This window comes from Macrococcus sp. GL_134, assembly GCF_057834705.1.
In genome coordinates this window covers 1-230,686 of sequence record NZ_CM174409.1, presented here as the reverse complement: position 1 = coordinate 230,686, position 230,686 = coordinate 1, and the positions used below count along the sequence as shown (strand labels likewise).

The window sequence follows — 230,686 nt, the reverse complement described above, 5'->3', positions numbered from 1 at the left end:
CTATTCAAATCTCTCACCACTCCTTAAAGAAATTCTTGGGTCAATCAGACGGTAACAGATATCAACGAGCAGCAACGTCAATAATAATATAAAACTGTAGAAAATCGTCGTTCCCATGATGACTGGATAGTCCCGGTTGAAAATACTCTCCACAAAATATTTGCCGATACCTGGAATGGAGAAGACCTTTTCGATGACAAACGTGCCGGTCACGACTGAAGCAAATAACGGACCGAGAAATGTAATAACAGGCAGTAATGTATTACGCAGTACATGCTGCGTGAGTATGTAAGTCATCGGTAAACCTTTTGCTTTCGCCGTGCGAATATAGTTGGAGTTCAGCACTTCAATCATATTACTCCGAACATAACGGGTGATAATCGCAAGCGGACCTACAGCAAGCGCGATACTCGGTAAGATTGAGTGCCACCATGTATCAAAGTTGGCAATAGGAAGAATCTGCCATTCTACGCCGAAATACTTAATCAGAAGTGGTGCGAGAATAAAACTTGGAACCGAGATACCAATAATCGCAATGAATAATGCCAGAAAATCCAGAAAGCGGTGCTTATAAATCGCTGCGATAGTCCCTAGAATGATGCCACCAATCAGTGCAATGACAATAGACTGAATACCGAGAAGCGCGGACGCGCCAATCCCTTCAATAATAATAGTATTAACATCCCTACTTTCCGACTGAATAGACGGCCCGAGATCAAACATGGAGATATTCTTGAGATAAATAAAATACTGATTCAGAACCGGCTGATCCAGATGAAACTTCGCTTTCATATGATTCAGCTGTTCTTCTGATAATGCTTTGGAATCATTTGAGAACGGATCGCCCGGAATGGAATGCATGATGATAAATGTTACTGTGATAATCAGCCACATTGTGATAATGATACTGGCGATCTTACGAACAATGACCAACAATAAACCCTCCTTCTGCATTTAACTCCACAAAAAAATCCCATGGACAAGAACAAGTCCACAGGAATATATACCGAGTCTTGTCTCATCTTTACAACTTTCGTTGCAGGAATTGGCACAGTGTTCAAAAAGAATCTGCTGCCGAGGTTTCGTAGGGCCTATCCCTCCACCTCTCTGGATAAGAGTTAAATTATTTATTTAATTTTTATAACTTTATGTTACAACAAAAAAACATGAAGTCAACATCAATTTTTAAAGTTTTGAATAGACGAAATAATCAGAAAAATATGTTTGGTAAAAATCTAAATAAAATTTTCTATTTCCATTAAGCTATTTTACAGTGATGAATAGCACAGCTCGTTACTTATTTACTTAAAGATCCGGCTAAATAAAACCATATCAAAATAAATATATTTTCTTTACATAAAATTCAAATAATAAGACATCATTTATATTATAATGGAGGTATCTTACAATAAAGGGAAAAATATAATGAGACTAAATAAACTTCTTATCGCATCTTTAGCTATAGGAACTTTGCAACTTCCGACTATTACTACGACTGCTTTTGCAGATGAAGGGGCTAAAACTGTGACGGGTGAGATTTTACCTGCTTCTGCCGATACGGATGGCGATGGCTGGGCGAATGTCGACTTTGATCCATCTGGACTTCCGGCTGCAGACCTAGAGAAGGTGAACCAGCTGACCATTCAAAAAGACTCAGGTCAATTATCTCAAGTAGAATATAACGAGCAAGTGGCTGCTATCTTTAAGCAGGCAGCTGAAAATCAGCAAAGTGCTCAGACGACCGTCACCCAGCTGCCTGATACCGGTGAAGCGAATCATTCAACTAGTATCGTTGTTACAGGCATCCTTTTACTGGCATTTGGCCTTAAACTGATAACAAGACGTGCATAATATTGAAGACCTTCTCAGCTCAAAGCCTGAGAAGGTCTTTGTTTAAGCGGCTGACAAATCTGTCATGAATCCTGTTACAGTGCAGCCAGCTGGCTCAGCCGGTAATCTAACATCTTAAAATCAATGATTCGGGCCTGCCGGTGGGATTCCCGGCCATCAGCAAATAAAATAACAACCGGCACCATAAATAAAGACAACTGCCCCGCCGCTTCCGGCATGTCGACGAGTGCGATGATATTGCAGCTCAATCGGTAACAGCTCATCTCAAAAATCTACCAGTTCTTAAGCTCATTTTCAAGACGTTCAGCATACGGAAAGTGTGTGAATAGACTTGAGATAATAACCTCATCATCGACCAAGATATAGGTCTCCGAACTATCAAGCGCTAGTAACTCAAATACAGCTTGCGGTTCAATATGACATAACCCATTCCTAAAATAAGGTTGTTCCGTTGTAAGATCATAAGAGTTTGAAGTTCCTCTTATTTCTTCCCAGGACAGTTCATTCGGGAAACCTGATAATACGCCCCATATCCATTGAACATGTGAATACTGCTGCAGCAGTGAAAACAACTCTTCACTATCCAGAAAGTAATCATGTGGTTCATTCAATGGAAAAGTCTCGTTATCAGCATTATTATGTTCCACACAGCTCACTTTCCATTTCAGAGCTTTTACGTGGGGTTCAATGTGTTTCAGAATTTCATAAGGAAAAGTCACATAGCCTTTTTCATTTAAAATAAATCCTTGCATGCTAGATACCTACCTTTCTAAATAAGTATTTTAAAAATCTTATAATCCTTATATTTCCCTGGATTATATTTCTAAATTCTCAACTTTAAATTAAATTATTATTGGTTTTCTTATTCGGCGAAAACGACCAGTACGTGACAACACGCGCGATATATTCAAGTGGTCCTTGTTTAAAATACTTGAAGTAAAGATTACTTAGAGCCACTTGTAAGATAAAAAATAAAGTAGCAATGAGCAGTGATAATAAGAAATTGTCATCACCAAAACGCTGCATGCCATAGCCATAGTAGATAAAAGAATGAAACACAGACTGGGCAATATAATTAGTGAGTGATAGTCTGCCGATCGCTTCAAACAGCTTGAGTGCCTGCCATCTCTGATAGAGCACATAAAATAATGATATATATGAGAAACTCAGTAGATACACACTGATGATACCTAATGTTCCTAGAATATCATTATCCGGCCAGATCACCATGCATGCTTTAAACAGAATAAAAATCGGTGTCAGATAGATGAATTTTTTCTTTACGGACGTCAGACCGGTTTCAAAAAAGCGATTCTTCGCCAATATCATACCGATTAAAAAGAGCGGTATATTAAAAAGAATGGCAATTGGTGCTAACAGTAAGAACTCTTCATCGGTAAAAGCCATGAATGGATCTTCTTCCATAAAGAAATCGTTTCGTTCTTGTAGCGTTCCAGTTGAAAATACACTTTTCTCTGCTGCGAGATATTCACTTTGTTCTGCAGTTAATCCTCCAGTTGCAAAGCTTTGTTCAGCCGCAACCATAAAATCTGGATTAACCAATAAAATGCCGACAATTAAAGGTATGACTAGAGCAGCTACAATCATCAGTGACCGAACTTTAAACTTCAGCATCCATACCACTATAAACGTAATAGTGCCGTATAGATAAAGAATGTCCCCACTGAAAAGATAAGCAGAATGAAGCAATCCCATAATGAAAAGAATTAATCCTCGTCTAATGATTGCCCGCTTCACAGGACGCCCCTTCTTCTCCAGGCTCTCACTCATCTTCATTAAACCGAAACCAAATAATACAGCGAATATCGGCATAAAACTGCCTTCTATGAAGATCTTAACCCAATAAATCAAAAGCTTATTTACTGCATCAATCCCATAGAATTCTGGATAATTTGCACCATAATGGCCGAACTGGAACAAGAGCAAATTAGCAAATAATATTCCCATCAAACTAAAACCTCTTAAACTATCAACAACTGTCAGTCTTTTCATAAACCCTCTTTTCTTTGATACCTCATTAAAAATTTTCGTACAAATTTAAGAAACTCAGATTTCCTTATATTCAATGTACACAAGTGAAGAGAAATATAGAATAGAGAAGTTAGTAATTTAAGGAAACTTTAAGGTAAAGGCTGTATTGCTTAATAAGAAATCTAGTAATATATAGTTACTAGTAAGACTGAATATCTTAGTTTTTATAATCGTATTTGTATGTAATATCGACTTAAATGAAGATTTAATATCTGAATTTCATAAGGGCATTCAAAAGGACACACCATGACAAAACCATACAAAAAAGCACCTCTCGAATGGTTTCGAGAAGTGCTGTAAACGTATATTCAATAGAACACAAACTGTCTACGCCAGTTTGCGTACTAGACTTGTAAGCAAACAAGTTTGCAACAATTCCAGCATTAACGTTTTGAGAACTGTGGTGAACAACGAGCGCCTTTAAGACCTGGTTTTCTATGCATTTCATTGAAGATGAGAGATTGTCTAGCTTATTTTGACAAATGAAATATAAAAATATATTTTTTATCGTCCGGTTATCGTCCGGTTATTCAAATCCAGTTATATCAAGGTATTTCCATCTATCGTCCGGTTATCGTCCGGTCTTATCTAATCATTTTTAAGATAATATTTTGTACCTGGCTCTCTTCCTTTTGAAGTGATGATATCAGCTTTTTTCAATTCAGCAATCAACTCAGCTGTATAACTTTTTTGCAGTCCCATAACTTCTTGAATTTCCAATCTGCTAGCTAGTTTCCCATCAGACAAATATTCAACTATTTCTGTCAACTTTGCATTAGAAGGTATTTGATTAAGTTTATAATTTTTATTATATAGAATTACAGTAAATAGATTGTGTGTTGCAATGAGTTCGGGTTGTTTTGTAAAACCTTTATATAACGAATAAATCCTCCTAATACCTGATCCATAATTTTCAATGTAATCCATTTTATCTAGCGCGTTGAATCGTCTACACTTGATTAGACAACTCCTATGAGGGAGGTTATTGTTAAATCAAAAAATAGACGCTTTTTTATGGCAAGACCCAGTAGAGTGTTCGATCCTGAGTTTAAACTGAAGATAGTACGATTATTAGAAAATGGTAAGCTTAGGCTGAAATTGTACGTTAATAAAATCTGGCGCTTTGAGCTTTAAATCACTTCCAATCTACATCAATTGATATAGATTATCCGTTAATTTTGGGGATTTTTAAAACGTTATTATTGAGGATTTTAACACCGTTATTAACATCGTGAAGACTTTCTATATATATTAAAAGGTCATCTAGTATTTTCTCTTTCGGATATACTTTCATTTTATTGTCGTAATCTTTAAATGTCACAAAACTTCCCCGAAATGTCGTAATGTTTTTATAATATATAAGCACATTATAACTAGCCATGACTATATCCATTCGAGAACTCTTATAGTGTAATTGCTTAGCTCTCTCTATCCAATTGTTTCTATTGTCTATTTTTCTTTGCTTTACTTGTTCTTCCAATTTTTTTCTGTCTTCTTCTTTTTTCCTTTTTTCATTATAGTAATCATTTAAAGTATTAAAATAGTTTTCTTCTAATATTTTTTGCATTTCTCTCAATAAATTAAATGCTTTTTGAGGAGTTAAAAATGATTTGATATAACATTTTTTCATCCATTCTGGATTAGGTTTAACTTCATCAAGATACCATTCTTCAATAATAGGCTTCAAATAAACTCCATATCCAGGATAACCATATTTAAAAGATGTTTCTTTTGTAATCAATACATGTAAAATAGTGTGTTCTATCAAATCACAATATACTAATCTATCTTTTCTTTGAGTCTCAAAAGGGATATTAAACTTCTTTACATAATCTTTATCCGATATTTTCAACCATTTGATTTCATCTATATGATGACAATAAAGACCTTCGCTTGTTCTAGTAAATTTCCCTTTTGAAATGCTTTTTATCTCTCCCTTCATAAATCTATAATATGAAGCTTCCCTAAAATAGTCATCTTGTACAGGCCCATATTTCTGAAGTAATAAATCAAGTGCCTCTGCATAGTTTTTCGATAATAAATCCATGTACTCTATAGAATTATCCATTCACAATTACTCCTAAGTTATATTTTATTTACAAAAGGAATAAACATTTTTGGATCCAGAAAAAATACTAAAATGGTCAAAAAATCATTTTCAGAGAAATGAAAAAACATAGGTTATGAAATAAGAGATAGCCATCGATTTTGGATATTCTTACTTCGCGATGTTTATAGTATTGAACATCCATCTGAATATATTAAATTCGAAGAATGTGTAAAGTTAGATAAAACAAGTTTTGTTGATGGCATGGATCCGTTCAGTTACTTGTCTATAGTTCCTCTATCTTTTCCCAGCTCTCTTGCCAGCTTACTCTTATTGATTTTCATTTTTCCACTCTCTATTATATCCTTCAATTTGGATAAGTCTGAAAGACTTGTAATCTTAAATTTCGTATCTAAATTAACTGTGTAATTCATCATTTCACCTCTATGAAATTATGAAAAATCCAGTCAATTTTGTACATACTTATTTAAGCGAGAGTGCACATATTTAAACTAGCATTTATAGATATAGTAATTATATTTCTTAGTTTCACCCCGTTTATTCGCTTCCTACTCACTTGTAATCCAGATACCTTCTACTTCCTATATTTATTGAATATCTGCTGATTCACTTCGTCTTCCAACCATTCTCTTACTCGTTCTCCATATTGATACTTCACGTTGTTTTCATGAATACCTTCTGCGTTATGAGTATGATATACATGATTCACCATCGTATCTTCATACAAATCATAATATGGTAATTGTTTGTGTCGAGAATCTTCTAGTGTCTTTATATGATCATGAATTATATGTCTATATTCAACTGACCATGAGCCATTTTCTTCAACTTTCAGAATAGCATAATTAGAATGTTTGCCCATTGTCGTTGAAACTGCACCTGGATTGATAACTCTTCTATCATCTCCCATGTCAACATTTCTCAGCACTTGCTCATGAATATGGCCATAAATCGCTACCTTGGCATCTGTATGTTCAAACATCCTCGCAAAGTTCTCACCAGTGCTTTGTACAACTAAATCACCGCCACCCAACTTGTTCGGCAAGTTATGTGAAAGATGAAACTTCACGCCATAGATTTCTTTTTCAGTCGTCATCGGCATATCAAACATGAACTGAATCTGTTCTTCAGATAAATCTGTCATCACATACTTCACCAATTTGAAAATAAAGATCTCTTCCGGATCGTCATAGTTAATGGTATCGTATTCTTCAATCACACTTGTAAAACAACCATCCCAGTTCCCCTTAACAAAAGTTGTTGTATTATTTTGAAGCAATAATTCCAATAAGTCACTTCTACCTGGCCCCGGCATGAAAAGATCACCTAAAAACCAAAACTCATCTACTTCTTGATTTTTAGCATCTTCAATCACTTCTTCTGCAGCAGTGGTATTACCATGGATATCGGAGATCAATCCAATTTTCTTCATAATCATCCCCCTCATAATTCATTAATTATTCTTATTAATTCATCTTTTGACTTTATTTTCATAACATTGGACCTCAACATCATGAGTTATATTAATTATATAGAATTTTCAGTTATATTACCTTAAAAAATTAAACTAGTGAACTTTACACTAGCTATTATTCTTGTAATATTTAATTACTCTTTGTTCTAATTCAGATACTAATTCCTTCTTAGCTTTATTGTATTCTCTTGTTTCATCATATTTATTAGTCAGAATCTCTTTAAATTCACTATATAATTGTACTTCTTCAGGATGATTAAATTGATAAATATGAATGTGATTTGTTCTGGTATAAATGCCAGTTTAAATATGTACACTCCCGCTTAAATAAGGATAGGCAAAATTGTCTGGACTTTTCATAATTTTAAAGAGAGATTATGATTTACATAGTTATGAATCGTTTCACTTGATTGGACAATACCTATGGGGGAGTCATTATTAAATCAAAAAATAGACGCTTTTTTATGGTAAGACCCAGTAGACCGTTCACTCCTGAGTTTAAACTGCAGATGGTACGGTTATTGGAAAATGGTAAGCTTAGTCTGAACTTGTACGTTAATAAAATCTGGCGCTTTGAGCTTTAAATCACTTCCAATCTACATCAATTGAAATAGATTATTAATCAATTTGGAGGAATTTAAAACCGTTATTATTGAGTATTTTAACACTGTTGCTAATAATATATTCGGAGTCACTTTTTAAAGCTTATATCTCTAATCATTAAGGCAAAAGTTACATGAAAATTTTTAAAAGCATATTGATTTCTAAATCGGAGGAAAAAATGATAATTAAAGTAGAAAGATTAGAGGAATTACCTATAGATTTATTGCTTTTAGCTGATCCTTCAGAGGAAATAGTTAAAGAGTATATTGCTAGATCGAACAATTATATTTTAATAAAAGATGAAAAAACTATTGGAGTAATTGTTCTATTACCTACACGACCTGGCACTTTAGAAATAGTTAATATTGCGATTGATCCTAAGCATCAAGGGAAAGGTTATGCTAAAAAATTACTTAAATTCGCTATAAATGAGGCTAAGAATAAAGGATTTAAACATATTGAAATAGGTACTGCTAACTCGAGTATTAATCAGTTAGCATTATATCAGAAGATAGGATTCAGAATTAATTACATTGATAAAGACTATTTCTTAAAAAACTATCATGATGAAATTTTTGAAAATGATATTCAAGCTATTGATATGATTAGACTTTATATGGATCTATAGAACACCCTTATTGTCCTAATAACCATGTGAGATTACTTAAGGAATGTCATCAATAAACATATAAAAAGCACCTCTTGGAATTGTTCCAAGAAGTGCTTGTCATCTTTTGATAGATTAACGTTTTGAGAACTGTGGTGAACGACGAGCGCCTTTAAGACTTGGTTTTTTACGTTCAAAAAACTTTAGGATTTCATACTGGTGTATAGACCGTCGTACACCTTGATATTAAAGGATTTCTGATTTTTTCGATTGCATAGAAATGCATAAAATATCACTCAGGGGTAACTAAAGGGTAACTAAATAAACTGCTGGCCGGTGGTAATAATTGATATCCAATCACGATGAAAATTTTTACTATAATACTAACTTCATTTGAAGTATCATTTCATCTAATGTAATACACGGTATATTCATTGCTTCACATACATCTGGAATTTTAGGCTCTTTACTGGTAGGGTTTCCGCTATTTATTATACCGCTTAAATTACTTTTTTCTTCAGTCACCACTATTAAATTATGAGCAGCTGCATAAGCTATAATCCAAGGATCTGCTTTATTTCCGTTAGCCCATAGATCAACAGAAATATTCGAATAATGAATGGAAGTATTTAAAAATTGCATAACATTGCCATATTCTGTTAAAGATTTTTGATCTCGTGAAGGCTTAACACAATTTTTTGAAGGTAATTGCGAAATCCAGTTCTTCAATTCGTCTGGTTGAGCTGTGAGTTCACTAAGAATTTCAGTAGTTATATATATATTTTTAGATAAATTTATTCCAAGCCATTTCCAATATGAAGGGAAAATGGAATGCTTATAATATTTATTAGCTGGAGAAATAAAACTATTCGCATCCATTAAATATTTATTCATTAAATCCCCTCCATTAAATTTTTGAAAGTCTCACCCTTTGTTCCGGCTAATGTATATGCTTCTGTGTAATTAACAAAACCTGTATCAACTGAATTTTTCACAGCACTTAAAAAGCGTCGATCCATACTACTTTTTTTCAGAGTGTAATATGGTATAATGCTTTTTGTTTTTTCTTTTTTTCTTATCATATCCTGTATTTTCTTATTTCTTAATTTTATATATTTTAAATTCTCTTTAAGTTCCTGTTCATTTATTAGATTAACTTCTTTTAATCTTATTGTTGTAAAATGAGGACTTACATTAAAAATTTGAGCCAATTCAAATAAATCTTGGTTAAACTTGTATTGTTCAACTAACTTATTAGTAGGCAATAGAAATTCAGAAGTTACTTTATTACAAAACTTCTCTAACTTCAAGTTGTTAAATTCACTATTGTTTATATCTAAATTGTCATTAAAGTTGTAGATCTCTTCTTTTCCTAACCAAATGTGCACTAGTTCATGAACTACGGAGAATAATCTTGCTGTTGCTGAATCAGAACTATTGATGAAAATTAAAGGAGCGTAATCATCTATTAATACAAATGCTCTAAATTCCTCCAATTCTAATTTTCTATTAGTTTGATTTCCAACAAAACTACTCTGCATAACTAAAATCCCTGCTTCGGATATAGTATTTCTTAAAAACCTATAGCAATCATAAGCATTCCTAAACTTCGTGTTCCATCCCGGTTCAAGACTTAGCGTTGTAAAAATACTCTCTGCCACTTCTTTATAAGTATTATTAGTACTAAATTTTCCTATAAAACTTAAAGGTTCAGCACCATTCTCTATAAGATAATCGCTCATCCATGCTTGCTTAACTTCCATGTCTTTAATAACATCTATTAAATTACGAGACATTTTAGTCATTTCATGATTTTCAATAGTTCTAAAATCCGCAAGTCGAACGTTTTCTTCTGGAATAGTATTCATGAAGAAATATCCAAAAGGTATTTTTGTTTTTTTACTTAATTTTTCAATTTGCGCAACTGTAATTTCAGTATCTTCACTCAACCATGTTTTTAAATTTTTAAACTTTTCATTTAGTTCATTAGGAGGTACATCTGTTTGATTAACCACCCATTTAAGGACGTCTTTATTAACTTTAAATGTTGCAGTCATCAAATCACCTCGTTTTAATAATTTATTTAATTATACATTATTAATGACAAATTGTAATTTACAAACTGTGAATTATTTTTGGAGAAATAAAAATTTGTAAAGCTAACTCATTAAAAATATCCATTTTATTCCAAGAACACTCAACAATAACATCTCTAAAAAGAAAAATATATAATTTATCTATTAAAAACACAAAAAGACACTCTCCAACATAAGTTGGTAAAGTGCAAGTAAAATTGATATATAATATTTTTAGAAATATGTTAAGTGACCGATGCATTAGACCAGCGTACAGCGATTTTTACGTTCAAAAAAATTTAGGCTTTCGTACTATGTAAAGACTGTCATACATCATGATATTAAAGGATATAAAATTTATTCTATTGCATAGAATTGTACCAAATATCACTCAGAAATACCTAAATAAACTGCTGGGTTTCGCTAAGTAAAGTGTATGATAACAGACTATTTATTTGTTTATATTCAAATGTTCTATTTTCTCATTAATCAAATCTAATTTAAATAAGTCTGGATTTCTTATCTTTAATGATTCTATGAATCCAAAATTTTTATCATATTTATTTATCAATAAAGTTAAAAGATTGCCATGTGAAACAATTAAATGATTTTTGTCATTATCCAAACTTTTTACAAAGGTAAAAATTCTTTTTAATGCTTCGTTACTTGATTCAGCATTTTCTAGTTTATAGTCAAAATCTAAAAATGTTTTTTCAATATGACTCTTCCAATCTGGAATCGCATCTAAACTAAGTATTCTTTCTTGAAGAACTTCAGTAGTATTTATATGAATATTGTTTTTCTCGGCAAATGGACTTACTGTATCTATTGCTCTTGTCATTGGACTACAATGAATTTCATGTATATTTAATTTCGACAGGATAGGAATAAGTTTTATTGAAGATTCCTTTCCTTCACTTGTTAATTCCGCATTATATTCTTGACCCGTTGCTTTACAATGTCTTAATAAATAAATCATTTTGCTCCTCCGATGAATCTTTATTATAGCTTTCAACACCTTCTATACATTTTAACAAAGCGATATTGAGATCCGTTTGTCTCCATAGTAAATTCTTTTTCTTTAATAAAACCACATTTCTCGTAGCACTTGATTGCTCTCTTGTTGAATAAAGCAACAGATAAAGTAATTGTTTCGACATCATAATTTTCAAGGATATATTGGATCGTCTTTTGAATAAATATTTTTCCGTTACCATGGCCTGTTAATTCAGGCTTCATACCTAGACCATAATCTAAAACTTTTGGTATATAATCATTTACTACAAAGAATCCGATTAATTGGCCCTCTGACAATACTTCAAAATATTGTTCATCTCGAAGTTCTTGTGAAATTAATTCTTGATAATCTTCTTCATCTTCAGTTGCATCATAAAATTTATAAATCCCTTCATACTTCCATTCATTCGCAATTTCTTCAGCATGAAATTGTGATAACTTTTGAATTTTTATATTCTTCATATTTTCACCTTTATTTAAAACGAGAAATTCTATAATCAAGTTAGCCACCTACGGTGTGCTTTAAAAAATAAAAAATGAGCCATGTGCATCCATGTTAATATTGTAGTTACCACAACAAACAATAAGGAATGAATGCAAATGACTCATCTAAATGGTACCACTAATCATGTTAAAGGAAAACACTTAACTGAATTTGAAAGACATCAAATTCAGATTTTGAAGAGTGAAAATTATTCAAATCGTGCTATTGCTAAAATTTTGAATAGAGCACCTCAAACAATTAACAATGAGATCAATAGAGGAACTGTTAAACAAATTAAGCGCATAGTTTCCAATGGTAAAGAATATTTTTATGATTATGAATGTTATTTCCCTAATGTTGCTCAACTTAAATATGAAACAAATCGTATGAATTCTTGCAGGACTCCAAAACATCAGTTATCTCATGCTTTTATTGATTGGGCTGATAAGATGAGGTTGAATAAAAAAAGGTCTCCCGATGTCGTAGTTGCCTATGCTAAAAAGAATAATATTTTTTGTGATTCTATTATTCCTTGTGTTTCAACACTATATAACTGGATTGAAAGAGGAATTATGAAGACCTCTAATATCGACCTTATAGAGAAGATATCACGAAAACCAAATACAAATAGAAGACCTAGTCGAAAAAATAAAAAAGTATTAGGAAAATCTATCGAAGACAGAAGTCATGAAATCAATTCTAGAGATGTCTTTGGTCATTGGGAAATAGATACTGTTATTGGTTCTAAACTTAAAAATGAAAAAGCGTTACTTACACTTGTTGAAAGACAGACACGATTTGAAATCATCGTTCCTATTAAAAGTAAAACTAATGATGCTGTCACATTAGCATTAAGTCAATTAAAAGATCAATTAGGTAATTCATTTTCACGAATATTCAAGTCTATTACTTCTGATAACGGATCAGAGTTCTGTGACCTTACAGAGACATTACCTGATACTTGAAATATACTTTACGCACCCTTATTCATCATGGGAACGAGGTACTAAAGAAAACCACCATAAATTCATTAGAAGGATAATCCCTAAAGGAATCAGTATGGAATCAGTATCTGATGAGATAATTTATCGTATCCAAAACTGGATGAACAATTATCCCAGAAAAATTCTAGATTACTAAACACCTAAATACCTGTTTCTGAAGTCACTAAAATCCGAAGGATTATTAAGTGAACCATTAAGCTACTATCTCTATTAATTTGGATGTTGTGGCTAACTTGCAATTGAAATTTTCGCTTTATTTAAAACAAAATAATTTTATTATTTCTGCTAAAACTTTTGGTTGATCTATATGTATATTATGAGTACTTGATTCTATGAAATGAACTTCTGATTTACTACTCAGATTCTTTTGTTCAATTATTAGCTCTCGCCATTTTCTTTCGAATAGATACGCTTCCTTTACAGGTATATTTTCTTCTATTAATTTCTGAGAAGCATATTCTAAATCTCTTCCGATTATAAGTAAAGGTATATTTACTTTTTTGTAATTATCGTTAAGCATTTTAGCGTCTTGATCCCAATTTTTAGTTTCAGTATACATTGTCTTATAAAAATTCGAATATATTCTTGGGTTGTTGTATACATTATGAACATTTAATCTTTTTATTATTTTTTCAGAAGGTAAATTCATTAAGTTACTACAATAATTTAACCATTTATCATCAGATTGAAAGGCATTTAATATCGGTGTATCAAAGGTATCTAATTGTCTAAAATTAACCGAACTTGAATCTATTAATATTGCCCTTGCAATATTAATTTCATTTGAGCACATTATAGCTTGAATACATAGTCCCCATATGAATGTCCCATTAAAATTACATTTTTCAATCTATTATTTTGAATGAAGGCTTCTATTATTACTGCAGTATTTTGAATTGAAACCTTTTCCATATCAACATTGCCTTTTCCTATTCCAGGTCTATAAATAATGTATACTTCAAAGTACTCCTTTAAATAACCAATTACTTCCAACCAACTTTCTATTATGTCATTCATACCTAATAACAGAATTAATGGCTGTCCTTGTCCTATTTTTTCATATTCTACACTCTGATTTCCATAATGAAAAACAGTCATATTATCACACCTAACTAATTTGAAATTCAGGAATTTGAAGAATTTATACTTTAATATTTAATAATTTACTCCATTATTCTTAATAATTTTTATTACATTATCAGCAACATTTTTCGATTCTTCAATAGTTACAGGCATCCACAATCCCGTCAGTGGTCCGTATACTACTGGATTGATATCTACTTCGTACCCGCTGTATTGATACTCTGGTGCATATGGTAAATAGCCATAATAGCCATTAGTATACCCACCAAAAAGTATCAAATCATTTCCTAGTAAATTCTTGATTTCTAGTGACATTTCATAAAATGGTTCAAACGGGATACCCATAAATATTCCATTGTTTAATTTAAAACCACTAATTTCAAATTCTAAAGACAAGGTTTCATTCATTCTACTAATCATAGCATCTTTCCACTTTTCAGTATTCAGTTCCCAAACCTCACTTGCATACTTAGCTCTTTCATTTAATTTATCTATATCTGAAATTTTCGTTAAATTTATATCATACTTTTTATTATATATTTCAAATGATTTTATATTCTCATATATAAATTCTTGGTTTCTAAATGCCTTTTCAATTTTATCAGCAATAATATTCAAGTCGTTTACACTACCACGCCATTTCGGATTCAAGTTTCCTGTTCCTAATTGTACAACTGCTATATTGGATGATTCATTTGAAAGTTTTTCTCTTACCACACTATTGTAATCGTTTGAAAGTACAAAGCTGTCACTTTTTAAAATATTCGGATGAGATGACATAAAAATCAGTAACCCTAAATTTTCTTTGTTCGCTTTATTTCTTATATTTAAATATGCAATTCTATTATCTACCCTAACATCTTTCCTTATTCCCATTGTTGCTATTCCATTTACGATTTCTCTTCTGTTATCTGAAACTTCTATTTCATCTAGATTCCATGAAATTTCGATAGGTTGAGCAGTTTCAATACATTTTATAGAAACTTCCACTAGCTTATTTACAAGTTCATTATTATATTTAATGGTAATGTCTTTACCATCAGCAGTCGCTGGACCAGAGTGAGTATGACTAAAATTTAGTATAATTTTATCAATATCTATGTTAGTAGTTTCAGAGATTCTATTTCTTATTTCATCACTAAATTCTTTTAATAACCCTACATTATCTATACTGATAAATAACATCTCTTTTCGATTATCATTTATATAATAAGCAATAGCATAAATATCATGTAATATTTCAGAAATCGGTTTATCTCTATGGTATCCTATAAATTCAATTCCTAATGGTGGATTGATATTTATTTTTTGAACTAATCCAACAGCCATATTACACACCCCTTTTCCCTTTCTTTTATATAGATTTTCAATTATATTTTTAATTAAAATAGTTAATAAAAGAACAATACATTAAATAATCCAATCAACTAATAATATCTAACTTCGGCCACTTTGAAGTCCAATTCTTCTCTTCGATTCTTTTTAAATATATGCCTATTTTTTCTTTATTATCAAAGAACGGTGTTGGCCTGACGATGCCATTAAATAATTCCTCAAAATCATAATCATAATGAATAACAATATTATTATTCACTAACTTTATACATATAGCTGTTGGACATTCTGGATATTGATTTACAGCATCTACAGATGAATCATAAGGATCAGTCCCATTTCTTAAATGCATTCTTGCTTGATTTTTAACTGACCAAGGTATCTCTGAGTTTAAATTATTCAACTCTTTTTCATACATCTTCTCAGTACTTTCTCGAATGTCTGATACATCATAGTAAATAACATCTACATCATTATACTTAGTCTTAATATTATAGTCATGGAGAACATCCCATATTTTGTTTCTTATAAAACCAGCACTAATCCACCAATCTGGTAGATTAAGTAATGAAACTGTCTTTAAGATTTCCATCATGTCTTTGTCAGACTCAATAATATTTATTAATTCTTCTTTAGTCTTAATTATCATGTTCTCAACATCCTAAAATTGATTTTATATCTATTATAAAGAATTTTCAGTTAATTTTTATTATTAGTGTACCATAATATGTAGAAAGTTCTATATTTATATGAGGCATTTGCAAACGATAATTACAGAAAAGATACTAGTTTGGTAAAAAGCATAAAAAAGCACTTCACAAATATATTCGAGAAGAGCTTAACATGAAAATAAAATTTTTCATCAATATATTTATTATTTGATTGATCTTTTTAATTCGAAGTTTTATGCACAATTCACCATATTTAAATCTTTATACACATATTATTTAATACGTTTTTTGTTATCATATGTCGTAATAAAGATCACTATAAATAATCCAATAACTAAGGTGTTAATTATATAAAGACTTCTTATTGATAATAATTCGCTAAACATAGTTGCAAAGCCTATCCCTATTGGTATTGCAGTTCTAATTATTGCTAAACGAAGTGTAAATATCCTTCCGGAATATTTTTGGTCAATACTCTTTTGAACCATAGTTGTGTTATAAGAATTAAATATTGCCAAAGCGATACCACTAATAAACTCAATTACATATGCTAACAAAATATAGCGATTAAAACCTAAAAACATAAATGTTGTGCTAGCTATCAACAATGAATATATCATCACATTTATATCTTTAAATTTACTAAAAACTTTCACTATTGATGCTCCAATTACATACCCAAAAGGAAAACTTGCCATAAAAATTCCATAGTCTTTCATGTTGCCATTTAACACTTCTAATATATACGGCAAATTAATAACTGTTATGACACCCACACCAAATTGGACAGCAAATATTAAGTTACCTAACTTAACAATCTCTTTTCTTGCAAAATAATAAGAAAAGCCCTCTTTTATTTGATTTATCCATTTTTCTTTCTTAATCATTTCATTTTTTATTTCTTTTATAAAACATAAGCTAATTCCACTTATTATAAATAAACACATTGAGATAATAATTGATATATTCGAAGAAGAAATACTAATAATCATTCCGGAAATGATTGGACCACAGGCAATCATCAATTTAGATGTGGCATCAAGTATACTGTTGTATTGAACTAAGTCTTTCTGTTTAGATATATTAGGTAGTATAGCTTGACTTACTGGTGTAAATATTGGAGTTAGACAACCTAATAATAATTGAAAAATATATATTAGATATAGTTCATTGAAATAATAAAATAGCACAATAAATATAGCCAGTAATGCCCCTTTTACTAACTGTATTAATATAAGTATTAGTTGTTTTGAGTATCTATCCAAATAAGGACCTATTACTAATTGAACGATGATAGAAGGAATAAAATAGAATAACCACATCATCCCAATACTCCTGATTGACCCAGTACTCTTAAACACTATCAATGAAAGTGCAAAGGTAAGTAATGACCCTGCCAACTCAGAAACAGATAGACCTATCCATAGGTTTAAAAAGTTTATGTGTTTTCTAATCATACTTAGTACCTAAAAAAGAATGCACAGATTTAAATAACTTATCTATTTCTTCATCATTCACAAAATAATTATTATCCCTTTGCGTAATTAAATTTGTGCATTTCATTTGATGTATATGATGGTGTATTGTTGATTTACTATTAGGCAAGACTTGGTTTAATCTATTTAAAGTATTTTCACCGTTTTTAATATATTTAATAATCTGTAACTTAATAGTATCTGAAATAGATTTCAAACCCTCAACCATTTTTTCACTTGGAATATTCAATCGACTTTCTAAAGGCATTATATAAAGATATATTATATCTTTGTCTTCAGCAAATAATATATAAGGTTGATATGCAGTTTGACTAATAAGTACAATTTCTTTATTTGTCTTTTCATACTTCTCAATTAACTCAAGCAATTCTTGATCTATTAATTGCTTTCTATCTATTATCTTTTTCTTGTATTCATTATTATTTCTAGTATCATGTAATTTCAATGAAAACTTAAAATGATTGATAAGTATTTTTTTAAGTTCATTAACTGTTTTGCTATAAATTAAATCAATTATTGTTTTGTAATAATCATGTCCTTTAAATATTTCAGTTATTTTATTTTGAATTTTTATATCATTGAATGATTCTAATATCTCTTTTTCAGAAACACGTGGATTATAAGGAAATAAGTATAATAAGAATCGTTCATCAGAAAGTTTTGCTATATAATTTTCAAATGATATAAATATATCCCCATCTAAATAATAGTGATTACTTAAGGATTGCAACATTTTCCAAGTATTCATTTCAGATATTTCATTGAATATTTCAGTCTCTTTTTTTGATAGATTATTTATTATACTTTTATATACTTCTTGTAAATCAAACTTATCTATCAAATCTTTATAAGTAATAGCTCCGAGAAATAGAATTCCTTGTTGTAATGGACGCTCTTCATATACAAACTTCTCTTGAACTTCGTAATTTTCATCAATAATCAACATCATATCACCCTTCATTCGAAATATTTAGGATAAATTTCTAATAAGTTGAAATGATTATAAAGAAAGTAATGAAATAATTCAAGTAATCTCTTACATCTACATGATATTTTTTACAATGTGAATAAAATGATGCATGTGATTTATTGAGTGCAAATGAAACTAGCAAATATTATTATGAGAAAATATGTTTACTAATGTATGAATCTAAAAGAAAAACCAGTTCATGTCATATGGTGTCATACAGTTTCATATAATTGAATTTTAATCAGGCTTCACACAAAATAGTTCCCCTAGGGGTAACTAAAAGGTAATTGAATACATCAATAAAACCACAAAAAAAGCACTCTTTGGAATAATCCAAAGAGTGCTGTAAACGTATTTTCAGTTGAACACAAACTGGCTACGCCAGTTTGCGTACTGGACTTGTAAGCAACAAGTTTGCAACAATTCCAGTATTAACGTTTTGAGAACTGTGGTGAACGACGAGCGCCTTTAAGACCTGGCTTCTTACGTTCTTTCATACGTGGGTCACGTGTTAACATGCCCGCGCGTTTTAACGCACCACGGTATTCTGGGTCTGCTTCAAGCAACGCACGCGCGATGCCGTGACGGATAGCTTGTGCTTGTCCTGTGAAACCGCCACCTTGAACGTTTACTAAAACGTCATAGTTGCCTTTAGTTTCAGTCAGATCGAATGGTTGGTTTAAGTCTAAGATTAATGATTCAAATGGTAAGTAGTCACGTACGTCACGTTTGTTGATCGTGATGTTACCTTCGCCCGGTACTAAACGTACACGTGCTACTGAATGTTTACGACGGCCTGTGCCTTGGTATTCAACTTGTGCCAATGTAATGTCCTCCTCTTAATTAACCACGTAACTCGTAGTTTACAGGTTGTTGTGCTTGATTTTTGTGTTCTGGTCCAGCATAAACGTGCAATTTTTTGCCCATTTTATCGCCTAAAGAACCTTTTGGTAACATCCCTTTAATAGATGTTTCTAATAAACGTACTGGGTTTTTCTCACGTAATTCACCAGCAGTGATTGATTTCAAACCACCTGGGTGTAATGAGTGACGGTAGTAGACTTTGTCTGCTGGTTTGTTACCTGAAAGGTAGATTTTTTCAGCATTGATGATGATCACGTGATCGCCACAGTCAACGTGTGGTGTGAATGTTGGTTTGTTTTTACCGCGTAAGATAGATGCTACTTCTGAAGAAAGACGACCTAAAGTTTGTCCTTCTGCATCAACAACGTACCATTTGCGTTCGATGTTTGATTCGTTAGCCATGAATGTTTGACGCATTTCGATTTCCTCCTAAAATAAAAAAAATTCCCTCTGATTTCCTGTCTATATATCTGTAACACAATAAGTTTCCGGGGCTTATTGTCGTGGTTGATATTAAACAATACCGTTGTCTATCTTATAACACTCTGGGGTGAGTTGTCAATGATTATTGTGTAATTCTTTCTTTGTTTTTCTTGCTGATAATCTCTGTGTCGTCCGGCAGATCAGCCCGCAGTTCTTCTTCGCTCAAATAGATTTTTTCAAGGTATAATCCTTCAGCGGGTGCGGTCTTCCCTGTTTTCTCCCGGTTGCGTGCCTGGATGACGTCCGGGATATCCTGCCCTTCTTTCCTACCCTGCCCGATGTCCATCAAGTGCTGCACCATAATTCTGACCATGTTGTAGAGGAAGCCTGACCCGATGACGTGGAAGTCATAGCCGTCTGCTGTCTTTTCTACATTGAATGAGTAGATCGTGCGCTCTTTGTTCTCAATCTCTGTCTTCGCCGAGCAGAATGATGTGAAGTCATGCGTCCCGAGGAAGTGCTGTGCCGCTTCCTGCATCCGTTCGAGATTCAGTTCGTCTGGTATATACGTCTCCCGGCCGTTCTTCATGACGTCTCTGTGTGCCCCTTGATACACTTTGTAGCGGTATGCCTTACCGATACAGTCGTAACGTGAGTGATAGCTCTCTGGTATCTCTCTGACAGCTGTGACGTAGATGTCATCCGGCAGTGCTGAGTTGAACGCATGCTGCCATTTAGCGGGCGTCAGCTTCAGCGGTGTGTCAAAGTGGACGTACTGGCATAATGCATGGACACCTTTATCGGTCCGGGACGATGGATGGATCCGGACGAATGTTTTGTGCATCCGCTTCAATATGCGCTCCAGTTCATACTGGACGGTGCGGCCTTCATTCTGGATCTGAAACCCTTGAAAGCCTGCACCATTATATGTGATTTGTAGTAGTATACGCATCATGTCACCTCTATGTTCTAAAATACAGTATTGCTAATATCATCGGAATCACTGTCACAAGCGACCATGTATCACGCTGCTGCCAGTCGAGCTTCCGATATTTCGTCCGGCCGATGTCTCCTCTATAGCCGCGCACTTCCATCGCGACAGCGAGGTCTTCTGCCCGCTTGAAGGCTGAGACGAAGAGCGGGATTAACAGAGGTACGATGGCTTTCAAGCGGCTGATGAATGGGCCTGATGTCATATCAGAGCCGCGGGACATCTGAGCCCGCATGACTTTTGTCAGTTCATCCATCAATGTCGGTATGAACCGAAGCGCGATAGACATCATCAGTGCAAACTCATGGACAGGCACTTTAATCCTCTTAAGCGGGTTAAGCAATGTTTCCAGCGCATCCGTCAATGAGATAGGACTTGTCGTTAATGTCATGATAGTCGTCAGAAATATAATGAGGATAAAACGCATGGTGATGAACAATCCCTGGATGATGCCGTTACTGTCAATATCAATGATGCCGTAGCTGAAGAGGTTGCTGCCGCCTTTCGTCAGGAAGACATGCATTACAAATGTAAAAATCAGCAGCAGCAGAATCGGCTTCAGTCCGTTGATCAGAAACGACAGCTTCAACTTCGACAAGTAGAGTATCACCAGTGTCATGACTAACAGTATGCCGTATGTCACTATATTGTTCGCCGCGAATATCGTGATCATCATAATGAAGACAAAGATGATCTTCATCCGCGGATCAAGTCGGTGGACATAAGAATCCATCGGTACATAACGTCCGAGTATCATCTGATCAAGCATGTGAGCCCCTCCAGTCCCGGTACATGCGGGTGAAATCATCAATGGTCAATGCCAGATGCGGGAACTGAATGTCATGCTTCCGTTCGACAGCGCGCTGCAGCTGGACGATTTTCGGCGGCATCAAGTCATAAGGTGACAAGTCACTACTGAATACTTCTGCCGGCGTCCCTTCCATGACGATCGTACCACGGTGCAGTACTTTGATTTCGTCCGCACGCGCCGCCTGATCCATCTGATGGGTGACGAGTATGATGGTGATACCCGTCTGCTGCTGGATGTCATCAAATAACTGCATGATATCTCTCTGCCCTGCTGAATCAAGTCCTGCTGTCGGTTCGTCCAATACAAGGATATCGGGATCCATAGCGAGCACTCCCGCAATAGCAACACGGCGCATCTGCCCTCCTGACAGTTCAAAAGGGGATTCGTCCATCAAGCTGGGATCCAGTTTCAGCAGTTCAATCAGTTCATACGCTCTCTTAGTTGCTGCTGCTTCAGCCATGCCGAAGTTCTTCGGACCGAATATAATATCTTTCAGCACTGTCTCTTCAAACAGCTGCTGCTCAGCAAATTGAAAGACCACACCGATTTTACGTCTGAGCGGTGCGAGATGCTTGTTCTTCGTCTGACTGTTCACTGTCAGCCCGTCGAATCGGACATGCCCTTCAGTCGGCTTCAACAGGCCGTTCAAGTGCTGGATTAATGTCGACTTGCCGGAACCGGTATGACCGATAATGGCATAGTACTTTCCTTCTTCAAAGGATGTATTGATCTGATGGAGCGCGCGCATTTCAAAGGGTGTCCCTTTTGAGTAAGCGTAGCCAGTCTGTTCAAATGTAATCATAAGCGTGCCAGCAGCTCCTCATCCAGTACAAATTCAGTAGTTCCGGTCAGTGCATGATACACCTTCATCGAGAACGGCAGATCAAGACCGACAGCCATCAACCGGTCCCCTTGTTCAAAGATAGCCTCAGGTGTTCCCTCCATGATCAGTCTGCCCTGCTCCAGCACAAAGATACGATCTGCATGAACAGTCTCTTCAAGATCATGAGTGATGGCAATGACCGTCAAGTGAAGCCGCTGCTGCAGTTCACGGATGACCTGCAATATATCACGGCGGCCTTCTGGATCAAGCATTGCTGTCGCTTCGTCGAGAATAATAACATCTGGTCTCAGTGCAATCACTCCTGCAATAGCCACACGCTGCTTCTGTCCACCTGATAAATGATGAGGTTCGTGTGATTTCATATGAGCGATTGATACTGCACTCAGTACATCATCAACTCGGCGGTGCATCTCGTCGTAATCAACACCGTGATTCTCCAGACCGAATGCGACATCATCTTCGACCGTGGCTCCGACAAACTGATTATCAGGATTCTGGAACACCATTCCGACGCGTTCATGAACTTCATACCAATTGTTCTCAACAACATCGACATCATCAATGTGGATGCTACCCGTCTGAACAGGAATAATTGCCCCTAACAACTTCACCAGCGTCGACTTACCAGAACCATTATGACCGACAATCGACACCCATTCACCACGTTCGACAGTAAACGATACATCTGTCAGCGCATTCGCTTCCCGTTCCTCATACCGATGTGACAATTCCGTCACTTCAATCAACGCCATACACTCAACCCCTCACCAGCTAATCCTTTATCATTACTGTTCATTCAATAGTTATAGTATAACAAAATCCACTTCATTGCTAACCGATTATTTCATTCTAGTAAACATTCGCTCAACTATCTGCCTGAATGATTACTACAATAAAAAAAGCCGTATATAAACAAAAAACCCGGACATCCGGATTTAATGAAAAAAGCGCGCACTCTGCCACGAGTTCACGCATTTCTGTGTTCAATTGTGGCAGAATACTCTGAGCTAGACAATATCTGTGTGTGGCAAACATTATCGTTGCACTCATTTGCTTATAAATGTGTGTAAGTAAGATAAGCGATCCCCATAACCGGAATTATACTAATTCAATGATGACCATTTCTGAACCGTCTCCGCGACGTGGTCCAACTTTCATGATACGAGTGTAACCACCTTGACGCTCGTTATAGCGTGGTGCCACCTCATTGAATAATTTTTGTACTGCAAATTGAGTTGTGTCATCTTCGTTAGTAATTTCAACACGACGTAATACTGTTGCCGCCTGACGACGTGCATGCAAGTCACCGCGTTTACCTAAAGTGATTAATTTTTCAACGATTTTACGTAATTCTTTTGCGCGTGCTTCAGTCGTTTCAATACGCTCGTTAACGATTAATGATGTCGCTAAATCGCGTAACATTGCTTTACGTTGATCTGAAGTACGGCCTAATTTTCTGTAGCCCATGAATCGTACCTCCTTTTATCAGTCTTCTTTTCTTAATCCAAGACCTAAATCTTCTAATTTAAATTTAACTTCTTCTAAAGACTTGCGACCTAAGTTACGAACTTTCATCATGTCCGCCTCAGATTTGTCTGCGAGCTCCTGTACAGAGTTAATGCCTGCACGTTTCAAGCAGTTATAAGAACGTACTGAAAGATCTAATTCTTCAATCGACATTTCAAGTACTTTTTCTTTATGATCTTCTTCTTTTTCAATCATGATTTCAGCGTTCTGTGCTTCGTCTGTTAAATCAACAAAGATATTCAAGTGTTCAGTCATAATTTTCGCACCAAGCGATACAGCTTCCTGCGGTGTTAATGAACCGTCTGTCCAGACATCCATTGTCAATTTATCAAAGTTTGTACTTTGTCCTACACGTGTATTTTCAACAGTGTAGTTCACACGCTCAACCGGTGTATAAATCGAATCCACTGGAATCACACCAATTGGTAAATCACTTGTGTTATTATCTTCTGCTAGAGTGTAGCCGCGTCCTGCATTGGCAATCAAACGCATTTTAAGATGTCCGCCTTTAGATACTGTTGCAATCTTCAAATCAGAGTTCAAGATTTCAACATCACTGTCATGCGTGATATCTTTTGCTGTAACGACACCTTCATCTTTGACATCAATTTCAAGCGTTTTATCTTCATCAGAGTAGATTTTAAGCGCCAGTTTTTTGATGTTCATGATGATTGTTGTTACATCTTCAACGACATTCTCAACTGTTGAGAATTCGTGAAGCACACCTTCGATTTCAATGTTTTTGACAGCCGCACCTGGTAAAGAAGATAGTAGGATACGACGTAAGGAGTTACCTAAAGTTGTTCCATAACCACGTTCCAGCGGTTCAACTACGAATTTACCGAATTTAGAATCTTCACTAACTTCAACTGTCTCAATTCTAGGCTTTTCGATTTCGATCATTAATATATCCTCCTTCAACAACGTCGAATAATTTTTTAGTTCGTCTACTATTGTAACTGTCTCCGAGTACTAAAAGAAATTATACGCGACGACGTTTTGGTGGACGACAACCGTTGTGTGGTACTGGTGTAACGTCTTTAATTGCAGTGATTTCAAGACCAGCTGATTGTAATGCACGGATAGCTGCTTCACGACCTGCACCAGGTCCTTTTACAGTAACTTCAACTGATTTTAAACCATGTTCCATAGCTGCTTTAGAAGCTGTTTCTGATGCCATTTGAGCTGCGAATGGAGTTGATTTACGTGAACCTCTGAAACCTAATGCACCAGCAGATGACCATGATAATGCATTACCAAATTCATCAGTAATAGTGACGATTGTGTTGTTGAATGTTGAACGGATGTGAGCTACACCATTTTCAATATTCTTTTTGACTCTACGTTTACGTGATACTTGTTTACGTGCCATGAAATTTTCACTCCTTTACTTATTATTTCTTCTTGTTAGCTACAGTCTTAACTGGGCCTTTACGTGTACGAGCATTGTTCTTTGTGTTTTGACCGCGAACGGGTAACCCACGACGATGACGAATACCTCTGTAAGAAGCGATCTCCATCAAACGTTTGATGTTTAAGTTTGTTTCACGACGAAGGTCACCTTCTACTTTGTAACCGTCAACCGTTTCACGAATTTTGTTTAATTCATCTTCTGTTAAATCGCGCACACGAGTGTCTTCAGAAACGCCTGCTTCTGCAAGAACTTTTTGTGCGGAAGTTTTACCGATACCATAAATGTAAGTCAACGCAATTACAACGCGTTTCTCACGAGGGATATCTACACCTGCGATACGTGCCATTTATAGTGCACCTCCATTTTTATCCTTGTTTTTGTTTGTGTTTTGGGTTCTCACAAATTACCATTACTTTACCGTTTCTGCGGATAACTTTACATTTTTCACAGATCGGTTTAACTGATGGTCTTACTTTCATGTTTATTACCTCCTATTTATGATGGAGTTCTTCTTATTTATAACGATACGTGATGCGTCCACGCGTTAAGTCATATGGACTCATTTCAACTGTTACTTTGTCGCCAGGCAGAATACGAATATAATTCATGCGGATTTTACCGCTAACATGCGCTAAGATCTCATGACCATTTTCTAATTCTACTTTAAACATTGCGTTTGGTAAAGTATCGAGTACTGTACCTTCTAATTCAATAACGTCTTGTTTAGCCATTATCAATTGCCCCCTTATGATAGTATTTAAGAAAAGTTGATTGCTTTCATCCTTAACCAGATAATTATACCTGAATTTAGATGATTTTCCTAAAGACTCGTTCTAACTTCAGGTGAGATAACGTCACTTAGTGCTGAATCACCTTACATATCATTATAATAATAGGATACTCCGTGATGCTTACCACCTAAGTGATTCACCCGGAGGCGAATGAGAGGTACATGAATTATAGGTTAGTCAATATACTTTCAACGTCTGCTGTTACGTCCTTGATGTCTCTAGAGCCATCAATATTTTTAAGCACACCTTCATTACGGTAGAAATCCAGTAATGGCTGCGTCTGCTTAATGTTGACGCTTAGACGGTTAGCAACAGTTTCAGGATTGTCATCCTCACGTTGATATAATTTCCCACCATCAAGGTCACAAATACCTTCAACTTTAGGTGGATTGAATACTAAATGATACGCTGTACCGCATACTTCACAGACACGTCGACCAGTCAGACGGTTCATCAGTTCTTCTTCTTGAACTTCAATGTTCACAACAGCTTCGATCTTGCGACCTGAGTCTGCCATAATACCGTTCAACGCCTCAGCCTGTTCGACAGTACGCGGGAAACCATCCAGTAAGAATCCTTTTTTTGCGTCTTCTTCTGCTAATCTCTCTTTAACAATACCTATGGTCACTTCATCTGGAACGAGTTCGCCTTTATCCATAAATGACTTTGCTTCTCGACCGAGTGCAGTGTCATTTTTGATAGCAGCGCGGAACATGTCCCCCGTTGAGATGTGCGGGATAGGGTATTTCTTAATAATTTCACTCGCTTGAGTTCCTTTACCTGCTCCAGGTAAACCCATTAAAATGATATTCATCAATGCCCTCCTCCTAGCGTCTTCTGAATCCTCTATATTCACGTTGTCCAAGCTGTGCTTTCAATGCGGAGATTGTTTCCAGTGCGACCCCGATCACAATCAGTAAACTTGTACCACCAATTTGTAATGATTGAGGTAAGTTCATCAAGCTTGTTGCGATAATCGGCAGAATCGAAATTCCTGCAAGAAACAATGAACCGACAAATGTCAGACGGTATAAGACTTTTGTGATATAGTTCTGTGTTTGCTTACCAGGACGAATACCTGGTACGTAACTTCCTTGTTTTCTTAAATTCTCAGCCATCTGTTCAGGATTGACCTGCACAAATGCATAGAAATAAGCAAAGGCAATAATCAGAGCAACATAGAAAATCATGCCGACCGGATGTGTTGGATCCGCATAATTTGCGAAGCTCTGTGCCCATTCAGCATCTGGAAAGAACAATGTAAATGTTCTTGGCAGCATGAAGAATGCCATGGCGAAGATTACTGGAATAACTCCGGCAGCATTCACTTTCAATGGAAGGAATGTTGCTTGAGGTGCCAGACGGTTACCCGTTTGACGTTTTGCATATTGAATAGGTATTTTACGAACTGCCTGCAGCACGAATACTGCACCGGCAGTAATCAATACCATACCGATTAATAGACCTAATGCTTTAAGGACAGCCATTGTCGTATCGTCTGAACCTACGAAACTCTGCTGATAGAACTGCTGCAGCGCATTTGGAATAGAAGATAGAATCCCCGCGAAGATAATGATAGAAATACCATTACCGACACCAAACTGCGTAATCTGCTCGCCTAACCACATTAAGAATGCAGTACCAGCTGTCAGAACTAATGAAATCAACAGGAAGTTCCAAATAGATGTATTGGATATCAACTGACCACCCAGCATATTGTTAAAGCTGTAACTCATACCAAGCCCTTGAATGAAGGCCAGGATAATTGTGAAATAACGTGTGAACTGATTTAATTTCTTACGTCCAACTTCACCTTGTTTTGACCACTCGGTGAATTTTGGGACTACATCCATCTGGAGTAGCTGTACGACGATAGACGCGGTGATGTAAGGCATAATCCCCATCGCAAGGATGGAGAAGTTTTGCAGCGCCCCACCGCCAAACGTGTTGAATAAATCAGCCACGCCCGTTTGACCTTGCGATTCAAACGCCTCCGGGTTGACCCCGGGTACTGGAATGTAAGTTCCGATTTTGAAAATTAGCAGCATTGCGAGTGTAAACAATATTTTGCTACGAATTTCTTTAACTTTCAAGAAACTGATCAGTGTATCAAACATTAGATCACCTCGTGAGTTCCGCCCTTACCTTCGATTGCTTCAATCGCTGAAGCTGAGAATTTATGAGCTTTTACTGTAAGCTTTTTAGATAGTTCTCCGTTACCAAGAATTTTGATTCCTGATTTTTCGTTACTGACAACACCAGTTTCTAATAATAAAGCAGGTGTTACTTCAGTACCTTCTTCGAAACGCTCTAATTGGCTTAAGTTAACGATAGCATATTCTTTGCGGTTGATGTTAGTGAATCCACGTTTTGGCAGACGACGGAATAATGGTAATTGACCACCTTCGAAGCCTAAACGTACGCCACCACCTGAACGAGCTTTTTGACCTTTGTGTCCACGGCCACTTGTTTTACCGTTACCTGAAGCCATACCACGGCCTACACGGTTACGTTCTTTACGAGCACCTTCTACAGGTTTCATCTCATGTAATTTCATTACGGCACCTCCTTATTGATTTATACTTCTTTAACTGTCACTAAGTGACTTACTTTATTGATTTGCCCACGAATCGCAGGGTTGTCGTTAACTTCAACTGTTTGATGCATTTTTTTAAGACCTAAAGCAGCAACAGTTTTACGTTGTGTTTCAGGACGACCGATGATACTACGAGTGAGGGTGATTTGTAATTTAGCCATTTGTATGCCCTCCTTAATTTAATAGTTCTTCGACTGTTTTGCCACGTAATTTAGCAACGTCTTCTGCGACTTTAAGTTCTTTAAGACCTTCAACTGTTGCACGAACCATGTTGATTGGTGTGTTTGAGCCTAATGATTTAGATAAGATATCAGTGATACCTGCTAATTCTAGTACGGCACGCACTGGACCACCAGCGATAACCCCAGTACCAGGTGCAGCTGGTTTGATTAACACACTACCAGCTCCGAAACGACCAGTTACAAGGTGAGGTGTAGTACCATTCACACGAGGAACAGTGATCAAGTTTTTCTTCGCATCTTCGATTGCTTTTTTGATTGCTTCTGGTACTTCTTGAGCTTTACCAGTACCGAAACCTACGCGACCGTTTTTATCTCCTACAACAACGAGTGCAGTGAAACGCATACGACGTCCACCCTTAACTACTTTAGAGACACGGTTGATTGTAACAACGCGTTCTTCAAATTCTTTTACTTCTCTTTCACGACGCATTAAGAGTCCCTCCTTTTATTAAAATTGAAGTCCATTTTCACGAGCTGCTTCAGCTAGAGCTTTAACACGACCATGGAATAAGTATCCTCCGCGGTCAAAGACAACTGCAGTAACACCTTTGTCTACTGCTGCTTTTGCTACTGCTGCGCCAACTTGTGCTGCTGCTTCTACATTTGAACCAGTTTCAAGACCTAAAGTTTGTGTAGATGCTTGGGCAATTGTCACGCCTTGTGCATCGTCAATTACTTGTGCATAAATATGTTTGTTAGAACGATAAACGTTTAAACGTGGACGCTCAGTAGTACCAGCTAATTTGCTGCGTACACGGGCATGTCTTTTTAAACGGACTTTGTTCTTATCGATTTTAGCGATCATGTAAATACTCCTTTCTCAAGTTAATTACTTACCTGTTTTACCTTCTTTACGACGAACGTATTCGCCTTCGTAACGAACACCTTTACCTTTGTAAGGTTCTGGCGGACGAGTAGCACGGATGTTTGATGCAACCGCACCAACGCGCTCTTTTGAAATACCTTCAACTTTAACGCTTGTGTTTTTCTCAACAGACAATGTAATACCGTCTTCAGCAACGATTTCAACTGGATGAGAGTAACCTACGTTAAGGATTAAGTTTTTACCTTGCATTTGCGCACGGTAACCTACACCGATCAGTTCAAGTTTCTTTTCGAAACCTTTAGAAACACCTTCAACCATGTTTGCAATTAATGCACGAGTTGTACCATGGATTGTTTTGTGTGCTTTAGAATCAGATGGACGAACCACTTCTAAAGTGTTGTCTTCTAATTTGTATGATAATTCTTCGTTAAATGTGTTTGTTAATTCACCTTTAGGACCCTTAACTGTAACAGTGCTGCCGTCGATCTTAACTTCAACACCAGCTGGGATGTCAATCAATTTCTTACCAACACGACTCATGAGTCGGCACCTCCTTCTTTATTAATTCTTACCAGATGTAAGCTAATACTTCTCCACCGATGTTACGTTGACGCGCTTCTTTATCAGTTAATACACCTTCAGAAGTAGAAACTAATGCGATACCAAGACCATTTAAGACTCTTGGAAGTTCATCAGCTTTTGCGTAAACACGTAAACCAGGTTTAGAGATACGTTTTAAACCAGTGATAACACGTTCGTTGTTCGCACCGTATTTCAAGAACATACGGATAACACCTTGCTTATCGTCTTCGATATATTCTACGCTTTTAACGAATCCTTCACGTTTAAGGATTTCAGCGATTTCTTTTTTGATGTTTGATGCAGGTACTTCTAATTTCTCGTGGCGAACCATGTTTGCGTTACGCACGCGAGTAAGCATATCTGCGATTGGATCTGACATTGTCATTTAAATATCCTCCTTTCAACTCTTTGATTTTACCAGCTTGCTTTTTTAACGCCAGGAATCTGACCTTTATAAGCTAATTCACGGAAACAAATACGGCAAAGTTTAAATTTACGGATGACTGAGTGTGGACGTCCGCAACGTTCACAACGAGTATAACCTTGAACTTTGAACTTTGGATCACGTTGTTGTTTAACGATCATTGATTTTTTAGCCATTTAACATTGTCCTCCTCTTTTTTAGAGATTACTTTTGAAATGGCATACCGAATTGTGTTAACAATTCACGAGCTTCCTCGTCAGTGTTAGCAGTTGTAACGATAACGATATCCATTCCTCGTACTTTACTTACTTTATCATAATCGATTTCAGGGAAAATCAATTGTTCTTTAACACCTAATGTGTAGTTACCACGACCGTCAAATGCTTTGTTTGAAATACCACGGAAGTCACGTACACGAGGTAATGAAACATTTACTAATTTATCAAAGAATTCATACATTCTTTCGCCGCGTAAAGTAACTTTTGCACCAATTGGCATACCTTCACGTAGACGGAATGTCGCGATTGATTTTTTAGCTTTAGTAACAATTGGTTTTTGACCAGTGATTGCTTGAAGTTCTTCAACAGCTGCATCAAGAACTTTAGAGTTCTGAACTGCATCACCGATACCCATGTTTACAACGATTTTTTCGATTCTTGGTACTTCCATCACTGATGAGTAGTTGAACTTAGTCATCAACGCAGGAGTAATTTCTGTATTATATTTTTCTTTCAAACGAGTCAAAGTGAGAACCTCCTTCCAAATAATTATTAAATGATTTCTCCAGACTTTTTAGCCACACGTACTTTTTTACCGTCTTCTACTTTGTAGCCGACGCGTGTTGGTTTGTTTGTTTTAGGATCTAGTAACATAACATTTGATACGTGAATCGCAGCTTCTCTTTCAAGGATGCCGCCTTCAGGATTCATTTGTGATGGTTTTTGGTGTTTTTTGATGATATTGACACCTTCAACAACCACGCGATCTTTTTTAGGAAGTGCTTCAATTACAGTTCCTGTTTTACCTTTATCTTTACCTGTGATAACGATAACTTTGTCGCCTTTTTTTACATGCATGTCGTAGACACCTCCTCAATTTTTATGATTATTATAATACTTCAGGTGCTAATGAAACGATTTTCATGAAGTTGCCATCGCGAAGTTCACGAGCAACTGGTCCGAAGATACGAGTTCCACGAGGACCTTTATCGTCACGGATGATAACACATGCGTTTTCATCGAATTTGATGTAAGAACCGTCGTTACGGCGAACACCTGATTTCGTACGAACGATGACAGCTTTTACAACGTCACCTTTTTTAACAACGCCACCTGGTGTAGCATTTTTAACTGTACATACAATAACGTCACCAATGTTAGCTGTTTTACGGCCAGATCCGCCTAATACTTTAATAGTTAATACTTCACGAGCACCAGAGTTATCTGCTACTTTTAAGCGTGATTCCTGTTGGATCATACTGAGTTACCTCCTTTATCTTGATAATTAAATGATTACTGATTCTTCTACTACTTCAACTAAACGGAAGCGTTTTGTAGCTGATAAAGGACGTGTTTCCATAATTCTTACGATATCGCCCAATTTAGCTGTGTTGTTTTCGTCATGTGCTTTGTACTTTTTAGAATACTTTACACGTTTGCCGTATAATGAATGTGTTTTGTAAGTTTCAACTAAAACTGTAATTGTTTTATCCATTTTGTCAGATACAACTTTACCAGTGTAAACTTTACGGTCGTTTCTTTCGCTCACTAGAGTGTCCTCCTCTTTTCAATTATTTTTGTTCAGTTTTTTGTTGCTCAATTTCTCTTGCACGTACAACAGTTTTCATTCGTGCGATAGACTTCTTAACTTCACGAATACGTGCTGTATTTTCAAGTTGACCTGTAGCTAACTGAAAGCGTAGGTTGAAAAGTTCCTCTTTAAGCGCTGTTACTTTTGATTCAATTTCAGAAGTGGTTAAATCTCTAATTTCCTTAGCTTTCATTTGTGTCACCACCCAATTCTTCACGTTTTACAAACTTCGTTTTCACTGGAAGTTTATGAGATGCTAAACGTAATGCTTCACGAGCTGTTTCTTCAGGAACTCCCGCAATTTCAAACATAATACGTCCAGGTTTTACTACTGCTACCCAGCCTTCTACTGCACCTTTACCAGAACCCATACGTACTTCTAAAGGTTTTTTAGTGTATGGCGTATGTGGGAAGATTTTGATCCATACTTTCCCGCCACGTTTCATGTAACGTGTCATCGCAATACGAGCTGACTCGATTTGACGAGAAGTAATCCAAGCTGTAGTTGTTGCTTGTAAACCATATTCACCAAATGTTACTTCGTTTCCGCCTTTTGAACGACCAGTTGTTTTAGGTCTGTGTTGACGACGGTATTTTACACGTTTAGGTAATAACATTATTATTTTCCTCCTTCACTAGACTTCTTAGTAGGAAGAACTTCTCCACGATAGATCCATACTTTCACACCTAATTTACCATAAGTTGTGTCTGCTTCAGCATGTGCATAGTCGATGTCAGCACGTAATGTATGAAGTGGAACAGTTCCTTCTGAATATTGCTCAGCACGCGCGATATCCGCACCGCCTAAACGACCTGAAACTTGAGTTTTGATACCTTTCGCACCCAATTTCATAGCACGTTGAATCGCTTGTTTTTGTGCACGACGGAATGAAGCACGGTTTTCTAATTGACGTGCGATGTTTTCCGCTACTAGTGTTGCGTCCATATCTACTTTTTTGATTTCAATAACGTTGATGTGTACACGTTTACCAGTTAATGCGTTTAAGTTGTTACGTAATTTTTCGATTTCAGAACCGCCTTTACCGATTACCATACCAGGTTTACCTGTGTGGACAGCGATATTAACACGGTTAGCTGCACGTTCGATTTCTACACGAGAAACAGAAGCGTCTTTTAAGTTTTCTGCGATATATTTACGGATTTTTAAATCTTCATGTAATAAAGTAGCGAAATCTTTTTCTGCATACCATTTCGCATCCCAGTCACGGATGATACCGACACGAAGACCGATAGGATTAATTTTTTGACCCACTGTATTCCCTCCTTAATGAAATGTTAGTTAGTTGCTTCTTCAGTTTGGACTGCTTGAGTTGTTTGAGCTTCTTTGTCAGCTACTACGATAGTGATGTGACTTGTACGTTTGTTGATCGCGCTCGCACGGCCTTGTGCGCGTGGACGGAAACGTTTTAATGTCGGACCTTCGTTAGCATAAGCTTCTTTAACAACTAAAGTGTCAACGTTCATGTCATAGTTATGCTCAGCGTTAGCTAAAGCTGACATTAATAATTTTTCTACTACAGGTGAAGATGCTTTGTTCGTTAATTTTAAGATGGCAATTGCTTCGCCAACTTCTTTACCTCGGATAAGATCAAGTACTAATCTCACTTTACGAGGTGCGATACGGATTGTTCTTGCAACCGCTTTTGCTTCCATTGTTTCTCCTCCTTAAATATGAAATTAGCGTCTTGTTTTCTTGTCGTCTGCACCGTGACCTTTGTAAGTACGTGTAGGTGCGAATTCGCCTAATTTGTGGCCGACCATATCTTCTGTTACGTATACAGGTACGTGTTTACGTCCATCATATACTGCGATAGTGTGTCCGATAAAGTTAGGGAATACTGTAGAGCGACGTGACCAAGTTTTAATTACTGATTTTTTACCACTTTCTTCCATTGCCTCAACTTTTTTCATTAAGTGATCATCAACGAAAGGTCCTTTTTTAAGACTACGAGCCATTATGGCGCCTCCCTCTTTCATGCAGGTTGCTGCGGCTTATGCCGCAGTCTGCACGTTAGTATAATTATTTCTTACGTCCACGAACGATAAGTTTGTTAGAACGGTTTTTCTTTTTACGAGTTTTCTTACCAAGCGTTGGTTTACCCCATGGAGACATTGGTGATTTACGACCGATTGAAGTACGTCCTTCACCACCACCGTGTGGGTGATCGTTAGGGTTCATTACAGAACCACGAACAGTTGGGCGTTTGCCTAACCATCTTGAACGACCGGCTTTACCGATGTTGATTAATTCGTGTTGTTCATTACCTACTTGACCGATAGTTGCACGGCAAGTAGCAAGGATCATACGAACTTCGCCTGATTTCAAACGAACTAATACGTATTTACCTTCTTTACCAAGTACTTGAGCAGATGTACCAGCTGAACGTACTAGCTGACCACCTTTACCTGGTTTTAATTCGATGTTGTGGATTACTGTACCAACTGGGATATTTTGAAGTGGTAATGCGTTACCTACTTTAATATCTGCTTCTGGTCCGTTGTTGATTTCTTGTCCTACTACTAATCCTTTAGGAGCAATGATGTAGCGCTTCTCACCATCTAAGTAGTGGATCAATGCGATGTTTGCTGAACGGTTTGGATCGTATTCTACAGTAGCGACTTTACCTGGAACACCGTCTTTGTTACGTTTGAAATCAATTACACGGTATTGACGTTTGTGACCGCCACCTCTGTGACGAACTGTCAGTTTACCTTGGTTGTTACGACCCGCTTTTCTCGGAAGGGGCTCAAGTAATGACTTTTCAGGTGACGTTGACGTAATTTCAGCGAAATCTGAACTTGTCATATTACGACGACCGTTTGTAATTGGCTTATAATGTTTAATTGCCATTGTCGTTTTTCCTCCTTAATGGAAAATGTATTTTAGTTGAAGAAATCGATTGATGATCCTTCTTTTAATGTTACGATTGCTTTTCTTCTTTTGTTTGTGTAACCGTTATGACGGCCGACACGTTTCTTTTTCGCTTTGTAGTTCATGATGTTCACTTTGTCTACTTTCACGTCGAAGATTTCTTCAACCGCGATTTTAACTTGAGTTTTGTTAGCACGAGTATCTACATCAAATGTGTATTTATCCTCTGCCATAGCCTCAGATGAACGTTCAGTGATTACGGGGCGCTTAATGACGTCACGAGCTTCCATTAACCAAGCACCTCCTCTACTTTTTGAACTGCTGCTTGAGTCATCACAACTTGGTTAGCATGAACGATATCTAGAACGTTTAAACCAGTAGCTGTTACAACTGTTACACCAGGGATGTTACGAGCTGATAAGAACACGTTAATGTCTTCAGCATCAATAACGAAAAGTACTTTTTTAGGTAATTCAAGTGTTGTTGTCATTGATTTGAATTCTTTTGTTTTTGGTGCATTGAATGTTAATGCATCAAGTACTGTGAATTCATTGTCTCTTACTTTAGCTGATAATGCTGAACGAAGAGCTAAACGACGCATCTTCTTAGGCATTTTGTAAGAGTAGCTTCTTGGTGTCGGTCCGAATACGATACCACCACCACGCCATTGTGGCGCACGGATTGTACCTTGACGCGCACGGCCTGTTCCTTTTTGTTTCCAAGGTTTACGTCCACCGCCGCGTACAGCAGAACGGTTTTTAACTGCGTGAGTTCCTTGACGTAATGAAGCACGTTGAAGATTGATTGCTTCGAATAATACATGTTGATTAGGTTCGATACCGAATACGTTGTCGTTCAATTCGATTGAACCCGCTTTAGATCCATCTACTTTTAATACATCATAATTAGCCATTATGTTTGTTTCCTCCTTTCGCAATTACTGAATTATTTATTGCCTTTTTTAATTGAAGTTTGAATTTTTACTAAACCTTTTTTAGGTCCAGGAACGTTACCTTTAACAAGGATGACGTTGTTTTCTGCATCAACTTTAACGATTTCTAAGTTTTGCATTGTAACAGTATTACCGCCCATACGGCCTGGTAATGCTTTACCTTTAAATACTTTAGAAGCGTCAGATGCCATACCCATTGAACCTGGGCGTCTGTGGTAACGAGAACCGTGACTCATTGGTCCACGTGACTGTCCGTGGCGTTTGATTGCCCCTTGGAACCCTTTACCTTTTGAAGTTCCTGTCACGTCAACGATGTCACCAGCTTGGAATGTATCCACAGTGACTTCTTGACCTACTTCGTATCCAGAAGCATCTACGTTTCTGAATTCACGAATGAAGCGCTTAGGCGCTGTGCCTGCTTTTTTAGCATGGCCTTCAGCTGGCTTAGTTGCATATTTGTTAGACTTACGGTCTTTTTTATATGCTTGTTTGTCTTCAAAACCGATTTGAACTGATGAGTAACCATCAACTTCTTCAGTTTTCTTTTGTAATACAACGTTTTGTGCTGCTTCTACTACAGTTACTGGAATTAACTCACCGTTTTCAGCGAATACTTGAGTCATTCCCACTTTTCTTCCTAAGATTCCTTTGGTCATCGAAAGTCGCACCTCCTACTTTAATTTATAATTTGATTTCGATGTCTACGCCTGATGGTAAGTTTAAGCCCATAAGAGCATCAACTGTTTTCGGTGTAGGGTTAACAATGTCGATTAAACGTTTGTGTGTGCGCTGCTCAAATTGCTCACGAGAGTCTTTGTATTTGTGCACGGCACGGATGATTGTATAAACTGTTCTTTCAGTTGGTAACGGAATCGGACCAGATACTTCAGCACCTGAACGTTTAGCCGTTTCTACAATCTTCTCAGCTGATTGATCGATCACACGGTGATCATAAGCTTTCAAACGAATACGAATTTTTTGTTTTGCCATTATTTTACCTCCTCTAATAACGTCTATTTTGGTTTGATAGACTTCTCCACGAAAATTGTCTCACACATCGCCATGGCAAAGCGGCCGGGTGTGTCAGTAACCTTCCGCTTCATCGCTTTTAAAAGTCCAACATTAGATATGATACATGAGTTTTAATAATAAATCAATACTTATCGCAGCAATTTATACTTTTTTCTTCATAATCACATTTCTTTATTCTAAAGGGTTATCGGCTACGTTGCAAGTCTTACCATTTAGAAATATAAAATTAAAATGGTATAATATAGGGGTAGCAATAAAATTTTGCCTATTAGTCTATATATAATAGAAGAAAGTTAATTGAGGAGGTACATGAATGAAAGGTTCAATCCGTATTATACTGCTAGTGTTAGGAGTCATTACGCTATTAAATGAAGCATTTTTGGGAATTCCTATACTTGGTGGTACTTATATTGTTTCTCTTGGCTGGACACCTCTTGGCACGAACATCTTGTTGTACATCATCATAGCTGTGATTTTAGGCGCTGATCGTTACAACCAGGCCAAAGAATTAATGTATATTCCTATTCTCGGGGCGATATTGAATATCATCGCATTCATTCCGTTTGTCGGTATGGTCGCACACTGGATTATGACATTATTCATGATTTATTTCGTTGTTCGTCTACTGAACTACCCGGAATATTCAAGAGATCCGCAAGACACCTACAGAAGATATTAAATCAAGTTTCGAACTACAAAAAGTTCCATCACTCAGTCGGAGTGATGGAACTTTTTTTAATGTTTGACGAAGATAAAGTACATAACAAACACGACGAACATGAAGTACATGATTGGATGTATTTCTTTGTGACGTTTCGCCATGATCATCGTGATTGGATAGAAGATAAATCCACAGGCAATCCCTGTTGCGATGGAATATGATAACGGCATCATAATCATCGTCAAGAATGCAGGCACTGCGATTTCAAAACGCGTCCAGTCAATTTTGCCTAGATTAGAGACCATCAGTACACCAACGATGACTAATGCAGGAGCCGTGACTGCTGATGTAACGACACTCATCAACGGTGAGAAGAACAATGCCAGGAAGAAGCATAGTGCTGTAATGACACTGGCAAATCCTGTTCTCGCCCCTACTGCTACACCGGCAGAAGATTCAATATAAGATGTTGTCGTTGAAGTACCAAAAATCGCTCCTGTAATCGTTGCTAGAGAGTCAGCGAACAAGGCACGTCCTGCTCTTGGAAGCTTGTTGTCTTTTACTAAATTCGCCTGTGTGGCTACTGCGACTAACGTTCCTGCTGTATCGAAGAAATCGATGAACAAGAAAGTCAAGACCACTATCAGAAACTTGATATTCAATATTTTTGACGGGTCCATTAATCCTTCAAATGCTGCACCAAATGTTGGTGCTACGCTTGGTACGCTGCTGACGATTGCTTGCGGCTGGGCAATCAATCCTGTCAAAATTCCGATGACTGCAGTCATGATCATGCCGATAAAGATACTTCCCGGTACTTTTTTGGCCATTAGAATGACAGTCAATACAATACCTGCTATGGCAAGAATCACTTTCGGGTCATGGAAGTTCCCTAACGTCACAAGTGTCGCATCATGGTTCTGAATAATACCTGAACCTTGCAGCCCGACGAAAGTAATGAACAGCCCTATACCTGACGACACCGCCATCTTCAGCTCAAACGGGATAGCATTGATAATGGTCTCCCTGAGCCCTGTCATCGTCAGTATTGCAAAGATGACGCCCGAGAACAGGACACCTGTCAAACCGATCTGCCACGGAATACCGAGCGTCAGTACGACAGTGAAGGCGAAAAATGCGTTCAATCCCATACCAGGTGCCAAAGCGATAGGATAGTTGGCAATCAGCCCCATGAACAGACAGCCGACGATAGCGGCAAGAGCTGTTGCTACAAATACAGCGCCTGTATCCATACGCATGGAATCAGGAAGATCTTTTACTGCTGATAACGATAAAGTCGCTGGATTGACAGCTAGAATATAAGCCATTGATAGAAATGTTGTCAGTCCACCTAATATCTCACGTCTATAGTTTGTACCTAATTCATCAAACTTAAAATAGTTCTTCATATGTTCTCCTTTTTACGTTCATTTAATAAGCACTTGTCTATCTTATTACTTTGAATCGTAAAAATCAATGTAAAAATCGAACATTTTTAAATATTAATAACTTTTTGTTCGTATAATGGCTTAGTGGGAAGTTCAAGTTATAATTTCAATCCTTTTAACGCATCAGCGAACGGATTATTCACAGGTTCATCCTGCTTCATATATTTCTTCATTTCACCTTTCGATACTTTGCCAGTTTTATTTGACTTGAAGCGTTTATCCATTGCTTCCTGCGTTTCTCTGAACCCGCAGCTGCAGCTGTACATAGCTTTCTTACCTGTCCCGTGAAGTGTCAGTTTCTTCTTACAGTTTGGACAGCGGGCATTGGTTTGACGCTGAACGTTCTTCTTCGTCTTGCAGGTCGGATCCTGACAGACCAGCATCTTACCGTTACGCGTCTTAACTTCCAGCATGAACTTGCCGCATGTCGGACATTCTGTTGATGTTAAATTATCATGTTTGAATTTATCTTCGCTTGCTTTAATGTCTGCAATCAATGTTTTAGTGAAGGTACGCATTTCCTCGATGAATTGTCGTTTGTTGTACTTTCCTTTTTCAATCTGTGTTAATTTATATTCCCAGTCTGCTGTTAAATCCGGTGATTTCAATGCATCGGGGGCGAGTTCGAGCAGCTGCTTCCCTTTATTCGTCACTCGCAGCCTGCCATCCCGATTTTCAATGGCATTTAGATGATAGAGTTTTTCAATGATATCTGCCCGCGTTGCCACTGTCCCGATGCCACCTGTTTCTTTCAATGTGGCTTTCTGTGCTTTATCCAACTTGAAAATAGCAGATGGATTCTCCATTGCTTTAAGCAGCGTTCCTTCATTGAAATAAGGCGGCGGCGTTGTTTCCCCTGTTGTTTTAGTGAATTTCAGCTGGTCGATCACTTCACCCTGCATGAATGATAATGCCGCTGTTTCTGTCAATGGTTCATACAGCGCCTTAAAACCGAGATCAACAGCCTGTTCGTGCTTAGCTGTGAACTGTGTCTTGCCGACTTGTATCGTCACTGTCTGAACAGTATAGCGGTACGGTTTCATCAGTACGCTTAAGAACCGTTCAGCAATCAATTCATAAATATGGCGCTCTCGCAGTGATAATTCAGCAGCATTCGCTCTCACTTCTGTAGGGACAATCGCATGATGATCAGAAACTTTAGCGTCATTGATGAAATGTCTGCTTCCTTTGACCGGTGACTTCAGCAGCTGGACCACTGTCTGACGGTAAGCAGTCCCGCCTAATGCTGCTACACGGTCTTTCAATGTAGGTACCATGTCTTCTGACAAATAGTTCGCATCAGTTCTTGGATAAGTCACGAGCTTATGACTCTCATATAAGTTCTGCATTGTACTCAATGTTTCCTTGGCAGAATATTGATAACGCTTATAAGCATCCTGCTGTAATGATGTTAAATCATAGAGCAGTTCTGGATACTTCTTCTTCTCCACTGTTTCGACAGACACTACGTGCCCCTGCTCTGAATTCAACTCATTCAACAGCTGATCGACTTTAGCTTCATCAAACACCTGTCCACCTGACTGCCATGTGAACTTTGTACCTTTAACAGTGGTAGTAATGCCATAATAGTTACGCGGCTTGAACGCATTGATTTCGTCTTGACGCAATTTTAGCATTTGCAGCGTCGGTGTCTGAACACGTCCAGTCGATAACTGTGCATCGTATTTAGTCGTCAATGCACGCGTTGCATTGATACCGACAATCCAGTCCGCTTCACTTCTTGCCATTGCCGCATCATACAACCCTTGATACGCCTTACCATCTTTCAGTCGCTGGAACCCATCTTTAATAGCTCTATCAGTGACTGAGCTGATCCATAACCGTTTGACCGGCTTATTCCCCTTACACTTCTCGATAATTAAGCGCGCGACTAATTCACCTTCACGGCCGGCATCGGTTGCAATAATAATTTCATTGACATCATTTCGTTCAATTTGAGCCTTCACTGTATTGAACTGCTTACGCGTCTTGCCGATGACTACTGTCTTCATATGGTCCGGTAATATCGGCAGCACATTTAAGTCCCATGTTTTATATTTGACATCGTATTGTTCAGGGTCAGCATTGGTCACAAGATGACCCAGTGCCCAAGTAACAATATAGCGGTTATTTTCCATATAGCCGTTTTTATTTTGACTACATCCGAGCACTCGGGCAATATCCCTTGCAACAGATGGTTTTTCTGCTAATACGACAGATTTCATATCATCATTCCTATTCTCTTTTGGTCATTGCATCATTATAGCATGCCCATATAAAGATTTCATTTGAGTTACTTTTATTAATTCGATATGCTAGTGGCAAACAGAGGAGGACGACTGATGAATTCAATGTATTTCCCTGAGCGTGTTCACTGGTTAGTGTGCTCAGATTTTGACGAGACCTTCTTCGCCCACGACTTGTCCAACGCGGAAGATGCGAAGGCACTGGATGACTATACTGCACACCATGCTCAAGAGAGCGGCATTATGTTCGGCATTGTATCTGCAAGCACTATCGATATGATCAAATCCTGCATGGAAATCGGCCATTTCAGCCATTACCCTCACTTCATCTCATCTAATTCCGGCACTGAGCTCTGGTATTATAGAGACGGCGAAGAAATTTACGATACAGAGTATGAAGAACAGCTACTGACACAAGGGTTCTCCAAATCAAACATTCTGGAGATTGAAGACCGGCTGCTTAACGAAGGCATTTCCCTTATTGTGCAGACACCTTTCGTCGACGCTCCGTTCTCTCGCAACTACTACTACCATGAGCAGACGCCTGACATCGATGAAGCCAATTTCAGGCGTATCCGTCAGCTGGCTCATGCCCACCGACTTGTGGTCAATATCAGTAAATGCAATCCACTGATCGGTGATCCAGAACACCATTATGACGTCGACTTCTTCCCAGCAAGTGCGGGCAAAGATGCCATCGTCCATTACTTAACTAAAAAGTTCAACCTTCCAAAAGAACAAACAGCTGCTTTTGGTGACAGCGGGAATGATATCAGCATGCTGAATAGCGTGAAACATGGGTATTTAGTAAGTAATGCTACGCCCGAAGCAAAAAAATTATTTCCATCGATTGCAGAATATCCATACAGCAAGGGCATTTTGACAACACTAAAGACAATAACAACTTAAGGAGTGAACAGCACATGAACAGTGCTACAGATGATTATGACAAGGTCAGTCAATTCCTCTATGAGATGAATCAGCAGCCGGAACATCATGTCGGCTACTTAGCGTACAACCAAGAACGCATCAAAAAACAACTGGAACAACTAAGTCCGGAAAATGTCGCTGTATTATCAGAAAATGATGAAATTATCGCAGTGGTCGGCATCAGTCCTAAAGAAGACGATACTGCTTATGTGTTCGGACCGATTACAAAACAGACAGACAGTGCCACACAAGTGAAAATGAAAGAAGTATGTCAACGACTGATACAGCAGAATCTCGACGTCAAAACATACGAATTCTATATCGGCGCCCAGCACGTCTTCGGTCAGGCAGTGATGAAATCATTAAAAACTCAATATTTGGGAACGCGTTATACCATGTCTGCAGCACGTCTTAATGACTCTGATATCGATACACGCCTTGTCATGCCGTACAGTCCCATCTACAAGAAAGGATTAATGGCTTTAATGAAGAACTTATATGTCAATCCGAAAGAACGGACAAAGGCACTGCTCAGCCAACTGGATGGATCCTATGAGCTCTTCATTCTGTTGAGTGAAGGTATCGTCAAAGGATATATCGTGCTCGCAGTTAATGAACACGCAACGTGTTATGTAGACTATGTGGTCACGCATAAAAATTATCGTCAGCAAGGAATTGGGCATCGTCTTGTCGCTTATGCCGCCCGTCATGCGTTCAATGAACATCAGGCGACTGAAATACAATTGAGCGTAGAAGACAAGAGAAAACGTACGATTGAATTTTATGAGAAGTTAGGATTCAAAAAAGTGAATGAACTGCATCATTACAAATTTACGTTGGACTGACGAAGAAGTAACGCCAAAATCGTTGTTAAGGTTTTGGCGTTTTTGTTATCTATTGACCTGACTATGATCATGATGATGTTTTATCAGATTATTGATGGGAATAGGATAGTATCAATGGATAAAGGAATGAGGCAATGGATATATTAATCGCATTACTTCCTGCCCTATTATGGGGCAGCGTTGTACTGATCAATGTCAAAGTAGGCGGAACGTCTTATGAACAAATTATGGGCACAGTACTTGGTGCTTTCATTGTCGGGACTGCTGTTTACTTCATCGTTCAGCCTGAACTGAGCGTTAAAATACTGATCGTCGGCATGATTTCCGGCGCATTCTGGGCGCTCGGTCAAGGAAATCAGCTGAAAAGCATCAAAAAAATCGGTGTTGCTAAAACAATGCCCATCTCTACTGGGATGCAGCTTGTCGGAACAACCCTCATCTCAGTGATATTCTTCAATGAATGGAAATCAACGACTGCTGTGATTCTCGGCATCGTTGCACTACTGCTGTTAGTCACTGGTGTTGTTCTAACATCGCTGAAAGGTGACAAAGATGACGAAGAAAACGGAAGTATCAAATCAGCGCTTAACATACTGATTATTTCTTCCATCGGCTATATTACATATGTCGTCATCGGCAGATTCTTCGGTGTCGAGGGATGGGATGCATTATTCCCGCAAGCCATTGGAATGGTAATCGGCGGATTCCTGCTCAGCTTCAAACACAAACCTAAAAAGAAAGCAGTCTTCAAAAACTTGATTCCAGGTGTGTTATGGGCCCTGGGTAACATGGCCATGTTCTATTCTCAGCCAAAAGTCGGTGTTGCAACAAGCTTCTCGTTCTCGCAGATGCTTGTGGTCGTGTCAACTCTAGGTGGTATCTTCATTCTGCATGAGCAGAAGACAAAAAAACAATATATCGGCATTGCTGTCGGGATCATACTCATTATCGCTGCAGCATTTTTACTAGGTTATGCTAAAAAATAACAAGGAGTGGTATCAATGTATCAAGATCTTAAAGAAAAAGTAGTTGTCATTACAGGGGCTTCAAATGGTATCGGAAAAGCAATGGCTGAAGAATTCGGCAAAGAAGGATGCAAAGTTGTCATCAACTATTATTCAAGTCCTGAAGGCGCAGAACAAGTTGCCGCCATCGTTAAAGAAAATGGCGGAGAAGCAATTACTGTTCAAGGTGATGTATCTGTCGAAGCAGATGTGGTTAAAATATGCCAGACAGCGCTCGATGAATTCGGCGGTATCGATATCATGATCAACAATGCGGGTATTGAACATCCGACGCCGTCTCTTGAAATGTCAGCTGAAGAATTCAACAAAGTCATGGAGACTAACTTAACCGGTGCATTTGTCGGCAGTCGCGAGGCATGTAAACATTTTGTTGAAACCGGCAAAAAAGGTGTAATCATCAATATCTCAAGTGTTCATGATGTCATTCCTTGGCCGAACTATGTCAACTATGCGGCAAGTAAAGGCGGCATGAAACTGATGATGGAAACCATGTGTATGGAGTTTGCTCCTAAAGGAATCCGCATCAACAACATCTCACCGGGGGCTATTATGACGGAACATACAAAAGATAAATTCACAGATCCTGACACCCGTGCTGAAACTGAAAAAATGATTCCAATGGGTATCATCGGTGATCCGAAGCAAGTCGCAACAGTGGCAACTTTCCTCGCTAGTGAAAATGCCAGCTATGTGACTGGTGAAACATTATATGTCGATGGCGGTATGACAAAATATCCAGCATTCATGGGTGGTAAAGGTTAATAAAATAAAGGACAAGTGCTAAGCGCTTGTCCTTTTTTGATTAGTAATAGTCATACAAACTTACAACATAACCATCTGAAAAACAAACAGGATGATGATGGAGATGACAATCGACAAATTTGATACCATACCGATAAGCGGTAGTGTCTTATACTTAAACTGAATAGCATAAGGAATGATGGACACACCAATCGGTAATAACAGCCCAATCAATATCGTTGTTCTGAACATTTCATTGAACGGCAGGAAGACATAACATAGCAATCCAATCACTGTTCCGAAACCATAATGAAACAGCAGATATTTAATAGTAATCGGCAAATACGCCTGATCCACCTTGAAGTTCAAATAAATACCTAATAACAGCATGGACAGCGGCATGTTTGCCTGTGAAACGATACCAAAAAAATCAAGTGCGAATGTCGGCAGTTTGACATGGAGGAGACTTAATATGAGCATGATCATGTAAGTCATCAACGGCACACTTTTTAAGAGACTTAACGCCAAATATCTGATATCAAAAATCTCAGCTCCGTCACTGAAGTAATTTCCGACGATGTAAGTGATACCAAACATGACGATAGAGCCGCCAATATCGAACATCCCAAAATACAGCAGTCCTTCTGCTCCAAACATCTGTTCAACAAGTGGATAAGCAAACAGTCCAATATTCAAAGCAGATGCCATCATACCGACAGATCCTTTGACGTGACGATGATGGTTGATGAATAACAGGATGACAAGCCCTTTGGCGGTCACTGCATATAAAATCATGATGACAGGCAGGAGCATCAATGAAGGCTCAATCTCCACCTTACTGAGTGTCACAATAACAAGTGACGGCAGCGTAATGTTGAAGACAATCCGGCCGATAACACCGCCGTCCTGTTCAGTAAAATAACCGAGTCTCTTCATCAGATAACCCAGCAGAATCATTGCGATAATTGTTAAGAAACTTTGTGTCATACGCGCGCTTCCTTCCCTTACTATGCTAAAATAAATAAAAAACCTCGAGGTGCTTTATGCAGGACTTCATCAAAATTCCGAAACGACTGGCAGTCGTTTCACTTATCATATTGACCCTTCTCATCATGTCTGTCATCACACTTTATTTCGGCGCATCAGGCAGCATTGTACAAAATTTCCTGGCTGACCATGTGGACCAGGAAACGTTACCTGAAGCAACAACCGCTCTAAAAGAGGCATTACTTCCGTTGATCGTCATCGTATTATTTCCATGGATGCTTAATTTATTAGGTATTCTTTACTTGAAACGCAGCATTACGGTCAGTGCCATCATGTTCATTGTGGCAGGTCTCTTGATGTTATTCACGTTTGTCATCCCTGTTCTGCTCATTACAGCAGGCACGATGCTTATTATCCGTCATCGTCATTACATCAATTACGAAAAATATAAAACACACTACGAGTAGTGTGTTTTAAGCCAGCACTTCTTCAGGAACCCAGCCGACGATACTCCCTTTTTTAATCAGCACATAGCCGGAGCATGTATCATCAATCACTTTGACATGTTCACCGGCTTCCACATCAAGAAATAAATCCGTGTAATCCTCTTTCAAGCGATAACCACCTGTTCCATCCTCTTGTATGTATTCAGACTTGACCATGAATTCAGTATTTGAGTGCGTATGTACCGCCTTAGTGAAGTAAGGTTCAATATCCTCAATCATTATATCAAATTCCGGAAATGTAAAGGTATGCGGAGATTGAACAGTGACTTCGAATGACTGAATCACTTCCTGGACAGGGTGATCGTCTACATGTTCTGAACAGAGAGAGCCATCTGGTTTAATAATCAGCGCATTCAGCTGACCTGATGGTTTTACTTGGTTGCCGCCGTCTATAGCAATTATTTTTCGCGCGTCGTTGATCTTAATGTCATGACTGTATATTCCATGTTCAACATAATTACAGGCAGGATAATGTCCGACCACTACGTATTTATCAAGCTGATGAGACTGCGTATAGAAGTTCGGCATATTAAGTGCCTGTTCACGAGCTGTCTCCAAATAATCAACACCGTCGATTCCGGCATGGACAAACAAATAATCCTCTGTTTCTATTGCAGTCGGCAGCGTATTGAACATCGCCTGATAGTCACTGTATTTCTCAAGGATATCATCACCGAGCTGCTGCTGACTGTCATAGTCATCGAGTGACCTGTCTACTTCATCCAAATAATCATGGACCCATGTTCGTCTGCGGTCCATATAATCATAGAGCCAATCTTCATATAATTCATCTAGTATGCGGTCGCAGTTCCCTTCAATCATATAGACATTCGGTCGTTCCAGCAGCTCAAAAACATAGCGCATTGTACCTATTGAATCACGCCCTTTATCGATAATATCTCCGCCGATGATCAATAGATCGTCATCAGAAAATCCGACTTGCTGAAGCAGCCGCTGAAATAATTCTTTCTCTCCGTGGATGTCAGAAATCACAATGGTTCGCTTACCCCTGATAGCAAGAGATAAGTAATGGTCCTTGAGTTTCATCGTTTAATCACATCCTTTAATGTCCCGTTGACTACAGTAAGCAGCGACGTCACAGCGATTTTCATTTGAATGCCTATTTGGCCGGCACTGACAATGATAGCGGCGAGTCCTTCAGCTGATGTATCAATGACCGTCGCATACTGCTTCTTCATTCCGACTGGAGAACAGCCGCCTCTAATGTAGCCGGTCTTACTGAGCAGTTCTTTGACAGGCAGCAGCTCAAGTTTCTTAACGCCGACTGCGGCAGCTGCTTTCTTTAAGTCCAGTTCTGCTGCAACAGGTATGACAAACACAAACAGCTCCTGACCACTATGCGTCACTAATGTCTTATAGACCGTTTCTACCGGCTCACCTATTTTGGCGGCAACGGTAATACCGTCGATTCCCCCGCCTGCATCATAGGTGAATATTTCGTAGCTCATGCGCTGCTGATCCAGCTTGCGCAATGCATTGGTTTTAATTTTCTTCGTCATTAATCGTTCCCCGCTTTCAAGTTAGTTACATTATAGCTTATAATAGACTTACATTTTAAAAAATAAAGGAGTGTACATATGGCTGATTTAAACTATCAACTGACAGAATTAAAACAAGAATATGTCAGACTACAAGGTGACATTGAAAAAGTTCAGTCCACAGGCAACCATGCAGACAAACTAGAAGCACGTCTGCATGAACTAGAAGACGCGATCCGCGATGTACGTGAACAACTCAATGAGCAGCAATAATATTAAACAAGTATTCAGCTTATTGATGGTCATCCAGTTCTTCATCTATTTCGGATTCAGTATCGTCATTCCTGTTATTCCAGCTTTGATTGACGATATGGATTTAAGTGCCTTTCATATGGGACTGCTGCTCGCAAGCTATTCCATTGCGTCGTTCATCGCAGCGCCTTTCTGGGGACAGTTCTCAGATAACAACGGACGAAAAAAAGTACTGCTGATCGGTCTGATTGGATTTACTATCAGCTTTCTGACTTTCGGATTATTTATCGATCACTTACCGATGTTGTACTTTTCAAGAATCATCGGTGGATTGTTTTCCGGTGCCTGTTTCTCAACTACTACCAGTATTGTCGCAGATTTGACGACAGCTGAAGAACGTAACCGCTATATGGGGCTGCTCGGTATGATGATTGGTCTCGGCTTTATATTCGGGCCGGCTGTCGGTGGGCTGCTTGCAGGATATTCCTATCAACTGCCTTACTTTATGACAGCTGCCATATTAATGCTTATTTTCATCGCCGTGATGATGAAGCTGCCGGAGACTCACCTTGATAGAACAGGTACGGATGAGGGCGGTATTAACTGGACTATTTTCAGACAACCCGTCGGACTGTTATTGCTCTGTACATTTATTGTCATGATGACAATGAGCGGTATGGAAAGCTCTTTTCAGCTGTTAGAAATTGACAGAATTGCTATTACACCGACTCAGATGGGGCTGCTCTTTATGATCGGCGGATTTGTCAGCGCGATTCTTCAAGGTGGTTACTTAAGACAAGTGAAGCACGGTGCAGAACGTAAAGTGATGATGGCAGGACTGGTCATTACAGCGACTGCGTTCATTATGCTGCCATTCACGATGAATTTAGTATATGCCGGATTATGTCTTGTTATGCTGATGGCAGGGAATGCTATGGTCAGAACATTACTGACTTCAAGTATTACTAAAACAACGACTGCACGTCATATGGGTAAAATGACCGGTATCACTTATTCACTGGACAGCTTAGGTCGGATTATCGGTCCACTTGTCTTCACAGGACTACTGACATTCAGTTTAAGCCTGCCATTTTATATCGGTGCAGCCACAAGCCTGCTTGCCCTTATTCTGATTTACATTTATTTTTCGAAAGGAAAAGTAGCATGATTTTATTATTAACGCTCTACCTACTCATCTATTTACTCGTTTCTTACGTGAGCATTTATCAATACAACATTCGCATGACGCGTATTCTTAGAATGATCCTCGGCATCAGCCTGCTGTTATTTGCATTCAGCATATTGTTGAGGGTCACACCAACATCGTGGTGGGCGATTCTGTTAGTGCTTGCACTCGTGATGAACATAGAAATCACTTCATTCAAATATAAGCTCCATGATGACAAAGGACTGCTTATTCTTAACTTATTCACATTGATGCTCTCCGTATTAATCATCGTTGTATCATTATTTATTTACGGCCTATAGAAAAATGCCCTGAAAGCTTATCGCTTTCAGGGCATTTTATTATTGTTCAATGACGCTTTCTTTTTTTCTGTTACGGTTTTTGAAGTTCATCAATATTTCATAGACAACCGGAACAACAATCAATGTGAGCAGCGTAGATGATACAAGTCCACCGATGACTGTTACACCTAGTGATTTAGAAATAAGCACTGAACCATCACCGCCAATTAATAACGGCGATAGTGCACCAATTGTCGCAAGAGCTGTCATTAAGATTGGTCTGACACGTGTTGCACCTGCTTCAAGCAATGCTTCTCGTGTAGAGAGGCCGCTGTTTTCCATATTGATGACTCGGTCAATCAAGACAATGGCATTCGTGACAACGATACCAATCAGCATAAGTACTCCGATCATCGATGGAACAGATAACGTTTCACCAGCGATAAGCAGTCCCACGATGACACCGATAATAGTAAACGGTAATGAGAAAAGAATGGCCAGTGGTGCCAGTCCACCTTTGAATGTCAGTACAAGAATCAAGTAGACGATACCGATAGCAGCAAGCATTGCGACACCGAGTTGAGAGAAGCTTTCTCCGATATCTTCGTTTGTTCCACCGACTTTAATGTCAACATTGTTTGGTGTATCAATTTTGTCGATAGCTTTTTGAACATCTGCTGTTGTTTTACCAACATCATCTGATTTAATTTTACCGTCGACACTTGCTGATATATCTCCATCATCACGCGTGATAGTATCTGATGACTGGCTTTCTTCAATATCCACTACCTGGCTGAGTTTGACATCACGGCCAAGCGGTGACGTGATTTCTATATCTTCCAACTTCTTCTTAGTCCAGTTTGTTTCCTGGTCTTTCGTCAAAATAACTTCTGTTGATTTACCTTGCTCTCCTACTTTTGTAACGACTGTTTCAGGAGAACGCTGGTTCAATGCCATCGCTACTTGTCCTGCTGTCAGTCCAAGTTCAGACAATCTGTCATGATCCACTTTCAATGTGTATTCATCGTAGCTGTCTGTTAACGATGAATCGACGTTAGATAATGTTTTTTGTTCTTTCATTACTTTTTCGACTTCTTCTACCGTTGAACGGATGGCATCCGCTGAAGGTCCCACAACTGAAACAGCTACAGTATTAGATGCGCCGCCTGTTGCAAAGTCCTGATTTTTCCATGAACCTGGATGTTTGTATGCGGCTATTTTATCGAGCACTTTTTCAGCTTCATCTTCCCAGTTCGGTGTATCTTTGTTGTATTCAACCATCATTGCCATGTCGTTTGAAGCGACTGGACTGAATGGGTTTTTACCACCGACTGAGAATTGAACGTTTTCTACATTTTTCTTACTTGATAAATATTTCTGTACTTCTTCTGCATGGTCAACCACTTCATCTTCAGTTTCACCTGGCTGTGGTTTGTAAGTTAATGCCAGCAGTTTATCTTCACCTGTCGAGATGAATGATGTTCCGACAAGCGGTGTTAACATCAAACTGCCGACCAGCAGTAAAATACTCAGCAATCCAACGATCCATTTATGTTTTAATGACCATTCCAGCACACGACGATAGAAGTGCGCAACAGCACCCGGCTTTTCGTCATGATGTCCTTTAATGCCATTTTTGAAGAAAATATGAGCAAGCATCGGTACGATGGTAATCGCAATTAATAATGATGCCAGCAAAGCAAATACAACGGTCAGAGCAAATGGTTTAAACAACTCGCCTACTGAACCTGATACAAGTCCAAGCGGCAGGAATACTGCAATAGTGACGAGTGTCGATGACATGATAGGGATGAACATCTCACGTGTCGCATCAGCAATCAGTGCCGAGCCTCTAAGGCGTTCATTTTTCAGTGACATCCGTCTGAAGACATTTTCAATGACAACGATAGAGTCATCAATAACTCGACCTATCGCAACAGTCATTGCACCTAATGTCATAATATTCAATGTAACGTCAAGCTGTCTTAAGATCAAGAGAGCAATCAGAATTGACATTGGAATAGAGACCACTGCAATTAATGTTGAACGGATATTACGTAAGAAAATCATAATCATGATGACTGCAAATAACGCACCAATCAGCGCTTTTTCAATCATCGTTTTCACTGAATCTTCAATCGGTTTAGCCTGATCAAGTATTAACAGACTATCAATATCTTTATTTTTTTTGCTGAATTGGCTGACAGCATCTTTTACATCATTCGCTAATTTTACAGTATTAGCATTATCTGATTTTACGACTTGTACACTTAGAGAATCGTTACCGTTAGTTTTAGAAATAGATTCACGACTTTCTACATTTTTGACAGTCGCAATATCGCCTAATTCAACAGTCGGCAGCTTAGCATTTTTTGCCTGCTCAGCTGCTGCTGCCTGCGCTTTCGGATCTAGAGCGGTTTGTCCACCAGCTCCTGCCGCTGACTGTCCGGCCTGCTGACCACCAGTCGCACCGGTACCACCTGTTGCAGGGATTTTTAATGATTTCAATGCTTCGACTGATGTGAACTGTCCGTTGACAACAATGGATTTCAAATCTTTGTCAAAAGTATAGAGGCCAAGTGGTGCTTCAGTGGTAGCACCTTTGATGTATTGGAGAACAGTGTCTTCAGACAAGCCTTCTTTCTTGAGCTTATCTTCATCAAACTGCAGCTCAATCTGCTCGACTTCCTGTCCAGAGAAAGTGACACTGCTGACGCCATCCACTCCTTCGATTTGAGGAACAAGGTCTTTCTCAATGACTTGTGTCAGTTCTTTGATGTCTTTGTCAGAGGATGAAAAAGAATAGCTGATGACAGGAAATGTGTACATAGAGATTTGATCAATCGTTGGATCCTGTACTTCTTCAGGCATATCAATGCTTGCAATTGCTTCTTCTACTTCTCGTTCAGCTTTGTCCATATCAGTTCCAAAATCATACTGAAGCGTAATCGCTGATGCGTTCTGCATTGACTGACTCGAAACATTATCGACTCCACTCATGCTTGAAACTTTTTTCTCAATAGGATCTGTGACGTTATCCAGCACCGCTTCAGGTGTAGCACCTGGATATGGCGTTGTTATCGTAATTACCGGTGATGAGATGCTTGGTAGCAGCTCCATCTTCATCGTTAAGGCTGAGTAAAGTCCGCCGACTGCAAGGATGAGAGTCATCAACCAGATAGCGAGCTTATTATGTATCGAAAAATTAATAATTTTTTGTATCACTGTTTTCCTCCAATTTTTAATCTCCAATAACAATATAGACTAATAAGAAAATCATTGCTAATGATTGCTTCTGTATTTTTCAAAAATAATATGTGTACCTGTCGTTTCTTTTTGTTGCTGTGATAATTGATCATAGAGCTTATATGCCAGTTTCAGACCAGGCAGTTCTATGTTCATTTTGATGGCTTCATCAAGCGCAATCTTCATATCTTTTAAGAAATGATGTGTATAGAAGCCAGGTTTGTAGTCCCCTTCAAGCATTCTTGGCCCAAGATGAGATAATGACCAGCTGCCTGCAGCTCCTTTGGAGATGGTCTCTAGTACACGTTCTATATCGAGCCCAGCCTGCTCAGCGTAATACAAACTTTCAGCTACACCGATCATCCCCGATGCAATAGCAATCTGATTGGCCATTTTCGTATGCTGACCACTGCCGGCAGGACCAAAATATTGAATGCTACCGCTGAACATGGCGATGATGTCTTTTGTCTTCAGGAATGCCTGTTCATCTCCGCCGACCATCACAGAGAGCGTCCCATTTCTGGCACCAATATCGCCGCCGCTGACGGGCGCATCAATAACCGCCAGTCCTTTTTCTGCTGCTGCATCTGCTATTCTCCGTGCAAGTTCAGGGCTCGATGTGGTACAGTCGATCATAATCTGCCCGGCTCTACCTAGTTCAATCAACCCATGTTCACTTAAATACATCTCCTCAACATCATGCGGATAACCGAGCATGGTGAAGATGATATCGCACTGCGCTGACACCTCTTTTGGACTGTCACACCATACTGCTCCTTGATTGACAAGATCATCAGCTTTATCCTTTGTCCGATTATACACAAATAATGAGTGACCTTTAATATGTCCAGCCATGCTGCTGCCCATCACACCTGTACCAATAAATCCAATATTCATCACTGACCTCCAATATTTATATTTTATTAATCGTGAATTTCCATTAAAATGAATAACAACTAGGAGGGTCTTATATGCAAAAAATGCTCATGCTGCTTTTTATCATTATGCATATCGTCTTCACCGCAAGTTATTTCATCAATAGTGGTATTATTTTCTTCACCAAATATTTCTGGTTCTTCTTCTGTATCTTGACGTTTGTCATTGGATTGGCCTATATGTTTGCGAAACTGCCGAGCAGAGAAAAAAACGTCACCTACAAAATAATGGCTTTTATATTAACACTCATTAGTCTGCTCAGTTTCTGCTTTCTTCTATATTTAGCTTTCATCAATCCTTTTTTCTATCTTGAATTCAGAAACTAATTATATTTTGTTATTTCATCCATGGCTTTTGAGATGGCATCTCTGAAGCCTTTTTCTTCGAGCTTCATGACACCTTGAATCGTGGAGCCTCCAGGCGATGTCACTTGGTCTTTCAGTACTGCTGGATGCTCACCACTTTCGAGCATCATTTTGCCGGCACCGATAACCATCTGACTTGCCAGTTGATAGGCAGCAGCTCTATCCAGTCCAGCAGCGACTGCATTATCTGCCATCGCTTCAATCATCATGTAGACAAACGTCGGAGAAGAAGCAGCAATTGCCGGCATGATCGACATCAGCGATTCATCGATCCATTTGACTACACCCAGCTGCGTCATCATCTGAGTCACTCTATCCATCTCTTCTTGACTGACATAATCATTACAGCTCATAGCCACAATCCCTGAATTGACCGCAACAGGTGTGTTCGGCATCATCCGAATAATCTTCTGATGATGATCGAACAGGTCATCGATGTCCTGAATAGATACGCCGCCAGCAATTGATAAAATAATATGGTCCTCAGTTAGATAATGTCGCAGCTGCACCGCCATTTCAGCCAATGCATTCGGCACGATACCCAGCATCACTGCATCGTAATCTTTCAATGATTCGAGTGAATCAATGCTTGTCACCCCGTGTGCTGCAGCAAACTCATGTTGTTTCTCATTGTTTCTCAGCCAAACTCCTAATGTGTCCATCTGAACACCACTGTTCTTCCATCCTGTCACCATCTGAGTGACCATTTTGCCGCCGCCAATGATTGCTATTTTCATATTATCCCTACTTTTTACGTCCTTTTGTGAATTTCAATTTCAATCGTGTGATACGTGGTTTCACTTGTTCGATCAATTGATAGACAGGCTGATTCAATACATAATCAAATTCTCCGACTTTTTCGCTGAGACGTGTGCCCCACGCCTTTTTGAACTGCCAGAGACCAAAATGCTCTGAACCTTTCGGCGGATTATTGTCTGTACCACCGAAATCATAGCTTTTTGCACCTCGGGAACGCGCATACCGCATCATGCTGATCTGCATGTTATGGTTCGGCAGATAGTCCCGGTATTCATTGCTTGATGCACCGTATAAGTAATAAGACTTATATCCTGAGAACGTCAGCAGTGCACCGGACAATATTTTCCCTTCAGGATGGGTTTCGTTCAGCTGCTTCAGTTCAGTCAGTTGTTTACTGAGTTTTGTCTGCTGCAGAGCGATATCTTTCAGTTGATTCTGTGCCTTTTTCTGATCTTTTTTCTGTTCAAGCTTCTGTTTTTTTGCTTCAAGCATATTGTATTCTTCTTGAATTTTCGGCATGACATGTGACGGTACAAGCTTCACAAGAAAGAGTTCTGCATCTCCGTCAGGATGAAGTGCATCATATATATTCTCGAAATATGACACATCCCGCGTCAGAAAACCGTCACGCTCGCCTGTTTCTTTCATCAGTGCTGCAAATGTCTTCAAATCTTCACGACCTGCGATATAAGCTTCAGTACCTTTTTTCTGACTGAGCTTCACACGCGAACGGTTGTTTTTTTCAAAACTTTGGATAAGCGGTTCGTCTTCTTGATTGATATCGGTGATCATCGTCATACGAGGTTGAATGTAGCGCTTACTCAGTCCATCTTCAAATCCTTTATGGCGATAGCCGAGCGACTGCATATATTCTATAAGGTCTCCTGCCGCTTTGACTTCTACATCAGGGTCAATTTTGATGGCATAGGCACGTTCAGCACGGGCCACTTCCACTGCAAATGATGTCAGAGCATTGACGACTTCCTTGTCATTGTAATCGCAGACGAATCCTCTTGAAACATAGCACAATGTAAACGGCAGCTTCGGCACAGGTTTAAATAACAGCTGGCCGACACCCGCTACTTCATTATCTCGTCCGACAGCAATCCGCTTTGAATACCATCCTGTCAGCTGCTTAGATTCCGCCCACTTAGTGAGCTGAAGTAAATCTCCATTTGGGTGTTGTTTAACAAAATAATCATGTGCCTCGTTAGAAATACGAATTCTATTTACTGTCATGTGAATCTTCCTCTCAATCGTTCAACTATAATTGACTACTTATTTTTGATATAATGGTTACAAAATACATGATTAGAGGTTCATTATGTTCAAAAATATGTTATTGGCTGTCCTTGCTGTTATCAATTTAATTCTTATCTTTTTGTTTCAGACGCGCAGTGCCATCTATCATTTTGATATTAGTACGATTGCCGTTGGTCTCACACTGATTATTTCCATTCTCTTTTTAATTGTGAAACCATCTAAGTCCAACAAACTATTTATCGCTGCTGCGCTACTGATTGCATTATACCACGGCACACTTCTCGTGATGCGTGTCTACCATTATGTCTACTGAACGAACTGGTAACAAGCGTCGTGCACTGTCAGTGTGCGGTCCTCTCCAGACTGGATGGTGATTGACAGAATCCTGTCAGATGTTCCTTCAGTGACCGTAAATACAGGGCTTGCTGGAATATGCAGGGCACCCTCTTTAAATTCAGCACCTAGAAGTTCCTGCCATTCAGTAACTCGCTCATTAAGATCTGTCACTTCAAGCGCTATCTCCTTGACCGTCAACGGTTGGAACAAAGGAGCCAGCGCTCGTTGCCTTTCTTCATCCGACTGTTCCCACTGAATGAAAAATGGCAGTTCTCGGTCACTATTATCATCAATATACAGTAACTGCCAGCTGATGACCTCTCCGTTCAGCTTCGTACGAGCCATCTTATTCGGCCCGATGACCTTTCGACCACATGACACAAAGTGATCTTTCAATGCCTCAATGTCATCTGTTCTGAAACAGAGCCGTTTAAACCCTTCTGTATCGTGCGTCCGTTCAAGTGTCGCCGCAAAGCTCAACCGCTCATTGTCATCTGCTGCCGCTTGAATGACTCGTTCCCGGTCGAATATATCGATGAATTCAATATAGCTCAGATCGAAATAACTCAAGCGGTTATAAGTACCAAGCGCATCGTGTCTGCCGCCGTCATGAATCGTCAGCAGCTGCTCAGGAAAGTCAAATGACTCCAAATTTTTTACGTAATGTATGATATGATCCCACTCTAACATCATGTGCTTCACCTCACTATCTATTGTAAGGAATTATGGTGTAAAACGAAAGAAAGAGACTGAAGTTCAGTCTCTTTCTTTATGAGTCATAGCGTCTGGAATAAGGCCGCCATGATAAATAGGTCCAGGCACGCAATAAGTATTCAAGCGGGCCAAACTTGAAATAACGCATATAGACTGCACTGAATAAAACTTGCAGTACGAAAAACGCGAGGGCAAGGGTCACTGATAATACCAGGTCACTATCGCCGAATCGACCGAGACCACGGCTGTAGTAAATCCATGAGTGAAACACAGACTGCATGATATAGTTCGTCAACGACAGCCTGCCGACCGCTTCAAAAGCATGGAACCATGTTCGATGGTTCAGACGCTGATATAAGATATAGAATAAAACGATGTAACCAAACGCCAGTATAAAGTCACCCACCAGCATCGCATTGACAGCAAGCTCACTGTCATTGAATACAAGGCCTGCCACATTGAGCATAAGGCCTGATGGAATACAAAACAGCATGCGCTTTTTAAATGTCGTTATACCCGTCTCAAAGAACTTTGTTTTAGCAGCAATCATGCCGATAATAAATACGGGTAAGTAGACAAGCAGCCCCGTCAGCATCATAATCGGCAGCATTTCGTCAGACTCGATGAACGGATCCTCCTGCAATATAAATTCAAGCAGTTCATTCGGACTCCCACTACTATAGACTGCTTTCTGCTGAATTAAATACTGATGCTGTTCAGCAGTCAGTTCGTAGGGAGAGACTGTGTTGATTGCTTCACTCGCCAACCCTGGATACAGTAGACTGAGACTGAAGAGCAGTCCAAAACTGACGATACACGTGATGATCATCGTCTTCACTGTTCGTTTGACGAGAAAAACAAGGAGCAGTAACAACGGACCATAGAAACTAAGAATATCCCCTTCAAAAAAGAACAGCGCATGAAGTATACCAAGCACTAATAATCCTGTACTCCGTCTGAAAACATGCCGTTTGACGCCTAAACCTTTCCGCTCAAAGCTTCGGGACATCTTGATCAACCCGAAGCCGAATAACAGTGCGAATATAGGCATGAAGCTTCCTTCAATGAATAATTTAATACCTTGCTGCAGCCATAAACTCATTCCATGGACACTATAGACATCAGGATATTCCTTTCCGTAAATACCAAACTGGAAAATCAGCATATTAGCTATTAATATCCCGAATAGACTGAATCCTCTCAAACTATCAACGACCGTTAATCGTTTCATACGCTTCACACCTTTCTTCTTCATTGTACAGAAAAAAAGGCAGTATCTTTCTTAAAGTTTTCTTAAATCATTGAGCAGCTCTGCGTACTAGAAAAATCGACTTCGCAACCTGACTTTCAAGCCGTTCAAATGAATAACACTAATAAAGCCCAGCCTTCTGGCAGGGCTTTATTGATGTTATTTGTTTTTAAGCTTACCCACGTTCTTAGTAAATCCTGCGGTAACATGATCAACCGCAGCATGATCAACCGATACGTTCACTTTATTATCTTCAATATCTGAATCTTTATCGTCTGTGACAGCGTCCTTAAACGTTTCTACCAATCCATCAGGAGAAGCAAATTCAACTGTGTAGTCATTATTACCTGGTGCTTGTAAGACAAACTTTCCTTGTGAATCTGTGATGACTGTCTGAATATGTTTGTTTCCTTCATACAAATCTACTCGAACACCTGATAATTTTCTGTCTGGCTGATCCACTTTACCGTTATGATTTTTATCGTGGAAGGCAAATCCTGCTATATCGTACACTGGTGCATCTTTAGTGATGTATACAGGAAGCAGTTTGTAAGCATCATAACTGTATGTCACTACACCGTCTATCTGATAATACGAACCACCGATTTCAAGAGCATCTGTCGTTTTGATGATAAATTCGTTACCTCTATTATCTACGACTGTATATTCATTGAATTCATTGACAGAGATAACTGTGACATTCTCAATACGAATCAGTTCCGCTTCTACTTCTTCGTTAATCAAATTAAGCGGTGTCACTGCCGGGTCAATGGTTTGCTGACCGGTTATTTTGACAGCTTCTGTTTCCATCTGATACAGCCCGAAGTACTCAGAAGTCTCACCAGTTGCCTGAATCACATCACCTACAGCAGGATTGACTGTTTTACTGCGAATGACCATTCCTGCAGTCTCATCCTGGATGTATACATTATATCCGTCTACTTTCGTAACCGTTCCTGTCACTATTGCTTTAACACCTCTACCACTGTCACGTGCTTCTTGAATAGTCATTTCCTTCGCTGCTTCTGGTGACGTGCCTGATGCTGGTTTGTAGCCCTGTGCAATCGCTTCTTCCTCAGTAAAGAAAATGCGGTTCTCTACCGGAACTTGCACAAAGTTCTCTGGATGATAATAGATTTTAGTTTCTGAATTGCCGACATAGCGGAGCAATCCTTTGCCATCATATCGCGCACGGAACTCGAACGGCAGTTCCATCAGTGGATGTTCACTCTGCCAGATGCCGACGTTCGCTTTCTGCGCCTCTGCTGCTGCTGTCTGAAACATATGGTAATCGTCCCAGTTTGCGACCGGCCAGATGAAATACGTGGAGGCCATACCGCGCTTAACCATTTCGAGGTTAATATTCATCTCATCTTCACGGACGACTTGTCCAAGGACGCGGCCATATTGATCAGTAATCTCTTCAGGATTCACTTTGATTGTGACAGGCATTCCTGCAGTTAACAGTTCGTTCAATGCTTTTTTAGCAATCTCACCGTGATACTTCTGATTCTGGTCTGGATCTGAATCGATTAAATTCTGATCATAGGTCGAAAGGTGGTATGTTTCAGGTGTATCAATATTCAAAAATCGAATGGTATCTGATCCCATGATAGAAGGAGAGATTTTAATAGTATCACCGTCTACTACACGCACTACATTGACTTCATATTCAGCTTGCGGCGTTTCAGGTTCAGGGACAACAACGTTACCGTTAAACATCCCTAGTTCATAAAATGTATCCTTTGGCAGTGCGATGAACTGATCACTTGGTTGATAGCTGTTGTGGATATCAGTATCCGGAGTCAACCGGTCTGACGTTCTTACGAGCGTCATATCCAATGTTGAGACGTCAGAGCCGAATGCTGTTCCTGGATTTGTACCGACCTGACCAATCGAATCGTTGACATTACCGGTTTTAGATGCTGCATTATAATTTTCAAATAAAACAAGTGTATCATCACCATTGAAATTCATGACAGCTGAGCCGGTCTTTAAGTCAGCCTGTGCCAGCACTTCTGCACCTGCCTGCTGGTTAGCAATGACAAATACATCGCCTGCTGCAAGCGTTCCTGATAATTTGAGCTCTGCCACAGTTCCTGCTGTTTCATTGGCACCATTGATAAAAGAAACTAAAGAATATGTTGATAAATCGATTGATTCACTTGCAGGATTGTAAATCTCAATTGCTTTGTTATAGCTCGACCCTTCAATATATTCAGAAATCAACAGCTGTCCCGCTGCCTGTGCCGAGCGGTTGGGGAACGGGATTAATGATGCTATCAATGCGATTGCCAGAAACACTTTAGCGATATGATTCATGTTAAGACTCCTTTATAATTAGATTCTCATTCAGTCTAGCAATCATTTATGGATTTACTATGACCTTTATGTAAATAAAATATTAACTATGCCCCAGTTTCTATATAAAAAAGTCGACTGAAGATGGAATCATCTTCAGTCGGCTTCAGTCATTATGACAAACGGTAAACTCTCGCTTCATATGGTTTCAATATAATTTCGTCGGATGCAGATTCCTGCAGCTGATAGTTGTTCAGCACGATCTTATCCGGATCAAAATGAAAGCCCTCACTATTATCAAGTTTCACTTCGACATCATCAAGGTTGCCGATAACGAGCACTTTGTCATCTCCTAAAGTGCGCGTATACGCGAAGACATCGGTTTGATCAGGGTAGACTAAATCAAATGTTCCATAAGTCATCACAAGATTATCCTTTTTAAATTTAATCATCTTCTTATAAAAGTGATAAATTGATTTTTCATCCTGCATCTGTTTCTCAACATTGATTTCTTCATAGTTCGGATTAACTTTTAACCATGGTCTGCCCGTCGTGAATCCTGCATGCTCTTGATTATTCCACTGCATTGGCGTACGCGAGTTATCACGACTGATCCGCTGCAGCATCTCAATCACTTCAGCTTTTGTCATCCCGTTTATAAGCTCATTGTTATATATATTTTTTGCATGGACATCATTGAACTCTGAAATATCTTTGAATGGATAATTCGTCATCCCGATTTCCTGTCCCTGATAGATAAATGGTGTCCCTTGCAGCAAAAAGTAGACTGCCCCATGACTTGTCGCACTCTCATACCAGTACACTTTGTCATCTCCCCAAGTGGAAGGGACTCGGGGACGGTCATGGTTCTCGATGAACAAGGCATTCCATCCGTTATTTTCCAGGCCTTTCTGCCAACTTGTCAGCACTTCCTTGTAGCCAAGCACGTCAAATTCCTTACCTACATTATGATCCCATAAATTTAAATGCTCAAACTGGAATACCATATTGAACTGACCGTTATCCTTACCGACCCATTGATCGGCGTCGTCCACCGTCACACCATTTGCTTCGCCGACCGTCATAATATCATAATTATCGAATGTCGCTTCCTTCATCTCTTTCAAGAATTCATGAATTCCCGGCTGGTTCATATGACCTTCAAATGATTCGACGTAGTTCAGTCCATCTGGATTCGGCAGATCCCCTTTGTCAAATGATCGTTTAATATGACTGATAGCATCAATTCTGAATCCATCGATTCCTTTGTCAAGCCACCAGTTAATCATATTATAGACTGCATGACGCATCTCCTTGTTCTCCCAGTTCAAATCAGGCTGTTTACGGCTGAAGACATGCATATAATATTGATTGGTCGCTGCATCGTATTCCCAGGCAGAGCCTTCAAAAATACTTGCCCAGTTATTCGGTTCATGACCATTTTTGCCGTCCTGCCAAATATACCAGTCGCGTCTAGGATTATCTTCGGAATGTTTCGATTCAATAAACCATGGATGCTCGTCACTCGTATGATTGACGACTAAATCCATAATCAGTTTCATTCCACGTTCATGAACTTCCATTAATAGCCGGTCAAAATCTTCCATCGTTCCGAAGTCTCTCATAATCTGCTGATAGTCTCGAATATCATAACCGTTATCATCGTTCGGAGAGTCATAGACAGGACACAGCCAGATGACATCAATGCCCAGTTCCTGCAAATAATCTAGTTTTTCGGTCAAACCATTGATGTCACCAATACCATCACCGTTTGAATCTTTAAAGCTGCGCGGATATACTTGGTAACATACCGCTTCTTTCCACCAAATGCGTTTCATTGTTATAGTTCCTCCAGTTAAACTCAATAGATAAAGCTGTTAACAATTTGCATGCTAACAGCTTTTTATCATCAATTCAATCATCTGCACTTATTTCATGCAGCTGTATACTTCACTAAACCTGCAATTCCTGCTCAGCTTCCTGACGGCGTCTATCTTCAGAAGCGTTACGGATACGCTCTCCTGTCTGTGCATCAAAGAAATGTGCTTTGTTCATATCCATAGCAAGGCGAACAATGTCACCTGCCTTTAAGTCGTTACGTGAATCCAGTTTAGAGATAAATTCCTGTCCTTCAAACATTGAATAGACCATAATTTCAGCACCTAACAGCTCGCTAACTGTTACTTTTGTTTCAAATGAGGTATTTTCACAAGACTGGATGAAGACAGGTTCATCATGAATATCTTCAGGACGAATGCCGAATTTAACTTCTTTACCGATGTAGCCTTTGTTTTTCAATGATCGCATAATACTTTCAGGAACATCAAATTCGTAGTTACCGATGAGAATTGATTTCTCTGTTAGTTTAGCATCAAAGATATTCATAGGTGGTGAACCGATAAATTCTGCGACAAAAATATTTTCCGGGAAATCATAGACTTCTTTCGGTGTGCCGACCTGCATAATATCTCCGTCTTTCAGAACGACGATACGTGATGCCATTGTGAGTGCTTCTGTCTGGTCATGCGTCACATAAATCGTCGTTGTCTGTAGACGGTTATGTAATTTTGAGATTTCTGCACGCATTTGTACACGTAGTTTAGCATCTAAATTGGATAATGGTTCATCCATCAAGAAGACTTTTGCTTCACGAACAATCGCCCGACCGAGAGCAACCCTTTGTCGTTGACCACCTGATAAAGCTTTAGGTTTTCGTTTCAAGTACGCTGTCAAACCTAGAATTTCTGCCGCTTCTTCGACACGTCGTTTAATTTCATCTTTAGGTGTTTTACGCAGCTTAAGACCGAATGCCATGTTGTCATAGACAGTCATGTGCGGGTATAATGCATAGTTCTGGAATACCATAGCGATATCACGATTTTTAGGTGCTACATCGTTCATGCGGACACCATCGATTGTGAAGTCACCTTCTGTAATATCTTCGAGCCCTGCAATCATCCGTAATGTCGTTGATTTACCACAGCCTGATGGACCGACGAAGACGATGAATTCTTTGTCGTGAATGTGGAGATTGAAGTCTTTGACGACTGTATTGCCACCTTCATAAGTCTTTTTGATATGATCTAATTTGATTTCTGCCATTGTATTTCCTCCTTATACCCACCACATGTCAGTCGGTGTATGTTTAATAATCACTTGTTTCAAGTTACGTACTGCTGTCTGGAAGCCTTCTTCAATGGACATCAATGGGTCTTCATGTTCAATGCTGACAACATAATCATAATTATACGTTCTAAGCGCACTCATCATTGCAGTCCATTCTTTCAGATCATGTCCACAACCGACGCTTCTGAATGTCCAGCTGCGTGTTTTCACATCGCCATAAGACTGCATATCCAGCAGGCCATACATATTGACGTTATCCTGATCAATAAATGTATCTTTAGCGTGGAAGTGATGGATAGCGTTCTGTTCGCCGAGAATCTTGATGGCTGCCACAGGATCAATGCCCTGCCACCACATATGACTCGGGTCTAGATTAGCACCGATGTATTCATTGGTTGCTGCTCTTAGTTTAAGCAATGTATACGGAGAATGCACGAGGAATCCGCCATGGAGTTCCAATCCAATCTTTACATTGTTTTCTTTGGCAATTTCGGCGATATCTTTCCAATAAGGAATAAGCTTATGTTCCCACTGCCAGTCATAAATATCTTTGTATTCATTCGGCCACGGAGCAACCGGCCAGTTAGGAAGTTTAGCCTCATCAGAATCACCTGCAGTTCCACTGAAACAATTGACTACGGGAACATTCATCAAGTTGGCCAGTTTAATCGTTTTGCGGAGTGTGATATCTGACGTTTCTCTGAATTCTGCTTCCGGCGAGATAGGATTACCGTGACAGCTGAAAGATGAAATAAAGAGCCCTCTTTCAGCAAATGCCTTTTGATAAGTCTCTCTAGCACTCTCACTGTCAAGAAGTCCATCCAGATCGATATGACTATCTCCCGGATAACCTCCTGTTCCTACTTCTACTGCCTCTACTCCTGCTGCCTGAACATAATCAAGCATTTCTTCAAATGACTTGTCATTGAACAAAGGATTGAAAACACCTAATTTCATCACTAGTCCTCCTAGATTAATATCGCTTTATTGTTTGATGCACTTAAATAGACCGCTTCAATAATACGTGATACTTCTCTTGCTTCCGTCGATTTCACACGAAGTGGTGTGTTATGTACTATCGAAGACACGAAATTCTCTGTCTGCAAGTAGTCAAATGGATGCTCTACTTGAATATAGTCAATATTAAGCGTTGTCATCAGTGTATCATCGGCTTGATTCACTTTCATTTCAAAGACATTTAAGCCGCCTTTTGTTCCAGAGATACTGATATGTTCTTCGTCACTTTCGACGTTCGCAGCCCAGCTGGTCTCAAACAGCATTGTTACATTATTTTCAAAGCGGATAAATGCAGTGACATGATCATCGACTTCAAACGTTTCCGGGTTAAATGTGCCCCATTCATTAACAGGATTCGGCATACGACTCAGCTGGTTATAAGTTTGAGCAGATACTTCAGTCGGTTTTCTGCTGCCGACGAGCCAGATTGCAAGGTCTAACAGATGACAACCGTAGTCAATCAGTGCTCCGCCGCCCTGCAGCTCTTTGTTTGTGAAAACACCCCAGCCAGGGACTTTCCGGCGTCTCATCGCTTTTACACGGATGACGAGCGGCTCTCCGATAATTCCTTTATCGATGATTTTTTTCGCTGCTATCGCTTCTTTCATAAATCGGTAGTGGTAGGCGATGTGCAACCTCCCTTTACTGTTTCGTTCAGCCTCTATCATGGCATCACACTCTTCAGTGGTCAGTGCCATCGGTTTCTCGCAAAGAACGTATTTATCATGATTCAAAGCTTCGATAGCAAAAGGTGCGTGAAATTTATTAGGGGTAGTAATCACTACAGCATCGACAGATTCCAGCATCTCCTGGTAGTTCTTCGCTACGTGAGGGATACCAAACTGATTAGCAACGACCATTGCACGTTCCACGTTAATGTCATGGACATGGGTAATCTCTACGTTATCAAACTCTTTAAATGCCGGGATATGACGTTCTGTCGCAATACCACCGACACCAACAATTCCGATTCGAACTTTTGTCATGATGTCTTAGCTCCTTAGATACGAGTTATAATGTTAGTTTCTGCTGACTCAATGGCTTTCATAATCACATTGAGCGATGCTCTGCCTTCTGCGCCGTCACATACAGGTGTCGTATCTTCAACAATCGATTGAATGAAGGCATCAATTGTATGTGAATTAACTTGTCCGCCCTCTTCATTAGTCTGCATCTCTCCAAGCTTCTGCTTGTCGATTTCACCATCTGCACTAATAAAGATATAGCTGTAGTCCGGGTCACTGTTGAGTTTGAGAACCCCATTTTGCCCGTAGATGACCGTACTGTTGTCTTCTTCTCCATTATATGCCCAGGACGCACTGAGTGTCCCGATAATACCGCTCTCTGACTTCAGAATCAATACAGCGTTATCATCTACTGTTGCACCAGCTTTGGCAGACGTTTCAATCATCGCACCTACTTCTTTGAATTCCTCACCCAGCAGATATCGCATTAAGTCTGCTTTATGAACACCAAGGTCACCCATCGCACCTATAAATGCACGTTTTTTATCGAAGAACCAGCTGTCCGGCCCATCAACACTCCAACCTTCCGGCCCCGAATGTCCGAATGTTGTCTTGAATGAATAGATCTTTCCGAGCAAGCCGTCTGCAATTGCCTGCTTAGCTGCCAGATGTGCCTCATTGACACGTTGATTGTGACCAATCATCAGCTTAGTACCACTCTTTTCTGCTGCTCTGATCATCTGATTCTGCATCTTCAAGTGATGTAGCCATCGGTTTCTCACAGAGTACGTGTTTACCGGCATTAAGTGCTGCAATCGTCATTTCTGCATGGAGGTAATTAGGGGTGCAGATGCTTACAGCTTCTACTGCCGGATCTGCAAGCAATTCGTGATAATCACTGTAACTGCTGCCGCCAAATTCTTCAGCGAGCTCATCACTACGTTCTTTGTTGATATCACAGTAAGCAGTAATTTCTGCATGGCTGTTCTCTTGATATTCAGGGATATGACGATGTGTTGCAATACTACCGCATCCGATCACGCCTATTTTGATAGTCATTTGATTACTCCTTTTCTGAAATAAATTCTAGAGGTTGATAGTTGCCGTATACAGGATAGCTGTTAGCGCTCGGTTTCGCCCAACGTACGGCATTGTTAATGACGCGCTGCACATTGCTGTCATAATAGGTCGGATAAGTTTCGTGACCCGGACGGAAGTAGAAGATCTTACCGTTACCCCGCTTGAACGTCGCACCTGAACGGAACACTTCTCCCCCTTCAAACCAGCTGATGAACACTAACTCTTCAGGAGCAGGGATATCGAAATGTTCCCCGTACATTTCCTCTTTAGGAAGTTCAAAGAATTCCGGCAGCCCTTCAGCGATAGGATGACCTGGCATGACGGTCCAGATACGCTCTTTGTCACCAGCCTCACGCCACTTTAAGTCACAGCCTGTACCCATCAATCGTTTGAAGATTTTTGAGAAATGCCCTGAATGCAGGACGACAAGACCCATTCCTTCAAGTATTCGTTTTTGGACCCGATCGACAATCGCATCATCTACTTCATCATGTGCCTTATGTCCCCACCAGATCAATACATCAGTTGCATTCAGCACATCTTCAGTTAATCCATGTTCCGGTTCATCCAATGTCGCTGTTGTGACTTCAGCATCTTCAATAAATGATGCAATCTGCTGATGAATCCCTTCAGGATATATATTTCTTACGATGTCAGATTCCTGCTCATGTCTATATTCGTTCCATACCGTTACTTTCACAGTACTCTCTCCTTTAATGGTTTTGTCGACTCACGTTCAATAATTGAAGTCGGTATAATGATACTTCGTTTAATCATATGTGGGTTGTTTAAATACGCTATTAAACTCTTACCCGCTTCAGCTCCCAATGACTCAGGATGAATATTAACGACAGTCTGTGGTGGACATGCCGCTTCATTGAAGTACGAGTCATTGAACGTAGCCGTCTGTATATCATTCGGTACTCTAATATGCTGCATGTACAATTCACTTAAAATATTCAAGTTCATCATACTGTCCGATGCAATAATAGCAGTCGGAACCGGGCACATGGCAATGATTTCTGCAATGATCTTTCTCACTTCCTGTGTACCTGCTGCACCTTCAAACACTTTTACAGGTAAGCCGGCTGTTCGGCATGCGCGCTCGTATCCTTGAATACGGTCTTCGTTGACTGCATAAGCTGAATTCTCTGCAATAAACACGATGTTGTCATGACCCAGTCTAATCATATAATCGGTCAGCTGATAAGCAGCCATAACATTATCATTGTCGATATATATTTCATTTGAATAAGAGCTCAACTTCTTGCCGAGAATGACAAACGGAAAATCAATGGACTGAAGATAAGTGATGACTTGGTCACTACTTTTTGAATAGAGCAGAATAAAGCCATCCACTGCATTACTTCTCACCAGTTGCTGCACTTCCATCAGCAGCTCCTCTTCATTCATACTCGTTGAGATGACTGTCGAATAATGATTTTCTTTACATACTTTAGATATACTCATCAGCACATCAGTAAAGAACGGATTTTGAGTCATATCTTTGGAGGCGGTTTTCAGCAGCAGACCAATTGTATGGGACTGCTGTGTCACCAGCCTTCTGGCAGAGACATTCGGAATATATCCCATCTCGTCCATTACTTGTCTGACTTTATCACGCGTCTTTTGACTAATAGCAGGATGATTACTGATGACTCTTGATACTGTGGATGGTGCGACATTCGCACGTTTAGCCACATCTTTGATCGTAATCATATGTTCACCTACTTAACGGCACCTTCAGAAACACCTTTGATGATTTGCTTTTGCGCAAAGAAGTATCCTATGATGACTGGAATAATTGAAATAGTTAAACCTGCAAGAGCTAGATGCCATTGTTTTGTATATTGACCAAAGAACAAGAATAATTTCAGTGGAATAGTTTCTTGACCTTGACCTAGTACTAAGTTTGGAAGGAGGAAGTCATTCCAGATCCAGATGACATTCAAAATCCCTACCGTAACAGAAATAGACTTGAGCAATGGGAAGATGACATGCCAGTATATCTGCCATCTGCTCGCTCCATCAATCATCGCCGCTTCATCCAGCGACTTTGAAATTCCTTGCAGTGAACCATGATATAAGAAGATTGACAAACTTGCCCCAAATCCTAAATACATAAAGATGAGTCCCCATCTGTTCAAGCTCTCAAGATCACCGAACAGCTTAACAAGCGGAATCATTACAGATTGGAACGGCACCAACATTGCTGCAACGAATAAGAAGAAGATGACGCTCGACATTTTCCCTTTGTTACGGCTCAGTGCATAGGCTGCCATACTAGAGAAAATAATAATCAATGCGACACTCAATACGGTCACTAATACAGAATTCAAGAATGTCTGCAGAAAGTTCAATTGTGCGAATGCATCAATAAAGTTTTGGAAGGTCCATTCTTCAGGCAGACCTAATGTATCATCAAATATTTGAAGCTTCGTCTTAAATGCATTGACAATCATCAAATAAAAAGGGGACAGCCAGAGCAGACCAATGACCAGGCCAATAATTTCTAGTAACAGCCATTTACTCTTCATTACATCTCCACCTCTCTTTTCTTATTGTAATAAACCTGTACTAAGCTGATCAGCATAACGATTAAGAAGAATACGACTGCTTTAGCTTGTGCAGATCCCATTAAGTTCATTTTAAAGGCAGTGTCGACAATATCCATCGCCACCATTTTCGTTGAGTTACCAGGACCGCCGTTAGTCAATGATAAGTTCTGGTCATATACTTTGAATGCACCTGACAATGTCAGGAACATGCTTACTGTAAAAGCCGGCGCGACAAGCGGGAATGTAATGTCCTTAAATTTCTGCCATGAATTCGCCCCGTCAATTTCAGCTGCTTCCAGTAAATCTTCTGGCACATTTTCAAGGTAGGCAATGTAAATAATCATGATATACCCTGCCATCTGCCATGTTGAGAGAATGACCATACCCCAGAAACCTGTTGTCGTATTACTCAACCATCCCTGCATCCATTCAGAACCAATAGCTTCACCGATAGATGCGAATACTTTAGTAAAAATAAACTGCCAGATAAAACCAAGGATTAATCCTCCGATTAAGTTCGGCATAAAGAATACAGTACGCAATACATTCTTTGATTTAATTTTACTTGTTACTAGTAAAGCAAGCCCTAAACCGATCAAGTTGATAATAATAACTGATGCAATGGAATATTTAAATGTAAACCAGAGCGCATTTTTAAAACTATCATCTTTAAATAAGTTAATGTAATTTTCAAAACCAATAATATCAGGTGTTAATGTAGTATCCCCATTCCAGTTTGTAAATGAATAGTAAATCCCATAGAGAAACGGAATGATAATAACCATGAATAATGCAGCAAGTACTGGAGCAAGCATGAGCCAGAACGCTAAACTTTTTGTCTTCAATGTGTCACACCTCTTTTTTAAAAAAAGGGACAGACATTCTAAAATATATGAATGTTCATCCCCTTAGTCATATTATTTACGTGCTTTTTCCCAGGCATCCTGAGATTTCTTGACTGCTTCGTCAAATGTAAGTTTACCAGTCAAATAATCTTGTAAGTAAGCACCTAATGCATCGTCAGTGTATCCAGTTGGATAACCTTTGAATACCCATGCAGTAGTTTTACCTTCTTCAGAGTACTTGTAGATTTCTTTTGATAATGGATCTGAGATTTTAGAAGTATCGTAATCTTTGTATGCTGGAATGAATTTGAAGTCTTCCATTACGATGTCTTTGCCTTGATCAGAAGTGTATAACCAATCCAAGAAATCTTTTGCTGCTTTTTGAACTTTTTCGTCAGCTTTTTTGTTGACTGCCCAGTTATTTGCTACCCCTACTGGGATTGTTAATTCATCTGTATCTGTTGGCACCGCGATTAAACCTACTTTTTCAGCAATCTCAGGATTAACACTTTCGATAGTTGGATAAGCCCAGTTACCTTGCTGAATCATTGCGACTTTACCAGTAGAGAATAATTCCTCTACTTGTTGAGAATAATCAAGTGATGCTACAGGTTGTTTAGAATATTCATTTTGAATATCTAAATATTGTTTGAATAAGTCTTTGTTTTTGAAAGGTAATGTTTTAGCTTCCGCTGTTTTTTGAATATCGTTGTCAAAATCAGATGCAAGGAACATGCTGGCACCATGATCTGCTAACACCCATTTTTCTTTAGCAGGCAATGCGAATACTGCTTTTAGACCTAAGTCATCTTTTTGTGAGTCAATTTTTTTAGATACTTCCTCTAAATCATCAAGTGTTTTGATGTCTTCAGCTTTAACGCCAGCTTTTTCAAAGATATCTTTGTTGTAGATTAAGCCATAGCCTTCCTGGTTCATAGGAATACCATAAGTTTTCCCATCTTTTTGAACAGGTGAAAGTAATGATTCATCTACTATATTTTTAGTAGCTTTCATGTCTGATAAATCAGCTAGACGACTTGCATGTTGTTTTAAATCTTCAGGACCACCGATATTGAAAATATCCGGCTCATCTTTAGAAGCAATTTTAGCTTTTAGCGCTTGACCATAGTCGTTACCGCCGCCTACTGTCTCAATATTGATTTTTACATTTGGATTTTCATCCATGTATTTCTGTGCTGTTTCTTCGAACTGCTGCTTAAATTCTACTTTGAACTGGAAGACGTCAACTGTGACAGTATCCTTACCGCCTTTAGAAGCCGTGCCGCCACCTGAACCTGAGTTGCCGCATGCTGCAAGAACTGATGCAAATAATAATACGATAATCAACATCAAGCTTGAACGTTTTTTCATATTCTCTTTTCTCCTTTAAATTTATTTTAGAAAGCGTTTTCAATGACACTCTTATATTAGCACAGCATTTTTCACACTGTCAACAATTTTTTTGCAAACGATTGCATTAAATATTCACAAGTACTTTAAATCATTATCCGACGTAATCAGCGTGTTATTTCTGCAAACGATTTATTAACAGTCAAACACCGTGTAATCCATAAAAAAGAAGCTGATCAATCAGCTTCTCGTTGTGATGCTTTCAATATATTTCTCGCGATATTCTTAATCTCACTAATATAATATGTCAATCCTTGCACCATAGGAAATGCATTGACTGCACCCGCTTCAAATAATGCGCCGAGTCCAGCCGAAATGGGATTGAATGTTTTCAGTTTGAACGCAGTCCGCAGCAACTGGACAACCTTAGCCATTTCTTTTAATTTTGATGTTTTTGGTTTAGCCTGCTCACTTTCAATCATCTTCATATAATCAGAAATAGTCGGCCATTCCCGTTTGTATTCCAGAATATCGTCTTCCTGGATTTTGAAATGATTCAAAATCGTTCTTTCAAGCGACTGATAATTCTTTTTCATAACAATTTCCTTGAAGCTGGGTGTGAACAATTTCGGCAGCAGTGCGTTAGTCTTATAGTTCAAGAAGCTTTCCAGAATTTCAGTTCTACCGTACTTATCATTGTAATCCATTTCAAGCGTGCGGAATATTGCTGACAGCTGCTGTTTAAAGGCGTCTATCCCTTCATGAGTCAGCGTACTGACAAATATATAGGAAAGCGGCTGCTTGATATAAGGTTTCAATGTAACTTTAAGCTCTGTATCTTTGTCTCTTTTCAGTTCTTCGACCGTATCATGATGGGTGATATCCACCAGTGCATCAGTTTTGTTATAGACAAACAAAATCGATTGATGATTTTTAGTCAAATATTTGATCAGTTCGACATCTGTTTCTTTAATCTTGCTTTCGAAGACATAGATAAAATGATTGATCCCGCTCTGCTGAATGAGCTTTTTGTAATGTGCAGTGCTTACTTCTTCAGTTCCCACCCCTGGAAAATCAACGAGTTTTCCGTAGTGATTAAATGAATATTCTGTTGTTTCAAGCGTCGCATCTGTATGCACAGAAGTATGAGCTTTCGCGTGAGGAATCAATGCATTGATCAAGCTGCTTTTGCCGGCATCCGGCTGACCAATGACTCCTATCTTATAATCAGAACGGTTTGCAACAAACTGTTTATATGACGTCACTAACGGATGTATATCCATGTCATCACTCCATCGTATTTTTCATCTTATTCCCACATTCATTTATCTTTAATGCATTTCATCTAATATTCAATGAATGTTTAACGCGTTCTTCCGCGTTGATTGTAATGTAATTCGCAACAGGAAAGACCAGTGAACTTTTAGGAATGAGCACGATCAGTTCCGTGCAGATTAGTGTCACAACAATAACCAGCAGATAATTTAACACCATGAGATCCGGATTCCAAAAGGCATCAGGCATAATATTACCTATTAGTCCTATGACGAGCAGATGTATTAAGTAAATACCCATTGACCGATCTCCAATGTATTCAAGAACAGCCTTCCATTTTTCGTCGGCCTTCACATGGAACAATCCCATAAAGAAAGCAGTGAAAATTGGCACATAGACTAAATTCAACAATCGATCTGACTGATAGAGTGCAGGCAGTTTCATTTCGGCGAGCATGACAATAATACTGCTGAGCGCAGCGATAGTAATCTTATTGAAATAACGGCTGCACCAAATTTTAAGTGATTCCATATACATCGCCATATATCCGCCCATAAAAAAGTAAGCGAGCCAGTTCAATAGAAATGCACGATGAGTCAATAAATGGAACGCAGGCATATCTCTAATTAAATACCATCCTGCAGTCAGTGCAATAGTAATGAGCGTGGCGATTAAAATATTATCTTTGTTAATATATTTTGCAAACAACGGGAAAAGTAAATAAAATTGAATCACTACAACCATAAAATAAAGATGAACGTAACCTTCACCTAATAATAAGTAGCGAGGCATATCAGATAAATGGACTGGAGCTGCATGTGTCAATTTTAAAAGGGCCAAATAAACGAACGTCCAGAATAGATAAGGAATAATAATTTTATCAAAACGCGTTTTATAAAATCTGCGCGTGTCTAATTTTTTATGTTTCACTGAATTAAACAGCAGCAGCCCACTGATCAGGGCAAATATCGGAGTACCTACTCGTGCCAGCTGATTGACAAGCAATGTAAACATTGCTGGTGAGTCTATGTGTTCTACTGGATAAGCGAGCGTCACATGGGTTAAAATAACTAACAGGCAGGCAATCGCTCTGACAAAGGAAATTTCAGGAAAGTAAGTTTTTTTCATAGAACTAGCCTTTCTTTCATGCAAAAAGTTTATACGCTATTCATTACAACAAAATTTGTAGGAAAAATCAAATCATCTTTCATCTTCTATGTTAGAATGTTTAATCATTGGGATAAAAAGGAGTGGATATTTTGTTTAGTGATTTCAAGTATATTTTAAGCAAAAAGTTGTTATTAGCCGCATTGACTGTATTATTATTTCTACCAATTATATATAGCGCAGTCTTCATTTATTCAATGTGGGATCCCTATGGGCAGACAGAAGATTTACCGATAGCCGTCGTCAATGAGGACGAAGGCGCTGAAATCCAAGGAAAAAAAGAAAACATCGGTAATGAAGTAGTCGACCGATTGAAAGACAATGACAAATTCAAATGGCAGTTTGTTGATAACGACAAAGGTTTGGACGGGATTACTGCCGGCAAATATTTTGCACTCATCAGAATGCCAAAAGATTTCTCAAAAGATGCAGCGACCATGCTTGAAGAAAAACCAGAGCAATTGACAATCATCGTCAAGAAAAACCCTGGCTATAGCTACTCAGGTCAAAGTATTGGTGATAAAAGTGCTCAGGCCGTAAAAGATAATGTCTCATTAGCCATCAGAGAACTCTATTTGAAGAAAATATTCCAGTCAGTCAATGATATGGAGAAAAACTCAGGCAAGCTCACTGATAATCTCAAAAAAATGAAAACCAGTGAAGAGCAGCTGGCTGACGGCAGTTCCAAAGTGAGTAATGGTCTCACAGCTCTGCAGAAAGCACTCCCTTCTCCACAGAATCAGAGTGTCATACAGCTCGCTGAAGGCTCAAAACAAGTGACATCCGGCTTGAACCAGTTAGCAGATGGCACTGATCAAATGACTGCTCAGCTGGACAAGAGTTTAAAACAGCTGAAGGAACGATCTTTCCAAGAAGATAACGCAAAAATGATCAGCGACCCAGTGAAAATTGCAGAGAACGATGTCACAGAAGTGGAGAATTACGGACAGAGTTTTGCTCCTTATGTATTAAGTCTTAGCCTGTATGTCGGAGCTATTGCATTTGTCTCTATCTACCCAATCGACAAAAGAATGGGACAGCCGAAACGTGCACTGAGCTGGTGGGCAGGTAAAGCCATGCTGATTGGACTCTATGGACTGCTGCAAGGGCTGCTCCTTGCGCTCTTCACCATCTTTGTCATCAATATAGAAATCGATAATACCATTCACTTTACATTGACACTCGTAACATGGTCGATTACAGCTATGTTCATTGTCTGTTTGTTAACAGCGGCACTGAGCAATATCGGCAAGTTTTTCGCTATCATCATTTTGATTCTGCAGCTTGGATCAAGTGAAGGAACATTTCCGATTCAGCTGACTAACGCTTTCTTCCAGACTCTTCATGTTTACTCACCAATGACTTATGTTATCAAGGCATTGAGAGAATCCATTTTCGGCTTTGAAGGCAACATTCCTTTTACAACATCGATTGCAATTATATTATCAATCGGTGCTGTGATGATTGGCTTGCTATATATTACCTATCTCATTAAACTCAAAGTACCTTGGCTCAATAGCGCAAGTGAACTGAAGAACTAAATAATAAGCACTTGATGGCCAAGACCACCAAGTGCTTATTATTTTGCCGACAGTCATTAAAACTGTGTCTTTTTACTCATTAAATATAAGAAATAAGGAGCGCCGATAATGCTCACGATAATTCCAGCTGGAATCCCGGCCGGCTGCAGCAGTATTCGGCCGAATGTATCTGACAACGTAAGCAGAATTGCGCCTATCAAGAGAGCAAGCGGCATAAACATCTGATGTCTAGGACCCACCATGCCTCGTGCAATATGTGGACCAAGGAGTCCGATGAACCCTATTCCGCCGCTCACTGCTACCGCACTAGAGCTTAGTAGAACAGCAAGCGTCACTATCAGTATGTTTTGTCTACCGACGTTAATACCAACACCTTTTGAAATATGATCATGCGTGTTCAAAATGTTCAGCACGTTAGCTTTCATAAATACAATGGGTACAAAAATTAAAATCATCAGTGCCATAACACTCGCAAACGGCCATGTATCACCCCAGATACTTCCTGCAAACCACGTAGAGACAAATTCTATCTGATCTTTGTTGAAAGTAGTGGTCATCATAATTGAACCCCCGCTAAGCGCTGTTGCCATGCCGACACCCATCAATACCATCCGTACTGGATTGATACCGTCACCTTTTTTGAAGCTTAAAGCGAATATCACAAGTGCCGTCAGCAATCCACCTAACAAGCTGAACAAAGGTAGAACATAAATAAAGGTACTGCTGTCAACTGGAATAAACATAATGAGAAGTACAATCGCAAAACCACTGCCTGCATTGATTCCGATAATTCCCGGATCAGCGAGCGGGTTTTTTGTGATGCTCTGCAGCAATGCACCACTGAGCGCAAGCGCTGCACCACTCAGCACTGTGACGAGCAGCCGCGGCATGCGAAATTCATAGAGAATCATCTGCTCTGTTGCACTTCCCATACCCAATAACGTTCTAAAAAATTCAGTAAACGTCATTTTGAAGTCCCCAGTCGTCACACTCAATGACATTACGGCTAGAAGAAGGATCAGGAGGGATATGAACAATATATTTTGACGTCTTTTTTTGTGTCCTTCAATCATAATATCTTCCCGTCCCTTCTCACAAGATAAATAAAGAACGGAACTCCAATCAGCGAGATCACAGCACCGATAGGATTTTCTCCTGTCATCCGGGCTATAATATCGGCGATAACAAGAAACGTCCCGCCAAGCAATGCTGAAAATGGGATGATCAAACGATAATCTGTACCTACTATAAATCTTGTAATATGAGGAATCATCAAACCGACGAAAGCTAGAGAACCAACAAGTGCGACAGCGACACCTGCTAGAATCATCGTTAAAATTGAAAAGAAGATTCTGATGCCACCTGTATTCACTCCTAAACCTTTTGCCATCTCTTCACCAAGGCTCAAAGCAGTCAGTTGTCTCGCACTAAGTGTAGTGATGATAAGCGCGAGAATAATGATGGGTGCAGCATACATAATCTGCTGCCACGTCGTACCCGCCACGCCGCCTGCCACTAAAAACGTAATGCTCTGATTGATTTTGAAGAATAAGGCGATCCCATCAGACAGGGCTGTTAATAATGCTGTCACGGCTGCTCCTGCGAGAATAATTCGCATAGTATTGAATCCACCCCGCTTGGACATGCCGATAAGCATGACAATCGTCCCACCGACAACAGCTCCGATAAATCCAGCAAGCATCAATAATAAAAAGTTAGCCCCTGAGTCAATCGCGAGCATGATACTGATGACCATAGCAGCACCGGCATTTAAGCCGAGTAACGACGGATCGGCCAGCGCGTTTTTAGTGATACCCTGCATGATAGCCCCACTACAGGCAAGCGCTATACCGACAAGGACCGCTGCTATTTCCCTGGGGATACGAATATCTTTAATAATATTATGGCTTTCGATATTGCGATAATTGAATAATGCATCAAAGACTTCTTTTAAGGAGTAATTTTCAATGCCGAGACAAAATGATGCAATCAGAAGGAGAATGAGGAGGACAAACAGCAGAATACCCCATAATTCAATCGATAACTTTCTTATATCATATCTTTTCATAGCGCGCTCCTTAAATCCTTGTATAGTGCTTGCACAATAAGTCGTAAGTAACAAGCATCGGTTTACCCGTTCGAGGATCAACGCTCAGTTCTGCATCAATGTTGAACACTTCTTCTAGTACATCATTAGTGAGAACATCTACTGTAGCGCCCTGTGTAACAATCTTACCTTGTTTCATAGCTATAATATGGTCTGAAAAACGAACCGCCTGATTAATGTCGTGCAGCACCATGATAATAGTAGTCCCACGTTCTCTATTCAGCGATTGAACCAGCTCAAGAATTTCAAGTTGATGGGAGATATCGAGATAAGTCGTGGGTTCATCAAGGAATATAATTTCGGTTTCCTGTGCCAATGCCATTGCAATCCAGACGCGTTGTCTCTGACCACCGCTTAATCCATTGACTGGACGATGCTTAAACTCATATGTACCAGTTGATTGTAATGCCCAGTCAATCATCTGTTTATCTTCTTTTGTCAGCCTTCCGAATCCTTTTTGGTAAGGGAAGCGGCCGTAACTGACTAATTCGCCGACGGTCAGACCGTCAGCAACTGATGGTGATTGAGGAAGAATAGCAATTTTCTTCGCGACTTCTTTTGTTGAAGAATGATGAATATTTTTACCATCCAGCAGCACTCGTCCGTGTTTGACCTCAATAATACGCGCAAGTGCTTTCAGCAGAGTCGATTTACCACAGCCATTCGGACCAATAATTGATGTGATTTTATGATCCGAGATATCGACGGTCAAATCCTTTATAATATCATGGTCATCGTAACTGACAGTGATATGATCTCCTTGTAATCTCCCCATGTCTATCCTTCTTTCACAATTTTGTAAATGATAATGATTATCAATGTCTCCATTTTATAGTATAATATATATCAAATCAAGATAACTCATTATTGGAGGAGTTTTTTCCATGAATAGTATATTAGATGTAACGGTAATCGGCGGCGGTCCAGCGGGTTTATATTCAGCATTTTATGCAGGTTTGCGTGGAATGAAAGTGCGCATTATCGAACATCATGACAAACTCGGCGGCAAAGTAAATCTTTATCCTGAAAAATTCATATGGGATATCGGCGGCGTTGCACCCAAGCCCGCAGCTATGATCATCCCTGAAATGATCACTCAAGGATTAACGTTCAAACCTGAAGTCAATTTAAGTGAAAAAGTAACAAATATTATTAAACACGGTGAACAGCACTTTGAAGTCGTTACGGAGAATACCAGTTTTTTTTCTAAAGCAGTCATTATCGCGGTCGGCAGCGGTATTATTTCACCGATGAAGCTCGCGATTGAAGGATGCGAGCGCTATGAAGTAAATAACCTTCACTACGTCGTCCCTTCGTTAAAACGCTTCGAAAATAAACGCGTGCTGATTTCGGGCGGGGGCAATGCGGCGGTGGACTGGGCTTATGAAATTGCTCCACTCGCAAAGAGCGTTCATATTCTGTGCCGCAAAGATGACTTTAAAGGACATGAAGAAATGGTCCGTAAACTTGATGAACGTGGAGTCAACAAAGTGATGAGTCATTCCATCAGTTCACTACAGGCGACAGACGATCATATCGAATCTGTCATCATTGAACATTGCCGGACGCGTGAGACATCACAATTAATTGTCGATGATGTCATTATCAATCACGGATTCCATATGGAGTGCGACATGCTGGATAACTGCGACATCAAACTTGAACGGAAAGATGACTTCTATATTAAAGGAAATGCAGATTCATCGACAGCTGTCGATGGAGTATATGCAGTTGGAGATATTCTGTCTCATGACAGTAAGGTCCAGTTAATCGCAGGTTGTTTCCATGACGCAGCTAATGCAGCGAACCTCGCTAAAACGTATATCTATCCAGAAGCACAGGAAAAAGGAACCGTCTCCAGTCATAACGATATCTTTAAAGAAAAAAATGAGGAACTTGTGCAGTTATTTAATTAATCAGTACAAACGGGCCGGAACTAAAGTTCCGGCCCGTTTGTACTGTCAATAGACTAATGACAATGCGGTATTAACGCTCAATTAAACGCGCAGCGGCATCGTCCATAATGAATTCTACATTTTTGTGCTTGAGTAGACTGCTTGCAGGTATCATTTCATCGGGTTCAGTCATTTTGTAGAGTTGTGCCATTATCTTTGCTTTCTTCTCTCCGAGTGCCAGCAATATAATCCGCTCAGCAGAAAGAATTGTATCAATCCCCATCGAAATGGCTTTCGTCGGTACATCTTCTTGATTTTCAAAATATCTTGAATTAGCTGCGATTGTCGTATCTGTCAGATCAACCAGTCTTGTCTTACTGTCAAATGGCGCTCCTGGTTCGTTGAAGCCAATATGACCATTCTCCCCGATGCCTAGCAGTTGAATATGCAGCGGCCCCTTCTCTCTAATCGCACGATCGTACGCTTCATTATCTTCTTCAACATCAAATTCGTCGTTATCTGGTAAGTGGAACTGAGATTCCTGCATACCAATTTTGTCGAAGAAGTGCTGTTTCATATAAGTCATATAGCTATTCGGGTCATTTGGGTCGAGCATGAAGTACTCGTCCAGATTAAAAGTCTCAAGGCAACTGATGTCGGTATGATTCAACTTCAATAATTCGACGAGCTTGTCATAGACATCTTCCATTGTGCCACCTGTTGCCAGCCCAAGTAATGTACATTGGTTATAATGAATTTCCTTGAACATTTCGATTGCTACGTAATGACTTGCATCTTGTCTGCTGCCTAAATTAATGAATCTCATCACTGCCTCCTCTTAATCCTCTTGTATAAATCCATTTCCTAATACGTCTCTGACATCATGGACGACAACGAATGCATCTGCGTCAATTTTTCTGATCATTCGTTTCGCACGTGTCAGTTGAATTTTATTGATGACGCAGTATAACACATCTGTCTCTCTCTTCGTATAATACCCTTTCCCGTTAAGCAGAGTCACGCCACGACCAATATCCTGGTCAAGCATTCTGGCAATCGGTTCAGGGTTCTGCGAAATAATAGTGATTGCCTTCTTAGGATTCAATCCTTCTATCATGAAATCCATCGCTTTTGTCCCGATATACAAACTGAGTGTTGTCAGCAGTGCCTTTTCTATAGGTATAACAGTCAATGATATAGCGACAACGATTAAATCGAAAAATAACAAGGCATAGGACGTGCTGACATCTAAATACTTATGGGCAATACGTGCAAGAATTGTTGTTCCTGCTGTTGTTCCGCCGACAATAACTATCAGCCCGATGCCGATACCTACCATAAAGCCACCAAATATCGTACTGACCAGTACTTCATCAAGGTGAAGCTGCCAGCTTTCTGTTATTTTTAAAAATGCAGCAAGGGTAATAATGGCAACTATCGTTAAAACCATTGACCGTTGCGATAGAAATTTATAGCCGATAACGAGCAGCAGGACATTCATAGCAAGTGTCGTCCAGGCAGGCGACCAACCGAATGCATATAACAGAATCAATGACATACCTGTCACGCCGCCTTCTCCAAGATGTGCAGGTATAATAAATGTATTGACACCGACTGAAAAAAGAAAACAGCCGAGTATGACAATTATCACTGTCTTAAATGAAATATTCATAATTCTCCTCTCTTTCTTCAGTGATCCTTTATTAATAAGCCTTCATTTTAACGGACTCGCCTGTTTCAAGCAAGCACCTTTCTATTCATTATAAAAAAGGTGCCGGCTAATTGCCAACACCTTGAGTTTTATGAAAAAAATGATGATTGTATGTCTTTCAATGTTTTTACCGACTGATCGAACTTGCGCTGCTCTTCACTGGACAATGGTGATTCAATGATCTGTCGTATCCCGTTTCTATTCACTACAGCAGGTACTCCGATATAGATATCATCATGACCATATTGACCGTCTAATTTAGCGGAGACTGTGAGTACGATGTCCTGATTGCTCAAAATCGCTTTAGTGATCCGCATTAATCCCATTGCTACGCCGTAATATGTCGCTCCTTTTGCTTGGATGATGTCATACGCTGCATCTCGGACATTGACATAGATTTCGTTCATTCGATCACGTTTTTCAGGCTGGTCTTCCAGTAATTTTTTAAGAGATACCCCAGCAATCGTTGCACCGCTCCAAACGGCAAGCTCTGAGTCACCATGTTCGCCAATGATATTGGCATGGACACTTGAAGGAGCGATGTTGAACTCTTCACTGAGCAGATATCTGAATCTCGCTGTATCAAGAATTGTTCCTGAACCTATCACTCGTTCATGCGGCAATCCAGAAAATTTCCATGTCGCATAAGTCAAGATATCGACAGGATTCGTTGCAACAATAAATATACCATCAAAACCAGAAGCCATAATTTCATCAATAATTGATTTAAAGATTTTCATATTTTTACTCACTAAGTCAAGCCGTGTTTCCCCTGGTTTCTGTGCAGCACCGGCACATAGCACAATGATAGCTGCATCGTGGCAGTCTGCATATGTCCCAGCATATATTTTCATGGGACTCGGCGCATACAGCAATCCATGATTTAAATCCATTACATCTCCTCTTGCCTTTTCTTTATCCAGATCAATAATGACAAATTCATCACAAATCCCTTGATTTAAAATCGAGAAAGCATAACTTGAACCTACTGCACCATTTCCGACTAGAACGACTTTATTACCGATATATTTTTGCATGATGTAATCTCCTTTAGTTTTAAATTATAAGAACATTGCGAGCAGCCATGTCCAGATACAAACAAAGATAAGTAAGGCAATGCTGTATTTCAACGTCATACTTAGTAATTTTGATTCTTCGCCTACTGCTCCAACAGCCGCTGTTGCTATAGCTATCGATTGCGGCGAAATCAGTTTAGCCATGACACCTCCTGCTGTGTTTGCTGCTACAAGCAACACTGGATTGATGCCGATTGAGCTGCCTGCTGTTGCCTGAATAGAAGCAAACAACGTGTTATTATTGACGACTGAACCGGTCATAAATACACCAATCCAGCCTAATACAGGAGATAATAACGGGAAAATAGCCCCTGTTTTGGCAACTGCAGTACCCATTGCTACAGTCAACCCGCCGTAAGTAGTTAATTTTGCGATGGCAAGAATTGCACAGATTGTAATAATAGGTAACCATAATTCTTTGCTCGCTTCAATTAGTAATCTGAACGCGGCTCTGAAATTAATATTTTTAGAAATCAGAACGGTCATGACAATAGCGAGCAGAATCGCTGTGCCTGTTGCACTGAACACATCGAATTTAATCACTATCGCTTTACCTGCTGTTTCATTGAAAGTGCCTGGTACTGTCCAATTAAGTACAAGTTGATGGAATTGACCGCCTTCTGCGAACAATGCTTTAAATGCTGGTAGACTCCAGATCAATACAAAACCTGTCAGCAGAAAGAACGGTGACCAGGCATTGATGACTGACAGCAGCGAATGTTTAGGGACAGCGCCGCTATCTTCATCCTCTAAGCGGAAAATATTCTTTGGCTGCCATACTTTGCAGAACAAAGCTAGTGCACCCATTCCTGCCAGTGATGGAATGATATCAGCGAGTTCCGGTCCCTGGAAAATGGTGAACAGCGCCTGTAACCCTGTAAACACTACTGAAGTAACAATGATGACCGGCAATACTTCTCTTACACCCTTGAAACCATCCAGAATGAATATCAGCAGAAACGGTAAGAAGAACGCTGTAATCGGCAGAATCACTGCTGTCATCTGTGACACATCCATCGCAGTGATATTACCTTTCAGCCCTAACGTGTCAACAATACCTACTGGAATACCAATAGCGCCAAATGCACCACTCGCGCCGTTAGCAACCAAACACAGCATCGCAGCCTGTAAAGGTTTGAATCCTAGCTGCATGAGCAGTACCGCGCATATAGCAATCGGCACACCGAAACCTGCGGCACCTTCAAGAAAAGCATTAAACAAAAATCCTATCAATAACAACTGAATGCGCTGGTCTTTTGAAATACCTGCGATACTGTCCTGAATGACATTGAATCTCCCGCTTTCTACAGTCACTTTGTATAGCAGTACTGCCATAATAATAATATATCCAATAGGCATCAGCCCTTGAATGACACCTTCAGTGATTCCTGCACCTGCTACAGGTAACGGTAATTCGAAGAGTCCCACTGCAATGACAATGGTCACGACTAACGTCAGCAGTGCCGCTGTAATTCCTTTCATTTTAAAAACCGTCAAGCACAATAAGAATAATATAATAGGGATTGCAGCAATAACGGCTGATAATCCGATATTATTCAGTGGATCGAATGACTGGACAAACATTACTAGCTCCTTCTTTCTCTCACAATATCAGTTTATTTAAAAGTTTGTTAACTATTTCACAAACTTATTATAATACGTTTTATGAGCCGTAGCAATACTTTTTGTGATTTATTTCACAATTAAATTGATTAAATCGTTTTCATTATAACACCATCGAATTTATAAGACATGAACGGCTCTTTTTTTGACATAAGATTATATTTCAAAAAAAAGACTGATTCTAAATAGAATCAGTCTCATTCCGCAGCCACGTTTTTCTTAGGCAGCAAAGCGCGTTGTAACTTCCGTCTCAAATCTCTAAGCCGTCGAGTTTTCATGAAAAAGCCTCCTTTTTCAATCTCTCTTTAGTTACATTTTACCACTTTATTGTTAACATAACATTAATTTAGTCTGTATTTTTTTAATTACCAGCTGAACAATCCAACAAAAGCTGCTGATAATAACGATACTAATATACCTGCAAGAAGCATCATTGGAACATATTTGCTGACAAAGTCAGAAGTTTTCTGATCAACAATTCCTTTTAACGTTCCGATAATCATTCCTACTGTTGAGAAGTTAGCGAATGAAATTAAGAATGTCACAAGAACTGCTGTCATGTGAGGTGAGAATGTTTTTAAGCTGTCCTGGATGTTCAGCATCACGACAAATTCATTAGTAATGATTTTCGTCGCCATATGGCTGCCGACCACTCTTGCTTCATCCCACGGAAGACCTAGTAACATGGCAAATGGTGCCATAATGATGCCAAGAATATCATCCAGACGAATTTCCATATGAGTCAATGGATCCAATAATGACAACAGCATATCAATGAAGTGTGCTAATGATACAAAGGCGATTAAGAATGCAATGATAATCAAAATTAATTTTCCTGCACCTAATACTGAATCACCAAGGAATGAGAAGAATGGCTGACGTGTTTCCTCTTTGATTTCTACAATATAATCTTCTTCAGCAGTCAATTTGATTGGATTCAAAATAGTACTGATGATGATTGCATTAATAATATTCAGCGGAATCGCTGTTAATACAAGTTCACCAGGAACCATAGTTACGTAAGCCCCAACGATTGACCCAGAAATACAGCTCATCGACATTAACGCGATGGTAAGTACACGCGCTGCATTCATGTCACGAACTTGAGCTTGAGATACTGCCAATGCTTCAGTGTTTCCTAATACCATCATCTCTACTGAGAAAAATGATTCAAATTTCGGCTGGCCGGTAACTTTACCGATCAACCAGCCCACCCATTTGATGATAAAAGGAAGAACACCGATATACATTAAAATATCAAACAATGGTACAACAAACAGGATTGGTAACAATGCTGAGACTGCCATATCCATCTTGGACATATCTGCTACCCAGCTGGCAAACGGCATACCGACACCAACGTAAGCGGCCTGTAACATCCAGCTGAAGCCATCTGCTACCCATTTGACTGCTTCACGGCCCCATGAGAACTGCGTGAAGAACCATGCAAGCAGCAAGTTGACAGCGAGCATAATAGCTACTGATTTCCAGTCAATGTTTTTTCTGTCACGTGAAAATAAATAGGCTACGAGAATAAATACGAATATACCTAAAACATTAAGCAATAAATAGAGATTCATGATTTCCACCTTTACATTTTTGAGTGTAGAAAGATTATAGCATTATTAAACTTTAGTTGGATACACTTTTTAATAAAAAAACGAACAATTAATTAAATTCCACCACCAATATCATTCCAAACTCGAATAATTTTTAGTATAGAACCGCTTACATTTTATTTTAATATAATAATGACTATGATGAATGACTAAAGGATGCACTATCCATCTTTTAACATTATAGAATTAACTATTTTATGTTACTATTAGATGATAAAAATGACCATGTATAGGTGCGAGGGAAAATAATGAAATCTATCTATTTAAAATTGCTGCTTCTATTGCCGGCAGGTCAACTGCTGATTGCTCCAATGACTTACGCCAAATCACCTGTTGAAATTGCCGAACAGCACGGTTATTCGATGGATGCGTCTTATAATCCGAAAGGGACGATAGTGGTTGCCGCTAAAAATGGTCAAATCCTATATGAAGATCATCCAGACAAGAAATGGCCTCCTGCTTCAATGTCCAAACTCATGACACTCTATCTTGTTCTTCAAGCGATGGATGAAGGGAAATTCGATCTGAAGACAAAAGTGACAGTGAACGATAAGTTCTATGGCATTTCGCAATTACCCGCGCTGAGCAACAATAAATTCAGAAAAGGGGCCACTTATACAGTCGATGAACTACTGTATATTATGCTGATTCCCTCGTCAAATGCAGCGACGTTTATGCTGTCTTCATTAGTAGAAAAAAATGATTCTGACTTCGTCGATTTAATGAACAGAACTGCTTCTAAACTCGGCATGAAGAATACACATTACTATAATCCGGCAGGTCCTCCGAATAATCTACTGCTGCAGTACAAGCCGGAACGTTATCAGCAGGACGAGGATAATATCTCTACTGCCCGCGACTACGCCATTCTCTCTCAACATATTGTCAATGAATATCCAAATGTCTTAAAGTATACGAAAAAAGTCACTGTCACTGTCAAAAAAGGGACAGATGATGAAGAAACATTCAGTACTTATAACCATTCACTAGAAGGTGCCGAACTGGGCTACGAAGGTGTTGATGGTTTAAAAACAGGTTCAAGTGATACTGCCGGATTTGATACGACGATAACAGGCAAGAAGAATGATATGCGGATTGTTCAAGTCATTATGGGTGTCGAAGACTGGTTTGACCCATCAGCAGAATTCAACCGTAATAAAATTGCTAATGCACTTATGGATGAAGTGTACAGTCAATACAGCTACAGGAAAGTTCTTGAAAAAGGTCACTATAAGCAAGGTGACAAAGAATATTACGTCCATCAAGATCTATATGACATCGTCCAAAAAGGAATAAAAGGCAGACTAGTCTTTAAAAATGACAGAGTGAGCTATCAATATGACCGCCAATTTGTAACTGAAGATCACCCTGCTGCGTTTGTTGCGACAGAAGATTACCAGCAGTACCAAATCAAAAAGTTTATCAATGAAAATTTTGTCTGGATTGTGCTCAGTCTGACATTATCGTTTATTATCGGGCTGCTGCTGCTGCTCTACTATTTTAAACCTTCCATGTTCACAAACCTCTGGGAACAATAAAACAACTATCAGCCATCGTGACTTGAGGCAGATGGCTGATAGTTGTTTTATTATTATGTGCCGCGTTTCTCAGCAAGCTAGGACTGACTATGTGACAACGACAACTTATTTAGTACAAAAATTCTTAGCAGCTGGGCAACGATGGATATGATGATAATAATCATCAGAAAAGGGACATAACTGTTCTCGCCCATCACTCCTGTGACTGGCGTCAATGCCCCTCCTATTAGAAACTGTACTAATCCAAGCAAAGCCGAAGCACTCCCTGCTCCCTGCCGCTGAACCTGCATCGCCAGTGAAAAACCCGTTGTCCCAATCATACTGACAGGGCTGATCAATAAGAAGAACGCAGCAAACAATGTCCATACCGGTAGATGAAACAGTAAGACGCAGGCAGTGAGTATCACGCCAATGGACTGAATATACTGACCGAGTTTTAAAATCGTCATCTCAGTCATACGGTCTACAAGACGAGCCGTCAACTGGCTGAATAAAATGAGACCGATGCCGTTAACAGCAAACATCAGACTGAACTGTTGGGCTGACATGTCGTAAATTTTCTGGGTGATAAACGGAGAACCGGCAATATAACTAAATAGTATGCCGTAAGTCAACGACTGCAGAACAAGTAGAATCACGAACTTACGATTGCTGAGCAGTGCTCTGAAATCGACAAAAATAGACGAAAACTTAACATTATCACGGCTGTTTTCCGGTAGACTTTCTCTTACAAGCAGTGCACTCACTAAAAACATGATGACACCATAGCCGGCAAGAATATAAAAGACCGTCTGCCAAACTGAAAACCGCAGGATGATTCCTCCAAGAACGGGTGCCAGAATAGGTGCTAGACCATTGACCAGCATTAAAGCACTCATGAACTTAGTTAAGTCTTTTCCTTTGTATAAGTCTGCAGTAATTGCCCGGGCAATTACTGCACCCGCTCCTCCTGCAAAACCTTGGAAAAATCTGATGGCAATCAACCATTCTATCGTCGGAGCAACAGCTGATAAGGTTGACATTAACGCATAGACCGCCAGCACGACTAAAAGTGGTTTCTTCCGGCCGATGACATCCGAAATGGGCCCGACAAATAACTGCCCGACTGCAAGACCGATCATACAAGCAGTCAAACTTAACTGAACACTTGATGTTGTCGTCTTAAAATCTTCTGAAACATTAGGCAGTGCAGGTAAGTACATATCTAGAGACAGTGGACCAAAAGCTGCGAGCAGGCCAAGAACAATGACCAGCTTCCATTGAATTTTTGATTGCGATGAATGAGGGTTATTCATAATTACCTCCAATATATAACATGTATTATACATTAAATTAATAGATGCAAATCGATTGTTTCAAAATTTTTTATGAGGGAAAATGAATATTATATTAAAAGAAAGAAGGGTTATTCATGAGTGAAGCAATTAGCAAAGTTCATACTCAATTATTTATAGACGGTCAATGGATCGATGGTGACGACAAACAGACGAAAGAAGTGATCAATCCAGCGACAAGTGAAGTGATTGCAAATGTTGCACAGGCAGGTGAGCAGGAAACAACCCGTGCAATTGAAGCAGCTTCAAAAGCATTCACTGAGTGGAGCCGCATGGAGCTGAAAGATCGTGTAACTATTCTACGGAAAGCAGCTGATCTCATTGAAGAAAATGCAGATTATATTGCTGAAGTAATGACGATTGAACAAGGGAAACCTCTTTCAGAATCTAAGCCGGAAGTTATTGACGGTGCTGAGTCATTCAGATGGAATGCTGAAGAAGCGCGCCGCTTATACGGCGAAACGATTCCAGCCCCTAATGCACACCATTACGAAGTATTATATCAACCGGTCGGTGTAGTTGCAGCGATTACACCTTGGAACTTCCCATCAGGTATGGTGACGCGTAAAATAGCACCAGCACTTGCTGCGGGTAATACCGTCGTACTTAAACCATCAGGTGATACACCGCTCACAGCTATCGCTATCTTTGAACAGTTGGAACAAGCAGGATTCCCTGCTGGAACAGTGAACTTAGTGATGGGCAGCTCATCAGTTATCGGCAAAACGATGACTGACTCCGATACAGTAAGAAAACTGACATTTACAGGTTCAACTCCTATTGGTAAAGAACTCTATAAGCAGTCTGCTGACACACTTAAAAAATTATCACTCGAGTTAGGTGGACATGCCCCGTTCATCGTACATTCAGATGCAGATGTTACAGCAAGTGTCGAAGGATTAATGGGTGCGAAATTCCGTAATAACGGTCAAGTATGTATCGCGCCTAACCGTATTTTTGTCCATGAAGACATTAAAGAAGAATTTATGAAACAGTTGCAGGCGGCTGTTGAAAACTTAAAAGTCGGTAATGGTCTGGAAGAAGATGCTAAAGTGGGACCACTGATTCGCGAAGACGCTATCGACAAAATTAAAGATCAGCTGAATAACGCACTGGAAAAAGGTGCAACATTGGTTACTGGTGGAGAACGTATGACTGACGGTGATTACGGAAAAGGTTTCTTCTTCCAGCCTACTATCATTGATCACGTTGACCAGTCAATGAACATCTTCTATGAAGAAACATTCGGCCCGGTTGTTCCTGTCATTTCATTCAATGATTTAGACAAAGTCATTGAAATGGCAAATGATACGGAATTCGGACTGGCATCATATGCTTATGCTTCATCTGCAAAAGCCATCTATCAGTTATCAACGCAGCTGGAATATGGTATGGTGGGCATCAATGAAGTTAAAATTTCAAATCCCGAAACACCATTCGGCGGCGTTAAACATTCAGGATTCGGCCGTGAGAACAGTCATCTAGGTATTAAAGAATATGTCGTCGAAAAATTTATCAACACAAAATATATTTGATGAAGAGAAGCTGAAACTGCACTCTGAACATTATCTTTCATATAATGTTCAGAGTGTTTTTTTTGACTATCTTTACAAATGGCTTATAAACGTATAGAATAATATAGTTAGTTTTTCTAACTAACTATATAGGAGGTTGTGATGACTAATCAATTATTTTTTGAAACGATGCTCGATCTGCGTCGCCATTATGTCAGTGAAATGGATGCTATATTGAATCATTATCAGCTGTCTTCTTCACAGTGGTTTATATTTAAAACTATAGCTCGAACAGCACCTACCACACTTGTAGAAGTCGCAAAAGCCCGAGCAATTGAGAAGCCGACAGCTACTAAAATCATCCATAAACTCGTTGAATTAAAACTGGTTGAAACTACTGAAGGTAAGGATAAACGCGAAAAGATTTTATCTCTTACAGATTACGGCCAGGATATTTACAAAGAGATTCAAGTACACGTATCCGCATGCCAGGAAGAATCCCTGAAAGACATCGATCTGTCCGTTGACGAATTGACTGCAGCGCTTGATACAGTCATGCATTATTATAAGAAGAGAAAGGAACATCGCCTTGGAAGAATCAATTAAACAGCCTTTATGGACTAAAAATTTCATATTAGTTTCTCTTGTTAACTTCATCATCATGTTGTCCATGTATTTGTTACTCGTTACCATCGGTGGATACACCATTTCTAAATATCATGTTTCTACAAGTCTTGCGGGTCTTGTGTCCGGTATATTTATCGTCGGTAGTTTGTTCGGCCGCTTTTGGGCAGGGAAATACATCGATATTATGGGGCAGAAAAAAATCCTTGTCATTGGAGGTCTCATTTTTACAATGACAACGGTGTTATATTTCTTATCATTTAATTTAACTTTACTTCTCGTCGTCAGATTACTAAACGGTATCGGCAGCGGAATCGCTTCAACTGCAACTGGGACAATTGCAGCATTCATTACACCAGTCAATCGACGCGGTGAAGGTATCAGTTACTTCAGTATGAGCACTGTGCTCGCTACAGCTATCGGACCGTTCCTCGGTATGTTTTTATTACAATTTATTTCATATCAATATCTCTTCATGCTATGTTTAGTGATTGCTGTTGTTGCGCTGGTGTTGATTCCATTGATTAAAATTGCACCACATCTTGAAACCGTTAAATCAAATATGCCAACAGGGATCCACTTAAGTGATTTCATCGATAAAAATGCGCTGCCAATCGGTATTGTTGTTCTTATTGTATGTACAGCTTATTCAAGTGTGCTCAGCTTCATTTCATTATTCGCAGAACAAAACAATCTTGTCACTGCCGGAAGTTTCTTTTTCCTTGCTTATGCGATATCTGTATTGATTACTCGACCAGTGACAGGCCGGATGATGGATACTAAAGGTACTAATATTGTGATGATCCCCTCATTTATCAGCTTTTTTATCGGGCTCGTACTGCTCAGTATGACACACCATGCAGTACTTTTAATCATTAGTGCTGTATTTATCGGCTTTGGTTACGGAAACTTCCAATCTATTGCCCAGGCGATAGCTGTCAAAGTCACTGAACCTGAAAAAATCGGTCTTGCAACATCCACTTTTTTCATCTGTCTTGATTTCGCATTAGGTTTCGGACCATACGCATTAGGTGCAATCATCCCGGCATTGGGGATGCATGGCATGTACGGTGCTATGAGTATTCTAGTTCTTATTGGTTTAGCGGCCTACTTCTTACTGCACAGCAAAAAAGCACATCTTTATCAATAAGATGTGCTTTTTTATTATTTAGCGAAGCGTTTATTGAACTCGCTGAATGTAATGAATCCTTTGTTTTCTTCATCGTACAGTTTGTACTTTAATGATTTTAAGCTTTCTTTAATTCCGATAGTCGTCGCATGATGTAATGGCGGTGTTTCATTATGTGCTTGTTCAAGCAAATAATTAGGAATTCTCGGGCTCAAATGATGAACATGATGAAATCCGATGTTACCTGTCAGCCACTGGAACAACTTCGGCAGTCGGTAATACGAGCTGCCTTCTACAGCTGCTTTTACGTAATCCCATTGTGTTTCATCTTCAAAATATGAATCTTCAAATGTATGCTGAATATAGAATAACCATATTCCGAGCAATCCACCGACGAACAATACAGGTCCCATGACACTGAAGAAACGTGCAGGCCCAAGCAGGTAGATGAGCAGACCATAGACAACGATGACAGCAGCATTATGAATATATGTGTTATTCCGTTCTTTTGCTTTCGCGTCTTTCGCGTTCATTCTGTTTGAAACAAACAGTAAATATATCGGACCAAGAACAAACATCACGAATGGATGTCTGTATGCACGGTAGATAAAGCGCTGCACCGGCGTCGCTTCTCTATATTCTTCAATGGTCATCATCCAGATATCGCCTGTTCCTTTTTTGTCCAGGTTACCGCTTGTTGCATGGTGGGTAATATGCTCACGTCGCCACTTCTCATAAGGGAACAGTGTCAGAAAACCAGAAATATTACCTAAAATTTTATTCGCTTTCTTATCTTTAAAGAAAGAACCATGACAGCAGTCATGAAATATGATGAAACTTCTAATGAGGAAAAATGCACCGATTATCCCGCAAATGATGGACAACCAGGGAGAAATATCATAGGCTAGAAATCCTGCAGCGATTAATAGAAGATACGGAATCAACGTGTTAACGATCTGCATGACACTAATCTGCATTTCTGATTTTTCGAATGGCTTGACTGACTTTCTTAACTGTAATTTCTTATCTCTATCCATAGGTCACCTCTAAAATTAATAATATATGAAGCCGGTAAATCGACATGAATGGATAATTATTATTTTTTAATAGCATCTAGTCATAAATCTATTATACCGGATATATCAATAAATTAAAGGATAAATCAATTCAAATAATCCCATTGCTTGATAGTTTATTATTATAATATAATTAATAAACATTTGATTTGTATGTATTGAGCATATTATTTTAACCACATATATATTAGAATAGTAAAAAAGGAGACATCAGCCTCCAATATAATTCATATTTATTTTTTGTCGCTGTCTATTTTTTACAGTTTCGGCTGTTCTTTCGTCAGAATAACGGTCATCTCTCTGCTTCCATATGTTGATCAGTTGATTTTTCAGTTCTGTATCTGTGACTCCGTGCCGGACAAATGATTTCAGATCGAACCCGCTGCTGGCAAACAAACAGCCATAAATTTTACCTTCAGAGCTTAACCGGACCCTTGTACAACTTGAACAGAAAGATTCAGAAACGCTGGTAATAAATCCAATGGTCGCTCCGTTATCATGCTCATAATACTTAGCTACTTCACCGTAGTATTGTGGCAAAACTGGTGCTATATTAAAATGCTGCTGCAGTAACTCAATCATCTCAGTTTTGGTCAGGACTTTGTCGAAGTTCCAGCCGTTATCGTTGCCGACGTCCATGAATTCAATGAACCGTAGTGTAATATGACGTTTTTTGAAATAGTCGGCCATAGCAAGAATTTGATGGTCATTCATTCCTTTTTGGACCACCATATTGACCTTGATGTTGAATCCAAGTGTTTTAGCATAGTCAATCTGATCAAGAATAGTCTCGGCCTTGATCCCGCGTCCATTGACTTCTTCAAAGACTTCATCAAGGGCATCAAGACTGATATTCAGTCTTCTAAGACCTGCATCGTATAATACCTTGCCGTGTTTTTTCAGCAGCATCCCATTCGTTGTCAATCCAATATCTTCTATACCTGGTATACCATTCAATTGTTTGATTAGCAGATGAAGATCTCGTCTCAGTAACGGTTCTCCTCCTGTAATTCTTATTTTTTTTATTCCTAGTTCAGCATACTGTGCTGCTATTCGAGTCAATTCATCAAATGTCAGTAACTCATTTTTCGGTAAAAAGGCAAAGTCGTCACCGAAAATCTCTTTCGGCATGCAGTATGAACATCTGAAATTACAGCGGTCAGTGACCGAAATTCGGAGATCACGCAGTGGTCGACCTAATTTATCAGTTATTTGTTCAGTCATGGCGCTCACCTTCTTTTATCATGATCAGATCCGATTGCGTATTGATGTTGGCATGCCAGTTTCCCGGAACTGACGCAACATTGATATAGCATGTATTATTATTGAATAAATGGCGTAACGCTAGTTGCTGATTATCAAGTAAATGCTTAATGACCGGTTTTAACCAGGCGGGATATATTCCGATTGTCGGATGAATGTGATGATCATCTCGGTACAGCGTCAGCCGACCGGCATATTGATTGACAAGGTAGTCTATCGCTTCAGTTGTGATGAAAGGTGTATCCACAGAAATGACACAGCAGTCGACATCCGGAAAAGCATTCATGACTGAATATATACCTGCAAGCGGTCCATGATTTTTATATTGTTGTTCATCAATAATGACTGAATAAGCATCAAAATTATCGGCAATCGCGTCATTTGCACTGATGACGATATCGCTGAACTGCCTGCTCATTTCCATTGTACGAGCGACTCTTTCGTAAAATGACTGTCCCTCAAGAAGATGAAATGCCTTTTGGCTGCCAAATCTTCTTGATTCTCCGCCTGCTAATACAACGCCTATCAACCACCGCTCACCGGGGGTATTAGTGCCACGACATCCTTATCATTAATTATATCCAGGTCATTGACTACTTCTTCGTTAACAGCTATTTGAAACTTCTCTCCTTGCAGACCGGGATAGGTTTCATATAAGTGCTGTCTCAACTCTTTGACTGTCACATGATGACTAAAAGGAAAGTGATCTTGTTCACGATTGATGAGTTCTCGAATATGAGCGAAGTATAATATTCTCATTGCCGGCCCTCCTTATAGGATGAATGGTAACCTCTTTGACTACCTATCCATTGTTGTCCGTCTTCCCATATTTCCTTTTTCCATATCGGGACAATTTCCTTAATTCGTTCAATCGCATATTCATTGGCTGCATAACTGTCTTTTCTATGAGGTGAAGATACAGCAATGACAACAGCGATATCTGAAATTTGAAGCACTCCTATTCTGTGGCCGATAGCCGTCACTGTGCCCGGCCACCTGCTGCTGATTTCGTCACCGATCTCAGCTAGTTTTTTTTCGGCCATCGGAACATAGGCTTCGTACTCAAGATACTCCGTTTTTACCCCTTTTGTCCATTCACGCACAATCCCTGTAAAGACACACACTGCACCTTGCTTCGGATTGACGGTATACTGCCTGTAAGCTTCTGGATCTAGAGGTGTAGTTACAACTTCAAAAGGTTTCATGATTGATCAGTCCTTGTATGATTTCTATATAATTGACATCATTGATAGCATGCGTATCGATAATCCCGACAATCTGTGTTAGATTCAACAGGTCACGGTCGTGCTCGCTTCTCAGCAGCACGAATTTAGGATAGTCTTCGTGTTTATAACCTTCGACCAATATAATATCAGGTGATGATGATACTTCATCAATCAACGAGTCAAGCGTCTGCGTTTCATTGGTCATTAATTTATGAATGTAACGCTCCCCTTGAATAATACTCTCAACCGCACCAGAAGACATATACGTCACATGATCTCTTTCAAGTGGAATGTCTATTTCGTTTCCTGAATGGTCACCATGATGTTTAATGACTGCCACTTTTACGTTGAGCATTCCCGCTGCCTGGATCAACTGGTTGATTACTGTCGTTTTACCACTTTTCTTGTAGCCGACAATCTGCAGTATGTTCACCATTGTGAAACGTCCGGTAATTGCGTCAGCATCACTTTGACAGCATCTCCTGCCCGAAAGCCGCGTGTTCCGCCGGGCAGTATGATCATACTGTTACTTTTAGCAATAGCGACGACAGCGTTACTTTTATTGAATCCAGCAGGTTTGACCGTGCGAGTGTGCCAATCATACTCTGCCCGGATAAATCGTGTGAATGGATTGGCTTTCGTAAAATCTTCAGAAAGTACTCCTTCAATGACCGGCACATAACAGCTGGTCGCTCCCATCATGCTCTTGATGGACGGCCTGACTAATAATTCGAATCCTGTATAACAAGCTGATGGATTTCCTGACAGGCCAAACAGTAACTGCTGACCGAGTGACGCAACAGTCGTGACACTGCCTGGACGCATCGCAATTTTATTGAATAAGATGTCAGCATTCAATGCTTTGTAAATAGCCGGCATGTAGTCGTAGTCACCAACCGACACCCCGCCCGTCGTAATGATGATATCACTCGTCTGCAGCGCTGTCTGGATAGTACTCAGCAGATGTTCATAATGATCTGCTTCAGCTTGATAATGAATCGCTTCAATTCCTAGTTCTGCAAGCTGACCTGCAATCATAGGGCCATTGGAATTGCGTATTTTTCCTGGCAACAGCGGTGCTTCGATAGCAGTCAGTTCACTACCTGTAGCAATCAGTGCGACAACCGGTTTCTTTCTGACATGAATGGTGGCGTATGAAAAGGTAGCAAGAACTGCCTGCACACCCGGTGTAATCAACGTTCCTGCTGGAAGAATCAGCTCACCTTGTCGACATTCTTCTCCTTGCACAGAAATATTCTCACCTTGATCAAATGATTTTCTCACAGTAAAACCGTCAGTCGTGTCAACCGTCTGCTCAAGCATTACGACAGCATCAGCTCCTTCTGGTATAGGTGCTCCGGTCATAATACGTACTGCTTCATAAGGCTTCAATATATGACTGCTGACCTCTCCCGCACCGATATGATCAATCGTCCGAAAAGCAATGCGGTGTTCTCCATCAGCACCGATTGTATCAGCACTTCTAACAGCATAACCGTCATAAGGTGATTTATCGAACATAGGAATATCATATGTGGCTGTAATATCTTCTGCCGTATAATAATGAAGGCTCTGAACCAGAGGAATAGAAATAGTGGGCATCAGAGCAGCACGAGCCATACAGTGTGCTATTGCTTCATCTACAGGTATAGGCGTTCTTTTATCTAGCATCATCATCCTTCTTTCTCATTTAGCATAGGTCCTTTATACTGATTATAAAGGAAAGGGTGAACCGAATGAAACAATTCACACATTTTAACGATGAAGGGCATGCACGAATGGTCGATGTTTCTGATAAACAAGTGACTGCACGGACAGCAGTCGCTGTCAGTTCCATTGCAGTGAATGACCTCATCTACGAACAAATTATTCATCAGACCAATCGTAAAGGCGATGTTCTTGCGGTTGCACAAGTAGCTGGTATTATGGCAGCAAAGGACACGTCACGTATTATTCCGATGTGCCACCCACTCGCGTTGAGCGGCATTGATATTAACTTTCGCTGGGAGACTCAAGACACGTATATTCTTCACATTGAATGCACTGTCAAAACAAAAGGTCTGACTGGCGTTGAGATGGAAGCTCTGACCGGCGCTTCTGTCACTGCGCTGACTATTTATGACATGACGAAGGCCGCTGACAAAGGCATGATCATCGGTCCGACTTATCTCGTCCACAAATCCGGCGGCAAATCCGGTGATTTCAATCGCTGATTACTTATGAAGCTCATTCACCATGTGGAATACTTCCTGGGTGATGAGCTTTTTCATTGCAAGGTCGACTGCTCCTACTGAACCCGGAATACAGAAGATAACTGTATGACCGCTCGTCCCGCAAAAAGCACGCGACAGCATTGCTTTCGTTCCAACATCTTCAGTGAAACTCAAATATCTGAACAACTCTCCAAATCCTTCCAATTCTTTGCCAACTAATGGTTTGACTGCTTCAATAGTAACGTCTCGCTTTGCGATGCCGGTTCCACCAGTAGTGATGATTATATCCACGGAGTTGATGAGCTGTGTCATAGATTGCTGAATAGCATTGATGTCATCCTGGACAATTTCATAATGACTTACTGTGATGTCGTGTGCGGACAAGTGATTGATGACTGTCCGTCCCCCTTTATCTGTCGCTTGATTACGCGTGTCACTAATCGTCATTACAGCGGCAGTAATCGATTGATATGTATTTTGATGCATGGTCTCCACCTACCCGAATAATTGATGATATACTGTTTTTGCTTCATTGATCGAACTGACTTCATGAATCAGCAGACGGCTGCCGGCAAACAACACAAACGGCTTGCCATTAAATACGAAACGAATAAAGTATGGCGTCCGCTGATAGTTAATCTGCCGCTCTTCTAGAAACGTTTCAATAGACGCGGCATCAAACGGTGCCTGTTTAAATTGAACAGTATCACGACCGCATAACATCGTTTCATGATGATTATCTTTGAGGTATGGAAATGTCGCATGCTGACCGCACGTGGGGCAGTCCGATTTTTTTGAGCGGCTGAACTTGAGAGCTGTCTGTTCAATGTTCCAACTATCACCGTAGATCAGCTTTGGTTCAAATTTTTCTTCAGTCAATATTTTCAGTGCATAGACTGATTGAATGCTTGCTGCCATACTGACAGCAGGTTCAATGATACCGACCGTATCACATGTGCGGTTCATCACAGGAAGATCGCCGAGTGCACAGTTAAAGCACGGCGTATCACCAGGAATAAACGTACAGGCAGTATAAGTCGCTTCGACACATGCCCCGTAAATCCATGGAATAGTTGTCGTATAGCTGAAATCGTTCAGCAGCTGTCTCGTCTCAAAATTATCTGTTCCATCAATCAGTACGTCACACGATATGAAATAATCTCGTAAAGCTGCGGCATCACAATGACCGATATGTGCCTCAATCGTGAGGTCACTATTAATCTGCATCAATTGTTTTTTTGCAGCAATGACTTTCGGCACAGCAGCTATTGCATCATGTTCTGTAAACAATGTCTGACGCTGCAGATTTGACAGTTCAACATAATCTCGGTCGATGATAACCAGCCTGTTGACACCCGCTCGTACTAACGTACCCGCAGTGTGTGTCCCGAGCGCCCCCATACCAATGATGCCGACAGTTTTCGCTCCGAGGAATGACTGTCCATCACGGCCAATTTTCTTGAATTTTTCCTGTCTGTCATAGCGATTCATACAACGGTCCTCGATTTCTTAAATTTGATGAAAATGATAGTTTCAGGTGAATGATTAGATTCTTTATGAAAAATTTGATTTTATCCATTTTGTCAGAAAATATTATTTCTTTGATATTCATCATGAGATGAAAGGATTAAAAGAACCATTTTTTATTTTACCTTTAATATAGAGCGTTTCCAATATATTAGACAAGTGCTCTAGTGTATACTGTCACTAAAGGAGGCGGCTTTGATGAAAGAAGAGATTGCAGGTCAGCACCCTATCATTAAATATCACAATCAGAATTTCACTGAGTGCTTTGATAGAATGGCAACTGAGTTTCCACTGACTCTCTATGTAAACCGGCAGGAGTTTGCTACGATTGTCTGCAGTCCGACACACCTCGAGGAACTCGTTCTCGGCTTTCTTGCTTCAGAAGGAGTCATTAGACGGCGGGCTGATTTGGAGGCTGTTCACCTTGATGACAGCAAAGGATTTTGTCATATTACGCTGGCTCAACAAACCCCTCTCGATAACAGCCATTATTCCAAGCGTATGATCAGCTCGTGCTGCGGCAAAAGCCGGGAGTTTTATTTTGTCAGCGATGCTGCTACTTCAAAAGTTTCTATGACTAATAAAACCATTACTGCAGGTGACGTCATTCGATTGATGGCACAGTTACAAGACAGCAGCACGAATTTCAAGCAAACAGGCGGTCTTCATAATGCTGCAATCAGTGACGGAGAAGCTTTCTATTTGCATCGGTCTGATATCGGCAGACACAATGCGCTGGATAAATTGTATGGCTACTGCATTAATGAGCAGATTGCTATCCGTGATAAAGTATTGATTTTCTCGGGTCGCATTTCTTCGGAAATATTAATTAAAGCATCAAAAATCGGCGTCGGTATCCTTCTCTCTAAATCTGCACCGACTGACCTGGCGATTAAACTTGCACATGATTTAAATATGACAGCGGTCGGCTTTATACGTAATGACTCCTTCAACATATACAGCCATCCCGAACGCATTATACAATAAAACGCCTTGCTACTTCCGCATAAGGAAGATCAAGGCGTTTCATCATTATTCAGCTTTTAAGAATTCATAGCGTTCACTGATTTTCTTATAACCTTGTTTCTGGTACATCTCTCTTGCCGTATCATTCCCGTCAGCTACTAAAATAACCGGCCGCTCACCGGCGCGATTCCAGACAAATTGCTGCAGCATACTGCCGATCCCTTGTCCTCTGAAAACAGCTCTGACGTAAAAATCATCAAGCTCCATTGTCCGTTCATTTAATATTGCTTCCAGTTTCCCCGCAGGTTCTCCGTGAATATAAGCAACCAGCTGAACGACAGAAGGATCCAACAAGTCACGCGTATGAGTCTGGCGTTTCAATTCTACAAAATCTTCACCATACTCAATTTCATTTTCACGGCATACAACGAGAAAGTCATTAAATGCTTTGCCGCGCTCCAGTACTTCAACAATGTCAACCGATGGATGATTGTTTGCTTCAAGTTGACTCGTATCTGCACGGTACAGCTCCATCTTTTCAAGAGTCAGCCCTTCTGTCTCACCATAGTTGAGCAGCTCCTCTGTCAGTTCCACATTCTCTGGAAAAATAAACAGTAAATGCTGTTGACCGCGTTCTAAGTGAAAGCGCTGCTGATCTTTAATATCCTGCTTAAATTGTTCCAATGTCGGTAGTTCTTTGTATTCATAATAGTTTGCGTAATACTTAATCAATTGCGACGGTGTATGATAATGCGTATATCGTTCATAGTCTGCATACCATTCGGCATCACGTTTTGTATCATTAAATGTAACCATTTTATCCCCCTATAAGTTCGAGAGTACCTGTCACTTTTAATTCTCTTCCTGAAGTGATGCGATACTCTATGACATTTCCTGTCTGATGATAATCCAGTGTAATATCCTCGCCTACCCATACCGATTTCTTAAACGTACTGTGATTGCATTTGAGGGGTGACAGCTCAAGACTCTGAATCATATAGTGAACAAGAAGCGGTCCAGGAATAACCGGTTCACTGCTGTGAATGTCATCGTGAGATTTGATCAATGTGTAATATGCCTTCACCTGGTCCATTGTGATATCAATTTTCATCACATTCCTCCTGAACAAATGTTGACTGCATTCGTGCTCTGACGACCGGTCCATCATAATAGATGAGTTCATATGTATATTGCTGCATATGCTTCACTTTTCGTCTTTCTTTCAAAAAAATTTTAACATCATACATCTTGTCAGGCTTCACTTTATTGTCTGTCACCCGCTGCTTTGTATGACGCACTGCTCCTTTAATTGTCCGAGAGGTTTCACTCACATACCAGGCCTGCAGCAGCAATACATCCGGCACTACGTTGTCGTGCAGTGCCAGACTTGAAATCTCATCTGTACTGAAACAAATTGTCACTGTCTCCACATTTTACCCACGCTTTCGATTAATGATGAAATCCATCGTTCACTCGGATTTAAATCACACTTCCACCGCGCACTAAAAATTCAAATATTTCTCTATAAGTATATATAAAAAACGCTTTACTGTGCTACTATTTTTAGCTTAAATTTCCAAAAAGAAAAAGATGCTTCCGATAGGAATACATCTTCACTACTCATACGTTCTTGAAAATTAATGACTGTTATATTGGATATCTTGCTGGATATAGCGTCTGATAGATGGAACTTCCCTAAGTTTAACTGCAATCACAGCGGCAATTAAACATTTCACCAAGTCACCAGGTATGAAAATCAACACCGATTTTAATGCGGCTGCAATCGGCATACCAATATTAAATGCCATGAATGTACCACCGATTAAATTACATAGCAGGGCGCCAATCAAGCTATTAATCAAAAAGACTTTCCATACGGGATACGCGTTCTCAGTCAACCAGCCGATGAGGTAAGCCACCACCGGAAACGCCAATAAATAACCTCCTGTCGGACCGAAAAACAACGCAATTCCACCGCGTCCACCCGCTAAAACCGGTAGACCGCAGGCAGCTAAAATGATGAACAATAACACACTTAATGCGCCGAGCTTACGTCCTAATAAACATCCTGCCAATATAATACCTAGACTTTGAAATGTGAATGGTACACCGATAGCTGGCACAGGCACTGCCGGCAGTATACCCAGCACTGCAATGACAGCGGTAAACAGCGCTACAACGACTAAATCCTTTGTTTTCATTAACTATACCCCTTTCATCAGCTAGTATGATTATAACAACATTGTTAACCTTAATAAATAAAAAGTTTACATTAACTCGCAAAAAAATTTCTGCCTTTCATTTTGAAGAAAGGCAGAAATGATTATTTTTCAATTTTCATCAATTCTTTTTTCAGTACTTCATGTTGATGTTCAAGTGAAATAGGATCATTGAACCAGAAATCTTCTGAGTCATAATTAATAACTCTGTTATTTTTTACAGCGTCTAAATTTTTCCATACTTTAGATTCAACAATACTGTTTGAAATTTTTCCAGTATCACTTGAAATCATCATAATATCGCCCGCATATTTACCAATTTCTTCAGCAGAAATTTCTTTCCAGCCGGTTGGTTTCACATCTTTAGTAACTGATTCAGGCATAGCCAGATCAAAGGCCTGATAGATGATTTCTGAACCGCGTCCCCAGTTATCGCCATAGACGTAAATTTTCTTCTGGAAGATTTGATAGATAGATACGGTTGTGTCTTCACCGATTTGAGCTTTTATTTCTTTGCTGTCATCGGCTGTTTTCTCATTCCACTGATCAATGAACGCTTGTGCTTCTTTTTCTTTATTTACAATTTTACCGAGCTCTTTATGAATATCCAGATAATTATGTTTAGTATAAGTAAATGGAATAGTCGGTGCAATTTTAGAATATTTATCGTTGTTCTTATCAGTATCAAATGACAGAATTAAATCAGGTTTCAGTTCAACGATTTTTTCAACATCGCCTGCTCCTAATTGTTCTACACCTTCAAGTTCAGGCTTCAAAATATCAGACTGAAAAGCATAGGAATCGACCCCTACAGGCTTGATGCCTAAATCAAGCAGGTTTCCTGTATAGCTGGCTCCCATCAATACAATACGTTTTGGATTTTTAGGTATTTCAATCGTTTTTCCATTATCTAATTGATAGTCGACGGTACTTGTTGAGTCACTGCTTTTTTTATCTTCTGACTGATCATCAGAATTTGAATTGCCACATGCTGCTAATGTCAACAAGCAGGCAATTAATAATACGAACCACTTTTTCATTGTCTTCCTCCTAATTGAGATTCATTCTCATTTATATTACTTTTTTATCATACTCGGAAAAAGACCCTTTCGCAACTCTTTTCTCATTTTTTTGATTATTTAATAGTCGTTGTGTGCTTTTACTTCTCTGCTCAGCAATCTGATCACTGCATCATCCATCGGTGGATTATGCAGGCCTGCACGTACACTTCGGTACCGTCGTTCAATAGTTCCATCCCGTTCAAGACTTTTAGCACCTATGATTCTCATGGCAGTATCTACAATTTCCAGCGCATGGTTCACGACTATATATTTTGCTGCACTGAATGTTGGAACTAGGTGCTCTTTGTGTGAGTCATGGAGCTCTGCTGCATGATACAGGAAGTGCCGTGCAGCCATCAACTTCAGCTCCATTTCTCCAAGCTGTGCTTCAATATGTGGTAAGTCTGCAATGACGCCTGTAATGGAATTAGGAGAATGAGACAACGCAAAGCGCGCTGCATCATCCACTGCACCTTGTGCAATTCCTAAATATACACTTGGGATATGCATGAGCCATGGATTATCATGTCCTTTACGATTCTCTTCGACTAAATAATCATCGTTAACAAAAACATCGGTCAGCACAAGATCATGACTTTCCGTTGCCCGCATTCCTGTTGTATTCCAAGTCTCAACTATTACTAAACCAGGAGTGTCTGCCGGAATATAGAAAAAGCACAGACTGTTTTTTTCTTCAACATAAGCACCGACGATATAATGTGTCAGCCGGTGACTCATAGAGACATACGTTTTAACACCATTTATCAGCCAGCCATCCTGATGCCTTACTGCACTTGTACCGGGTTTCCCGCCACGCGTCGGGCTGCCTGTCGCTGCTTCTGATACCACTCGGTTCGTGATACCACCTGCCAAGATATCTTCAGTAAACTGAGCGGTCATACGGTCTGACCAGAGATTAAATTCAAATACTTCGCCGACCACACCAAGATGCCAGCCAATTGAAAGCGCCGTTGATTCGTCATATGATGCCAGCACTTCCTGCAGCAGCAGCACCGATTTAATAGAGCAGCCGAAACCACCTGCTGCAACTGGGAGTGACAACCGGTTATAACCGTGATCCAGCAACCAGTCAATCAATTTGTGATTTAATCGACCTGTTTGATCCGCCTCTTTTGCTGATGCTTTAATCCATTCCTTGTTATCTTCAAAACGCGAAAACCATTCACGTTCAATGTCCGTCTCTATAAACAAATTACGGTCCATTTCTATCACCTCATCACCATTTTACCACTCAAGTAAATAGCCAAACAAAAGTTGGATACATCAGCCCATTATAAAAAGACCCTAAATCACTTAAGTTTAGGATCTTTTTATAAAATTCGCTATTAAACTATGGTTTTAGTACAACTTTGATATTATTATCTTTCTTTTCATCAAAAATTTCAAAAGCTTCAGCTGCATCGTCCAACTTCATCGTGTGTGTAATGATATCAGTAGGATCAAAGACACCGTCGCGTATCATATCATATAGCTTAGGCATTAAATGAATGACTGGCGCTTGTCCTGTTCTTACCGTTACGTTGCGGTTGAAAATCAAAGGTAATGGGAAATTGGCAGCCGGAGACGCATAAACACCTGTTAATTGTATCGTACCAAATTTACGCACTGCTTCAACAGCTGTTTCAATCGGGTTGATTGTACCACGCTGAGGTGTCACTAAGTTCGTCGCACGTTCTTTAATGCTCACTTGCCCATCCATCCCCACACAGTCAATGACAACATCTGCCCCGCCTTTAGTCTGTTCGCGCAAAAACTTACCGATTTCTTTTTCTTTATCGAAGTTCACAACTTCGACAGAATTTGTTCTAATAGCGTGTTCCAGACGGTGTTCTACATTATCAACACCGATAACACGCTCAGCACCTTTTAATTTAGCAAATTTTTGCGCCATCAACCCAATAGGACCGCAGCCGAGGATGACTACTGTATCACCTGGTTTAACACCTGCATGTTCTACACTCCAGTAGGCTGTCGGAACAACATCCGACAAGAACAGTACTTGTTCATCCTTCATATCGCTGTCTGGTACAATGAATGATGAAAAGTCTGCAAAAGGTACTCTTAAGTACTCAGCTTGCCCACCCCAATGGTTACCATGCATTTTACCGAATCCGAACAAGCCGCCGTTATCCATCTTCCAGTTCGCTTGTTCTTCATTGGAATTATCACATTGTGACTCCATCTCATTCACACAGTAAAAACATTCACCGCAGCCAATATTAAATGGAATGACTACACGGTCACCTTTTTTGAGCTTAGTCACTTCGCTGCCGACTTCTTCAACAATCCCCATTGGTTCGTGACCAATGACAAACCCGGGATCCATCATCATATCTCCTTGATGATATAAGTGTAAATCTGAACCGCAAATTCCTGTTGCTGTAATTTTAATAATAGCATCTGTCGGCGCTTCAATAATCGGATCTTTAACCTGTTTCACTTCCATTTTCTTTTTACCTTGGAAAGTTACTGCTTTCATTTATAACACTCCTTAATTAAATTTGTCAGACTAGTCATCTATAACCTTTTTACGCTTCATTAAACCCTTTATATTCAAATGACATACAATGATTCTGTTTCTATACATGCAATACCTCATCGTTTTTATGATGTATACTAGTCTAAAGAGGAGGTGGTGTAGTTTTGAAGCGGTTATTATTAATTATATGTCTTATCATGTCCACAGGCTGTAGTAATAGAAATGAGCAGACGACTATTACAGTTTCTGCTGCCGCCAGCTTAAAAGATGCACTGACTGATATAGCAAAGAACTACGAAAAAACACATCCTCATATTAATATCGTCTATAATTTTGGAGGATCAGGTACTTTGGCTAATCAAATTCAGTCCGGTGCTCCAGCAGATTTATTTTTTTCTGCTTCTAACAAGGAAATGAATAGAGTGATTGCAGCAAATGCTATCCATAAGAAAAACACCGTATCTGTGCTCACCAATCAGCTTGTTATCGTGTCGCAGCAGCAACTGTCCAGTCCTGAGGAATTATCGGCTGCTCACATACGTAAAATCGCCGTCGGCACACCTGAAACAGTTCCCGCAGGTATGTATGCCAAATCAGCTCTGACAGAATGGCATCTATGGTCGCAGTTGACTGAAAAATTCGTCTTCACAAAAGATGTCCGCCAAGTATTGACTTATGTGGAATCTGGTAATGTAGATGCCGGAATAGTCTACCAGACAGACGCACTGACTTCAGAATTAAATCGTTATCCAATGGACGATAAACGTGACACTCCTATTACATATCCTTTAGGCATTGTAACTGCTACAAAACATTTCAAGGAAGCACAGAACTTCTATAACTATCTGCAATCCAATCAATCAAAAAAGGTGTATGGCGCTTATGGATTTATTGTTAACAGCTGATTTTCTATCTCCTATCTACATTTCATTAAAAGTCGCAATCACTGCTACTATCATTAGTTTTGTTATAGGTATTGTACTGGTGTTCATAATGACCCATACATCATTCCCTGGGAAATCCATCGTTGAAACGCTCATCATGCTGCCTATGGTTCTGCCACCGACAGTCGTCGGCTTCATACTGCTCTATTTATTCGGCCGGCATGGTATTGCAGGTCAATGGTTACATTTATTATTCAATATCAACTTGTTATTCACTGTTAATGCAGCAATCATCGCCTCTACTATTGTTGCTGTCCCTTTGATGTATCAGTCTCTGAAAATTGGTATTGATAACGTCGACCATGATGTCATCGATGCAGCAAAAGTAGACGGGGCAAATCATGTAGTAATTTTCAGATCCATTGTTATCCCGTTATCTAAAAATGCACTGTTGACAGGCATTCTCTTTGCATTTGCACGTGCAATTGGCGAATTTGGTGCTACATTGATCTTTGCAGGTAATATTCCTGGTGTCACTCAAACGTTACCGACCGCTATTTACATTGCGCTTGAAAATAACGAAAGGGTTATTGCAGGTCTATGGGTCATTATTATGATGGTCTTGTCATTTATACTGATGTTCGTCATACAGACATTGCGAAACAATACTAAATAAAAACACTGAGACAGAAGTCTCAGTGTTTTTATTAGTTGATTTCCACGCCGCCTGTCACGCCATATACTTGACCAGTGACGTAGCTTGCGTTGTCCGATGCAAGGAAGACATAGACATCTGATAATTCAACCGGCTGACCCGCACGCTGCAAGGTTACTTTTTGACCGAATTCAGGAATCTTCTCCTGCGGCTGACCGCCTGTAATCTGCAGTGCTGTCCAGATTGGTCCTGGTGCGACTGAATTCACGCGGATTCCTTTTTCTCCAAGCTGAGAAGCGAGTGATTTTGTCATTGATACAATAGCAGTCTTTGTCGCTGCATAATCCAACAAGTTTTTGCTTGGATTGTAAGCTTGTACAGAAGACGTTGTGATAATCGATGCGCCTTTGTCCATGTGCGGAAGTGCCGCTTGTACTGTCCATACTAATGAAAAGACGTTTGTCTCAAATGTTGAACGTAATTGATGTGTTGATAGATCTTCTACTTTTTCAACAGCTGTCTGTTCACCTGCTACACTGCATAAAATATCAATGCCGCCTAATTCTCTAACTGCTGTTTCCACCATTTCTTTATTAAAATCTTCATTACGAAGATCACCTGGAATTAGTACAGCTTTCTGACCAGCTGCTTCGATTACTGCTTTTACTTCCTGGGCGTCTGCTTCTTCAACCGGCAGGTAGTTGATAGCAACATCTGCGCCTTCTTTAGCGTAAGCAATGGCAGCTGCACGGCCGATACCTGAATCTCCGCCTGTCACAAGTGCACGTTTACCTTTCAGCTTTCCTGTTCCTGTATATGATTCTTCCCCGCAGTCAGGTACTGGTGTCATTTTTTGCTGTAATCCCGGTGCTTCCTGTTCCTGCTTGTCAAATTTGCCTGGATAATAGGCGTTTAACGGATTTTGATTGTTGCTCATCTGCAATCACTCCAATTTTTAATATGATTTACCCTAATAGTTATTACACAAATTAAAAATTTTAAACATCCAGACGTTTCACTGCTCAAGGATTATACCTTAATATCTTTTTTTGAAATCTCTTACATAGTTATATATACTAAGAATGAAATGAAAATCATTCATTAAAGGAGAATCATTATGACTCAATCAACACCTCACATTAAACCAGAAAACAATCCAATCGCGGAAACAATCCTATTACCAGGAGATCCGTTGCGCGCAAAATTCATCGCAGACACTTATTTAGAAGACGTTGTACAGTTCAACGAAGTGCGTAACATGTTCGGTTATACCGGAACATACAAAGGCAAAAAAATCTCTGTCATGGGAACGGGTATGGGGATTCCTTCTATCGGTATCTATTCTTATGAACTGATCCACACATTCGGCGTCAAGAACTTAATCCGTGTCGGTTCATGCGGCGCGATGCAGGAAGGCATCAATGTCTATGATGTGATCATCGCTCAAGGGGCATCTACTGACTCTAACTATGTCGCACAATATGGTCTACCAGGCCATTTCTCTCCAATTGCTGACTATAGCTTACTGGCCCGTGCTAAACAATTAGCCGATGAAAAAGGGGTACCGAATCACGTAGGTAACGTCTTATCATCAGATATTTTCTACAATGCGAATGCACAGGCCACTGACAAATGGCGCTCTATGGGCATCTTAGCAGTGGAAATGGAATCTGCCGGTCTTTACATGAATGCTGCTTATGCAGGCGGCGATGTTAAGGCACTCGGTATCTTCACAGTCAGCGATCACTTATTGACACACGAAGAAACAACACCAGAAGAACGCCAGACATCATTCACTAAAATGATGGAAATCGCACTTGAAATTGTAGAATAAAAAAATAAGAAGCCCGCGGGCTTCTTATTTTTTGCGTTTTTCCAGCTGCTCATTGACATAATCTGCAAATACTTGCGCAGTGCCGTTACCGATATCGCGAATACGAATCGGTCCCATCTCAAAGTTGACAGTCACTGCACTGTCTTCTACTTCCACACCTTTAATGTCATCATAGCTGATGACACGCTGATACGGCTGTCCATTCATATCTGCTACCATAAAGAAACGCATATCAGTCGGAATATATTCGCCAGTAAATTCTTTTTGATCACCTACAGCGAATTCGATGATACCTACTACACCTGGCCCTATTTTTTCTGTCGGACTCAGTTCTGATGCATTGAATAGTTCTGTCATGTTATTACCTCCTTATATATACCTCTTAAGTATACCCGCAACTGACTTTCTTTATTCTCAAAATCTGAAGAAGTTGTCTCCATCTTTTAAAGTAATTATCATAATATTCGCATTCATTTGTCTGATTCGTTACACTCAGGGTATAACATTGATAAAGGAGTTTGTTATGCAGCAATGGATTATGGATGTGATGGAGCAGTTCGGTTATTTCGGTGTCTTCCTTCTCATTCTTCTTGAAAACGTATTTCCACCTATTCCGTCAGAAGTCATTCTGACGTTCGGCGGCTTCATGGTCACACAGTCTGACAAGCTGAATTTTGTCGGTATGCTTTTAGCTTCAACACTAGGTGCTGTCGTGGGTGCACTTATTCTTTATTACCTGGGACATCTTCTCGGCTTAAAAAGACTCGAAAAAATCGTTGAGCGTTATGGCTGGATTCTACGACTGACAAAGGATGATCTCTACAAAGCGGATAACTGGTTCAAAAAATATGGCGGTATCGCTGTTTTTCTTTGCCGCTTCGTCCCCTTGGTGCGCAGTCTGATTTCTATTCCTGCCGGCATCAACCGTATGAATATCGTGACATTCACACTTTATACGACTGTCGGCACAATCATCTGGAATGCTGTGCTGATTTATTTAGGCTACTCTCTTGGCGAAAACTGGGAGCAGGTCCTGCACACTTTTGATACGTACTCAAACTTCTTCTATATTATGATGGCCATCGGTATTATCGCAATCGTTATCTATTTATATAAACGAAAACCTAAAGGAGAATCATAATGAATAAAAAATATCAGGTCGTTATCCTCGGTGGTGGATCTGGCGGGATTTCAACTGCCAGTCGCGTGATTAAAGCAGGTATTAAAGATATCTTAATCATCGATCATGCTGACTATCATGCCTATCAGCCAGCATGGCCCCTTGTCGGCAGTGGCGCAGAGAAAAAAGAGCACAGCCGCAAAAAAATGCAGTCAGTCATTCCTCGTGGTGCTGACTTTCTTCACCAGAAAGTAACCGCCATTCAGGCAGTCGAACGTATTATCAGACTGGATAACAACGAACAGATCAATTACGAATACCTTGTTGTAGCACTCGGTCTCCAGCTTGACTTCGAAAAAATTGAAGGCCTGCCGGCAACGCTCGGCAAAAATAATGTCTGTACCAACTATCTCTATGACTATGTGGACTATACCTACGCATCACTGAAAAAAGTAACAACTGGTAATGTCATAGTGACCAAGCCTTCTACACCGATTAAAGGGGGAGTTGCACCTGAAAACTCATTGTTTACCTTCGATGAGTTCTTCAAGAACAAGAAAAAAGACCGCCCTACTCTTATTCTTAAGAGCGCCCTTGATTCACTGTTTCCGGTTGAGAAATACAGAAGAGAGATTGAAAAACAGATTGAAAATAAAGGGATTTCTTATGATCTGCAGCATGAATTAATTGCTGTCAACGGACCTGAACAGACGGCTACCTTCAAGAACCTTGCAACATCCGAAATTTATTCACTGCCTTTCGAAATGCTCCTGGTCACGCCGCCGATGAGTGCACCAGATGTCATTAAACAGTCCACCCTGAGCGATGAAGCCGGCTGGTTAGATGTCAATAAATACACCCTGCAGCATGTCCGTCATCAGAACATCTTCGGACTCGGTGACTGCACGAATCTACCCACTGTCAAGATGGGAGCCGCTGTTCGTAAACAAGCACCTGTCCTTGCTCAAAACCTGATTGCCCAGATAAAAGGCAAACCACTGAAAGGGTATTATAACGGCATGACGGCTTGCCCTATCGCAACTGAATATGGTCAGGCGATTATGGCAGAGTTCGGCTACGATTTAAAGCCTAAGGAATCACTGCCTCTGGATCAGTCCAAGACGAATCCCCTGCTTTATCAGATTAAAAAGAGAGGGATTCCTCTCATGTACTGGCATGGCATGCTCAAAGGTCGCAGCTAAAAAGCAGTCACATGTGGACTGCTTTTTATTTTCACTATCTCACTCACCTTAAATTAGGTACAATACCTGTAAGATACATTAAGGAAGTGAGCCCTATGTTTAGAAAGTTTCTTGCACCTCTTCATAAAAAAGTACTCAGCAGTTATGACTCAAGTTATGATCAGTCATTTGATGAACTGGTCCACAGACTCTCTTTAGAAGAATTGCGCGATAGCGCCATGTACTATCAGCTGGATTTTGATGACGAGACGTCTCGTCAAGCATTGATCGATATGCTTTCAGTACGTTTCCACAAAAAAGACAATCTCTACTATGAGCTGCTGATTCAAGAAGAAGTGCTGGATATTCAGTTGTTGGCTGATGCTTTATCAGAAAATCATAATATCATTCATCTCTCACCTAAAGATCTAGGGCAGATGGTCGCCGCACTGATTATTTTCGATATCGACAAGAATCTGGTTATCCCTGAAGATACAAAACAAGCGCTGATGAAACTGCCTTTAGATGCTATCGAGCAGAAAAAGGATAAATACGAGCAGGATTTCACTTTTATTTCCAGTAATCTGATGCTCTACGGTTTTGTCACCCGTGACCACCTGGAAGCACATTACGAGAAAACCTATCAAGATACTTTTGAAGCGGATAGTATCGATCTCTTTCTGTCCATCTACGATCTACAGATCCATGAAGGTTATATTGTTGATGCACTACTTGATTCATGGGTAGATGATAAAGAAGCTTTCCAGGAACTTCAGCAGTTTCCTTACTACGAGTTCAAAGATCCTCATGAAGTCTATGATTTTGTCGGCCCTGACCATCACTTACAGACACCGCAGATGAAAAATCTGGGAAAATTCCTCAAAAAAAAGACACAGTTATCACCTGATGAATGGGACCACCTCATTGAAAGCATACAAGTCTATACTATGGGGGCGCCGGACTTTGAAAGTGCTCAGCATGAAATCAGTCTTTTAATAAAAGGTCAGTTCGCTCGAGAAGATAGAGAGCAGTTCGACTTTCTTTACAAAGATTTCTTTCAGCATACGAGACAATGGATACTTGGCGGGCATACCCCTGCCGAAATTGAAAAGATGGAACTTGAACGTGAATCCATGAAACGTTCCATTAAAATGAATAAAATTGTTGCTATTAATGATATTAAAGCAATAAAAAAGGATTGATCGTAACGATCAATCCTTTTTTACATTAAAGCTGTCTAGACCAGTGTCGTTGAATAACAAGCTGATCCAAATAATCTTGAGGTGTACGAACTTCCACAATTCCTGGCTGGCTCTTATCAACCGAAGTAGTATCCAGCAATGGTGCGACTCTATCGCTGTAGCCGATAGTTTTATAGTGACGGTTTGCCGCTTCTATAAAGTCTTTAAGCGGTGGTGCAAGCGGTGCGTCTGTGTCAAGCACAAGCAGACCATCAAATAATGTTGAGTGAACTGTATCGAATGTCTCAGTTACTTTGATGCCTTCTGACATTTTCACTGGGCGGTTTGCTATTAATTTATAGTTCACTTTGTTAGCAGCAAAATCTTTAATGAACGTTTCAACATGAACAATGTCTGTGTTTTCAGTCACTACAATAGCTACTGATAATGTATCTAGTTTCTTCACCGTATTTTCCATGCTCAGTGCAGGAGATGCTTTGTCAGATTTCACTTCTTCATCTGCTTCCGGCACTTCTGCACCGACACGTAATGCCACTTCTTCTGCCAGCTTCTTATCTACTTTGTTTAAGTTGTTGACTGCATTCTGTTTAACGAAGTCTAACTTACATTTACCGATTTCAAAGCTGAACGCATCTGTTAAATGCTGACGTTCCGGCTCAGATAAGCTGTTTAAGAACAGTTTGGCTTGAGAGTAGTGGTCAACGAAGCTTTCGCTGCGAGCGCGCACTTTATGGGCATCGATGCGTTCGTAGTAATGCTCGTATCCACCCTCTTCAACTGGCGTTGTATGAGGGTTATTGTTATTGATTGCATTATTATGATAACTTGTCATCCCTTTATGAATCTGATGCTGATGTAAACCATCACGCTGATTGTTGGCGAATGGACAGATTGGCGCATTGATCGGAATCTGATGGAAGTTCGGACCACCGAGACGTAACAGCTGCGTATCTGTATAAGAGAACAGACGGCCCTGTAACAACGGGTCATTACTGAAATCAATCCCTGGTACCACATGAGCTGGACTGAACATCACTTGCTCTGTTTCAGCGAAGACATTATCAACATTACGGTTTAACGTTAATTTACCGACAATTTGAACAGGTACGTCTTCTTCCGGCCATACTTTTGTCGGATCCAGAATATCGAAATCGAATTTAAACTCATCTTCCTCTGCAATCAGCTGCAGACCCAGTTCCCACTCAGGGTAATCACCTTTCTCGATTGCTTCATACAAGTCTTCACGATTGAAGTCGATATTTTTACCCGCTATAATCTGTGCCTCATCCCACACTAATGAATGAGTACCAAGAAGAGGTTTCCAGTGAAATTTAACGAAGTGTGATTGGCCTTCTTTATTGATCAGACGGAATGTATTCACACCAAAACCTTCCATTGTACGGAAGCTCTTAGGAATACCGCGATCACTCATTGTCCACATCGTCATATGTGTAGACTCTGGATTCTGCGCAAAGAAATCCCAGAACGTATCATGGGCTGTTCCAGCCTGAGGAATCTCATTGTGCGGCTCCGGTTTGATGGCATGAACCAGATCCGGGAATTTAATGGCGTCCTGAATGAAGAAGACAGGAATATTGTTACCGACTAAGTCATAGTTCCCTTCTTCAGTATAGAACTTCGTTGCAAAACCACGTGCATCACGGACAGTCTCCGGAGAACCTTTAGAGCCTGCAACAGTTGAGAAACGAACAAATACAGGTGTTTTCTTCGAAGTATCATTTAAGAATTTAGCTTTTGTATACTTTTCCTGCGATTCATAGAGTTCAAATTCACCATGAGCACCATAACCACGTGCATGGACAATTCTTTCAGGGATACGTTCATGGTCAAAATGGGTCATTTTTTCTCTGAAATGAAAATCTTCAAGCAATGTCGGACCACGTTCGCCTGCTTTTAATGAAAATTCATCTTCCGCCATTTTAAGTCCTTGATTCGTTGTTAATGCCGCTTCCTGAGTCGTATCCACAGTTACTGATTCCAACTGTTTATTTTTGTCATTAGCCATTAGTTAAGTTCCTCCTATGTAGTCTTATCGTATATGCCGAGTAACAGACAAATAAAAGTACATATAATAATTACCCTTAGTTATCTCTGAAAAAACATTCTCCTCCTTCGCCACAAAACAGTCACTTTTCTACAGGACAGGCGGACGACTGCTAGAACAAGAATTACTTTTAAATTCAATAAAAAGCTGATATAATAATCACAAATGAATATCTGAGACTTATGTCGAAGGGGAGTAGCTCAAAAAGGTTCACACCTTGTATCATTCCGTCATTACGAAGCTCAGGCTTCCGGGATTATAAAACTCATGTTTAGCGAGACCTTTGCCAATTCTATTTGGCATGGGTCTTTTTATATTCATCAATTTAATATAAAGGAGAATCATGATGGACCCGAGTATTATTATATCCTACGCATGGGTAATCTTAGTGTTAGTATTACTGGAAGGGCTGCTTGCAGCGGACAATGCCATCGTTATGGCAGTAATGGTCAAGCATTTACCGGAGGAACAACGGAGAAAGGCTCTGTTCTTCGGCCTAGTGGGCGCGTTTGTCTTCCGCTTAGCGTCATTATTCATGATCACACTGCTCGTACATATTTGGCAGGTGCAGGCATTAGGAGCGGCTTATCTGTTGTTTATGTCAGCTAAAAATCTGTACACCTATTTCAAGAAGAAAGATCATGCTGATGATCCAAAAACACCAAATATCGCTGAAGAGAAAGCAGAGAAAAAAGGTAGTGGTTTCTGGATGACTGTACTGAAAGTTGAACTTGCAGATATCGCATTTGCGATTGACTCAATGCTTGCAGCGATTGCTATTGCTGTCACCTTACCTGAAATCGGCGGACAAATCGGCGGTATTAACGCAGGACAATTTGCAGTCATGTTTATCGGTGGTATGTTAGGTGTGATTTTGATGAGATTTGCAGCAAATTATTTTGTCAAAGTCCTCGAACAATATCCAGGTCTTGAAGCAGCAGCTTTTGCTATCGTCGGCTGGATTGGTATTAAATTAGTCGTCCTTGTGCTTGCACATGACAAAATCCACATCCTGCCTCATGCTTTCCCGCATTCATGGCAATGGCAGGTTATATTCTGGTCAGTGCTGTTAAGTATTCTTGGTGTCGGCATTATCACAAGCAGACGTAAGAAAGCACAAGACGAGCAATAATCATTGTTAATTCCTTTGATTAATGTTGTACAAAAGGCCTCACATCAAAATAGTCATAAAAAGAACCAGCCATATATGGCTGGTTCTTTTTATGACTATTAATTTTCAGACTATTTCAAAGTAATGTAATATTTATCTGCTGTTTGATCGTATATGATATCAAGACCTATTACCTGCCATTCTAACGGAACAGGCGTTAACGGCTGCTTAGAGCCTGTCATAATCAATGCCCGGACAAATGGATAACTCTCTTCAAATGATAGTTGATAACTCGAGTCCGGTTCACTCAATACACGCTGTATACGTTTGATAATTTCATCATCAATCAATGTATGGTCTTTAATTTGAGGGTCTACGAATTTCATGACGGTTCGTCTATCAGCTGCTAAACTTGCTTGAATCACTTCATTGACGATAGATTCTAATCGACTTTTATTCATGACTTTCCCTCTCTTTCCTTTTTCGTTCATATGATATGTTATACATATAGTGTCTTAACAGTAATATCTCGTCATCATCCAACGGCCGCAAATAATCTCCGGTCTGCATAACATCAAAATAATCAATCTGTTCATCCGTTTCCTGGATTAAACGTATCGTTCCTATATGACGAACTGTTTCATCCCTTCTTATTTGTTCAATAGAAGCAGCTTGATGATAACGCTCTGTATATAACAGTATTTGGTGGTTGATATATTTCGCGTGAAACCGAGTGAAATCGTCATTGACTGTTCTGAAATAATGTAAATTATAGTATTTTCGATGAGTACGGTATGTGACTATAGGCATATGACGGATGAATTTACAGATATGTTGATGGAAATTTTCTATCTGCAATATTTTACGCCAGAGATTTAGTTTAACCTGCCAGTCACTTTGTTCTTTGAGCGCAACAGCATAATTTCCAATTTCTACGATAGAATCCGCTTTAACCCACGGAAAATAGGGAAAAGTAACGAAAACAAGGTCTAAAGGCTGATTATTTCCTGATAAACGCATGGATAACCCTTTTAAAGACACACTCCATGATGGATATTTCGTACTGGGTGGTGCATCAGATAATCGTACGATTGCATGAGTCATATCACCAAGCAACTGTCTTCCTTCTTCATTCAATTGTACATCGGCATGATAATTAACGCCTTTTGCATGGGCACGTTTACTACCTTTTTCCGCAACACCAAGCCGTTCTATCGATGTTATCACTTTTAAAGCTTTGTTTTTCAAACGACAGACCTCCTTGTTACTGGTCTATACCCGATAAATAAACAAAACAGTGATTCTGCAAAATATTTTATTATTTATCCTATTCAAGGTAAAATTTAGTTATCAACTAATGAATGTCCGAGTCACAGAAAGGATACTGTTTATGGCATTGATTACCAAAACCTATCATAAAACAAGACAGCATCTCATCGATGTCATGAATGAAATGCTTCGCCATGCTACTATTGAAGACATCACCATTAAGGCGCTTGTTCAACGTGCTGATATCACACGTTCTACGTTTTATACATATTATCAGGATAAGTATGCATTGTTTGAAGATCTGATTGAACAGTGCAATCAAGACATCTATTTTGCGTTAAGATATGTTCCTGCTGACCTGCCTGCAACAGAAGTAAGAACACATATATACGACAATGTATGGCAGGTTCTGACAGCTATCCATAATAATAAGCATATATTTTCACAGTTACATCCTGAATTGAGAGGCAGAGTGCTGGATAAGGAAATTCGTTCATTCAAACCTATCATTTTGCAGCAAATACGTTATCTTAAACCTCATGCTGCGATTGATCAGGACATGATTTCAACATTTTATCTTTCAGGAATGGTATCTATCTATGATTTATGGATCAGCAAGAACTTCCACATACCCATTGAAGAATTATGTGAAACAATGACCGATTTAACGATGATCATCTACACAGATTACTTATTTAAGGAGTGATTGACATGGCTGAAACAGCAGTGATTTCCGGAGGAAGCGGCTTAGTTGGACAAGCATTGACAGAACGACTCGTAAAACAAGGCTTCAATGTAGTGATATTATCGCGAACTGACCATCAAAATACGGAACAAGTTTCTTATGTGAACTGGTCAAAAGTGGACTGGATAAAACAAATGCCAAAAGCTGACCTTGTCATCAATTTGGCAGGTGCCACATTAAACAAACGGTGGACTGAAGAATATAAGAAACAAATATTGAAAAGCCGTATTGAATCCACTAAAAAATTACGTCACTATTTGGAACAAACCGGCTACAGACCTTATGTGATTAATGCAAGTGCAGTCGGGTATTATCCAACGGCTAAACGACTGACATTTACAGAACGTGACGTCTTTGTTCCTCATAATTTCCTGTCATCAGTAGTCTGTCAGTGGGAGGCCGAAGCAGCAGCAATTAAAGCACTCGGAACCGATGTCGCACGTTGCCGTTTCGGTGTAGTACTCGCGAAAAACGGCGGTGCACTCCCTCTCATGGCATTGCCTTATCGCTTAGCAGCGGGCGGTCCTATCGCAGATGGCAGACAAGTATTATCATGGATCCATATCGATGATCTGACTGAGGCAATGCTGTACATTTATAAGCAGCGGTTAACAGGTATTTTTAACTTCACAGCACCACAACCAGCTACCCAGGATCAGTTCGGCCGAACACTCGGAAAAGTGCTGCATCGCCCTCACTGGTTCCCAGTACCAAAAGTGATGATGAACACTGTTCTCGGTGAACAGGCACAGATGGTTACCGAAGGTCAGCGTGTGCTTCCTGAACGATTATTAGCTGAAGGATTTGAATTCAGCTATCCTGACGTTGATGCAGCATTAAGAGAGATTTACTCCAAATGATGGCTGAACAACGACAACTTGAGAAGTACTGGCGCGAGGAAAAATACTTGGTGATGTATCATAGTCAGGCAAGTTACGAAGCTATCAGAGCTTTGATGAAAGAACAGCCGAGCTACGAGGCACTTCACGCATTGATTGAACAGGCAAAAAATACCCCACCGACTAAAGGTTCAAAGACCAATGCCTATCAGCATGTCTGGGGCTACTTCAAAAAACGTGCCACTGATACTGAGAAAGCCCGGACGTTTGCGCTACTTGAGCAGCTCGACACTTCCGAACAGCAACTGAAGCAGCATTTATACCAACTCGCAAAAAAATATACTGTCCAGTATTTATTGGACAGTACATTGCTTAAAGATAACGCTTGATCAATTCTTCTACTTCGTGTTTCCAGAAGAATCGTTCGAGCTTATTTTTATGAACGACCTGAATGAGATCGTTGGTCAGCCACAGTGACAATACATGAGGAGGTACACCCATCTCGTATATTTCTCCGGCGGTTACAAATGCTTCACGATGAGTCATAGGTATCCATTCTTTCTGTAGACGTTTAGATAGATTCGAACTGCTCCTTATTAATTTACCATAACTTCTATAGCGTTATCTAGAAGAGAGATCTTTAGAAGCAGGTCCTTCCAACACTTTGCCATCGCAGTCAAATCGCGACCCGTGGCAGGCACAGTCCCATGTTTTTTCACCATCATTGAAACTGAGAACGCAGCCCATATGTGTGCAGAACGGACTAACAGTATGTTCTTCTCCGTTCCGATCTTTATAGACCGCTTCAAATTGACCATCATTTAAAAATATGGCTGCTTCATCAGTTTTCAGGGCATCGCGGTCAGTCCGGTAATCTTTTACCGCCTTGCCCTGACCTTTAACAGCTGTAAATGCTTTTTTAGCAGTCGCTTTCGCCTGGCTGCTTAATGTATCAATTCTCTGCGGCTTGAACAAGTCTTCGTACTTGTTAGCTGTGCCCATCACTAAGTCACGTAATACGACACTTCCGACAGCAGCAGTAGCAATACCGAACTTATTGTACCCGGTTGTAATGAACACTGTATTATCATTCTTACTGTATCTGCCGATCAACGGCATTTTGTCAGCCGTCATCATATCCTGAGCAGACCATTGATCAGTAATTTCATCAACATTGAACAGTTTTTTGGCATCATAGGCAAGACGTTCGTAAGCATGGGAGACATCATCCTTTGTTCCGACGACATGATTTTCACCGCCGACCAGTAAGCCGATTCCCTCTTCTGTAATATAGTGTCTTAACGAACGCTCAGGCATGTCTGCAACCTGAAACATCGCATATGGAATCGGCGTATGTTCTTTGGCGGCAACAATATATGACCGTTCAATCTCAAGGTGCAGTAGAAGGTTATGCTTAATATTCGCTATCGGGTAATGCGTCGCACATATAACATGGTTAAAAGAGACTTCCTGACCGTCTTCTGTCTCCACTGTATTTCCGTCGATTTTTTTGACCATCGTCTCTTCATAGAAAGTCACCCCGAGTTCCACACATTGATCTACCATAGCAGACAAAAACTTCAATGGGTGGAACTGGGCCTGATCATACATTTCAAGACCCATCGTCGTCTCAAACGGCAGCCCCATATCTTTTTCATGCAGCGTTCCATTGATACCCAGCTGCTGGTAAGCTTCATATTCTTTCTTGATTTTCTTTTCGCTTTCGCCGATAGTCACTTGAATGCTTGATAGAGTTTCCATGTCACAATCAATGTCATATTCATCTGCCAGACTTTTAAGAATTTCAATTCCATCCATCTGTGATTCATAGAATAGGCGAGCTTCTTTTTCACTGCGTTGTTTTATAATATCTTGATAAACAAGATGGTGCTGTGCCGTAATTTTAGCTGTTGTTCCAGCCGTCGTCACCTGTGCTAAACGCTGACCTTCTAGAACGGTTACTTGACGACCTGCTTTAGCGATTTGGTAAGCAGCAAGAATTCCTGCAATTCCACCGCCAATGACAAGAACATCTGTCTGTAAATCTTGAGTCAACTTTGGAAATGGGTTAAAGTGCGATGATTTCGTCCAATATGAAATATGTTCTTTTCTCATGTAAGTTCCTCCTCAATTATCTTCTTCCTCCATATACCCTCATTAAGTCAAGTTAGCCGAAAAATCATCGGCGGCTCTTCCCATGGAGATAAGTCGTCGATGATTCACTTTAACTGTTATTTAAACTGGTTATTTGATAGGTGCTGCCTTAAGGCGGTGGCACCGTAGAATGTCAAGCCTAAATCATAGATCAAACGGTTATTTCCTACTAACGTATTGTGATATGATAAGTAACATTTATCAGACAAGTGTTCGAAGTGAACTATAAAGATTTCTTCTGATACATCCGAGAATTGATTGACTGTCAAATTCTGCAGCTGCTCTAACGATAGTTTATTCGTCTTATGAAGATTGATAGTATGAAGAATGAAAAGTAATAATTCTCTATCTAAGTCCATATTTACACCTCCACTTGTCTGTTTTTTTAAACATTTTTATGAATTATACATATTAAATCATCTATCATCAACTAATATATATTTATATACCCTTATTTTAGAAAACATGCATCTCTGCTTGACTTAAAATTTTAACACTGATAATATAAGATAAATTCTAATAAACGAGGTTAAGACTATGAATCAGTTATTATACACACAACTTAACAAAGGTTGGCAGCTGTCATAATACTTATATTTGTGCCCGTCATAGATATAAGTCATCTATGACGGCTTCTTAACCATCGGAGGCCGGACGCATCCTATGCCCGGTCTCTCTTTATTGACCCGGCATATTATGCCAGGGTCTTTTTTGTTGGATAAAAAATAATGAAAAGAGGTAGGACAATGGAAACACAATCACAATGGAGTTCAAAGTTAGGTTTTATTCTGGCAAGTGCAGGTTCAGCAATCGGACTTGGTGCTATGTGGAAATTCCCCTATGTCATGGCTGACAACGGCGGTGCTGCTTTCTTATTCATTTTCGTGCTATTTACGATGCTGGTCGGGTTTCCATTACTGTTATCAGAATTTGTCATCGGCCGGCACAGTAATACTTACAGTACACAGAGCTTCGGTGTTTTAACAGGTCGCAAATCCTATAATTTAATCGGGCATTTAGGTAACATCGGTGTTTTTCTGCTGCTTAGTTTTTATAGTGTCATCGGTGGCTGGATCTTAATCTATATCATCCGGACGATAGTTATACTGGTAACAGGCAGTCCAACTCAAGATTACGAAGGTGTATTCGGCAGTCTGATCAGCAATCCGCTCTATGCAGTAGGAGGACAGGCATTATTCATTGTATTAACTGCTTTAATTGTTGTTAAAGGGATTCGGAATGGGATAGAACGGGCATCCAAGATAATGATGCCTCTGTTGTTTATTGCATTCATTATCATCATTATCCGTTCATTGACATTAAACAATGCCATGGAAGGTGTCAGTTATTTCCTGAAACCTGATTTTGCCAAATTATCAGCTGACAGCATTCTGTTTGCGCTCGGTCAATCGTTCTTCTCATTATCGGTTGGTTTCGGCGGCATGCTTACTTACGCATCCTATCTCAACAAGAAGACAGATTTGACCCAGTCAGGTCTTTCTGTTGTCGGGCTGAATCTTATCATTACTGTTCTGGCAGGACTTGCTATTTTCCCTGCAACCGCATCATTAGGCATTGAAGCTGCTCAAGGACCAGGTCTATTATTCATTGTGCTGCCTTACGTCTTTGATCAGCTGCCGTTTGGTCATTTGTTCTATCTGATTTTCTTGATGTTATTCTTCTTTGCAACGATTACATCATCTATTTCACTGCTTGAAATCAATGTGTCAAATGCTACAAAAAATCAAAATAGCAGACGGATTACAGCAGTAGTCTTACTCTCTATTGGTCTGTTCGTTCTTGGTATTCCTTCTGCCTTGTCATCTGGTATGTTGAGTGACGTGACATTCTTAGCAGGAACATTTTTTGATAATATGGATTTTCTTGTCTCAAATATACTGCTTCCGCTCGGCGCGCTCCTGTTCTCCCTATTTACCGGCTATGTCCTTGATCAGCGCATGTCACATAGCGAGCTGGTCACGCAGTCTTATCAGGAGCCATTATTCAAACTATGGATTTTCCTCCTTAAATTCGTTATTCCATTAGTCATTATCGGTGTATTTCTTTCGCTGATAATGAAATAGCAGCTTATTAAAATAGTCAGAAATCTAGAAGCCTCCGCTCTTGCTATAATAAAAGAAAACAGTTGAGGTAACGTTCATGCATTCTACCGTTCTTAAATACATTATCACCGTTATAGGTTCTTTGATCATTGCCGTCAGTTTCAATATGTTCCTGCTTCCACATGGAGTATTGAGCAGCGGCATCAGCGGTCTAGCACTGCTCTTTCATATTCTATTCAGTATTGATACTGGCCTGTTAAATATTCTGCTGAATTTACCACTGCTCATACTAGGTTATATGAAGCTGCAGAAGTCTATGATGTGGAACACTATTTTCTGTGTCATCATGGTTTCTGTCTTTTTGACACTCGTACCAGTTATCCAAGTGTCGGATAATCAGCTTTTGGATGTCGTTTTCGGCGGAGTCATCCTTGGTATCGGTATCGGTATTATTCTCAAGTATTCAGGGACAACTGGGGGCATGGATATCATTGCCATCATTATTTCACAGCGCAGCAATGTCTCAATCGGCTTAATATTGACTTTGTTAAATGGTGTTATCGTCTTAAGTTCCGGCTTCTTCTTCGACTGGGGCATTGCTCTACTCACACTGTTATCTATTTACATTTCAGGGAAAACTATTGATACGATTTATACATCTCATATTAAACTCACAGTTAATATCGTCACAACAGAAGGTGAAGCGATTAAAGCTGCTTTGATCAAAGACATCTACCGAGGAATGACCATTACTAATGGCTACGGTGGTTATTCGAATGAACCGCGTCAAGTAATTATGATGGTACTGACGCGCTATGAACTTAAGGACGTCATTGAAATCTGCAAAGCAATTGATCCTAATAGTTTCATCAATGTATATGAAACAACCGAAGTTCATGGCAACTTTGCACAGAATCATTAAAACCTTGATCGTCCAGTAGTGGACGGCCAAGGTTTTTTGTAGTTCATCATATTAAAATATCAGTTCAAATCTTCTATTTCCTTGTTATCTTTTGTATACACTTTTACGCCTGAATGATACGCTGCTCTTGTTATCAAGTGTCCAGCGACTGGGCTCGTTAAATACAAGAAGGCGATGCCGAGAATCAGTCTGACACTGAAATAATTGTCATTGACCATGAAATATATAAATACACCGGATAATGTCAGCAATACACCAAGCGTTGAACTCTTTGTCGCTGCATGGCTCCGAGTATAGACATCCTTAAATCTGACAAGCCCGAGCGTACTGATCAATGCCATCATACTCCCGAGCAAAATAACGAGTGCTGCCAACAGGCTAACGATTTCGTTTACGTTCAAAGATCACACCTCTTTCTATGAACCGGGATGTCGCAATCGTACTGATGAAGGCAAGCACTCCGATGATTAATATCGCTTCGAGATAGCTTCTTGTACTATAAATTACACTCATAATCGCAACAAATGACATGATGTTGACGCCTATCGTATCAAAAGCAACAACGCGGTCAGGCAGTGATGGCCCTTTGATCATTCTATAAAGCGCAAGGCACATCGCAATACCATAGATGACAAGTGCGGTTTTAATAATCAGCATAATCATGCGTATGCCACCTCCATAATCAATCGCTCATAATTTCTGATCGATTTTAAAAGCTTCTCATTTTCCAGAGAGTCTTGATTCAATGCATGGATGAGCAGCTTCGAATTATCATCTGATATTCTAAGCACCACTGATCCAGGTGTCAATATAATTAGCAGCGTCAATATAGTGATCTGCCAGTTCTCTTTAAGCTCTGTTTCATAAGTGACGAGTCCTGGATGAATTTTTTCAGCATGGAACAAAATATATCTGCTTGTCGTTAAGCTCGATGTCAGCAGTTCATAGTTAAACACAAGAAACAGCTTTAATATCACCCATACTTTATAGAGGTAAAACTTTCCCCCAAAAAAACGGTTGATGAAAAACACGATAATAATTCCTACCATATAACCGCGGAGAAATGTGGATAAATAGAACTGATCCTGATCTCCAAATAATGTCCATAATACTGCAATAAGAATATTAAGCAGAAATTGTGCCATTAATTTTCGCCTCCTGTCATCATGGTTTCAGTATAAGTCTCTACATCCATTGATTGAATCAATTCAATCAATGGATTGGCAAACAATGATATGCATAATGACAGTGTAAGCAGCAGAATCATAGCCGCATATTGATGACGATGTATAGGTTCGAACGATCTATCAGTGCTGAGCTCCGCTGCTTCTCCGAGAAATACTTTGATGAACATTCTAAGCAGTGTGTAGAGGCTGATAATACTCGTGATAATCATGATGATAGTCGCTGTATATTCACCACTATCCAGACCCGCTTGAATAATCATCAATTTCCCGGGAAATCCTCCGAACGGTGGAACACCGCCGATGGTAAGTGTGATAAGGAAAAATATAACACCGAGTACAGGAAATGCTTTGATCAGCCCCTTATTATCTCTGATCAATCTAGTGTGAAGCTGATGAATGATGGTACCTGCTGTTAAGAATAATAGGGCTTTGATGATCATATCATTCAGCAAATATAATATGGCCCCGTTCAGTCCAGCTGAACTGTCTGTTGCCAGACCGAAAATAATAATACCGATAGATAGGATAATCTGATAACAGATCATATATTTGATATCTCTATAGGCCAGCACACCGATACACCCAATAATCATCGTAATGATACTCATATCAAGTATTAATACATGCGTGACTGAAGAATGAACTGAAAAAATAACTGTAAATACGCGCAATAACGCATAGACACCGACTTTAGTGAGTAACGCCGAAAATATAGCGGAATTCTCAGTCGACAGTACAGCATAAGATTTTGGCAGCCACATGAACAACAGTAAGGCTGATTTCAAACTGAATACTACTAAAAACAGCAGTGCGATAATAATCGTATAACTCGTCATACCTGTACTGGCTACACGTTCTGACAGATGAGCAAAACTGAGTGTCCCGTATGTCCGGTAAGTCAGACCAATGGCAATTAAAAATAACCATGAACCGACGATATTAATGACCACATATGGGATACTTGCTTTGAGCTGCGCTGTTCGGTTGCCGATTGCAAGCAGTACGAATGAAGCGAGCAGTGTCACTTCAAACTGGACGAATAAATTGAATATATCAGCTGTTAGAAATGAGCCGTTGACGCCAACCAGCAGAAACAAAATAAATGGAAACTTCACATCTTCCCGCAACGGTCTATGATAACCATAGAGTAGTACTAGACTGGTCACGAGAAGACTGACTGATGACAACGACAGACTTAACGCATCACCTGCAAACTGAATACTATAAGGCGCCTTCCATCCTCCGAAATTGATAACCAGCATTCCGTTCACCGCTGAATAATAGGCCAAATACAATGAAATAATACCAGAAACAGCCAGTGCAGCGATTGACAGCAGCCGTTGGTAGTGAGGATAGATGAATAGAATAATGCCGCTCAGCAATGGCACGATAAGTGGAATCAACAATAAATTATTCATCATCATATCCTCCTAACGCATCAATATGACTGTTATTTGTTTTCTTATACATTCTATAAATAAGAACCAACAGAAATGCTGTAATGGCAAAGCTGATGACAATAGCAGTCAAAATCAAAGCTTGCGGTAATGCATCAACATAGTTTGAACCTTCACCGATAATCGGAACATCTTTGCCCGCTCTGCTCATCGATAATAGGAATAAGTTTGCACCGTGACTGATAATACTAGTGCCGATAACAATCCTAATTAAATTTTTTGATAAAATCAGGTAAACCCCGACAAATGTGATCATCCCTATGATGATAATTAATAATCCGCTCAATCTACATCACCACTAATCGTTAATAATATAGTCATTACAACACCAAGTACTGTCAGCAATATTCCAAATTCAAATAATGTGACAGTCGACAGATGAAACTCTCCGAATAAAGGCATCATAAAATAATCATCATACTGCGTCAAAAATTCATCGCCATTTAGCAGTGGTATAAACAACGTAGAGATAGAAATTAAACTGCCAAAAATAATGAGCAAGTTAAAGTTAAAGGGCAGAGCTTCTTTAATCCGTCCTGCATCAAATGTTAAAAACATCAAAATGAATCCCGAAGCAAACACAAGACCCCCGATAAACCCTCCGCCAGGTCCATTATGTCCATTGAAGAATATATAGAATCCAAATGTCAGGATAATAATGATGACGAGTTTAGAGATGGTTTCCAGCAGCACATCATTTTCTTTCAAGTTCTCGTCCTCCTCTTTGCGGCTGTCTGATCAACATGAATATACCGAGTCCCGTGATCAACAGCACAACGCCTTCAAGCAATGTATCAAATGCTCTGAAATCTCCGAGTATCGCATTGACAATATTTTTACCGCCTGTCAGCTTGTAAGCATTCTCATAATATATGGAAATCGAGTCAAACAACTCATAGTTACCTGACACAAATAACAATGTCATCACGAGGATACTCATGCCTCCTGCAATTGCAAAACTGACAATCTGATTGAAACGACTTTTGCGTTCCACTTCCAGGTCAGGAAGATGATAAAAACAAGTCAGGAACAGCACTGTTGTAATGGTCTCTATAACCAGCTGAGTCAAAGCAAGGTCAGGCGCATGCATATAAATGTAAATAATAGAAACACCGTAGCCGACTGCACCGGCTAAAATCGTCGCTGTCATACGTGACTGTACAAACAGCAGCGCGCACAATGCAGTGAGAATAAACAGCGTCAAAATTAGACTGTACAAGGACGGCGTCTGCCAGTCAAACATCATAAATTCATCAACTAACACATACAAAGTCACCGGGAGCGAGACCGTTAATATGACGGCAAACAGAAACATCAAATAATGGTTCAGACGGTCCGTCATAATTCTTCGGATGGCTGCACGACTGATGACGTCGACGCGTCTTAATGTTTCTTTGTAGACAACGTTCAACCACATCTCTTTTCGCTTCGGATAAATACGCTTGTACCAACCAGTAAGGAAGCATATACTTCCGACAACGAATACTGTCACTGTCATCCATAAGGGCATGTTAAATCCATGCCATGGTTTAATAGGATGAATCAGTTCAGCTGTATCATATGTAATAACTGACTGGATGGCCGGTGTGATTAAATAATGAAGAAGGACATTCGGCGCAAAGAATAGTACGATGATGAGTCCTCCTAGAATAGCCGGTGCTGCAAGCAGTCCTAGATTCTCTCCAGCAACTTCTTCAATATGACGTTCTGCTAGAAATGTACGGGCAATCATCACGACACTATATAAAAATGTCCCGATGCTCGCTATCACACCAAGTGCAATAAGCAGCCAAGCAAATGGTAAACTCCCCGCTCTTGCATCACTCAGCGCCGTAAAGAACAATTCTTTACTTAAGAATCCATTTAACAATGGAACACCTGCCATCGATAATGCTGCAAGCGTCATGATGACGAAAGTAACAGGAAGTACTTTTCTCAGGCCGCCGAGCTTATACAAATCTCGCGTGTGCGCAGCATGGTCAACGATTCCTGTCCCCATAAACAAAGCTGCCTTGAATACTGCATGATTGATAATATGCAGTAAGCAGGCTGTAAGTGACAGCACAACAAGTTCATGATGACGCGTATCATTGACATCAAATGCAGCAAGCCCAATCATCGATACGATCATTCCGAGTTGGCTGATAGTAGAATATGCCAGCAGTCCTTTCAGATCAGACTGTCTCACTGCAAAAATACTACCGATCAGCATCGTGATCAGTCCATTCAATATGAGTATCCATTGGAAGACCGGCTCCCCACTGAACACCGGCAGAAAACGAATCAGCAAGTAAATCCCTGCTTTGACCATTGTGGCAGAGTGCAGATAAGCACTAACAGGTGTCGGTGCTTCCATCGCATCCGGCAGCCAAATATGAAATGGGAACTGAGCAGATTTGGTCAATGCACCAAGCAGAATCATCGCCATTGCAAAATAATAGAGAGAGCCTTTGTCCATTTCCTCGGACATCTGAATCATCTGATCAATCTGATTTGTGCCAGTGATGATATATAGCGCGATAAATCCCAGCAGCATCATCATGCCACCAGACACAGTAATAAGGAACGACTTCAATGCGCCTTCCCGTGACTTTTCTTTTTTGTACCAGAAACTGATCAATAGGAATGATGCAATACTTGTTAACTCCCAGAAAATGTAGAGAACGATAGTGTTATTGGAGAGAACAACCCCGTACATCGCAACCATAAATAACATTAAAAATGAATAAAATCGTGGTAAGTTTTCACTTTTAGACATGTAAAAGACTGAATAGAAGATAACGAGCAGGCCGATGACTGAAATCAAGGAGAAAAAGATAAGGCTCAAGCCATCCAGTCGGAACGAAAAATGAATATCCAGCTGTGGAATCCATGTCAACCGAGTACTGAATGTGGTACCTGAAAATATTGCGATAAGACTAAACATCGTACCGACGAGCGGATACGCAAGAGCAATATAACCTGTATGTAATGTATTGATATAACCTTTCAATAACCAGAAGGCTGGAATAATGATCAGGCCGAGCAGTAAAAACAGTATGAGCATAAGTCACATCCTTACTTCTATAGATTTAAATGGAGTTCTTTATTGACGGGAGGTTCTATTTGAATAAATTTATAAGTTTCACTCTTTGACTGATGCCCCAGCAAATGCTGCAGCGTATGAATACCCATGTGGTGCTGATAAGCGTGGTAAGCAAATGTTTTTTTCAATGACTGTGCACCGATATGCGCATCCAGCTGCAATGTCATCACCGCTTCATTAATAATGCGATACACTTGCTGTCTTGTCAGCGGCTGTTTCGTCTTAACGGATTGAAAGAGGTAATCATCACTTCTAAGATGATGCTGTTGTATGAAGGATGTCAAATCGGATAACAGATAATCAGGGAGATGAATATCGTAATGATGAATATGGAATGTCTTAAGTGCACCTTCTTCTATAATGTCCTGCACTTTCAATGTTACGATGTCATTTAATTTAAGGGGGATATTAATGCTGATGACAAAAAATAAATAGTCACGTATATTCGAATGATAAAAGTAAGATTTCAATGATTCAATCATCTGAAGTTCTTTAATGGGACTGACACTGAGCATACACAATCCTCCTTATGTTACATATTCATAATATCAAATGATTAAGTAACATTGAAGAAATGTGCCTATCTTTTGGCAGTCAATGATACACCACATCTCGGCGCAATTTGATCATCCAGCCATTTCTGATGAAGCAGCTCACGGTAGAGTCCATAGACGTCTTCACCATATACTTTGACGTCTCCATAGACATAGAATGGCGGAATACGTTTGTCATCAAACGAATGATAATGGTGTTCAATCAGTTCACTCAGTCGCAGTAAATCATTTCTGAATGCCTCATTTCTATTGCCTCCTCTACGTTGATGCTCTACATCACAGGCATGAAGGAAGTGAAGTGCATCCGGCAGGAACGGATGACCTTCATGATAAATATGTTTGACGATGGGATGAGATAAATAACGTGTATTACCCTCGATGATGTTCATCTCGGCAAGACAAACACGGATAATCTGATACAGTTCAAGTACTTGTTTAGAGAGGCGTCTATTATCAAGATACATCGCTGACTGTTCATGGCTTTCAAAAGGACGAAAAATTTGCATCATTTCACCTGTTTCATTTATTTTTTTAATGTTTTATGTGACCTTTAACATAATCTTTACCCTTAATGATCATGAATTAGTACATAGACATTGATTTAACATAATAAAGTTGATGATCACTGCTTATTGTTTGTAATCATCTGTCAGCTCTAGTAGGGTGAAGATAACAATCAACGGAGGTGCTAGTATGTCAGAACAATTATCTAACAATGAAAAGCGTGAACGTCTCTATGAAATCATTAAGAAGAACGATACTGCGATGATGACAACTCTATCAGAAGGCAAGTTAGTTTCACGACCAATGAGTTATCAGGAAGCTGAAGAAGATGGCAACTTATGGTTCATTACAAAACGAGATACCGAAAAAGCAGATGAACTGCTGGAAGACAACCGAGTGAACGTCTCATTCTCAAAAGAAGGCTATGTATCTATTTCAGGAACCGGTCAGTTAGTAGATGATCTGGAGCTGAAGAAAAAATACTGGAACAAGGCGATGGATGCATTCCTTAAAACAACTTATGACGATCCGAATGTCGTCCTCATTAAAGTGGAAGCAGAATCTGCTGAATACTGGGGCACTGACCAGACGACCAAAACCATTATCCAAGGATTGAAACGCCTCGTCAACGCAGATAACAAGGAAGATTCAAAAATGAATCAGACACTCGATTTATAAGAGTAAACAAGAGAAAAGGAAATCCCAGTCAACGGGATTTCCTTTTCTCTTGTCATTCACCTATAGAACTCAACAAGACGCGTCACTAACTGATGCGGGCACGTCATCGGCATCCAATGGCCTTCTTCATCAAAAACTTCACTAACAAACGTGCCGTTAACATAATACAATGAATGCTGCATCTGGGCGATTGTCAGAGCCGGGTCTTTGGCACCGATGATACCCAGGACAGGCACTGACACATTCGGCATGTTTTTGATCCAGCCTATATTACTGATATTGAAGTTAGCACGGTACCAGTTCAATCCAGCAGTCAGTCTGCCCGGCCTTGGCAGATCTTCTAACCATTGCTGCTCCAATTCCTCAGATTCACCCGCCATTTTACGTAATACAAAATAATTTCCTGCACTCAATACTTTTTCGGCGATGCCCCGCTGCAAGAATAATCCGACGTATGAACCTTTGAAGAGCTGCTTCAATGTCCCTCGTCTGAAATATGCCTTCGGATGGCCGACACTGAGCGCCACATAGCTCTCCACAACTGTCGGATAATGAGCTGCAAAATACCATCCTAATATAGAACCCCAGTCATGACCGACCACTTTGATGTTGTGAATCTGCAGCGCATTCAGCAGATCAAATAAATCTTTTGCTGACTGTTGAATCGTATAATCCTCTGCCAGTTGAGTCTTACCGTAACCTCTTAAATCAGGCGCAATGACACGATAGCCTTCAGCGTTGAGGAGAGAAATCATATGTGTCCATAATTTAGAAGAGTCAGGGAATCCATGGAGCAGCAGAACTGGAACTCCTTCCCCTTGATCAATGACATGATAATTCAGTCCGTTCAGTTCGATATTAAAGCCATTCATTGCAATCACCTCTTTTAAAATTTAATACGGCGTCCTTTCCATTTCACTTCTTTTCGGATAAAAGTATAATAAGCAGATTGCAGGAACACATAGATAAAAAAGGAAAAAGCGACAGGAAACAGCAAGGCGGTAACGCGCGTAAAACTTCCTGTTCTTTTTGAAATAACGTAAAAATAACTCGAGTAAATTAAATAACTAATTATTGCTATCATTAAATGAGTTGTAGTTGTTAATCCGCCCCATATAATAAACAGCGGCAGTGTTACAGACCCCATCATCCACATGACAATCAATGCCATCACTGACGGCAGCGTCTTAGTGGCTCCTGTAGCAAAGTGTTTTGCCCAGCCATCAATCATTGACCGTAACCCATGAGGATACATTCGAAAGTTCAATGTTCCTCTGCCAAGAAGCAAGGTCACTGGAAGTCCATTGTCATGGAAATGATCAGCCAGTGCAAAGCCTTCAATCATCGCGCCGGCTGCCCCTTTATGACCGCCTGTCTGATGATAATCTTCATATGAACAGAGAATAAATGGGCCAAAAGCACCGGTATTTTCTTTAGGTCTGATAATAGAAAAAATATTCATACCTGTTACAGTTAGTATATTGAACATTACAGATAACTGCTCATACCAGTGTTTCGTTATATGATACGGCTGTATGGCAATGAGCCCCTGGTTGTAAGAAGTGATGATTCTTCGCAGCGATGTATCATCTTCAAACCATGTATCAGCATCCATAAACGCCAGTAATTCTCCTTGCGCATGTCGTGTCCCTTCGTAACAGGCAGCTGTCTTCCCTTTCCAGTCAGACAGATTATTGAAATGAATGACTCTGACACCGAATTCTTCAGCAATAGCGGCTGTATCGTCAGTCGACCCGTCATTGACCACTATGACATCCGCTGCTATGTTCTGTTGTTCGATGGATTGCAGTAGTTTAGGCAATTTGTCGGCTTCATCTCTTGCCGGAATAATAATACTGACGGTAGGCAGCTGATGCTTCGCTATTGTACTGACGCCTGGATTTCTGACATACATCAAATAGCCACAAATCAAAGATAGTAACATCAGACCTGTAAATGCAAACAGCATTACCGGTCACGCTCTGCAATCATTCTACCGACTTGTTGACCGCTGAGTGTCACCATCGGCATACCGCCTCCTGGATTAACAGTCCCGCCGACGAAATATAAATTATCAAAATGATCGCTCTTCTTTGGATGTTTGAAGCCATTATTCTTCTTACGGTCTGATAGTGTTCCGTATATCGCTCCGCGGTCAGAACCATATACCCGTTCGATGTCAGCAGGCAGCCACAAATCTTCTGTGACAATATGCTGCCGAAGATCGGTAAGTCCCATCTTTTCCAATTTGATTAATACACGTTCCCTTAAATTTGCATAGTCCAGTGCTGAAAAGTCTTTGTGCTGCAGATGAGGAATGTGCGGTAATATTTTGATGTTTTCATGGCCGGACGGTGCCTGCGAAGGATCGGTCTTATTCGTATTAACGAGATAGATAGTCGGATCATCCGGCAGCACTTTGTCATGGAAGACTTGTCTGTAATTGCGTTTAGAATCATTGGAAAAAAAGAAATTATGATGTGCAAGCTGAGGATATTCCCGGTCCACTCCAATATGCATCACTAAGCCTGAACTCGTCGGTTCAAATTTTTTCTTCAATTTTTTGATATTTTTTGGTGGTTGATCAAGCAGCTGTTCGTATAGTGGAATCACTTCCATATTGGAGACAAAATAATCAGCGGTAACTGTTGTTCCGTCACTTAATTGAACAGATTGTATCGTTCCATCGACTTGATTCATATGAATGATTTCAACACCCGTATGAATCTTAACACCAATGTCACGGGCAAGCTGGGTGATTCCTTCAGCAAGCTTATGCATGCCGCCTGAAACATACCATGCTCCTTGTTCATGCTGCATATGTATCATCATATTTAAGACAGCAGGTGCATCGTACGATGATGATCCGACATATTTGATAAAATAGCCGAGCATATCACGGAATTCAGGATTACTGATGTACTTGTTGATAGCTTGCTGCATCGTACTGAAATAGTCAAATCCTTGCAATGCTGTCAACGGGCCGTGATGTTTTATCAGTGGTATTTTCTGATCGATGCCACGTGCGAAGTAGCTGTCTTTAGTCAGTTCATGAATACGACCGGCATAATCCAGGAAGTTCCTGTATCCCTCTATATCCTGAGCTGATAAATAAGGGTTCTCCTGTGCCATAACAGCTAAATCACCGTATAAATTATATGTATGACCGGACGGGAAAAAAGCACGCCATTCTAATGGCAGTCTCATTATTTTCACATAATCAGCCATATGGGTATCACTTTTTTCAAACAATTCTTCAAAGATATAAGGCATAGTTAAAATAGATGGTCCTAAATCAAAACCAAAGCCATCCTGCTCCAACCGGTTCAATTTGCCACCGATATGATCATTCTTCTCATAAAGAGTGACATCATAACCTTGCTGCACTAATGTAATCGCTGATGAAATCCCGCCTAGTCCGCCACCGATGACCACTACTTTCTTCATTGTCAGTCCTCCTTTAATCATCTTCCTAAATACTGCTTAGCCTGCTGCCTGAGCATTAACTTCTTAGTCGATGACACTTTATTTCTACGTGTTAAACAGTCGTAGTTGTGAGCTCTTACTTCGTCGATAATCCCTCGGTATACCATCGCTGATAATAACAACGGCAACTGTGCTTCTTTCTTATAATAACTAATGGACTCATAAAACTGATCGTAAATCTTCTCAGCATATTGAGCTAAATATTCCCACATCGCAATAAATTCAGCATTTACTTGACGGTCTTCAATCGCTTGAATACAGCCATATTGTTCGATGACTTCGACAGGAATATAGATACGCTGATGATGTTGATGATCTTCTCCTATATCCCTTAAGATATTAGTGATCTGCATCGCTACACCGAGTTCTTCAGCATTTTGCTTCATGGCTTCGCTGCAGTGTTCTGATAGGATCGGCAGCAGCATCCGTCCCACTGAGCCGGCAACGCGGACACTATAATGTCTTAAATCTTCAAGCGTCTTCGGTTGTGTGAAATCAATATCCTGTTCTTGTCCTGCAATCTGCCAGTAAAACATGGTCAAATCAAGCTCATAACGGTTATGTACGTCCCGTAAGGCGCGCCACATCGGATGATTGATGTCTTGTCCTGCTGAAAAATCATCTAACTCTTTCTTAAAAGCTGCTAAATGAGCAGAACTTTCCTCTTGATTATGTGCTTCGTCAACTATATCATCAACCATACGACAGAACGCATATACTGCATATACTGCGTCAGCATCATATTTCGGTAGTTCTTTGAACGCATAATAGAATGACTTCGAATGTTTTTTTATGAGATTTTGGCAATACTCATAATCTTTCCTTAGCCTATTGCGATCCATGGCGATCACTTCCTGTCATTTGGTCATCAAGCATTAATTCACCTGCCGCAATTTTGGACGACAACAGCACGATGGGAACACCTGCCCCAGGATGGGTACTGCTTCCTGTGAAGTACAAGTTGTCACATGCCACGGCTTTACTTTGAGGACGCAGATGATTGCTCTGGAACAATGTTGGCTGAAGTCCAAAAGTAGCGCCGTTATATGCATTAAAACGATTATTGAAATCGACGGGGGTGACACGTGTTTCTGTGACAATTTCGTTTCTGATATTACTCATCCCCGGCAGCTGTTCGAGCTTAGCTAACATCTTATTTCTGTAGTAGCGTTCAGTTTCCTCATTCCATTCATACTGCGCTGTTTTGAGTTCTGAAATCGGCATCAACACATAGAGCCCATCTTTACCTTCAGGCGCAAGGGATGGATCAAGTTTAGAAGCGATATACATATAGAGCGATGGATCTTCAATGGTGCTGCCATCAAAAATCTGCTTAATATTTTTATCCAGATCACCTGAGAACACAAAGTTATGTACATTCGGTATTTCTTCATATTTCTTATCCATGCCGAGGTACATCACGTAACAAGAACACGAATAGTCCATACGATCGATTTTTTCATCTGTATACTTTCCTTTTGCGTCGTTATCCTGTACAAGATGTTTCATCGCATAAGGGAAGTCGGCATTGCACATGACATAATCCGCACTGAACATACCGTAAGGGGTTTTAATACCAACCGCTTGTTGATTCTGCACAATAATTTCGTCTACCGATACATTGTAATGAATGACGCCGCCGAGCTCTTCAAATAGCTTTGCCATTCCTTTGGCCATCGTATACATTCCGCCCTTGATGAACCATATACCATACAAAAATTCAATCATCGGTATAATGGTATAGAGTGATGGACTCTTAGATGGGGACACTCCAATATATAATGTCTGAAAGCTGATCATATCGCGCATCCGTTTGTCCTTGATGTATTTATTCATTGTATTTTCGGCATTACCGAGCGTTTTCAGCTTCAATCCTTGATTCAGTATATCTAAGTTGTAGAAATCTCTTTTGTTTCTGAAAGGGCGCTGAAGGAAATGATTTTTTGCGATATTGAATCTACTGTATAGATCACTGATATAACGCAGAAATCCTTCAGAATCCTGTTCACTGACTCCTTCAAATAATTCTATAAGCTGTACAAGATCGTTGGATACTTCGAGCTTTTCTGTACCATTATTGAAGTAGCCGCTATACATAGGATTCAGTTTCTGCATTGGAATATAATCGTCAGCATCACGTCCCGCAAGTTCAAATATCTCTCTGTATAGTTCAGGCATCATCACAATGGTCGGCCCAAGAATCAAAGGAATATCCCTCTCGAGTAATACGATGCATTTTTCCTCCCGGCAATGCTTCTTTCTCAAATATCTCTACTTGGTACCCTTCATTTTGAAGACGGATGGCACTTGCAAGACCTGCAACACCAGCACCTATCACAATCACTTTTTTCATTGTCATTCTCCTCACTTTAAACCTCGCTGCTGCTGCCAGGATATTAATTCCGGAGTCAGTACGATAGATTTTTTCTTAATTTCTGTTAATGACCGTGCGCCAAGCATGAGTGCAATCATCTTGAGGTGTTCTTTGAAAGTATTGATATAATCAATGGCTCCTGCTGTTCCCTGCTCTTCAATTAACAGCAGCATCGTGCGTGACATTCCCACTGCTTTTGCACCAAGTGCATAACACTTCATAGCGTCGAGAGGATGTCGTATACCCCCGCTTGCCAGTATATCGAGCTCCGGATAGGCACTTGATTCCAGCAATGACTCTACTGTCGTCTGTCCCCAGCCCTTTAAATAGGTCATGTCTCTCAAATCACGACGTTCATTCTCAATATGTATAAAGTTGGTTCCTCCGCGACCACTGATATCAACGATTTTCACGCCTATAGCAGCTAATTCACTGAATGTTTCTGTGCTTAATCCGAAACCTACTTCTTTAATAATGACAGGAACCGGTGAACGCCTGACAATAGCTTCTATGTTGCTCAACCATGCTGAAAACTGTCTATTTCCTTCCGGCATGACGAGTTCCTGCGGGGCATTGACATGAATTTGCAGTGCATCTGCTGTTATCATCTCTACTGCACGTAATGCCAGGTCAACATTGACGTCAGCACCAACATTCGCAAAGATCACGCCATCAGGATTCTGCTTCCTGGCTACGGAATAGGACTTGACAGCACTGGGCTCCATTAACGCCGCATGCATCGAGCCGACAGCCATAGCTACTTGTGTTTCACGTGCAACGATGGCCAACTGCTCATTAATCATCGCAGCACGTTCACTTCCACCAGTCATGGCATTAATATAAATCGGAGTTTGAAATGTCAGCGGTCCAACAGTTGTCGAAAGATTCACATCTTCTAAATCAATAGGCGGTATCGACTGATGGACAAAACGGACGTCATCAAATGATGACGTCTCAACTGCCGGATGACTCACCGCTAATTCTATATGTTCATTTTTACGCTGCGATCTCTTATTTTCTTTGTCATTCATAGTGAATCATCCTCGCTTCCAAAAGGAATCATACGCCTGTTTCTTTTCGTTTCAATCGCTTCTATTCTTGGTCTATTATATCTCTGGGCAATAATAAAAGGGAAATTGCTGACGACTCCAAACAAGATATTCAGCACCGCCGCCCATCTCGGATTCCATAACAAAAACAACATACCGTAAAACATCGTCATCCAGTGCGTCAGTTCTGCCCGTCTCATTTCTATTAAAAAGGCGGCTAATGTGGCATCGTTATAAGATGGTATTGTCTTTTTGTTATAGCCGCTTCTAATGAACATACTGCCGTCAGGTAATCGATTTTTCCATTTCTTTACCCTAAAAAATTGGTTCCATACTTCCCCTTGACGTTCCCATGAAAAAACTTTGAATAGTTTGCTTGAACGTCTGAAAAAAGAGCGGGGAATTCTACTCATTATTAAAGAATTGCCTATATTGACAGCCGTCCAGGCCAGTGTATTTACTGCTATTAATTTTCTCCACATCATTCTCACATCCTTCGCCTTATGAGCCTTTCACTCACCCTTCCCTCGTTCAGATGTTAAACTGAAGAAAACATTAACTATTGGGAGGTATATGATGAGCGGTAATCATTGGAACTTTGATAATTCCTATACAGCACTTCCTAGTGAACTTCATACCCTTACTCAGCTTCAACCAGTCAAAAAGCCTGAATTTGTTGTAAAAAATACACAACTTGCATATGAACTCGATGTCGATCCGTCGATTTTTAATTCAGTAGATCCATTTGCCGGAAATCGTTTGTTTGATGGCTCACAGCCGTTAGCACAAGCTTACGCAGGGCATCAGTTCGGTCATTTCTCGATATTAGGTGACGGACGAGCCTTGTTGCTCGGGGAACACGTGAGCAACAACAAACGCGTTGATATTCAGTTGAAAGGTTCCGGTAGAACGCCTTATTCCCGCATGGGAGATGGTCGTTCACCCCTTGGGCCGATGCTGCGTGAATATATCATTAGTGAAGCGATGCATGCGTTATCAATCTCTACTACTCGAAGCCTCGCTGTTGTATCGACCGGAGAAAGTGTACAACGAGAATCTTCGTTACCTGGTGGTGTGCTGACACGCGTCGCAGCCAGTCATATCCGCGTCGGAACTTTTGAATATGCCGTCCGGCTGGAAGACAGTGAGATTATTCGAGCGCTGGCAGATTACACGATCAATCGACATTATCCAGAGCTCGACCACGAAGAGAACAAATACCTCGCGCTGCTCGATAAAGTCATCGACCAGCAGGCAGCTTTAATCGCTAAATGGCAGGCAGTCGGCTTTATTCATGGCGTGATGAATACAGACAATATGACTATCAGCGGAGAAACCATTGATTACGGACCATGTGCTTTCATGGATACATTTTATTCTGGCACCGTCTTCAGCTCAATCGATGTCCAGGGCCGTTATCAATATCAAAATCAGCCGGGCGTCGGTTTATGGAATTTATCACGCTTTGCTGAAACATTGATCACTTTGATTGATTCCAATGAAGCAGCAGCTATCGAACTTGCTGAACAATCATTGAAACAGTATGAACAGCTTTATACGACTTACTATTTAAATGAAATGGGGAAAAAGCTCGGCCTTCATCAGCTGGCAGAAGGCGACGAAGACATAATCATCGGGCTGCTGGATATGATGGAAGCACATGAATTAGATTACATGACTACTTTCCGGACACTGAGTAATAATAAGATTGAAGATATTACGATCCGTAACAACGCTGACTTTACAGACTGGTACCAACGCTGGCAGCAGCGTATCCGTTCTCAAGAACAACCTTATCAGCTGATGAAGTCTGTCAATCCAGTCGTTATCCCAAGGAATCATCTTGTCGAAGAAGCTTTGAAACAGGCAGTCGAACATGATGATTACACTCCATTCCACCAGCTTATAGCAGCCGTCACAGCCCCTTATGAAGAGACTCATGCAGACAAATATTCAAGAGGGCCGGCTCCATCTCAACAAGTTTTCCAGACATTTTGCGGGACATAATTGAATGCAGCCGTGGTTTAATGGACGTCGAAACGGGTATGGAATCAATATAAGCTGCTATTCATTCGAGTTAAATTGACAAAATTCAAGGAGTGGAGAACATATGGTACAAATTAAACGTGGGGAAGACAAGTTCTACGTTGGAGACAAAGAAAACGCACCTAAAGGAATTATGACATTTCTGATTCAGGATAATGACACAGTTGTCATCGACCATACTGAAGTTGATGACGACTTAAAAGGTCAAGGCGTCGGAAAAGAACTCGTAGCTGCCGGTGTAAAAGAAGCACGTGAGAAAAATTTAAAGATTATTCCTGAATGTCCTTATGCAAAGAAAGTATTAGAAGAAAATCCAGATTATAAAGACTTAATTATAGCAGAATAACAATGAGCTGGCCTGAGGGTCAGCTTTTTATGTTGGAAAAGAAAGCGTTTTCTCTTGAACTTCGACTGATTCCTTATACAATTAAATAAAGGAGATGACAGAGATGACGAGAGATTATTTAAAACAGCTCGATTCAAAAGACACCCTCGCTAAGTTCAGAGATGAATTTTATTTGACAGATGATGTCATTTATTTTAACGGAAACTCACTTGGTTTAATGAGCAAGCGTGCGGAGTCTTCACTTTATGAAGTGATGGAGACGTGGAAACAGTACGGTATAGACGGCTGGATGAAAGGAAAACGGCCGTGGTTTTACTTTAATGACGAGCTGGCTGAACTGATGACACCGCTTGTTGGTGCTGCACCTGAAGAAGTATGTGTGACCGGCTCAACGACAACGAATATTCATCAGATGATTTCAACGCTTTATCAGCCGACAGAAGATCGCTACAAAATTTTAGCCGACGAGTTGAATTTTCCTTCTGATATTTATGCGTTGAAATCCCAGCTGCGGTTGAAAGGGTTTGATGACACTGCTTTAGTTCAAGTCCAGTCAAAAGACGGTCAGACACTGATGACAGAAGATATTGTGGCTCAGATGACAGATGATGTCGCTCTTATCCTGCTGCCGGGCGTTCTCTACCGGAGCGGTCAGATACTTGATATGAAACAGCTGACTACTGAAGCACATAAGCGAGGTATTATGATCGGTTTTGACTTATGCCATTCAATCGGTTCTGTTCCTCATGAACTCAGTAAATGGGACGTCGATTTCGCGGTCTGGTGTACTTATAAACATTTAAACGGCGGTCCTGGCAGCGTCGGCGGTTTATATTTAAACAATAAGCATCACGACCATGCGCCGGGTCTTGCCGGATGGTTCGGTTCTGATAAGAACAAACAGTTCGATATGGCGCATGATTTCGAGAAAGCAATTGACGCCAGCGCCTATCAGATTGGCACGCCTCATATGCTGAGTGCCGCACCACTAATCGGTGCGCTTGAAATGATGAATGAAGCAGGAATTGATGCCGTGCGTACTAAGTCTTTGCTTATGACTGACTTATTGCTTGAGCTTGTGACTGAAAATTTAGTGCCGTTCGGCTTTGTTATTACTACACCACTTGATCATGATAAGCGCGGCGGCCATCTTTATATCGAGCATGAGGAAGCAGCACGTATTACAAAAGCGATGAAAGTAGCAGGTGTGATTCCTGATTTCCGTGCACCAAAAGGTATTAGAATGTCCCCAGTTGCTTTATATAATACTTTTACTGAACTGTACGATGCAGTGATGATCATCAAGACCATTATGGCTGAGGAGAAATATAAGGAATTCGAAAATGAAAGAGAGGTCGTCGCATAATGAGCTGGATTGATATCTCGCAGCCGCTGACGAATAATATTGCCCACTGGCCGGAAGATCAGCCCTTTATTTATGAGACAACAGTGACAAAGGAAAATTCCGGTTCTGTGAACATCGGCCGCATGACAACGAGTACTCATATCGGAACACACGTCGATGCACCGTTTCATTATGATACAGCCGGCCGACGAATTCTTGACTTAGACATCAACCGTTATATCGGCGACTGTACCGTAATTGATTTAAGTGGCTATGATGCCATTTCAGCAGCAGCACTTCAATCACAGCTGACTGAACGAGTTGAACGTGTATTGATCAAAACATCACTTCCTAACAATCCGGAACATTTCCCGGAAAATGTTCCTGGGGTCACTAAGGACGGGGCTGAATATTTGAATTCGCTCGGTGTTAAACTCATCGGTGTCGATACACCTTCAGTCGATGACATTTCAAGTAAAGCTTTAGAAGGTCATCACGCGCTTTATGAACATGATATATATATTCTTGAGAATGTTATGCTGGACAATGTCATGCCCGGCAACTATGAATTGATCGCCCTGCCTCTTGCTTTAAAAGACGCTGACGGCAGCCCTGTTCGTGCAGTCATCCGACCAAAAGGAGCGGTGTCATGACTAAGCATCAAGCATTTGAAGATGAGCAGAACATTCATACAGATTTCAGGAAGGACATGACATACAGCAGTTATCTCGGTCTCGAGACATTGCTTGCCAGTCATCATCCACTCAGCGGTCATCATGATGAAATGCTGTTCATCACTGTCCATCACGTCAGCGAAATATGGATGAAGCAGCTGATTCATGAACTGAAAGCTGCCGTCCATAACGTTCAGCACGATCAGTTCGGCGAAGCATTCAAGAAACTTGCGCGTGTGTCACAAATTCAGCAGCAGATCAAAAATGTATGGGATGTGCTCTCTACATTGACGCCAAGCGAATATTTAGAGTTCCGCGATAAGCTGGGCCATTCTTCAGGCTTCCAGTCCTATCAGAATCGGGTGATTGAATTTTATCTCGGCTATAAGACAGATTATATACTGAAGATTTATTCACATGAGCCGGAAATTCATGCGCAGCTGCTTGAAGCCTACAGCACACCGAGCCTTTATGATGCGGCGATTCATGCCCTGCATCGTGCTGGACTTAATATTGATGCTGATGTCCTTGAGAGAAAGCCTTGCATTACTTACACAGCGAATGACAGCGTGAAAGAAGCTTGGAAAGAAGTCTATAGAAACAGCGAAAAATACTGGCAGTTGTATGAACTTGCCGAAGAACTTGTCGATATAGAAGATCTATTTCAGCAGTGGCGGTTCAGACATATGAAAACAGTAGAACGCATCATTGGATTTAAAGTCGGTACTGGTGGTTCGCAAGGAGTCAATTATTTGAAGAAAGTGCTCGACCAGTACTTCTTCCCTGAATTGTGGCAGCTGCGAACTGAACTGTAATGAAACATCTTATCTCATTAAAAAAGCGGCCTTCAAATGTGGTTTGAAGGCCGTTTCTCGTTAATTTCCACGTTAAATCTTTTTCTATTCAGCCGTGCTGTTCGTTTTATAGATTTTAATCGCTATTGTATAACCATCCAGTTCCAGCTTCAGTTCTTTATCGTTACTTACATGCTGTGCTGCAATAGCCTCTCCTGCTTTTTGACGTGGTTCTCTCTCCACCTGGTTGAGGCGGTAGAAGTCCATCTTACGCTCACTCTTTTCGACTTCTTCTAGTTCTCGCTCGAGACGGTTTCTGTCTGCTGTCTTTATCATGGAACTACTATAATTGACTGGTTTATAGTTTTCCACTAGTTCTAAATCTGCTAAAATATCTGCTCTTGTTCTCATCTTTTGCCCCCCGGTTATTTTAGTCACAAAAAAATAGCTCATCTTAAAATCAAGAAGAGCTATTAGAGAATCTTCTTATCTTTCAAGATATACTTGTTGGAATTAGCACAGTGCATAAGCCTGCTGCTGAGGTTTCATAGGGCCAAGTCCCTCCACCTGCTCTGAATAAGATACGAGCTATTAATTTGTAAAGTGATTATATCATACTACCTTCTATTTGTGTAGTATTAGAATGTTTTACCTAATGCTTCACCGCGTTTAATACCGTCAGCTTTGATTTCTTCTGCTTTTTCAGGGTTTGCATTATGGCCTTCAATAATCAGTTCTTCATATGACGGCACACCTGTAAAGTTCATGATTTGTTTCAAGTAACGGTTGCCAAGTTCAAGTTCAGCTGCTGGTCCTTCTGAATAGTAACCACCGCGTGCTTGAATGTGAAGTGCTTTTTTGTCAGTTAATAAGCCGACTGCGCCTTCAGCTGTATATTTGAATGCTTTACCTGCAACTGCGACTGCATCGATATATGCTTTCATTACTGCCGGGAAAGAGAAGTTCCAGAATGGTGTCACAAAAACATATTTGTCAGCAGCAGCAAACTGATCGCTTAATTCATTTAAACGATTAACTTTTTGTTGTTCTGTCTCAGATAATTTTGCGAACTCTTCACCCGACTGTAATTTACCCCAGCCGGAGAAAACGTCGCTGTCGATTAACGGGATGAATGTATTGTATAAGTCGATGTGAACGACGTCATGATCTGGATTAGCTGCTTTGTAGCTGTCAATGAATGATTGACCAGCTGCCATAGAGAATGAAGCCGCTGCATCGTTTGGATGTGCTGTAATGTATAAAACTTGAGTCATAATATTAGCCGCCTTTATATATTTATTATATTTGATATAATTATTATATTAATATTTCTAATGATTGAAACCCTTTAAACTTAATTTTAATCGAAAGTGTAAAACATTACTTGATAGACTCTTATGGTTTTCAATCATTTGACATCAATTTACATCATCATTAAAGTAAATACGAATGTATCACTGTACATCAATGAACAACAATCGGAGGAATGACAATGGCTCGTGGAAGCACAGCAAAAGAAAAATCGACAGCAAAATTCTCAGATTTCTACCAGCTGTTGAAACGTTCAGGAATTAAACGGAAGCTATTTATATTAGGAATTGCAATGACCTTGATAGGAACAGTTGGTTCGTTGATTGTACCCATGTTGACGCAGCGTTTTATCGACGGATTTGATACAGACTCTGTTACGACAGGTTTAATCCTATTAATTATCTTTGTATTTTTACTAAGTGCCATATTCAATGGAGTGTCTAACTATGTACTAGCTAATGTGGGGCAAAGTATTATCAGAGGATTACGCGAAATTATTTGGGATAAGTTCTTAAAGTTGCCGGTCAGCTATTTTGATACTACAAAAAGCGGTGAGTCTGTCAGTCGTATCGTTAATGATACTTCTGTTCTAAAAGATTTAATCACTCGCCACTTTCCATCTGTCATTAGTGGGATGCTGACCATTGTCGGTTCGGTTATCATATTGTTCATCCTTGACTGGAAGATGTCTCTGCTAATGTTCATTGCCGTACCTCTTGCAGTCGCTGTAATCATTCCGCTTGGCCGGCGAATGACTAAAGTCTCACGGGCACTGCAAAACGAAACTGCAAGTTTCTCCGGCAACTTACAGGAGACATTAAGTGAAGTGCGACTGATGAAATCGTTCAACGGTGAAGATTACGAGCGCTCGAAAGCTCGTCAAGGAATTCAAAATCTCTACCGTTTTGGTATGCAGGAAGCTAAAATCAATGCTTATTTATCTCCTCTCATGTCCACTGTCATGATGCTGATGATCCTGCTCATCATTGGTTATGGCGGTGTACGTGTCGCAGACGGGACATTGACAATTGGTAAGCTTGTAGCTTTTCTGCTTTATTTGTTTCAGATTATTATGCCGATGACAACATTCGGTCTATTCTTCAATGAATACAACAAAGCACTAGGTGCAACAGAACGTATTGCCGATATTTTAAAGTATGAAGAAGAACCGAATACCGGCACTTATCACGAGCCGCTTGAATTCAGTGCTCTGCATTTTGAACATGTGTATTTCAGCTATAACGATGGTACACCTGTGCTTACTGATATTACACTCGATGCCGACCGTAACCAGACCATTGCTTTTGTCGGTCCGAGCGGCAGCGGTAAATCCACGCTATTCTCTTTAATCGAACGCTATTACGAAGTAAACAGCGGCGCGATTGAAATTGACGGCGTGAATATTAAAGATATTCCTATGCACGTGCTGCGTGATAATATCGGCTATGTCGCCCAGGAAAGTGCCATTATATCCGGTACGATTCGCGACAATATTTTATATGGCTCACGTCCTGGCGAATACAACGAAGCGGATATTACTCAAGCTATTGAACAATCCTACGCCAAAGAATTTATCGATGAACTAGAAGACGGACTGGAGACAGAGGTCGGTGAGCGAGGCATTAAATTGTCCGGCGGCCAGAAGCAGCGGATCAGCATCGCAAGAGCGTTCCTACGAAATCCTAAACTATTAATGCTCGATGAAGCAACAGCAAGTCTCGACGCTCGGAGCGAAAAATACGTACAGGATGCTTTAAGTGAATTAATGCAGGGCAGAACAGTGCTCGTCATCGCGCATCGCTTGTCTACTATCATTAATTCAGACAAAATTTATTTTATCGACAATGGTCACTTGACAGGAAGCGGTACTCATCAGGACCTAATATCAACACACGCGATGTATCGTACATTCACAGAGCAGCAGTTTGGTCATCAATGAATAGATTCATAGTTTTAATCGCGTCACAACAAAACGGAAATCCTTGATGGATTTCCGTTTTGTTGTCTCCAGAATGTATCGCAGTCTTTCTTATCTTCGATATTAAAGTCAATGATCTTCTTCAGCAGCTCGTTATCCACCGACTGTGAGAATTTGATACGAAATAATCCTTTTGTCCGGCTATATCCTGCTTGCTGAATAGCCTCTTCAAATTGCGCTATTCCCTTATGTTCAGGAGCAATGGAAATATGCTGATTCGCTACACTAAAACCGATAATAAAGGTCCCATGATGTGTAAACATCGGCTGATTCCATTCCACTTCCTGCTGCAGTTCCGGATAGTTCGTCTGTACCCAGCTTAATAACTCAATAACTCTCTCACGATGATTACTGTCTTCAATCGTTTGAACAAATTCATCAACATCGTTAATTATCATCTCTCCTCCCAGTTATCCATTAATTATAATCGATTCAGCATCGTTTAAGTACGTTGTTTTAACTGTTTAACCACGATGATGAGCGCGGTCACTGCAAATGCTATGAGTGAAATAATGAGGACAGTTGTCAATGATTGATAGTTACCATCAGTCTCAATGATGATGGCACTGTATGCCCAGATGAAGATGAGCGGATAAACAAAATCGTGGTATTTAAAAGCAATGTATACGGCAAGTGCGAGAGCTACTACCAGCATCATATTGCCCCAGCTCAGTTCAGACAAGCCAAGAACAGAAGTCACACCCATTGATTTTACCCAAGTAAAAATATTAACGATAGTTGCAACAGTGACCCAGCCAAAATAACTACTGAAGACGAATCGATCAAATCCATTATATTGATGATTCGAAACTTTTCGGTACATCACAATAAGTGTCACCAAGAGTGCCGCAATGACAATCACTGATAAGCCTTTGAAACCGTTTGAAAACACATAAATCCATAGTCCATTAATGATGAAATTGAGTGCCGGCCAGAACGTTAAATGGTGCTGTGAGCCTGCTGTGCTTTTGACCATGAATAATTTAATAATCCATATGCCGAGAAGTAAGTAAATCAAACCCCAGATTGAAAAGGCATATCCTGCCGGCTGAATGAGTGTCTTTGACTCGTCTGCAACGTTACCGACGTTCATTGAAGACAAATAATTGACTGCAAGCATCGCTAAATAAAGGATTAAATAGATGGCTGCCCATCTTCTAGTCTCTCTCATACTGTTCCCTCGTGTTCAAGCTTTTTAATATAGTCGTTCAGTTTCTCTTTATCTTCTCCAGTGATTTCTGGAAATTTCGGATCAATGTCTTTCAAAAGTTCAATCATGATTTGTGAGACAATACTTCGACTATGCCACTCGTCATCTGCCGGTATAATGTACCACGGGCTGTATTCAGTCGATGTTTCCTGCAGCATCTCTTCAAATATTTGCTGATAAGTATCCCAGTGCTCCCGTTCTTTAACATCGTTGAATGAAAATTCCCAGTTTTTATTAGGATTTTTCATTCTTTCAAGTAAACGTTCACGCTGTTTGTCGCGAGACATATTGAAAAAGAATTTTATGACATAAAAACCATTCTCGTGTAAATATCGCTCGTAATCGTTAATCTGTCTGTACCTTAACTTCCACACCTCTTCTTTGCCAATGTGTTCCGGCACCTCTACATCTTTCACTAAATCATGAACACGTGTGACAATGACTTCCTCATAATACGAACGGTTCAGTATAGCAATCTCTCCTCGTGCCGGCAGTCCATCGTGTAGACGCCACATATAATCATGTTTGCTCTCTTCTTCTGATGGTTTTTTGAAAGAGGTTGTCTTTAAGCCTTGTGCATTCAAATTGGAAAAGATATAGCTGATTGTCTCATCTTTACCTGCAGCATCCAGTGCCTGAAGCACGACAAGAATGCCGTTTTTCTCTTCAGCATGCAGTTTTAGATGAAGATCTTTCAGTTCTGTAACAAGCCCTGGAATCACTTCATCTCTAATAGTATTGTTATGCTGCTGTTTCCCTTCACTCGGCGGATAATCGGCGAGCTTTATCGCTTTGCCGGCTGGTACTTGATAAGAATTCAACGTCATTTGTAAAACCTCCCTGTATTTATCCGTATTATTCCTTAATCGACCACCCTTAAACATAGATACCCTCACCAAGTGTGTCAGTTCCGTGAGGGTAGATTATATATCAATGGTATAAAGTGCATCCGCTATTTCTCTTTGAATATGATTTGAGCGCCACTGTCTCGTATAGCCGAGACAGGAGCAAATGTAAGTAATTCCTTGTTCTACAGCCGTTTTTCTGAAATGGACATGTCCCATAATACTGTAGCGGACCGGATAGTTTTTGCATAGATCATTGAAATCAGATGTCCCTACATAAGCATTGTAAAAGTCGAAAATTCGATGCGGAAGCGGAACAGTGAATTTTTTGTGTGTCACGATATGGGTCATTAAAATAATCTGACGGTCTCCAATATGTTCGAAATCCCGTTGGACTGCTTCAGCAAATGCTTTTGATACTGATTGATCGTCTAACTGCCAGTCCATATAGTGCTTATCCTGCCACGTGCTCCCTTTGAATTTGCCTGACGCCAGCTTCTGCTGATCAAATCTAGCATCTGCATAGCTGTAATCATACCAGCCGATATGACCCACAACAGCCCAAGAATCGTTGATAATGTACGGCCGTTCAATCAGACATTCAGGTTGACTCTTAAAATAATCATGGACTTCAATAGTACTGACATCATTGTTTGTCTGCCAGTAATCATGATTGCCTGGAACGAACAGCACTTCCATATCCAGTTTTTCTTTCAATGCCTTAATGAAATGATATGACAGCCTGCAGTCATTCGAGATATCTCCTGCCACGAGCAGTAACTTCACTTTGCGTCGTCTGACTTCTTGTGATAGCACAATGACGTAATCGTCAAAGGTTCGTTTCGTATCACGATCGATATGGAGATCAGAAATAATACCTATTCTCATGTTAAACCCTCTTTTTTAAATCAAAGTTCAAACTTATTTTTATCGACTTCTTTAATGACTCGGAAATGAAGGATGAATGCAATAAGTGCCATGACGAATAACGATAAAATAGCCATTCTGCTCGCCAGCGGTCCATAGTCACTGAATACCCATGTAATTGTGCCATAGATGAAGGGGCCAAGCACTGCCGACAACCGGCCGCTCATTGAAAATAATCCGAAGAACTGCCCTTCATGTCCTTCAGGTGATAGTTCAATAATCAATGTTCTTGAGATGACCCATATTGAACCCATCGCAATGCCGAACAGTATCGCGCACACATAGAACCATTCTTTAGCGAGCGGCAGGCTGGCAATAATTAATGCGACCATCAAGATCATTGCCACCCATTGCAGTGCCTTGACAGATCCGATTCTTTTAGTAATGTAACCGAAGATGAACGCACCGAGCACACTGAATACTGTAGCTATCATAAAGATACCGATAAATGCACTGCTTGAGAAGCCGACAACAGTGGTAGCATAGGGCTGCATCATACTAATAGCAGTAGCCAGTGCATCATTCAAGAAGAAATAGACCACTAAAAATAAATAAATAGCAGGTTCATTTTTGGCTAATTTAAATGTCTCTATCACTTCTTTGTAGCCGGTCATCAATGAAGAAGTACTGTTATTGACTGCTGTCTTTGATACACCGTCTCTTCCGTAGATAAATATCGGGATACTGAAGAACAGAAACATCAATGCCGTAGGGATAAATGTTTCTCCTGGATGATCCGTACCAACCAGCCACATAATGCTTAATATACCGACAAGTGTACCGAGGTAACCTAGCGCCACACCAAATCCTGAAATAATTGCATGATTTTCCTTCGGTGCCAGCTGACTCATCATCGCATCATAGAATACCAGCCCTGAATTATAACTGAACTTAGCGAGTGTAAATAAAATAATAATCAGTAAAAACGATAACGGGACACCAAATATACTTTGGCTTAATGAAGATTCATATGCCAATCCCATCAACATCGTACAAGTAAAAACAATAAGACTGAATATCATCACCCATTGTTTCTTTTTATTTGTCCGGTCGATATAGACACCGTATATCGGACTCAGAATGATGAGCAAAAGTGCTGCTGCACTTGACGCGTATGCAATCCATGTTGAAGCCAGCTGTTCAGTCACTGGATCATTGCCCAGCTGTTCCGTGAGAAATTGAGGAAAGAATAACGTAATGATATTGGCACTGAATATTGTATTGCTGAAATCATATAATGCCCAACTTAGTACAGGGATAGACAACATCAATCTGATATCACGTTTCATGTGAAACTCCTCTTTTCCATAGGAAGTGTCATTCTACTCTCAATTTTGATTATATCGCAACAGCGCCTAAACGGTGGTATTCTTTTGACAAGATATAAAATAAACTTTCAGCGTTTGCTGAAAGTTTTATGTTTTAATTAAATTTTTTCCAGGTCTTATTGCTCGATACCATTCAAGACACAGCAGGAAAATCAGTATGTAATCGATGATATCGCCTCCGTAATACATGACCTGCGCACCAACTTCCGCTTCAGCTCTCTCTACTCCAGCTGGTGGATAAGGATAGAGTGACTTCGACAACACTTGATGCGCTGCGAGTGCGAGCACCAGCACAACTGCTCTGTATTTGAAGGAATAACGATGCGCTATAGGATCGATATAGAGTATAGCAGCTGTAAACAAATAACCTGCAAGAAAAATATGCAGATGGACAAGCAGTAATATAAGGACTGATTCATGCATCAGCTGATACAGGCTCGTCCGATATAACACCCACAAGCCACCGACATTTAATAATGCAGCGACAACAGGATGGGTAACCACTTGAATGTAGCGGCTGGATAACAGTTTCGTTATTTGCCGTGCTCGATTGACATTCAAGCTTCTCAGCATCAATGTCATCGGGGCAGACAGTACTAATAATAACGGGGAAAACATACCGAGCATCAAATGACCATACATATGAAAAATAAAACTTCGATGCATCATTTCAGCAAGAGGACCGACAACAGCAGAAGCCGCTATGATTATTCCAGCCATCCAGAATATCAGACGATACATCGGCCACCGTCTTAATCGTGACTGCTGATTAGTCATTATCATCATATGAAGATATAACACGATAAGTAAACCGGCGCCGGCCATTATTAATAAATTAATCGGCAGTGGTATCATACTATGATGCATGTGATGATTCATTGCTTCCCCTTTTTCCGATTATGAATCCGATGATCAACAGCAACACTGCTACTATCAGCCAGATAATATCATAGACGATTAAGTTATCCACGTATCTAATCTGATGAATGCCGAATACTTTATGGTTGATAGTACCGTCGAAAAGTTGGAATGTTCCCATCCCCATTAATACATGACCTATCCAGAACTTCCAATCCATTAAATGGCGGCGCCTGAAATCAGCGAGAAGAAATAAGCTGAATATAATAGCGAAACCAGCCATTGAATTTAATAATCCGTCAGATACTAGTCCGATATCTTTTGTGGATTTATCATAGAAGTGATGCCAGTGCAGCAGCTGGTGGAAAACGACTTCATCCAGAAATGCAACAAGACCAAACCCGAATAAAAACCCTGACCAGCGGCTTTGAGCTGTATAAGCAGATGATAGTGCCGGGCTGTAGAATTTGTTCATAACCAACCTCCTTATGTTACCTTTAATAGACACATACCCCCTATTAGTAATGACTGTGCAGGTAAACAAATATTTACCTATATTTTTATACCAGCTGTCATTTACTGATGATCAATAAAGTGTGTCTTAATCAATGTTTCAAGCAGCACCGGCAGTTCTTCGAAAGCATTCTTCTTATTGATCCGCTCTGTTACTTTATGGGCATCTTTGCCAATAGGTCCACAGTTGAACACAGGCGCATGATTGTCTCTGATGTCGCTGAATGGAATATGATAATTTTCATTGAATGTCGGAGTATTATGCTCATATATCGCATCACTTACACTATCAGCATCGTACTTCGCATAGCTTAGATCACTGATTCCATTAAAATAATGAAGTCGTTTGCTTTCACGTCCGAATGCTTGTAATGAGGTTTCATTTGCTGTAACGACTAACGATTCAATCAACGGTTCAAATGACGCATTGACAGCCGGATAATAAGGCGGCACAAAAAAAGTGACAACGGCCGGAGTCATTGATTTACATAAAGTCATAAGATGGTCGACAACGTGTATATTCTGCAAATAAAGTTCAGGATAAGCATCAATAACACTGTTAATCTCTTCTCTGACTCGTACATCACCGAACTGACGAATCGCTTCTTCTACTAACTCCTCATAAGTAATGACTGGAATATCGATCTTATAACCTGGTGCTTCATCTATCATGATACGGTTGTAATCTGACTCGCACTTAGCAACCGCATTCTTGACCACATCGTTAAATGTTGTGAAGATATCAGCTGCTGTTTGTTTGAACAAGAATACATTGAACAATGCTACTGACCGAAATGGCGTCTGAACATCATAATAATCTTTTAAGTCTTTGTTCATAAGTGATACTGGGAGTGGTGTAGACTCTCCTTCAAAATCTTCCTTGAATCTTATATTGAACTCCATCGCTTGATTAATATAACTCATGATAAAATTTGAACTGACACCACTCATCGGCGTTCCCACATGAGTTTCTCTGCCATAACAGAGTACTGACGGCATCGCTTTACCAATAGAACCGGAATAGACATAATGTGCAGGATCAGTAGACAACTGCTGGAACGTCGGTTCACTATTTAAATGGAGTACAATTTCAAGCCCTTCGTCTCTACGAAGTTCGTTGAGACGAGTCATCGCAGTGCGCATTCCAAGTGAATTGACTTCCTCATCAGGTACAGTGAGCACAATTAAGTTAATATCCCAACATTCAATAATCGCTTTTTCAATCAACGATAAATGAAGCATGAGTCCCGGCTTCATATCCATCGAACCACGACCAAAGAAATAGTCCCCATTTCGTAGATCCTCTATCGCTGCTTCATCAAGATAAGAAGTATCCTTACTAAATGCTTCAGTCACTGCATCCATATCAAATGCAATGGATTGATAATCACTGAAGTCATCCACTCCTACAGTATCGTAATGGCTGAGCAGCACAATCGTATCTTTCGATGTCGGTGCTTTATAATAGCCCATCACTGAATGTCTTCCGTCTCCTGTAGGTGCTAAAATCACCTGTTCGTCACGATTGTTAAAATAATCCAATTTTTTCAGTAGTTCTTCCACTAAGTAAGGAAATGTTCTCTCACCTTCTGACAGCGTGATGCTGTTGTGATTCACCAGTTGTTTAAGCAACTGTTCTCTAGCTGCTGCAGTCTGCCAAATAGCCACTTGATGTCCCCCTTTTTATCATCTCATAAAAAATTTTATTTAACTTACATTAGCATTTTAGCAATATTATCATTAAATAGCGATTTGATTTTAGAGTATATAAACAGTATACTTACGACTATACGCAAACGCTTTCAATATTCTGAAATTATTTCTGAGTGAAGGAGCTGCAACTATGGAATCACTTATTTCGTTTTCAAACTGGCTGTGGGGTTATCCATTGATCTTACTGTTATTCTTCTCAAGTCTATTTCTCACTATCTACCTCGGCTTTATTCAATTCCGTTATTTTCCTTATATTATGAAACAGACATTCGGCAGTATCAACAAAGAACCTAAAGGTGAAGGAACAATCACCCCAAGACAAGCATTGACTTCTGCGCTTTCTTCGACTGTTGGTGCAGCTAATATTGTCGGAGTCCCTGCTGCCATTATGATGGGCGGTCCTGGTGCAGTTTTCTGGATGATTGTGATCGCATTTCTAGGCATGGCTCTAAAATTCAGTGAAAATGTACTTGGTCTGCACTATCGTGAGAAAAATGCCAACGGTGAGTTTGTCGGTGGTCCTACATACTACATGAAAAAAGGCTTTAAAAATAAACGAATAGGTTATTTACTTTCCATCTTATTTGCACTTGCTTTAATGATCGAATTGATACCAAGTATTATGGTACAAGGTCATTCAGCAGCTACTTCTGTTGAAGATACATTTAACATCGATGCAGGAATTATTGGTATCATTCTAGCCATTGTCGCTGCGCTCGTTGTATTTGGAGGGATTAAGCGCATTGCGACATTCACAGAATTTTTAGTCCCTATTATGGTAGGTTTGTACTTGATTATGGGGTTCTTGATCATCTTATTAAATATTCAACAGGTACCTGCAGTCATCGGATTAGTCATTGAAAAAGCATTCAATCCGGATGCAGCACTTGGAGGTACGTTTGGAGCAGCACTTGCAACTTCAATACGCTGGGGGTTTGCAAGAGGAATATACTCTAATGAAGCAGGCCTCGGTACTTCACCGATTGCCCATGCAGCTGCAAAAACAGATCATCCAGTGCGCCAAGCATTCTGGAGTATTACGGAAATTGTTGTAGATACATTGATTATTTGTAGTACTACAGCATTTGTTGTTCTATCCTCAGACGTATGGAAAGATCCAGATGCTAAAAAACAGGCCGCTGCATTAACTGCGAGAGCATTCGAACATGCATTTGGTGGTGTAGGCAGTATCGTGATTTCAATATCGATGGTCTTCTTCGTATTCTCAACTATTATTGTTGTCATCTACTACGGCTCACGTATGGCAGAATTTCTTTTTGGGCTTAAGATGGGATTTATTATGAAAATTATTTATGTTATCTCTATCGCTGTCGGCTCATTTGGTGTCGGAACACAGCTATGGAACTTGCTAGACTTAGCACTCGCATTCGTCCTCATTCCGAATATCATTGCTGTCCTGGCGTTATCACCTCAAGTGAAGCAATTGACGAAGGAATTTTTCACAGACTATAAACCTAAAGACGATTAGTAAAACACAAAAGGATTGAATGAACCATTAATGGTCATTCAATCCTTTTCCTTCAAAAATTTGTTCTGCATATTTTTCAAGACGTGCTGTTGTTGTTTCGGAGCGCTTTGCCTTTGCAATGAACATGATATAAGTGCGCTGACGACTGGGTGTCAATCGATAAAATACTTCTTCCAGCGATGGATTTTGTTTGAACATCGCTGTCATCTCTGCAGGCAGCTCATAAACTTCATGGGGTTTCATTTCTACTTTCCTGCCTGACTTTTCAACTTTGATGGCCTGAGCTATCATTGCCCGAATCATGTCCTCCAACCGTGAAAATCTCAACTGTCTGGCAGCTTGAACGTTCTCAGTCTGCTGGATCAGTCTATTCTCTGGATCATCGATCGACGCACCTTTGTGAAACAGCAAAGCACAATAGTCTTTGAACCCATGAATTAACGCGACATTCTTATGATTCAAAGTATAGCAAGGATGCATCCACTTAAAGTCCTCTTCAAGTTCTGTTTCTTTTATGATAAGACGCAGCTCATGATACAGTGCCTGCCACTGACTTTCCTTATCAAAAAATTTTTCGATTTTAACTTCCTTATCAGTTAGCATTATCTCCTGGAATTTTAATTTACTTATTAAATTCAGCTTAAAACTTCCGGCGCTCATTTTCAAGTCGATGCTGATCGTTCTGCAGTCTAAATGGACTCAATGTAAGACACTGTCATCAACTGATGGCGCTATACCCACCTTTCACGTTAATCAGATTTTCATAACCTATACCTTTTAACACACTCATTGCAATGGCACTTCTCACACCTGACTGACAATGGACATAAATCACTTCATTCTTTTCATAAGGTAATGTTTCTTTCAACAGCTTGCCGTAATGCACATGTGCTGCTCCTTCAAAATGAGATTGATTCCATTCCTGATCTGTTCTGACATCCAGAATGTTAATCTGTTGTTTATCCATCTTTTTGAATTCAATTGGTTCAATCTGCTGATAGCTGTCTCCACTTATACGGCTTTCTGTCATATAACCCGTCACTCTATCAAAGCCGATCAACTTTAGTTCTGCTGCTGCTTGTTGTACCTGCTCAAAATTACCAATTAACTGCAGCGGTGTTTCATAATTGACATACCAGCCGGCAAAACTCAAAAATTTAGAGTTGTAAGGAATATTAATGCTGTTAGTTGTATTCTCAGCGAATACTTCTTTGTCACGTAAATCTATCATCAGTGCTTCCATATCGCACTGATCAACAGGCATGACCATAGCCATCTGATAAGGTGGTACGCCATCACGATTCATACGTTTCATTTCTTTGAAGTAATAGGGCGGTTCTGGTTGTTCACTTGTCAATGCAGCAATGAATTGCTCTTCATCTTCATATTGAAATGCCCAGCTGTTAATACGTTCATAGCCCAGCGTCGTCATTGGTACTGCGCCTAATGATTTTCCGCACGCACTGCCTGCTCCGTGTCCCGGCCAGATCTGAATATAATCTGGCAGCTCTTTTACTTTATCTAGTGAGGCAAACATCTGTTTTGCACCGATTTCGGTCGTATCTTTGATTCCTGCTGCTGTTTCAAGCAGATCCGGCCGGCCGACATCACCAACAAAGATAAAATCGCCTGTAAATAATCCCATCGGTATTGCTGACTGGTTATCCGTCAACAGGAAGCTGATGCTTTCAGGTGTGTGTCCAGGTGTATGGATGACTTCCAGCTTTACATTGCCGATTTCAATGACATCTCCGTCTGAGAGCAGCACTGCATTAGCCGGCAGTTCTTTGTACTGCCAGTCTGGTCCGCCGAGTCCTGATACAAATACTTGTGCCCCAAGCCGTGATGCAGTTTCACGTAAACCTGATGCAAAATCAGCATGTATATGTGTTTCTGTGACATATTTAATCGTTAAGTGTTCTTTTTCCGCCGCTTCAATATACGGTGTCAAATCTCTGAGTGGATCAATCACAATCGCCTCTCCTGTTTTTTGACAGCCTATTAAATAAGACATTTGTGCTAATGGTTGATTGAAAAATGATTTAAAATACATTGTTTTATCTCCTTTATATAATTTGATTGGTGATATTTCTTAAATAAATAGATTTAAATTGGCACGCTCTGTATCTCCGAGATATGTAGCTACGCCGCCAAGTTCTACACCGTCAATCAGTTCTTCTTCGCTTACAGCCATAATATCCATACTCATCGTGCAGGCGACCATCTTCACGCCCATTGATTGAGCTTTTGCAATCATCGTCTCCAGCGAATCTACTTTCTTTTTGTTCATGACATAGCGAATCATCTGAGCACCCATACCACCCATATTCATTTTTGAGATAGGAAGCTTACCGGCATGTTTCGGCATCATCTTAGTGAATATTCTATCCAGCCCTTTTTTATTTAATTGAATACCTGGCTGTTTGATGACATTCAATCCCCAGAATGTGAAAAACATAGTGACTTCTTTGCCGTATGATGCGGCGCCGGTTGCAATGATAAATGATGCGAGCGCCTTATCGAGATCTCCACTGAAAACGACCATGGTCGCACCATTCTTTGTTTCTACTAATTTCGGCGCACTGTTTTGACGGCCTTTTTCAATCACTGCTCTAACTTTGTGGTCAGTTACTTCATTGCTGATGACAGTATTTCCTGTTGCATCTGCCCAGGCGTTGATATCCGAACAGAATCCGACATCTGTTACATGGATCTCCAGCTGTTCACCGTCCGCCATTTCATCCATATTTTCTTTAACTTTTAGAATCGGTCCAGGACATTGCATTCCACTCGCTTCAACAAATCTTCTATCACTTCTAATCATTCCTGGTGATGAAACCATTTGTTCTGTCACTGCGTTATGAGCGCTGTATTCCTTATAGCCGCCGATTAAATTAACCACATCGTAACCTTGAGTTTGAAGAATTTCTGCAGCCTGTGCGCCACGTTTACCAACTTGACAGTATACGGCAACAGGTTCATTGCGATTAATCTGACTCAGTTCATCCTTAAGCACCCCCAGCGGAATATTTTTTGAACCTTTGATAGCTCCCATATCAACTTCAAACGGTTCTCTCACATCGATCAGCTGTCCATTGAATTGATCTATCTCATTACATTGAATCCATTTGATTTCGTTATTATTTGTCATTTTTCTTTCTCCTCCTGATAAATACCTATGGGGGTATCATATGTCATTCAACTCATTTTGTCAAATACCCCACATGGTATTTTTTTATTGACTTAAATACCTGGCAGGGTATATATTGATAGTATAACTTATTAAGAAAGAAGGTTTAACAGTGGTATACGATAAAACTACAATTAATAGAATTAAACGATTGCAGGGACAACTGAATGGCATTCTGAAAATGATGGAAGATGATAAGGACTGCCGGGATGTCATTACGCAGCTGAGTGCCTCACGGAGTAGTATTGAGCGATTAATTGGTGTCATCGTCAGTGAAAATTTAGCTGAATGTGTAAGAGAAAATGTCAAAAATAATGAATCAACAGATGAACTCGTCAAAGATGCAGTCAATCTATTGATTAAAAGTAGGTAGTTCATATGGCAATCCATACGATAACCGTCAGTAGTTTAAAGCAACTGCTTAAACAGCAGGCAGATATTCAGTTGATTGATGTCAGAGAAGTTGAAGAATACGATGAACAACGAATTAACGAAGCGCGTAATGTTCCTCTTTCTGAACTGAGTGACAGAGTTAATGAATTCAACACAGCAGATGATTATGTCATCATCTGTCGTTCCGGGAACCGGAGTCACACAGCTTGTCAGCTACTAAATGATCATGGTGTCAAAGTGACTAATGTCGCAGGCGGCATGATAGAATGGAACCGTCTTTAATGATAGGAACTATCATTCTATTAGCTGTCATTGGAGCAGTAGGTGCCTTTATTTCAGGGCTTGTAGGAATTGGTGGGGCTATCATCATTTATCCAATGATACTTTTCATCCCGCCCTTGCTCGGTATGGAATCCATGACCGCTCACACTGCTTCTGGACTTACAGCAGCACAAGTGTTTTTCAGCACATTGAGTGGCAGTTACAGCCAGCGAAAAAGTCCGGATTTAAACCATTCAATAATCATTCCTATGGGGGCAGGTATTCTGTTGGGAAGTTTGTTAGGTGCATATAGTAGTTCGTTGTTTGATGCTTCTTTTATTAACAGCGTCTATACATTGCTCGCCATTCTAGCGGTTGTGTTAATGTTCTGGAAAGTGAGACCGGAGCAGATTAACTATCAGTTCAATCCTCTCCTGCTATTCATCACTGCCTTGATTATCGGCTATGTCTCTGGTATTGTCGGAGCAGGTGGTGCGTTCATAATTGTGCCTGTTCTACTGACGTTGTTCAAGGCTCCTTTTAGAACGGTTGTAACAAGCAGTATCGTCATCGCTTTCATCTCATCGACCGGAACTTTTTTAATGAAATCATTGACTGGTGATGTGGATTTTCTTTTAATGATTCCACTTATTATTGCCAGCCTCATCTTCGCACCTATCGGCACTCATATTTCTCAGAAAACTAACCAGCAGATCCTGCGTTATATATTAGCTGTGTTGATTGCATCCGCTGCTGTTAAGATGCTGACAGAGCTCATTTAATAACAATCGATATTATTCTCATATATAATGAAGTCAGGTGAGGCCAAATGAAAAAAATCATGATATTACTCATGTTAGCAGTGTCCTGTTTTATCGGTATTCAAGCTGCAGGTGATATAACAGAATCAGAAACAGTCAAACATCTAGTGATGAAGATGCAACCTGATCCTATGCGGTCCAATGTCTACGATGATGGTCAATGTACATATTACGTCTTTGACAAAGTAAAAGAACACGGACAAATGATAGAACGCAGCTGGCATGATGCAAAGTACTGGGCTGAACGCGCAGAAGAAAATGGTTATGAAGTGAACGGCAAACCTGCTGTCGGTTCAATCCTGCAATCACCCCGGGGAAAACAAGGTCATGTGGCTTACGTCGAAAAAGTGAATGATAATGGCTCCATTGAAGTGTCAGAAATGAATTACATTGCACCCTTCAAAGTTTCAACACGTACGATTGATGCTGACCGTATCGACCGCTACTCTTATATCCATCCAAAAGAAAATCCTCATGCAGTACAATCACAAACAGTGTGACGCTGATTCGGTGAACTTCGCCGAATCAGCTTTTTTCTTAGTTCTTACATCCGTTTGATAATGTGCTATAATCTTTGTAATTCATTTATAATTACCCGGGAAATGAGGTAGCGCTATGCTGATCAGACCTATTGAAAAAAGAGATAACGAAGCCATAAAAAATGTCATTAAAACTTCTTTAGAAAACCTCGGACTTAACATTCCTGGGACCGCTTATTTTGATGAAAGTTTGAATGACCTGTATTCTAGCTACCGCACGACTGAAAATGCAGCCTACTGGGTAGCTGTCGAGGATGACACCGTTGTCGGCGGAATTGGTATTGCACCGTTTGATGATACGACTCGAACGTGCGAGCTGCAGAAACTCTATATCGCTGAATCTGCTCAAGGCCAGGGAATCAGCAGACATCTGATGGACACTGCTCTGGAATTCGCTGCTCAACATTATGATTACTGCTATTTAGAAACTACAGATACCCTCGATGTCGCATGCAAACTCTATTTCAAATATGACTTTGAACTGCTTGACCAACCGCTTAATGCAACAGAACATACCGCGATGAATCGCTGGTTCCTTAGAAAGTTACATTAGGATGACAATTTTTAACCCGTTCATCAACCAGCATAAAAAAGAAATCTCCGATTAGATAATTAATCGGAGATTTCTTTAGTTATTTCACTGGATGGGTCTTATGATATCCTCTTATGAAGAAATAAGCTGCTACAATAGCAAGAAAAATGAAACCAATAATAACTGAAACGCGTGTCTCATCATTAATCAGCATGCCGATCAGTACCATGATAAGGAAGCCGATCGTTAAATAGTTAGTGAATGGTGCACCCGGCATTTTGAATGGGTGATCTTCAACAAGTTCCGGATGTTTCTTTCTGAACCGAATATGACTGATTAAAATCATAAACCATGGAATCATACCTGGCAGAATTGAAGCGCTATATACATAGACGAAAATATTGGCTGATCCTTCGATTAACAACGGCAGCACAACATTCAGGATAACTCCGACAAAGATACCAATTGAAATTGCGAGAACGGCATAGACAGGCACACCATTTTTCATTACTTTTGAGAATAAAGCCGGCATTTTGCCTTCTTGAGACAATGTATACACCATACGGCTTGAGCTGAATATCCCTGAATTACATCCTGACATGGCAGCAGTAATAACAACAAAATTAATCAGTGCCGCAGCGATAGTAATACCGACTTTTGCAAATGTTGCGACGAATGGACTACCTACTGTCCCTAGTTCATCCCAAGGATAAACAGTCACGATGACAAAGATTGCACCGATATAGAAGATAAGGATACGCCACACGATGCTGTTGACCGCTTTCGTAATATTCTTCTGAGGATCCTTTGTCTCACCGGCAGTAATACCTATCAACTCAACCCCTTGATACGCACCGACTACTAATGATAATGCAAAGAATAAGCCGGTCCAGCCGTTCGGGAAGAAACCACCATGTGATGTCAAGTTGCTAAGACCAATAGCATCTCCACCATTGCCAAGACCAAAGAAAATTAATCCAAAACCTGCTACGATCATCAATAGAATCGTTACTACTTTAATCATTGCGAACCAGAACTCAAACTCTCCAAACGCTTTGACTGAAATCATATTGGCTGCAGCAAGTGTCACAATGACTATGACACCAGGAATCCATGTCGGTAATTCCGGCCACCAGTATTGCATATACTGGCCGACTGCGATGACTTCACTCATTCCGACAACCACCCACTGGAAGATGTTGCTCCATGCTGTCATATATCCTGCTACTGGATGAATATAATCATTCGCATAACTGGCAAAAGATCCAGTGGTCGGGTAAAGGTATACCAATTCCCCCATTGCCCTCATAATAAAATATAAAAATAGACCTGCGATAAGATAAGCAAGAATTGCAGATGGTCCTGCCCATTTAATTGTACTTGAAGCTCCCATGAATAACCCGACGCCGATTGTTCCACCAAGAGCAATCATCTGTACTTGACGTGAATTGAGACTTCTGTGTAATTGATTGTCTTTCATAATGACATTTGCCTTCTTTCTTTTATCAACCATGATTTATTTGTGATTTCACTTCTTTATTATACATATTCTTTACAAAAAGAAAACAATTACTTGAAAGCGGTTACGCTTTCATGCACTAAAATAATGAAATAATAAAAGCAGCATTAAAATCACTCTAATGCTGCTTTTATTTATAATGTATTTTTTACGATATCTCCATCTTTGACGACTAACCGGATATTATCGTTGTTTTTCAGTGAACCGATATCTTCCAATGGATCAACATCGACTAAAATGACATCGGCCATGTAACCTTCTTTAATAAGACCAATGCGTTCAAGTTCAAGACACTCTGCTGCTACAACAGTTGATGCCTGAACAGCCTCCAGTTCTGTCATACCATACTGAACCATCAATTCCAGCTCTCTCAAATTTGTACCGTGCTTGAATACCCCTGCGTCTGTACCCATAGCGATTTTCACGCCGTTTCGATGTGCCAGCTGAAAACTTGTGATATGATCTTCCAGCACTTCTTGTGATTTTTGAATTGCTACTTGCGGTATTCCGAGCTCTTCAGCAAATTCCAGTACAGAAATTGGTGCGAGTAATGTCGGCACAAGAAAAGTCCCTTTTTCCTTCATCTGCTGCACGACTTCCTCATCAAGGTAAATGCCATGTTCAATTGAGTGAATACCTGCTTCCACACACTGCTTAATTCCTTCCAGCCCCTGTGCATGAGCCATCACTTTGACATTGTTACGAAACTTCGCTTCCTCTACCATTACTTTCAATTCGTCAAGAGAAAACTGAGTGAAGTTCGGATGATCGGTCGGAGATGAAACACCGCCTGTTGCATGCACTTTAATGACGTCAGCTCCTGCACGCAGCATCTCACGTGTTTTCTTCCTTACTTCTTCAACACCGTCACAAATTCCGCTCGGCATTCCCGGGTAATCAGCCTGCAGTAAGTCAACTGTATTACCTGAATATTGATAACCGTCTCCATGCCCTCCGGTAATGGTCAGCGCATTCACGCTGATCTGTGTTCTTGGCCCGGGAAATAATTTGTCCTGTATCGCTTTTTTAAACCCGAGGTCTGCACCAAGTGCATCGCGGACAGTTGTAATACCAGCATCCAGCGTCGTTTTGGCATGCGCCATCCCTTGATAGAAATTATATGAAAATGGTGTTACCAGTCTTTCTTCGAGCGGTTTGAATTCCACCATTAAATGCACATGACTGTCAATCATACCGGGGAGCAGATATTTGCCCTGACCATCTATCACTTGGTCCGCTTCTTCAAAATTTCCGATGCCTTCTATCACTTGATCGACGATTAACACCGATGTATCTTCTGTATAGCGTCCTGTTTTTACATCCAGCACGTTTACGTGATTAATGACTGTTCTCATAATTAGCCTCCTTAAATTAAGTTCATAACAAATGATGCAATAATCACTGATGTAACGGTTACGGTGACAAAGCCACCGATCAGCATCGGCGTGACGAGTTCCTGCATGATGGCATCTTCTTCTTGTTTTGACTTACCGTGAGCACGAGCGACTTCCTGACACAAAATATAGTCACCCGGGAAACCGAACAAGGCAGTTAATGCAACTGGCATCCCTTTGTCAGGAGACCACTTGACTAACTTTGCACCGATAAATCCCCCCACAGCAATCCCTAAAGTTCCCAGACCAAGAATCGTAATGACGGGTAATATATTATCGATAACATCCTGGGGTGTCACGGAACCCATGGACCCGATAACAACGAAAATAATAGCCACTACCATGAAGTTCAATGATTTTGCTTGTTCCAGTGCATTTTGCGGCAGAACTTTAAAATAAAGCGCCGCAACGCCAAGTGCCAGACAGAAAATCGTATAATGAACACCTGTTAACTTACTCAGCCAGATGCCAAGCGCTGCAAGTGCAAAGATAATAAATAATCGGAGAGTATTATTGTTCAGTAAGTCGAACTTCGATTCTACAAATGGCTTTTCAGTAACTGATGTTGTCAAATGATTTCCACTTTTCAACCGTTCTAAATAATCTTTAGAAATATAGCGGTTCATAAAGTATGATGCAAGTGGCATTCCAATCACACCTTGCAACGCTTGCACTAAAGAAGGGACGGCAATGAGTGAAACAAGTCCAAGTTCTGTCAGTCGCTCATTAGTAACAAGCAGTGCAACGATTCCTCCGGCGATTGGGCCGATACCGCTCGCTGCAATTTCAAAACCGAACAGCGGGGTCACAATGCTGAATATTAATACTCCAGCACCAATCAGGCCACAGAGTGAAATTACTACTGCTCTCCATTGTTTCTTCAGTACACTGAGGGGCATAATGGTTCCCATATGTAAAATGAGCGGACCAATTAATACTGCTCCAAGTGCTGGAAGTGTGGAATATTCTAATATTTTTTTAGGGAATAATCCGACCCATGAACATAATAGAAATCCAAGCATGGCAGTCAATAACATCGGAACTCTGGCTCTTGTATAAATTGAAATGACTTCTCCAAGAGCAATTAGTGCAAATAACATCGTTGTGGCAATAAGTGGTTCCTTTATCATATGATCACTCCCTAAAAGTAGTTAATGACCATTTTAGCAATTTAAAGCATTAAGTCAATATAAAATCAGAATTATCTGATTATTTTTTAATATGCATAGCAAAAAAGGCTGGACAAATGTCCAACCTGTGTATATTTATACAATATTTAATGTGTAACCTCTGATGTAGATATACCTGTAATTGATTTAACTTGTACTTCTTCAAATTTCTCAGCAGATTCCTGCTTCCCAAGGAAGGTTCCTAAAAAGGCTGCGATAAATCCTGCCGGTACTGATATAATCGCTGGATTTGACAGCGGGAATATAGGATCTGCAGTTATAAATGCAGTTCCTGCTGGATTCATCACGTTTGGACTTAACATGACAAGGATGAGTGATGTTAATAAGCCGACTACAATCCCTGCAATAGCGCCTTGTGTATTGAACCTCTTCCAGAATATCGTATAGACAATGACTGGTAAATTCGCACTTGCAGCAACGCAGAAAGCTAATGATACTAAGAATGCTACATTCAAGTTTTGTGCAAATAGCGCGAGAACAATCGATAACACAGCTACTGCAACAGAAGCGATTTTTGCCGCCCGCATTTGTTCTACATCACTGATTTTTCCTTTCTTGATGACCTGCCCGTAAATATCGTGCGCAAACGCAGAAGCACCTGATAATACAAGTCCTGCAACAACTGCAAGAATCGTCGCGAAAGCCACTGCTGATACAAATGACATCAACAAATCTCCGCCGAGTTTGTCTGCTAACAATGGTGCGGCCATATTACCAGCTGGGTTCGCAGCAATGATTTCTTCACGTGATAATAAACTGGCTGCACCAAACCCAAGGAAGATGGTGAGTATGTAGAAAATACCAATAATCCACGTTGCCCACATCACTGATGAACGTGCTGTTTTAGCATCTTTCACTGTGAAGAAGCGCATCAAAATATGTGGTAATCCTGCTGTTCCAAATAACAGAGCAATAATTAATGAAATGTTATCGAGCGGTGATTTTCCTTGAGAACCGGGATTGATGAAATCACTTTTCAATTCAGAGGATTTAATATTCTGCATCGCACCGAACATTTTGGCGATACTGAAGTCAAAATGCATCATGACAAGGAAAGAAATAATAAGAGTCCCGATCATCAACAAAATCGCTTTGACCATCTGTACCCAGCTTGTCGCAGTCATACCGCCGAATAACACATAAATTGTCATCATAATACCTACTAAAATAACAGCGAGTGTGTAAGGAATATCAAACAATAATTGAATCAGTGCGCCAGCTCCTACAAGCTGTGCGAGCATGTAGAAAATAACAATGGTAATCGATGATACTGCAGCAGTCGCTCTGACCTTTTTCAGTTCGAAGCGGGCAGCAATCATATCAGCGAGTGTATATTTCCCTAGGTTACGCAATGGTTCAGCAACGATGTACAATACGACCAGATAAGCAGTTAAATAACCGATGCTGTAGAAAAATCCATCGAATCCCCAAAGCGCAATTGCCCCGGCAATACCAAGAAATGAGGCAGCAGATAAGTAATCCCCCGCAATAGCAAGACCATTCTGCCATCCGGTCAAGCCACCCCCTGCAGTATAGAAATCATTGGCAGAATGCGTTCGTTTTGAAGCAAAATAGGTAATCAATAGTGTCAAACTGACGAATAATAAAAACATGAGAACAACGGTCAGATTCATCGATTCTGCCCCCTTTTGTATTTCGCTATAAGGCCTTCAGAGGCACGATCGAAACTTTTGGCTTTGTTCATATAGAGAGTTACAAGCACCCATACCATGATGAAGAGCATCAATGCATAAATCCATGCCCAGGAAATATTCCAGAACGCTTCATTGTTCAAAAATGTAGTGTAGCCTGTTAAAACTGGAAATAATAATGTCGCAATTACAAAGAAAACTGTAACCGGAAAGATAAACCCATTTCGCTTTGCTTTTAATGCTTGAAACGCTTCGTCTTTTGCTATTTTGTCATAATCATAAGCCATTAACCCATCCCCTTCATTCACTAAAATAATGAATATAGATTCATTTTATTGAATTGTCAGAATATTGTCAACAGTATTTTGTTAGCGTTTACATTTAGTTATCAAAAAAAAACAAAAATCCTCAAATAAAGGACTTTCGTTTTTATTATTATTTTCTATTTCTTAAACCTTCGATTAAAGTCACTGTGTTCAGTGCAAAGTATTTTCCTGCACCTTTCAATGATTTTACGCCATGTCCTGCTTTTAAATGCTGGAACATTGCTACTGCCATAACGATATTAACCATAACCGCGCCAATTCTACCTAATTTTTTATTAAAAATAGACATTGTCAGTAAAATAGAGCCAATCAGTTCAAAATATCCGGCAAGTTTCATTGAACGACGTGATAAATTGAATCCTTCTTCAAATTGTTTCGCCATATCTTCGTCATTTTTGACTTTTGGCAGACTGCTTTTAATGATGTCATTTGCGACATAACCATTGATAATATGTTCATGCATATTTTGTTTCCTCGCTTTAGTTTTAATTTTTAAATACTGACTTATTATAATCACTAACCCCTACCAAAGCTATCGGCTATTAGTCTGATTTTTAGGCCGGTAAATTAAAAGGCACCAATGGTTCTCGCTGAAATCTGCATGGCATCAAATATTTTCAGTACTTGCTGATAATCATCAGTATTCGGATCTACGCGGCATTGAATGAGAAAGTGATAGTAACCGAAATGATGCTTAGTCGGACGGGATTCAATCCACGACAAATTGATGTTGTATAGGTTAAAGACATTCAGTATGTTGGCGAGCAAACCAGGTTTATCAACTTTCGGGGTGAGCAGCAGCAACGCCTGTGATGTCCGCTGGTTGCTTTCGTGATGAGATAGCACGAGAAATCGAGTCTGGTTATTCGGGAAATCTTCAATGTTCTGTTGAATCACGTGAAAATCACTAGTACTGTGATGCGGGACGATCGCAACAGTTTCATCATCAACATAGTTCAAGCTGTCAAGCGACGAATCAGCGTATTTTACGATGAGCTGATGACTAGTAATAAACCGCTTTGTCTGGCTGATAATCGGGGCAATGGAAACGACAGTACGTGCACTTGATAATGTCGACGTCAATCCGACCACATCAAATGCAACATCCAGATATACTTCGCCCACGACGTGCAGCTGATTTTCAATCAGTTCATCAGCGATTAAATTGATAGTTCCTTCAATCGCATTTTCAATCGGTACAACCGCCTGACTCTCAGGATGCTGATTGAATTGTTCTACGACGTCGTATAACGACTGGCATGGAACCAGCTCAGCGTCCGGTTGATATTGAACCGCTGCCTGATAGCTGAATGTTCCCTCTGGTCCTAAATAATAAATACTCATATCATTAACCTCTTTTCAAAAATAAAAAAGCCTGCAGTTGATTTAACCATAACCTCCTTGTGAGAAGTTGTCCAATCAACTGCAGGCAGCTCTATTATTTTTGTAATTCTTCCTGTCTTAGACGTTCTGGATAATCTTCGAGCCAGAATTTCGCATTAGGGAGTTCAGCTGGATCTGGACGATAAACTACATTTCTACCAGAACCCAGTGCTTTTTTCTGTGCTTCATAATCTTTAAGTGCTTTAATCGCCGGCTTATGCAGAATCCAGATAGCGATGACATTCAACCATGCCATCAAACCGACACCTAAGTCACCGAGATTCCACGCCAGCTCTGCTGTTTTAACAGCTCCGTAAACCGTTGCTGCAATCAATAAGAGCCGGGCAATATTGAATCCAATCGCTGTTGCCTGCTTACTCTGACCGCGCATCAAATACGAAACGTTTGTTTCTGCGATGTAGGAATAAGCGAGAATCGTTGTGAATGCGAAGAAGAAGAGCGCCACTGCCACAAAGTAGGATCCAAACCCTGAAAAACTCGGATCAAATGTGTAATCACTGCCATGGAAAGCTTTGTCGACCCCTGCCTGCACATACATGGCTGTACCGGAGTAATCTTTCGAACCATCTGCAGACTCTACATAGACACCGCCATCCTTGATTAAATGAGGCGCACCATTACTTTCCGTTGTTCCATCTGTTGTATTATAAGTTCCTGCTAATAAAATAATTAAGGCTGTTGCTGTACAGACAAATAATGTATCAACATAAACTGAGAATGCTTGTACCAATCCTTGTTTCGCCGGGTGAGATACTTCTGCTGCGGCAGCTGCGTGAGGACCAGTACCTTGTCCTGCTTCATTGGAATAAAGACCACGTTTCACACCAATTTCAATCATTGCTCCAAATATACCACCGAATGCAGATTCCATATTGAATGCAGATTTGAAAATCAATGCGATCAATCCAGGAAGTTCAGTGATATTCATGACAAGAATGATCAGTGCCATAATAATATAAAGAATCGCCATGAAAGGTACAATGGCAGTGGCAGCATTCGCTATCCAGCGTACGCCTCCGAAAATAATAACCGCCAGTATGACTGCAAGAATGATTGCAATGATCCAGCTGTTAATACCAAAAGCATTTTTCATTGAGTTCGCAATGGCGTTCGCTTGAACACCTGGTAATAATAAACTCGTTGATAGAATGGTGACAATAGCAAAGACAATACCATATATTCTACCGAATTTCCCCTTAATACCTTCTTCAATGTAGTAAGCAGGACCGCCCCGGTATTCACCCTTTTCTTCACGCTTGTAAATCTGACCGAGCGTTGACTCGATGAACGCTGAGCTGGCACCTAGAAATGCTGTTGCCCACATCCAGAATACTGCACCAGGGCCACCGATGAAGATAGCTGTGGATACACCGACAATATTACCTGTCCCGACACGACCAGCAAGTGATAATGCAATCGCCTGGAAACTTGAAATCCCTGCAGGTGACTTTTCACCTTGGAACATTAACCTGACCATTTCTCCGATATGCCTGACTTGGAAAAAGCGCAGCATGAGTGAGAATACAATACCTGTCAGTAATAATCCATACACTAACGGCTTACTCCAAACTAAATCTAATAGCCAGCTTACTAAATCTTCCATAATTTCATCTCCTTTTTATTCAATAGTGTATATATTATTGTTTTATATTATATATATACGATAATAAATAAACAATACCGAGTTTTAAATTTTCTGAATTTTTATAATTGATACGTGTTTTATCCCATAAAAAAAGCTGCAGCAGCTGCAGCTTGTCACTAGATTATTCTTTTTCTTTAAAGGTCTTTTTCAGCGATGCCAGTATCTCATCTCTGGATTTGCCGACTTTGATTTCTACGCTTGCTAAAAAGGCACCTTCGACTAATGGCATATGCGCAACAGTGATATGAGTGAAACTATTCATTTCAATCACCATTTCCACATTCATCTTGCTCGAGCCGATGTCATAAAAACAAAGTGCTTCACCTTGAACTGAATTGAACATCTCAGTAATGGCATCGACTGATGTGCCAATATTTCCATCAATTCCTCCGGTAGTTCTCACCATAACGCCGTCTGCCATTTGTGCGAGCAGTTCTTTAAGTCCATCTGCTAGTTGTGCGCTGTGACTGACAATACAGATCTCCATTATCTCACCCCGCTGATCAGACCATCGAGAATGTAGACAGCGCTTTGCGCACCTGGGTCGATAGTGCCGATAGATTGTTCTTTGAAATAAGCAGCTCTGCCCTTTGTAGCAGCCATTTCCTTCGTCTCTTCTGCAAACTGCTGCAATTCTTCTCGAGTCGGCAGCTCGTCTGACGCTGCAGCTTTACTGATGACGTCAAACATTGTTTTTTCTCCACCTGTTACTTTACCACGAGCACTCACCGCTTCGCTGAAAGCGTTCAGTAATTGCTTCATATTATCTGCTGTCAGCTCGTCTTCTGCCGCCTGCGCCATTTTGACAAAGGAAAATCCGTATAGCGGGCCTGACGCTCCGCCGACAGCACTCATCAGTGTCATGCCGCATGATTTAAGAACTTCTTCCACAGTGTCTCCCGTCAATTTTTCGCTAACTGCTTTGAACCCTCTCAGCATGTTGACGCCATGATCACCATCACCGATTTCACGGTCAAGATCGGTCAACAGCTGTTCATTATCCTGAAAAGTTTTGTACAATCCTTTTAACTGTTCAGTTAATTGCTCAGCATTCATAATACCCCTCCTAGTTGAAATAACGGCTTGCTGTTTCTGCTTCCAGCGCCTGAAGTACACTGTCATCGTGCTGTAAGACAGTGATAGAGAAGCCTTGCATATCAAGTGCTGTCATATAATTACCCGCGTATAGTTTAGTCATCGTCTTATTGTTCTGCTCAAAATAGTCATTTACGTAATAGGCCGCCATATTCAATTCACTTAATGGTGTGCCGCCCATACCATTGACCATTACTATCGCGTCTGTGAACTCTAGTTCCTTTTCGATTTCTGCCATCAAACGGGCTACAATTCTATCTACAGTTTCAACTTGTTCGCGGTATATCCCTTTTTCGCCGTGAATGCCGATACCGATCTCCATCTCGTCGTCTGCAAGCTCAAAGCCATACTGACCAGTCGTCGGTACCATACACGGTTCAAGCGCCATACCGATCGTCGCCATACAAGGCAGCAGCGCTTCCACTTTTGCTTTCACTTCTTCAAGCGACAATCCTTGATCAGCATAATAACCTGCGACTTTGTGGACGAATACAGTTCCTGCTACGCCTCGGCGCTGCTCTTTATTATCAATCGCGATGTCATCAGCAACTATGACCCGGTCAACCTTAATATCTTCCATCTGCGCCATTTCCATCGCCATCTCAAAATTCATGACATCACCTGCATAATTCTTGATGATCAGCAATACGCCGGCATCAGTAGCCACTGCTTTAATAGCTTCTAGTACTTTGTCAGGTGTTGGAGAAGTAAATACTTCCCCGCAGACAGCCGCATCAAGCATCCCATCAGCCACATAACCCGCATGTGCCGGTTCATGACCACTACCACCACCAGAAATAAGAGCGACTTTTCCTTCTTTCTTCTTCTTACGGACAATGACAGAACCTGCTACTACCTCGTGTGAATCATCCGATAAGGCTAAACCTTTCAGCATATCTGATACAAATTGAGTCTTTTCGTTAAGCAGTTTTTTCATACCAATCGCCTCCTATCCTCATTATAATATGAACAGTTTGATAGCGCTAACAATTAGAAGAGCGAATCCAAGCATGCCCGTTCAGACAAATGATTCATTTGATAATATTTTGTTAGAAATACTGTACATTTTGTTTAAGATATAGATTTATCAGCTTAGCGTTACCTATTATGGTTGGTATTGTATTAGTTCTACCTGATAATTTTGTAACAAAGTCACTGTTTCTTACGTTGCTGATGTTTATTGCGGCGGCATCTTACTTAATTTATTTTTTTACAAAAAAACAACTGCTAAAATGATTTTATTATCATTCACCAAATAAAAAAGATGAGAGTAGCTCTCATCTTTTTACGTTATTCAACCGGTATCCACATTTCAGCTTTATAGTCAGCTGCTGTGACATTACCGAAAGGATAGTATTCAAATTCAGGAGCATTTCTTAAATCATGCTGGGAAGCAGGTATAATCACTTCATAAGCCTCGTTAGTAATGCGTTGAATTTCACGTGAAACGGGTCTTCCTGCTTCAAATACTAAATAATTACCTGCTGGAATGTGATGAGAAGTCCATTCTGACGTTTCTTGTGCAGAACTCACTCCAATCATATAATCGACCCCGTTATCAGTAGGGAAATATATACCGAAAAATCCTTGAAATTGGTCATCTGCTTCAATTGTTAAGCGCGCGCGTTGATCTGACTGCTTAAATTCAGTCCAGAACTGCTGTGACTTCTGCTGTGCATCTTCGATACTGTCATAACTTCTTTTTTCCCCAACTACAGTCAATTTTTCTAAATGCTTTACTTCATATGCCATAACTTCTCCTTATAATTGTTCTAACACTTTGGGCATGTCCCCAGGCGTGATAATCCCTAGAATGTCTTGTGGTTTTTCTACTTTTCCAGAATCGGAAATTAAAATGACCAGTTTAGAATGTCCTTTTGTATTAATTTCATCTATCATCGTCTGCTCTACTTCGTGTAACGGCATGTCATTTTTAACGATGATAAACGAGGCACCTTTCTCATCATTTGGGAGAACATCTCTCACTCGGTAATCCATCAAGTTGATTGTTCCTTTAGTCGATACTGAAGCCAGCCAGTTCGTCAGTCCATTGTCTGTCAAAATACCGAGAAAACGCTGACCATCAAATATCGGATATTGTGATAATTGATGCTGCTTAATATGAGCGAGTGTATCCACTAATGAATCGTCAATATTTAAACACACTACTGGTTTATTAAATTGTTTTACCGTTGCAGGATTCGCAATTTGTTGACGAATCGACTCAAGTTGATTGATAAATTCAGTCGTTGGTTCTGCGATATTAAACGCATCTTTTTTCTCATGAATCAGTAAGTTTCTTAACTGCCTTGCGAGATCAATTTCATCTTTAAACGCCTTCACTACTGGATGTTTTTCTTTCAGCTGGTAAAATAATGAGCCAAAACTGTCATCCCGCTTCGTTTCATCTTTCATTGCTTCATGCAGCTGATTGAATGTCGAAATAAATCGTTCAAAATTATCCATAAAAGACCTCCTAATTTTGATAACGCTCTTTTAGCAGTCTGTAACTAAACACACAGGACTCATGCTTACAACTATATAATTATAGATCATTTTGTTTGTCATGAAGATGTTTCAAGTAATCAATTACTCTTGCCATCCTTTGTTTTAAAGACCCTTTTTGTTTGAATAGTTCAAATATCTCATATGCTTCACTATTATGAATCACTTGATTCTTCATAAGTTTTCTCCTTTATTTTTCTTATCTTTATGTCTGTAGCAATGACTATTCATCCTATTGCCAATATGTTTCTCAGCCGTCTTTATCTATTAAACGACATCTTGAACACTTTCGGCAGTTCTGCCTCAAAGCGCATTAATTTATTCGTCGTCGGATGTGTAAATGCAAGAATGCTTGCATGTAAGCCGATACGTCTGAACGGGTTTGTCACAGCTCCATATTTTTTGTCACCGACAATCGGGTGCCCGAGCTCTTTCATATGGATCCGGATCTGATTTTTGCGTCCTGTCTCCAGATTGACTTTCAATAACGTCTGTGTGCGATTGGTGTTAAGCACTTTATAATGCGTCACGGCTTTTTTGCCGTTGTTTGGTGTCTTACTGGAATGCATGGTCAAAGTTTTATCTTCAGTAAGCCACGTTGTAATAGTACCGTCTTCTGTCATGCGGCCTTCTACAAGTGCGATGTAAGTGCGTTCGCTTACTAACTGCTTCCAGTTATTCTGCATCACTTGCTGTGCCTTTTTATTTTTCGCATACATCATGACACCGGACGTCTCGCGGTCAAGCCGGTGGACAACATATATACGGTTTTGAGGATGTGCTCTTTTAACGTAGTCTGACAGCAGACGGAATGCTGTGTTTTCGTTATCTTTTTCTGACGCAATGGATAATAGTCCTGCTTCTTTGTTCACTACAATGACGTCTGCATCTTCATAGAGTATTTCAATCCCTTTGATTTTCGCTTTTTTGTTCACTGCACTCGTTCGGATTTCGACGACATCCCCCGGTGCAAGTGGTGCGTTGAACTGACTGATTGATTCGTCATTGATAAAGACGTGACCTCTTCCAAGCACGGTTTTTACTGATTTTTTACTTCTGTCAGGCATTACTTCAAATAAAAATTTCAATAATTCATTAGGTTGCTGCACGTGCCATTGTTCGTCACTGCCATTTCTTTTAGTCATCACTCTACATCCTTTGGCCATTTTATTTAATTTATCTCTTTATTATACTACCATTGTGACAAATAATCGCTGACAACAAAATACCCATGAAGCAGAATGCTCTTCCCGGCCCAATGATTCCTCACGGGACTGCTATGAATAATACATTGCGGCAAGTAGCAGCAGCTCTCAGTACAAGCATTTTAGTCACCATTATGACCACTGCCCATGCTGATATGCTGATTGGTGCTCAAATCACTTACAAAATCATCACCGGCATTGCTCTCATCGGATTAGTGCTTTCATTCATGTATCCTAAAGCAACGGGTCGTTAATCTCCGATTGATAAAAAAAGAATGGGCATATGCCCATTCTTTTTTGGTTTATAATCAGCCGTACTATATATTTTTAATAGCTTCTGCTACATCTGTATGACCATTTACTACTTGGAATTCTTTGCCGATAGTATTGTCGTTCAATAAGACATTCAGCAATACTTCTGCAATGTTTTCACGTGCAACTTCTGCTACATCCAATGTCTCTTTCACTGTCACTTTGCCACTGCCTGCTTCGCTCTTGAGAATACCTGGATGGACTATCGTATAATCCAGATCAGAGGCTCTCAGCACATTGTCTGCATAGTGCTTAGCCGCAACATAAGGTCTGAAATCACTATCCGCTTCCTGGATTGCTGCTCGTGATGTGTCAAATGAGCTTACCATCACAAATCGTTTAATTCCTTGATTGCGAGCTGCTTCGATTGACTTGACCGCTCCGTCCAGATCAATCAGCATCGTCTTATCAGCACCTGTACTACCGCCAGATCCTGCTGTAAATACCACAGCATCAATACCGTCCATTGCTTTTTCAATCGCTGGAATATCATCTTCCAGATCGATTAAACGCGTCTCCACTCCCAAATCATCAAAGAAATTTTTCTGTTCAGGTTTACGAATCACGGCAATCGGTGTGACACCTTGCTGCTTGCTCATTTTCTCAACCAATATTCTTCCTACTTGTCCGTTTGCGCCGATAATTAATGTATTCATGATCTACCTCCTATAATAGTTCTCTCTTCATAGTAAAGAATGATAGGTGATATTTCAAAAATACTGTCTTTTATGACTATTGATCTGTTTCAATATATTCAGACTTTGTCACTTCGATTTTCTCGATATGACTACCGTTCTTCTCCAGACCACTGAACAGATAGCCTTCATAAAAAATATGATCTGCTTCTCTGTCAATGAATGATAACATCCAGCCGCCTATCGTATCGACATTATCAATGTCGAACGTAATTCCAAGCATTTTCTCTACATCACTGATTAATACACTTGAATGAATCTGATAATGGTCTTCCCCTATCTTAACAATCTTCTCTTCCTCTTCTTCATCAAATTCATCCCTTATTTCACCGACCAGCTCCTCGATAATATCCTCTATCGTCACTAAACCACTCGTTCCGCCGTATTCGTCCATCAATATTGCTAAATGCAGACGTTCTGACTTCATTTTACTTAACAGCTTAGTCAATGACACTGTTTCAATGTCTCTCATTACCGGATGGATGTAATCAGTGAGCTTGCTTTCAAAGACTTCCTCTTTGTCCTGCAGCATCAAATCAATAAAGTCTTTAATGTGGATAAATCCGATGATATTGTCTTTGTCTGTTTCGTAAACAGGATATCTTGTATAGCGTTCTTGCTGCATGAGTTGAATCACATCTATCATACGAGATTGATTGCTGATCGCTGTAATTTCATTTCTTGGCGTCATAATTTCACGTGCCACTTTGTCATCAAATTCAAATGCATTGTTAATGACTTTCAATTCATTAATATTGATTTCTCCAGACTTATAACTGTCAGCTAACAAGAGACGCAGTTCTTCCTCAGTATGCGTTAATTCATGTTCGCCCACAGGTTTCATGCCGATGATTTTCAGCAGTAACCTTGCTGAGCCGTTCAACAACCATATAAAGGGATAAAGTATCCTATAGAAGAACATGATTGGTTTACTGAAAGCTAATGTTACTGCTTCTGCTTTTTGGATTGCGATGGTTTTCGGTGCAAGTTCCCCGACCACTACATGTAAGAACGTCGCAATAATAAACGCAGCTACAAGTGTAAAGACATGAACTAGATCTGCCGGGATACCGACGGCAGAGAATAACGGATGCAGTATAAATTCAAACGTCTGTTCACCGACCATTCCAATGCCTAATGCTGTAATCGTAATACCGAGCTGACAGGCACTTAAATACTCATCCAGATGATTCACGACATTGCTGGCTGACAAAGCACCAGGTTTTCCTTCATTGACGAGTTGATTGAGTCTCGAATGCCTGACTTTGACAATAGCGAACTCTGTCGCTACAAAAAATGCTGTTAAAATGATCAGCACCGTAAAAATAATTAAGTTAATCGTTGTCTCCAATAAGATATTCTGTCATCAGACAGAATATTCACCTCCATTTAATGTTGTATGAATAGCAGTAATGTTTTGATCAGGGCAAGATCTTTCACTGCCAATGCTTTCGCTTCATTGAGATTGTCTGTTTGCGAAATATTGCGTATATCTGCTTCTAACTCACTGATTTTCAGTCTGATGTCTTGAATGTCAATCGCTTCAGTGGGTGCGTATTTCTTCTTAATATCGTTTAAATGCATACCTTCGTCTTTAAGATGTTCGATTTCGTGGATACGTTCCACCATATCAATTGAGTAAAAACGATAATTATTGTCACTTCTCTTAAAATCAAGTAATCCAAGCGTCGTATAATAATCAATTGTTCTGTTCGTTACACCAGCAAGTGCTGACAGTTCACCAATTTTTAGTTTGTACTTCCCAAGTGACTCCCTCCAAACCATAACGTGATGGTTTTAATATATATTATTATGTTTATCATTGCAAATCATATGTTCATCATTGTATAAAATACCCAAACTATAACGTGATGGTCTTGATATAAAAATGATATTGTAAAAATGCCATCTATTTTATACTCTACTCATGTGCCTGCCACTCACATGGTCCAATACTTAGTTCTGTAAATTCCGCAGTTATTTGATTTGACATTCGTATCAGTGATTAAATTCATGAGACGTTTTTGACGGCTACGCCTTATGCCCTGCCACTAGATTCTTCCGCTGCTGTATAGTTCCACTCTCTGTTAGCGAAGAGGCTCTCATCACACTATTTTTGCCGTACTTATTTCTAATCGCATCAAGATGCTTTTCGACCATTTCTCGCTTCGCTTCTCCACGGTCTTCAAACAAACTCAACTGCCTCATCGCGCTGTCTCTTAGATTACTGAACGAGACGCTCACTGTTCTAAACATAGCATCTCTATCTGCATAGTCCTCAAGATGTTTCCATATTAACTCAACAATCTGCATGGTCGATGTAAAATAATCTTTCTTCGAAAACTGTTTTCGAATACCTCCGTAATGAGCGTATCCTATCGTAAATGATATCGTGATTGGATATAAATGCTGTTCTCTCACTCGATAAAACACTTCATCCACTTGTTCACTGATGACCGTCTTTAGTTCATAAAATTCATAATCTCTCATCAATATTTGTGATTTACCGTATGACTTACCCGATATTTTATGCGGCTTTCTTATAATACTCTCATCTATCCCATTTGCATGAAGATGTAGATCGATACCTATAATACCAAACTCCCGTTTAAGGTATTGTACCGGATAATTCGCAAGTTCTCCTATTCTAAATATGCCTTTTCTGTTCAATTTAGCCTGCATTTTTTTATTGATTCCCCACAATTTCGACAATGGTTCAATAGGCCAAAGCTTCTCAGGAACGTCATAGTATCTCCATTCAGCGATGCCGTCATCAGTAATTTTCGCTTCTAAATCCATCGATAGTTTGGCCAGCAATGGATTAGACCCAATTCCAATAGTGCTGAATACCTTTGTTTCTTGATATATTTCTGCTTGAAGCAATTGCGCAAGATGGCGTGGAGAACAGGCAAACAAATGATAAGAATGGGTAATATCCATGAAAAACTCGTCGATGCTATACTGATGAAAATCTTCCAGTGCAACATACTTGAGTGCGATAGCAGATATCTGATTAGATACTTTAACATATTTGAGCATAGAAGGATTGATGATATAAATATCAGGTCTACATGGAATTTCAAAAAGTCTGGAACCTGTTTTAATCCCCAGTGCTTTGAGTGGTGGCGTTGCAGCCAGCACGACCGAACCGGAACGTTTTGTGTCAGCTACTACAGCAAGCTTAGTGGTCTCAGGATCTAATCCTTTTTCGACACACGAAACTGATGCATAGAAACTTTTAAGGTCAATACAGAGCACATCATGATGATTACATTGATAATAGTCATACATATCATCACCTCATTTATAATACTTCAATCATAAACGAGAACATATGTTCGTGTAAAGTATAAAAATATTTTCTTCACTTGTTCTAGAGTAATTGATTAGCGCTATACTTCAAGCAGGCTACATCATAATGACCATCCCAAGCCTCGTCAAAATACATATGGATATGATGATATCGATCGCTCTTGTTGTCAATACACATCTCTTGCTGCTCAGGGACTTCCTCTTTTTTCCTCGATTTTTTTATACCGACCAGATGATGAATCATTTAATCAAAAAGCCAGCCCATTAACTGGACTGACCATCATCTTTTAATAATGAATAAAAATAAGCATCTTTATAGTCATCTCTATTGTTCAAATAACTTCTCAGCTTTCCTTCCAACATAAACCCGCTTCTCTCAGCTACTTTTTGACTCGGAATATTATCGCACTCTATTGTAAGAGTAATTCTATTAAAATTAAAGCTGTTAAAACCAAGACTGCACATACCAGCCACAGCTCTAGTCATAATTCCTTTGCCCTGCAGGTCTTCAGATAACCAGTAACCGATATCAGCAGAACGATTGGATTGATTAATATTATGAAAATCAATCATTCCGGCTACCGTCTGCTGGTAATGGATAACGAGAGTCACGGACTTTCCTGCACCGAAATTTTTCATCATTTCTTTAAAGGCGATGATCTCTTCTTCTTCGTTTTGAAGATGATCGAGCCATGGGAGAAATTCTTTCAAATAATCACGCTGTCTCTCAATTAAACGATAGACGACCGGACCATCTATTTCCGGACGAGGGAGAGCAAGCTCTATTTCATCATCAACTTTGTATGAAAGCATGTATATCCACTCCTGTTATGTCATTCTCAAATGTCTTTCATCTTTTATTTCTTCTAGATAACTAACAATCTTTAAATAATTTTCATCAGTAAAATCTGTAAATGTATACCACTCTGAACGATAATATATTTCAAATTTACTTTTTAACATGCCTTTTTTAAATCGATATGTTTCAATCTCATCAATCGGAATGCTGTGAGAATTAACGGCTGCTTCTAATAATGGATTAAAAATTATTAATTGATTCGTTGTATCTAATATTAACTCACCTGGAAAATTAACAATTCTAAAATTAAAAGTTTTTATTCTACATGCTGTTTTTATGATCATCTCGTCACCTCCAATATTTTATTTAAAGAATATATAATTAATCACAACTATCAATTAAACGAATCGTTTGTATCTTTTATATGGATACACCCACAATACTAGTAAGTTCTATAATCATTTAAATTCTCGAACACATGCATCAGTTGTTTGTTTTCATCAAAGATTTGTAATTGCAGCTGATGAGAAGGATCTGTTAATGAATTATCATTAAAGTCTGGTTGAAACGTATCATTTATAATCATTTGCTTATCCAGCACATCACTAGCAGCAGGCGTTAGTTTAAACGTTTTCGACACGCTTTTATGACTGGATTTTAATATTTCATCTGGATACAAAATATTTAAATATAGCACTGGATGATGTTTTTCTATGTAACTATTAGCACTTGGATCTATAACATATTTAATAATGTACTGCACATTGTTATTTACTGTTTTAACATTAAAATCTTTAATCATAAAGTGCGGCTGAATAAATAAGTCTTCTACTGATAATACTTTGCTAACTGCAGGAGTTTCCTCTGCTTTTTCGGCCTGCTCAGTTGTTACCTCTTCTTGTTGATTTTGTACTTCAGCATGTTCCTTATTCTCGCTGCAACCCGTTACAACTATCAGTAATATGATGATGACCACTAATCTCTTCATTAATCACCACAGCTCCATTGTTCAATTTAATAGAAATATTAAAATATTCTAATTTTTATATATAGTTACATTATAAAATGCAAAGTATATAATTGGAAGCACATCATTAATTTGATTATCATTTACTTTTATTGAAGCGCACTGACGGACGTAAAGGTCATTTAAGATATCACAGAGGAAGATGTCACTGAGTTATAATTTCAATACTCTTTTTTCTTATTCAATATATCTATTAAACCCGCCTTCGCTATTAATCAGCTGACCAGTGATCCACTGACCTTCATCACTGTGCAGGAATAATACTAAGTTGGAAATATCGTCAGGATGCCCCCAGCGTTTGTCATTGAATTGATTCGAAATCTGATGATAGACTTCACTGTTCTGATCGATGTAGCCTGTATCTGTCGGCCCTGGATTAACAACATTCACTCTAAGAACTGACACTCAATACACCTATCATCGTTATGACCGGTCTTGCAGCATTCGGTATGGTGGCTGCGTTACTCGCTGCAGTACTGCGCAAGCATAGCGACAAACGTGCAGAAATACCAGCCTAACAGAAACTCCGATTTCTCATGAAGAGAAATCGGAGTTTCTGTATATGATCAGACTGCAAAGAAACGTTAGTCTTATATTTTATATCACTGCTTGTTTACTGAAAGTTAAATATGATAACTGTTATGCACTACTTGATTATAAACATAATTTTTAATATTTCTACTTACCATATTGGATGATAGCTGACCCTTCAATCTGCACGTGCAGCACTCGTGCTATGTATCATGTTAGAAAAAAGTATCCATATCTTTTACTTATGACTAATGAATTTGTGTCATCAGTATCAATTCCTTGTTTAATGTTCTACTTTCAATTAAGGTCTAAATAAATGACAATATAAAATGCGGAAGGTGAAAAAATGAAAATAGCAGGAATCAGCGGTAACCCTTATACAGCTTCAACCAATTTAAAAGTACTTGAAAAAATCGGTGCTGAACTCGTCAATAATGGACATACATTTGAAGTGATTCATGAAGTGAAGGACTTGCCATTATTTAATCCGCAGACGGCGTATCAAAATCATTATGAGATCGTCAACCAGATGAGAAATAAAATCAACGCTGCTGACTTTGTCGTCATCGTCAGTCCGGAATATATGGGCGGCGTACCCGCTATCTTGAAGAATGCGCTGGAATGGATGTTATCTGAAGCAACATTGATGCATAAACCCGTTGCATTTGTGATACATTCACCCATCGGAACACATGCTGTTGAAGCATTGAACAGACATTTGCGTATTATGGGTGCTGACTTAAACGAAGAATGGCAGCTGCTCATTAGTTACAATAAACGTATTGAAAGAGCAGACGGATGGTTCCAGGATGAAACGGTTAATGATCAATTAAAAGCCTTAATAAAACATGTGAGTGAGTCAGAAAAGACTACATAATATAGTATTATATATGATGGTTGTCTCTAGTCTGTAATTCGTTAAAATTTAATAAAGAATGCGTGGTCTCAAGAAGAAAATAACGCATTCTTTGTAAATAACGTTTAAGATTGCATTTTTATAAAATTAAAAAAGACATGTCAATTTGACATGTCTTTCGGCTCTATCTGCGTAGTTAGACGCATCAAGGTATAGCTTCCCTTATTTTTAATAAGAATACAAATGTTGCTTATCTTCAATTATTTAATCTAACGGGAATAATGTATTTTCAAATATTACTATTAAGAGCTTTTCATCCCAACTCGATTTTCTTATAGCATCTAAATAATTTTCTCTATCTAATAAATCAGTACGCCATTCAAACCCTTTTCGCTTGGCCATTTCTCGAATGATTATTCTTATGGTTCTCCCATTACCTTCACGAAATGGATGAATCATATTCAATTCTGTTTTGAAATATGCCAATTTCTCTGCGGCAGTTTTTACATCTGAACATTCATTTTCTAACTTATATTCATCGATTAAAATATTTAAATTAGCATCAATATACTGTGGTTCACAAAATCTTGTGTTTTCTTTCATAAGACTTACATCTCTAAACTCACCAGCAAAACTATATACTCTTTCAAATAACTTTTTATGTAACAACTTAATTGAACTTATTGTTAATGGAAATAAAAATTCGTATCCTTCTTGTTCCATCAACCCTTCTGCAATATAAAAAGCAACTTTTTCAAGCTGTTCTAATTCATTCAATGTTTTAGCACCGAGTAAATTTGAATTTATAAGATATTCTTCTTGAAAATTTGTTTTATATTTCATTACTTAAATGCAATTTTACGAATCAATTCATTCGTAATTTTTTTCTTATTATTAATAACATCAAGAATCTGTTTTTGTTGTTTTTTTGTTACATCCATACCTTCAAGTGAAAGATTTTTAGCGATTTGTTTATTAACTTTTGAATCAATTGTAATCACATCATCGCCTCCTAATGGTAATATTATACCACAATCACTATCAACATATCGATAAGTTGAATTATTAATGATAAGCTTCAGTGTATCCTTTGATCTTGATATTTTTGTTGGTCATTAACCTCATTAGTTGTGATGCGCCTGAGCGTATTGTTTGAGACGAAGGTTTTTCAACTCTCTTATTTCTACCTATTTACCTACAAAAGCTTGTATAATATTCTATATCTTCTTTACTGTCTTCAAATTTGGGCCATTCCTCAATACCATCACTCTTCTTTCTAGGTATGATATGAAAATGTGGTACTGATTGATCAACTGCAATACCATTGGCATTCAATAAGTTAACTCCATCATAATGACAATTCTCAGTGAAATGTCTGGAAACTGTGCTGTATTCATTACAGCATTTAAAGTTTCAGAATCATAATCTAAAATACTCTCCATATGTTTTTTAGGAATAGCAAGGGTCTGACCATCTATATCTTCAGCAATATCTAATAATGCGAGCATACTATCATCTTCATAGATAGCACGAGCTAAGGCTTTCCTATTCCCCTAACAATCTATCTTCTATTTTACGATACTTATTTTCAAATAATTTCCATTTTCCAGGGTCAAGGTTAAAATGTATTCAGTCGAATTATTATGGTCCCATTTACTCTGATATCGTTCTGAAGAATACGGACTGCACAGGCAGTGTTTATCCGTTTTAATAGAGTATATTAATACTGAGCATCTTTGGATATGGCAATTACGTCTTTACCCCTTGACTTTCTGATCATAAAGATGAGACCAAGGATAAAAAAACCAAGCGCTGTGATATACAGGGGGACTTCAGGACTAGTAGCTTTTCCTAACCATCCGCCAAGTATAGCACCCATAGGCATTACAATAGTACAGACAGCATTAATAATAGTTCCGACTCGTGAAAGAATCTGGTTGTCTACATGAGTCTGGATATAAGTAGAAGTACTGATATTCATGATTACAAGAGGCAGTGCACACAGTCCATACATTATTGTTGATAAGTAATAATAATCAAAATGAGCTGATAGAAATATGAATAAACCGGATAGTAGAGGGGCAATAATAATTTTTAGATTGATATCTATATTTTTTAATTTAGGTGTTAGCAAAGAACCTATCGCGCCAAAGATTACTGAAGATGTAAGGAAATATCCATATGCGTGATCTCCTCCTATTTCATATGTAAAGGCAGGCAGTATAGCCTGACTCATTGCACCTGTAAAATTGGCTATCATTGCAGGGAAAGCTAACCAGATTAACCCAAATCGTTTAAAGTAATTGATGCCCTCCACTATAGATTGTTTATATTTCTTTGGACTGAAGGCACCTTGTGCTTCATGTTTATATTTCACTTTAAAGAATAATAACACTGCAAATAAAAAAGTAATAAAGTTAATGATGTAGATACTCTCGATACCTGCCGAAAGTATAATAAATACACAGACAGCTTTAGCGATAGAACTGATTAATAGATTCCCTGTTACAACTATACTGTTGAATCTAACAAGTTCTTCTTCATTCATTATAGTTGGAGAAAGAGCATGCTCGGCATTTCCTTCAAAAATTTCAAGCATACCAATGATAAAGAAACTAAAAATAAGCAAAGAGAGAGGCATTAATTCAAAATAAAACAATAGAGTAATAGTGGCCATTAATATCATTTGTGCAAATTGTGCTGTTAACATTAGGTATTTTCGATTGAAGTGATCAATAATAGGACCAGCAAATACTGAAAAGACCATAGGCAGCATTAATATTGATGATGCAAGACCAGTTATCAAAGGATCTTTCGTAACTTCAAATACATACCACATAATAGCAACAGAATAAAGAGAGTCTCCGAAATAAGAAATCAAACGGCCTATTAACAGGTAATCTTTACTTTTCACAATATCATCTCCAATTACTATTTATCATTAAAATATATTTTAACGATAAATATTAATTTGTCAATGAAATAAAAAGGCGATGAACTTATTTAGGTTCATCGTCTTCTGAGATATTTTTGCAGCTAGCAAGATAAATAGAGTAAGAAGGAAGTGTCTCATCTTCATATTTTTCTTTATAATCACTTACCAATTTTCTCATATCGGCTAGTAAATGAATCCATTCTTTATAAGGAATATTCACTTCCATACTTGAGAACGTAGCAGTATTAGGTTCATCCAATTTTTTTATTTCTTCTTTAGTTTTCCCCATATTAGCTTCGATATCATAAGCCATAGCATCAAACACTTTATTGACATTAAGCATGTTTAAAGCGACAAGTTGGTCGAAGTTTTCAGTAATAAAAGGGAAATCGAAATTAATAACTTCAGTAGCTAAATGAGCACTCGAGTAATAGTACTCAGTCATATTTTTAATCTGACGTTCTTCTGTAATTTTCAGTGCATTCACTTCTAATAATTTCTTAATAGGATAATATAAATTTGAATTTTTGACATTCAAGAGTTTGGCTAATTCTTTTGTAGTCTTTGGCTCATGCTTTGTTAATTCAACGATTTTTGAAGCTTTTTCATCAATTAATACTTTTAGAACTTCATTACTCATTATAATCACCCTTTAGTAGATTAAAAATATTTTATCATAAAAAGTAATTTAAATAACCTTCCATCTATATCGACTTTTCTCCAACTTCAATTAATTGAGTGTATTCCGGCTTAATGCTTAAAAATATCCCTTTGCACATTATTAATCTCTCCTTAAGACAGTAGTTATTGCAAGTCTTTTAAATATCAGGTTCTTCGATACTATTTATAAAAGATAGAGTATAAATGGTATAATCATTATAACATTTCTTGTGGAACGACTTTATACAATCGAGGTGATTTTCATGTCTATGATATATTTTGTCAGACATGCAGAAAGAGATACTTCTATCCAGACAGATCAGGAGGCACCGTTAACTTTGAAAGGATATGAAGATGCAGAAAAACTTAAATATTTCTTCAGAGAAAAAGGTATTAATACCATCTACAGCAGTCCCTATCTTAGAACTATCGAGACTATTAGACCTACTGCTGACAAGTTAAATTTACCTATCCAGCTAGTGGAAGATTTACATGAAAGAAATATCGGATCCTGGATCGATGATTTCCCTCGCTACTCTAAACAGCAATGGGAAGACTTCGATTATAAAAGATTGAATGGAGAGTCATTAAACGAAGTTGCTGAGCGATTGTTAATTGCTTATAAAGAGATAACTAATAATATAGAAGATGATATCATCATTTGTGGACATGGAACAGCATTTGCAGTCCTATTCCATCACCTGACAGACGGAGAATTTGGTTTTGAAGACTGGAAACGAATGACAATGCCTGATCTATACAGTTATGAGATAGAAAACAAGACGCTGAAGAATATAAAATATTTTTAACGGAGTATTAAAATGATAAATGAAACAAGAACCATCTGGCTGAATGGCGGATGATTAATCGTATGATGTTAAACAAACTTCTTCAACAATCTACAGGAATCATGATTATTCCTAAGACTGCAACAAAGGAAGATTACTTCTATGAAATAACTAAAGACATTAATTCTGCTGCAATTAAAAACTTTTTATTAGCAGCAGATAGAGAGACTCTTGAAAACAGGTTAATTGAACGTGGTGACAACGTAGGTTCATGGCCCCATCAACAAATCGATAGATGTCTTAAAGCCTTTGATCAAATAAATCTATATCACGTGATTGATACTAGTGAAAAAAATTGATGAAATCGTTTCATCTATCCTCATAGAAATTAGTTGAGAGAACTGCCTTAATCAGTTTGATTGGTCAGATTTGTTCACTTTCTATAACTACAAATTCTCCTGTCTTTATTTTATAACTTTGTTCTTTGTTGCTGTAATCTGTTCTATAGATAAGATGTTGAATAACTTCGAATACACCTGAATGTGCCACAATCATAATGGTACTTTTATTTTCATTTTCTTTTATAATTCTATTCCAACATCGCTGGATTCTTTGATAGAATTCTTTAGGGCTCTCGCCTTCTGGATATTGTTCCTCCCATTTCAAAGTATTCCAATAAAGATTCGGGAACCTTTCTTCTGCAATCTTGTTATCCATGCCAGCTAATAATCCGTTATTCACTTCTCGAAGTTGTCGACAATAACTGACATTATCTAAATTTAATATACTTCTTAATATAGCAGTAGTTTCGACTGCTCTTAGTAAATCACTACTGATTACAGCATCAAACTTTATACCTTTCAATAAATAAGCTGTCCTTTTAACTTGTTCTACACCACTCGAAGTTAACGGTTCTTTAGACCATCCACCCCTTTTGTTTAAGGTATCTTGTCCATGTCTCAGAAGATATGCTTTCATAATGCCTCTCTTTTTAACTATTCATTGATTAGTTCGATTAAATTTTGTTTAATAATACACCTAGGCATGAAAAATAAGCTCTGCTATAAGGTAAAAAATCAGCTTTAGTAAATATAATTTCTCCATCTTCAGCTACTGATTCTCTTTATGTAATCTTTTCAGTTCCTTCTCTTCATCGCTCATATTGTCATTGTGCAGAAATGATCCTGTGGACTGATGTTGTTTAATCCATTTCCCTAATGCCGAAGGCGTCAGGTCATATTCACGTATAATTTCATTTCTAGGTTTACCGTTCTCATAAAGTTTGACCATCTGTAGTTTAAACTCAGGACTGAAACTTCTTCTTTCCCGTGACATAAATAAATCGCCTACTTTCTTAGATTAACAATATCTATTCACATAGAAATTGTCCAACTAAGTGTAGACGATTCATTGAGATAAGATAAATATTGGAGATATCCTTTTTCTACTACCATCTTTTTTATCAACTACTCTTATAGCTCCGACTTCTTCATTATCACTTATAATAATATAATAGTAAGTAAAATTTTGATTAAAACGCTGTCTCATAATTTTAGTATCTTCATTTGCAGGGCTTGTCCCATAATCTTTATACTAATCTAACATCGCTTGAAATGATTCTATTTGCATACGCCATATCTTTTCCGCTGCACTGACATCAACTCTTCTTAGTTTCAAATATTTCACCCCTGATTCAAATTAATAACTACTCCGCTAACTATCTGATACCTTATCTTCATCTAGTTCGATTTGTGATTTCACAAAGAGACTCGACATATAGCAAATGGACCCAATGAATACGATGACGAACATAACACCACCCATAGCATATGGGTTTAAGTAAGCACCCATTATAATTGCAAACTTGGTCATTAAGTCCGTTGCGTTAAACCCCAGATTTGAAAATGCTCCGTATGCACCTCTTTGATCTGCCGGTATAAGGTCAAGTTCTTCAGCACTTTTAATCGGTGCATAAATGAGTTCACCAAATGTTGCGATTGTAATTGCTAGTATGATTAACCAAATGTTATTTGCAAAAGTAAGTACTGTATATCCTATACCATAAATCAATAATCCAAATATCATAATATTTTTCACTTTAAATTTTTTAATGATTTTGCCTACTAAAAAAGTAAATGTAACAACAATCAATGTATTAATGATATTAATGGTTGAAAACATTCTTACACCCGTCATTTCAAATCCATTGATATTGATTGTTTCAAAAGTTTCAGCAAGTCTCACTGCTACATAACTACTCGTCGACAATTCTGCGTACATAATACAGATAGATCCTACTACAAGTACGACATACGGCTTATTCTTTGATACTTGAATATAACTATGCATCAAATCTTTAAATACATTTTTATGTATCTTTTCTGCAATGAATGCTCTCGTTTCAGTAATAAATATAGTATATACAATTGAAATGATTAATGAGGAAAATGCTAAAATCAAAAATAACAACAATTTATAATCATGGTAGAATATTCCACCGATAGCAGCACCTAATGCTAGAGATAAATTTATTAACCAGTAGTCTAGTTGATAGACTGTTTTTCTATTTTCTTTCGTTGCAGAGTCTTGAACGATGGCTCTCAGTGCAGGTCTTCTAAACTGACCCACAATTAGATTTAATATAAAACCAATTAAAAATGGGATTATCATTTCTTTGTAGATACCAAAGGCCATAACTAATATGAAAATAACTTCTAAATAAGACATACTTACTAGTAACTTCTTTCTTGGTAATCTATCACACACATATCCTGCAATAATATTGATAACAAAGGATAGCAAAACTGTAAATGATAAGAATAACCCTGCAAACTTTTTATCGACCGCTTCCGTTAAATAAAGTGCCATAAATGGCCATACAGAACTTCCTGCAATTCTATTCACAAATGATCCCCATAGTCTGACATGAATGTTTATCGGTAATTCACGAATTTTCATTGTCAATACCCCCTCACTAATGTAAGTTTAATATAGACATTTATAAATAAAAATGGACATATTAACTAAAATGTCTACTTTTAGAGGTGATATATGGAAAAAATACTTTTAAGTCTTTATCAATTACGCCATAACTCTTTATCACAAAAAGAAATTAGTGAAATTTTAAATATTAGTCAAAAACAATTATCACGTAAACTTGATATCTGGCAATACGAAAATATCCTATCTTATAGCAGTGGAAAAGGGAGAGGAAATAAGACAACAATTAAGTGGTTTATGAATATTGAAATGCTTTATTATTCTGAAGTAAAGCGTCTCATAAGTACAGAAGATTTAGATAAAATAGTTCAGTATTTAGCTTGGGACTGGTCACCAATGATAAAACAAAAATTATTTAAGAAAATCAATCCGCAGCTCGGATTATATAAAATATCTGATAAAAAAGAAAAATTAACTATCACTAAAAAGCACAAAATATTTACAGTTCATCCTTTAGAGGCAATTGAGGCTAAAAGTGCAAGTGTCGTTGTGAGCGTATTTGATAGATTATTCATTTATAACGAAGATGAGGAATTACAATACAGACTCTCTCATCACTATGATCTTACAGATAAATATATCGATATCTACTTAAGACCTAACATACAATTTCACGATGGTACGTTATTGACTAGTCATGATGTTAAAAGATGTATCGAGATTGCCAAAGAACATATTAATACAAGAGAATTGCTAACACCAATTAATAATATTGAGATTCTTGAACCATTATCACTCAGAATTCATTATCATCAATGCCCGCATATTCTAGCATTATTAAGTTTTGTTCCACTAAGTATCTATAAAGAATCAAAAGGTAAAATTATCGGGACGGGACCGTACTATATTAAGACGGACAATGAAATTAAAACAATATTAAAACGATTTGATCAGTACTATGCTTACCGTGCTTTCATCGATAAAATAGAAATGATTTATATTCCAGATTATGAGCAAACAATCATCGGGAATCCAGAAAATAAACTCGTCACGATTGAAAAAGAAATGGGGTATTATTATCTTTGTAAATCGAGTAATAGCAATTTAAATGATGCACAAGCTAAACATATAAGAGACATATTGATGCAATATTATCGCTTCGAGTTAAATAAATATTTCAAAGTGGGAACTAAAAATCCCAGAATATTAAATCATTCAAATTATATTTACATCAATAACACACCTATTCCAACATATGATGAACCTGTTAAGATTGACTGTATTGGCAGAGAAGATATAAGAATTCAATTAATCAAATCTGTGCTTGAAGAACATAATGTACCAATATGCTTAAATTTTATCAAATTCGATTATGTTATGAAAAAGAATCAAGAACTAAATGGAGATTTCTTTTGCTTTGGTGAATATTTAGAAATACCTGAATCAATCTCTTACTATAACTTCATATTTAACGCCTCCTCACCAATATATAAATTATTGAAAGAGTATCATTGGTTTGAATCATTAAAAGCTTATTATCTTTCAACACCTTTTGAAAAATGGTCTAGAATCAATAACCTATTAGATCGATGGTTATATAAACAAGGTATTTTATTTCCTTTGTACAATAAAAACGTAATGCTGAAGTACGAAGAAAACATTCAAGGTGTAACAATAAATGAAATGGGATTCATTAATTTCCAGGATATTTGGTTGAAAAATATTTGATATGAAATGAAGGAAAGATAGTCGGACTCAATAATGTCTCACTACTTTCTTTTTTATATAATAACCTTATCACTTATGATAACTCTCAGCGTATCCTTTAATCTTGAGATTTATGAAACTCTTTAACCTCATTACTTGTGATACGATTGCCTTAACCAGTGATATTGCTAAAAAAAAAACGATATCAACAAAACGTTGATATCGTATTCTTATGCCACTGCTTAAATGTTCTTGCTTTATCATTATTCAAATATGAAGAATTGTAATTTCATCAATCATGAGCCTTACACTTTTATACTAGGTATAACATTTAACAGTGCATTTTTATTACTTTTATGCCAGTTATCTAACTCATTCTCTATATCTTGAAATATAGCTTTAAAAGCTTCCTGACTTGAATAATCAACAACAAATTCTTTTATAATATTATGGGTTTGTATATGGTTAAAATCTTCAAATACATTAGGCTTGCTGTTCATTATTGTTCTTGTTTCTTTATCTTCTACATCAATCAAAACGTGGAGTTTTGTGGGCAGTATAAACCCTTTTGATTCATAATCGCCTGCACCAATTTCATAATGAATTTTATATTTTCCCCAGCTGATATGGAAAAGCTGAAAATAAAAAGCTTTTGCCGTCACTTTTCTATATACATGAAAGCTAGTCTCTTCTCCTTCTATAGCTGGAAAAATCTTTTTTTCAACTTTATCTTTTCAATTTTGTCTGCTAAAATGTCTAACTGTTGTTCTCCATTCTTCACAACTTCAGTCAATTCTGCTGAATGCTTACTATTGAAGAGCGCCCATTCATTATTCAACTCCATCGCTCCCTCTCACTATAGGTGTTCCACTTTATATAGCTCACGCCAAAACTAATAATCAAAAAACTGCCATCCACTGTCTCTGGACAGATACGATGGCAGCGATAATATGACTTTATTTAGGAAGCTTGGAAGCAAGGACGTCAATATTTTCAATCACTGGTGGCTCTGCGAAAAGTTCAGGAGCTTTCTCCATCAATGCCGCAGCCACTTGACCAGAAAGGTGTGCTTGACGACCTGTGTCGTCCGGGAATGCGTCAAAGATGCCGAATGTCGTAGGTCCAAGTCGGATCGCAAACCATGCGATCGTTTCTGACTCCTCCTGAACTACAGGTAGGGCCCCACGTAGGAAGCTTTCAACTTCCGCTTCTTTTCCAGGTTTTGCTTCAAGTCGAACCAATAGCGCTACATTAACCATTTTTCTACCTCCTCCTCAAATTAGAAATTTCATCCATGATAAAGTCTATAGTATGCTAGGTGTTTGTGTATATTCTATTTCAATAATGCTAATGATTCACGATTAAAATCTTCTAAGTCGTCAGGTGTACGTGATGTTACGATACTACTATCTACAACAACTGATTCGTCTACTACTGTTGCACCTGCATTCTCTAAATCTTTACGTACAGATAAGTAACCCGTTAGCTTTTTACCTTTTAATAAATCTGTATCGATTAATAACTGTGGTCCGTGACAGATTGCAAATACAGGTTTTTCATTAGAAACAAATCCTTTTGTAAATTCACCGAATCGTCCTTGCTCATCACCACGTAACATATCTGGTGAGAATCCGCCTGGAATGAATAATGCATCGAAGTCATCAGGTTTAACGTCATCGATTGCTTTATCAATCGTTACTTCAGTATTCCCTTGTTTACCTTTTACTGTACTACCAGCTTCTTTACCAATAACAGTAATTTCATGTCCTTCTTTTTCAAAAGCCTCAGCCGGGCTCGTAAATTCTATATCTTCAAATAAATTATCTAATACTACTGCGATTTTCTTAGTCATAATATAAATTCCTCCTAATTCAATAGTGAGTTCGTAATCAATATGTGAGAACTATAATTCTATTTTACCTTTAATATATACACATTAAAAATATATTGCTCAATTATATCAAACTACTTAAACGTTTAATTTTATGAATAATTACTCCGGTTTAAATACGACTTTAATATTTCTCGTTTTTCATCAAATACTTTATAAGCCTCATCGGCTTTTTCTAAAGGAAAAGTATGTGTGATAATTTCAGTAGGATCAAATACTTCATCTTTTAAATCACTATCTGCCACAACAAAAGAAGAAAAAAAGATTTATCAGCTATGTGAATACCTATTAATTCACTATCTTTATTAAGGATAGGGGCCCATATTGCCCAAACGAAGTATCAGCTTAGTATATCTTCTTACTACATATACTTGCTTTTACTTTACCATCACTAAAAATATCTTACTTTTTTCACTACTAAATACACTCCCCTTATTTTTGAATGTAATTAGATAAATGTTTCCCAGTTACGCTATCTTGTATGCTAAGGACACCTTCTGGGTAACCACTGTATAATAATCTTCCTCCTTGTTGACCAGCAGCTGGTCCCATATCAATTAACCAGTCTGCTTCTGTCATCATTGACAAGTTATGCTCGATTAGAACGACGGTATTACCTTCATCCACTAATTGATTAAATAATTCTATCAGCACATGGATATCCCTTTCATGTAACCCTGTTGTTGGTTCATCAAAAATAAAGATGTGGTCAGTCACTTGATTGATTAAATACGCACTGAGCTTTACACGTTGAATTTCTCCACCTGAAAGTGTGTCCAATGATTGTCCAAGTGTCATATAGCCTAGACCAGTGGCAGCGAGGGATTTTAATATCTCCAGAATTTTATGATGTGTATTGAAGTAATTTATTCCTTCTTCCACCGTTAATTGTAAGACATCTGCAATAGAGTAACCATCTACTTTAGCATTCAGAACTTCCTGTCTATAACGTGTTCCATGACATACTTCACAAACTTGTGAAAAATCGGGCATAAACGCAAGTTCTGTTTTAAGAATTCTTTTTCCTTTACAGTTTGGACAAGCACCTTCAGAATTATAGCTGAACATACTTTTCTTTAGCCCTGTCTCCTTACTGAAAAATGCTCGTAATTCATCAAATGTATTGGTATAAGTTAATATATTTGAACGATTTGAAGCATTAATAGCTTTTTGATCGATGAATATAACGTTTTTAATCTGTTTAAACCCAGTTTTTATGAGTGTACTCTTACCAGAACCAGCAACCCCCGTAATAACAGAAATAGCATTTTTAGGGAGATACACTTCAACATTTTTGACGTTATTTTTTGTAACTGGACCGATATGAATCATTTCTTGAGATGACCTTGGAACTTTTAGTTGATGTTTTTCTTTGAGTTCTTGTCCAGTCGCAGTGTGGGAGTTGAGAAGTTGATCATATGTTCCTTCAAATGTAATTCTACCCCCATTTTTACCGGCACCTGGTCCTACGTCAACAATGTGATCTGCAATCTTAATAATATCAGGATCGTGTTCAACCACAATAACTGTATTCCCTTTATCCCGAATAGACATAATTATGCGATTGATATTTTCAATATCTTCAGGATGCAGTCCAACACTCGGTTCATCGATAATGTATACGAGATCGGTCAGTGGGCTACTTAGATGACGAATAAGCTTAATACGCTGAGATTCACCACCTGATAATGTAGGTGTTTCTCGACCAAGTGTCAAATAACCAAGTCCAATATCAACTAGAGATTGAAGTTGGTGTTTAAGCGGCTTTACAATATATGCAGCTGTTTTATCAGTAAGGTGGTCTAAAAACAGGATATTTTCTACGATACTTTGATTTGTAAAATCAGCAATATCTGCACCGTTAATTTTGCAGCTTAAAATACGTTGATTTAAACGTTTTCCGTGACAGTTAGGACAAACCATTGTCGTTACAACACGCTCATATTCATCCGGCCACCTGCTCTTTTCATAACCATCATTAATAATAAACAGTCGCCTGAATCTATAGACGACCCCTTCATATTTTGCAGTACGGGGCCATTCTTCAGGAGGATTGGTCAGTTTGGTCGGCCCTAAATAAAGTAATTTATGCATCTCTTCCTTCGAATAATCTTTCAGCTTCTTATCATTATCAAATAGACCCGAATGCGTATAGCTTTTACCACGCCAGTGATCTGGTCCGAATGTAGGAAAATTAATTCCATGTTCGTTTAAAGATTTGTCATAATCCAGCAATTCATCGATATCAATTTCCTCGACATATCCTAAGCCTTGGCATCTTTCACACATTCCTGCCGAATTATTGAATGAAAATTCATTTGAATATCCGACAAATGGTTGACCAATACGAGACCATAGTAGACGAACAGCAGAATAAATGTCGGAAATTGTACCTACTGTAGAGCGCGAGTTACCACCAAGTCTTTTCTGACTAATGACCATTGAAACAGGAAGATTTTGAATGGAATCTACATCAGGTTTCTCATAATGAGTCAATTGATTCTGTATATATGTAGAATAAGTTTCATTGAGTAGACGCTCAGATTCAGCTGCAATCGTACTAAATACCAATGAAGATTTTCCAGATCCTGATTTTCCTGTAAAAACGGTCAATTGATGCTTTGGAAGACTTAACGAAACATTTTTTAAATTATTTTGTCGTGCACCTTTGATGATGATATTTTTCATACCCAACTTCCTCTCCATAATTAAATATATTTATATTTTTTACCTTTCTAACGAGAAATAAGTTTATAAGTATCAATTTTAAAGTTCCAAATTTTTAGATGAATTTCCGATTATATTTTATTAAAAAATTTAGGGAAATTCTATAATCAAGTTAGCCAACTACGGTGTGCTTTAAAAAATTTAAATGTACGCAGATTGTAAAATTAAGCTAGACAACTAAAAAAGCCTTCTGTGCTAAACTCAATATGTATTTCCGACCAAAGAAAACATAAGGAGTTAGCACAAATGGCCTATACACATCTTACCACGGATGAACTTGCGTTTATAGAATTATATTATTACCAGAAAATTTCGGTCAGTGAGATCTGCCGGAGAATTAAGCGTTCAAGACAGACCGTCTATAATGTAATTAATGCACTCAAAGCAGGTATATCTGTACTGGAATTCTATCAGAACGATAAGAAAAGAAAATCTCTTTGCGGAAGACGTAGAATTGTCCTTCCTAAGCATCAGATCAGTTATATTCAAAAAAGGATAGCCGACGCTGGACACCTGACACCATCATAGGCAGAAATGAAGAACCTATCAGCTGTCAAGATAGGTATACCTTTATTTCATGTCGCGTTTTTAAAACCTCATCACTTATGATAACTTTCAGTGTATCGGTTAATCCTGAGATTCCAAAATGCTCTATTAACCTCATTACTTGTGATACGATTGAGCGTATCTCTTAAGACTGCGGTTATTTCCTAGAAAGTAATCCGTATCATTTCCTATAAGTTTCAGCATATCGTTTGAAAATAATGAAAAACTCCCTACTGACAGTTAAATACGTTAATTGACAATAGGGAGTTTATTCAAAGTAATTATTTATTTCGATATTTTATGACTTAATATAATTTAATATCCCAATTCTCTCCATCCTCATTCAGTTCATAAAAAAATTCTGACAACTCTGGATTGATAAATATTTCGTACATCTCCATAAAGTCATTACTTACTTTATACTGTTTTAATTCATCCTTTTTTATCCAGAATACCTCTCCTTCTGATGACGATTGCAACTCACCTGTAAAGTCAGTTGTTTTATAGAGTAGGACGATATACCTCTCATCTGATTCAGTTATAAATTGTTTTATACCGCATAGTTTAGGATTTCGAACAGTTAATCCCGTTTCCTCCAGAACTTCACGAACGACCGAATCATGAAAGGATTCACCTTCTTCAACATGCCCTCCAGGAAATGTAACACCTGGCCACGCTTTACCTTGTCGATCCTGAACTAATATATAATCATCAGATCGTTCTACCATACACATATTCGTAATAATTGTCATCTTTGCTCTACTCATCATATGCCCTCATCTCAGTCCTATTTAATTCGATTATAACATTTATTACAATAACCAAAAATAGTAGTAGCACGCTCTATTAAATAAAACATAAATTTCCTTTTTTTCAAAATTCATTTCTTATAATAATTTTTAGCGTATCTTTTAATCATGAAGTTGTACCGATAAAAAATATCATCACTTATGATAACTCTGCCCCTTCATAATTCTATATGCTCTATACACCTGCTCCAGCAGTATCACTTTCATCATCTGATGAGGAAAGGTCATTTTGCTGAAGGAGAGTTTATAGTTGGATCTTTGGCTTACACTTTCATGCAGGCCGTTTGATCCACCGATGATAAAGGTCAGATGGCTTTTGCCTGTATTCATTTTCTGTTCGATGTCTTTTGATAGTTGCACGGAGTCTAGTTGTTTTCCTAGTATCTCTAACGTATAGACGTAGCTGTCATCCTTAACCTTTGCCAAGATACGCTCCGCTTCTTTCTGCTTCGCTATCTCAATATCCTTGTCACTCATATTATCCGTGTCTTTCTCATCCTGAACCTCTATTAGTTCCACCTTCGTATAGGCACCGAGCCGCTTCACGTACTCATCCACCGCCTGCTTCCAATACTTCTCTTTCAACTTACCCACAGTAATGATTGTTATTTTCATATATATTCATCCTTTTTACATAACTTATTCTAGTTATCCACAAGTTATTCAGTTATACACATTTCACAATCCTTATTTTACCCTGTTTTAATTATTTATTGTAAATTTTATTAACATTGTCACTGTATAAACATAAAAAAAGATGCCCATTTTACTGGACATCTTTATACATTGTGGATAACTTGCTGTTTATCAACAGAGTTATCCACCGTTTTATGTGAATTAATCTTTCGCGTCATCATTACAGTTCATAAATCATCGTCGCAAAGTCTTTATCCGTATCGTACAGTACGACATCATTATCCGTATCAATGTCATGCTCATTCAGTACTTGTGCTACACTCATCCGTGCGAGATCCTTCATATTGTTATCCCGTGATAAATGTGACAAATAAATGCGCTTTGTCGATCCTGTAATCACTTCGCGCATCGCATATGCCGCATCTTCATTAGAGACGTGACCTTCATCACTCAATATGCGCTGCTTCGTCTTCCAAGGATATCTTCCCATACGCAGCATATCTACATCATGGTTGCTCTCAAATATAAAGCAGTCACTGCCATGAATCATCCCTTTCATCCGGTCAGACACATAACCCGTATCCGTGATCATCGATAACTTCTTATAATCATTGTGAAAGATATAGAACTGCGGATCGATGGCATCATGAGAGACGCTGAACGACTCAATATCGAATCCTGCGATAGACTTTGTTTCATAAGGATTGAAGATGTACTTCTGGTCAGACGGGATATTCGGGTCTTTTCGTTCGATGGCTTTCCATGTGTTTTCGTTCGCATAGACAGGCAGTTGGTACTTTCTTGCCAGCACGCCTAGTCCTTTAATATGATCCACATGCTCATGAGTCACGAGAATCCCGTTGACATCTTTAATGTCCCGGTCGATCTGATTGAACAGTCCTTCCATTTTCTTGCCGGTCAAACCGACATCTACAAGCAGTGCACCTTTGTCGCTTTCGACGTAAGTGGCGTTACCTGTTGAGCCGCTTGCTAGTACGGACATCTTTATCAAAATTATCACTCACTTCATTACTTCAATATAGTTTCTTCAGGCTGCAGCGCGTCAACGTAGAACGTTTCACGTCGATCGTCATTATGAATAATCGCTACTTGCCATGTAGGTTTCAGCACTTGTCCTTCAATATTAGGTCCTACTGAATAATAACCCAGCCTTACTGCTGACACTTCATCTCCTGGATGAAGGACGTTCTGATAATACAGTGTTTCAAGTGCTTTTCTCGGATTAATGACCTGCTTCTTTTCATTATTGTTGCCAAGACCTATCTTCAAATCATCCAGATAGGTCTGTTTGTAACTTGTTACTTCGTTGTCATCATTATAACTGAAAACAATCTGAGCTGTTTCGTTATTCAATATCGGATAGTTATTAAATGTCTGTTCGTAATAAATTCGTCTGTTTTTCCGGTCTATACCGCTCAGTATATATTCCGTTCCTCCAAAAGGTGTCTCCTTGACGAAGTCTGTCAATTTCTCGATGATAGTCGTCGCTTCTATTTCAGGGATTGCTAAAGAATCATCGACTTTGCCGTTAGAGATAGTCGCTTTTTTCAGATCCTTCTCGTCCTCATGGAATATTTTACTTCGCCCGGATACATAGTTCAGCTCGACACCTTCTATAGATGGGAGTTTCGGCAGTTTGATTCTCTCATCAGCAAACGATAGTTGCTTTTCGTCCTGAGTATCAATGATGTGAGACTGCTGGACTTTATTATAGTAAATGTAGCCAAGACAGATATTCATCACGAGAAAGACGAAGATGAAGAGTGAACTCGCGTGTTTCCAATCCACTATTTCAACCTCCCGTCTTCGAATTTCTTCCATTTCCCATCATATTCGACATACCATGACGGCTCGAATAATAATGTGGATTGTATTTGCAGATCATTCGGCTTTAATAGTTTCATCTCATAGCCGATCAAAATCCGCGTGACATCTCTGAATCGATAGTTCTTGTTTGACGCAAGGGTGTAGCGTACTTTCTCAACACTTGGTAAGTCTTTTGCGCTGGTCGTCGACGGAACTGCCACACTTGTAGAGAATAGCCCGCGACGATACTCATACACTTCTTTTTCTCCCCATATCACGTTGATTTCAGATAATCCTGATAGATTGAATACAGGAAGATCACTTAAGAACATTTGATAATCGATTGAATGACTTTTGTCCTTCACTGAGAACAAACGGTAGTCATCAGTAAAACCGCCATGTTTACTGATGAAACTGAACGAACGTACGACGTTTTCTTCTGGTTCTGGTTTAATACTGTCTGTTTCAGATAAGTTATTATATTTATAAATGGAGCTGTTAGAGATAGAGACTACACCTGTATTACCAAAATAGGTCGTCGAACCGTTTTTGCGAGTACGTTCAATGACGTGCTCCTTATCATCGAGTACTGCATTATTGATATCTTCGACATTAATTCTATCTGCCATATAACGATAGGCTTTGGCGTGCTTGGCATTCGATGGTGCATAAATATTGGTCTTCTCATCTGTTGTCTTTTCATTAGTGATAATCCCAGAATATTTGATCATCCGGTCGTCATAACTTTTTAACAGTTTTTTGAATGGTGCACTTTTAGCATTCGTTTCTACTTTCAGCATCTGATTATCGGATAAGAGATAGAGCGTCAGTTGCATACGGCTGTTACTGTCAATAATCAGGCGTTTGAATTCATGTTTATCCGAAAATTTACTGCTGATATTAAGGACGTTGGTCAAATACATGGCATTCGGTATATCAGTTGTATAGTCAAATATGACATACTGATCACCGATTTCTGACGTCAACTTATTATCAAGCAGTGTGGTCTTTTCAACTTTGCTGCCGGCTATATAATCAGTGACTTCCATAATAGCATCTGAATCTGTTGTTCCTCTGACGTTCTGCTCCTTATAAGAAATCATCTGAAACGGCATGAAGATATTTCTAACGTTATCATTATTTCTCGGACCGATCGTCGACGTTTTTTCTTCTAATGTGGATTCTACGTTCGTCAGCTCCGGCTTAAAGTTCCAAATTTTATAGGTGAGTATGACGCTTGAAATGACCAGACCAATCAGCAGCAGGCTTTTCAGTACATCTTTAAACATCCCAATCACCATCATCCAACACTTCACAAGGAAGTGTAATATAGACTGACGTGCCCTGTCCTTCTTTACTGTTAGCCCATATACGGCCGTCGTGTGCCTCGACGATTTCTTTACTGATAGCAAGTCCAAGACCTGTACCGCCCATGTTCCGAGTTCTTGCTTTGTCGACACGGAAGAACCGATCAAAGATTTTATCCACTTTATTCAATGGAATACCAATTCCGTTATCTTTAATCTGTATCGTCATACGGTTGAATAACAAGTTTTGTTTCACGTGGAATTCAACTCTTTTCTTACCTTTTGAATATTTGAGCGCATTGGAGATGACATTATCAAATACTTGCGTCATTTTGTCCGGGTCTATTTCCACGAAGATGCCTGCTTTCGGAATGTCCCTGACAAACGTCGCGTTCTTGCCTTCTGTCATCTCGAAACGATTAATGATTTTATGGATGAACATATTGAAATCAATGAGTTCCTTGCTCAGCACTTCACCTGAATTATCCATTTTGGACAGCTGCAGGAGGTCATTGACGAGACGGATCATCCGGTCAGTTTCTTCACGTGTCACTGTCAAAAACTGCGGCGCAAGTTCAGGATTCTGCCATGCGCCTTCTTCCAGCGCTTCAATATAGCTGCGCATAGAAGTTAATGGTGTCCGGAGTTCATGTGAAACGTTAGCAACGAATTCACGGCGTTCATTTTCAACATGATGCTGTTCTGTGACATCATGTAATACAGCAATGTAACCATTGATGAATCCAGTGTCTTGAATAATCGTTGAGAAGCTGACACGGACGATTAAATGTTCCTGCTCAATGATATCCATAATGATTCCACCTGAGTTGTCCTGGAGCTCCTCAAGCGAGTAATGCTCTTCTATCTTCAACACATCAAGTACATGACGGCCCTCAATCTCATCGCGGTTCATATCAAGCATTTTCAGCGCCATATCATTGACGATACGTACGCGGCCTCTTCTGTCAGTCGCAATAACGCCGTCACTCATATGGGTGATGACTGAATCCAGTCTCCGCTTCTCACTTTCTGTATTCGCCTGAGCTTCCTGTACGCGTTTTGCCAAGTTGTTGAACGTTAGTGCCAATTCGCCGATTTCATCTCCGCCGTATACTTTAACTCGGTTCGTATAGTTCCCTTTTGACATCTCAAGTGCCTGATTTCGCATATCAGCAATCGGTTTTGTGATTGTTCTTGCTATAAAGAAGCCAAGGATTCCAGTAATAATAAGTGATAAGCCGGTTCCGATAATAAATATCTGGTTGATCTTATCCAGCTGCTGATAGATTGTTTCGATAGTTGATTCCACATGGATGACTCCGACAAGACTATTGTCGACGGTTAGTGTTTCGTTCATCACCCAGACACGTTCTTTTGCGCTCCCGACATTGCGGAGTTGAATCCGGTCATTGCCTGTTCCTAACGTCAGTGCTTTTTGTATTTGTGTATCATTATTCTTCTGAATGGACGGTGTCGTACCATTGTTTTTACTGGATGCTACAACGAGTTCATCTCTGTTGACGACTTTGATTTCGTCTATATCAGAACGAGATTCACCGATACCTGAACGCGAAGAATAGTCATCGATGATATTCTGTATCTCACTCTCAGCGTTTTCATCATTACCATTATCCTGATAAGCTTTTTGTATGTCATAATCAATTTGTTTGACTTGACGTGCCACATTTTCCTTGAAGTTATCGGTCAGTTCTTTTTCTAGATTGTTCGTAAAGTAGAGGCCGATGATCTGCATGCCGATAATTATCAGAAGTACATAGATCAAGACCAGTTTAATATGAAGCGATTGTAAATTCTTCAAAAACTTCTTCATCGTTTAATCCTGTGATTGCAGGAAATAACCGACACCACGACGTGTCACGATATATTCCGGATGAGAGGCATCGTCCTCTATTTTTTCCCGTAATCTACGGATTGTCACGTCAACTGTACGGACATCACCGAAATAATCATAACCCCATACAGTCTGCAGCAGATGCTCACGTGTCATGACCTGTCCGATATGCTTGGCCAAGTAATGGAAGAGCTCAAACTCGCGGTGTGTCAGTTCGATGTCCTGTCCTCTCTTCTTAATAGAATAGGCATCTGGATACACTGTGATATCTCTGATCTCAATATCATTTGTTTCTTCTTTTTCTTCTGACTGTGCCTGTGTATAATGGCGGCGAAGGTTAGCCTTGACGCGGGCAATCAGTTCTCTCGTGCTGAACGGCTTAGTCACATAGTCATCAGCACCTAGTTCAAGTCCGAGTACTTTATCGATTTCAGAATCTTTCGCTGTCAGCATAATAATCGGCATATCATATTTCTTGCGGACTTCACGGCACACTTCCATACCATCACGGCCGGGCAGCATAATATCAAGCAGAACAATATCCGGCTGTACTTCATAGATTAAATCAACAGCGTCATTACCATCATAGGCGACAGACACATCGTAGCCTTCTTTTTTCAAGTTAAATTCTAATATATCTGCAATCGGTTTTTCATCATCTACAACAACGATTTTCCTCGACATTGTACAACCTCTTTTCATCATAGAGTTTATTAATATATACTATCCTTTAATTTAACATTTTTCATAGGATTTTTCTATTACACTTCCTCAACACAAAAAAAGATATGCATCAGATGCATATCTTCTGAGAGCGGTCCCGACCGGGATCGAACCGGCGATCTCCTGCGTGACAGGCAGGCATGTTAACCGCTACACCACGGGACCTTATGTAATTAAATGGTGACCCCTACGGGATTCGAACCCGTGTTACCGCCGTGAAAGGGCGGTGTCTTAACCGCTTGACCAAGGGGCCTTGGTTTTTCAGCACAAGACTGATTATAGCATGACTATAATTCCACTGGCAAGCATATTTTAAATTTTTCTAGTATAATATAAGTAATTAACGATATTATGAGTGAGAGGTGCATTTATGAAAGAATCTGAAACAATGAAAATACATCGAAAACTCCCTATGCGTGAAAAGATTAAACGTTTTGTGATGATTACGACAGGAGCCATTTTAATGGGGATTGCCCTTGAATTATTTTTAGTGCCGAACCAAATTTTAGATGGCGGTATCGTCGGTATTTCAATCATGTTCAGCCACTTACTTAACTTACCACTCGGTCTTTTCATCTTCGTACTCAACCTGCCATTTTTCTTTTTAGGATACAAGCAGATCGGTAAATCATTCGCTATTTCTACCATATACGGTATTATGATACTTTCTATCACGACAGCTATTCTCCATCCAGTGCCTGCCTTTATCGATGAGAAATTTCTAGTCACTATATTCGGGGGCGCCATACTCGGTTTAGGGGTCGGCCTTGTCATACGTTACGGCGGTTCACTCGACGGCTCAGAAATATTAGCCATATTGATCAGCTCAAAATCGCCGTTTTCAGTCGGTGAAATTGTAATGGTCGTCAACTTCTTCATCTTCATAGCAGCAGGATTTGTCTTTACATGGGAATCAGCGATGTATTCAGTCATCGCCTACTTCATAGCTTTTAAAGCGATTGATATCGTGCAGCTCGGACTCGACGAATCAAAATCAGTATGGATTATTAGTGATTATTACGAAGAAATCGGTGAAGCTATTACCGATCGCCTCGGTCGCGGGGTCACTTATTTCGCCGGCGAAGGGGCTTATACAGGTGAGGGCAAGAAAATTATATTTGTCGTCATTACCCGGCTGGAAGAATATAAGCTGAAGGATATCATCAATCATTTTGATGAATCAGCCTTTGTCACCATTGGCAATGTGTCAGAAGTCAAGGGCGGACGCTTCAAGAAGCGGGATATCCATTAGCACAAAAAGAGGCTGGAACTTGATGAGTTCCAGCCTCTTTTTATGCTAATTCTTCCAAAGATCTTCTAATAAGTTTGTCTGATTACGGTCAGGTCCTACTGAGAAAATTGATATTTTGACGTCACATAACTCAGAAATGCGCTCTAAATAACGACGAGCATTATCAGGCAGCTCTTCCATTGTTTTGCACGCTGTCACATCTTCAGTCCAGCCCGGTAGTTCTTCAAATACCGGCTGACAGCGGTTTAATTCATTTAAGTTAGCCGGATATTCCGTTATTTCTTGACCATCCAGCTCATAAGCTGTACAAATTTTCACTGTCTCAAGTCCTGTCAACACATCGATAGAGTTAATAGACAAGTCAGTTATACCGCTGACACGGCGTGAGTGACGTAATACAACTGAATCGAACCAGCCGACACGTCTCGGACGACCTGTCGTTGTGCCGTACTCACGACCTATTTCACGGATATGATGGCCATTTTCATCAAATAGTTCAGTCGGGAATGGACCGTCGCCGACACGGGAAGTATAGGCTTTACAGACACCGATGACACGGTCAACAAACGTCGGTCCGACACCTGTACCGACTGTGACATTACCTGCAATCGGATTACTTGATGTCACAAACGGATAAGTCCCGTGATCGATATCAAGCATGACGCCTTGCGCGCCTTCGAACAATACTTTTTCGTCAGCATGGAAGGCATCATCCAGTACTTTCGCTGTATCTGTGACAAATGGTTTCAAGCGTTGTCCCGCTGCATAATACGTGTCAAATATTTCATCAAACGTAAATCCTTCAGCACCGAACATTTTTTCGAACAATTCGTTTTTAGCAGCTAAATTGTCTTCAAGTTTCACTCGGAATGTTTCTTCATCCAATAAATCAGCAAGACGGATACCGATACGCTGCACTTTATCTACATAAGCAGGTCCGATTCCTTTTTTAGTCGTACCGATTTTATTGTCTCCGCGTTTTTCTTCTTCCAGCTCATCCTGCTTTAAGTGATACGGTAGAATCACTTGCGCTCGATTTGAGATACGTAAGTTATCTGTAGAAATACCTCGTTCATTTAATGCGTCCAATTCTTTCAGCAGGGCTACAGGATCGACAACAACTCCGTTACCAATGACTGATAGTTTGTCTGAATAGAAAATACCAGACGGTACTAAATGTAATTTATATGTTTCGCCGCCAAATTTAATCGTATGTCCAGCGTTATTACCACCTGAAAAACGTGCAATCACATTTGCCTGTTCTGACAAGAAGTCAGTAATCTTACCTTTACCTTCGTCTCCCCATTGCGTTCCAACTACTACGATAGATGACATCCTTGCACCTCCAAATTTAATCAACCTTTGTTATTCTATCAATGAATGACATAAAAATCAAACGAAAGCCGAACGTTTCAAATGTAAAGTTTCAGATAGTCACGACTACTCAGATGCATTGCCAGATAAGCTTCAAACGTTGATATATAAGTAATTAAAGTACTTTTTATACATGATTGCTATACAGACGAAATATGATGATCAAGACTGTAATGATAACAAAAAACGTACATTTTTTATATCTGTTATAAAAAATGTACGTTTATTTTATTTTTAGATTTTTAACCTTCTAGTCCAGAATACTCATAGCTAATATCCGTGAACTTATTGTACTGCTTCATGAAGTTTAGTTTTACAGTACCCGTCGGACCGTTACGCTGCTTGGCAATGATGATTTCAATCTCACCATTTTCGTCCTGCACACCTGCATCGATTTCGCCATCTTCACCGTCTTCGCCGTTTCCTCGGTTATAATAGTCATCACGGTACAAGAACGCTACAATATCCGCATCCTGCTCAATCGATCCTGATTCACGGATGTCACTCATCATCGGCCGCTTGTCTTGCCGTTGTTCTACGCCACGGGACAGCTGACTTAAGGCAATCACTGGACATTCAAGCTCTCTCGCCAATGCTTTTAACATCCGGGATATTTCAGATACTTCCTGCTGACGGTTGTCAGAGCTTCTAGAACCAGAACCTTGAATGAGCTGCAAATAATCAATCAATATCATATCGAGCCCGTGCTCCTGCTTCAAACGTCGTGATTTGGCGCGAATATCCGTGATGCGAATGCCCGGGGTATCGTCGATATAAATATTCGTCTTCGCCAGTTTACCGATAGCAACAGTGAACCGGTTCCAGTCCTCATTCTCCATCGTTCCTGTTCTCAGTCGATTAGAGTCCACATTACCTGTACTGCAGATCATCCGGGTTGCCAGCTGATCGGCTCCCATCTCTAGTGAGAATATAGCAACAGAATAACCTTGGTCATGTGTGGCGACCTGCTGCGCAATGTTCAGCGCAAATGCTGTCTTACCTACAGAAGGTCTGGCAGCGATAATGATCAGGTCATTGCGGTTAAATCCTGCTGTCATCTTATCAAGATCCCGGTAACCGGTTGGAATACCCGGCGTCTGCCCTTGGTTCCGGTCCAATTCTTCTGCATTTTCAAATACAGTCTGGAGAATTTCTTTAATGTACTTGAAGCCATCTGTGCCACGGGACGCGGATATCTCCATAATCCGCTTCTCAGCATCACTCAATAATGATTCCAGCTCAAGTTCATCGTTGTAGCCATCTTTTGCGATGGAATCTGCAACCGTAATTAACTGCCGTTTGACTGCATCACGAAATACAATCTCTGTATAGAAGTCGATATTACGGGTCGTCGGTACAATGTTTGATAGTTCAAGCAGATAGCCCGGTCCACCCGATTCATCAAGCGTTCCTTCAGCAGTCATCTGGTTGGTTATCGTCACGATATCAACTTCTGCATTTTTCTCTGCGAGCGACAGCATGGCCTGGAAGATATGCTGATGGTTTTTTCGGTAGAAGTGCTGTGGCAGCAGGCGCTCAAGCGTCGGCATCAACAGTTCTGGATCGATCAGAATCGCACCAAGAACAGACTGCTCCGCTTCTAAATGGTGGGGCATCTGTAATGATTGATTGTAATCTTCCATTAGTGCGCCTCCTTAATTATGATGCTTCAGTTACATGGACTTTCAAGTTTGCAGATACTTGATTATGCAGCTTGACAGGGACATTGGTATAGCCCAGGCTTCGAATACCGTCCGGCAGATCCATCTTTCTTTTGTCTACTTTAATATCATGCTGTTGTTTCAATGCTTCTACAATCTGCTTTGTACTCACTGAACCAAAGAGACGGCCGCCTTCTCCTGACTTCGCCTTCACTTCAACTTCAAGTGCTTCAATACGTTCTTTCAGTTGTTGTGCTTCAATCAGTTCCTGTTCTTTGTTTTTCTCAACACGCTTATTCTGTGCCTGCAGTTGTTTTAAGTTACCTGGTGTTGCTTCTACTGCATAATTATTTTTAAGAAGGAAATTGTTTGCATACCCTACTGGGACTTCTTTCACTTCGCCTTTTTTCCCTTTTCCTTTAACATCCTGTGTAAAAATCACTTTCATTATACTTCACTCCTTGAAAATTGTTCAGCGATGACTTCTTCTAGTTGATCAATCGCTGTTCCTACTGATACATCTCTCAATTGTACCGCTGCATTCGATAGATGACCGCCGCCGCCCAATGCTTCCATCACCAGCTGAACATTGATTTCGCCGAGCGAACGTGCAGATATGCCCACTAAGTCTTCATCGCGTCTCGCCACGACGAAGGAAGCTTCTACACCATCAATGCTGAGCAGTTCATCAGCTGCCTGCGCCACAACGACAGGATGATAAATATCATCATCACGACCATACGCAATCGCCACACCATCATGACCGAGTTCAACTGTTTTGATCAATTCACTTCGCTTCAAATACGTATTGATATCGTCTTTTAAGAAATGCTGGCAAAGAATCGTATCAGCCCCGTGACTTCTTAAATAACTGGCTGCATCAAATGTTCGTGAACCTGTGCGCAGCGTAAAGTTTCGTGTATCGACGATAATTCCTGCAAGCATGACTGTTGATTCAAGACGCGTCAATTTGTGTTCCTCAGGTTGATATTCCAGCAACTCAGTCACAAGCTCAGCAGTAGAACTTGCATAAGGTTCCATATAGACGAGCAGTGGACTGGAAATAAATTCTTCTCCGCGTCGATGATGGTCTATGACTACTTTTCGCGATGCTTTGTTCAGTATATTCTCATCGATAACCATGTCCGGCTTATGCGTATCAACGATGACGAGTGTCGTTCGATTCGTCATCAATGTCCATGCCTCATCAGAGGTAATGAATGTTTCATTCAGTTCAGGTTTCTCAGCAATTTCATTCATCACGCGGCTTAATGTTTCATCGATATCATGGTCGTTTAATACAATATAAGCTTTCAGTTGATTCATCTTGGCAAATCTTGCGACACCAATTGCTGCTCCGATAGCATCCATATCAGGACGTTTATGCCCCATGATAATAACGTTATCACCTTCTGCAAGAATATCCTTCAAGGCATGCGATATGACACGCGCGCGGACACGGGTCCGTTTTTCCATCGGATCGGTCTTGCCACCGAAGAACCTTACACCGCCAGCAGAGTTTTTAATTGCTACTTGGTCACCCCCGCGACCAAGGGCAAGATCCAGACTCGATTGAGCAAGTTCACCGAGCGCAATTAAATTATCTGCACCTTCACCGATACCGATACTTAGCGTAATATGCGTCTTCTTTTCACGACTTTTCTCACGAATGATATCCAGCAGGTTAAATTTTGTCTGTTCAATCTGACTCAAAATACGATTGTTCAGAAAAATAATGAACTGGTCAGAAGAATAACGTTTCACGAAGACATTGTTTTCTTCAGCCCATGTATTGATTGCTGTCGTCATCATACTGTTCATTTCTGTTCTATTGGCATCACTCATATTCTGCGTAATTTCATCATAGTTATCGAGAAAAATAGTTCCGATGACCGGTTTTGATTCTTCGAACAGTTCATCAGTTTCTACTTTGTCTGTAATATCGAGAAAATAAAGAACATTCGTTTCCTCTCCATAACGCACTTTGAACTTATTATCCTTATACTGTGTCTGCACTTCATCTATACCATTGACTTTCAGTTGATTCAACAGATTAGGAAACACTTCGTTGATTGGATCGCTTAATATGGGACGGTCAATTTTTTCATTGATAAACTGGTTATGCCATTCTACATGACCTGAGTCATCCAGCAGTACTACACCAATAGGAAGTTCTGTCACAGCGAATGACCGGCCTTTATGTACACGTGTGGATAGCTGTTCAAAATAACGTTCATTGCGCTGAATGCCGTTTTTAAGTACAAATACACTTATTCCAATGATTGCTATAATGATGCCGCCTGCAAGCAGTGCCATGACTCGATGAACAATAAATAACAATCCGACGAGAATAAGGGCAGCAATACACATGACTACAAAAGGAATCATTAATGCCTGCCTGTTATATTTACGATTCATCTGGACACCTCACTATTCATTAAAGTTTGATTCTCGCTTTCACGTTGATGATCAAATCAAGCATGCCGAGCAGTTGTGTGATCGGCGCCATAATAAAGGCAAAGATAAACATCAACACATTGATGATGGTTGGGGTACGTTTCACTTTGATAAAGAAACTGATCAATGATATCCCCTGAATAAATATAATCCATTCTAACACATACTGTAAGTTCGTGACTATGCCGAGCAGAATGACATCTTCAGGTGTCAGCAGCAGCTTAATCAGTACAGCAATCACATAAAGATACAATACACTTTTTGGTACACGCCAGAAATAAAGCGGTCTAAAGTTAGGTGCAGCCACTTTGAATTTTCTAAGAATCGGCATTGCAATCAATAGACTGATGAGGCTCAGCAGGAAGATGAGAAGCACGATAAGTCCTGGAACTTGCAGCTGCATTTGGTCGAGTGCAGTGAAGAATAAATTAATGTTTTCCTGGGAAATGTTTTCTTTACCGAGTTCCGCTTCCACTAATGCCATATAAGAATCTTTGACATCGGCGAACCATTCCTTTGTCGTCGGCAGTAATTCCATCAACTGCATGAATATAATGGAAATTAAAGCATAAAAGCTGAGAAGCACTGTCAGCGCAAACAGCATATATTCTTTTGATGCTCTTGATTGGAGCAGCAGCCCGATTAAATAGCTCGAAAGAAGCACACCGATCATCACCTGCAATGCAAATAGATTAAGGAATATCAATGAAATGATGAGTACAATACCACTCATCACATAAAAACCGTGTTTGTCCTTATAACATAGATAAACACCGGGAATCAATAGAAATGGGGCAGTAATGAGAATCAGTGCAGGTACTGCATGTATCAATAAAGTAACAACCAGCATAACGGCACTTATAATTGACGTTTTTATTAAATCCAATTTCAAATCTAAACACTCTTTCTCATTTAATTTTCATAACGTTTCTATTTTACAACTTATAAGCCAATAGCTCAATGTAAGTTAATTGAACGACAAAAAACACACTGCCTTAATGTGGCAGTGTGTTTTGTCGTTCGATTAATTATTCTGCGATAGCAAGCTCAATACCTGCTTCAAATTTAACTTCTTTACCAACCATTACGCCGCCTGATTCAAGCGCTTGGTTCCAAGTGATGCCGTATTTTTCACGGTTAATGCTGCCAGTTATGATGAAACCAGTCACTGCGCTGCCGTTCATTGGATCTTTTTGAATGCCGTTGTATTCAAGATTAAATGTTTCAACATTGGTTACATCTTTGATAGTTAATTCACCCGTAATAGATGTTTCAGATACAGATGTAGACACGAATGTGATTTCTGGGTATTGTTCAATATCAAAGAAATCAGCTGATTTTAAGTGACCATCGCGGTCGCCGTTGTTAGTATCGATAGAGTCTACTTTGACTGATGCTTTCACTTGAATAGTAGATAAGTCGTTGATGTCACCAGTTGCTTGAACATCGTAATCAGTGAATTCACCTTTCACTTTTGAAACCATTAAATGTTTCACTGAGAATTCGATTGAGCTGTGGTTTTGATCTAAATTAAATTGTGTCATTGTCTAATAACCTCTTTCATTTTTAAGTTTTATTATGCTTGGTGCTTATTATATAATTAATATATCAGATATAATTATTATAGTCAATATAAATATTATATTAATTTCGAATTAATATTCTTTACATAAAAACGGGACGCTGATATCAGCGTCCCTTGCATTACTATTTAATTATTGTCTGTCCGCCCATATAAGGTACTAATGCTTCTGGTACCGTGATTGTGCCATCTGCATTCTGATAGTTCTCGACGACTGCTGCAAATGTACGGCCGACAGCAAGACCTGATCCATTTAATGTGTGCACATATTCCGTCTTGCTGTTTTTGTCGCGTTTAAAGCGAATATTAGCTCGTCTTGCCTGGAAGTCAGTCATATTTGAACAAGAGCTGATTTCTTTGTAGGCATTATAGCTCGGCAGCCATACTTCGATATCATACGTTTTTGCAGAACCAAATCCAATGTCTCCAGCACATAATTGAATCGTGCGGTACGGAATATTCAACGTCTGAAGGACTTTTTCAGCGTGCGCTGTCATTTCTTCAAGTGCCGCAAAAGAATTTTCAGGCATTTCAAAGCGGACCATTTCGACTTTGTTGAATTGATGCATGCGGATTAATCCACGTGTATCACGGCCTGCTGAACCAGCTTCTGAACGGAAGCATGCTGTTTGTGCAGTGAACTTCACAGGAAATAATTCCGCATTTATAATTTCATCACGGTAATAGTTGGTCAATGGTACTTCAGAAGTAGGTATCGTGTAAAATCCTTCTTTTTCTACTTTGAATAAATCTTCTTCGAACTTAGGCAGCTGACCTGTACCGAACATAGATGCTGCATTCACCAGCTGAGGAGTCACCATCTCCTGGTAGCCGTGCTGCATTGTGTGCATATCAACCATGAAATTCATTAAGGCACGTTCCAGTCTTGCACCGTCCTTTGTCAGGAATGCAAAGCGCGCACCCGATACTTTAGCTGCTCGTTCAAAATCAGCCATGTGCAGATCATCCACGATATCCCAGTGAGGCTTCGCATCAAAATCGAACTGTCGAGGTTCACCCCACTTACGGATTTCTACATTATCATCTTCATCCTTACCCGCGGGTGTTTCATCGCTGACTAAGTTTGGCAGGCTGACTAACTGATCATGCAGTGCAGTTCTTACTTCATTCAACTTGCTGTCGATGGCTTTTATATCTTCACCGACTTGACGCATTTCTAATATAGCGTCATCCGCATTTTCTTTATTGCGCTTTTTCTGTGCAATGGCTTCACTTGCTTTGTTACGCTGTGCTTTCAATTCCTCAGTCTGAACAGTCAGTTGACGTGACTCGTTGTCCAGTTCAAGAATGGTATCAACGACCGATGAATCAATTCCACGCATTGCTAATTTCTGTTTGACGAAGTCAGACTCTGTTCTGAATAATTTAATATCTAACATAATGATGCCTCCTATTTGATATTTGGGTACAAAAAAATACCATATCCCTATAACAGGGACGTGGTATTTACGCGTTGCCACCCTCATTAACAGCCTAAGCTGTTCACTCCATTAACATAACGGTTAGACCGATTACCCGATAACTCTGGATAGATTTCATTTCCTGTATCCATCAGTTCTCACCGGCCACTGACTCTCTTTAAGATACGTTAGAAATTACTTATTCCAAGGTAATAGACTATTTAATTAACCTTATCTTATCAAATGAACTTTAGATGTGCAACTGAATCTGTTAGACTATGTGTATTCATAACAAAGGAGACAATCATGGAAACTATTTCACAGATTACTATTCCGAAGAGAAAGAGTGAATCACATAAAGGCGATTACGGCCGTATTTTGTTGATCGGCGGCAATCAGAATATGGGTGGTTCCATTATGTTGAGTGCCCGTGCATGTGTCTACAGTGGTGGAGGATTAACGACAGTCGTGACCCATCAGACGAACCATACTGCGCTTCATTCACGCTGCCCGGAAGCAATGGTCAGTGATTTATCAGATATTAAGCGTATCAGCAAACTCGTTGCAGAAGCAGATTGTATTTTAATCGGTCCAGGACTTGGACTCGATTTTCAAGGCAATAATACGCTGACGTTTCTATTCCAGCATATCAATAACGATCAGACCGTCATCATAGATGGAGATGCGATTACTATTTTAAGTAAGTTGAAACACCCGCTGCCGAACGCTAATGTCATCTTCACACCTCACCAAATGGAGTGGGAACGATTAAGCGGTATTAAGATAGAAGATCAGACGCCGGAACGAAACAGAGCTGCTGCCGAAGAACTCGGAGCTCAAGTGGTATTGAAGAAACATCATACTGAACTGTATTTGAATTCAGGTAATTACCGCATTGAAAAAGGAAACCCGGCCATGGCATCAGGAGGCATGGGAGATACACTGGCAGGGATACTGGCAAGTTTCGCGGGGCAGTTTGATATCGAAGACGCGATTAAAAAAGCCGTTTATATTCACAGTAAGATTGGAGACAAACTGGCTAAAGACATGTATGTCATTCCAGCTTCCAAAATAATCGACGAAATTCCTTACATGATGAAGCAACTGGAAGAAGAATAAAAAAACGGAAGCCCAGGCTTCCGTTTTTTTATTCGCTTGCTTCAATATCACTGAGCATATCCGGATCATTCAAATCATTATGACGATAGCGTGGTGTGTCCGGCATCATCATCGTCACTTCATTCATCAAGGCAAGTTCCACTGTCACGTCATCGGTGACAAAATCAAAGACATGACCGCCTGAACGCAGATCATCACTTAAATAATGAACATGGTATCCCGCAACACCGATACCTTGGATGAACCGAGGTGTATAGAAGCCAAAGAGCGTTCCTGTTGTATCTTCAAAATCAAAGTAACCCTGCGTTTTCACTGCTTCTACGAGCTTAGGATACGGCGATTCCTGTTTTTTAGCGGCTCGCGCTTTGATTGTTTTAAATGTTCCAGTCACTTTGACTGCATGGAAACTATTCATCCCTTCAATCGCCTGCAGCATCTCTATATCCAGCTGCTCTTTCGTCAGCGCTTCTGTGATTTTCAGTGTTTTCTGTGATTCAAAGAATGTGACACTCGCAAAAGGCGAGCGTTCGTCTAGTGCGACTTCTCGAATAGTCCCGCTGCTTTCAATGACATAAGCTATTCCTTCCTTGATAAACAGCTCGCCGTTCAAACCTTCAAGTGTTCCGATACCATAGTTCCCATTCTTTAAGACATCGTCAATCGAAAAGACGCCGTCAAACATACCACCAACGAGTGCTCCCATCGTTGAATACTGATAAAGATGATTCATAGCAGCCTCCTTAGTTGGTTTGGTCAGGCAGCAATTGTGCCATTAGTTTTCCGTTATTGCTGTAATCCACCGGAATATCAACGATAACAGGGCCTTCTTCCTGTATCGCCTGTTGCAGCACAGCTTCCAGCTCATGAGGTGCAGTCACTCGGTAACCTTTAGCTCCCATCGATTCAGCATATTTCACAAAATCAACCGGGCCTAAACCAACTGCTGCCTCTTTACCATATTTGCTGATCTGCTGAAATTTAACCATATCGTAAGAACCATCGTTCCAGATCAGCTGAACAATCGGTGCTTTAAGTCTGACAGCCGTTTCAAGTTCCTGTCCTGAAAACAGGAATCCACCATCGCCAGCCATAGAGATGACTTTCTTTCCAGGTCTAACAAGAGCAGCTGCGATAGCCCACGGGAGTGCAACCCCTAATGTCTGCATCCCATTTGAGAACAGTAGATGTCTCGGCGCATAACTTCTGAAATAACGCGCCATATAAATATACAGAGAACCGACGTCTACCGTTACTGTCACGTCATCATCAATTAAATCACGAATCGTCTTAATTAAATGTTTTGGATTGACTCTGTCATTCTCCAAATAATTTTCAGGAAGATGCATCTTGTCTTCCAACTGCTGTCTAATCATGTTTAAAAATGCTGTTTCTTCTTCTCCAATGACGATATCGCCTTCATTTAATTTCTCATTGATACGTTGAATCGTCAGTGGTGTATTACCAATCAGCTCAGTGACCGGTGCATAATGATTATCAATATCACTTTGTACTTCATCAATGTGAACTACATTTTTATCATTTTCTTCATTCCAGATGAACGGATCATATTCAATAGGGTCATAACCAATCGTAATGATAAGGTCGGATTGTTTTAATAGTTCATCACCCGGCTGATTACGGAACAAACCGATACGTCCGTAGAAAGTATGTTCTAGTTCTCGGGAAATAATTCCTGACCCTTGGAATGTTTCGACAACCGGAATTTCATTCTTGCTCAGCAGCGTGCGAATGGCATTCGTATTTTCTTCAGAAGAAGCACGCATACCAAGTAACAACACCGGCAGTTTCGCTGCTTTTAATTTGTCTACCAGTTCATCGATTTCAAATGAAGGTGCAGGTCCATAGACAGGAGGCTCCTTCACTTGAATCGCTTCAACAATCACCTGATCATCGGAAATAACATCCTGCGGAATACTGACAAAGCTTGCACCTTTACGTCCCTCAACACTTGCACGAAAGGCGTTAGTCACTGCTTCTGAAATACTTGAAGCATCTTGCACTTCCACTGAATATTTCGATACATGTTTCATCAGTGCTGCATTGTCTAATGATTGGTGCGTCCGTTTCAAGCTGTCCTGACGGCGTACATTGCCCCCAATAGCGACAACTGGGTCACTTTCAGAGTTAGCGGTTACCATACCAGTCACAAGATTAGTGACACCTGGGCCGCTTGTTACAAGTGCTACACCTGGTTTCCCAGTCAATCGGCCAATACCTTGAGCAATTAACGTCGCATTTTGTTCATGTCGACAGACGATGACTTCTGGTCCATGTTCTTCCAGTACATCGAATGCTTTATCGATTTTCGCACCTGGAATACCAAAAACATACTCCACTCCATGATTAATCAGCGTATCTACAAATAAATCTCCGCCCGTTTTTTTCAAACTTATCGCATCCTTATTAAGATTTTCATTTCAATGGTATGCTTAATTACTTGTCATTTCAACTCATTTGTTTATTACCAATCTAGTAAAGATAAGTTTTCATTAATTATTTTCATAGTTAAAATCATTATTTGATATTCAAAAAGGCACTGGAGGTCCAGTGCCTGATAGTAATTATTTTTTAAAATTTCTACTGATCTTCTTTCAGATTCTCCATCGATTCAACATCTTCACTGTCTTCGAAGATATCTTCTGTATCTTCAATAGTGTTATCTGCATCGATTGTTCCTACTAAATGACCATCTTCTTCTTCAATGATCTCTTGTTCATCATCTTTATCGACTTTTGCAACGGTTGCCACATGCTGCCCTTCATCTAAGCGGATCAATTTCACACCTTGTGCACTACGTCCGTTTTGAGAAATATCGCTGACTTCAAGTCGGATAATGACCCCTTGATTGGTCACGACCATGAGATCTTCTTCACCAGTGACTGTAGAGATGTAAACTAAATCACCATTTTTCTCAGTGATGGTAGCTGTTTTGATTCCTTTACCACCACGGTTTGAAATACGATAGTCACTTTCCTTCGTCCGTTTTCCGTAACCTTTTTCAGTGACAATCAATACTTCATGCTCATCATTTGAATTGATGACATCTAGACCGATGACTTCATCAGTTTCACGCAGCGATATCCCTTTGACCCCTGCTGCTGTCCGACCGAGTGGACGCAATGTCTGCTCTTCAAAACGAATAAGAGAGGCATTTTTTGTACCGATGATCAATTGCTTCGATCCATCTGTCAACCGTACGGCAATCAATTCATCGTCTTCACGGAAGCTGATGGCAATTTTACCGTTTTTATTGATTCGTGCAAAGTTAGAAAGACTTGAACGTTTGACGAGACCTTTTTTAGTAGCAAAGATAATAAAGGCATCTTCGCGCTCTAAGTCTTTAACGGCAATCATCGTACTGATGGTCTCATCTTTCTCAAGAGCCAGTGCATTGACGATTGGAATTCCTTTCGACTGGCGGGACAGCTCAGGTATTTCGTAACCTTTTAACTTGTACACACGGCCTTTATTCGTAAAGAATAGAACATTATCATGTGTAGATGTCGTGACAATCTGACTCACGAAGTCATCTTCAATAGTGTTCATTCCTTGTACACCGCGACCACCACGGTGCTGTGACCGGTAAGTCGATACAGGAAGCCGTTTAATATAATTATTATGACTTAGTGTGATGACGATATGTTCTTCTGGAATTAAATCTTCATCTTCCAGCTGGTCGAAGCCACTCATTGTAATTTCTGTTCTTCTGTCATCACCAAATCTACTTTTGATTTCTGTCAGTTCTTCACGGATGATGTCAAGAATACGTTCTTCATCAGCAAGAATGGCTTTTAATTCATCGATATAAGCGCTTAATTCCTGATATTCTGCTTCAATCTTATCGCGTTCAAGACCTGTCAGACGACGGAGACGCATGTCCAGAATCGCCTGTGCTTGACGTTCTGACAAACTGTAGTTTGACTGCAGACTATTCATTGCCTGCTGATCAGTTTCAGAAGAACGAATCAATGCGATAATTTCATCGATGTGGTCCAGTGCAATGCGCAGACCTTCCAGCAGATGCGCACGGTCTTCTGCCTTCTTCAAGTTGTAAATGGTACGACGACGAATGACTACTTTTTGATGTTCAAGATAGTAGTAAAGCATCTGTTTTAAGTTGAGCACTCTCGGTTTACCGTCAACAAGTGACAGCATATTCATACCAAATGATGTCTGCAGCGGTGTCAGTTTATACAAGTTATTTAAGATGACATTGGCATTCGCGTCACGACGCACATCCATGACGATACGGACGCCTTCTTTCAGACTTGTTTCATCACGTAAGTCCGTGATACCATCCACTTTCTTGTCGCGGACCAATTCAGCAATTTTCTCAACGAGCTTCGCTTTGTTGACCTGATAAGGAATTTCAGTGACAATAATCGTTTCTTTGCCGTTTGGACGTGTTTCAATCAGCGTTTTTGCACGCATCATCACAGAGCCACGACCCGTTTCATAAGCACGGCGGATCCCACTGCGACCTAAGATCAGTCCTGACGTCGGAAAGTCCGGCCCATGAATATGATCCATCAGCTCTGATACAGTGATGTCAGCATTATGACTCAGTGCCAGCACACCATCGATCACTTCATTCAAGTTATGCGGCGGAATATTCGTCGCCATCCCTACCGCAATCCCTGAAGCACCGTTGACAAGCAAATTAGGGAAACGCGCAGGAAGTACTACCGGCTCACGTTCATTGCCATCATAGTTATCAGCAAAATCAATCGTATCTTTGTTAATATCACGCATCAATTCCATCGCAATTTTTGACATACGGGCTTCTGTATAACGCATCGCTGCCGCGCCGTCGCCATCCATTGAACCGAAGTTACCTTGACCATCCACCAGCGGATAGCGGTAACTGAAATCTTGTGCCATACGGACCATCGCCTCGTATATCGATGAGTCTCCATGCGGGTGATATTTACCCATGACGTCACCGACGATACGTGCGGATTTTTTGTATGGCTTATCAGATGTCATTCCTTGATCGTTCATACCGTATAAAATACGGCGGTGAACCGGCTTCATTCCATCTCTGACGTCAGGAAGCGCCCGTGATACGATAACGCTCATTGCGTAATCAAGGAATGATTCACGCATTTCTGTACTGATATTCCTATCTTTTAATCGTTCTGTATTCTCTGCCATCAAGGCGCCTCCTATACATCTAATGTCGCGTATTCAGCATTTTCCTCGATAAAATGACGACGGTGTTCTACTACATCACCCATCAGCATTTCAAAGGTTTCGTCTGCTTCAATTGCATCTGTCAATGTGACTTGCAGCATGCTTCTGTTTTCCGGATTCATCGTTGTTTCCCAAAGCTGATCAGCATTCATTTCACCCAGCCCTTTGTAACGTGCGAGCTGAATCTTCGGTGTCGGACTTAATTCTGTTCTCAAAATATCTAGTTCACGGTCATTATAGACATAATATACTTTTTTGCCTTGTTCCACTTTGTATAACGGTGGCTGAGCGATATATATGTAACCCGCTTCAATTAATGGCCGCATGAAACGATAGAAGAACGTCAATAATAACGCACGAATATGTGCACCATCGACATCGGCATCTGTCATAATGACAATTTTGTGATAACGGGCTTTTGAAATATCGAATTCCCCGCCGATTCCTGTACCCATTGCAGTAATCATAGAACGTACTTCGTTGTTACTGAGAATTTTATCTAGTCTTGCTTTTTCAACGTTTAAAATTTTACCGCGCAACGGTAGAATCGCCTGCGTTTTAGAATCACGGCCGGATTTTGCTGAACCACCCGCAGAATCACCCTCTACGATGTACAGTTCGCTCTCTTCAGGAGATTTACTTGAACAGTCAGCGAGTTTGCCAGGCAGACTGCCGACATCAAGAGCAGTTTTACGTCGTGTGACTTCTCTTGCCTTCTTCGCAGCAAGACGGGCACGTGACGCCATAATTCCTTTGTCTACGATGATTCTAGCCACTTGAGGATTTTCGTACAAGAAACGCTCAAAATGCTCGGCAAATAAGCTGTCTGTAATTTGACGAACCTCTGTGTTACCGAGCTTCGTTTTTGTCTGACCTTCAAATTGCGGCTCGCCGTGCTTAATAGACACGACTGCCACCATTCCTTCACGAACGTCTTCTCCGATCAGTTTTTCTTCGTTCTCTTTAATCAGCTTATTTTTAGTCCCATAGTTATTGATGACACGTGTCAATGCACGTTTAAAGCCATCTTCATGAGTGCCGCCTTCATACGTATGAATATTATTCGCATACGATAATAAGTTAGTCGCATAGCCGGTATTATATTGGATTGAGATTTCCACTTCTACGTCAGTTCGCGAGGCATGAATATAAATCGGTTCAGGGAATAATACTTCCTTTGATTTATTCAGCAGCTCAACGTATGATTTAATCCCGCCTTCATAAAAGTAATCATCGCTGATTACTTGTTCTTCATCGCGTTCATCAACGATTTCTATACGAATTCCTTTATTCAGAAAAGCAAGCTCTCTAATACGTTTTTGCAGTATTTCATAGTCGTATTGTGTTGTTTCTGTAAAGATAGATTCATCTGCCTTGAAGCGAATAGTTGTTCCGGTGCGATCAGTGTCTCCTACCACTTTTAAATCAAAGGCAGGAACCCCTTGATGATACGCTTGATGATGAATTTTACCGTCTTTATGTACATATACTTCAAGTGTTGAAGACAATGCATTAACAACCGAAGATCCTACACCGTGAAGTCCGCCTGATACTTTGTAACCGCCGCCGCCGAACTTACCACCGGCGTGCAGGACAGTCAATATGACTTCAACCGCAGGACGCCCCATTTTTTCATGCATATCAACTGGGATGCCTCGTCCATTATCTATCACTTTAATCCAGTTATCTTTCTCGATGATGACTTTAATATGATCTGCAAATCCAGCCAGCGCTTCATCGATACTGTTATCTACAATTTCCCAGACAAGGTGATGTAGACCTCTTGATGCTGTAGATCCAATATACATACCCGGACGCTTACGTACCGCTTCTAATCCTTCAAGTACTTGAATCTGCTCGGCACCGTACTGCTCTAAATTATTTTCCAAAGATAGTCACCTACTCTTTAATTAGTTTGAATGTGTCCGTGATCGACATAGAAAAGCTTGGCCTGTTCAATGGTTTCATGTTCTATCCCTTCAACAGAAGTCGTCGTCACAAATGTTTGCACTTTATGCTGAATCGTCGTCAGTAGATGTGTCTGTCTCGTTTCATCAAGTTCACTGAGAACATCATCCAGCAGAAGAATAGGATATTCACCTATCTCTTCATTGATTAATTCTATCTCAGCAAGTTTCAGCGACAAGGCTGTCGTGCGCTGCTGCCCTTGTGAACCATAAGTTTGAACATCTACTCCATTGATTGAAAACGTCAAGTCGTCGCGATGAGGCCCGTACAGACTTGCCATCCGTTCGATTTCCTTATCCATCGACTCTGATAATTTTTTATATGTCGCTTCAATCATAGTATCCAGATGATCTTCAAGCTGCAGACTAGCTTGATAATGAATCTGAAGTTGTTCTTTAGATTTTGTAATTCCGCTGTGAATCTCAATAGCCTTTTCTTCCAGCTGGCTGATGAATTGATGCCGTCTCAAAGTCAGTTTGACAGCAAATTCACTGAACTGCTGATTCAATACTTCAAGCATCGTCCGGTCACCTTTCTGATTAACCTTCAACTGCTTCAAATAGTGATTTTTCTGCTTGAGGATACGCTGGAAATTAGAGAGATCACTCAAATATACAGCAGATATCTGTCCGATTTCTATATCAATAAAACGGCGCCTGATCTGTGGACTCCCTTTTACGAGATTAAGATCTTCCGGCGCAAATAGTACAACGTTCATATGGCCGATATACTGAGTCAGCTTACTCTGCTCCAGATGATTGGCCTTTGCTTTCTTACCTTTTGATGATATTTGCAGGGACAGTGGCATCATACCGTGTTTGTAACTCAGCTCCCCTTCGATCAACGCAAAATCTGCACCCCACTTGATGAGCTCTTTGTCATGACTCGCACGATGGCTCTTAGCGAGCGCAAGACAATAGATGGCTTCAAGTAAATTCGTCTTACCTTGAGCATTAGCACCAATGAGCACATTCACTTCATCATGAAACGATAAGGCGACTTGATCATAGTTGCGATACTGGTTAAGTTTTAATGTTTTGAGCTTCATCGGGCAGAAAGATAAGAAATCTTGTACTTACCTTCCCCTTCAATTTCAAGTATATCGTCCTGGTGCAGCTTCTTCCCACGCCGTGCTTCTTCTTCACCGTTTAACAGCACAGGGTTATCCTGTAAATACCACTTCGCCTGGCCACCAGTACCTATAATCCCTTCAGCCTTTAAAAACTGGCCGAGGGTAATTTCGTTGTCAAACTGTACTGTCTTTACCATCTCAGGTTCACTCCTATCCGTCTCAGTCATCATTTAATTATACCTTTTTTCGGCTAAAAAAGCATGTTTTTGAGCCAAAAAAGACACTTTATGACTATAAACCACCCTTCACTTTCAATCTTCGAATCATTTAAAGTAAAAACAAAAAACAGACGGTCAGTTAAACCATCTGTTTCTCAAGTTGCTTATTCATTTGCCGGCCTATTTTACAGGTTTCTTGACGGCAATCATCAACAACGTAATGATCAAAAATGCTGTTCCAGCAAGAAACGGGATTGTGATGAAGCCCGCCCAGTTGATATATTCAACATTACATGACACGCCACCAACACATGCTTTGATGGGGGCGAATCCTGGTATTTTCTGCTCCATATAATGATAGACGGAGAAGCCAAGCCCGATCATTGAAAATGTCATCACTAAATATTTGAATGGATAAAAGTCATTCAATGCAGCAAAACCAAGAATCACGACAAGGGGGTACATAAGAATTCTTTGGTACCAGCACATCTCACAAGGGACAAAGTTTCTGATCTCCGAGAAATAGAGACTGCCAAGAATGGCAACGATCGCTATTACCCAGGCAATAAAGAAAAATCTGTTATTTTTCTCCATTACTTTTTCGCATCCTCAATCGCTTGTTCAAGAGATTTAATATTTAACTGATCGCTGACTTTTTTACCGTTGATAATGATAGTCGGTGTTTCGTTGACCTGGTATGTCTGATAGAGATTGATGTCTTTTTCTACTGCTGCTGATTCTGTTTTGTCTTCAGCGGCTGTAACGACTTGATCAACGTCTTTTATATCAGCTTGTTTGGCTGCTTTTTTCACTACGTCTACAGTCAACCAGTTATCTGTACTTGATGTGTCTGTGTTAGGCTGTGCTTCAAATAAAGCATTGTGGAAATCCCAGTATTTTGTCGGTTCACTTTTTAATACTGCTTCAGCGGCATGAGAGCCTATTAATGATTCATTACCATGAAACGGTGTATTGATGAAGTACATTTTTAAATCACCGTTATCCACGTATTTTTCAACGAGTTTCGGTTGAATTTCCATATCGAAAAATTTACATGCCGGACATTTATAGTCACCGAATTCAATAAGTGTGACCGGTGCATCTTCCTCACCCAGCATCGGCTGTCCTTTGACATCTATCTTGCTGTAATCGGTGCTTGTTTCACCATTCGTAGTTGATGCGGTATTGTCTGACTGATCATCCTTCTGGTTGAATATCACCATCAATGCAATTGCGGCAATGGTAATCAATGCAAGTACCATCGCAAATATCATATTTCCTCTATTTTTCATAACAATCTCCTTAACAAATCAAATTAAAAGTAAAACTAAGATAGTATAAATTTTATACTATCTTAGTTCAATAAACCATAATTTAATCATTACTATTTTGTGACAATATTATTTCATCTGCAAGGCCTGTCGGAAGTTCTTCACAAGACCTTTGCCGTAGCTGAACACACTGCCTTTGTAGACGCGCGCTGCGAGCAGCAGTAATAGCACGATGGTCACGATACAAATGACAATACCGATGATGATTGGTAGATCACCTGTTTCTTGAGACAGCGTGCGGAGCAGCATGACCATCGGCGTAAAGAAAGGAATATAGCTGCTGATTTTTACAAGTGTCGTGTCTGGATTTCCCAGACTGAATATCGCAATGTAAAATGCTGCAATATTCAGGAAGGTAATCGGCATCACTGCCTGACCGATATCTTCAACCCGGTTTGTCAATGCTCCGACAATCGCAGAGATACTAATATTGATCAGAAGACCAAGGAGCAGGAAGATGACTGCATAGACAATAATACGCGTTGTCTCTCCAGAATATTTTAGTCCTAGCTCTTTGATCAAGTCGTTTAAATCAAATAAATAGATACAGGCGGCTATCGTCAATCCGAGCAGCGCCATTTGAGTCAGTGCGACAGCAATGATTCCTATAATTTTAGCCATAATATGATTGACCGGCGATACACTTGTCACAATCATTTCAATAACCCGTGATGATTTCTCCATCGCGATATCTGTCGCTGCCTGCGATCCATAATTAATCGTAATGAAGAAGATCAGGAACACACCGATATAAACAATCATAGTATTTAACCCTTTAACATCTTCATTTACATTTTTACCGCTGTCGGACAACACTTTGTTTTTGACTTCTGCCTGAGCGGTCAGCTTGTTGACATCATCTGCGGACAAATTCAATGATTGAGCTGCCTTATTGCTCTGAAGACTTGTGACGACAGCCTGCACCGGAGCGATTTCTGATTCCCCGGCATCATTTTTCGTATAGACTTCTGCTTGTATGTGGTCACCCGATTCCGTCAAGTGGATGAGACGTTCGTAATCTTCATCTTTAACGCCTTGTTTCCCTTTTGACAGCGACATTTTTTTGAGATTCAGCTCTTTGTCAGTCTGCTGATAGGCAGTGATAAAATTATCCTGAAGTGACTCACTGCTGCTTGAGACAGCTGTCATCTCATCTTCACTGTTATCAAAGAAATCAATGATTCTATCCATATTGCTGAGCCCAATTAAAACAAGCATCAGCAGCAATGTTGTATAGATAAATGAACGGCTGGATACTTTTTTGAAGTAAGTCAGCCAGAATGTTGGAAAAAATTTATTCATGATGACGTCCCACCTTTGCAAGGAAGATATCGTTCAATGACGGTTCTGCTACTTCAAATTTAGAGACGTAGCCGAGCTGTTTGACCGCTTCAAACACATGAGGTGCAACTGACTGGTCATCAACTGTCAGACGAACATCGTTACGATGCTGTTTGAAGTTAATAACACCTGGAATATGACGCAGGTGATTAAAATCATGATCGCCTGAGATAATAATTTCTTTTCTACCGAAATCCTGCTTCACCTGTTTAATATTACCTGAGACGACTGTTTTCCCTTTGTCCAATATGCACACACGGTCACACATCTCTTCAACATGTTCCATACGATGTGAACTGAAGACAATTGTAGCACCGTTATCATTCATTTCTTTGACGGCTGTTTTTAAGAGCTCAACGTTCACTGGATCCAGACCACTGAATGGTTCATCCAGTATAAGCAGCTTCGGGCGATGGATGATGGCACCAATCAGCTGGATTTTCTGCTGATTTCCCTTAGATAAGGATTCTATTTTCTTGTTAACATTTTCTGGTACTTCAAAACGATCGAGCCAGTATTTTAACTCCTGGGTAACTTGCTGACGTGTCATCCCTTTCAGCTGTCCGAGATAATTAATCTGCTCATATACTTTGAGCTTAGGATTTAATCCTCGTTCTTCTGGAAGGTAACCGATGTCATCGGTCACTGTGTAATCTATAGGTCGTCCGTTGTAAGTGATGGTACCTTCAGTTTTCTCAAGAAGTCCGAGTATCATGCGAAAAGTCGTTGTTTTTCCTGCGCCATTTCCCCCGAGAAATCCCAGCATTTCATGTTCAGGGACTTGGATATTTAATCGATCGACTGCAGTAAATGTTCCAAATTGCTTTGTTACATTATTTAGATCCAGCATTGAGAGTCCTCCTTTTCTACTCAATATTAACAATGCTATAAATATTTTACAAACCAAAACAGGACGCATGACTTGTAGTCATACGTCCTGTTAATAATTGTGATTAATAAGTTCTGATCGGCAGGATCAGTTGAACGACATTTTCATCATCTTTCGGTTTTAAGATAAAAGGTCTCATCGTACCAAAGAATTCAACTGTGACCTCGTCATTATCAATAGCTTTTAACGCATCCATCATATACTTAGAGTTGAATGAAATCTTCAATCCCTGGCCTTCAAAAGCTGAAGTGCCTACGCCTTCTTTGACAGTACCAATTTCAGGAGAAGTCGATGACAGTTCGACGTGATTCTGGTCAGCTGACAGTTTAATGACATTATTACCTCCTTCACGTGCTAACAATGAGGCACGGTCAATCGCATGGAAGAAGTCTCCGTTGTTAATTGCCAGTGATGTTTCATAGCTTTCTGGGAACAGGCGTGATGTATCAGGATAATTTCCTTCAAGCAGTCTTGAGATAAAGTTCACGTGACCGACTTTGAACAGCACTTGATTAGATGCAAAGAAAATATCGATAGTTTCATCGTCATCGCTGATGATCTTGTTAAGTTCACTTAATGCTTTGCCTGGAATGATGGCATTGATATTGTCCACAGTTGCATTTTCGAGTTTCAGGCGGCGCAGCGCCAATCTATGTGAATCTGTTGCAGTACAGACGAGTTCTCCATCTTTAATCAGCCAGTTAACACCAGTTAACACTGGGCGTGTTTCTGAGGTGGACACAGCAAAATTAGTCTGTCTAATAATATTTTTCAATACTTTAATAGGCAATGTCATTGAATCTTCTTCAGACACTTGAGGAAGTAATGGATATTGCTCAGGATCGAGACCAGATACATTAAATTCAGACTGTCCTGATGTAATCTTTGCCTGGAACTGACTGTTTGTTTCAATGGTCACCGTTGTAGAAGGTAATTTTTTTATGATATCTACAAAGAAACGGCCGGGTAGTACGATAGATCCTTTATCTTCGATTGAGACGACTTCTTCATGATTGATTTCTGCTGGAATAGTGATCTCAATCGATACTTCTGAATCAGAACCTGTCAATAACAGCTTGTTATCAGAGGCATCAATTTTGATACCTGTCAGAATAGGTAATGTTGTTCGTGGTGAAATGGCTTTTAATGTGTCATTTAGCTGTGTGATGAAATAATCTCTTTGAATGGTAAATTTCATAATAGGAAAAACTCCTTATCGTCGTTATATATATATTATATTATATCTTTTAAAATCGTAGTAATAGTAATAGGGACTGTGAATAGGTGGATAACCGCCATGGGCGCGTAGCAGTCAAGATATCCACATGTGTATAAGTTGTTTGTAACTAAAACATGTTCATCCCCATTATCCACAGGTTAGCCGGTAATCTCTTTTTCAAGATTAGCTATCTCTTTTTCAAGGGTCGCATCATGCTCAAGCTGATTTTTGATTTTCTCGTGTGCATGGATTACTGTTGTATGGTCCCGGCCACCGAATTCTTCACCGATTTTTGGCAATGAATAGTCCGTCAGCTCACGTGCAAGATACATCGCAATCTGTCTAGGAAAAGCGATGGATTTTGTGCGTTTTTTAGCTGTAAAGTCTTCCATTCTGACATTATAAAAAGAACCGACAATCGTCTGTATATCTTGAATGCTGATTTTCTTCGGTTTGCTTGTTGAAATGATATCTTTCAATGCTTCTGCTACAAGATCCGGTGTCAATTCACGCTGCACGAGCTTAGAGTATGCACTGACACGCGTCAAAGCACCTTCAAGTTCTCTAATGTTTGATTGAATTTGACTGGCAATATAGAGCATCGCTTCATTTGGAATTTCAATATTTTCTTCTTCTGATTTTTTGCGTAATATGGCGATTCTTGTCTCCAGATCAGGCGGGGTCACGTCCGTAATAAGTCCCCATTCAAAGCGTGAGCGCAGGCGGTCTTCAAGCGTTGGAATTTCTTTTGGTGCACGGTCACTGGAGATGACAATTTGTTTATTGTTTTGATGCAGTTCATTGAAAGTATGGAAAAATTCTTCCTGCGTCGACTCTTTGCCCGCCAGAAACTGAATGTCATCAATCAGCAGTACATCAACATTACGGTATTTTGATCTGAATTCTTCAGTTTTATTATCTTTGATGGAGTTGATGAATTCATTTGTGAATTTTTCACTTGATGTATAGACGACTTTGGCATTCTCTTTGTGTTCCATGACATAATGGCCGATTGCATGCATTAAATGAGTCTTACCAAGACCAACACCACCATAGATAAAGAGTGGATTATATGCTTTGGCAGGTGCTTCTGCAACAGCAAGTGACGCTGCATGACTGAAGCGGTTTCCACTGCCGATGACAAATGTATCGAACGTATTATCAATGTTCAGTTGATTAGGGAGTATTTCCTGCTCACGGTTTTTGGCAACAGGCTCTGGTTTGATATTTTCGACTACTGCATCTTCTCCGGATATAATTTTCACTTCAAGTTTCTCGCCGATTGTTTCTTCTATCGTATCTTGAATAATCGTCATATAGTTTTTGTTCAGCCAGCTTGCATGAAAGGCAGTCGGTGCCTCGATGACTACAAGATTATTGTTCATTGAAGTGATAGATGTATGGTTGAACCATGTTTCATAACTCGGTGTAGATAATTTTTTTTCGAGATTTTCAAGGACCTTCTTCCAGATAGAATCAATTCCACTCAT

253 protein-coding genes, 2 tRNA genes, 5 pseudogenes, 2 riboswitches and 1 other annotated feature (1 of these 263 cut by a window edge) are annotated in these 230,686 nt (G+C 39.6%); of the genes and pseudogenes, 55 read left to right on the top strand and 205 right to left on the bottom strand.

Annotated elements, in window-relative coordinates:
• A protein-coding gene (locus AC3IPL_RS01300) for an ABC transporter permease (RefSeq protein WP_489241265.1) crosses the window boundary here: on the bottom strand, positions 1–8 show its start. Its footprint begins 925 nt before the window's first position; the window shows 8 of its 933 coding nt (coding positions 1–8); it begins with the start codon at positions 6–8; its stop codon lies off the left edge, out of view.
• The gene (locus AC3IPL_RS01295) at positions 1–933 is read right to left on the bottom strand and encodes an ABC transporter permease (RefSeq protein ID WP_489242225.1); all 933 of its coding nucleotides are present in this window, start codon (positions 931–933) and stop codon (positions 1–3) included. The genes AC3IPL_RS01300 and AC3IPL_RS01295 overlap by 8 nt, the downstream gene beginning before the upstream one ends.
• Positions 934–1,015: 82 nt before the next feature.
• Positions 1,016–1,118, bottom strand: a riboswitch (SAM riboswitch).
• 307 nt (positions 1,119–1,425) lie between these two features.
• Between AC3IPL_RS01295 and AC3IPL_RS01290 the strand changes: the two genes are divergently transcribed.
• Entirely contained in the window at positions 1,426–1,851 is a 426-nt protein-coding gene (locus tag AC3IPL_RS01290) for an LPXTG cell wall anchor domain-containing protein (protein ID WP_489241264.1), read from the top strand.
• A gap of 74 nt (positions 1,852–1,925) precedes the next feature.
• Here the strand turns inward: AC3IPL_RS01290 and AC3IPL_RS01285 are convergent, their stop codons facing one another.
• From AC3IPL_RS01285 to AC3IPL_RS01255, 7 genes are all read right to left on the bottom strand, one after another.
• Positions 1,926–2,099: a YbbN family protein gene (locus tag AC3IPL_RS01285; protein ID WP_489241263.1), complete on the bottom strand. Its 174-nt coding sequence runs from the start codon at positions 2,097–2,099 to the stop codon at positions 1,926–1,928.
• 24 nt (positions 2,100–2,123) lie between these two features.
• Entirely contained in the window at positions 2,124–2,603 is a 480-nt protein-coding gene (locus tag AC3IPL_RS01280; protein ID WP_489241262.1) for a hypothetical protein, read from the bottom strand.
• Positions 2,604–2,688: 85 nt separating this feature from the next.
• On the bottom strand, positions 2,689–3,864 hold the full coding sequence (locus AC3IPL_RS01275) for a DUF418 domain-containing protein (protein WP_489241261.1): 1,176 nt from the start codon (positions 3,862–3,864) through the stop codon (positions 2,689–2,691).
• A 627-nt stretch (positions 3,865–4,491) separates the two neighbouring features.
• Positions 4,492–4,830, bottom strand: coding sequence for a hypothetical protein (locus AC3IPL_RS01270; protein ID WP_489241260.1), 339 nt, complete (start codon positions 4,828–4,830; stop codon positions 4,492–4,494).
• 238 nt (positions 4,831–5,068) lie between these two features.
• On the bottom strand, positions 5,069–5,971 hold the full coding sequence (locus tag AC3IPL_RS01265) for an SAV1803-related protein (RefSeq protein ID WP_489241259.1): 903 nt from the start codon (positions 5,969–5,971) through the stop codon (positions 5,069–5,071).
• A gap of 574 nt (positions 5,972–6,545) precedes the next feature.
• Entirely contained in the window at positions 6,546–7,403 is an 858-nt protein-coding gene (locus AC3IPL_RS01260; RefSeq protein WP_489241258.1) for a metallophosphoesterase family protein, read from the bottom strand.
• 150 nt (positions 7,404–7,553) lie between these two features.
• Positions 7,554–7,721 (bottom strand): hypothetical protein, encoded by a 168-nt coding sequence (locus AC3IPL_RS01255; RefSeq protein ID WP_489242224.1) that lies wholly within the window; start codon positions 7,719–7,721, stop codon positions 7,554–7,556.
• A 505-nt stretch (positions 7,722–8,226) separates the two neighbouring features.
• Here AC3IPL_RS01255 and AC3IPL_RS01250 point away from each other — a divergent pair.
• Positions 8,227–8,676, top strand: coding sequence for a GNAT family N-acetyltransferase (locus AC3IPL_RS01250; RefSeq protein WP_489241257.1), 450 nt, complete (start codon positions 8,227–8,229; stop codon positions 8,674–8,676).
• Between the two features lie 354 nt (positions 8,677–9,030).
• Here AC3IPL_RS01250 and AC3IPL_RS01245 read toward each other — a convergent pair whose 3' ends face one another.
• The 4 genes from AC3IPL_RS01245 to AC3IPL_RS01230 form a co-directional block, all read right to left on the bottom strand.
• On the bottom strand, positions 9,031–9,549 hold the full coding sequence (locus AC3IPL_RS01245; RefSeq protein ID WP_489241256.1) for a DUF4411 family protein: 519 nt from the start codon (positions 9,547–9,549) through the stop codon (positions 9,031–9,033).
• Positions 9,549–10,712 carry an ImmA/IrrE family metallo-endopeptidase gene (locus AC3IPL_RS01240; RefSeq protein ID WP_489241255.1) on the bottom strand — a complete coding sequence of 388 codons (1,164 nt, stop codon included), beginning with the start codon at positions 10,710–10,712 and terminating at the stop codon, positions 9,549–9,551. Before AC3IPL_RS01240 ends, AC3IPL_RS01245 begins: the two co-directional genes overlap by 1 nt.
• Before the next feature lie 469 nt (positions 10,713–11,181).
• A complete protein-coding gene (locus AC3IPL_RS01235; RefSeq protein ID WP_489241254.1) occupies positions 11,182–11,709 on the bottom strand; it encodes a histidine phosphatase family protein in 528 nt (175 codons plus the stop codon).
• A 32-nt stretch (positions 11,710–11,741) separates the two neighbouring features.
• Entirely contained in the window at positions 11,742–12,248 is a 507-nt protein-coding gene (locus tag AC3IPL_RS01230; protein WP_489241253.1) for a GNAT family N-acetyltransferase, read from the bottom strand.
• A gap of 99 nt (positions 12,249–12,347) precedes the next feature.
• On the opposite strand from AC3IPL_RS01230, the pseudogene AC3IPL_RS01225 reads away from it, so the two are divergent.
• Positions 12,348–13,371, top strand: a pseudogene (locus tag AC3IPL_RS01225) (IS30 family transposase).
• Positions 13,372–13,488: 117 nt separating this feature from the next.
• Here AC3IPL_RS01225 and AC3IPL_RS01220 read toward each other — a convergent pair.
• From AC3IPL_RS01220 to rpsJ, 41 genes are all read right to left on the bottom strand, one after another.
• Positions 13,489–14,028, bottom strand: a complete 540-nt coding sequence (locus AC3IPL_RS01220; protein ID WP_489241252.1) for a hypothetical protein — start codon at positions 14,026–14,028, stop codon at positions 13,489–13,491.
• Complete coding sequence (locus AC3IPL_RS01215; protein ID WP_489241251.1) at positions 14,028–14,333, bottom strand: alpha/beta fold hydrolase; 306 nt, start codon at positions 14,331–14,333, stop codon at positions 14,028–14,030. Before AC3IPL_RS01215 ends, AC3IPL_RS01220 begins: the two co-directional genes overlap by 1 nt.
• Before the next feature lie 57 nt (positions 14,334–14,390).
• Positions 14,391–15,647, bottom strand: coding sequence for a hypothetical protein (locus AC3IPL_RS01210; RefSeq protein WP_489241250.1), 1,257 nt, complete (start codon positions 15,645–15,647; stop codon positions 14,391–14,393).
• A 94-nt stretch (positions 15,648–15,741) separates the two neighbouring features.
• Positions 15,742–16,302 carry a nucleotidyltransferase family protein gene (locus tag AC3IPL_RS01205; RefSeq protein WP_489241249.1) on the bottom strand — a complete coding sequence of 187 codons (561 nt, stop codon included), beginning with the start codon at positions 16,300–16,302 and terminating at the stop codon, positions 15,742–15,744.
• A 294-nt stretch (positions 16,303–16,596) separates the two neighbouring features.
• Positions 16,597–17,781, bottom strand: a complete 1,185-nt coding sequence (locus AC3IPL_RS01200) for an MFS transporter (RefSeq protein WP_489241248.1) — start codon at positions 17,779–17,781, stop codon at positions 16,597–16,599.
• Positions 17,774–18,769, bottom strand: a complete 996-nt coding sequence (locus AC3IPL_RS01195) for an ArsR/SmtB family transcription factor (protein ID WP_489241247.1) — start codon at positions 18,767–18,769, stop codon at positions 17,774–17,776. Before AC3IPL_RS01195 ends, AC3IPL_RS01200 begins: the two co-directional genes overlap by 8 nt.
• 452 nt (positions 18,770–19,221) lie before the next feature.
• The gene (gene rpsI, locus AC3IPL_RS01190) at positions 19,222–19,614 is read right to left on the bottom strand and encodes a 30S ribosomal protein S9 (RefSeq protein WP_246143134.1); all 393 of its coding nucleotides are present in this window, start codon (positions 19,612–19,614) and stop codon (positions 19,222–19,224) included.
• A 19-nt stretch (positions 19,615–19,633) separates the two neighbouring features.
• Positions 19,634–20,071 (bottom strand): 50S ribosomal protein L13, encoded by a 438-nt coding sequence (rplM, locus tag AC3IPL_RS01185; RefSeq protein ID WP_149459097.1) that lies wholly within the window; start codon positions 20,069–20,071, stop codon positions 19,634–19,636.
• A gap of 148 nt (positions 20,072–20,219) precedes the next feature.
• On the bottom strand, positions 20,220–21,029 hold the full coding sequence (truA, locus tag AC3IPL_RS01180) for a tRNA pseudouridine(38-40) synthase TruA (RefSeq protein ID WP_489242222.1): 810 nt from the start codon (positions 21,027–21,029) through the stop codon (positions 20,220–20,222).
• A gap of 10 nt (positions 21,030–21,039) precedes the next feature.
• Positions 21,040–21,837, bottom strand: coding sequence for an energy-coupling factor transporter transmembrane component T family protein (locus AC3IPL_RS01175; RefSeq protein ID WP_489241246.1), 798 nt, complete (start codon positions 21,835–21,837; stop codon positions 21,040–21,042).
• Positions 21,830–22,681, bottom strand: coding sequence for an energy-coupling factor transporter ATPase (locus tag AC3IPL_RS01170; RefSeq protein ID WP_489241245.1), 852 nt, complete (start codon positions 22,679–22,681; stop codon positions 21,830–21,832). Before AC3IPL_RS01170 ends, AC3IPL_RS01175 begins: the two co-directional genes overlap by 8 nt.
• Positions 22,678–23,475 carry an energy-coupling factor transporter ATPase gene (locus AC3IPL_RS01165; RefSeq protein ID WP_489241244.1) on the bottom strand — a complete coding sequence of 266 codons (798 nt, stop codon included), beginning with the start codon at positions 23,473–23,475 and terminating at the stop codon, positions 22,678–22,680. Before AC3IPL_RS01165 ends, AC3IPL_RS01170 begins: the two co-directional genes overlap by 4 nt.
• Positions 23,476–23,821: 346 nt before the next feature.
• Positions 23,822–24,190, bottom strand: a complete 369-nt coding sequence (gene rplQ, locus AC3IPL_RS01160) for a 50S ribosomal protein L17 (RefSeq protein ID WP_489241243.1) — start codon at positions 24,188–24,190, stop codon at positions 23,822–23,824.
• 18 nt (positions 24,191–24,208) lie between these two features.
• Entirely contained in the window at positions 24,209–25,153 is a 945-nt protein-coding gene (locus tag AC3IPL_RS01155; RefSeq protein ID WP_489241242.1) for a DNA-directed RNA polymerase subunit alpha, read from the bottom strand.
• Positions 25,154–25,232: 79 nt separating this feature from the next.
• Positions 25,233–25,622: a 30S ribosomal protein S11 gene (rpsK, locus tag AC3IPL_RS01150; RefSeq protein ID WP_133443079.1), complete on the bottom strand. Its 390-nt coding sequence runs from the start codon at positions 25,620–25,622 to the stop codon at positions 25,233–25,235.
• A gap of 22 nt (positions 25,623–25,644) precedes the next feature.
• The gene (gene rpsM, locus AC3IPL_RS01145; RefSeq protein WP_489241241.1) at positions 25,645–26,010 is read right to left on the bottom strand and encodes a 30S ribosomal protein S13; all 366 of its coding nucleotides are present in this window, start codon (positions 26,008–26,010) and stop codon (positions 25,645–25,647) included.
• Positions 26,011–26,029: 19 nt separating this feature from the next.
• The gene (gene rpmJ / locus AC3IPL_RS01140; RefSeq protein WP_017473641.1) at positions 26,030–26,143 is read right to left on the bottom strand and encodes a 50S ribosomal protein L36; all 114 of its coding nucleotides are present in this window, start codon (positions 26,141–26,143) and stop codon (positions 26,030–26,032) included.
• A 33-nt stretch (positions 26,144–26,176) separates the two neighbouring features.
• The gene (gene infA, locus AC3IPL_RS01135; RefSeq protein ID WP_001118443.1) at positions 26,177–26,395 is read right to left on the bottom strand and encodes a translation initiation factor IF-1; all 219 of its coding nucleotides are present in this window, start codon (positions 26,393–26,395) and stop codon (positions 26,177–26,179) included.
• A 226-nt stretch (positions 26,396–26,621) separates the two neighbouring features.
• Entirely contained in the window at positions 26,622–27,269 is a 648-nt protein-coding gene (locus tag AC3IPL_RS01130; RefSeq protein WP_489241240.1) for an adenylate kinase, read from the bottom strand.
• Positions 27,270–27,282: 13 nt separating this feature from the next.
• Positions 27,283–28,572: a preprotein translocase subunit SecY gene (gene secY, locus AC3IPL_RS01125; RefSeq protein WP_489241239.1), complete on the bottom strand. Its 1,290-nt coding sequence runs from the start codon at positions 28,570–28,572 to the stop codon at positions 27,283–27,285.
• Positions 28,572–29,012 (bottom strand): 50S ribosomal protein L15, encoded by a 441-nt coding sequence (rplO, locus tag AC3IPL_RS01120; protein WP_489241238.1) that lies wholly within the window; start codon positions 29,010–29,012, stop codon positions 28,572–28,574. Before rplO ends, secY begins: the two co-directional genes overlap by 1 nt.
• A gap of 20 nt (positions 29,013–29,032) precedes the next feature.
• Positions 29,033–29,212 (bottom strand): 50S ribosomal protein L30, encoded by a 180-nt coding sequence (rpmD, locus tag AC3IPL_RS01115; protein ID WP_489241237.1) that lies wholly within the window; start codon positions 29,210–29,212, stop codon positions 29,033–29,035.
• Positions 29,213–29,225: 13 nt separating this feature from the next.
• A complete protein-coding gene (gene rpsE, locus AC3IPL_RS01110; RefSeq protein ID WP_149459086.1) occupies positions 29,226–29,723 on the bottom strand; it encodes a 30S ribosomal protein S5 in 498 nt (165 codons plus the stop codon).
• A gap of 18 nt (positions 29,724–29,741) precedes the next feature.
• Positions 29,742–30,098 (bottom strand): 50S ribosomal protein L18, encoded by a 357-nt coding sequence (rplR, locus tag AC3IPL_RS01105; protein WP_489241236.1) that lies wholly within the window; start codon positions 30,096–30,098, stop codon positions 29,742–29,744.
• Between the two features lie 24 nt (positions 30,099–30,122).
• Complete coding sequence (gene rplF / locus AC3IPL_RS01100; RefSeq protein WP_489241235.1) at positions 30,123–30,659, bottom strand: 50S ribosomal protein L6; 537 nt, start codon at positions 30,657–30,659, stop codon at positions 30,123–30,125.
• 28 nt (positions 30,660–30,687) lie between these two features.
• Positions 30,688–31,086 carry a 30S ribosomal protein S8 gene (gene rpsH, locus AC3IPL_RS01095; RefSeq protein WP_489241234.1) on the bottom strand — a complete coding sequence of 133 codons (399 nt, stop codon included), beginning with the start codon at positions 31,084–31,086 and terminating at the stop codon, positions 30,688–30,690.
• A gap of 29 nt (positions 31,087–31,115) precedes the next feature.
• Positions 31,116–31,301, bottom strand: a complete 186-nt coding sequence (rpsN, locus tag AC3IPL_RS01090) for a 30S ribosomal protein S14 (protein ID WP_133443069.1) — start codon at positions 31,299–31,301, stop codon at positions 31,116–31,118.
• Between the two features lie 28 nt (positions 31,302–31,329).
• Positions 31,330–31,869, bottom strand: coding sequence for a 50S ribosomal protein L5 (gene rplE / locus AC3IPL_RS01085; protein WP_489241233.1), 540 nt, complete (start codon positions 31,867–31,869; stop codon positions 31,330–31,332).
• Positions 31,870–31,895: 26 nt separating this feature from the next.
• On the bottom strand, positions 31,896–32,201 hold the full coding sequence (gene rplX, locus AC3IPL_RS01080; RefSeq protein ID WP_489241232.1) for a 50S ribosomal protein L24: 306 nt from the start codon (positions 32,199–32,201) through the stop codon (positions 31,896–31,898).
• Between the two features lie 31 nt (positions 32,202–32,232).
• Positions 32,233–32,601, bottom strand: a complete 369-nt coding sequence (gene rplN, locus AC3IPL_RS01075; RefSeq protein WP_133429850.1) for a 50S ribosomal protein L14 — start codon at positions 32,599–32,601, stop codon at positions 32,233–32,235.
• Positions 32,602–32,628: 27 nt separating this feature from the next.
• Positions 32,629–32,892, bottom strand: a complete 264-nt coding sequence (gene rpsQ / locus AC3IPL_RS01070; protein WP_489241231.1) for a 30S ribosomal protein S17 — start codon at positions 32,890–32,892, stop codon at positions 32,629–32,631.
• Positions 32,893–32,914: 22 nt separating this feature from the next.
• Entirely contained in the window at positions 32,915–33,127 is a 213-nt protein-coding gene (gene rpmC, locus AC3IPL_RS01065) for a 50S ribosomal protein L29 (protein ID WP_133443065.1), read from the bottom strand.
• A complete protein-coding gene (gene rplP, locus AC3IPL_RS01060) occupies positions 33,117–33,551 on the bottom strand; it encodes a 50S ribosomal protein L16 (RefSeq protein WP_133431430.1) in 435 nt (144 codons plus the stop codon). Before rplP ends, rpmC begins: the two co-directional genes overlap by 11 nt.
• Before the next feature lie 2 nt (positions 33,552–33,553).
• Entirely contained in the window at positions 33,554–34,207 is a 654-nt protein-coding gene (rpsC, locus tag AC3IPL_RS01055) for a 30S ribosomal protein S3 (RefSeq protein ID WP_489241230.1), read from the bottom strand.
• 23 nt (positions 34,208–34,230) lie between these two features.
• Complete coding sequence (gene rplV, locus AC3IPL_RS01050; RefSeq protein WP_489241229.1) at positions 34,231–34,608, bottom strand: 50S ribosomal protein L22; 378 nt, start codon at positions 34,606–34,608, stop codon at positions 34,231–34,233.
• A gap of 24 nt (positions 34,609–34,632) precedes the next feature.
• Entirely contained in the window at positions 34,633–34,911 is a 279-nt protein-coding gene (gene rpsS / locus AC3IPL_RS01045; RefSeq protein ID WP_133443062.1) for a 30S ribosomal protein S19, read from the bottom strand.
• Between the two features lie 64 nt (positions 34,912–34,975).
• The gene (gene rplB / locus AC3IPL_RS01040; protein WP_489241228.1) at positions 34,976–35,806 is read right to left on the bottom strand and encodes a 50S ribosomal protein L2; all 831 of its coding nucleotides are present in this window, start codon (positions 35,804–35,806) and stop codon (positions 34,976–34,978) included.
• Positions 35,807–35,838: 32 nt separating this feature from the next.
• Positions 35,839–36,117, bottom strand: coding sequence for a 50S ribosomal protein L23 (rplW, locus tag AC3IPL_RS01035; protein ID WP_133443060.1), 279 nt, complete (start codon positions 36,115–36,117; stop codon positions 35,839–35,841).
• Positions 36,117–36,740, bottom strand: coding sequence for a 50S ribosomal protein L4 (gene rplD, locus AC3IPL_RS01030; RefSeq protein WP_489241227.1), 624 nt, complete (start codon positions 36,738–36,740; stop codon positions 36,117–36,119). The genes rplW and rplD overlap by 1 nt, the downstream gene beginning before the upstream one ends.
• A 32-nt stretch (positions 36,741–36,772) precedes the next feature.
• Positions 36,773–37,435 carry a 50S ribosomal protein L3 gene (gene rplC / locus AC3IPL_RS01025; RefSeq protein WP_489241226.1) on the bottom strand — a complete coding sequence of 221 codons (663 nt, stop codon included), beginning with the start codon at positions 37,433–37,435 and terminating at the stop codon, positions 36,773–36,775.
• Between the two features lie 25 nt (positions 37,436–37,460).
• Positions 37,461–37,769 (bottom strand): 30S ribosomal protein S10, encoded by a 309-nt coding sequence (gene rpsJ / locus AC3IPL_RS01020; RefSeq protein ID WP_133443057.1) that lies wholly within the window; start codon positions 37,767–37,769, stop codon positions 37,461–37,463.
• 355 nt (positions 37,770–38,124) lie between these two features.
• On the opposite strand from rpsJ, the gene AC3IPL_RS01015 reads away from it, so the two are divergent.
• Positions 38,125–38,490, top strand: coding sequence for a hypothetical protein (locus AC3IPL_RS01015; protein ID WP_489241225.1), 366 nt, complete (start codon positions 38,125–38,127; stop codon positions 38,488–38,490).
• A gap of 56 nt (positions 38,491–38,546) precedes the next feature.
• Here AC3IPL_RS01015 and AC3IPL_RS01010 read toward each other — a convergent pair whose 3' ends face one another.
• Both AC3IPL_RS01010 and AC3IPL_RS01005 read right to left on the bottom strand, forming a co-directional pair.
• Positions 38,547–39,881: an NCS2 family permease gene (locus AC3IPL_RS01010; protein ID WP_489241224.1), complete on the bottom strand. Its 1,335-nt coding sequence runs from the start codon at positions 39,879–39,881 to the stop codon at positions 38,547–38,549.
• Positions 39,882–40,018: 137 nt separating this feature from the next.
• Entirely contained in the window at positions 40,019–42,145 is a 2,127-nt protein-coding gene (locus AC3IPL_RS01005) for a DNA topoisomerase III (RefSeq protein ID WP_489241223.1), read from the bottom strand.
• A gap of 117 nt (positions 42,146–42,262) precedes the next feature.
• On the opposite strand from AC3IPL_RS01005, the gene AC3IPL_RS01000 reads away from it, so the two are divergent.
• From AC3IPL_RS01000 to AC3IPL_RS00985, 4 genes are all read left to right on the top strand, one after another.
• Positions 42,263–43,075, top strand: coding sequence for an HAD-IIB family hydrolase (locus AC3IPL_RS01000; RefSeq protein WP_489241222.1), 813 nt, complete (start codon positions 42,263–42,265; stop codon positions 43,073–43,075).
• A gap of 14 nt (positions 43,076–43,089) precedes the next feature.
• Entirely contained in the window at positions 43,090–43,941 is an 852-nt protein-coding gene (locus AC3IPL_RS00995; protein ID WP_489241221.1) for a GNAT family N-acetyltransferase, read from the top strand.
• Between the two features lie 134 nt (positions 43,942–44,075).
• A complete protein-coding gene (locus AC3IPL_RS00990; protein ID WP_489241220.1) occupies positions 44,076–44,927 on the top strand; it encodes a GRP family sugar transporter in 852 nt (283 codons plus the stop codon).
• A gap of 15 nt (positions 44,928–44,942) precedes the next feature.
• Positions 44,943–45,728 (top strand): glucose 1-dehydrogenase, encoded by a 786-nt coding sequence (locus AC3IPL_RS00985; RefSeq protein ID WP_489241219.1) that lies wholly within the window; start codon positions 44,943–44,945, stop codon positions 45,726–45,728.
• A gap of 60 nt (positions 45,729–45,788) precedes the next feature.
• On the opposite strand, the gene AC3IPL_RS00980 is transcribed toward AC3IPL_RS00985, so the two are convergent.
• Positions 45,789–46,694, bottom strand: coding sequence for an AEC family transporter (locus tag AC3IPL_RS00980; protein ID WP_489241218.1), 906 nt, complete (start codon positions 46,692–46,694; stop codon positions 45,789–45,791).
• A 56-nt stretch (positions 46,695–46,750) separates the two neighbouring features.
• Here AC3IPL_RS00980 and AC3IPL_RS00975 point away from each other — a divergent pair, with 56 nt between their 5' ends.
• On the top strand, positions 46,751–47,161 hold the full coding sequence (locus tag AC3IPL_RS00975) for a hypothetical protein (RefSeq protein ID WP_489241217.1): 411 nt from the start codon (positions 46,751–46,753) through the stop codon (positions 47,159–47,161).
• A 6-nt stretch (positions 47,162–47,167) separates the two neighbouring features.
• Here the strand turns inward: AC3IPL_RS00975 and AC3IPL_RS00970 are convergent, their stop codons facing one another.
• Both AC3IPL_RS00970 and ybaK read right to left on the bottom strand, forming a co-directional pair.
• The gene (locus tag AC3IPL_RS00970) at positions 47,168–48,247 is read right to left on the bottom strand and encodes a metallophosphoesterase (protein ID WP_489241216.1); all 1,080 of its coding nucleotides are present in this window, start codon (positions 48,245–48,247) and stop codon (positions 47,168–47,170) included.
• Positions 48,244–48,720, bottom strand: coding sequence for a Cys-tRNA(Pro) deacylase (ybaK, locus tag AC3IPL_RS00965; RefSeq protein WP_489241215.1), 477 nt, complete (start codon positions 48,718–48,720; stop codon positions 48,244–48,246). The genes AC3IPL_RS00970 and ybaK overlap by 4 nt, the downstream gene beginning before the upstream one ends.
• A gap of 78 nt (positions 48,721–48,798) precedes the next feature.
• Between ybaK and AC3IPL_RS00960 the strand changes: the two genes are divergently transcribed.
• The 3 genes from AC3IPL_RS00960 to mspA are packed head-to-tail and all read left to right on the top strand — an operon-like array spanning position 48,799 to position 50,439.
• Positions 48,799–48,972: an SE1832 family protein gene (locus AC3IPL_RS00960; protein WP_489241214.1), complete on the top strand. Its 174-nt coding sequence runs from the start codon at positions 48,799–48,801 to the stop codon at positions 48,970–48,972.
• Positions 48,959–50,119: an MFS transporter gene (locus AC3IPL_RS00955; protein WP_489241213.1), complete on the top strand. Its 1,161-nt coding sequence runs from the start codon at positions 48,959–48,961 to the stop codon at positions 50,117–50,119. The genes AC3IPL_RS00960 and AC3IPL_RS00955 overlap by 14 nt, the downstream gene beginning before the upstream one ends.
• On the top strand, positions 50,116–50,439 hold the full coding sequence (mspA, locus tag AC3IPL_RS00950) for a membrane stabilizing protein MspA (RefSeq protein WP_489241212.1): 324 nt from the start codon (positions 50,116–50,118) through the stop codon (positions 50,437–50,439). The genes AC3IPL_RS00955 and mspA overlap by 4 nt, the downstream gene beginning before the upstream one ends.
• A gap of 39 nt (positions 50,440–50,478) precedes the next feature.
• Here mspA and AC3IPL_RS00945 read toward each other — a convergent pair whose 3' ends face one another.
• Together AC3IPL_RS00945 and AC3IPL_RS00940 are read right to left on the bottom strand one after the other, a co-directional pair.
• Positions 50,479–53,640: an efflux RND transporter permease subunit gene (locus AC3IPL_RS00945; RefSeq protein WP_489242220.1), complete on the bottom strand. Its 3,162-nt coding sequence runs from the start codon at positions 53,638–53,640 to the stop codon at positions 50,479–50,481.
• A 60-nt stretch (positions 53,641–53,700) separates the two neighbouring features.
• Positions 53,701–54,561 (bottom strand): NAD(P)-dependent oxidoreductase, encoded by an 861-nt coding sequence (locus tag AC3IPL_RS00940; RefSeq protein ID WP_489241211.1) that lies wholly within the window; start codon positions 54,559–54,561, stop codon positions 53,701–53,703.
• Positions 54,562–54,635: 74 nt separating this feature from the next.
• Here AC3IPL_RS00940 and AC3IPL_RS00935 point away from each other — a divergent pair, with 74 nt between their 5' ends.
• The gene (locus tag AC3IPL_RS00935) at positions 54,636–54,926 is read left to right on the top strand and encodes a hypothetical protein (RefSeq protein WP_489241210.1); all 291 of its coding nucleotides are present in this window, start codon (positions 54,636–54,638) and stop codon (positions 54,924–54,926) included.
• Here AC3IPL_RS00935 and proC read toward each other — a convergent pair.
• Together proC and AC3IPL_RS00925 are read right to left on the bottom strand one after the other, a co-directional pair.
• Positions 54,923–55,702 (bottom strand): pyrroline-5-carboxylate reductase, encoded by a 780-nt coding sequence (proC, locus tag AC3IPL_RS00930; protein ID WP_489241209.1) that lies wholly within the window; start codon positions 55,700–55,702, stop codon positions 54,923–54,925. The genes AC3IPL_RS00935 and proC overlap by 4 nt on opposite strands.
• A gap of 7 nt (positions 55,703–55,709) precedes the next feature.
• Positions 55,710–56,963 (bottom strand): lipid II:glycine glycyltransferase FemX, encoded by a 1,254-nt coding sequence (locus AC3IPL_RS00925; RefSeq protein WP_489241208.1) that lies wholly within the window; start codon positions 56,961–56,963, stop codon positions 55,710–55,712.
• Positions 56,964–57,048: 85 nt separating this feature from the next.
• On the opposite strand from AC3IPL_RS00925, the gene AC3IPL_RS00920 reads away from it, so the two are divergent.
• The gene (locus AC3IPL_RS00920; protein ID WP_489241207.1) at positions 57,049–57,300 is read left to right on the top strand and encodes a hypothetical protein; all 252 of its coding nucleotides are present in this window, start codon (positions 57,049–57,051) and stop codon (positions 57,298–57,300) included.
• Here the strand turns inward: AC3IPL_RS00920 and AC3IPL_RS00915 are convergent.
• From AC3IPL_RS00915 to AC3IPL_RS00845, 15 genes and pseudogenes are all read right to left on the bottom strand, one after another.
• Positions 57,294–58,016 (bottom strand): VOC family protein, encoded by a 723-nt coding sequence (locus AC3IPL_RS00915; protein WP_489241206.1) that lies wholly within the window; start codon positions 58,014–58,016, stop codon positions 57,294–57,296. The two genes, AC3IPL_RS00920 and AC3IPL_RS00915, sit on opposite strands and share 7 nt — an antisense overlap.
• Positions 58,017–58,092: 76 nt before the next feature.
• Complete coding sequence (locus AC3IPL_RS00910) at positions 58,093–59,268, bottom strand: DUF418 domain-containing protein (protein ID WP_489241205.1); 1,176 nt, start codon at positions 59,266–59,268, stop codon at positions 58,093–58,095.
• 177 nt (positions 59,269–59,445) lie between these two features.
• A complete protein-coding gene (locus AC3IPL_RS00905; protein WP_489241204.1) occupies positions 59,446–61,608 on the bottom strand; it encodes a thermonuclease family protein in 2,163 nt (720 codons plus the stop codon).
• A gap of 152 nt (positions 61,609–61,760) precedes the next feature.
• Positions 61,761–63,425: a glycoside hydrolase family 13 protein gene (locus tag AC3IPL_RS00900; RefSeq protein ID WP_489241203.1), complete on the bottom strand. Its 1,665-nt coding sequence runs from the start codon at positions 63,423–63,425 to the stop codon at positions 61,761–61,763.
• Positions 63,426–63,540: 115 nt separating this feature from the next.
• Positions 63,541–64,689: an ABC transporter ATP-binding protein gene (locus AC3IPL_RS00895; RefSeq protein ID WP_489241202.1), complete on the bottom strand. Its 1,149-nt coding sequence runs from the start codon at positions 64,687–64,689 to the stop codon at positions 63,541–63,543.
• A gap of 12 nt (positions 64,690–64,701) precedes the next feature.
• Positions 64,702–65,670, bottom strand: coding sequence for a sugar phosphate isomerase/epimerase family protein (locus tag AC3IPL_RS00890; RefSeq protein ID WP_489241201.1), 969 nt, complete (start codon positions 65,668–65,670; stop codon positions 64,702–64,704).
• 11 nt (positions 65,671–65,681) lie between these two features.
• Positions 65,682–66,716, bottom strand: a complete 1,035-nt coding sequence (locus AC3IPL_RS00885) for a Gfo/Idh/MocA family protein (protein ID WP_489241200.1) — start codon at positions 66,714–66,716, stop codon at positions 65,682–65,684.
• 14 nt (positions 66,717–66,730) lie between these two features.
• A pseudogene (locus AC3IPL_RS00880) lies at positions 66,731–67,754 on the bottom strand (Gfo/Idh/MocA family protein).
• A gap of 4 nt (positions 67,755–67,758) precedes the next feature.
• Positions 67,759–68,475 (bottom strand): ThuA domain-containing protein, encoded by a 717-nt coding sequence (locus AC3IPL_RS00875; RefSeq protein ID WP_489241199.1) that lies wholly within the window; start codon positions 68,473–68,475, stop codon positions 67,759–67,761.
• A complete protein-coding gene (locus AC3IPL_RS00870) occupies positions 68,472–69,494 on the bottom strand; it encodes a LacI family DNA-binding transcriptional regulator (RefSeq protein WP_489241198.1) in 1,023 nt (340 codons plus the stop codon). Before AC3IPL_RS00870 ends, AC3IPL_RS00875 begins: the two co-directional genes overlap by 4 nt.
• 8 nt (positions 69,495–69,502) lie before the next feature.
• On the bottom strand, positions 69,503–70,312 hold the full coding sequence (locus tag AC3IPL_RS00865) for a carbohydrate ABC transporter permease (protein WP_489241197.1): 810 nt from the start codon (positions 70,310–70,312) through the stop codon (positions 69,503–69,505).
• Positions 70,312–71,178 (bottom strand): carbohydrate ABC transporter permease, encoded by an 867-nt coding sequence (locus AC3IPL_RS00860; RefSeq protein ID WP_489241196.1) that lies wholly within the window; start codon positions 71,176–71,178, stop codon positions 70,312–70,314. Before AC3IPL_RS00860 ends, AC3IPL_RS00865 begins: the two co-directional genes overlap by 1 nt.
• Before the next feature lie 72 nt (positions 71,179–71,250).
• Entirely contained in the window at positions 71,251–72,549 is a 1,299-nt protein-coding gene (locus AC3IPL_RS00855; protein ID WP_489241195.1) for an ABC transporter substrate-binding protein, read from the bottom strand.
• Between the two features lie 215 nt (positions 72,550–72,764).
• Entirely contained in the window at positions 72,765–73,811 is a 1,047-nt protein-coding gene (locus tag AC3IPL_RS00850) for a GTPase domain-containing protein (RefSeq protein ID WP_489241194.1), read from the bottom strand.
• Between the two features lie 58 nt (positions 73,812–73,869).
• The gene (locus tag AC3IPL_RS00845) at positions 73,870–74,931 is read right to left on the bottom strand and encodes an acyltransferase (protein ID WP_489241193.1); all 1,062 of its coding nucleotides are present in this window, start codon (positions 74,929–74,931) and stop codon (positions 73,870–73,872) included.
• Positions 74,932–75,062: 131 nt separating this feature from the next.
• On the opposite strand from AC3IPL_RS00845, the gene AC3IPL_RS00840 reads away from it, so the two are divergent.
• Positions 75,063–76,511 (top strand): YhgE/Pip family protein, encoded by a 1,449-nt coding sequence (locus AC3IPL_RS00840; RefSeq protein ID WP_489241192.1) that lies wholly within the window; start codon positions 75,063–75,065, stop codon positions 76,509–76,511.
• A 56-nt stretch (positions 76,512–76,567) separates the two neighbouring features.
• Here AC3IPL_RS00840 and AC3IPL_RS00835 read toward each other — a convergent pair whose 3' ends face one another.
• From AC3IPL_RS00835 to AC3IPL_RS00825, 3 genes are read right to left on the bottom strand one after another with little or no spacing between them, the layout of a single operon-like run.
• Complete coding sequence (locus tag AC3IPL_RS00835; RefSeq protein WP_489241191.1) at positions 76,568–77,584, bottom strand: FecCD family ABC transporter permease; 1,017 nt, start codon at positions 77,582–77,584, stop codon at positions 76,568–76,570.
• On the bottom strand, positions 77,581–78,579 hold the full coding sequence (locus tag AC3IPL_RS00830) for a FecCD family ABC transporter permease (RefSeq protein WP_489241190.1): 999 nt from the start codon (positions 78,577–78,579) through the stop codon (positions 77,581–77,583). Before AC3IPL_RS00830 ends, AC3IPL_RS00835 begins: the two co-directional genes overlap by 4 nt.
• Before the next feature lie 10 nt (positions 78,580–78,589).
• Entirely contained in the window at positions 78,590–79,393 is an 804-nt protein-coding gene (locus AC3IPL_RS00825; RefSeq protein WP_489241189.1) for an ABC transporter ATP-binding protein, read from the bottom strand.
• A 109-nt stretch (positions 79,394–79,502) separates the two neighbouring features.
• Between AC3IPL_RS00825 and AC3IPL_RS00820 the strand changes: the two genes are divergently transcribed.
• Positions 79,503–80,534, top strand: coding sequence for an NAD(P)/FAD-dependent oxidoreductase (locus AC3IPL_RS00820; protein ID WP_489241188.1), 1,032 nt, complete (start codon positions 79,503–79,505; stop codon positions 80,532–80,534).
• Between the two features lie 70 nt (positions 80,535–80,604).
• On the opposite strand, the gene AC3IPL_RS00815 is transcribed toward AC3IPL_RS00820, so the two are convergent.
• From AC3IPL_RS00815 to AC3IPL_RS00795, 5 genes are all read right to left on the bottom strand, one after another.
• Entirely contained in the window at positions 80,605–81,339 is a 735-nt protein-coding gene (locus tag AC3IPL_RS00815; protein WP_489241187.1) for a glucosamine-6-phosphate deaminase, read from the bottom strand.
• A 12-nt stretch (positions 81,340–81,351) separates the two neighbouring features.
• Complete coding sequence (locus AC3IPL_RS00810; protein WP_489241186.1) at positions 81,352–82,185, bottom strand: YitT family protein; 834 nt, start codon at positions 82,183–82,185, stop codon at positions 81,352–81,354.
• A 128-nt stretch (positions 82,186–82,313) separates the two neighbouring features.
• Positions 82,314–83,261, bottom strand: coding sequence for an L-lactate dehydrogenase (locus AC3IPL_RS00805; RefSeq protein WP_489241185.1), 948 nt, complete (start codon positions 83,259–83,261; stop codon positions 82,314–82,316).
• Positions 83,262–83,285: 24 nt separating this feature from the next.
• The gene (locus AC3IPL_RS00800; protein ID WP_489241184.1) at positions 83,286–84,884 is read right to left on the bottom strand and encodes an L-lactate permease; all 1,599 of its coding nucleotides are present in this window, start codon (positions 84,882–84,884) and stop codon (positions 83,286–83,288) included.
• Between the two features lie 404 nt (positions 84,885–85,288).
• Positions 85,289–86,503 carry a NupC/NupG family nucleoside CNT transporter gene (locus AC3IPL_RS00795; RefSeq protein WP_489241183.1) on the bottom strand — a complete coding sequence of 405 codons (1,215 nt, stop codon included), beginning with the start codon at positions 86,501–86,503 and terminating at the stop codon, positions 85,289–85,291.
• Between the two features lie 287 nt (positions 86,504–86,790).
• Between AC3IPL_RS00795 and AC3IPL_RS00790 the strand changes: the two genes are divergently transcribed.
• Complete coding sequence (locus AC3IPL_RS00790; RefSeq protein WP_489241182.1) at positions 86,791–88,080, top strand: DUF1958 domain-containing protein; 1,290 nt, start codon at positions 86,791–86,793, stop codon at positions 88,078–88,080.
• A gap of 77 nt (positions 88,081–88,157) precedes the next feature.
• On the opposite strand, the gene tcaB is transcribed toward AC3IPL_RS00790, so the two are convergent.
• Positions 88,158–89,375: a putative multidrug effflux MFS transporter TcaB gene (gene tcaB, locus AC3IPL_RS00785; protein ID WP_489241181.1), complete on the bottom strand. Its 1,218-nt coding sequence runs from the start codon at positions 89,373–89,375 to the stop codon at positions 88,158–88,160.
• Positions 89,376–89,491: 116 nt separating this feature from the next.
• On the opposite strand from tcaB, the gene AC3IPL_RS00780 reads away from it, so the two are divergent.
• From AC3IPL_RS00780 to AC3IPL_RS00770, 3 genes are all read left to right on the top strand, one after another.
• On the top strand, positions 89,492–90,949 hold the full coding sequence (locus tag AC3IPL_RS00780; RefSeq protein WP_489241180.1) for an NAD-dependent succinate-semialdehyde dehydrogenase: 1,458 nt from the start codon (positions 89,492–89,494) through the stop codon (positions 90,947–90,949).
• A gap of 141 nt (positions 90,950–91,090) precedes the next feature.
• A complete protein-coding gene (locus tag AC3IPL_RS00775) occupies positions 91,091–91,534 on the top strand; it encodes a MarR family winged helix-turn-helix transcriptional regulator (RefSeq protein WP_489241179.1) in 444 nt (147 codons plus the stop codon).
• Positions 91,518–92,702, top strand: a complete 1,185-nt coding sequence (locus AC3IPL_RS00770; RefSeq protein WP_489241178.1) for an MFS transporter — start codon at positions 91,518–91,520, stop codon at positions 92,700–92,702. The genes AC3IPL_RS00775 and AC3IPL_RS00770 overlap by 17 nt, the downstream gene beginning before the upstream one ends.
• 14 nt (positions 92,703–92,716) lie before the next feature.
• On the opposite strand, the gene desA is transcribed toward AC3IPL_RS00770, so the two are convergent.
• The 7 genes from desA to AC3IPL_RS00735 form a co-directional block, all read right to left on the bottom strand.
• Entirely contained in the window at positions 92,717–93,718 is a 1,002-nt protein-coding gene (gene desA, locus AC3IPL_RS00765; RefSeq protein WP_489241177.1) for a Delta(5) desaturase DesA, read from the bottom strand.
• A 249-nt stretch (positions 93,719–93,967) separates the two neighbouring features.
• Entirely contained in the window at positions 93,968–94,981 is a 1,014-nt protein-coding gene (moaA, locus tag AC3IPL_RS00760; protein ID WP_489241176.1) for a GTP 3',8-cyclase MoaA, read from the bottom strand.
• Positions 94,974–95,549, bottom strand: a complete 576-nt coding sequence (gene mobA, locus AC3IPL_RS00755) for a molybdenum cofactor guanylyltransferase MobA (protein ID WP_489241175.1) — start codon at positions 95,547–95,549, stop codon at positions 94,974–94,976. Before mobA ends, moaA begins: the two co-directional genes overlap by 8 nt.
• Positions 95,546–95,779 (bottom strand): molybdopterin converting factor subunit 1, encoded by a 234-nt coding sequence (moaD, locus tag AC3IPL_RS00750; protein ID WP_489241174.1) that lies wholly within the window; start codon positions 95,777–95,779, stop codon positions 95,546–95,548. The genes mobA and moaD overlap by 4 nt, the downstream gene beginning before the upstream one ends.
• The gene (locus tag AC3IPL_RS00745; protein ID WP_489241173.1) at positions 95,776–96,225 is read right to left on the bottom strand and encodes a molybdenum cofactor biosynthesis protein MoaE; all 450 of its coding nucleotides are present in this window, start codon (positions 96,223–96,225) and stop codon (positions 95,776–95,778) included. The genes moaD and AC3IPL_RS00745 overlap by 4 nt, the downstream gene beginning before the upstream one ends.
• Entirely contained in the window at positions 96,212–96,682 is a 471-nt protein-coding gene (gene mobB / locus AC3IPL_RS00740) for a molybdopterin-guanine dinucleotide biosynthesis protein B (protein WP_489241172.1), read from the bottom strand. The genes AC3IPL_RS00745 and mobB overlap by 14 nt, the downstream gene beginning before the upstream one ends.
• The gene (locus tag AC3IPL_RS00735; protein WP_489242218.1) at positions 96,676–97,920 is read right to left on the bottom strand and encodes a molybdopterin molybdotransferase MoeA; all 1,245 of its coding nucleotides are present in this window, start codon (positions 97,918–97,920) and stop codon (positions 96,676–96,678) included. The genes mobB and AC3IPL_RS00735 overlap by 7 nt, the downstream gene beginning before the upstream one ends.
• A gap of 62 nt (positions 97,921–97,982) precedes the next feature.
• Between AC3IPL_RS00735 and moaC the strand changes: the two genes are divergently transcribed.
• Positions 97,983–98,459, top strand: a complete 477-nt coding sequence (gene moaC, locus AC3IPL_RS00730) for a cyclic pyranopterin monophosphate synthase MoaC (protein WP_489241171.1) — start codon at positions 97,983–97,985, stop codon at positions 98,457–98,459.
• On the opposite strand, the gene AC3IPL_RS00725 is transcribed toward moaC, so the two are convergent.
• Positions 98,460–98,945, bottom strand: a complete 486-nt coding sequence (locus AC3IPL_RS00725) for a MogA/MoaB family molybdenum cofactor biosynthesis protein (RefSeq protein ID WP_489241170.1) — start codon at positions 98,943–98,945, stop codon at positions 98,460–98,462.
• 9 nt (positions 98,946–98,954) lie between these two features.
• Complete coding sequence (locus AC3IPL_RS00720; protein ID WP_489241169.1) at positions 98,955–99,950, bottom strand: ThiF family adenylyltransferase; 996 nt, start codon at positions 99,948–99,950, stop codon at positions 98,955–98,957.
• Positions 99,951–100,184: 234 nt separating this feature from the next.
• Between AC3IPL_RS00720 and fdhD the strand changes: the two genes are divergently transcribed.
• On the top strand, positions 100,185–100,973 hold the full coding sequence (fdhD, locus tag AC3IPL_RS00715) for a formate dehydrogenase accessory sulfurtransferase FdhD (protein WP_489241168.1): 789 nt from the start codon (positions 100,185–100,187) through the stop codon (positions 100,971–100,973).
• Positions 100,974–101,018: 45 nt separating this feature from the next.
• Here the strand turns inward: fdhD and AC3IPL_RS00710 are convergent, their stop codons facing one another.
• The 7 genes from AC3IPL_RS00710 to AC3IPL_RS00680 form a co-directional block, all read right to left on the bottom strand.
• The gene (locus tag AC3IPL_RS00710; RefSeq protein WP_489241167.1) at positions 101,019–101,768 is read right to left on the bottom strand and encodes a GNAT family N-acetyltransferase; all 750 of its coding nucleotides are present in this window, start codon (positions 101,766–101,768) and stop codon (positions 101,019–101,021) included.
• A gap of 1 nt (position 101,769) precedes the next feature.
• Entirely contained in the window at positions 101,770–102,063 is a 294-nt protein-coding gene (locus AC3IPL_RS00705; protein WP_489241166.1) for a hypothetical protein, read from the bottom strand.
• Positions 102,053–102,382 carry a hypothetical protein gene (locus AC3IPL_RS00700; protein ID WP_489241165.1) on the bottom strand — a complete coding sequence of 110 codons (330 nt, stop codon included), beginning with the start codon at positions 102,380–102,382 and terminating at the stop codon, positions 102,053–102,055. The genes AC3IPL_RS00705 and AC3IPL_RS00700 overlap by 11 nt, the downstream gene beginning before the upstream one ends.
• Before the next feature lie 207 nt (positions 102,383–102,589).
• The gene (locus AC3IPL_RS00695) at positions 102,590–103,153 is read right to left on the bottom strand and encodes a biotin transporter BioY (protein ID WP_489241164.1); all 564 of its coding nucleotides are present in this window, start codon (positions 103,151–103,153) and stop codon (positions 102,590–102,592) included.
• Between the two features lie 122 nt (positions 103,154–103,275).
• Positions 103,276–104,211 carry an iron-hydroxamate ABC transporter substrate-binding protein gene (locus AC3IPL_RS00690; RefSeq protein ID WP_489241163.1) on the bottom strand — a complete coding sequence of 312 codons (936 nt, stop codon included), beginning with the start codon at positions 104,209–104,211 and terminating at the stop codon, positions 103,276–103,278.
• A gap of 99 nt (positions 104,212–104,310) precedes the next feature.
• Positions 104,311–105,456 carry an acyl-CoA dehydrogenase family protein gene (locus tag AC3IPL_RS00685; protein ID WP_489241162.1) on the bottom strand — a complete coding sequence of 382 codons (1,146 nt, stop codon included), beginning with the start codon at positions 105,454–105,456 and terminating at the stop codon, positions 104,311–104,313.
• Positions 105,457–105,583: 127 nt separating this feature from the next.
• Positions 105,584–106,732, bottom strand: a complete 1,149-nt coding sequence (locus tag AC3IPL_RS00680) for a zinc-dependent alcohol dehydrogenase (RefSeq protein WP_489241161.1) — start codon at positions 106,730–106,732, stop codon at positions 105,584–105,586.
• A 164-nt stretch (positions 106,733–106,896) separates the two neighbouring features.
• Between AC3IPL_RS00680 and modA the strand changes: the two genes are divergently transcribed.
• Both modA and modB read left to right on the top strand, forming a co-directional pair.
• Positions 106,897–107,637, top strand: coding sequence for a molybdate ABC transporter substrate-binding protein (gene modA, locus AC3IPL_RS00675; RefSeq protein ID WP_489241160.1), 741 nt, complete (start codon positions 106,897–106,899; stop codon positions 107,635–107,637).
• Positions 107,615–108,292, top strand: a complete 678-nt coding sequence (modB, locus tag AC3IPL_RS00670; protein ID WP_489241159.1) for a molybdate ABC transporter permease subunit — start codon at positions 107,615–107,617, stop codon at positions 108,290–108,292. The genes modA and modB overlap by 23 nt, the downstream gene beginning before the upstream one ends.
• Before the next feature lie 31 nt (positions 108,293–108,323).
• Here modB and AC3IPL_RS00665 read toward each other — a convergent pair whose 3' ends face one another.
• Positions 108,324–109,208: an SDR family oxidoreductase gene (locus AC3IPL_RS00665; protein WP_489241158.1), complete on the bottom strand. Its 885-nt coding sequence runs from the start codon at positions 109,206–109,208 to the stop codon at positions 108,324–108,326.
• A gap of 180 nt (positions 109,209–109,388) precedes the next feature.
• Between AC3IPL_RS00665 and deoD the strand changes: the two genes are divergently transcribed.
• Complete coding sequence (gene deoD, locus AC3IPL_RS00660; RefSeq protein ID WP_489241157.1) at positions 109,389–110,105, top strand: purine-nucleoside phosphorylase; 717 nt, start codon at positions 109,389–109,391, stop codon at positions 110,103–110,105.
• A 24-nt stretch (positions 110,106–110,129) separates the two neighbouring features.
• On the opposite strand, the gene AC3IPL_RS00655 is transcribed toward deoD, so the two are convergent.
• Positions 110,130–110,462 carry a PH domain-containing protein gene (locus AC3IPL_RS00655; protein WP_489241156.1) on the bottom strand — a complete coding sequence of 111 codons (333 nt, stop codon included), beginning with the start codon at positions 110,460–110,462 and terminating at the stop codon, positions 110,130–110,132.
• A 166-nt stretch (positions 110,463–110,628) separates the two neighbouring features.
• On the opposite strand from AC3IPL_RS00655, the gene AC3IPL_RS00650 reads away from it, so the two are divergent.
• From AC3IPL_RS00650 to AC3IPL_RS00640, 3 genes are all read left to right on the top strand, one after another.
• The gene (locus AC3IPL_RS00650) at positions 110,629–111,246 is read left to right on the top strand and encodes a DedA family protein (protein WP_489241155.1); all 618 of its coding nucleotides are present in this window, start codon (positions 110,629–110,631) and stop codon (positions 111,244–111,246) included.
• Positions 111,246–112,427 (top strand): NAD(P)/FAD-dependent oxidoreductase, encoded by a 1,182-nt coding sequence (locus tag AC3IPL_RS00645; RefSeq protein ID WP_489241154.1) that lies wholly within the window; start codon positions 111,246–111,248, stop codon positions 112,425–112,427. Before AC3IPL_RS00650 ends, AC3IPL_RS00645 begins: the two co-directional genes overlap by 1 nt.
• 95 nt (positions 112,428–112,522) lie before the next feature.
• Positions 112,523–113,608, top strand: a complete 1,086-nt coding sequence (locus tag AC3IPL_RS00640) for a hypothetical protein (RefSeq protein WP_489241153.1) — start codon at positions 112,523–112,525, stop codon at positions 113,606–113,608.
• 25 nt (positions 113,609–113,633) lie between these two features.
• Here the strand turns inward: AC3IPL_RS00640 and AC3IPL_RS00635 are convergent, their stop codons facing one another.
• On the bottom strand, positions 113,634–115,634 hold the full coding sequence (locus tag AC3IPL_RS00635; RefSeq protein WP_489241152.1) for a catalase: 2,001 nt from the start codon (positions 115,632–115,634) through the stop codon (positions 113,634–113,636).
• 385 nt (positions 115,635–116,019) lie between these two features.
• On the opposite strand from AC3IPL_RS00635, the gene AC3IPL_RS00630 reads away from it, so the two are divergent.
• A complete protein-coding gene (locus AC3IPL_RS00630; protein ID WP_489242217.1) occupies positions 116,020–116,805 on the top strand; it encodes a TerC family protein in 786 nt (261 codons plus the stop codon).
• Between the two features lie 110 nt (positions 116,806–116,915).
• Here AC3IPL_RS00630 and AC3IPL_RS00625 read toward each other — a convergent pair whose 3' ends face one another.
• Both AC3IPL_RS00625 and AC3IPL_RS00620 read right to left on the bottom strand, forming a co-directional pair.
• Positions 116,916–117,245: a hypothetical protein gene (locus tag AC3IPL_RS00625; protein WP_489241151.1), complete on the bottom strand. Its 330-nt coding sequence runs from the start codon at positions 117,243–117,245 to the stop codon at positions 116,916–116,918.
• On the bottom strand, positions 117,238–118,032 hold the full coding sequence (locus AC3IPL_RS00620; RefSeq protein WP_489241150.1) for a hypothetical protein: 795 nt from the start codon (positions 118,030–118,032) through the stop codon (positions 117,238–117,240). The genes AC3IPL_RS00625 and AC3IPL_RS00620 overlap by 8 nt, the downstream gene beginning before the upstream one ends.
• A gap of 142 nt (positions 118,033–118,174) precedes the next feature.
• Between AC3IPL_RS00620 and AC3IPL_RS00615 the strand changes: the two genes are divergently transcribed.
• Genes AC3IPL_RS00615 through AC3IPL_RS00605 form a run of 3 tightly spaced genes read left to right on the top strand, consistent with a single transcriptional unit; the run spans position 118,175 to position 120,026 of the window.
• Positions 118,175–118,759, top strand: a complete 585-nt coding sequence (locus AC3IPL_RS00615) for a TetR/AcrR family transcriptional regulator (RefSeq protein WP_489241149.1) — start codon at positions 118,175–118,177, stop codon at positions 118,757–118,759.
• Between the two features lie 5 nt (positions 118,760–118,764).
• Positions 118,765–119,658, top strand: coding sequence for a TIGR01777 family oxidoreductase (locus tag AC3IPL_RS00610; protein WP_489241148.1), 894 nt, complete (start codon positions 118,765–118,767; stop codon positions 119,656–119,658).
• Complete coding sequence (locus AC3IPL_RS00605) at positions 119,655–120,026, top strand: DUF1722 domain-containing protein (protein WP_489241147.1); 372 nt, start codon at positions 119,655–119,657, stop codon at positions 120,024–120,026. Before AC3IPL_RS00610 ends, AC3IPL_RS00605 begins: the two co-directional genes overlap by 4 nt.
• Here the strand turns inward: AC3IPL_RS00605 and AC3IPL_RS00600 are convergent.
• From AC3IPL_RS00600 to AC3IPL_RS00590, 3 genes are all read right to left on the bottom strand, one after another.
• Positions 120,010–120,183, bottom strand: coding sequence for a hypothetical protein (locus AC3IPL_RS00600; protein WP_489241146.1), 174 nt, complete (start codon positions 120,181–120,183; stop codon positions 120,010–120,012). The genes AC3IPL_RS00605 and AC3IPL_RS00600 overlap by 17 nt on opposite strands.
• 75 nt (positions 120,184–120,258) lie before the next feature.
• The gene (locus tag AC3IPL_RS00595; protein ID WP_489241145.1) at positions 120,259–121,752 is read right to left on the bottom strand and encodes an FAD-dependent oxidoreductase; all 1,494 of its coding nucleotides are present in this window, start codon (positions 121,750–121,752) and stop codon (positions 120,259–120,261) included.
• A 116-nt stretch (positions 121,753–121,868) separates the two neighbouring features.
• Positions 121,869–122,150, bottom strand: a complete 282-nt coding sequence (locus AC3IPL_RS00590; protein ID WP_489241144.1) for a hypothetical protein — start codon at positions 122,148–122,150, stop codon at positions 121,869–121,871.
• Positions 122,151–122,537: 387 nt separating this feature from the next.
• On the opposite strand from AC3IPL_RS00590, the gene AC3IPL_RS00585 reads away from it, so the two are divergent.
• The gene (locus AC3IPL_RS00585) at positions 122,538–123,875 is read left to right on the top strand and encodes a sodium-dependent transporter (RefSeq protein WP_489241143.1); all 1,338 of its coding nucleotides are present in this window, start codon (positions 122,538–122,540) and stop codon (positions 123,873–123,875) included.
• Positions 123,876–123,951: 76 nt separating this feature from the next.
• Positions 123,952–124,776 carry a YitT family protein gene (locus AC3IPL_RS00580; RefSeq protein ID WP_489241142.1) on the top strand — a complete coding sequence of 275 codons (825 nt, stop codon included), beginning with the start codon at positions 123,952–123,954 and terminating at the stop codon, positions 124,774–124,776.
• Between the two features lie 83 nt (positions 124,777–124,859).
• On the opposite strand, the pseudogene AC3IPL_RS00575 reads toward AC3IPL_RS00580, so the two are convergent.
• From AC3IPL_RS00575 to AC3IPL_RS00535, 9 genes and pseudogenes are all read right to left on the bottom strand, one after another.
• Positions 124,860–125,177 (bottom strand): annotated as a pseudogene (locus AC3IPL_RS00575) (Na+/H+ antiporter subunit G); the annotation flags it as partial.
• Complete coding sequence (locus AC3IPL_RS00570; RefSeq protein ID WP_489241141.1) at positions 125,155–125,439, bottom strand: Na(+)/H(+) antiporter subunit F1; 285 nt, start codon at positions 125,437–125,439, stop codon at positions 125,155–125,157. The gene AC3IPL_RS00570 and the pseudogene AC3IPL_RS00575, both read right to left, overlap by 23 nt.
• Positions 125,436–125,921, bottom strand: a complete 486-nt coding sequence (locus tag AC3IPL_RS00565; protein WP_489241140.1) for a Na+/H+ antiporter subunit E — start codon at positions 125,919–125,921, stop codon at positions 125,436–125,438. Before AC3IPL_RS00565 ends, AC3IPL_RS00570 begins: the two co-directional genes overlap by 4 nt.
• On the bottom strand, positions 125,921–127,381 hold the full coding sequence (locus AC3IPL_RS00560; protein ID WP_489241139.1) for a proton-conducting transporter transmembrane domain-containing protein: 1,461 nt from the start codon (positions 127,379–127,381) through the stop codon (positions 125,921–125,923). Before AC3IPL_RS00560 ends, AC3IPL_RS00565 begins: the two co-directional genes overlap by 1 nt.
• Positions 127,374–127,706, bottom strand: a complete 333-nt coding sequence (locus tag AC3IPL_RS00555) for a Na(+)/H(+) antiporter subunit C (protein ID WP_489241138.1) — start codon at positions 127,704–127,706, stop codon at positions 127,374–127,376. The genes AC3IPL_RS00560 and AC3IPL_RS00555 overlap by 8 nt, the downstream gene beginning before the upstream one ends.
• Complete coding sequence (locus AC3IPL_RS00550) at positions 127,703–128,128, bottom strand: MnhB domain-containing protein (RefSeq protein WP_489241137.1); 426 nt, start codon at positions 128,126–128,128, stop codon at positions 127,703–127,705. The genes AC3IPL_RS00555 and AC3IPL_RS00550 overlap by 4 nt, the downstream gene beginning before the upstream one ends.
• Positions 128,115–130,466, bottom strand: a complete 2,352-nt coding sequence (mbhE, locus tag AC3IPL_RS00545; protein WP_489241136.1) for a hydrogen gas-evolving membrane-bound hydrogenase subunit E — start codon at positions 130,464–130,466, stop codon at positions 128,115–128,117. The genes AC3IPL_RS00550 and mbhE overlap by 14 nt, the downstream gene beginning before the upstream one ends.
• A 17-nt stretch (positions 130,467–130,483) precedes the next feature.
• A complete protein-coding gene (locus tag AC3IPL_RS00540; protein WP_489241135.1) occupies positions 130,484–131,020 on the bottom strand; it encodes a tyrosine-type recombinase/integrase in 537 nt (178 codons plus the stop codon).
• A gap of 65 nt (positions 131,021–131,085) precedes the next feature.
• A complete protein-coding gene (locus AC3IPL_RS00535; RefSeq protein ID WP_489241134.1) occupies positions 131,086–131,568 on the bottom strand; it encodes a pyrimidine dimer DNA glycosylase/endonuclease V in 483 nt (160 codons plus the stop codon).
• A gap of 184 nt (positions 131,569–131,752) precedes the next feature.
• Here AC3IPL_RS00535 and AC3IPL_RS00530 point away from each other — a divergent pair, with 184 nt between their 5' ends.
• Positions 131,753–132,241 (top strand): pyridoxamine 5'-phosphate oxidase family protein, encoded by a 489-nt coding sequence (locus tag AC3IPL_RS00530; protein WP_489241133.1) that lies wholly within the window; start codon positions 131,753–131,755, stop codon positions 132,239–132,241.
• Between the two features lie 56 nt (positions 132,242–132,297).
• Here AC3IPL_RS00530 and AC3IPL_RS00525 read toward each other — a convergent pair whose 3' ends face one another.
• From AC3IPL_RS00525 to AC3IPL_RS00490, 8 genes are read right to left on the bottom strand one after another with little or no spacing between them, the layout of a single operon-like run.
• A complete protein-coding gene (locus AC3IPL_RS00525) occupies positions 132,298–133,113 on the bottom strand; it encodes an alpha/beta fold hydrolase (RefSeq protein ID WP_489241132.1) in 816 nt (271 codons plus the stop codon).
• Between the two features lie 14 nt (positions 133,114–133,127).
• Complete coding sequence (locus AC3IPL_RS00520; RefSeq protein WP_489241131.1) at positions 133,128–134,156, bottom strand: glycosyltransferase family 2 protein; 1,029 nt, start codon at positions 134,154–134,156, stop codon at positions 133,128–133,130.
• 53 nt (positions 134,157–134,209) lie between these two features.
• On the bottom strand, positions 134,210–135,688 hold the full coding sequence (locus AC3IPL_RS00515) for a phytoene desaturase family protein (protein ID WP_489241130.1): 1,479 nt from the start codon (positions 135,686–135,688) through the stop codon (positions 134,210–134,212).
• 17 nt (positions 135,689–135,705) lie between these two features.
• A complete protein-coding gene (locus AC3IPL_RS00510) occupies positions 135,706–136,569 on the bottom strand; it encodes a phytoene/squalene synthase family protein (protein WP_489241129.1) in 864 nt (287 codons plus the stop codon).
• On the bottom strand, positions 136,556–137,932 hold the full coding sequence (locus AC3IPL_RS00505) for a phytoene desaturase family protein (RefSeq protein ID WP_489241128.1): 1,377 nt from the start codon (positions 137,930–137,932) through the stop codon (positions 136,556–136,558). The genes AC3IPL_RS00510 and AC3IPL_RS00505 overlap by 14 nt, the downstream gene beginning before the upstream one ends.
• The gene (locus tag AC3IPL_RS00500; RefSeq protein ID WP_489241127.1) at positions 137,898–138,080 is read right to left on the bottom strand and encodes an FAD-dependent oxidoreductase; all 183 of its coding nucleotides are present in this window, start codon (positions 138,078–138,080) and stop codon (positions 137,898–137,900) included. The genes AC3IPL_RS00505 and AC3IPL_RS00500 overlap by 35 nt, the downstream gene beginning before the upstream one ends.
• A gap of 11 nt (positions 138,081–138,091) precedes the next feature.
• Complete coding sequence (fni, locus tag AC3IPL_RS00495) at positions 138,092–139,132, bottom strand: type 2 isopentenyl-diphosphate Delta-isomerase (protein ID WP_489241126.1); 1,041 nt, start codon at positions 139,130–139,132, stop codon at positions 138,092–138,094.
• Complete coding sequence (locus AC3IPL_RS00490; RefSeq protein ID WP_489241125.1) at positions 139,129–139,635, bottom strand: glycosyl-4,4'-diaponeurosporenoate acyltransferase CrtO family protein; 507 nt, start codon at positions 139,633–139,635, stop codon at positions 139,129–139,131. The genes fni and AC3IPL_RS00490 overlap by 4 nt, the downstream gene beginning before the upstream one ends.
• 88 nt (positions 139,636–139,723) lie before the next feature.
• Between AC3IPL_RS00490 and AC3IPL_RS00485 the strand changes: the two genes are divergently transcribed.
• The 5 genes from AC3IPL_RS00485 to kynA all read left to right on the top strand — a co-directional run bounded on the left by AC3IPL_RS00485 (position 139,724) and on the right by kynA (position 144,376).
• On the top strand, positions 139,724–141,157 hold the full coding sequence (locus tag AC3IPL_RS00485; protein ID WP_489241124.1) for a protein adenylyltransferase SelO: 1,434 nt from the start codon (positions 139,724–139,726) through the stop codon (positions 141,155–141,157).
• Between the two features lie 103 nt (positions 141,158–141,260).
• The gene (locus AC3IPL_RS00480) at positions 141,261–141,542 is read left to right on the top strand and encodes a GNAT family N-acetyltransferase (RefSeq protein ID WP_489241123.1); all 282 of its coding nucleotides are present in this window, start codon (positions 141,261–141,263) and stop codon (positions 141,540–141,542) included.
• Between the two features lie 94 nt (positions 141,543–141,636).
• Positions 141,637–142,908 carry a kynureninase gene (kynU, locus tag AC3IPL_RS00475; RefSeq protein WP_489241122.1) on the top strand — a complete coding sequence of 424 codons (1,272 nt, stop codon included), beginning with the start codon at positions 141,637–141,639 and terminating at the stop codon, positions 142,906–142,908.
• The gene (kynB, locus tag AC3IPL_RS00470) at positions 142,908–143,540 is read left to right on the top strand and encodes an arylformamidase (RefSeq protein WP_489241121.1); all 633 of its coding nucleotides are present in this window, start codon (positions 142,908–142,910) and stop codon (positions 143,538–143,540) included. The genes kynU and kynB overlap by 1 nt, the downstream gene beginning before the upstream one ends.
• On the top strand, positions 143,537–144,376 hold the full coding sequence (gene kynA, locus AC3IPL_RS00465) for a tryptophan 2,3-dioxygenase (protein ID WP_489241120.1): 840 nt from the start codon (positions 143,537–143,539) through the stop codon (positions 144,374–144,376). The genes kynB and kynA overlap by 4 nt, the downstream gene beginning before the upstream one ends.
• Positions 144,377–144,460: 84 nt before the next feature.
• Here kynA and AC3IPL_RS00460 read toward each other — a convergent pair whose 3' ends face one another.
• Both AC3IPL_RS00460 and AC3IPL_RS00455 read right to left on the bottom strand, forming a co-directional pair.
• Complete coding sequence (locus tag AC3IPL_RS00460) at positions 144,461–144,766, bottom strand: hypothetical protein (RefSeq protein ID WP_489241119.1); 306 nt, start codon at positions 144,764–144,766, stop codon at positions 144,461–144,463.
• Positions 144,767–144,838: 72 nt separating this feature from the next.
• Positions 144,839–144,938: riboswitch (SAM riboswitch) on the bottom strand.
• A gap of 55 nt (positions 144,939–144,993) precedes the next feature.
• The gene (locus AC3IPL_RS00455; RefSeq protein ID WP_489241118.1) at positions 144,994–145,629 is read right to left on the bottom strand and encodes an FMN-dependent NADH-azoreductase; all 636 of its coding nucleotides are present in this window, start codon (positions 145,627–145,629) and stop codon (positions 144,994–144,996) included.
• 218 nt (positions 145,630–145,847) lie between these two features.
• Between AC3IPL_RS00455 and AC3IPL_RS00450 the strand changes: the two genes are divergently transcribed.
• Positions 145,848–147,605: an ABC transporter ATP-binding protein gene (locus AC3IPL_RS00450; RefSeq protein WP_489241117.1), complete on the top strand. Its 1,758-nt coding sequence runs from the start codon at positions 145,848–145,850 to the stop codon at positions 147,603–147,605.
• Positions 147,606–147,628: 23 nt separating this feature from the next.
• Here the strand turns inward: AC3IPL_RS00450 and AC3IPL_RS00445 are convergent, their stop codons facing one another.
• The 8 genes from AC3IPL_RS00445 to AC3IPL_RS00410 form a co-directional block, all read right to left on the bottom strand.
• Positions 147,629–148,042, bottom strand: a complete 414-nt coding sequence (locus AC3IPL_RS00445) for an iron chaperone (protein WP_489241116.1) — start codon at positions 148,040–148,042, stop codon at positions 147,629–147,631.
• A gap of 44 nt (positions 148,043–148,086) precedes the next feature.
• A complete protein-coding gene (locus AC3IPL_RS00440) occupies positions 148,087–148,815 on the bottom strand; it encodes a tryptophan-rich sensory protein (RefSeq protein ID WP_489241115.1) in 729 nt (242 codons plus the stop codon).
• Complete coding sequence (locus AC3IPL_RS00435; RefSeq protein WP_489241114.1) at positions 148,812–149,681, bottom strand: PPK2 family polyphosphate kinase; 870 nt, start codon at positions 149,679–149,681, stop codon at positions 148,812–148,814. Before AC3IPL_RS00435 ends, AC3IPL_RS00440 begins: the two co-directional genes overlap by 4 nt.
• Positions 149,682–149,777: 96 nt before the next feature.
• Positions 149,778–150,587, bottom strand: coding sequence for a metallophosphoesterase (locus AC3IPL_RS00430; RefSeq protein ID WP_489241113.1), 810 nt, complete (start codon positions 150,585–150,587; stop codon positions 149,778–149,780).
• A gap of 20 nt (positions 150,588–150,607) precedes the next feature.
• On the bottom strand, positions 150,608–151,915 hold the full coding sequence (locus AC3IPL_RS00425; protein ID WP_489241112.1) for an MFS transporter: 1,308 nt from the start codon (positions 151,913–151,915) through the stop codon (positions 150,608–150,610).
• A gap of 126 nt (positions 151,916–152,041) precedes the next feature.
• Positions 152,042–152,833: a cytochrome c oxidase assembly protein gene (locus tag AC3IPL_RS00420; protein WP_489241111.1), complete on the bottom strand. Its 792-nt coding sequence runs from the start codon at positions 152,831–152,833 to the stop codon at positions 152,042–152,044.
• Entirely contained in the window at positions 152,811–153,287 is a 477-nt protein-coding gene (locus AC3IPL_RS00415) for a DUF2243 domain-containing protein (protein ID WP_489241110.1), read from the bottom strand. Before AC3IPL_RS00415 ends, AC3IPL_RS00420 begins: the two co-directional genes overlap by 23 nt.
• 101 nt (positions 153,288–153,388) lie before the next feature.
• Entirely contained in the window at positions 153,389–154,993 is a 1,605-nt protein-coding gene (locus tag AC3IPL_RS00410; protein WP_489241109.1) for a M20/M25/M40 family metallo-hydrolase, read from the bottom strand.
• Positions 154,994–155,168: 175 nt separating this feature from the next.
• Here AC3IPL_RS00410 and AC3IPL_RS00405 point away from each other — a divergent pair, with 175 nt between their 5' ends.
• On the top strand, positions 155,169–156,527 hold the full coding sequence (locus tag AC3IPL_RS00405) for an alanine/glycine:cation symporter family protein (RefSeq protein ID WP_489241108.1): 1,359 nt from the start codon (positions 155,169–155,171) through the stop codon (positions 156,525–156,527).
• A gap of 27 nt (positions 156,528–156,554) precedes the next feature.
• Here the strand turns inward: AC3IPL_RS00405 and AC3IPL_RS00400 are convergent, their stop codons facing one another.
• The 3 genes from AC3IPL_RS00400 to AC3IPL_RS00390 all read right to left on the bottom strand — a co-directional run bounded on the left by AC3IPL_RS00400 (position 156,555) and on the right by AC3IPL_RS00390 (position 159,678).
• Positions 156,555–157,130: a YdeI/OmpD-associated family protein gene (locus tag AC3IPL_RS00400; protein ID WP_489241107.1), complete on the bottom strand. Its 576-nt coding sequence runs from the start codon at positions 157,128–157,130 to the stop codon at positions 156,555–156,557.
• A 115-nt stretch (positions 157,131–157,245) separates the two neighbouring features.
• On the bottom strand, positions 157,246–158,580 hold the full coding sequence (locus AC3IPL_RS00395) for an MBL fold metallo-hydrolase (protein ID WP_489241106.1): 1,335 nt from the start codon (positions 158,578–158,580) through the stop codon (positions 157,246–157,248).
• 39 nt (positions 158,581–158,619) lie between these two features.
• Complete coding sequence (locus AC3IPL_RS00390; protein WP_489241105.1) at positions 158,620–159,678, bottom strand: DsrE/DsrF/DrsH-like family protein; 1,059 nt, start codon at positions 159,676–159,678, stop codon at positions 158,620–158,622.
• Between the two features lie 151 nt (positions 159,679–159,829).
• Here AC3IPL_RS00390 and AC3IPL_RS00385 point away from each other — a divergent pair, with 151 nt between their 5' ends.
• The 5 genes from AC3IPL_RS00385 (at position 159,830) to AC3IPL_RS00365 (ending at position 162,284) form a co-directional block, all read left to right on the top strand.
• Positions 159,830–160,090, top strand: a complete 261-nt coding sequence (locus AC3IPL_RS00385; RefSeq protein ID WP_489241104.1) for a metal-sensitive transcriptional regulator — start codon at positions 159,830–159,832, stop codon at positions 160,088–160,090.
• A 5-nt stretch (positions 160,091–160,095) separates the two neighbouring features.
• Positions 160,096–160,392 (top strand): rhodanese-like domain-containing protein, encoded by a 297-nt coding sequence (locus AC3IPL_RS00380; protein WP_489241103.1) that lies wholly within the window; start codon positions 160,096–160,098, stop codon positions 160,390–160,392.
• Positions 160,377–161,153: a sulfite exporter TauE/SafE family protein gene (locus AC3IPL_RS00375; protein ID WP_489241102.1), complete on the top strand. Its 777-nt coding sequence runs from the start codon at positions 160,377–160,379 to the stop codon at positions 161,151–161,153. Before AC3IPL_RS00380 ends, AC3IPL_RS00375 begins: the two co-directional genes overlap by 16 nt.
• 47 nt (positions 161,154–161,200) lie before the next feature.
• Positions 161,201–161,692 carry a CHAP domain-containing protein gene (locus AC3IPL_RS00370; protein ID WP_489241101.1) on the top strand — a complete coding sequence of 164 codons (492 nt, stop codon included), beginning with the start codon at positions 161,201–161,203 and terminating at the stop codon, positions 161,690–161,692.
• A gap of 115 nt (positions 161,693–161,807) precedes the next feature.
• Positions 161,808–162,284, top strand: coding sequence for a GNAT family N-acetyltransferase (locus tag AC3IPL_RS00365; protein WP_489241100.1), 477 nt, complete (start codon positions 161,808–161,810; stop codon positions 162,282–162,284).
• A gap of 79 nt (positions 162,285–162,363) precedes the next feature.
• Here the strand turns inward: AC3IPL_RS00365 and AC3IPL_RS00360 are convergent, their stop codons facing one another.
• The 15 genes from AC3IPL_RS00360 to AC3IPL_RS00290 form a co-directional block, all read right to left on the bottom strand.
• Positions 162,364–163,743, bottom strand: coding sequence for an amino acid permease (locus AC3IPL_RS00360; protein ID WP_489241099.1), 1,380 nt, complete (start codon positions 163,741–163,743; stop codon positions 162,364–162,366).
• A 173-nt stretch (positions 163,744–163,916) separates the two neighbouring features.
• Complete coding sequence (locus AC3IPL_RS00355) at positions 163,917–165,137, bottom strand: metal-dependent hydrolase family protein (RefSeq protein WP_489241098.1); 1,221 nt, start codon at positions 165,135–165,137, stop codon at positions 163,917–163,919.
• Positions 165,138–165,148: 11 nt separating this feature from the next.
• Complete coding sequence (locus tag AC3IPL_RS00350; RefSeq protein WP_489241097.1) at positions 165,149–166,306, bottom strand: hypothetical protein; 1,158 nt, start codon at positions 166,304–166,306, stop codon at positions 165,149–165,151.
• A 146-nt stretch (positions 166,307–166,452) separates the two neighbouring features.
• Positions 166,453–168,000, bottom strand: coding sequence for a solute symporter family protein (locus tag AC3IPL_RS00345; protein ID WP_489241096.1), 1,548 nt, complete (start codon positions 167,998–168,000; stop codon positions 166,453–166,455).
• A complete protein-coding gene (locus AC3IPL_RS00340; protein WP_489241095.1) occupies positions 167,997–168,305 on the bottom strand; it encodes a DUF485 domain-containing protein in 309 nt (102 codons plus the stop codon). Before AC3IPL_RS00340 ends, AC3IPL_RS00345 begins: the two co-directional genes overlap by 4 nt.
• A 148-nt stretch (positions 168,306–168,453) precedes the next feature.
• Entirely contained in the window at positions 168,454–168,807 is a 354-nt protein-coding gene (locus AC3IPL_RS00335) for a hypothetical protein (protein ID WP_489241094.1), read from the bottom strand.
• A 104-nt stretch (positions 168,808–168,911) separates the two neighbouring features.
• The gene (locus tag AC3IPL_RS00330) at positions 168,912–169,688 is read right to left on the bottom strand and encodes a prephenate dehydratase (RefSeq protein WP_489241093.1); all 777 of its coding nucleotides are present in this window, start codon (positions 169,686–169,688) and stop codon (positions 168,912–168,914) included.
• 94 nt (positions 169,689–169,782) lie between these two features.
• The gene (locus AC3IPL_RS00325; RefSeq protein ID WP_489241092.1) at positions 169,783–171,351 is read right to left on the bottom strand and encodes an alanine/glycine:cation symporter family protein; all 1,569 of its coding nucleotides are present in this window, start codon (positions 171,349–171,351) and stop codon (positions 169,783–169,785) included.
• Between the two features lie 163 nt (positions 171,352–171,514).
• Positions 171,515–171,880, bottom strand: coding sequence for a dihydroxyacetone kinase phosphoryl donor subunit DhaM (gene dhaM, locus AC3IPL_RS00320; protein WP_489241091.1), 366 nt, complete (start codon positions 171,878–171,880; stop codon positions 171,515–171,517).
• Positions 171,880–172,449 carry a dihydroxyacetone kinase subunit DhaL gene (gene dhaL / locus AC3IPL_RS00315; RefSeq protein WP_489241090.1) on the bottom strand — a complete coding sequence of 190 codons (570 nt, stop codon included), beginning with the start codon at positions 172,447–172,449 and terminating at the stop codon, positions 171,880–171,882. Before dhaL ends, dhaM begins: the two co-directional genes overlap by 1 nt.
• 10 nt (positions 172,450–172,459) lie before the next feature.
• The gene (dhaK, locus tag AC3IPL_RS00310; RefSeq protein WP_489241089.1) at positions 172,460–173,425 is read right to left on the bottom strand and encodes a dihydroxyacetone kinase subunit DhaK; all 966 of its coding nucleotides are present in this window, start codon (positions 173,423–173,425) and stop codon (positions 172,460–172,462) included.
• 353 nt (positions 173,426–173,778) lie between these two features.
• Positions 173,779–174,240, bottom strand: coding sequence for a GyrI-like domain-containing protein (locus AC3IPL_RS00305; RefSeq protein WP_489241088.1), 462 nt, complete (start codon positions 174,238–174,240; stop codon positions 173,779–173,781).
• A 9-nt stretch (positions 174,241–174,249) separates the two neighbouring features.
• Positions 174,250–174,954, bottom strand: a complete 705-nt coding sequence (locus AC3IPL_RS00300; protein ID WP_133417710.1) for a CBS domain-containing protein — start codon at positions 174,952–174,954, stop codon at positions 174,250–174,252.
• Between the two features lie 79 nt (positions 174,955–175,033).
• Entirely contained in the window at positions 175,034–175,171 is a 138-nt protein-coding gene (locus tag AC3IPL_RS00295) for a hypothetical protein (RefSeq protein ID WP_489241087.1), read from the bottom strand.
• A gap of 82 nt (positions 175,172–175,253) precedes the next feature.
• Entirely contained in the window at positions 175,254–176,138 is an 885-nt protein-coding gene (locus AC3IPL_RS00290; protein ID WP_489241086.1) for an RluA family pseudouridine synthase, read from the bottom strand.
• A gap of 134 nt (positions 176,139–176,272) precedes the next feature.
• Here AC3IPL_RS00290 and AC3IPL_RS00285 point away from each other — a divergent pair, with 134 nt between their 5' ends.
• Entirely contained in the window at positions 176,273–176,452 is a 180-nt protein-coding gene (locus AC3IPL_RS00285; protein ID WP_489241085.1) for a hypothetical protein, read from the top strand.
• Positions 176,453–176,515: 63 nt separating this feature from the next.
• Here the strand turns inward: AC3IPL_RS00285 and AC3IPL_RS00280 are convergent, their stop codons facing one another.
• The 8 genes from AC3IPL_RS00280 to AC3IPL_RS00245 all read right to left on the bottom strand — a co-directional run bounded on the left by AC3IPL_RS00280 (position 176,516) and on the right by AC3IPL_RS00245 (position 182,748).
• The gene (locus AC3IPL_RS00280) at positions 176,516–177,166 is read right to left on the bottom strand and encodes an SDR family oxidoreductase (protein WP_489241084.1); all 651 of its coding nucleotides are present in this window, start codon (positions 177,164–177,166) and stop codon (positions 176,516–176,518) included.
• Positions 177,167–177,242: 76 nt separating this feature from the next.
• Positions 177,243–178,556, bottom strand: coding sequence for a hemolysin family protein (locus tag AC3IPL_RS00275; protein WP_489241083.1), 1,314 nt, complete (start codon positions 178,554–178,556; stop codon positions 177,243–177,245).
• A 38-nt stretch (positions 178,557–178,594) separates the two neighbouring features.
• Positions 178,595–178,990, bottom strand: coding sequence for a MerR family transcriptional regulator (locus tag AC3IPL_RS00270; protein WP_489241082.1), 396 nt, complete (start codon positions 178,988–178,990; stop codon positions 178,595–178,597).
• Between the two features lie 246 nt (positions 178,991–179,236).
• Positions 179,237–180,496 (bottom strand): Y-family DNA polymerase, encoded by a 1,260-nt coding sequence (locus AC3IPL_RS00265; protein WP_489241081.1) that lies wholly within the window; start codon positions 180,494–180,496, stop codon positions 179,237–179,239.
• A gap of 285 nt (positions 180,497–180,781) precedes the next feature.
• Entirely contained in the window at positions 180,782–181,330 is a 549-nt protein-coding gene (locus tag AC3IPL_RS00260; RefSeq protein WP_489241080.1) for a GNAT family N-acetyltransferase, read from the bottom strand.
• 15 nt (positions 181,331–181,345) lie between these two features.
• Entirely contained in the window at positions 181,346–181,660 is a 315-nt protein-coding gene (locus AC3IPL_RS00255) for a PH domain-containing protein (protein ID WP_489241079.1), read from the bottom strand.
• Positions 181,661–181,758: 98 nt separating this feature from the next.
• A complete protein-coding gene (locus AC3IPL_RS00250) occupies positions 181,759–182,304 on the bottom strand; it encodes a hypothetical protein (protein WP_489241078.1) in 546 nt (181 codons plus the stop codon).
• A gap of 216 nt (positions 182,305–182,520) precedes the next feature.
• Complete coding sequence (locus tag AC3IPL_RS00245; protein WP_489241077.1) at positions 182,521–182,748, bottom strand: SDR family oxidoreductase; 228 nt, start codon at positions 182,746–182,748, stop codon at positions 182,521–182,523.
• Between the two features lie 472 nt (positions 182,749–183,220).
• On the opposite strand from AC3IPL_RS00245, the gene AC3IPL_RS00240 reads away from it, so the two are divergent.
• On the top strand, positions 183,221–183,751 hold the full coding sequence (locus AC3IPL_RS00240) for an NADPH-dependent FMN reductase (protein ID WP_489241076.1): 531 nt from the start codon (positions 183,221–183,223) through the stop codon (positions 183,749–183,751).
• 243 nt (positions 183,752–183,994) lie between these two features.
• Here AC3IPL_RS00240 and AC3IPL_RS00235 read toward each other — a convergent pair whose 3' ends face one another.
• The 5 genes from AC3IPL_RS00235 to AC3IPL_RS00215 all read right to left on the bottom strand — a co-directional run bounded on the left by AC3IPL_RS00235 (position 183,995) and on the right by AC3IPL_RS00215 (position 187,305).
• The gene (locus tag AC3IPL_RS00235) at positions 183,995–184,573 is read right to left on the bottom strand and encodes a Fic/DOC family protein (RefSeq protein ID WP_489241075.1); all 579 of its coding nucleotides are present in this window, start codon (positions 184,571–184,573) and stop codon (positions 183,995–183,997) included.
• Positions 184,573–184,731, bottom strand: a complete 159-nt coding sequence (locus AC3IPL_RS00230; RefSeq protein ID WP_165980688.1) for a hypothetical protein — start codon at positions 184,729–184,731, stop codon at positions 184,573–184,575. The genes AC3IPL_RS00235 and AC3IPL_RS00230 overlap by 1 nt, the downstream gene beginning before the upstream one ends.
• A 330-nt stretch (positions 184,732–185,061) precedes the next feature.
• Positions 185,062–185,256, bottom strand: a complete 195-nt coding sequence (locus AC3IPL_RS00225) for an HIT domain-containing protein (RefSeq protein ID WP_489242216.1) — start codon at positions 185,254–185,256, stop codon at positions 185,062–185,064.
• A 194-nt stretch (positions 185,257–185,450) separates the two neighbouring features.
• Positions 185,451–186,644: an MFS transporter gene (locus AC3IPL_RS00220; protein ID WP_489241074.1), complete on the bottom strand. Its 1,194-nt coding sequence runs from the start codon at positions 186,642–186,644 to the stop codon at positions 185,451–185,453.
• Positions 186,645–186,729: 85 nt separating this feature from the next.
• Positions 186,730–187,305 carry a winged helix-turn-helix domain-containing protein gene (locus AC3IPL_RS00215; protein WP_489241073.1) on the bottom strand — a complete coding sequence of 192 codons (576 nt, stop codon included), beginning with the start codon at positions 187,303–187,305 and terminating at the stop codon, positions 186,730–186,732.
• 283 nt (positions 187,306–187,588) lie between these two features.
• Here AC3IPL_RS00215 and AC3IPL_RS00210 point away from each other — a divergent pair, with 283 nt between their 5' ends.
• Both AC3IPL_RS00210 and AC3IPL_RS00205 read left to right on the top strand, forming a co-directional pair.
• The gene (locus AC3IPL_RS00210) at positions 187,589–188,134 is read left to right on the top strand and encodes a histidine phosphatase family protein (protein WP_489241072.1); all 546 of its coding nucleotides are present in this window, start codon (positions 187,589–187,591) and stop codon (positions 188,132–188,134) included.
• A 62-nt stretch (positions 188,135–188,196) separates the two neighbouring features.
• A complete protein-coding gene (locus AC3IPL_RS00205; protein WP_489241071.1) occupies positions 188,197–188,472 on the top strand; it encodes a hypothetical protein in 276 nt (91 codons plus the stop codon).
• Positions 188,473–188,536: 64 nt separating this feature from the next.
• On the opposite strand, the gene AC3IPL_RS00200 is transcribed toward AC3IPL_RS00205, so the two are convergent.
• The 3 genes from AC3IPL_RS00200 to AC3IPL_RS00190 form a co-directional block, all read right to left on the bottom strand.
• On the bottom strand, positions 188,537–189,091 hold the full coding sequence (locus tag AC3IPL_RS00200) for a histidine phosphatase family protein (protein WP_489241070.1): 555 nt from the start codon (positions 189,089–189,091) through the stop codon (positions 188,537–188,539).
• Between the two features lie 132 nt (positions 189,092–189,223).
• A complete protein-coding gene (locus AC3IPL_RS00195) occupies positions 189,224–189,448 on the bottom strand; it encodes a transposase (RefSeq protein WP_489241069.1) in 225 nt (74 codons plus the stop codon).
• 378 nt (positions 189,449–189,826) lie between these two features.
• A complete protein-coding gene (locus tag AC3IPL_RS00190; protein WP_489241068.1) occupies positions 189,827–191,071 on the bottom strand; it encodes an MFS transporter in 1,245 nt (414 codons plus the stop codon).
• A 93-nt stretch (positions 191,072–191,164) separates the two neighbouring features.
• On the opposite strand from AC3IPL_RS00190, the gene AC3IPL_RS00185 reads away from it, so the two are divergent.
• Positions 191,165–192,781 carry an ABC transporter substrate-binding protein gene (locus AC3IPL_RS00185; RefSeq protein WP_489241067.1) on the top strand — a complete coding sequence of 539 codons (1,617 nt, stop codon included), beginning with the start codon at positions 191,165–191,167 and terminating at the stop codon, positions 192,779–192,781.
• Positions 192,782–193,065: 284 nt separating this feature from the next.
• On the opposite strand, the gene AC3IPL_RS00180 is transcribed toward AC3IPL_RS00185, so the two are convergent.
• From AC3IPL_RS00180 to AC3IPL_RS00160, 5 genes and pseudogenes are all read right to left on the bottom strand, one after another.
• Positions 193,066–193,422, bottom strand: a complete 357-nt coding sequence (locus tag AC3IPL_RS00180) for a hypothetical protein (RefSeq protein WP_489241066.1) — start codon at positions 193,420–193,422, stop codon at positions 193,066–193,068.
• A gap of 294 nt (positions 193,423–193,716) precedes the next feature.
• Entirely contained in the window at positions 193,717–194,019 is a 303-nt protein-coding gene (locus AC3IPL_RS00175; RefSeq protein ID WP_204591910.1) for a putative quinol monooxygenase, read from the bottom strand.
• 74 nt (positions 194,020–194,093) lie between these two features.
• Positions 194,094–194,612, bottom strand: coding sequence for a type 1 glutamine amidotransferase domain-containing protein (locus AC3IPL_RS00170; RefSeq protein ID WP_111746486.1), 519 nt, complete (start codon positions 194,610–194,612; stop codon positions 194,094–194,096).
• Positions 194,613–194,753: 141 nt separating this feature from the next.
• A pseudogene (locus AC3IPL_RS00165) lies at positions 194,754–194,881 on the bottom strand (glutathione-dependent formaldehyde dehydrogenase); the annotation flags it as partial.
• Between the two features lie 202 nt (positions 194,882–195,083).
• Positions 195,084–197,339, bottom strand: coding sequence for an ATP-binding cassette domain-containing protein (locus AC3IPL_RS00160; RefSeq protein WP_489241065.1), 2,256 nt, complete (start codon positions 197,337–197,339; stop codon positions 195,084–195,086).
• A gap of 285 nt (positions 197,340–197,624) precedes the next feature.
• Between AC3IPL_RS00160 and AC3IPL_RS00155 the strand changes: the two are divergent.
• Positions 197,625–197,989 (top strand): annotated as a pseudogene (locus tag AC3IPL_RS00155) (IS30 family transposase); the annotation flags it as partial.
• Positions 197,990–198,229: 240 nt separating this feature from the next.
• On the opposite strand, the gene AC3IPL_RS00150 reads toward AC3IPL_RS00155, so the two are convergent.
• The 9 genes from AC3IPL_RS00150 to AC3IPL_RS00110 all read right to left on the bottom strand — a co-directional run bounded on the left by AC3IPL_RS00150 (position 198,230) and on the right by AC3IPL_RS00110 (position 205,331).
• Positions 198,230–198,694 (bottom strand): 8-oxo-dGTP diphosphatase, encoded by a 465-nt coding sequence (locus AC3IPL_RS00150; RefSeq protein WP_489241064.1) that lies wholly within the window; start codon positions 198,692–198,694, stop codon positions 198,230–198,232.
• Between the two features lie 174 nt (positions 198,695–198,868).
• The gene (gene rlmH / locus AC3IPL_RS00145; protein WP_489241063.1) at positions 198,869–199,348 is read right to left on the bottom strand and encodes a 23S rRNA (pseudouridine(1915)-N(3))-methyltransferase RlmH; all 480 of its coding nucleotides are present in this window, start codon (positions 199,346–199,348) and stop codon (positions 198,869–198,871) included.
• Positions 199,349–199,589: 241 nt separating this feature from the next.
• Positions 199,590–200,372 carry an MBL fold metallo-hydrolase gene (locus tag AC3IPL_RS00140; protein ID WP_489242215.1) on the bottom strand — a complete coding sequence of 261 codons (783 nt, stop codon included), beginning with the start codon at positions 200,370–200,372 and terminating at the stop codon, positions 199,590–199,592.
• Positions 200,373–200,398: 26 nt separating this feature from the next.
• Positions 200,399–201,178 carry a two-component system regulatory protein YycI gene (locus AC3IPL_RS00135; protein ID WP_489241062.1) on the bottom strand — a complete coding sequence of 260 codons (780 nt, stop codon included), beginning with the start codon at positions 201,176–201,178 and terminating at the stop codon, positions 200,399–200,401.
• Positions 201,178–202,485, bottom strand: a complete 1,308-nt coding sequence (locus tag AC3IPL_RS00130; RefSeq protein ID WP_489241061.1) for a YycH family regulatory protein — start codon at positions 202,483–202,485, stop codon at positions 201,178–201,180. Before AC3IPL_RS00130 ends, AC3IPL_RS00135 begins: the two co-directional genes overlap by 1 nt.
• The gene (walK, locus tag AC3IPL_RS00125) at positions 202,478–204,334 is read right to left on the bottom strand and encodes a cell wall metabolism sensor histidine kinase WalK (protein ID WP_489241060.1); all 1,857 of its coding nucleotides are present in this window, start codon (positions 204,332–204,334) and stop codon (positions 202,478–202,480) included. Before walK ends, AC3IPL_RS00130 begins: the two co-directional genes overlap by 8 nt.
• A 3-nt stretch (positions 204,335–204,337) precedes the next feature.
• The gene (gene yycF / locus AC3IPL_RS00120) at positions 204,338–205,039 is read right to left on the bottom strand and encodes a response regulator YycF (RefSeq protein ID WP_489241059.1); all 702 of its coding nucleotides are present in this window, start codon (positions 205,037–205,039) and stop codon (positions 204,338–204,340) included.
• 131 nt (positions 205,040–205,170) lie between these two features.
• Positions 205,171–205,243 (bottom strand) — tRNA-Asp (locus tag AC3IPL_RS00115).
• A gap of 13 nt (positions 205,244–205,256) precedes the next feature.
• Positions 205,257–205,331: transfer RNA gene (locus AC3IPL_RS00110), tRNA-Glu, on the bottom strand.
• 117 nt (positions 205,332–205,448) lie between these two features.
• On the opposite strand from AC3IPL_RS00110, the gene AC3IPL_RS00105 reads away from it, so the two are divergent.
• Positions 205,449–206,330, top strand: a complete 882-nt coding sequence (locus AC3IPL_RS00105; RefSeq protein ID WP_489241058.1) for a YitT family protein — start codon at positions 205,449–205,451, stop codon at positions 206,328–206,330.
• Between the two features lie 45 nt (positions 206,331–206,375).
• On the opposite strand, the gene AC3IPL_RS00100 is transcribed toward AC3IPL_RS00105, so the two are convergent.
• From AC3IPL_RS00100 to serS, 7 genes are all read right to left on the bottom strand, one after another.
• Positions 206,376–207,665: an adenylosuccinate synthase gene (locus tag AC3IPL_RS00100; RefSeq protein WP_489241057.1), complete on the bottom strand. Its 1,290-nt coding sequence runs from the start codon at positions 207,663–207,665 to the stop codon at positions 206,376–206,378.
• Between the two features lie 281 nt (positions 207,666–207,946).
• Positions 207,947–209,347, bottom strand: coding sequence for a replicative DNA helicase (gene dnaB / locus AC3IPL_RS00095; RefSeq protein WP_489241056.1), 1,401 nt, complete (start codon positions 209,345–209,347; stop codon positions 207,947–207,949).
• A 16-nt stretch (positions 209,348–209,363) separates the two neighbouring features.
• Entirely contained in the window at positions 209,364–209,813 is a 450-nt protein-coding gene (gene rplI, locus AC3IPL_RS00090) for a 50S ribosomal protein L9 (protein WP_489241055.1), read from the bottom strand.
• Positions 209,813–211,783 (bottom strand): DHH family phosphoesterase, encoded by a 1,971-nt coding sequence (locus AC3IPL_RS00085; RefSeq protein WP_489241054.1) that lies wholly within the window; start codon positions 211,781–211,783, stop codon positions 209,813–209,815. Before AC3IPL_RS00085 ends, rplI begins: the two co-directional genes overlap by 1 nt.
• Positions 211,784–211,802: 19 nt before the next feature.
• Complete coding sequence (locus AC3IPL_RS00080) at positions 211,803–212,714, bottom strand: DUF2232 domain-containing protein (RefSeq protein ID WP_489241053.1); 912 nt, start codon at positions 212,712–212,714, stop codon at positions 211,803–211,805.
• Positions 212,715–212,850: 136 nt separating this feature from the next.
• Positions 212,851–213,366, bottom strand: a complete 516-nt coding sequence (locus AC3IPL_RS00075; protein ID WP_489241052.1) for a YceI family protein — start codon at positions 213,364–213,366, stop codon at positions 212,851–212,853.
• A 163-nt stretch (positions 213,367–213,529) separates the two neighbouring features.
• Complete coding sequence (gene serS, locus AC3IPL_RS00070) at positions 213,530–214,804, bottom strand: serine--tRNA ligase (protein ID WP_489241051.1); 1,275 nt, start codon at positions 214,802–214,804, stop codon at positions 213,530–213,532.
• Positions 214,805–214,855: 51 nt separating this feature from the next.
• Positions 214,856–215,040: a binding site (T-box leader), on the bottom strand.
• A 91-nt stretch (positions 215,041–215,131) separates the two neighbouring features.
• Between serS and AC3IPL_RS00065 the strand changes: the two genes are divergently transcribed.
• Complete coding sequence (locus AC3IPL_RS00065) at positions 215,132–215,944, top strand: NAD(P)H-hydrate dehydratase (protein ID WP_489241050.1); 813 nt, start codon at positions 215,132–215,134, stop codon at positions 215,942–215,944.
• A 28-nt stretch (positions 215,945–215,972) separates the two neighbouring features.
• Here the strand turns inward: AC3IPL_RS00065 and budA are convergent, their stop codons facing one another.
• The 12 genes from budA to dnaA all read right to left on the bottom strand — a co-directional run bounded on the left by budA (position 215,973) and on the right by dnaA (position 230,686).
• Entirely contained in the window at positions 215,973–216,674 is a 702-nt protein-coding gene (gene budA / locus AC3IPL_RS00060) for an acetolactate decarboxylase (RefSeq protein WP_489241049.1), read from the bottom strand.
• Between the two features lie 10 nt (positions 216,675–216,684).
• Complete coding sequence (alsS, locus tag AC3IPL_RS00055; RefSeq protein WP_489242354.1) at positions 216,685–218,358, bottom strand: acetolactate synthase AlsS; 1,674 nt, start codon at positions 218,356–218,358, stop codon at positions 216,685–216,687.
• 184 nt (positions 218,359–218,542) lie between these two features.
• Complete coding sequence (gene gyrA / locus AC3IPL_RS00050; RefSeq protein WP_489241048.1) at positions 218,543–221,119, bottom strand: DNA gyrase subunit A; 2,577 nt, start codon at positions 221,117–221,119, stop codon at positions 218,543–218,545.
• 11 nt (positions 221,120–221,130) lie between these two features.
• Positions 221,131–223,047 carry a DNA topoisomerase (ATP-hydrolyzing) subunit B gene (gyrB, locus tag AC3IPL_RS00045; protein WP_489241047.1) on the bottom strand — a complete coding sequence of 639 codons (1,917 nt, stop codon included), beginning with the start codon at positions 223,045–223,047 and terminating at the stop codon, positions 221,131–221,133.
• Positions 223,048–223,064: 17 nt separating this feature from the next.
• Positions 223,065–224,174 (bottom strand): DNA replication/repair protein RecF, encoded by a 1,110-nt coding sequence (gene recF / locus AC3IPL_RS00040; RefSeq protein ID WP_489241046.1) that lies wholly within the window; start codon positions 224,172–224,174, stop codon positions 223,065–223,067.
• Positions 224,171–224,395: a S4 domain-containing protein YaaA gene (yaaA, locus tag AC3IPL_RS00035; RefSeq protein WP_489241045.1), complete on the bottom strand. Its 225-nt coding sequence runs from the start codon at positions 224,393–224,395 to the stop codon at positions 224,171–224,173. Before yaaA ends, recF begins: the two co-directional genes overlap by 4 nt.
• A 201-nt stretch (positions 224,396–224,596) precedes the next feature.
• Positions 224,597–225,010 carry a disulfide oxidoreductase gene (locus AC3IPL_RS00030; protein ID WP_489241044.1) on the bottom strand — a complete coding sequence of 138 codons (414 nt, stop codon included), beginning with the start codon at positions 225,008–225,010 and terminating at the stop codon, positions 224,597–224,599.
• A complete protein-coding gene (locus AC3IPL_RS00025; protein ID WP_489241043.1) occupies positions 225,010–225,708 on the bottom strand; it encodes a DsbA family protein in 699 nt (232 codons plus the stop codon). The genes AC3IPL_RS00030 and AC3IPL_RS00025 overlap by 1 nt, the downstream gene beginning before the upstream one ends.
• 108 nt (positions 225,709–225,816) lie before the next feature.
• The gene (locus tag AC3IPL_RS00020) at positions 225,817–227,049 is read right to left on the bottom strand and encodes an ABC transporter permease (RefSeq protein ID WP_489241042.1); all 1,233 of its coding nucleotides are present in this window, start codon (positions 227,047–227,049) and stop codon (positions 225,817–225,819) included.
• The gene (locus AC3IPL_RS00015; RefSeq protein WP_489241041.1) at positions 227,042–227,938 is read right to left on the bottom strand and encodes an ABC transporter ATP-binding protein; all 897 of its coding nucleotides are present in this window, start codon (positions 227,936–227,938) and stop codon (positions 227,042–227,044) included. Before AC3IPL_RS00015 ends, AC3IPL_RS00020 begins: the two co-directional genes overlap by 8 nt.
• Before the next feature lie 103 nt (positions 227,939–228,041).
• A complete protein-coding gene (gene dnaN, locus AC3IPL_RS00010; protein ID WP_489242352.1) occupies positions 228,042–229,178 on the bottom strand; it encodes a DNA polymerase III subunit beta in 1,137 nt (378 codons plus the stop codon).
• Positions 229,179–229,354: 176 nt separating this feature from the next.
• Positions 229,355–230,686, bottom strand: a complete 1,332-nt coding sequence (gene dnaA, locus AC3IPL_RS00005; protein WP_489241040.1) for a chromosomal replication initiator protein DnaA — start codon at positions 230,684–230,686, stop codon at positions 229,355–229,357.

Coding starts and splice junctions, on each gene's coding strand:
- rplW (WP_133443060.1), bottom strand. CDS start 36,117: ATGGAAGCTCGTGACGTCATTAAGCGCCCCGTAATCACTGAACGTTCA.
- AC3IPL_RS01220 (WP_489241252.1), bottom strand. CDS start 14,028: ATGTGCTCAAATGAAATTAATATTGCAAGGGCAATATTAATAGATTCA.
- AC3IPL_RS00330 (WP_489241093.1), bottom strand. CDS start 169,688: ATGAGTATTTATTATTTAGGACCAGAGGGAACATTCAGCTATCAGGCA.
- AC3IPL_RS00285 (WP_489241085.1), top strand. CDS start 176,273: ATGAATAATACATTGCGGCAAGTAGCAGCAGCTCTCAGTACAAGCATT.
- AC3IPL_RS00780 (WP_489241180.1), top strand. CDS start 89,492: ATGAGTGAAGCAATTAGCAAAGTTCATACTCAATTATTTATAGACGGT.
- AC3IPL_RS00140 (WP_489242215.1), bottom strand. CDS start 200,372: ATGTCCGTACTAGCAAGCGGCTCAACAGGTAACGCCACTTACGTCGAA.
- AC3IPL_RS01235 (WP_489241254.1), bottom strand. CDS start 11,709: ATGATTTATTTATTAAGACATTGTAAAGCAACGGGTCAAGAATATAAT.
- AC3IPL_RS00890 (WP_489241201.1), bottom strand. CDS start 65,670: ATGAAATTAGGTGTTTTCAATCCTTTGTTCAATGACAAGTCATTTGAA.
- mobB (WP_489241172.1), bottom strand. CDS start 96,682: ATGGTGAACATACTGCAGATTGTCGGCTACAAGAAAAGTGGTAAAACG.
- AC3IPL_RS01275 (WP_489241261.1), bottom strand. CDS start 3,864: ATGAAAAGACTGACAGTTGTTGATAGTTTAAGAGGTTTTAGTTTGATG.
- AC3IPL_RS01205 (WP_489241249.1), bottom strand. CDS start 16,302: ATGATAATTAAGACTAAAGAAGAATTAATAAATATTATTGAGTCTGAC.
- AC3IPL_RS00625 (WP_489241151.1), bottom strand. CDS start 117,245: ATGAATAAAAGTCGATTAGAATCTATCGTCAATGAAGTGATTCAAGCA.
- modB (WP_489241159.1), top strand. CDS start 107,615: ATGGATTTATTGTTAACAGCTGATTTTCTATCTCCTATCTACATTTCA.
- AC3IPL_RS00160 (WP_489241065.1), bottom strand. CDS start 197,339: ATGAAAAATATCATCATCAAAGGTGCACGACAAAATAATTTAAAAAAT.
- AC3IPL_RS00640 (WP_489241153.1), top strand. CDS start 112,523: ATGTTTAGAAAGTTTCTTGCACCTCTTCATAAAAAAGTACTCAGCAGT.
- AC3IPL_RS00025 (WP_489241043.1), bottom strand. CDS start 225,708: ATGAAAAATAGAGGAAATATGATATTTGCGATGGTACTTGCATTGATT.
- AC3IPL_RS00895 (WP_489241202.1), bottom strand. CDS start 64,689: ATGGCAGAAATCAAATTAGATCATATCAAAAAGACTTATGAAGGTGGC.
- AC3IPL_RS00685 (WP_489241162.1), bottom strand. CDS start 105,456: ATGGACCGTAATTTGTTTATAGAGACGGACATTGAACGTGAATGGTTT.
- AC3IPL_RS00975 (WP_489241217.1), top strand. CDS start 46,751: ATGCAGGACTTCATCAAAATTCCGAAACGACTGGCAGTCGTTTCACTT.
- AC3IPL_RS00260 (WP_489241080.1), bottom strand. CDS start 181,330: ATGCTTTCATACAAAGTTGATGATGAAATAGAGCTTGCTCTCCCTCGT.
- dhaM (WP_489241091.1), bottom strand. CDS start 171,880: ATGGAGATCTGTATTGTCAGTCACAGCGCACAACTAGCAGATGGACTT.
- AC3IPL_RS00525 (WP_489241132.1), bottom strand. CDS start 133,113: ATGAATGGCTTTAATATCGAACTGAACGGACTGAATTATCATGTCATT.
- moaA (WP_489241176.1), bottom strand. CDS start 94,981: ATGACTGAACAAATAACTGATAAATTAGGTCGACCACTGCGTGATCTC.
- rplB (WP_489241228.1), bottom strand. CDS start 35,806: ATGGCAATTAAACATTATAAGCCAATTACAAACGGTCGTCGTAATATG.
- AC3IPL_RS00200 (WP_489241070.1), bottom strand. CDS start 189,091: ATGAAAGCATATCTTCTGAGACATGGACAAGATACCTTAAACAAAAGG.
- AC3IPL_RS00450 (WP_489241117.1), top strand. CDS start 145,848: ATGGCTCGTGGAAGCACAGCAAAAGAAAAATCGACAGCAAAATTCTCA.
- AC3IPL_RS00360 (WP_489241099.1), bottom strand. CDS start 163,743: ATGAAAGACAATCAATTACACAGAAGTCTCAATTCACGTCAAGTACAG.
- AC3IPL_RS01250 (WP_489241257.1), top strand. CDS start 8,227: ATGATAATTAAAGTAGAAAGATTAGAGGAATTACCTATAGATTTATTG.
- ybaK (WP_489241215.1), bottom strand. CDS start 48,720: ATGACGAAGAAAATTAAAACCAATGCATTGCGCAAGCTGGATCAGCAG.
- kynB (WP_489241121.1), top strand. CDS start 142,908: ATGAGCTGGATTGATATCTCGCAGCCGCTGACGAATAATATTGCCCAC.
- AC3IPL_RS01010 (WP_489241224.1), bottom strand. CDS start 39,881: ATGAAGAACTATTTTAAGTTTGATGAATTAGGTACAAACTATAGACGT.
- AC3IPL_RS00725 (WP_489241170.1), bottom strand. CDS start 98,945: ATGCATCAAAATACATATCAATCGATTACTGCCGCTGTAATGACGATT.
- AC3IPL_RS00865 (WP_489241197.1), bottom strand. CDS start 70,312: ATGAAGAGTAAATGGCTGTTACTAGAAATTATTGGCCTGGTCATTGGT.
- AC3IPL_RS00020 (WP_489241042.1), bottom strand. CDS start 227,049: ATGAATAAATTTTTTCCAACATTCTGGCTGACTTACTTCAAAAAAGTA.
- rplV (WP_489241229.1), bottom strand. CDS start 34,608: ATGGAAGCAAAAGCGGTTGCAAGAACAATCCGTATCGCACCTCGTAAA.
- AC3IPL_RS00805 (WP_489241185.1), bottom strand. CDS start 83,261: ATGCAAAAATATATCGGTAATAAAGTCGTTCTAGTCGGAAATGGTGCA.
- AC3IPL_RS00390 (WP_489241105.1), bottom strand. CDS start 159,678: ATGACAAATAATAACGAAATCAAATGGATTCAATGTAATGAGATAGAT.
- AC3IPL_RS00955 (WP_489241213.1), top strand. CDS start 48,959: ATGAGCAGCAATAATATTAAACAAGTATTCAGCTTATTGATGGTCATC.
- AC3IPL_RS00335 (WP_489241094.1), bottom strand. CDS start 168,807: ATGCATGAACATATTATCAATGGTTATGTCGCAAATGACATCATTAAA.
- AC3IPL_RS00415 (WP_489241110.1), bottom strand. CDS start 153,287: ATGAACAAATTCTACAGCCCGGCACTATCATCTGCTTATACAGCTCAA.
- AC3IPL_RS00845 (WP_489241193.1), bottom strand. CDS start 74,931: ATGAAAAAAACTTACTTTCCTGAAATTTCCTTTGTCAGAGCGATTGCC.
- AC3IPL_RS00485 (WP_489241124.1), top strand. CDS start 139,724: ATGATGAGCGGTAATCATTGGAACTTTGATAATTCCTATACAGCACTT.
- AC3IPL_RS00635 (WP_489241152.1), bottom strand. CDS start 115,634: ATGGCTAATGACAAAAATAAACAGTTGGAATCAGTAACTGTGGATACG.
- AC3IPL_RS01170 (WP_489241245.1), bottom strand. CDS start 22,681: ATGATTACATTTGAACAGACTGGCTACGCTTACTCAAAAGGGACACCC.
- AC3IPL_RS01270 (WP_489241260.1), bottom strand. CDS start 4,830: ATGGATTACATTGAAAATTATGGATCAGGTATTAGGAGGATTTATTCG.
- AC3IPL_RS00365 (WP_489241100.1), top strand. CDS start 161,808: ATGCTGATCAGACCTATTGAAAAAAGAGATAACGAAGCCATAAAAAAT.
- AC3IPL_RS00960 (WP_489241214.1), top strand. CDS start 48,799: ATGGCTGATTTAAACTATCAACTGACAGAATTAAAACAAGAATATGTC.
- AC3IPL_RS00510 (WP_489241129.1), bottom strand. CDS start 136,569: ATGGATCGCAATAGGCTAAGGAAAGATTATGAGTATTGCCAAAATCTC.
- fdhD (WP_489241168.1), top strand. CDS start 100,185: ATGAAAGAAGAGATTGCAGGTCAGCACCCTATCATTAAATATCACAAT.
- AC3IPL_RS00435 (WP_489241114.1), bottom strand. CDS start 149,681: ATGACGTTGAATTCTTATCAAGTACCAGCCGGCAAAGCGATAAAGCTC.
- rplP (WP_133431430.1), bottom strand. CDS start 33,551: ATGTTATTACCTAAACGTGTAAAATACCGTCGTCAACACAGACCTAAA.
- dhaK (WP_489241089.1), bottom strand. CDS start 173,425: ATGAAAAAACTGCTTAACGAAAAGACTCAATTTGTATCAGATATGCTG.
- AC3IPL_RS01245 (WP_489241256.1), bottom strand. CDS start 9,549: ATGAATAAATATTTAATGGATGCGAATAGTTTTATTTCTCCAGCTAAT.
- AC3IPL_RS00570 (WP_489241141.1), bottom strand. CDS start 125,439: ATGATTATGCTGATTATTAAAACCGCACTTGTCATCTATGGTATTGCG.
- AC3IPL_RS00240 (WP_489241076.1), top strand. CDS start 183,221: ATGAAAATAGCAGGAATCAGCGGTAACCCTTATACAGCTTCAACCAAT.
- AC3IPL_RS00540 (WP_489241135.1), bottom strand. CDS start 131,020: ATGCTCAGTGTCAGTCCCATTAAAGAACTTCAGATGATTGAATCATTG.
- AC3IPL_RS00130 (WP_489241061.1), bottom strand. CDS start 202,485: ATGTTTAAAGATGTACTGAAAAGCCTGCTGCTGATTGGTCTGGTCATT.
- AC3IPL_RS00490 (WP_489241125.1), bottom strand. CDS start 139,635: ATGATGTGGAGAAAATTAATAGCAGTAAATACACTGGCCTGGACGGCT.
- rplI (WP_489241055.1), bottom strand. CDS start 209,813: ATGAAAGTGATTTTTACACAGGATGTTAAAGGAAAAGGGAAAAAAGGC.
- AC3IPL_RS00185 (WP_489241067.1), top strand. CDS start 191,165: ATGGAAAAAATACTTTTAAGTCTTTATCAATTACGCCATAACTCTTTA.
- yaaA (WP_489241045.1), bottom strand. CDS start 224,395: ATGGTAAAGACAGTACAGTTTGACAACGAAATTACCCTCGGCCAGTTT.
- AC3IPL_RS00250 (WP_489241078.1), bottom strand. CDS start 182,304: ATGAAGAGATTAGTGGTCATCATCATATTACTGATAGTTGTAACGGGT.
- AC3IPL_RS00935 (WP_489241210.1), top strand. CDS start 54,636: ATGCAAAAAATGCTCATGCTGCTTTTTATCATTATGCATATCGTCTTC.
- AC3IPL_RS00255 (WP_489241079.1), bottom strand. CDS start 181,660: ATGATCATAAAAACAGCATGTAGAATAAAAACTTTTAATTTTAGAATT.
- AC3IPL_RS00795 (WP_489241183.1), bottom strand. CDS start 86,503: ATGAATCTCTATTTATTGCTTAATGTTTTAGGTATATTCGTATTTATT.
- AC3IPL_RS00195 (WP_489241069.1), bottom strand. CDS start 189,448: ATGTCACGGGAAAGAAGAAGTTTCAGTCCTGAGTTTAAACTACAGATG.
- AC3IPL_RS00430 (WP_489241113.1), bottom strand. CDS start 150,587: ATGAGAATAGGTATTATTTCTGATCTCCATATCGATCGTGATACGAAA.
- rplD (WP_489241227.1), bottom strand. CDS start 36,740: ATGGCTAATTATGATGTATTAAAAGTAGATGGATCTAAAGCGGGTTCA.
- rplO (WP_489241238.1), bottom strand. CDS start 29,012: ATGAAATTACATGAGATGAAACCTGTAGAAGGTGCTCGTAAAGAACGT.
- AC3IPL_RS00695 (WP_489241164.1), bottom strand. CDS start 103,153: ATGAAAACAAAGGATTTAGTCGTTGTAGCGCTGTTTACCGCTGTCATT.
- AC3IPL_RS00650 (WP_489241155.1), top strand. CDS start 110,629: ATGCAGCAATGGATTATGGATGTGATGGAGCAGTTCGGTTATTTCGGT.
- AC3IPL_RS00665 (WP_489241158.1), bottom strand. CDS start 109,208: ATGAGCAACAATCAAAATCCGTTAAACGCCTATTATCCAGGCAAATTT.
- truA (WP_489242222.1), bottom strand. CDS start 21,029: ATGCGTATACTACTACAAATCACATATAATGGTGCAGGCTTTCAAGGG.
- AC3IPL_RS00105 (WP_489241058.1), top strand. CDS start 205,449: ATGAAAGAATCTGAAACAATGAAAATACATCGAAAACTCCCTATGCGT.
- AC3IPL_RS00190 (WP_489241068.1), bottom strand. CDS start 191,071: ATGAAAATTCGTGAATTACCGATAAACATTCATGTCAGACTATGGGGA.
- AC3IPL_RS00270 (WP_489241082.1), bottom strand. CDS start 178,990: ATGGTTTGGAGGGAGTCACTTGGGAAGTACAAACTAAAAATTGGTGAA.
- AC3IPL_RS00425 (WP_489241112.1), bottom strand. CDS start 151,915: ATGAAACGTGATATCAGATTGATGTTGTCTATCCCTGTACTAAGTTGG.
- AC3IPL_RS00340 (WP_489241095.1), bottom strand. CDS start 168,305: ATGGCTTATGATTATGACAAAATAGCAAAAGACGAAGCGTTTCAAGCA.
- AC3IPL_RS00745 (WP_489241173.1), bottom strand. CDS start 96,225: ATGAAACCTTTTGAAGTTGTAACTACACCTCTAGATCCAGAAGCTTAC.
- mbhE (WP_489241136.1), bottom strand. CDS start 130,466: ATGCTCATACTGTTTTTACTGCTCGGCCTGATCATTATTCCAGCCTTC.
- AC3IPL_RS00980 (WP_489241218.1), bottom strand. CDS start 46,694: ATGACACAAAGTTTCTTAACAATTATCGCAATGATTCTGCTGGGTTAT.
- AC3IPL_RS00150 (WP_489241064.1), bottom strand. CDS start 198,694: ATGATGAGTAGAGCAAAGATGACAATTATTACGAATATGTGTATGGTA.
- AC3IPL_RS00560 (WP_489241139.1), bottom strand. CDS start 127,381: ATGAATAATTTATTGTTGATTCCACTTATCGTGCCATTGCTGAGCGGC.
- secY (WP_489241239.1), bottom strand. CDS start 28,572: ATGTTTGATACACTGATCAGTTTCTTGAAAGTTAAAGAAATTCGTAGC.
- AC3IPL_RS00985 (WP_489241219.1), top strand. CDS start 44,943: ATGTATCAAGATCTTAAAGAAAAAGTAGTTGTCATTACAGGGGCTTCA.
- AC3IPL_RS00905 (WP_489241204.1), bottom strand. CDS start 61,608: ATGAATCATATCGCTAAAGTGTTTCTGGCAATCGCATTGATAGCATCA.
- AC3IPL_RS00690 (WP_489241163.1), bottom strand. CDS start 104,211: ATGAAAAAGTGGTTCGTATTATTAATTGCCTGCTTGTTGACATTAGCA.
- rplF (WP_489241235.1), bottom strand. CDS start 30,659: ATGAGTCGTGTTGGTAAGAAATTGATTGACATCCCAGCTGGTGTTGAA.
- AC3IPL_RS00705 (WP_489241166.1), bottom strand. CDS start 102,063: ATGAAAATTGATATCACAATGGACCAGGTGAAGGCATATTACACATTG.
- AC3IPL_RS00100 (WP_489241057.1), bottom strand. CDS start 207,665: ATGTCATCTATCGTAGTAGTTGGAACGCAATGGGGAGACGAAGGTAAA.
- AC3IPL_RS00605 (WP_489241147.1), top strand. CDS start 119,655: ATGATGGCTGAACAACGACAACTTGAGAAGTACTGGCGCGAGGAAAAA.
- gyrA (WP_489241048.1), bottom strand. CDS start 221,119: ATGGCAGAGAATACAGAACGATTAAAAGATAGGAATATCAGTACAGAA.
- kynA (WP_489241120.1), top strand. CDS start 143,537: ATGACTAAGCATCAAGCATTTGAAGATGAGCAGAACATTCATACAGAT.
- AC3IPL_RS00300 (WP_133417710.1), bottom strand. CDS start 174,954: ATGGATAATTTTGAACGATTTATTTCGACATTCAATCAGCTGCATGAA.
- rplN (WP_133429850.1), bottom strand. CDS start 32,601: ATGATCCAACAGGAATCACGCTTAAAAGTAGCAGATAACTCTGGTGCT.
- AC3IPL_RS00530 (WP_489241133.1), top strand. CDS start 131,753: ATGTCAGAACAATTATCTAACAATGAAAAGCGTGAACGTCTCTATGAA.
- AC3IPL_RS00015 (WP_489241041.1), bottom strand. CDS start 227,938: ATGCTGGATCTAAATAATGTAACAAAGCAATTTGGAACATTTACTGCA.
- yycF (WP_489241059.1), bottom strand. CDS start 205,039: ATGTCGAGGAAAATCGTTGTTGTAGATGATGAAAAACCGATTGCAGAT.
- AC3IPL_RS00910 (WP_489241205.1), bottom strand. CDS start 59,268: ATGAAACGATTAACGGTCGTTGATAGTTTGAGAGGATTCAGTCTATTC.
- rplX (WP_489241232.1), bottom strand. CDS start 32,201: ATGCATGTAAAAAAAGGCGACAAAGTTATCGTTATCACAGGTAAAGAT.
- AC3IPL_RS00995 (WP_489241221.1), top strand. CDS start 43,090: ATGAACAGTGCTACAGATGATTATGACAAGGTCAGTCAATTCCTCTAT.
- AC3IPL_RS00925 (WP_489241208.1), bottom strand. CDS start 56,963: ATGACAGTAAATAGAATTCGTATTTCTAACGAGGCACATGATTATTTT.
- AC3IPL_RS01210 (WP_489241250.1), bottom strand. CDS start 15,647: ATGGCTGTTGGATTAGTTCAAAAAATAAATATCAATCCACCATTAGGA.
- AC3IPL_RS00170 (WP_111746486.1), bottom strand. CDS start 194,612: ATGACTAAGAAAATCGCAGTAGTATTAGATAATTTATTTGAAGATATA.
- AC3IPL_RS01200 (WP_489241248.1), bottom strand. CDS start 17,781: ATGATTAGAAAACACATAAACTTTTTAAACCTATGGATAGGTCTATCT.
- AC3IPL_RS00480 (WP_489241123.1), top strand. CDS start 141,261: ATGGTACAAATTAAACGTGGGGAAGACAAGTTCTACGTTGGAGACAAA.
- rpsJ (WP_133443057.1), bottom strand. CDS start 37,769: ATGGCAAAACAAAAAATTCGTATTCGTTTGAAAGCTTATGATCACCGT.
- rplQ (WP_489241243.1), bottom strand. CDS start 24,190: ATGGGCTACAGAAAATTAGGCCGTACTTCAGATCAACGTAAAGCAATG.
- AC3IPL_RS00205 (WP_489241071.1), top strand. CDS start 188,197: ATGATGTTAAACAAACTTCTTCAACAATCTACAGGAATCATGATTATT.
- AC3IPL_RS00855 (WP_489241195.1), bottom strand. CDS start 72,549: ATGAAAAAACGTTCAAGCTTGATGTTGATTATCGTATTATTATTTGCA.
- rplC (WP_489241226.1), bottom strand. CDS start 37,435: ATGACCAAAGGAATCTTAGGAAGAAAAGTGGGAATGACTCAAGTATTC.
- deoD (WP_489241157.1), top strand. CDS start 109,389: ATGACTCAATCAACACCTCACATTAAACCAGAAAACAATCCAATCGCG.
- moaD (WP_489241174.1), bottom strand. CDS start 95,779: ATGAGAATATTATACTTCGCTCATATTCGAGAACTCATCAATCGTGAA.
- fni (WP_489241126.1), bottom strand. CDS start 139,132: ATGAATGACAAAGAAAATAAGAGATCGCAGCGTAAAAATGAACATATA.
- AC3IPL_RS00940 (WP_489241211.1), bottom strand. CDS start 54,561: ATGAATATTGGATTTATTGGTACAGGTGTGATGGGCAGCAGCATGGCT.
- AC3IPL_RS00460 (WP_489241119.1), bottom strand. CDS start 144,766: ATGAGAACAAGAGCAGATATTTTAGCAGATTTAGAACTAGTGGAAAAC.
- AC3IPL_RS01175 (WP_489241246.1), bottom strand. CDS start 21,837: ATGCTTGATCAGATGATACTCGGACGTTATGTACCGATGGATTCTTAT.
- AC3IPL_RS00790 (WP_489241182.1), top strand. CDS start 86,791: ATGAAATCTATCTATTTAAAATTGCTGCTTCTATTGCCGGCAGGTCAA.
- mspA (WP_489241212.1), top strand. CDS start 50,116: ATGATTTTATTATTAACGCTCTACCTACTCATCTATTTACTCGTTTCT.
- AC3IPL_RS00350 (WP_489241097.1), bottom strand. CDS start 166,306: ATGATAAAGGAACCACTTATTGCCACAACGATGTTATTTGCACTAATT.
- rpsN (WP_133443069.1), bottom strand. CDS start 31,301: ATGGCTAAAAAATCAATGATCGTTAAACAACAACGTGATCCAAAGTTC.
- AC3IPL_RS00600 (WP_489241146.1), bottom strand. CDS start 120,183: ATGACTCATCGTGAAGCATTTGTAACCGCCGGAGAAATATACGAGATG.
- rpsK (WP_133443079.1), bottom strand. CDS start 25,622: ATGGCACGTAAACAAGTATCACGTAAACGTAGAGTCAAAAAGAATATT.
- AC3IPL_RS00830 (WP_489241190.1), bottom strand. CDS start 78,579: ATGAAAAGATATGATATAAGAAAGTTATCGATTGAATTATGGGGTATT.
- budA (WP_489241049.1), bottom strand. CDS start 216,674: ATGAATCATCTTTATCAGTATTCAACGATGGGAGCACTCGTTGGTGGT.
- AC3IPL_RS00445 (WP_489241116.1), bottom strand. CDS start 148,042: ATGATAATTAACGATGTTGATGAATTTGTTCAAACGATTGAAGACAGT.
- AC3IPL_RS00355 (WP_489241098.1), bottom strand. CDS start 165,137: ATGAGAACAGTCATTAATCACGTAAACGTGCTGGATGTAAAAACAGGA.
- AC3IPL_RS00210 (WP_489241072.1), top strand. CDS start 187,589: ATGTCTATGATATATTTTGTCAGACATGCAGAAAGAGATACTTCTATC.
- AC3IPL_RS01155 (WP_489241242.1), bottom strand. CDS start 25,153: ATGATCGAAATCGAAAAGCCTAGAATTGAGACAGTTGAAGTTAGTGAA.
- AC3IPL_RS00380 (WP_489241103.1), top strand. CDS start 160,096: ATGGCAATCCATACGATAACCGTCAGTAGTTTAAAGCAACTGCTTAAA.
- AC3IPL_RS00420 (WP_489241111.1), bottom strand. CDS start 152,833: ATGAATCATCACATGCATCATAGTATGATACCACTGCCGATTAATTTA.
- AC3IPL_RS00395 (WP_489241106.1), bottom strand. CDS start 158,580: ATGTATTTTAAATCATTTTTCAATCAACCATTAGCACAAATGTCTTAT.
- infA (WP_001118443.1), bottom strand. CDS start 26,395: ATGGCTAAACAAGACGTTATTGAATTAGAAGGTACAGTACTCGATACT.
- AC3IPL_RS00235 (WP_489241075.1), bottom strand. CDS start 184,573: ATGAAATATAAAACAAATTTTCAAGAAGAATATCTTATAAATTCAAAT.
- AC3IPL_RS00775 (WP_489241179.1), top strand. CDS start 91,091: ATGACTAATCAATTATTTTTTGAAACGATGCTCGATCTGCGTCGCCAT.
- AC3IPL_RS00375 (WP_489241102.1), top strand. CDS start 160,377: ATGGAACCGTCTTTAATGATAGGAACTATCATTCTATTAGCTGTCATT.
- tcaB (WP_489241181.1), bottom strand. CDS start 89,375: ATGAATAACCCTCATTCATCGCAATCAAAAATTCAATGGAAGCTGGTC.
- AC3IPL_RS01215 (WP_489241251.1), bottom strand. CDS start 14,333: ATGACTGTTTTTCATTATGGAAATCAGAGTGTAGAATATGAAAAAATA.
- AC3IPL_RS00585 (WP_489241143.1), top strand. CDS start 122,538: ATGGAAACACAATCACAATGGAGTTCAAAGTTAGGTTTTATTCTGGCA.
- AC3IPL_RS00215 (WP_489241073.1), bottom strand. CDS start 187,305: ATGAGTAATGAAGTTCTAAAAGTATTAATTGATGAAAAAGCTTCAAAA.
- AC3IPL_RS00610 (WP_489241148.1), top strand. CDS start 118,765: ATGGCTGAAACAGCAGTGATTTCCGGAGGAAGCGGCTTAGTTGGACAA.
- rplR (WP_489241236.1), bottom strand. CDS start 30,098: ATGATCGCTAAAATCGATAAGAACAAAGTCCGTTTAAAAAGACATGCC.
- AC3IPL_RS00630 (WP_489242217.1), top strand. CDS start 116,020: ATGGACCCGAGTATTATTATATCCTACGCATGGGTAATCTTAGTGTTA.
- AC3IPL_RS01265 (WP_489241259.1), bottom strand. CDS start 5,971: ATGGATAATTCTATAGAGTACATGGATTTATTATCGAAAAACTATGCA.
- rpsS (WP_133443062.1), bottom strand. CDS start 34,911: ATGGCTCGTAGTCTTAAAAAAGGACCTTTCGTTGATGATCACTTAATG.
- rpsH (WP_489241234.1), bottom strand. CDS start 31,086: ATGACAATGTCAGATCCAATCGCAGATATGCTTACTCGCGTGCGTAAC.
- AC3IPL_RS00265 (WP_489241081.1), bottom strand. CDS start 180,496: ATGTATGACTATTATCAATGTAATCATCATGATGTGCTCTGTATTGAC.
- AC3IPL_RS01005 (WP_489241223.1), bottom strand. CDS start 42,145: ATGAAATCTGTCGTATTAGCAGAAAAACCATCTGTTGCAAGGGATATT.
- AC3IPL_RS00290 (WP_489241086.1), bottom strand. CDS start 176,138: ATGACTAAAAGAAATGGCAGTGACGAACAATGGCACGTGCAGCAACCT.
- AC3IPL_RS00800 (WP_489241184.1), bottom strand. CDS start 84,884: ATGTTTGTCCAGTCATTCGATCCACTGAATAATATCGGATTATCAGCC.
- AC3IPL_RS00075 (WP_489241052.1), bottom strand. CDS start 213,366: ATGACACAATTTAATTTAGATCAAAACCACAGCTCAATCGAATTCTCA.
- AC3IPL_RS00655 (WP_489241156.1), bottom strand. CDS start 110,462: ATGACAGAACTATTCAATGCATCAGAACTGAGTCCGACAGAAAAAATA.
- AC3IPL_RS00515 (WP_489241130.1), bottom strand. CDS start 135,688: ATGAAGAAAGTAGTGGTCATCGGTGGCGGACTAGGCGGGATTTCATCA.
- AC3IPL_RS00565 (WP_489241140.1), bottom strand. CDS start 125,921: ATGGCACAATTTCTGCTTAATATTCTTATTGCAGTATTATGGACATTA.
- AC3IPL_RS01015 (WP_489241225.1), top strand. CDS start 38,125: ATGAAAGGTTCAATCCGTATTATACTGCTAGTGTTAGGAGTCATTACG.
- kynU (WP_489241122.1), top strand. CDS start 141,637: ATGACAGAGATGACGAGAGATTATTTAAAACAGCTCGATTCAAAAGAC.
- AC3IPL_RS00305 (WP_489241088.1), bottom strand. CDS start 174,240: ATGGCATATGAAGTAAAGCATTTAGAAAAATTGACTGTAGTTGGGGAA.
- AC3IPL_RS00370 (WP_489241101.1), top strand. CDS start 161,201: ATGAAAAAAATCATGATATTACTCATGTTAGCAGTGTCCTGTTTTATC.
- AC3IPL_RS00295 (WP_489241087.1), bottom strand. CDS start 175,171: ATGAAGAATCAAGTGATTCATAATAGTGAAGCATATGAGATATTTGAA.
- AC3IPL_RS00440 (WP_489241115.1), bottom strand. CDS start 148,815: ATGAGAGAGACTAGAAGATGGGCAGCCATCTATTTAATCCTTTATTTA.
- AC3IPL_RS00710 (WP_489241167.1), bottom strand. CDS start 101,768: ATGGTTACATTTAATGATACAAAACGTGATGCCGAATGGTATGCAGAC.
- AC3IPL_RS00085 (WP_489241054.1), bottom strand. CDS start 211,783: ATGAATCGTAAATATAACAGGCAGGCATTAATGATTCCTTTTGTAGTC.
- recF (WP_489241046.1), bottom strand. CDS start 224,174: ATGAAGCTCAAAACATTAAAACTTAACCAGTATCGCAACTATGATCAA.
- AC3IPL_RS00405 (WP_489241108.1), top strand. CDS start 155,169: ATGGAATCACTTATTTCGTTTTCAAACTGGCTGTGGGGTTATCCATTG.
- AC3IPL_RS00645 (WP_489241154.1), top strand. CDS start 111,246: ATGAATAAAAAATATCAGGTCGTTATCCTCGGTGGTGGATCTGGCGGG.
- AC3IPL_RS00825 (WP_489241189.1), bottom strand. CDS start 79,393: ATGGGGAGATTACAAGGAGATCATATCACTGTCAGTTACGATGACCAT.
- AC3IPL_RS00590 (WP_489241144.1), bottom strand. CDS start 122,150: ATGGACTTAGATAGAGAATTATTACTTTTCATTCTTCATACTATCAAT.
- AC3IPL_RS00030 (WP_489241044.1), bottom strand. CDS start 225,010: ATGGAGAAAAATAACAGATTTTTCTTTATTGCCTGGGTAATAGCGATC.
- AC3IPL_RS01260 (WP_489241258.1), bottom strand. CDS start 7,403: ATGAAGAAAATTGGATTGATCTCCGATATCCATGGTAATACCACTGCT.
- AC3IPL_RS00970 (WP_489241216.1), bottom strand. CDS start 48,247: ATGAAACTCAAGGACCATTACTTATCTCTTGCTATCAGGGGTAAGCGA.
- dhaL (WP_489241090.1), bottom strand. CDS start 172,449: ATGAATGCTGAGCAATTAACTGAACAGTTAAAAGGATTGTACAAAACT.
- AC3IPL_RS00850 (WP_489241194.1), bottom strand. CDS start 73,811: ATGGATATACATCCGTTAGTGACGTCATATAAACAGTTTGTTGCAAAC.
- AC3IPL_RS00990 (WP_489241220.1), top strand. CDS start 44,076: ATGGATATATTAATCGCATTACTTCCTGCCCTATTATGGGGCAGCGTT.
- AC3IPL_RS00870 (WP_489241198.1), bottom strand. CDS start 69,494: ATGATTACGATCAAAGATGTGGCTAAACGTGCGAATGTCGCACCATCC.
- rpmC (WP_133443065.1), bottom strand. CDS start 33,127: ATGAAAGCTAAGGAAATTAGAGATTTAACCACTTCTGAAATTGAATCA.
- AC3IPL_RS01290 (WP_489241264.1), top strand. CDS start 1,426: ATGAGACTAAATAAACTTCTTATCGCATCTTTAGCTATAGGAACTTTG.
- AC3IPL_RS00720 (WP_489241169.1), bottom strand. CDS start 99,950: ATGAATCGCTATGACAGACAGGAAAAATTCAAGAAAATTGGCCGTGAT.
- AC3IPL_RS01000 (WP_489241222.1), top strand. CDS start 42,263: ATGAATTCAATGTATTTCCCTGAGCGTGTTCACTGGTTAGTGTGCTCA.
- rlmH (WP_489241063.1), bottom strand. CDS start 199,348: ATGAAAATAACAATCATTACTGTGGGTAAGTTGAAAGAGAAGTATTGG.
- desA (WP_489241177.1), bottom strand. CDS start 93,718: ATGGATAGAGATAAGAAATTACAGTTAAGAAAGTCAGTCAAGCCATTC.
- rplM (WP_149459097.1), bottom strand. CDS start 20,071: ATGCGTCAAACATTCATGGCTAACGAATCAAACATCGAACGCAAATGG.
- walK (WP_489241060.1), bottom strand. CDS start 204,334: ATGAAGAAGTTTTTGAAGAATTTACAATCGCTTCATATTAAACTGGTC.
- AC3IPL_RS00920 (WP_489241207.1), top strand. CDS start 57,049: ATGTTCAAAAATATGTTATTGGCTGTCCTTGCTGTTATCAATTTAATT.
- AC3IPL_RS00820 (WP_489241188.1), top strand. CDS start 79,503: ATGAATAGTATATTAGATGTAACGGTAATCGGCGGCGGTCCAGCGGGT.
- proC (WP_489241209.1), bottom strand. CDS start 55,702: ATGAAAATAGCAATCATTGGCGGCGGCAAAATGGTCACTCAGATGGTG.
- AC3IPL_RS00900 (WP_489241203.1), bottom strand. CDS start 63,425: ATGAAACGCATTTGGTGGAAAGAAGCGGTATGTTACCAAGTATATCCG.
- dnaB (WP_489241056.1), bottom strand. CDS start 209,347: ATGGAAGATTACAATCAATCATTACAGATGCCCCACCATTTAGAAGCG.
- AC3IPL_RS00520 (WP_489241131.1), bottom strand. CDS start 134,156: ATGTATGTCAGAAATCCAGGCGTCAGTACAATAGCGAAGCATCAGCTG.
- dnaA (WP_489241040.1), bottom strand. CDS start 230,686: ATGAGTGGAATTGATTCTATCTGGAAGAAGGTCCTTGAAAATCTCGAA.
- rpmD (WP_489241237.1), bottom strand. CDS start 29,212: ATGGCTAAATTACAAATCACCCTCACTCGTAGTATCATCGGTCGTCCT.
- AC3IPL_RS01280 (WP_489241262.1), bottom strand. CDS start 2,603: ATGCAAGGATTTATTTTAAATGAAAAAGGCTATGTGACTTTTCCTTAT.
- AC3IPL_RS00595 (WP_489241145.1), bottom strand. CDS start 121,752: ATGAGAAAAGAACATATTTCATATTGGACGAAATCATCGCACTTTAAC.
- rpsE (WP_149459086.1), bottom strand. CDS start 29,723: ATGCGTCGTGAAAGAGAAGTAAAAGAATTTGAAGAACGCGTTGTTACA.
- AC3IPL_RS00400 (WP_489241107.1), bottom strand. CDS start 157,130: ATGCTAACTGATAAGGAAGTTAAAATCGAAAAATTTTTTGATAAGGAA.
- AC3IPL_RS00535 (WP_489241134.1), bottom strand. CDS start 131,568: ATGATGCAAATTTTTCGTCCTTTTGAAAGCCATGAACAGTCAGCGATG.
- AC3IPL_RS00455 (WP_489241118.1), bottom strand. CDS start 145,629: ATGACTCAAGTTTTATACATTACAGCACATCCAAACGATGCAGCGGCT.
- AC3IPL_RS00065 (WP_489241050.1), top strand. CDS start 215,132: ATGGAAACTATTTCACAGATTACTATTCCGAAGAGAAAGAGTGAATCA.
- AC3IPL_RS01165 (WP_489241244.1), bottom strand. CDS start 23,475: ATGGCGTTGATTGAAGTGACGGAATTGTCACATCGGTATGAGGAACGG.
- rpsM (WP_489241241.1), bottom strand. CDS start 26,010: ATGGCACGTATCGCAGGTGTAGATATCCCTCGTGAGAAACGCGTTGTA.
- moaC (WP_489241171.1), top strand. CDS start 97,983: ATGAAACAATTCACACATTTTAACGATGAAGGGCATGCACGAATGGTC.
- AC3IPL_RS00325 (WP_489241092.1), bottom strand. CDS start 171,351: ATGGAAGATTTAGTAAGCTGGCTATTAGATTTAGTTTGGAGTAAGCCG.
- AC3IPL_RS00280 (WP_489241084.1), bottom strand. CDS start 177,166: ATGAATACATTAATTATCGGCGCAAACGGACAAGTAGGAAGAATATTG.
- serS (WP_489241051.1), bottom strand. CDS start 214,804: ATGTTAGATATTAAATTATTCAGAACAGAGTCTGACTTCGTCAAACAG.
- rpmJ (WP_017473641.1), bottom strand. CDS start 26,143: ATGAAAGTAAGACCATCAGTTAAACCGATCTGTGAAAAATGTAAAGTT.
- AC3IPL_RS00175 (WP_204591910.1), bottom strand. CDS start 194,019: ATGGTTAATGTAGCGCTATTGGTTCGACTTGAAGCAAAACCTGGAAAA.
- AC3IPL_RS00810 (WP_489241186.1), bottom strand. CDS start 82,185: ATGAATATTTCATTTAAGACAGTGATAATTGTCATACTCGGCTGTTTT.
- AC3IPL_RS00835 (WP_489241191.1), bottom strand. CDS start 77,584: ATGATTGAAGGACACAAAAAAAGACGTCAAAATATATTGTTCATATCC.
- AC3IPL_RS00915 (WP_489241206.1), bottom strand. CDS start 58,016: ATGATGTTAGAGTGGGATCATATCATACATTACGTAAAAAATTTGGAG.
- AC3IPL_RS01240 (WP_489241255.1), bottom strand. CDS start 10,712: ATGACTGCAACATTTAAAGTTAATAAAGACGTCCTTAAATGGGTGGTT.
- AC3IPL_RS00680 (WP_489241161.1), bottom strand. CDS start 106,732: ATGAAAGCAGTAACTTTCCAAGGTAAAAAGAAAATGGAAGTGAAACAG.
- AC3IPL_RS01195 (WP_489241247.1), bottom strand. CDS start 18,769: ATGATGTTGATTATTGATGAAAATTACGAAGTTCAAGAGAAGTTTGTA.
- AC3IPL_RS00345 (WP_489241096.1), bottom strand. CDS start 168,000: ATGAATCTGACCGTTGTTCTCATGTTTTTATTATTCGTCAGTTTGACA.
- AC3IPL_RS00885 (WP_489241200.1), bottom strand. CDS start 66,716: ATGACAAAAGTTCGAATCGGAATTGTTGGTGTCGGTGGTATTGCGACA.
- AC3IPL_RS00735 (WP_489242218.1), bottom strand. CDS start 97,920: ATGATGCTAGATAAAAGAACGCCTATACCTGTAGATGAAGCAATAGCA.
- AC3IPL_RS00500 (WP_489241127.1), bottom strand. CDS start 138,080: ATGAAAAAAGTGATTGTGATAGGTGCTGGTGTTGCAGGTCTTGCAAGT.
- AC3IPL_RS00815 (WP_489241187.1), bottom strand. CDS start 81,339: ATGAGATTCATTAATTTAGGCAGCAGACAAGATGCAAGTCATTACGTA.
- AC3IPL_RS00615 (WP_489241149.1), top strand. CDS start 118,175: ATGGCATTGATTACCAAAACCTATCATAAAACAAGACAGCATCTCATC.
- AC3IPL_RS00580 (WP_489241142.1), top strand. CDS start 123,952: ATGCATTCTACCGTTCTTAAATACATTATCACCGTTATAGGTTCTTTG.
- AC3IPL_RS01130 (WP_489241240.1), bottom strand. CDS start 27,269: ATGAATATCATTTTAATGGGTTTACCTGGAGCAGGTAAAGGAACTCAA.